The following is a 230,686-nucleotide window of genomic DNA, read 5'->3' as shown; positions in this document are numbered from 1 at the left end:
TGGCGTGGACAGAAATACCGTAATCATCATCCCAAACACTAATGACCATAGGTACTTGAAGTACACCCGCAGCATTAAAAGTTTCCCAGAAATGACCTTCACTTGTACTGGCATTACCTATAGTTCCCCAAGCAACTTCATTTCCTTTGTTAGAGAAACCGTTATCTTCTGCAATAAGGTTGTTGTGTCGGTATACTTTAGATGCTTGTGCAAGACCTAATAATCTAGGCATTTGTCCAGCGGTAGGAGAGATGTCTGCACTGGAGTTCTTCTGATCTATCAGTCTTTTCCAGGTTCCATCTTCATTTAAGCTGTGTGTAGAAAAATGGCCTCCCATCTGACGTCCAGCACTCATAGGCTCCTCATTAATGTCGGTATTACCGTAGAGTCCTGCAAAAAACTGTTGTATAGTAAGTTCTCCTATGGCCATCATAAATGTCTGATCGCGATAATAACCACTTCTAAAATCCCCATTTTCAAAGGATCTTGCCCAAGCTAATTGCGGCAGCTCTTTTCCGTCTCCGAAAATTCCGAACTTTGCTTTACCGGTAAGAACTTCACGACGCCCTAACAGACTGCATTCTCTACTGGTAACAGCAATTTTGTAATCCTTAATAAGTTCTTCTTTGAAGTCTTCTTTAGCTAGTTGTTGCGATTCTTTTACTGAGTTTTGCATTACTTTTTCCATTATAGCAAAGGTACGTTTTTAACCTGCGAATTACAAAGGCAAAGCTAGTACCAACGCCTGGTAAAAAGTTTTACAAAAGTGTTGATATCCAAAGTGACAATAAAACGTATTTTTTCATCGTAATTATCTTGTGCTATTTCCCATCCATTATTGCTGTATATGGGGAAATAAAGTTCAAAATAATCCTGTAAAAAGTTCAATCTTATACCAGAATCATAAACAAATTTTGCATCGCGACCTTTGTTTTTTACAAAACCTATATCTCCATAAGCATGAATATAATTCCATATACTGTATGAAGCGTTTGCAGTGGTTATCCATTCATTTGCAAAAGCAGGCTCTAGTTGGGATTTAAAACCTCCTTCGGCAACGACTAGCTGTTGTGAAAAAAGACCGCTGTCTTCTGATCTACCATAATAATTATAATCAAATAAATAATCTGTTGGACGATCCAATGCAAAGGAAAAAAAGTTGCCACTCGCCTGAGAATTGTTCGTTAGAAATGCACCACCAAAAACTCTGAAATCTAACTGTCTGTTATCTTTAAATAATTTGCGCCATCGCAATCTATAGGTGGCTTTAGTAAAGTTACTTGATACTTCAGTACCTATATGGTAATTAAAAACGCGTTTGAGATTATCATCAGATTGTGAATAATTTATAGAAAAGACATTATAGTCGGGTTCATTTACAGAGTTTAATGGATCACGGTCGCGATCTACATATATATTTCTAAAGCTAAGACTTTGTCTTTTATTTTTGCGCAAGTCTTTTGGCCTGTAGTTAAATTGTAGCCAGCCACTTGCACGTCGGTACAATAAGTCGTCAGCATAGGAAAATGTGTTGGCACTTACTCCGTACTTCACTTCGTATAAACGTTCGTCACGGTTCTGTACGGGATGGGCATACCCAAAACTTATAGAGCCAACCAGTCTATTAGAATTAGTTCCATAACCAGGTTTGATACTGTAGCGTGCAGGTTTAGGGAGTAAATTACCATTGTAAAAACGAGTTCCCAGCGTAAGTCCGTCATAAATATTAAACTCTACGTCAGGCATTAAAAATACTTGTGATCGCTCTGGGTCTTCCACATCCTTGAACAACCTAAATTCTAAAGGTCTGTTTAAAGAAGGAAAACCTTTTAATGTTTTATAATTATCACGAGGATTAAATTCTGCAATTAGTTGTTCATAGTTGATGGCTATCCTATTAGCACGCTTTCGCGGAAGCGAAATCAAACTATCTTCCTTGACTCCTTCAATCCATTTCTTAGTAATAATACTATCTTTATCCAGTAAATAGACGGGTACTGGAATCTGGAGTTGGGATTTGTTTTTTATTCTAAAGAATACGGAATCGGCTGTCTTTTTAACTTGATTGATTTTCCAATCCAGCCTTTTATGAGTGGTGATATAGTCATCAAAAAACCAGTCGGTATTTTTAGACGCATTTTTATCCAGTATATGTCTGAAAACAGAAGCCTTCGTACGTCCTTGTTGGTTTTCTAAATAAAAGGCCCTAATCGATTTTTCCAGACTGTCATCTCCTAAGTAATCGTTTAAAAAGCGGAGTCCTATAGCAGCCTTAAAAGGCATTCCTAATTGCTGATTGTACTTAACAAGTTGATCTGCAGGGGTGTTAATGGCTTCATCGAGATTAAGTCTAGCGCTGTTTAAATATAATAAAGGATAGCTTTCGTTAAACTTAAGTTGGGCGACATTAAAGCCTCTTATTCCCCATACGTCACTGAGTTTGCCGCCTATTTTTAGGTCAGGATAATACAACTGCTGGTATTCCATCATTAAATAAATCATGATAGATTGTTTTACCCAGGCTTCTTCTCTAGGATTTACGTGAATACCTCTTTCCACCCATTTACGAGATAAGGTCTTTAACATCTTTATCTCATAAGTAAAACCAGCCGGGAACGGATTTATAAAACTAGGCAAAGAGCTCAATCCATAAACTGGATTTTCACGGTAGTACCGGTCGGAGACGAAGAGATCTTTTTCAGGAAAACTCCCTAATCTACTTTGTAAAAAGCTAGCAATTCTATCGTTAAAAATGACTTTCATTTCTAGTGGTACATCCAAGTCTTCTATATCGGTAATAACATTAATTCCAGGAACGCTATAAGTTTTAAAAGCATCGGTGTTGCGCACTAGGTGTAATACAGCAGCATCCAGTTGTTCTCCTGTAAATAAATAGCTGTTGCGCTGGGTTTGTTTTGTTTCTAATCCGGTTGTCAAGCTGCTTATGGCGCGATGGGTCACTGGTAAATGAAGAGAGACGGAGAAATCCATAGGAGCGCCATAAAAATCGTCCAGATCCTTGTGTGAATAATAATCCCATTTACCCTCTATAAAAGGTGCAGGATGTAAATACCAATATTTTAAAGAATACTCTCCATTGGAGCTTTTACCATAACCGGTAAAGTCGTCTTCGGGAATTTTAACTGCGTAGTTGATTTCCACCTCACGAGTCGCTCCAGCAGGTAACGGCTTTTTAAAATAAAGTTTGATGATATCCTGATGTCCTTTTAATCGTTCCAGTCGGTAATCATTAGTAAGACTATCAGTTGCAGTAAAGGTAGTACTGCCTCGATCTTCATCAATGGCAAACTGAAATCTATTCTTAAAATCTTCTGCAAATCTGGTGGCTAGTGGCGTCTGATTAGAAGAAAAGGCATTTGCCCAATCCAGCAGCATGATATGATCCCAGGTGACATCACTATTGTTATAGATCTCTAGTTTTTGATTTATGGTAAGTACATCCTTATCGCTGTCTAAATGAGCGATAATTTGTGTTTTGTGCTGCGCGTGCAGGAAACTGGAAAACAAAAGCAATAAGAGCGCGAGCTTTTTAATCATTTATATAAGATTTGCTTTTGCTGGATTAGGGAATAATTAGCAGTTAAAAAAACTCCATTTTACGGTTTGTAGAAATATTAAAGCATGGTATTTATAGATAACACAAAATGCAGCTTTATATTTTAATTTTTCTAAAAATTAGGACTCAAACTATACTTTTCATAAAATTCATTAATAATAGCTACAGCTTCATCGCTGGTGTCTACAACATGTAAAAGATCAATATCATTTGGAGAAACGGTAAAGAATTTCTTGTCTAGTGTTCCTTTTATCCACTCCAATAAACCGCTCCAGAATTCGGTACCTACAAGAATGATAGGGAATTTAGCTATTTTATTAGTTTGAATAAGAGTGATCGCTTCAAACAACTCGTCCAGTGTTCCAAATCCGCCTGGCATGACTACAAATCCCTGAGAATACTTGACAAACATTACTTTACGAGCAAAAAAGTAGTCAAAATCAAGACTTTTATCGCTGTCGATATACGGGTTGTCATGTTGCTCAAATGGCAATGCAATATTTAATCCTACAGAAGTTCCTCCAGCAAGGTGCGCTCCTTTATTACCTGCTTCCATAATTCCAGGGCCGCCGCCGGTAATCACCCCGTAACCATTTTCTACAATTTTTCCAGCTATTTCTGTCGCGAGTTGATAGTATTCATTATCTGGTTTTAATCGGGCACTACCAAATATAGAGACACAAGGACCTATACGGCTCATGCGTTCAAATCCCATTACAAATTCAGATAAAATCTTAAAGGTCGCCCAGCTATCGTTGGTTTTTAAATCGTTCCAACCTTTTTCTCCTACTTCTTTTCTCATTTTAATTCTTTAAGTTTTACTAGTAATATTAAAAATCTATAATTTGGTTGACGGACTAACAAACATACTGACAAAGCATCTATAATTAATGAGTTTATTTGATTTTTAATTAATAATTATAGCTCAAAACAGGTGTTACTTCTCTAATTATTTTTAATATCGCAACAGTAGAATTTTATCAGTATTTATGAGTGTTTTAGATAAGTATTTACCACATCTTGCTGTGGCGCCATTAACGGCACTACTGGAGCAGTATCACGTACACCTCAAAATTGTAGATGAGCGCAAGACCAGACACGGTGATTACCGTAAAAACCCTGATGGTTCCCATGCGATTACCATAAACGCAAATCTCAACACCTACAGGTTCTTAATTACTCTTGTCCATGAAATAGCTCATTTAGTGGCCTTTCAAAAATATGGGCGCCTTATCAAACCTCACGGAGTAGAGTGGAAACACACCTTTCAACAGCTTATGTTGCCCTTTTTGCGTCCAGATATATTTCCCAACGATTTGCTGCCCATTTTAGCGCGACATTTTAAAAACCCTAAAGCCAGTAGCGATACCGATGCCATGATGAGTGTTGCTTTAAAATCTTACGACCCAGAAACTGATAAAAGCTATATATTTGAACTGCAGCAAGGCAGTATATTTTTAGGGCCTAGCGGTAAGAAATTTCAAAAAGGAAACAAGTTGCGCAAGCGCTACCGTTGTGTAGAGATAAGCTCTGGAAAGGTGTACCTTTTTCAGCCCAATGCGCAAGTAGAAGTTTTAAAGATATGAGTAATAATAAATATGCCGTAATTATGGCCGGTGGCGTCGGTTCTCGTTTTTGGCCTGTAAGTAAGCAAGCTTTTCCCAAGCAGTTTCACGACATGCTAGGTATGGGGAAGTCTTTGTTGCAAATGACCTTTGACCGGTTACAGCAACAAATTCCTTCACAACATATTCTGGTACTCACTAACGACGCTTATGTAGACCTTGTAAAGGAGCAACTTCCAGAAATGGATTTCAGCAATATTGTTGCAGAGCCTGCTATGCGCAATACAGCGCCTTGTATTTTACTGGCAGCTTTAAAGATTCAAAAAATGAATCCAGAGGCCAGCATGATCGTCGCTCCAAGTGATCACTACATCGCTGAACAAGATATTTTTAATGAAGACCTCGCTACTGCTTTTGATTTCTGTGCAGCGCATCCACAAGCATTAATGACCCTTGGTATTCAGCCTACTTCACCTAATACGGGTTATGGGTATATTGAATACAACAAGGAAGAAAACCAGATCAAAAAAGTATCTCAATTTAGAGAAAAGCCAGATTTAAAAACGGCGCAGGAATTTATTGCTGCAGGTAATTTTTTATGGAATGCAGGGATTTTTATATGGAATGTAGCTGGCGTGGTATCCGCTTTCGCGAAAGCGCAACCTCAATTAATTTCCTTATTTAATAATGGCTTATCGGTTTTCAACACAGATAAGGAAACCCAATGGCTGGAAGAGAACTATCCGAATGTCGAGAATATATCGGTGGATTATGCGATCATGGAAAAAAGCGATGCTGTTTTTGTACTGCCAGCACGATTCTCCTGGAACGATTTAGGGACTTGGGGATCACTCTATGACAAACTCGATAAAAACGAAGACGCAAATGCTGTTATCAATGCCAGCCTTACGTCTATCTATTCACATGGGAATATGGTACGAACAGCTGCCGGAAAAAAAGTCATCTTGCAAGGAATGGAAGACTATATTATTATAGATCAAGATGATGTATTGATGATTATTCCTAAAACTGCCGAACAAGAAATTAAAGAAATACGCAATGCAGCTATGGATAAATACGGTAATGAAATAGGATAATGGAGCCACAAGAATCACAAAGCCAGCAGTCTTCAGCAGAGAATAATCTGGATTCAAACCAACAACGCATTAGCGGTATTTGGGAAAATATCATGTCGTTTTTGCATGATCTATTAGACATTAGAGAAGATTCTGACCGTGACGAGACTATTGAAGCGGTGAGAAAAGACATCTCTTTTCAAGGTCATAATGCGTGGATTCTTATATTCTCGATTTTTGTAGCTTCCATAGGGTTAAATGCAGACTCTACTGCGGTTGTGATAGGAGCCATGTTGATCTCGCCACTTATGGGGCCTATAGTTGGTATGGGATTAGGAACCGCAATTAATGATGCTACGATGTTGCGTCGTTCATTGATCAACCTAGGCGTCATGGTAGGACTGTCCTTGCTTACGGCAACATTGTACTTTTTTATCTCTCCTATGAAAGAGATTACAGATGAGTTAGCTGCTCGAACCTATCCTACGATTCTGGATGTGTTGATAGCTATTTTTGGGGGACTCGCACTTATTGTTGCTAAAGCTAAAAAAGGAACTATTTCTAACGCTATTGCTGGTGTGGCTATTGCTACGGCATTAATGCCTCCTTTATGTACGGCAGGTTATGGGATTGCAACCGGTCAGTGGACCTATTTTGGTGGTGCGATGTACTTGTTTTGTATCAATGCTGTTTTTATTGCTTTGGCTACTTTTTTAGTATGTAAGTTACTCCGGTTTCCTATGGTGAAATATGCCAATCAAGCAAAGCGCAAGCGCGTTTCTCGATTAGCTTCATTGATAGGTTTTTTAGTTTTATTGCCATCCGTATGGTTGTTTTATCAATTGTATCAAGATCAAGTAATGCGAAGTGCTGCAAGCTCTTTTGTTAAAGACATTGTTCAATATGAAGGTATGCGACCTAACGATGAATGGGATAAGGATACACAAATACTGGATGTAGTGATGTTAGGGGCACCAGTACCAGAGCTTATTGTAGAGCAATGGCGCAAGAAATTTAAACAAACAGAGCACTTAGAATCAAGTAGTGTACGTTTCTACCAAGGCAGTTCTATGCCTATGGCGTCTAATGAAGGTGTAGAAGTAGTGCAAGAAGAATTGATTGATAAGCTGCGACTTATTCAGGATAAGGACATACACATCAAAGCGCTGGAAGATCAATTGAGGAGTCTTAATGAGAAGAGTAAAGATTTTGATATTTTAAGTGAAGAGGTGCGGTTGAATTATCCACAAATAGCTAGTATGAGTTATGCTCCCTCTGTAAATAAGGATTTTATCACACAGCAGACAGATACCACAGCTGTTTATAATATCATTTTTAACGACAGTACTTTACCCATTAAAAACCGCTTAGAAGTAAAAACGCGTATGACCAACTGGCTGCGTTACCGACTCCAATCTGATCAAGTAACCATCAATGAAATGAAGATTGGTGGGGCTTCAGCTGTTGATCCGGTTAAATAAAAAGCGGTTGAGGATAAAGGCTTTCAAAGCTAAAAAGATATAGTCACTGCTGCATACCTATAGGCTGAAAATGAAACCTTAGGCGCTCAATGATTTAATATAAAGTCATAAAGGTATTTCTGCCAGTTTTTATGACTTTTCATGCTTGACATTTTATATAGACAACGGATTTGTATAAGAATAGTAGGGCGGAAAAATGCGACTTCCATTCGGTTGAACACAAGCCCAATTTAAAAATTTTACTTATTACCTACCTGCCGGCAGGTAGGTCTTTTTTCTCAATAAGCTAAATTCAAAAAATTTGGTGGACTCGTAAATACACCTTAACTTGTATTAAACAACTACTTAGTTAATAGCTATACACGTTTTTTCCTTAGTGCTTTTCCGTAAACTTGCTAGCTTTGGCAGAGATATACTCCTTTACAGTTTTGGCGGCGCGTTGGCTGGCGCAACTGGAAATGTGTATGGCTCACGCGTTAGCTATTTCGTGAACCTGATTTGTAAATTCAATTTGAAATACAATTGATTATCTTTTTTATAAACTTTCCCAAATCTGTGTCTCGATGAACTTGCAGTATCGAGTTTGGTATTATTAAGCAAATAGTCCTCAAATTCGTTTCTGTTATAAATATGGTAGCAAAGAACATCGCCATTTTCTTTTACAATCAAATATCCACCTGTCGCATCATATTTCCCTGTCCAAACTTGCGATGTAGTTTAGCCCCCAATAAGTTCGGAGCGATATTTTAAATTTCAATTAATACCTTTGAGATATGAAATACAAGAAATGGAGTTTAGAAGAAAAGTTAAAAATTCTATCCACATCTGAAGAAATAGGAATCGTTGAAACCTGTCGTAAATACAAGGTTAGTACGGGAACTTTTTATAGTTGGAAGAAGAAATATGATACCCAAGGCGAAGCAGGCTTAAAAGTGACCTATGACACGCGTAGTAAAGAGTTAAAGCAATCAGAAGAGGAAAATAGAATACTTCGTAAGCTTTTAAGCAACAAAGAGATTGAGCTGGAAGTCCAGCGAGAACTTTTAAAAAAAAAGTTTGGGACGTCCGATCCAAGAAAGATTTAGTAGATACTTTTTTTAACACATATAAAATCAGTAAAACTAGCATAATCAATATGGTAGGAATGGTTCACAGCAGTTATTATCGCAGACCAAGCTTTGGGAGAAAAGGAAATAAGCCAAGTGAATTTACGTATCATAATAAGAATGGATTAGTTACTCAGGATTCTGTTATGGAGTCTGTAAAGACCATACTAAGTCATCCTTTTATAGATTGTGGCTACAGATTAATGACTGCTTATTTGACACGAGATGGTTATGTAATTAACCATAAAAAGCTGTACAGAATAATGAAAGAAGCGAACCTATTGAAGTTAGAAGACCGCATTGACAGGAGCGGTTCTGGGCGCAAGTTTGTTAAATTCAGAAAAGTAAAGACTACAAAACCCTTTGATTGTTTAGAAATGGACATAAAGATGGTTTGGATTCCTAGTGCGGGTAAAAATGCTTATTTACTATCTGTAATAGATGTTCATACGCGAAGAATATTAATAGACCTTTTTGCTTTTTCAATTAAACAAGCTCAAGTGATAACATTGCTGTCTGACTTATTTATGAACTATCAATACCCTAATAATGTAGTGATTAGAAGTGATAATGGAAGTCAATTTATTGCCAAGAATGTAAGAGAATATCTAGGACTTATAGGAGTAAGTCAAGAGTTTACACATATAGCAACACCAGAAGAAAATGCTCACATAGAGGCTTATCACGGAATTTTAAAGAAAGAAGTTTTTCAGAGATTTGAATATAGAACCTTTGGAGAAATAGAGAAAATCCTTAAAGAATATGTTCTATTTTACAACAACGAAAGACTTCACGGACTATTAGGAAGAATAACACCAATGGAAAAATGGAACACTGACAAACACTTAATTTTAATGAATAAATTAACCGCATAATTTAACTAACGAAATTTAAAAGAATACTCTTGTTTTATAGGGGTCAAAACAGTCTGAAACTACGATTTTAAAATTGTCTGGAAATCCTTGAAGTCTTGCCCATTCTCTTGGTGTCATCTTTCTAATTCCTTCACGATTGACTTCTCCAGTAATATGAGTTACAGGAACAAAATTTGTGAGTCTATCATCTAAAACTAAATTTCGTTCTCTTCCCATTCCTCCACAAACGACTGCATTAGCAGTTCCATCATTTGCTATAATTTGATAACCAAATCCGTTTCCCTTGCTTTCGTGTCTTGCTCGGTGATTTTTTAAAGTCTGAACGTAAGTTGTTGATAAATAATATTTTACTGAAACCTCTTCTTGTTCCAAAATATCATCTAAAACTGCGTCTTTGTTTGTAGGTTCGGGATATTGGAAATCCGTTATTCCTAAATCTTTTCGGAAACCAACAATGAAAATCCGCTCACGATTTTGAGGAACGCCAAACTCTTTTGCATTTAGTATTTGTGGTTCAGGAACATAATAATCTAAATCTTCCCTAAGTACGTTTAAGATAGTAGCTAATGTTTTTCCTTTATCGTGATTACGAAGGCCTTTTACATTTTCAAGGAAAATTGCTTTTGGTCTTTTCTTTTTAATAATTTCGGCAACATCAAAAAATAGTGTTCCGCGAGTATCTTCAAATCCGCCACGTCTTCCAGCAATCGAAAATGCTTGACACGGAAAACCTGCGCAAAGCACATCAAAGTTATCTGGAATGTAACTTTTTGTCTTTGGTTTAGTTATATCTCCAAAAGGAATTTCGCCAAAGTTGGCTTTGTAGGTTTGTTTTGAATATTTGTCCCATTCGCTTGTGAAAACACATTTTCCTTCAAGATTTTGGAATGCCAAACGAAATCCGCCAATTCCTGCAAAAAGGTCAATAAATTTGAATTTAGGTTTATCAGGTGCGGGAAATGGAACAGTTTTATGGAGATCAAAAATCAAATATTGAAGAGCCTCTTCCGCTATTTTATTCGTTATTTCGTCTTTTGGATATTCTTTAATAAGAATTTCTTTGACAAATGCAAGTGCATCTTTTTTGTAAAATTGTGAAACTCCATTTTTATGATTGTGCAAATAATGCGTAAAAGATGCTGGTTTAGAGTTCTCTGGCCCGACTATTTTGATTTCAAATAGCTGTCCGTCAATGTTGTCTATATCAATTCTTTCTTTTATCATTTCGTTCCAAATTCAACCCTACAATTTAAAAAAGATATCTTCTACTTCTACAATTCGTATTTTTTTTGTTCACATTCTTTTGTCGATAATCTTGCTCAGGCGCAAAGGCAGAAACAGCTCTTTTAATTTTTAGATTGGATGGTGCGTTTGGAAAAAATAAATGTGCTGTTTGTGCGTTGGCTTTTTTAGTTCAAATGTTCAATTTTAATAAGATTTCCGCATTAGCTCAACCTCTCTGTATATGTTTAGTAGCGAGCAAACTATAAAATTATTTTCGATTAAACACAATCCAAATTTTTTATTTTTTCTTATTAACTGCCGGCAGGTCTTTTCTTTATCAATAAGCCAAATTTAAAATTTGGCGACCTTACAAAAGCGCCTTTACCATTGGGTTAAGCGACAATTGCCCTATTATTTTTAAACGTTGTTCTACACCGTTTTTTATTCGAATTGGTTTTTATTTTCTGTCCAATATTCTTTTATAAATTCATATTTTTCTTTCCAATAACTTTGTTCTCTTTTGGTGTAATTTAATAATTTTTCAGTGTTCCCATTTACTTGGTATATGTAAATTCCGGTTGTATCATTTTCTAAACAGCCTGATCCTTTTATTTTCCCTAACACGGTTATTTCTGTTCCGTTTAATTTATATAATTCACTTTTCCAATCATTATCGGCACATCCACTTCCATAATACGAGTAATAAAAATTTGTTTCCTCAATTCTTATAGAATTCGGAAATTTATTAAATGTTTTAACTTCTTTGAATTCATTTGATTGTATATCAAACAGAAGTAATTGCTTAATTCCAGGTGTGTTAGAAACATAATTCATCCTAATATCAGAATATCCATCTCCATTAAAATCTGAAAATTCAAAATCAAAAGGATTGTCTTTGTCACTATAAATTATTTTACCGTCAGAACTTTTTATAAAAAAATTTCCTGGTCTTTGAATACAAGCCTCGAATTCAACTCCGTTTATCATTTGTTTTTTACAATCAAAATAAAATTGTTGTTCTTTAATAATTTCAGTTTTTTCATTCGCTTTTTTCCCTGAACTTTTATCGTTCTTTTTACAGGAACTAAATAAAATCAGAACTGATATTAATGATATAACGAATGTTTTTTTCAAACGGTGTAGAACTGGTTATATGAACTCAAATGTAACTGATATCTCTTAAAAATCTCATGTTTAATGATGCTTTACCAGTTTTCATAGTTTTCATAGTTTTGATCGCTACATAAAGCAGATTGGGCAGGGATGATGACTTGTAATATGCTTATTATAACTAATAATCAACAGGTTGCCATCAATTACTCACTCTCCTTCTTAGGACTGTAAAGAATCACAAATTGTATCAATACACCTAGAACGATCATGATCCATATTTCCAATTGAGTTAATAAATCAATAGATTCCATGGCTTTTCTTCCTACGTGCATTTGTCTTTGACCTTCGGCTATTTGAATGTCTGATAACTGCGCTATGGTGTTGTTAATATTTTTAGTTTGCTCTTTTAGTTTTTTGGAAGAAGTAAGGTCGTTTGCAGTATTGAAATAGATAGTTTCATGAGAGAATAAAAGACGGGTCTCTTCTTTTAAACGTTCAAAGATTCTTTTTTCATCCCGTGTTAAAGCAGTTTTTGAAAAGCCTTCTATAAAGCCTTCGATCTTTTTTTGAGAAGAAGAACGGTTTGATAATAAGGTGGAATCTTTGTTTTCGGCTAGAAGCAATTCTTTATCATGAATCTCTAACTGTATATCAAAAAGTAAGTCTTTGGCTATTAATCGGTCTTCGTAAATGGATTTGACGGAGTCTTGAATGCGTTGAAAATTATTTTGATCTATAAAATTAGTAGCTACAATGAGCACAATTACTAACAACAAGCCTACCGACCACTTAATTTTATTACTTATCATAGTGTCCATTTTAAGTTAAAAGTTCCTTAAAAATAAGGTCTGAACTTTTAAAAAAAATCTAGTTATGGAATAATTAACAAAAATAATTTAAGAATAAGTGATAAGACTTAAAAGCCTTCATTCTGAGCGATACGTACTTTTTTAAACAAATTAGAACTATACACAAATTCTGTTACCGCTTTGTTATCAGTTCTAAAAATCTCTTCATTGGTTCCTTTCCACGCCAGCTTGCCGTCTTTTAGGAATATAATGGTTTCTCCTATCTCCATTACCGAGTTCATGTCATGAGAGATAATTACCGTAGTAATTTTACGTTCATGGGTGATTTCTTGGACCATTTTATCGATTATGGTAGCCGTATTTGGGTCAAGACCAGAATTGGGTTCGTCACAAAAAAGAAATCTAGGGTTGTTCACTACCGCTCTCGCAAGAGCAACGCGTTTTTGTTGCCCGCCAGAAATCTCGCTAGGCATTTTCTTATTTAGATCTACCAGGTTTACTCGATCTAGGATTTCGTTTGCTCTTTCCCGTCGTTCATGAAGCCTCATTTTGGTAAACATGCGCAATGGGAACATCACATTCTCCTCTACGGTCATGGAATCAAAAAGGGCACTGTGTTGAAAGAGCATACCCATTTCCTTACGCAATTCACTTTTGCGTTCTATTTCCATTTCATGAAGCGGCTCGCCATCATAAATAATCTCACCTGCGTCTGGTTCAAAAAGGCCGAGCATATTTTTAAGAAAAACAGATTTACCAGAACCACTGGCTCCTATAATCATATTGGTTTTTCCTTTTTCAAAGGTTGCTGTAATTCCCTTTAAAACTTCCTCGCCGCCAAAGCTCTTTCGTAAATCATTTACCTGTATCATTAGCTAAGCAGTAATTGAGTTAAAATATAATTGGATATAATTATAGCCACACAAGTCCATACAAAACTAGTAGTACTCGCTTTTCCTACTTCTAGGGCACCACCTTCCATATAATAACCGTGGTAACTGGGTATCGTAGCCAGAAGAATTCCAAAAAACATGGTTTTTATAAATGCATAAGCAATGTGCCATGGTATAAAAGTTTCTTGTAAGCCCACTATAAAGTCTTCTGAACTTACCAAGTTCCCATAAACGCTTGCCAGATAGCCACCACTTATCCCCACAAACATGATGATCGCAATTAAAAAAGGATAGAAAAGTAAAGCAATAATCTTAGGAAAGATCAAATAATTAAGCGAGTTGATACCCATTACCTCCAGTGCGTCTATTTGCTCTGTAACACGCATAGATCCTATACTTGAGGTGATATAAGAACCTACCTTACCGGCCATAATTACCGATATAAACGTAGGAGCAAATTCTAAAATAATGGATTGTCTGGTGGCAAAACCTATCAGGGATTTGGGAATCAAAGGGTTGTCCAGGTTTAAAGAAGTTTGTAGTGCAACCACCGCTCCCATAAATAAAGATATGAATGCGGTAATCCCTAAGGAGCCTATTATTAAATCGTCTATTTCTTTAAGAATCAATTCTTTAAGAACGATTGCTTTAGTCGGTCGCCTAAAAACGCTAAAAAGCATGATCATATAACGACCTATGTGTCTTAAAAATCTCATCGTTGGTAAAAGTAGATAAAAAAATATCTCTCACAATTTAATGCTTTCTTAAACTTGTTCTTTTTTTCAAAGGTTACTTTTGCAGTAAATAACTTTTGATGAAAAATGTACTCCTTTTAATAGTTGCTTTTGTATTGGTAACTTCTTGTAGCACGCTTTCGCGAAAGCGAGATCAACAACCAGATACTTCTACTCAACAGACTCCTTTAAACTCTTCTAAGGCAGAGCAAGATGGTCCAAAACTGGTAGTTGGAATAGTGGTAGATCAAATGCGATACGATTATTTAAGCCGGTTTTACAATAGGTATAGTGAGGATGGTTTTAAACGATTGATCAAGGAAGGCTATCAACTTACCAACAATCATTACAATTTTGTACCTACCTATACAGCTCCTGGACACGCATCTATTTATACAGGAACCTCACCTATGAATCACGGTATTATAGGGAATAATTGGTACGATAAATTTGACGACAAAGTCATTTATAATGCAGATGACAACCAGGTTACAGGAGTAGGGACAGAGAGTGATGAAGGTAAAATGTCACCACGCAGAATGTTAACAACCACCATAACAGACCAATTAGAATTACAAACACAAGGACAAGCAAAGGTGATAGGCATTTCTATTAAAGATCGCGGCGCTATTTTACCAGCTGGTCATGCTGCAGATGCTGCTTACTGGTTTGAAGGAAGCGATCAAGGAAACTTTATCTCCAGCACTTTTTATATGGAACAATTACCACAATGGGTGACAGACTTTAATGCTTCAAAAAAAGCAGATGCGTATTTAAAAACTTGGAATACTTTATATCCCTTAGAAACTTACACAGCAAGTGGATCAGATCTCAATGACTTTGAAAAAGCTCCAAGAGGAAAAGAAACTGCTGTTTTCCCTTATGACTTAAAGAAATTAAGAGGTGAAAATGGAAATTACAGTCTTATAAAAGCAACACCATACGGCAATAGCATCGTAGCAGATTTTGCCATCGAAGCATTGAAGAAGGAAGAAATGGGGAAGGATGCCATTACAGACTTTCTAGCGGTAAGTTTTTCTAGTACGGATTATATAGGGCATCAATATGGGGTGAACTCTGTAGAGATAGAAGATACTTATTTAAGATTAGACAGGGATATAGCGCGTTTTTTAAAGGCTTTAGATCAAGAAGTAGGAAAAGGGAACTACACCGTTTTCTTAACAGCAGACCATGGAGCGGTAAATAATCCAGCTTATTTACAAAGCAGGAATATCAATGCTGGATACTTCGATAGATCAGATTTTAGGGAGAAATTAAATAAGGCTCTGGTAGAAAAATTTAGCTCTGACGAGTTGATTTCAAATATTTCTAACGATCAGATTTTCTTTAATAAAGCAAATGTGATGAAGAACAAGATCAATCCTATTGACCTAGAAAACTTCATTGCTAGCATCATACTGGATTATAAACATATAGATAAGGTGTTTACGAGAAATGCACTCGTTTCTGGAACTATGCCCGATGGAACCGGTAAACTGATACAGAATGGTTTTCATCATAAGCGCAGCGGCGATGTGATTTATGTCTTAGAGCCAGCGGTGATTTCTTATTCTAAAACAGGCTCTACTCACGGGAGCTCTCAGAGTTATGACACTCATGTACCTTTGTTATTTTACGGAAACGGTATTAAGCAAGGGTCGAGTAGCAAACGCACTGAAATTATTGACATCGCGCCTACCATTTCTAGTTTACTCAAAATAAGCTTTCCTAATGGAGCGACTGGAAACCCTATAAGCGAAGTATTAAGGAAATAATAGTACTTTGCCCTGATAATCCTATATTTGTAATGGAAAATTAAAGGAACAACATGAAAAAAATACTATTTATCGCAGCTCTTGTAGCTGGTGTAACCGCAAATGCTCAAATATTTGCAGGTAAAGGAGATCAAAAAGTACAAATAGGAGCTGACTTTCAAAGTGGGGCTACAGGAATTCAAGGAACCTACGATTTTGGAGTAGCAGAAAACTTTTCTATGGGTCTAGGCTTGAATTATGCACTAAGTCTCGACGATAGCATAGACGCTAACTTTGATGAAAGAGCCGCTGTGAAATTGCGTTTCAATGCTAACATAGGTAACGTTTTAAACATCGATCCTATGTTTGACCTTTATCCTGGTCTTGCCTTTAGCACTAAAAATTTCGGTGGGCACTTAGGTGCGAGGTATTTCTTTACAGATGGTTTTGGAGTGTATACAGAAGCAGCTTTTCCATTAGCAAAGTATAAAACAGAAGATCTAACACCAGCGGAAGAAATTTACAATCAGTTCAATGTGAGTTTTGGTTTGGCATTTAATTTCTAGAAGGAAATCCCAACTTAGATGTAATACCGTTCCATCGGTACTTCCTTATAAAACGACCTTGTTCTTCTGTTAACAGTGGAGCAAGGTTGTTTTTTTGTGCCAGTTGGTAGCCTTTTAAGTAATCGGTGATCAGGTTAAAGTGTTTTTTATTCCAGGCCATTTTTAAGGCAGTTATAAAAGTAAGTAACTTGCCATAACGCATTTTATAAAAAGCTTCTCCTTGCAGGTATTTGGATTTTGCATTATAAGCCGCTCCAGTAGGTTTTAAGTGTTTTACATGTAATTCTGGAATGGTAACTACGGTCCAACCGTAAAAACGCGCCAGCATTTCGTCCACGGTGTCCCATCCTATACTGGGTTGGAGTCCGCCTATTTGTTGGAAGCATTCTCGTCTGTAGGCTTTGAGTGCGCCTCTTATATGATCTGGATTGTTTTGGTTTTCAATTTCCCAGTGACCCTCTTTAAGGATCGTGCAGTGTCCAGCAACCATACCTATAGTTTTGTCTTCCTTCTTACCGGTAGGTATGGCGTAAAAACGAGTTGCTATCTGCTCCAAATAATTAGAAGGAAAAATTAAGTCAGCATCGTACTTACAAATGATGTCAAAATCTGCTAGATCTATTTGAGAAAGGGCGAAGTTAAATGCCTGTATGACTTTAGAACCAGGTATATTCTCTGCACTAGACGAAGTTCGTACCACTTTTATGGGTAAAGAAGTCGAGTAGGAGCTAGCGATTTCAAAAGTACGGTCGGTAGAATTGTCATCTACTACTACTATTTGAGTTGCTGCCAGTGATTGCTGCACCAGACTGTCTAGCGTCAAGTGTATGAATAGCTCTTCATTGTGAGCTGGTATGATGATGGCTATTTTCAAAATTTAAGAAGGATTTGTCTTTTCACAATACACTACATAATAGCGGTCTGTAAATTTTCTAAGAAGTGGACGGATTCCAAATTTCTTTACGGGATTGGTAAACTTGATGCGATCGACTACCTTCCAACCTGCTTTTTCTAGTACATAATCCAGTTGCCAAGGTTCAAATTCATGATAGTGCTGATCTCTAATATCTTTTTTATTCCGATAAGCAGTCGTGAACCAAAGTTTTAACGGCACACTAATTATACATTTACCACAAGGAATCGCTTTAAGTGAGGTGTAAGGGGAGACTAAATGTTCAAAAATCTCAAAAGCAGTTACTACTTCACCTTTAAAATTTTCTATAGATGAGGTGTCGTCATCTAGATCTTCTCCGCTCGTATTAGAAACTTGATATCCAGCTTCTTTCATTATAACCGTAAACGGATTTTCCACTCCTAAATCCAGAATGTGATCTGTTTTAGGAATGTGCTTTTCTAGAAATTCTAGTGTGAGGCCAAATCGTTTATGCGGAAAGCTTTTTTCGTACAAGTGGAAGTGTTTTAGCTGCGAAAATAAAGGTTTCTCTGCTTAGTGTGTAAACAGTTGTATAAAAATTGATGTGATGGTAAATACCATAGCGTTAATAAAAGTTAAGCATAAGAAGTAACGAGTTAATTGCGGTACATCTTTTGTATTTTTCGCCTCTATGAAATGGATCACAATTATTGCGTTGTTAGCTGTGTTTTTATCACAATCTCAAAATACGTCTAGCCAGTTAGAAACGGTTGATTTTCAAAAAGCAAAAGTAGTGATACAATTAGACCCATTTTCTAATGAGGTCAAAGGATCCGTTCTTTTTGATCTGCAAATTTTAAAGAATACGTCTTCTATATTCTTAGATGCAAAAAACCTGGTGGGTCATCAAGTTTTGATAGAAGGTAATAAAGTGAAATCTATTTATGACGGAGAAAAATTAGTTATTGAAGCCCCTTTTCATACAGGTGATGTTCTGGAGCTTACCGTTAAATTTACCAGTTACCCTTCTAAAGCCATGTACCACATTGATAAAGATAAAGATCGCTTATGGGATCAAGTCTGGACGCAAGGGCAAGGGAAGTACACCAGCAACTGGCTGCCGAGTATCGATGATATGAATGACAAAATGATTTGGAATTTATCGATTACTGCCCCAGTATCAAAACGCGTCATCGCAAATGGTAAACTAGTTACAGTTACTGAAGGCAAAGAAACAAAGACTTGGAATTATACAATGGAAAAACCCATGTCCAGTTATCTGGTCGCTCTTGCCGCAGGAGATTATCAAGTAAAAAGAGATAGCAGCGCTTCTGGAATACCGCTGGAATTCTATTATTACGACAATCAAGAATCTAAGGTTGCACCTACCTATCAACATTCTAAAGAGATCTTTGATTTCTTAGAGGGTGAGATAGGAGTTGCTTATCCATGGCAAAATTACAAGCAAGTTCCAGTAAAAGATTTCTTGTATTCAGGTATGGAAAACACTGGGATGACCATCTTTAACGACGAATTTTTTACAGACGAGTTAGGTGCTAACGACCGCAGCTATGTAAACGTAAACGCACACGAGCTGGCACATCAATGGTTTGGTGATCTGGTGACAGAAACAGAAGCAAAACACCACTGGTTGCACGAAGGATTTGCCAGTTATTATGCCTTATTAGCAGAGGAAAACTTATACGGGAACTCCTATTTTCAAGCACAATTATTTGAATATGCAGAGGCTTTGAACGAGCAAACAGCTAATGGAAATAGCACTGCACTGCTAAATGCAAAGGCAAATTCGCTTACGTTTTACCAACATGGAGCTTGGGCGTTACATGCGTTAAAAGAGGAGGTTGGAGTGTTGAGCTTTCGCGAAAGCGTCACCAGGTACCTGATAAAAAACAAGTATCAAAATGTCACGACAGCTAGTTTTCTCGATGTGGTGGCTCAGGTCAGTGAAAAAGATTTAACCGATTTTAAAGCAACATGGCTGACTTCAGAAGTATTCCCTACTGCCGAAGCTTTGAGAATACTGAGAAAACAGCCTGTCATGGAACAATACCTTCAACTTTCTGCAAGACGTATTTCTACTTTTGAAGAGTCTTATAACTCGTATAAAGAAACACTTCAAAAACCCGTTGAAACGGTAATGGTAAAAGAAATGGTGGCTCAGTTGAGCATTCATGATAATGATAAGAAATACGAGCTGTTACAGCAAGCAGCAGCATTGAACGATGTAGAGGTGAATCAGCTTATTGTTTTAAGCACGCCAACTTTAAACGATAAGAATCGGGAATTGATTACGAGTATGCTTAATGATGCCTCCTATGTGACTAGAGAGTCCGTGTTGTTTTTATTGTGGAATGACGCCAGCGATAAAAGAGCGGTTTTAGAAAGCGCAAGAGCACAATGGAAGGAAATAAATTCTAGCTTGGATATGGCATGGATCGTATTGGCACTCAATTCTACCGGCTATACTAATGAAGAATTATTGCCTTTTTTAGTTCGCTTACAAGCATATACGGGTTCCGAATACAGCACAGAAACTAGAACAGCGGCTTTTGATTACTTGATCAATCTCGACGCCATGAGTCAGCAAAATTATACAGACCTGATGAATGCCAGTTTGCATCATGTATGGCGATTTTATGAAAATGCACGTGGTATTTTAAAAGCCCAATACAAAAGAGAAAACGGTCAATTCTTCATTGATCAGTCCCTAGGCAATTTTGATACGAAGAGTCAGGAAATATTAAAGCGAGTTTTAGGATTGAATTAGATTGGAGTGTTATTTTAAGTCGTAGTTTCAGTTTCAGTAGCTATCTGGTTCTCAATATCTCCCTATAGCTATCGGGATGCAAGTAAGCAGTAAGTCGATGATTTTACTCGCTGCGCTGGCATATTTGCGCAGTAGTTTGATGTACTCGCCAGACTTGTAACTATTTCAAAAGCCAGTAATAAAGTTGTCATTCTGGAAAATAGGGTGCTAGAAAGCTCCTATAAAGAAGTAAAGCTTCTTCCAGATTTGTTCAGAATCTGCTCATCTCATCTCGGGCGTTATTAAGAAAAAAATCACCCTTCCAGATTGGTTTAGAATCACTTGTGCTATTGAATTAAACTCCATTAAAACAAATCATTCACTTCGATCTTTAAAAAGCTTATAGCCGTTGCACTGGGAGCGCGTTTATCCATCAGGTCGTTAAGTATCGCTTGGCGCAATCCGTCGGCAGTAGAGACTTTATCACTCATGGATACCTGACGTAATTTTTGAATGGTGGTATTTTTTGCAGCACGTATGATATTCCAGCATTCTTCACTGACATATACTTGTTGCGCAATATTGTGTTCAAACTCCAGCTCTATAGCAGCAATAAGAGTTTGCTCATAATCTGCTTTTGTCATATTACCGGGTTTGGTTCTCACTACCAGACTTGCTGGTTTTATACGTTCTAGAAAAAGAACCAGGCGCTCATAAGCTGCCATGCGAGTAGGAAGCGTTTTTACCTGTGACTCTCTTACAGTTATATACCTTCTTCTTCGTTCTTCATTTTTCATATAGGAAGAAAGAAAATAATAGGCAATTACTGCCACTAAAAAGGCAGGTAATAAAGTTTGAAAAAGGGTGAATATAAGGTCTTGCATAATGGAGTTTTAATGATATTAAAAGATCAAAAATAAGGGGTTATTTGCTATCGAGAGCCATTTTAAGATTCAAATACACAACATCGCTTGAAAACAAGGTTTAAAAGTCTAATAATGAAATTGCATCCGTAAAATCATCAATCCTGCAACTGTTTTATGAACTTCAAAAGAAGGCTGTGATTGGACCTTAAGCCGCAGCCCCAATAGCGCTTTTTTTATTGGATAACGGCTGATTATTATGCTACATTATCTAAAACGAGAACACTATAAAGATCCCTAAAACATCAAAGTGTGTAATTAAAACCAATAGTAAACTGTCGCGGGCGAACACTTGATTTTGATGAATAAATTAACCGCATAATTTAACTAACGAAATTTAAAAGAATACTCTTGTTTTATAGGGGTCAAAACAGTTAACGATACATCAATTTTAAAAAAAAGAAAACTCGCAAGTTTTTTGATAATGAATGTTAATTCTTATTATGCTTAATTTTGAAAATGATTAGGTTTTTGTTCTTTTTAGATCTTGTTATCGAACTGGATAAACTTTATTAATTCCGCTTTCGCGAAAGCGAACTAAAAACAGGCATTTCATCTGTGGTTTTGGTGATGAATTGTTATTAAAGAAAGTAAAATAAAGGAAAGCGACACCACTACAAACCCTATCTTTATAAACTAGAAAAAGAAGACCAGTGCAAGAACATATTTCCCAACTCAACGACGCCCAAAAAGAACCTGTTTTACAAAAAGAAGGTCCTATGATCATCATTGCTGGTGCAGGGTCTGGGAAGACTCGTGTGCTCACCATACGCATCGCTTATTTGATGCAACAAGGTGTGGATCCATTTAATATTCTCTCCCTTACGTTTACCAACAAAGCAGCAAAAGAGATGAAAAAACGTATCGGCGAGATCGTCGGTGCAGGAGAGGCAAAAAACCTGTGGATGGGAACGTTCCACTCGGTATTTGCCCGGTTATTGCGAGTGGAAGCAGACAAGCTGGGTTATCCAACTAATTTTACGATTTATGATGCTCAAGACTCTCAACGTCTAACGAGTGCCATTATCAAAGAAATGGGACTGGATAAAGATGTGTATAAATACAAACAGATTTTCTCTCGTATTTCTTCGCTTAAAAATGGTTTGATCACGGTGCGTGCCTACTATAATGATGCCGATTTACAAGAGGCAGATGCCATGGCAAGACGACCTCGTTTTGGTGAGATCTATAAAGAATATGTAGAGCGATGCTTTAAAGCTGGGGCGATGGATTTTGATGATCTGTTGTTGAAAACCAATGAATTGATCAATAGATTTCCAGAAGTACTGGCCAAATATCAAAATAGGTTTCAATACATACTCGTAGATGAGTACCAAGATACCAATCACTCGCAATACTTGATCGTAAAAGCCCTGTCAGATAAATTTCAAAATATTTGTGTGGTAGGAGATGATGCACAATCGATTTACGCTTTTAGAGGTGCAAATATCAATAACATCTTGAATTTTCAAAAAGATTATGAAAATGTAAAAGCCTACCGATTGGAACAAAACTACCGCTCTACCAAGAATATTGTAGAAGCGGCAAATTCCATTATTGAGCATAATAAAACCAAACTGGATAAAATAGTCTGGACATCAAATGAAGATGGACCTAAGATTATTGTTCATAGATTGATGAGTGATTCTGAAGAAGGACGTTATGTAGCAGGTTCTATTTTTGAGAATAAAATGAACCACCAGCTAGACAATGGAAAGTTTGCCATTTTGTATAGAACAAATGCACAATCTCGTGCGATGGAAGATGCGTTGCGCAAGCGTGATATTCCGTATCGTATTTATGGAGGACTCAGTTTTTACCAGCGCAAAGAAGTAAAAGATGTACTTTCTTACTTGCGTCTAGTAGTTAATTCTAAAGATGAAGAAGCTCTAAAACGTGTGATCAATTATCCAGCTCGTGGAATAGGAGCAACCACTATGGACCGATTGATTGTTGCAGCAAAGCATTACGACCGCACGCTGTTTGAAGTTATTGAAAATATAGATCGAGTAGATGCTGGAATCAATAGTGCGACCAAAACAAAGTTGAAAAACTTTGTAACGATGATTAAGAGTTTTCAAGCATTGGACGATACTAAAAACGTATTTGAATTGACGGAATACGTTATGAAAAAGACGTCTCTGATTACAGAGCTTAAAAAAGATGGCACCCAAGAAGGAATTTCTCGTATAGAAAATATGGAGGAATTACTTAACGGTATGCGGGATTTTGTTGAAGGACAAAAAGAAGTAGCAGATGCTCGTGGAGCCCTTTCTGAATTCTTGGAAGATATAGCACTAGCTACAGATCTCGATAAAGATACTGGAGATGATGATCGCGTTTCTTTAATGACCATTCACTTGTCCAAAGGGCTGGAGTTTCCTTATTTGTACATCGTAGGAATGGAAGAAGATCTATTCCCTAGTGGGATGGCGATGAATACCCGCGAAGACCTAGAAGAAGAACGCCGTCTTTTTTATGTAGCACTCACTAGAGCAGAGCACCAAGCTTATTTAACTTATACACTAAGCCGTTACCGATGGGGTAAATTAGTAGATGCAGAGCCGAGTCGTTTTATTACTGAAATAGATGACCAGTATATCGAATACACCACGCCACCAGATAATTACCGTTATAAACCCTTGATGGATAACGATATGTGGGACGAGCCGGATAAATCTAAACTGCGTCAGTCCAAACCTATAAAAGGAACGCCACCTAGTGTGAGCCAGCCTAACGAAGAACAAATCAGAAAGTTGAGAAAGATGCGTCCTGTGAGTCGTGCAACTACTAATTCTAGCGCACCAGCAGGATTTGAAGGTAAGTTACAATCTGGAATGATTGTCGAGCACGCTCGTTTTGGTAGGGGGACGGTTGTCAACCTCGAAGGAATAGGCGGTGAGAAAAAAGCCGAAATCAACTTCAACGTAGGCGGATTAAAAAAACTGCTGTTGCGTTTTGCTAAGTTGGATGTGGTGGGGTAGTACCTGTCTTAAAAGCTTCTTTTATTCCTTAAGAATTCCATATTTTACAAGCTTAATTTTACGATATTATCATTTTTAACTGTTTATTTATAGCAATTGTGTAATTGTTTAAAATTTTCATTGAAATTCCTGTTTTATTTTAATAAAATGATACATTTTTATATGCTTATACTAGTTTATGAATAATGCATATATTAAAGGTACCGGATCTTATGCTCCGGAGAATGTCGTAAAAAATGATTTTTTTGAATCTGTAGGATCAAATGATGCTTGGATACAAAAAAACTTAGGAATTAAAGAACGACGTATCTCTACAGGAGAAACTACCAGTGACCTGGCCGCTATGGCTGGAAAAGAAGCCATTAAAAACGCAGGCCTAACTCCGCAAGATATGGACTTAATCATTCTAGCTACAGCAACTCCAGATAGGCTTGCTCCTTCTTGTGCCTGCTTTGTACAAGAAAAAATAGAAGCCTTTAACGCTGTCGCCTTTGATATATCGGCAGTTTGCTCTGGAGCCTTGTTTGCAACAACCACAGCTGTACAATTTATTAAGTCTGGAATGTATAAAAATGTACTGGTCATAGGTGCTGATACCTTTTCAAATATTACCGATTGGAATCGCAGAGATGCGGTGTTTTTTGGCGATGGTGCTGGAGCCATGGTGCTCTCTCATACCCAGGAAGATAAAGGTTTTATAGACTTTCTATTGCACACAGATGGCCGTGGTAAAGACAGTTGGAATATACCAGCTGGAGGATCATTATTACCTACCACAAAAGAAACTCTTAAAGAAGGCCTGCAGTATTTTCAAATGGATGGGTCCGCTGTTTTTCAAACGGCAATAAAAGTGGTTCCAGAATCAATAAAGGAGTTGCTCTCAAAGAATAAGGTTTCTATAGATGAGGTGAGTTACCTCATACCGCATCAACCCAGTATAAGAATACTGGAAGAGGTTGCAAATCGCATCTCTTTACCTTGGGAGAAAGTGATGACTAATATGGATCGCTATGCAAACACCTCTGGTGGAACCATACCTATGATGCTGGATGAAACGGTCAAGAAAAACCTACTTAAAGAAGGGGATTTGGTTTTATTTGCCGCCGTAGGTGCTGGCTGGACTTGGGGAACCGCACTTTATAAATGGTAATTATAAAATTTAAAGCAACTGACCCCCTGTTGTGTGTAATGATTTAAAACGAGTTGGTATATATGTAGTATGCACGCTTTCGCCCTGAGCTCAACCAGCATAAATTCTTTTGATATAGAAACTAATAACATAAATAAATGTTTACAAATAAAACTTTTTTAATTACCGGTATTGCAGATGAGCATTCACTTGCCATGTATGCTGCAAGAGAAATTATAAAAAACGGTGGTAAAGTGGTTTGTACCGGTCTAGGTGTAAGCCGATTTCATAATAACTTATCAGATAAAGCAAAAGCTTTTCTAAATCTGAATTTTGAAGATTTTAAACGTTCTGTTCATGATTTTTTAGGCGATGCTACGGTAGAAATTTTAGACGTCACTATTGACGAAAACATAGAACACTTTGCAAAAGACTTAGCTGAAAAAGGCATCAAGTTGGACGGTTTCCTACATGCCATAGCTATGGATAAAACCATACGCAATAAAGAAGTAAAGCCACTTATTGAGGTTACAAAAGAGGAGTTTTGTGATACCATGAACGTGAGTGCCTATTCTTTAATACGAGTAAGTCATTATTTGTTAAAGCATGGTGTTTTGCAAGATGGTGCCTCCATTTGTTCTTTAAGTTATATAGCTGCGGCAAAAGTAACCTTTCATCCTTATAGAAATATAAGTATTGCAAAAGCTGCTTTGGAGCGCATTACCGTAGAGCTGGCAGATGAACTAGGTCGTAAACATGCTATACGTGTAAACGCTATTCGGTTTTCTCCATATATGGGTAGTAAAGCTGGTAATGCCACTTTAAAAATAGAAGATGTAGCTACGTCAAATAGAATGAGCCCTTTAGGAAATGCAGTGCCTATGGATCTGGCATATGAAATTTGTCATCTCTTCAGACCAGAAAGTAGAATAACAGGTGAAATAAGACATGTAGATGGTGGTTATCACATCACTGGTTAAGCATTTTATTTAAGTTTTACTTACATTACAAACTCAACTAACATTATATGAATAACCTACAATACCCCATTACATTTTCTTTTAAAATTACTACCCTGAGTAATGATTTTACTGCAAAGAATGCTTCAGGACAGACGATTGCCTATGTAAAGCAAAAAATGTTTAAGCTTAAAGAGGCCATTACGGTTTATAGCGATGAGAGTAAAACACAGATTTTATTTACTATTGCTGCAAACAAGTGGCTGGATTTTAGTGCTGCGTACGCCATGTTTGACAAAAATAATACGGAAATAGGAAAGATTGCTCGTAAAGGCTGGCGCAGTATGTGGAAGGCAGAGTATGATATCGTAGATAAAAACAACCAGCCGCAATACAAAGTACAAGAAGCCAATGCTTGGGTACGCGTAGCAGACTCTCTGATAGGAGGAATACCTGTTATAGGCGTATTCACTGGCTATCTCTTTAACCCTACTTATCATGTAACTAATAAAGCTGGTCAGATCGTAGTGAAGCTTAAAAAGATGCCTTCTTTCTTTGGCAAAGAATTTGAATTGACTAAAGTGGCTGATATCGATGAAGACGATAAAGAACGTGTCATGTTAGGTCTTATGATGATGATTCTTCTAGAAAGACGACGCGGATAAAAACAGAGAAATTAAATGACTCAAAATTTGAAACTTAATCTTATTGATTTTTGATTTTTTTATTCATAAAAGGTATGGTGGAGCACTGAACTAAATTCAGCACAGGCTACGTCGAAAGCTTTTTACGTCGCAAGACCTCTTTTCATAGTTAAACGTCTTCGACTATCGCTCAGACTGGTATCTTTTTTTGTTTTTATGACCGATTTTTAAATGAATATGGGTGGAGTAATCAAATGAGTTTATGTGAGTGTTACTCTTGATACATTCCTGCAATTATTTAATTTGACATTTCGTCTAACTCCTTTACCTTTGAATACGCACTAGAAATAATTAGCAATTGCCACTTAACTTTCTTTCTACTCCTATAGATTACCTCGCTGGCATCGGTCCAGAAAGAGCTAAGTTGTTGCGCAGTGAGTTGCACATCCATACCTATGGTGATCTGGCAAACCTTTTTCCAAATAGATATATTGATAAAACGAAGTATTATAAGATCAATGAATTGGTTCCCGATAGTGCTCAAGTGCAGATTTTAGGTAAAATCCTAAACATAAAAACCGCAGGAGCAGGAAAAGCAGAACGTCTGGTAGCCACTTTTGCTGACGAGACAGGAAGAATGGAGCTGGTATGGTTCCGTAGTCAGAAACATTTTAAAGATAGTTTAAAGATCAATGAACCTTATGTAGCTTTTGGTAAAGTAGCTCGTTATGGTTCTCAATACAATATTGCACATCCAGATTTAGAATTACTAGCAGATCATAAGTCACGCAAGCAGAGTGCTATGACACCAGTCTATCCGAGTACAGAAATGCTCGCTAAACGCAAAATTACCAATACCTACATTGTAAAATGCATGCGCAAACTCTTTAGCGAGATCAACGGCGCTTTTGTAGAAACTTTACCAGATGATATGCGAGCGCATTACAAGCTGGTGGGTAAAAATGAAGCCATGCTCAATGCTCACTTTCCATCTACACCAGAGATGTTACGCGCCTCTATTTATCGATTAAAGTTTGAAGAACTTTTCTTTATTCAGATGGAATTACTTCTTCAAAATAGGATTAGAAAAACCAAAATTAAAGGATATGTCTTTGATCATGTAGGCGATAAATTCACTAATTTTTATAAGAATCACTTGCCTTTTGAACTTACAGGTGCTCAGAAAAGAGTAGTAAAAGAAATACGTGCTGACATGGCAACTGGCGCTCATATGAATCGATTGCTTCAAGGAGATGTAGGCTCAGGAAAAACCATTGTTGCCTTGCTCACCGCCTTACTAGCTCTTGATAATGGTTTCCAAGCCTGTATTATGGCACCTACAGAAATCCTTGCTCAGCAACATTACAGCGGCGTTTCAGAATTACTGGAAGGAACAGGAATTACAGTGTCCATTCTTACAGGATCTGTAAAAACCAAGAACCGTCGGGTGATTCATGAAGCTTTAGAAGATGGATCATTAGATATCTTGATAGGAACGCATGCGCTGATAGAAGATAAAGTAAAGTTTAAAAATATAGGAGTTGCAATTGTAGATGAACAACACCGTTTTGGCGTGGCACAAAGAGCCAAATTATGGAAGAAAAATGACCTGCCGCCACACGTTCTCGTAATGACGGCAACACCTATTCCTAGAACGCTGGCCATGAGTTTATATGGAGATCTAGATATATCGGTCATTGACGAATTACCGCCTGGTCGTAAAGAAATCAAAACGGTGCATCGTTTTGATAAGAATAGATTGGCTGTTTTTGCTTTTATCAGAGATGAAATAGCTCTTGGGCGACAAATATATATGGTGTACCCGCTGATTGAGGAATCAGAAACGCTAGATTATAAAGACCTTCAAGATGGTTATGAGAGCATCGTTAGGGAATTTCCTTTGCCTAAATATAAAGTGAGTATTGTTCACGGTCGTATGAAGTCAGAAGATAAAGACTACGAGATGAATCGCTTTGTAAAAGGGGAAACACAAATCATGGTGGCAACCACCGTTATAGAAGTAGGAGTAAATGTGCCTAATGCCAGTGTGATGATAATTGAAAGTGCCGAGCGTTTTGGACTTTCTCAATTGCACCAATTACGTGGTAGAGTAGGACGTGGAGCAGACCAGAGTTATTGTATTCTTATGACGGGTCATAAGTTGAGTAGTGATTCTAAAACCAGACTACAAACCATGGTGGCCACTACAGACGGATTTCAAATTGCTGAGGTAGATTTAAAATTGCGAGGCCCAGGAGATTTGATGGGAACACGACAAAGTGGGGTGATGGATTTACGTCTTGCCGATATCGTTAAGGACAACCAAATTTTAGCCCTAGCTAGAGAAGCTGCTCAGAAATTACTCGCTAAAGATGCTAAAATTGAAAAGCCAGAACATGTTGGGGTAAAACGAGTCATGACTTTTCTGCAGAATAAAAAAGGACTCTGGAAGTACATCAGTTAGCTGAAGTCGAAAAGGAAGTTAATGTGGAAATTGAAATGGAAACAGAAATCGAAATGGACATGGAAGCGATAACAGCTTATCAACAGGTAGGATCACAAAGAGCTTGCCCAAATGCCAAGACCTCCTTTGAGTGGAAAAAGTTAGAACCGTCTCAAGGGCTTCTAACGATAGAACTATCAAATCTAATGCTAACTTGTTAAAGAACTACTTTTAAAAGTGTTCCGCTTTCGCGAAAGCGAGATTTAAAAAAATGCGTAAAGCAATTAAGAACACTTATCAGGAAACACTTTTGTTAAATATCTCTTTAATGATTGCTAGAGTAGGACATGGGTTGTAATTTGTGGGCCTTTAGGAAGAACAATTATGGATCACAATAAGATAAACACATTAGGCCAACTCAAAAAAGCGGGATGGAAGTCTAAATCGATAAAAGAAGAATTAAGAGATAACCTGATTCACAACATTAAAAATGATGTGGACTCTTTTAAAGGAATTCACGGGTATGAAAACACGGTCATTCCAGAACTGGAACGAGCGATTTTATCACGTCACAATATCAATTTATTAGGATTGCGAGGTCAAGCAAAGACACGATTGGCAAGACTTATGACGGGATTGCTAGATGAATATATCCCGTACGTAACACAAAGTGAGATTCATGATGATCCTTTGCAGCCTCTTTCAAGAACAGCAAAGCAGTTGATGGAAGAACACGGAGATGACACCCCTATTTCTTGGTTGCATAGAGACGATCGTTTTTATGAAAAATTAGCTACCCCAGATGTGACGGTAGCAGATTTAATTGGAGATATAGATCCTATAAAAGCAGCCAACTTAAAATTGAGCTATGCTGATGATCGCGTGATTCATTACGGGATGATTCCCCGTGCTAACCGATGTATTTTTGTTATTAATGAACTACCAGATTTACAAGCTCGTATACAGGTAGCGCTTTTTAATATCCTTCAAGAAGGTGATATTCAAATACGCGGATTCAAATTGCGTTTATCCTTAGATATGCAATTTGTCTTCACAGCAAATCCAGAAGATTATACCAACCGTGGTAGTATTGTAACACCATTAAAAGATAGAATAGGATCTCAGATTTTGACGCACTATCCTGAGAATATTGAGATCGCCAAAACGATTACTCAACAAGAAGCTAAGAATGACTTGCGTACTGCAGAGGCGGTTTATGTGCCAGAACTAGCTAAAGATTTATTAGAACAAATTAGTTTTTGTGCAAGAGATAGTGAGTACGTAGATGAAAAAAGTGGAGTGAGTGCTCGTATGAGTATCACAGCTTTTGAAAACTTATTAAGCACAGCAGAACGTCGCTCCTTAATGAATGGAGACGATAAAACTAGCATACGCTTTTCTGATTTTACCGGAGTTATTCCTTCTATTACAGGGAAGATAGAGTTGGTTTATGAAGGAGAGCAAGAAGGTGCTGCTTTTGTGGCAAACGAGTTGATAGGAGCAGCGACTAAAACATTGTTTCCGCTGTACTTTCCAGAGATTAAGAAACTGGTAAAGGAAAATGAAGATACCCCGTACGATAAATTGATCGAGTGGTTTTTCAACAACGAAGGCTTAGAATTATTAGATGAGTTGAACGACAGTGATTATCAAGTGTTGATCGATCAGATAGAGCCCTTGGAAGATTTGGTACAGAAATACCAACCAGAGACAAGTAAGGAAGATCGTAATTTTATGAAAGAATTTATTCTTTGGTCTTTAGTAGAATTTGATAAGCTCAGTAAAAAACGATTTACAGAAGGTTATCAATTCAATGACCTGTACAGTGACTTTGTAAGAGGTATGTAATAGCCTTTTAAGATAAAGTTCTAGGCAAAATAATTTTTTAATTGTTAAGCTGAAGGAGAGTAAAAAAAACAGGTAGCTATAATGTGATAGTTACCTGTTTTTTTTATTTGAAGTTTTGGTACTATAAATAATTACTGAGTTCAACCCATAAGTGCGGCACATTTATTCTTTAGAGTTCTAATAGGTCGTTAATTTAGTAATCTTTCAACTTCTTTTATTTCTTTATTCGGGACTTTTCTCAGGTCTGTTTTCTTCGGAATGAATCTCCTTATTACACTATTCTGTTTTCTACTGTTCCTTTGTCCTGTAACGTATAGGGCCTTGTAAAATAAGTTTTGGCATTTAAAAGCTCACCTTTCTTTTGATGCTTTGCAAACTCTTTTCCGTTACCAAAGGTAATTGTCTTTATCCAGGACGAACTGAAGTTGGTAAGTCTTTCTTCCATTTTTTCATATACCTCTTGTGCTTCCTTTCCTTTGAGTTTTTCCAAGATCGTTACCAAGGTGGTTCTATCTGTCATTACCAATAGAGCTAATTTGTGTCCACTTCCCATCATCGGGTCAACCTCAATGTCTCCAACGCGTTCTCGATGGTCTACAACATCAGGACGCTCTTCAATTCCCACACGGCCTTTTATGGCTCCTCTTTTATTATTGGTATTCCCTCTCTTCTGCCTTCGGCTGCCATGCCTGAGGCTCTTATAAAGTTTGGAGTACTTTAATTTTGCTTTCTTCTTACTTTTCTTGACATCCCAGATCCACTGATATATAGTTTCGTGGCTCACGCATATCTCACCTTCCAGTTCTAAACGTTTGCTGATGAGCACGGGACTCCATTTCTCAAAGCAAAGCAATCCAGCAATGCGCTCTTTCATCACTTCTGTCAAAAGTACCTGTTTGGGCTTGCATTTATGACGGGAGACCGCAGGTCTCTGTGCGTTTTTAGCAACATAGTTACCGGCTGTTCTTCCACGCTTGGCACTGTTTCTGTCCAGCTCTCTGTAAATAATTGTTGGATAGACTCCTATAATATCAGCAATTTCTATTTTACCAATTTCTGCTTTTAATAATGTTTGTATTTGATATCTTTGGTTTCTGGTTAATTGTTTGTATTCATGCAAGACTAATATAATAATTGATCCTAAAACTCATGGGGCTTGCCCCAAGAGTTTTAAATATTAGTGTCGCACTTATTACTTGAACTTAGAATTCATATAAATGGAAGATTATTAAGTTTTGTTTGAAGTGAACAACCGAAAACAAACATGTCTTTTAAAATACCTATGCATAAAAATCATTTCCCGAGTATTTCTCAATTCGCAATTTCCAAAGTTTTTTTAGTTATAGTTTTTACGGTCTTTTCTTTAGTGAGTTGCAAAGAAATAAAGAAAGCAGAAATTGATTTAGAACTATTTGAAGCGGAAGATCTTGCTTTAGCGATAGAGAATAGCCTGAATTCTTATTCTTCTGATAGTTTAAGAGGTTTGTTTAGTCCTGCACTGTTTGCTAGAAGGTTAGGTAGCGATTTTAAGCAAAGACCAAAAATGGAAAGACAGTATTTATATAGCATATTTAATAGTCTATATATACAAAATATGGAAACCTATGTGGAAGAAGCAAAGTTAGCTGGTCTAGAGTTTTTACTATTTGACGTTCATATGAATAATGAGGTTTACCGACTAAATTATTTGGTTACCACAAAAGAATCAGAAAACCTGATCAATTATATGGTGTTATATGTGAGAAAAGATAGGGTAGGAGATTTAAAAGTAGCGAATATGTATAGTGTTCAGAAAGGTTTTAGTTTAGCTCAGACCATTAAAGAATTTATTGATATTACGGAAGCAGATAGTCGTGCTAATATTAAAGCAGAGATCGCAAATCAGTATCGAGAAGAAGCTTTTTATGCATCTTCTTTGGGTAATTATGAGAAGGCTTATGATTTAATGAAACAAATAGATTCTAAATATTTGAACACATCAAATTTTGCTTATTACAAAGTGATTTTATCTTCAAAGGTTTCTGATAGTCTTTATAGAAGTGAATTGGAGTGGATAAGAGCTTTGACTTCAAATGAATCGAGCAAACAATTTTATGACTGTATGATTCAATACATTAATGACAAGGATGACGAGAATGCCATAGAATGTCAGGAAAAGATCCAAGAGATCTTAGTGAATTATTAGTTACTTAATTCATTCTTTCTATCATTAGGATGGTTTCATAAGATTCCTTTTAATTGCTTAGACCACTATCTAGCAAAATAGGCCTTAAAATAAACCTCATATAAAAAGCTTATCTATTTCTAAATTCTTTAAAAATAGATAAGCTTTTGAGTTTATATGTTGTGACTCGTTTAATGATATGCTAGACAATTTGCTTACACAAATTTCCAAAACTTCACTAAGCCTTGCCGCCTAGCAGCAATACTTGATCACAAACAACTTCTGTGGTGTATTGCTTCTCACCCTCTTTATCTTCCCATTGTCTGGTGACTAGTTTCCCTTCTACGCCTATTTTATTTCCTTTCTTGACATACTCAGAAATGATGTTTGCCGTAGCATTAAAGGCTACGATGCGATGCCATTGCGTGTCTGTTACTTTCTCACCTAGCTTGTTGGTATAACGGTCTGAGGTGGCAAGTGAAAACTTTACTAGTTTCTTGTCATTGTTTAAATTTACGATTTCTGGATCCTGTCCTAGGTGTCCGATTAACTGTACTCTGTTGCTTAGATTGCTCATAATAAATTAGTTTGTATGGGTTAAAAAAAATGTTATTGCCATCATTTGTTTTTGATGACAGTGCAAAGATGTGACAGTATCAAAGCTACAACCGTATGTTAACCGTTTATTTACGTTTACTTACGTTTGTAACTGATTACTATTTAAAAAGGGCAGATGGATAAAGGAGTTTGCAGATTCAAATTTTCTAAAGTATTTTGAACTATTCATTCTAGGACAGCCTATAAACTACTTATTGAAATTACTGAGGGGTTCATTTGAAGTATCATAAAGGTCTTGTCTTCTTAAAGATTGATGTTGGAGATGGAAACAGACCAGCTTTAAATAAAAAAACAATCTTAGTATCAGATAATTTTTGCTCACTGCAAGAGGAGAAAAAAGACCGCTTTTTGAAGTGATTCTACTTGTTCTTAAATGGTCAAGTTGTTAATGTTTTTGATTAATTCTTGCATAGCACCCTCATTTCTTTGTATTTTTTGGCTATGAATGTAAAAATAAAGGCTTTTTTTATCGCTATTGTCATTGTTCTTTCGAGTTGTTCTCAAGGTGATAAAAGATCAAAAGAGGCAGATAAAGATCCAATACCGTACAAGATAAGTAAAGATTTAGATGCCATAAAAGAAGATGGTGTACTGCACGCCATAACCATATATAGTTCTACCAGTTATTTTTTGTATAAAGGGCGGCCAATGGGTTTTGAGTACGAGTTGTTATCTCGCTTAGCCGAAGACTTAGGCTTGGAATTAAAAATTACGGTAGCCAAAGATATTAATGATCTGTTTGATATGCTGAACAATGGCGATGGTGATTTAATTGCTTATGGGTTAACGATAACCGAGCCTAGACAAAACTTAGTAAGCTTTACAGAAAATCATTACGTAACACACCAAGCTTTAGTTCAGAGGATGCCAGATAATTGGCGTTCGTTGCCAGGTTATAAAATTGAAAAGGAGGTCATTTCTAACACGTTAGAATTGATTAATGATACCGTATGGGTGAGAGAAAACACCTCCTATTCTGAAAGGCTTAAGAATCTGCAGGAAGAGATAGGCGCTGAAATTCCGATAGAGCATATTGAAGGAAATATACCTACAGATGAAATTATTAGAATGGTGGTGAACGGTGAAATTGACAGAACAGTTGCCGATTACAATATAGCATCTATTAATAAAACCTATTATCCGATACTTCATATAGATACTAGAATTTCGTTTTCTCAACGCATCGCATGGGCAGTTCGGCAGAATTCGCCTGAATTACTTCAAGCGATAAACAAATGGATTGCCAAGGAGAAGAGGAAAGATGATTATTATGTTATTTACAATAAATACTTTAAAAACACCAAATCCTATAGAGGTAGGATACAAAGTGATTTTTACAGTAAAAATGGGAATAAGATTAGTAAATATGACGCTATTATTAAAAAAAATGCAGCGATCATAGGATGGGACTGGCGCTTCCTTTGTTCCCAAGTTTATCAAGAATCAAGGTTTGACCCTAAAGCAGAGTCTTGGGCTGGTGCCGGAGGACTCATACAATTGATGCCAGATACGGCAAAAGAAGTTGGCGTTACCAATAGTTTTAACCCAGAACAAAATATTCGTGGAGGTGTCAAGTATTTGGATAAAATGCGTGATAAGTTTGATGATGTAGACGATCCTGTCCAAAAGATGAAATTTACTTTAGCTGCCTTTAATTGCGGTGCAGGCCACGTTTTTGATGCGATGCGACTTACAGAAAAAAATGGTAAAAATCCGAATGTTTGGGACCAAAATGTGGAAGAGTACATGTTGAAATTGGCAGACAAGAAATACTATTTGGACGATGTGGTCAGATATGGTTTTGTTAGAGGAGCAGAGCCGTATCATTATGTAAGAGATATCTTTCTGCGCTTTGAGCACTATAAACAATTTATAGATCAAGGGAAACCTATTTAAATCACTGCAGAACGAGTACTATATAAAATAGAGGAAGATGACTTTACATTTGTCTTTTCAGAATTCTTATGTAAAAACTTTTGACCTATTGGAATGGCGTATTTTCCAAAGTTATTTAAGATATTTTCATCCAACCGGGCGAGCAGCTGAGGTAGGTTAGTAAGCACAGGTGTTTTTGGTACATACCAAAGGGTCTTGTTTTTTATTGTGCTTAAGTTTTACAGGCTATAGGCTAGGCATAGAAGAGAAAAGAAAGGACTAGGTTGTTATATGCAATAGAACAAACTAGCCTTCCTTAACAGTACTATCATCTAAATGAATACGCGTTCTCGGTAAACTTTCTGGGTAATTTTTCTGTATAAATTCAATCATTTTTTCACGAACATGAACCCGCAAGTCCCATGTAGTGGGGGAGTTTTTTGCGCTTACTAAAATTCGTATTTCTACTGATCTTTCCTTAGCATCAGTCACCTGTAATACATTTACTTGTTTGTCCCAAAGAGTGGTGTTTTCTAATATTCTAGTTAATTCTTTTCTGAGCTCCTCAAAAGAAACACGATAATCGGTATGTAAGAAGACAGTACCGACAATATCGGCAGAAGTTCTGGTCCAGTTTTGAAAAGGCTTTTCTAAAAAGTAAGTGGAAGGCAAAACCAGTCTTCTTTTATCCCAAAGACGAATCACCACATAGGTCAAATTGATTTCTTCAATCCAACCCCATTCGTTTTCTACAAATACAGCATCTTCTATACGGAATGGTTGCGTAAACGCTATTTGTATCCCCGCTAGCAATGCACCCACTACTTTTTGAGCTGATAAACCAATGAAAATACCAGCTAAACCTGCTGATGCAAAAATTCCATATCCGATTTTTTTAATGCTATCAAAGGAGATCAATATAAAACCAATAGCAAGCAGAGCAATGACAAAAATGATGATCTTTTCGAGCAGGTTGATTTGCGTGTATATTTTTCTAGCTTTAAGGTTGTCTTCTGCTGAAATATCAAAGCGATTTAAAAATATTCTTTTTAACTTTCTCAAGAAAATAATAAGTAGCCAAGCAAAACAAATAATTAAAAAGTTTTGTTTTTGAGGTGCTAAAAGGGAGCTTTTATAATCTTCAAACCCAGAAAGACTCGTGGTGCTTTTTACAATCCCTTCCATATTGAAAAAGAAAAGGATCAGTAAAACACAAATTATAAGTTGAACATATCTTTTCATAAAAAGAAGGTTTAATTATTTTTCACTAAACTATTTGTTTTTCAAGGGAGAAGCAAATAAAACAATCGCAAATCAAATTCCGCTTTGTTGCAGTTGATAAAAAATAAAAGAAAGAAAGATGGTCATTAATAGGAACAAAGTGAACAACAGGTTAAAGACTACTTGTTTAAAGCCATTTGAAAATGTCAACATACTTTTGGGAGGTATTCCTTTTAGGGAAGACAGTGTATAGAAAAACAGAAAACGTATCCACATATCAATGAAAGTAAACAGGTAAATTCAAAAGGGGTTTCTTGAATGATGGTGATGATCTTCATGTAACATAAATCAAATACAGCACAACTTAAAAAGTTTAGAAAACTAAAATTCCTAGAAGCGATTAGGTTTTGGAAGATTAAAGTTAAACTGGAATGTTTTGATTGTTTATAATAACAAGTTATATAAGTGCTATACATTTATGAACGATCAAAGCGCTAAGACTTAAAAACACGGCAACCATTTATAAAAGAAAAGCGGCAAGAAATAAACATCTGGAAAACGGGTAAAAAAGAATTCTTAGAAATACTCCAATTGCTTAAAATTGCTGCTGAAAATCTGCCGTCTCGCGTTATGGACTAATGGGCTTACTGGCTGATTCCAACTAAAGAATGACAAGAATGGGCGAGATATGGTTTCCATAATGGCAAATTATTTTTCATCACCTTTCCTACACAAATCATAGGAATGTACCGATTATGTACAGAAGATTTGTTGTGTTGGGGAAAGCAAGATACTGCTGCTTATTACATTTATTCTTTTGTGATTCACCTATAATATAAGGGATTTCAATTAGGTCGTTATACTATTTAATTGTTCACTGAAGAAGCGCTAAAAAACAACACCTCTATATGAAGACTGGAAGGCAATTATTCTAATGTAGGTTTGTGCCAGTATTATTTAAATCAGGGCTTTAGAAAGGTAGTAGTGAAGCAGATGCTACTTTTTTTGAATAGTTTTTTTGAAAAAAGCTTAGAAAAGTAGCATTTGCAACAACTAAAAAAATCACCTTAAATAAAACCTATAGCCATTTTTTTTACGGGAGATGCTTTTAAGATCAACTCAAGAAGAAGCTATTACAGTTGTTGAAAACGACTTAGAAATTGTAGTTGATCGTCCTGATAAACAAATTGTTATTTTATTAAGAGAATGAAATCAAGGCAAATAACAGGGTCATCATTAAATCATCAAAAGGGCTTTTTCTTAAACAGATTTTTTGATGATCATAATGTTTAATAATCCAATTGAGGTCATCACCTTAAAAGCCAAAACCTTCTTTTTGAGTATTATTGTGCTCATAAACTAATAATGTTAGTTTTCTTCAAGACTAGAGAATTGTCCTTATTTTGGTTTTACCATTTGGTAAAGCGTAAAAAGAGAAGTAGCAATTATATCATTTAATTCTACACCACATTTATTTAAATTGCTGATGGTTAAATTGATACAGATATTATGTTTCTTCGATTTAAATTGCTTATTAGTATGCTATAAGGTTATATTTCAAATCATTAATAAAAAAATAATCGACGAATGACCTTTTTTTTGTATAATTGAGTATAAAATTGAAATGTTTACTTTTTGTCAAACATATTTCGTTTAAATTCAAGTAAACTTTAAACGCATGAAAATTACTACGATACCTTTGGCTTTGTTATTTAGTTCTTTTGCTTTTGCTCAGGTGGGAATCAATACTGCTGATCCTCAAGCAGAGCTCGATGTCAATGGAAGTCTTATTGTGAGATCTTTGAATACCGATCACACAACAAGAAGTGCTGTTAGACTAGTAGGTGTGGATGCTGCTGGAAGAATGGTTCCCGTAGCTATGGGGGAAGACGTCGAGCTTGAGGATAATAAGGTAGTCGCAAAGAAACAAAGATTACAATTTGGTGACCTACCATCGCTTATTATTCCTGGGAATGGCAGGATTGATGATTTAGACATCGTTATTTTACCTGGAGAGCCAAATCACGGTAAATCTATTATTAGGTTAGTGCACCCTAGTCCAGGTTCAAGTGGTCGTAATCAAATAACTATTTCGGGAATCAAATCGGCGCCAGATGGAACTCAAATATGGTTATACCCTACAGAAGGCGACTTAGTATTATTGGCTTTAAATGCCAATTCAAGCACAGAAAATCAAATTCAAAATAATATACGTTTGCGATGTAGTCAATATGAAATGATACAGTTGGTTTATGATAGAACTACTTCAAAGTGGGTTGTTATGAACTACCATTGATAATTAGCTGTCTCATCAGTAATTTTTAAATTTGTGAATAGAAGTTTAAAAGTGATCTTTCTTATCCTTTAGGGAAAATTTGACATTTGAATAACGAGCATCTACTTTATGAGTTTTAATAAACTGTGCTGAAAGTATTCCATTTTAAATGGTTTAATAATATAATCATTCATAGCGCTATCTTTTATACGCTCTTTAACTTCTCGTTGTTCTGCTGCAGTGAGCGCTATGATAGGAGTAATTTGATCAAATTCCCTGATCTTCTTTGCTGCTTCAAAACCATCTATGCCGGGTGGCATGTTAATATCCATTAAAATAAGATCGTAACTTACTGTTTGTGCTTTCTTTATCGCTTCTATGGCATCGTAGGCGGTATCTACTTCAATTTTTAAATTTTCCAGCATTTTACGAGTGACTACCTGATTTATTTTGTTGTCTTCAACTACCAGTATTTTCTTTCCTTCTAATAAGCTAAGGTTCCCAGTTATTTGTAAAATATTTTCTTCTATAGATTTTTCTTTTGCTAGCTCATAGCAGAATACAAATCTTACTTCTGTTCCTTTGCCAAGATCACTTATCAGGTCAAGTTTGGAATTATGCAATTCGATAATGCTCCTGGAAATGGGTAATCCTAAACCGGTACCTTCATTTTCGTGATGATGTTCTATAAATGCTGCCTCTTCAAAAATAGCTACTTGCCTATCTTTGGCGATTCCTATTCCATTATCTTTTACCATAAATAAGATACAGCACTCCAAATCACTTAGTGATTTAAGCGTCACTTCAAGTGTGATTTTTCCGTCTTCTGTAAATTTGCCTGCATTACTTAAAAGGTTGATAAGTACTTGAGATAATCTAGAAGAGTCTCCCACCACTTTTTCTGGTATAGCTTCATCTATGCAAAGTTGGTTTGCATTACCGTTATTTTGCGAAATATAGCGAGCAGAATCCATAGCATAATTACAGACTTGCCGGATATTAATAATATCTTTTTTCAAAAGATCGTCTTTCACCCTGTTTATTTTGTTCATTTCTAGAACATTATTGATCAATGAAAGTAGGTAGTCTGCACTGTATTTTAAAGATCTTATGTTATCAGAATTGACCGCTTCCTTTTTATCACTTACCATCAGATTAGAAATCCCTATGATTCCATACATAGGCGTTCGTAATTCATGACTAATTCTAGAGAATAAAGCATCTTTAGACATTCTTAATCGATCACTCTTTTCTTTAGCTACAGCCAGTAAATAGTTGTTGTTTTTTAAATCTATCAGAAGCTTTTTTCGTTTGTGTTGATTTCGAAAGAGAAAAAGTGTGAGAATACTCAAAAACACTAATGCGATAGCACCGGATATTAAGATGGTATTCCTTGTTGCTCGTTCTCTTGTTATTTCATTTTCATATTGCGTAGTTATAAGCTCTTGCTCCATTTGTTCTACATTAAACTTAGCCACCGCATTTTCCACAGCTGCTATATTATCCAGCTTGTATTTTTCTTCATTCAGACTGTTGTATTGCTTTAATAATTCATTTGCTTTCTTATAATCACCTTTTCTCTCTTCAGTTAAAGCGTAATACTCGTATATTTCAAGTAAAATTTCCGTAAAATCTGATTCTTTGGCATAATCAATGCCTTGATCAAAGTCCTCTGTAGCTTTTTTATAGTCACCTACAGCATAAGAAAGTTTTCCTGAAAGAGATTTTTGACTTGCTTTATAGGCAGTAGCTAAGTCGCTTACATAGGTATTAGTATTTGAAATGAAAGCAGCTGCCTGATTTGGTAAATTCAGCTCCAAATAAGATTCTCCTACATTATAATTTAAAAGAAATAAATAAACAGGTTGGTTAAATTGCTCCGCTAGCGGTAATACTTTTGTATAATTTTTAATTGCTTTTTCATATTGTTTACTAATAGCATAAACATTACCCAAGTCAATTGATGCGATAATAATTTTTTCTAGATCGTTAGCTTTTTGTGCTTTTAAAAGAGATTTCTCAAAAATCTTCTGAGAGGCTATCGTATCTCCGCGTTGTAATAGAGAATTACCAATTAAGCTCGAAGCTGCAATTTCATTTTTGGAAGAACCGATCTCTTCAGACAAGTGAAGAAGTAAATTCCCTTTTTCAATAGCGTTTTTATAATCTTTATCGTAGTAATGGCTCCTTACTACCTTTAGTAAACTATCTAATTCCAGCTGCTTTTTAGAAATAGGAGGCTTATTTCCTAATTTTGCATCTTGTGCTGGCAAAAAAAGAATATTAAAACAAATAAATAAAAGAGCTATACAACTGGTCAGTCTTGTCGTCATTTATAAGTGTTAAATGAATAATTGGAGAAGATACTGTTTTCTCACTTCTTAAAGTTACGTTAAAATTAAAAAGTTTAGCAAGTTTACTAAGGATAAAGTACTGATCTGCTGATTTTATATATAAAAAAAGCCTTTTATCCATAGATAAAAGGCTTTTAGATGTGTATACATTATTTTTGATCCTGTTTAAGAGCAAGACTACCTACTGCGATTGCGGTTATTGTTGCGATTCCCTCCACTACTTCTGGAAGAACTGTTACCACCACCACTTTTAGGTTTATTGCTTCTTCCTTGAGAACGACCTCCACCACCTTGTTTTTTCAAACTTGGCTCTGCCGCATCTTCCATCTTGAATTCAAACTCGTGCACTTCCACAACAGGAATACTTGTTCTGATCAACTTCTCGATGTCTTTTAAGAAAGGACGTTCTTCTAACATACAAAAAGAAACGGCAAGACCGCTTGCTCCAGCTCTACCTGTCCTTCCTATTCGGTGTACATAAGATTCTGGCACGTTAGGTAAATCATAGTTGACTACATAGTTCAATTCATCAATATCAATACCACGAGCAGCAATATCTGTTGCTATAAGTGCGTGAAGATCTCCATCTTTAAATTGCTGCAAAGCTCTTTGTCGCGCAGCCTGAGATTTATTCCCATGAATAGCGGCGCTTTTAATACCAGCTTTATCTAGATCTTTAACAATCTTGTTTGCTCCATGCTTAGTTCTAGAAAAAACTAAGGTAGCATCATTCAACTCATTACTTAATAAATCGATCAAGAGCTTGGTCTTGTTCATTTTATTAACGTGGTAAATGCGCTGTTCTACTTTTTCTGCAGTTGTTTTTTCGGGCTCTATAGTTACTCTAGCGGGATTTCCTAAAATCTCGTTAGAGAGTTTTACGATGGCGCTGGGCATGGTAGCACTAAAAAATAGCGACTGTCTTTTTTGAGGTAAAAGCTTTAACAGCTTCTTGATATCGTGGATAAAACCCATGTCTAGCATCTGGTCTGCCTCATCTAGCACAAAATGCTCGACATGATCAAGAGAGATGTAACGTTGATTGATTAAATCCAGTAATCTTCCTGGAGTAGCAACTAGTACATCTATTCCTTGATGCAACGCATACACTTGAGAAGTTTGCTTCACTCCACCAAAGATGACCGTATTCTTAATATCGGTGTATTTTGCGTAGGCTGAAAAATTCTCCCCTATTTGAATGGCCAGTTCTCTGGTAGGAGTAACCACTAATGTTTTGATACGCCTTTTGCCTTTTGGCGGCTGGCGGTTGTATAAATCTTGAACGATGGGAATGGAAAATGCGGCAGTTTTACCGGTTCCAGTCTGTGCACAGCCTAATAAATCTTTTCCTTCTAATAGTACTGGAATGGCTTGTGCTTGTATAGGTGTAGGACGTTCATATCCTTGGTCTTGCAAAGCTCGCAAGATGGGTTCTACTAACCCTAATTCTTTAAATGTCATGTATTCAATTAAGCTGCAAAGGTAAGCTATTACAAGAGTTTAAGTGTATAAGTGTGTTTTTCTTAACGATTGGTTGTTTTAGATCTTGTTGTTTGGTGTTTGTTCCGCTTTCGCGAAAGCGGAATTCCAACCAGTATGCGACCTGACACAAGCCTTATTGAATGGTTAATGTATACAACCTGCTGGTACTGTCCTTACAAAGGGTATCTCCATCTTCAAATGGGCCATCATTTTCATCGTAATAAAGTATCGCGGCTTCTACATGGAGGTATACTTCTAAGTTAAAACGACCAGATTCTTGAGGCGTTCCATAAATAAAGAGCTCACGACCTTCAGACTCATAATCCATCCCGCGAGGCAATCCACGTACTGAAAAATAATAGTAGTAGTTGTTATCTTGTGGATCATTGTTAATTTCAGCATTTAAACTGTCCTCATAATAAACGTTAGAAAAACCTGTGACAAAAACACGCTGATTGAGTTGTGGTCCATTATTGATGATACAGTCCGTCCAGGAATCGCAATTGGTCAAAATTAGAACAGCTGCTGTAAGAAGTAATAGCTTTTTCATAATAAGGTTTTAAAGACATTATCAAAGTGCGCGCCATTTATCCTGTAAAGTTTTTTCTTTTATTTGTTTGTTTCAGTGGAAAGCGTCCAGAATGATTAAAATATCAAATCTGAAATTAAAAATTAAAGTTTTTATTTCTGCTCCATTAGGAGGTGGAGAACGCAAATATCAATTAATGACAAAACATTTTTCTGTTCAAAATGGAAGGTATCTTTATCGTTATAAAGAATTAAAAGCCTGATCACAAGAGGGGAAATAGCATGCTATTTCAACATATAAAAGCTCTAGCTTTCCGTCTAGTGTTTCTTCTAAAGGTGGAAGTAATACTTATTTGAAGTTCCATTAATTTATCAAGATCTAAAAGCTACTTAAAAACGTCTAAAACTGTTTGATTAATTAAGGGTGATTTTATATAAAGGTTTTACCTTTACCGATTCATATTTTGTAGCTATGATTAAAATCACTTTGCCCGACGGCAGTATCAAAGAAATGGAAAGCGGTACCACTCCTATGGATGTCGCTATGAGTATATCACACGGACTTGCCCGTAGTGTGATCAGCGCTAGTTTTAACGGTAAAAAAGTAGAAACCAAAACACCTCTAAAAGAAGATGGTAGCTTGGTTCTTTTTACGTTTAGCAATCCTGAAGGGAAAGAGGCTTTCTGGCATTCTACCTCTCACCTTATGGCACAAGCTATAGAGGAATTGTTTCCTGGAGTAAGTCTGACCATAGGACCTGCAATTGATAATGGATTCTATTACGATATAGATTTTAAAGAGCATTCTATTTCTGAGACTGATATCCCTAAAATAGAGGCTCGCATGTTAGAAATAGCACGGGGAAAACATGAGTTTACGATGCGCAGTGTCTCTAAAACTGATGCGATAAAATTCTATAAGGATCAAAACAATCCATTTAAAGTAGAGCTGATAGAAAACCTAACGGATGGTGAGATCACTTTTTGTGATCAGGATACGTTTACAGATTTATGTCGCGGTGGTCATGTTCCTAATACAGGAATTATCAAGGCAGTAAAAATAATGAGTATAGCCGGTGCTTACTGGCGTGGAGATGAAAATAATCCACAACTTACTCGTTTGTACGGTACTTCTTTTCCTAAGCAAAAGGACTTAAAAGAATACCTGGAATTACTAGAAGAAGCAAAAAAACGTGATCATAGAAAATTAGGTAAAGAATTACAGTTGTTTACTTTTTCTCAACGAGTAGGTCAAGGACTTCCTTTATGGTTGCCTAAAGGTGCCGCTCTGCGCGAGCGATTAGAGAATTTCCTAAAAGCAGCTCAGAAAAAAGCGGGTTATGAAATGGTGGTGACTCCACATATAGGTTCTAAGGAATTGTATGTGACGTCTGGTCATTATGAAAAGTACGGAGCAGATTCTTTCCAGCCTATAAAAACGCCTAACGATGATGAAGAGTTTTTATTGAAGCCGATGAACTGCCCACATCACTGTGAAATTTATAAAAGTGCACAGTGGTCGTATAGAGATTTACCGAAGCGTTTTGCAGAATTTGGTACGGTTTATAGATACGAGCAAAGTGGTGAACTTCATGGATTGACACGTGTACGCGGATTTACTCAGGATGATGCGCATATTTTCTGTATGCCAGAACAATTAGATAAAGAATTTAAAGCAGTTATAGACCTCGTCATGTATGTTTTCGGTTCATTAGGATTTGAAAACTTTACCGCGCAGGTGAGTATTCGTGACCCCAAAAAGCCAGAAAAATATATTGGGGATGTTAAGAATTGGGAAATTGCAGAAAATGCAATTATTAGCGCTGCAAATGATAAAGGTCTCAATTATGTGATTGAAGAAGGTGAAGCTGCCTTTTATGGTCCTAAATTAGACTTTATGGTCAAGGATGCCCTAGGTAGAAGCTGGCAATTGGGTACTATACAGGTAGATTACAATTTACCAGAACGTTTTGATTTGCTGTATAAGGGTGCTGATAATGAGTCACATAGACCAGTAATGATACATCGTGCGCCTTTTGGTAGTATGGAACGTTTTATTGCCATATTATTAGAACATACCGGTGGGAATTTCCCGCTATGGTTGATGCCTGAGCAGTGTGCTATCTTATCTCTCAGTGAGAAATACGAAAATTATGCTAAACAAGTAGCAAATTTGTTAGAAATTAACGAAATTCGCACAACAGTTGACAACCGTGCAGAAACCATGGGTAAAAAAATCCGTGAGGCAGAGATGAACAAATTGCCGTATATGCTTATCGTAGGTGAGCAGGAAGAAAAAGAAGGCACTATTTCTGTAAGAAAACATGGTGGAGAGGATCTGGGAAGTATGAGTGTTGCAGCTTTTGCAGAACTTGTTCAAAAAGAAATCTCTGAAACTATAAAAACATTTGAAGTTTAATTAAAATTATATAGTCATAGCAATACGTAGACGCAGAAGCCGTGGTCCGGCTCGAATTATCAAGGAAGACAAGCACGCAATCAATGAAAAGATACGTGCCAGAGAAGTACGCCTAGTAGGCGATGGAGAACCTCGTGTTATGGATACACGTGAAGCTCTTAAAGAAGCACAAGAGAAAGAACTTGACCTGGTTGAGATTTCTCCTAATGCTGACCCACCTGTGGCAAAAATCATGGACTATAAGAAATTTGTCTATGAACAAAAAAAGCGTGAGAAAGTAATCAAGCAAAATGCTAGTAAGGTTGTTATCAAGGAAATCCGTTTCGGACCCAATACAGATGACCATGATTACGAATTCAAAAGAAAGCATGGTGAGAAGTTCCTTAAAGAAGGGTCTAAATTAAAAGCCTACGTGTTCTTTAAAGGTCGTTCCATTATTTATAAAGATCAAGGAGAAATCTTATTGTTGAGATTGGCTCAAGATTTAGAAGAGTTAGGTAAAGTAGAACAAATGCCTAAAATGGAAGGTAAACGTATGAATATGTTTATCGCTCCTAAGAAAAAGTAAGTTACTCCCATAAGTGCAGCCTTTAAGTAGGCATCATTAATCATGTCTAGCAAAAAGTACTTAAAGGATAAATAGAAAAGACTGTCTCTATAAAGAGACAGTCTTTTTTATGGTCAAAAGAAAAGAGTTAAGAACCTGCTCTGCAGCTAGGCAATAGCTGTTAATTCTTAAAATTAAACGGTGTAAGTTAAAGCATACACAGTCTTAAGTATAGGTGCCGCTTTTAATTCTTATGATCCAAAGAATAAGGAGGAATAAAGTGTCGATTTATAATACAGTTTCCAAATAAAAACCTATTTTTGCACTCCTTAATAAAGAACCTTAGTTGGTGTTTTGATTTGTTGTTTTTAGAGTCTGTTTTTAATAGCTTCTATACAGAACGGAATCAAGTAATTAGAAAGGTTTAAAATAAGGAATGCGAGAATTAAAAAAAAGGAAATTATGCCTAAAATGAAAACAAAATCTAGTGCTAAGAAGCGTTTTAAGCTTACTGGTACTGGAAAGATCAAAAGAAAACACGCTTTTAAAAGTCATATCCTGACTAAAAAGAGTAAGAAACGTAAACTAGCTTTGACTCACGATACAGTAGTGCACAAAGCAGATGTACCTAATATCAAGTTACAATTACGTCTTAAGTAAGACCACATTGTAAACCTTGATGGTTTATTAATTCACAAAATAACCCAATAGTAGTGCACAATAAAAGAATCTAGAAATGGATCGCCTGCTGTTAAAAAATTAAAATTATGCCTAGATCAGTAAATGCCGTAGCTCGTAGAGCTCGTAGAAAAAAAGTCCTCAAGCAGGCAAAAGGTTACTTCGGACGTCGTAAAAACGTATGGACAGTAGCAAAGAATGCAGTAGATAAAGCAATGGTTTATTCTTATCGCGATAGAAGAAATAAGAAAAGATCATTTCGTAGATTATGGATCACGCGTATCAACGCTGGTTCTCGTATGCACGGTATGAGTTACTCTGTATTTATGGGAGCTGTAAAAAAGAACAATATCGAGTTAAATCGTAAAGTTCTTGCAGATCTTGCTATGAATCATCCAGAAGCTTTTACAGCAGTAGTAAATAAAGTAAAATAATTTAGGTTTAACAACCTCTCGCAAATAGAAAATCCCCATCAGCAATGATGGGGATTTTTTTATGGGTATACGCTTAAATAATGTCTGGATTAAAATAGTAAGGATCTTTTACAGAAATGTTGATAAGGTTTCAGTACACTGCTTGCCGGCAGGCATAGCGAGAAAACGGAATTACTATTAAAATTACGCAATAAGGATTAATAGATGCTATAAACGGCACTTAAGTTTAAATTAACAAACTGTCCTGCACTTAACTGTGTATTCAAATTCCATTTAGGGGTGAGTTGATAGGCTGTTCCTAGATCTACCTTAAAAGAATGTTTGGTCTCGCTAAGAGTGGTAAGCACGTTATTAAAAAGGTCAAAGAACAAACTGCGTTCCCCAGTAAGGCTGTAATCTACCCAACTTGTATTATAGTTGAGAGCGGTAGAAAAAGTCCACTTTTTATAATCCTTACTCGCTACAAGGCCAGCATTAATAGAATGAAAATCGATAAGCGACCCATCGATTATTGCGAGCGGCGCTCCGCCATCTGATGGTTCTAGATCTAGCGGCTCGTCATATTGAAGATTAAGATCAGTCCTGTTATAATTAGCATAAAAAGCAATCTCCAAACTGCGTTTTTCTTTGAAGAAATACTGGGACAAATTATGTTTTAGTCCAACTCCATAGACGGCATAACTCGACTTCCCTAAGGTAATTTGAGGAACAACTCTTAAGGTAATTTCCGTTTCTTGCCATAGTCCTATCTGTCCTTGCACGTATGGAAAAGCAAAGAAATCAGTGTTTAATCCAGAAAAAGCTTGAAACTCATAGGTTTCCCCATCAATATCAAAATCAAAAAAAGTACGACCGCGACCACCTAGAGTCGTCGGAATAGACGCCTGATCTCCATCTCGTATAGCTACATTGATAAAATCTGAATCGCTTACCGTAAAATTCTTTTTGTTTGCGGGAAAAGGTAAACCGCTTATTCCTATGGAGATATTTGTTTTAAATTTATCTAAGGATTTTGCGGTATGAAACCATCCAGCACCTGTTTGCATGACGCTAGCTTCTGCGGCAGGATCGTTAAATCCATCGAGAATAAATAGTATATCAGTCAGTACATTTTCTACATCGTTATTTTGTGCTATGGTATTTTGAAAACCAAAAAAAGAGACGGTAAATCCTACTAGTAAGTAATGCTTTTTCATAAAAGTGCTAATTGTCAAATGTACAAATGATAATTGATATTTATCAAAGGTGTTTTTTTGCTATAAAAAGAGGTGTATTATTGGTTCAATTATTTTCTTAGATTCCTCAGTTGTGTTAGCCCTCCATACTATCTTTTTTTAAATGGGTTGTCATGTGGATGATTTTTTTTCCATGACAAGATATAGATTTGTTGGTATGCATCATTGATTTATAGCTTATCTTGATCTTATAAAAGAGGTATGAATAATAGGGATAGTGAAAAGCAAAGAATTAAGAAACCTTGGCCTACTAAGGCTGCTATGGAGCAGATTTATGAGAAGGGATTATGGGGAACGACTACTACTGCTCCTTATTATTCTGGAAGTGGATCACATCATCCATATATAGTAGACCCTTATATAAATACAGTCGCCTTGTTTTTGACATCTTTTCAAGATCCTATTTCCGTTTGCGATTTGGGTTGTGGGGATTTTAATATAGGCAAACAATTAGTACAACATACAAAGAACTATATAGGTGTTGATGTGGCTTCCAATGTGATAGCACACAATAAAAAGATGTTCCAAAAAGAAAATTTAAAATTTTATTGCCTAGATCTTGCAGTTGACCGTTTACCTGCAGCAGACTGTGCTTTACTAAGACAAGTATTACAACACCTATCTAATTCCGAAATTCAAAGTATCCTAGATCAGTTAAGAGCTTATAAATATGTCATGCTAACCGAGCATTTACCTGAAGGAGACTTTATACCTAACAAGGATATCACTTCAGGTCAAGGTATTAGACTTAAAAAACAAAGCGGATTAAACGTATTAGAAGCGCCGTTTTATTTTAAGGTAAAAGACGTACAACAACTACTTTCTACTAGATTAGAAAAAGGGAAAGGAGTTCTAGTGACAACGCTTTATAAAGTTTATTAAAGCTGAATGTTTTTTGCTCACGGCTCTATTGATGTTCTATCTTGGTTTTTTCTTTTCCTCTTATAGAATTCTTTGTTTGCAACATAGATTGTTTTTTCTATTTCGCAATATACTTTAGCACCGCTTTTGTTGGTCATTTGCACCATTTTAACGATTTCAATTTCGTTATCACGCTTCACTAGTTCTTCGATTTGTTCAAGCTCATTTTCTGAGTATAGAAATTCTGCGTATAAGTTTTCTTTAGCGGGTTTCTTAAATTTAATGTTAGCTGCCTTGTCCCAAACTACATAATGATCTCCAATAAGATTGATCAATTGAAACATAGGTATCGGATCTACGGAAGCATATATACTACCACCAAATATGGAGTTCATATAGTTTTTATTCCTCCAGCTGATAGGTAATTTCATTTTTACATGCAATAAATCAGGTGATACGTCGATTATTTTAGCGGTACTTTTTCTGTACATCGGTGACCAGTTTAATCCATATTTAAAAAGGGTGGCTTTAGATAAGAATCTAGTACCCAATGAGTACAATTTGTAATAAGTCAATTTATATTTTTTAGTTATTAGGTCGCGCTGTGAATATAAGAGCAATTTAATAATTTGTTTTATGATCACTGCTACCTCTGGCATAGGAATGGGATAAAAACACTTCGAATTATTTTTTATATCTGTATGATATCAAATTTTTATATCTGATAATGACCTTAATAATTTATTTATGGTAGTAAAATATGCTAATAGGGCTACGTATATTCATTCCAATAGGCACACTTTTAGACAATATTAAAAATTAAATAGCAGGTATTATAAAATTAAAGTGCTGTTTTATATATGATTACCTTATTTTTTGTAAAATTTTATTTTGTGGAATGGGATATTTAAGTCTTGAGTTGTTTTAATAGTAGAATTACTAATTTAAAAATTTAAAATTATGTTTCAAATCAAAATGTTAAAGAATTTATTCATAGCGGCTTTCGCCGTTACATGTTTGAATCTTGCTAGCTGTAGTGACGATGATGTCCCGCAGGTGGCTGAAATTAGTGTAAACGGTTCGGTTTTAATAGGCAGCGACGATGACTTCGTTGGAGATATTAATGGTGACTTTACCGGCACTAGGGGGAGTTCAAGCAGAACCTTTATGTGGCAAAATTCACTAAATACAGCAGATTATAATGCTGATATTACAGCTACTTCTGAGGGAACATTTCAAATGCAGGTATTTGATGCAACTGGGAATATGGTATTAAACAGGTCCTTAAGTGGAGCATCTGAACCTGATACCTTTTCAGGTGTAACCTCATCAGGTACACCAGGGAATTGGTCGATCACCATCACACTAACCTTATTTAATGGAGACGGAAGTTTTTCATTAAGTGAAGGAAATTAAAAGGCAAGTAAATGTTCTTGCCCTAAATAATCCCTATACACTTATAACGGATTATATTTATAACTTTAAGCTTAAGGATGCCAGCATCCTTAAGCTTTTTTTATTTTTTAAGCAGTGCTTATGCTAGCTTTTGAATCGATCCCGGCGCATTTATTTTCTTAAAATAGGGCTTAGGGTCACCATTGTTTGGCCCCGATTTTTATAAACCTTTGATGCTTCTAAAGGATACCATTCACTTTATAGAACATTAATCAGTTTTTAAAACACTTTTTATTTGGTCTAAATCTCCGTCAATATCTTTTGGAATGTCCAGTCCTAATATCCTACACATTAACGGGTATATATGAATATTTTTTACTGCTGGTATCTCGTAATTATTTTTAAAAGCAGGACCATTCGCATAGAAGATACCATGCATATCTTTGTATTTGGTATCAAAGCCGTGTACACCTATAGTTGTTATGTTTTTCTCAATTCTTGCTGCTATACTTTTTTTAGTCGAAAAATAATAGCCAGAATTAGGCACTAGTTGGAAGGAACCCCAGTCTTTATTAGTTGGTATTTTTTCAAAACCAGGAGTGTCTTTAGTTTTATAGATTTTAAAATGATTTTCTTTTTGTTTTAAATCTTTAAACAAAGAGTTGGTATCGACATTTTTTTTTGGATGAATATTTACAATGGAGCCGTTATTAATGGTTAAAAACAAGCTGTCGTTTTGAATGTCATCTATTGGTATAAGGTTCTTGACAGGTTGATTTGCCATGCCGTGATCTGAAACGATGATGATGTTCACAGGCAGTCCTGTTGCTATTACACCATTAAATAGATCGCCTAAGTTTTTATCTAAAGCCAGTAGTTTGTCTTTTAGCTTCTCCTCATTGGACGGACTAAAATTATGACCTGCATCATCCATATCACTAAAGTACATAGTAATTAAATGGGGTCTATTTTCAGCTGGCATCTTCAACCATTTTACGGCTTGAGCAACACGATCTTCATTTTTTATACTACCATCGTATTTATAGTAATAGGTAGGTGTCATTCCTTGAATGTTTGCTTCTGTACCCACAAAGAAGTAACTGGCCGTCACCATCGATGCTTTATTTGCTTCTATCCATATGGGAGAACCTCCGTAAAAACTGCCGTCTTCGGCCATTTTTCGATTCCGAATGTTATAAGTAGCCTCTTTTTTATAGCTGTAGAAAATATTGCCTATGATACCATGTTTATCTGGGTACATACCCGTTGCAATGCTATAGTGATTCGGAAAGGTCTTAGAAGGATAGGAGGGTATTAATGATTTTGCTTCAACACCTTTGGAAATAAAATTGATCAAGTTGGGAGGCCTATATTTATCTACATAATCCCAACGAAAACCATCTAGGGAAATCAATATAACATAGGGTTTTTTAAGAGCCGATTCCGAATTTAAAGTAGTTGCTTTTTTTGTAGTGGGTGATAACTTGCTGCTGCAGGAGACAAGACTGAGCATTCCTGCGATAGCAATTAATGTAATGATCCTATTTTGCTTTGTCATTTTTGTAATGGTTTATACGAAGTTGCTAGAACTAGTAGTGATGAGCAAGCAAGAGGCACTTTTGCTTATTTATCGGCATCTATTCAAAGCCTTTTGTTCTTTTAAGTAAAATCCTCAAGATTTTACAACTTGATAAAAGTACATTAACCATTCGGTTTAGCCCTAAAGTTTACAAATTGTGTTTAGGTTTATGTTTTACATTTTTTAATTATACCTCAAAGAAAAAGGCTATTTAGATTGCCTAAATAGCCTTTTTACTTTTTGTTATTTACTACTCTTTATGTAGTGCATAGAAAGTTATTCGATTTCTCGGAGATCTCCTGGTCTCGGGGATTTGAATACATCCATTCCCTCTTTCCTGTGTTCCACAACTTGTTCACTTATAAATTCACGGAACTCCTTATTGCTCTGACCATCCTGTTTGGAAAATTCAGCTACAGTCTTGGTAATCCCTCTTGTCTTGGTATTTAAAAATGTTGTACTCATAATATGATTGTTTTTGATATTCTCTGACAGAATAGAGGTTTAATACCGAAACCTTATTAATACTGTCTTAAAATCAGAATATGAATGTTAATCCCTGAGATACTCTTTTGAGTTTTTTACATAAGGGGCACTTTTTTAAAACCTGTAAAGTAGTGTATAAGGGGTGAATGACATTAATGTTCTTTTCATAAATATCATTTACACCCCATATTTTTAGCTGGTATTGGATAGCGTTTAAAGTTTTCTATGGACTCTTATGTTCATCACAAAAGAAAAGTACACCAGCCTTTCTGTAAGATATAATAGTTTTGTTTTATGGACTCCTTTGGTCTTGCCAGTTTGTTATTGCTGCTGGATTATGATTTTTTTAATTAAAACGGGTTTCATATTTTGAATTTGAATGAAATAAATCACTTCTTGATTCCAGATGTATTCAATAATCCAGCTTTTATCTTTTGTAAGCACCCATGTTTCAGGATTAGAAAAGAACGTTAAAGGTTGAGATACTAATGCTTCAACCGAAATTTCTATCTCAGGATCACCAGCATCACAACAACTGTAAGTAGGCTGTCTTTGGTTTGTATGGTTAGGAATTGCTCTCTTATTTTAGCTATACACAAATGATCTGAATCACAATATTCAGATGGATCATTTGGATTTGTAGCATCCACATCTATTTGATAATGATATAAGCCATTGTATCCGTCTCTTTTGCGTAAAGGTATATTTTTACCGATCCAATCTAAATGTTGATTCTCATAATATATCTTGTAATTATATTTCTGATGATCTAAATAATCCAGTTGAAGCGAAATCCGTTTTCGCAATGTTTTTAATCGTTCTTCTTTTTGCAGAAGCAGTCTTTGCTTTTTCAGTCGTTCTATTTTCTCCTTATCCATTATTGTTTTTTCTGCAAAATGATGATACCAACCTATTATTTGTCAGTTGAGTTTTTTGACGCCACTTGTTTCTAAATGCACCAAGCGGCTGGTTGATTCAAATTAGGCGATTACGAAGTATCTCTTTTTCGAACGTAGCTGGGAGTCTTACACGAAGTAAGAGCCTTTATTTTAACAACATCATCCTTTTTTACATAAATCGTTGGATACACTACTTTAACTGAGCCTAATGATCAGCGCCCTTTTTGATGCTAAGGTTTATCTAGTTTATTCTAATACTATTTTTTTAATTGGAGACTATTTTTAATCCTACTACCGAAGCTATTAACGTAGAAATAAAAAATAGTCGCCAAAATGTAGTAGGTTCTTTAAATATTAGAATTCCTAATAGCACTGTCCCAACGGCACCTATTCCTGTCCACACAGCGTAAGCAGTCCCAATTGGTAATTCGCGAGTTGCCTTTACAAGTAATATCATACTGATTGATAAACATACTAAAAAACCAATGTACCAGTAATTTGCTTCAGTGCCTGTAGTTTCTTTTGCTTTTCCAAGACAAGCAGCAAAAGCTACCTCAAAGAGTCCTGCTATAATTAATATCATCCAATTCATAGTCAATTTTTGGTTTATCTGATTTGTTGCATATAATTTTCTTCGCATTCTTGGATTCTTGTATTAAGGGTAATGCCTCCTTATAGGAGACCTAGCATGCAAATAGACGCTAACTTTCCGGGTGATACACCAACCAAATTTAAAAATCTACAGGTCTTCACAAACACGCAATAACTTTTGATTAAGGGTTTAATTGCCATATTTTATAAACATTGTTTTAAGCAGTGCTTTGTGCTCACTTGCTCAATTTAAGTATCCGAAACGCTCCTTGAATTACCAAAACAAAAACGATTGTCCCTACAATCAAATCAGGTTTATTGGAACTCCAATAATTTACTAAAATTCCACCGATTATTACTCCTAAATTAATAATGACGTCATTTGAGGTAAAAATCATACCCGCTTTCATATGTGCCTCTTCTTTGCTTTTGGACTTTGGTAAAATGTACAGGCAAATCCCATTTGCAATAAGTGCAAAAATAGAAACAATAATCATGGTCGAAAAATCTGGAAGTTTTTCGTCTCCAAAAAATCTCCTTATAACTTCCATAAATCCGATAATCGAAAGTGTGATTTGAAAATATCCAGCAAGTTTTGCAATCCGTTTTTTCTTGATTAAGGTTCCGCCTATAGCAAACAAACTAATTCCGTACACAAAACTGTCTGCAAGCATATCTAAACTATCGGCAACAAGTCCCATAGATTTTGAGATCATTCCTGTTGTCATTTCGATGATAAAAAAGGCAAAATTTATGATAAGGACAGACCAAAGTAATTTTTTTGGTCTTTCTGTTCTTCAAATTCTGTTTGGTCGGTTTGTTCAGTCGAGATTTTCTTTCCGCCTAAATTCAGTTCGATAACGGACTTTTCGATTTTTTCAATTTCTCCGTTGTGAAAGACAGTCAATTTTCGATTCGGAATATCAAAGTCCAAATTGGCAATACTTGAAATTCCATCCAATTTCATTCGGATTAGATGCTCCTCTAAAGGACAGTCTATTTTGGTAATTTCAAATAGTGTCTTTTTCACTAGTTTTCAGAATTTTAAGCATTACTTATAACTCCCTATAAACCTAACTATAAAAATCAACACTAAATAAAAATATTTTAATGATAGTTAGTTCTATTGTTAGTAGACTATTTGTTATTATCAATTAAATACAAACGAAAATAAACGTAAACAAACGGTTAATATACAACTGTAACTTTAATACTGTCACATCTTTGCACCGTCATCAAAAACAAACGATGGCAGTAATTTATTTTTTAACCCATACAAACTAATTTATTATGAGCAATCTAAGCAACAGAGTACAGTTAATCGGACACCTTGGACAGGATCCAGAAATCGTAAATTTAAACGACGACAAGAAACTAGTGAAGTTCTCACTTGCCACCTCAGACCGTTATACCAACAAGTTAGGTGAGAAAGTAACAGACACACAATGGCATCGTATTGTAGCCTTTAATGCTACGGCAAACATTATTTCTGAATATGTGAAGAAAGGAAATAAAATAGCAGTAGAAGGAAAACTAGTCACCAGACAATGGGAAGACAAAGAGGGTGAGAAACAATACACCACAGAAGTTGTTTGTGATCAAGTACTGATGCTAGACACTAAGGTTTAATTACATAAAGTCGCCCTAGCAAATTATCAGGATATGCTTTCGTTATCTCAAGATTAGAAATTTGAAAAGCTTATTGAATTCGGCATAAATTAGGAACCGGTAAGCTTTTTTTTTTACAAAATTAATTCCTTTGGTATACCTGTGCTTATTTAGTAAAATGGAATTTGCACAGAAATACCTGTCTCTACATCTGGGGCATTATTGACATTAAGGTCCTCTTTGACATAAATGGTATACGATATCTTAGGTCGTGCATGCGTGTATAACATAGACCAGCTGCTTAAATTTTCAATAAGCGTGGTGTAGCCATAATGCCATCCTTGGTTGATGGCTGCATAATTTCCTTTGAGGTGAAAATAGTTCGCTTCTTCCTTTTTAAAGTAAGAGGTTTGATTTTGATAATTCAGCCCGATGATGTTTTGGTGGCCTTTTGAGGTTTGATGGGTCCATTGTGCCATGACTTCTCCAGAACCTAAAAACCGGTTGTTTCCCAGATCGAGGTTGTCACTTCCATCGATAGCATTTTTATACAGCACACTATATCCCAAACCGAACCAAAGATTACTTCTAGTGTTTAAGTTGTATTTTTTTATAGTATTGATTCCTATCCCTAAGTCCAGTGAGTTATTATAGGCACTGGTGTTCCAGCCTATCTGTGATTGTAAGTTAAAAAAAAGATGGCGCTCGTTCCATTTTTCTAATTGAGGATAATAAGTGTGTGCCAGTTCGAGACCTCCTAGAATGATATCTCCAGCTTGCATATTCAACCTCTTGCCATTGCGGTCTGTGTAATTCACAGCCACTTCATTCACACCATAAAATTTCCTACCAAAAGGATCTTCACCACCAGCAATATTGCTGTGAAACCATTCAATAGATTCATCATTGGTAAAAGGGGAGTCAAAGAAATCACCTTTTACTGTTTGAAAAGCTCTCAAGCCTATTCTTATCTCATTATGATCGTTTAAAGGCAAGGTGAGTGCCGGGCGATAGATTTTGTAAACCGCATCGATTTCAATGTCCATTATCTGTGCAGGAGTCGTTTCTTGATCTACAAAATCAAAGACTCTAAAATACCAGGTTTGGTCGGCAAATTGGGCTCGTAACTCTGGGTCATCTGGAAGAAATGCCTGTACAGGAGCATGAAAATTATTTCCTGATTGAGTTTCTAGATGCAGTTGAGGGCTAGTACTCGCGCGCGCTTTAAAATTTTGCGTCATGCGAGAAGAAAATAATCCAAAATGATGCGTAGACGCGAGATGTGGTTTTAACAGCCCATTAACGTCTACCGTTAAGGAATCCTTTTGTGCGAGGCATACGATGTTAGAAAATAGGACTGCCCATAAGCTAAGACATACATACCCATTTGATAAGAAGAAAGAACTGCGACACATGTGGTAAAAATATTGTTTTCCTAAGTTAGAAATGCCACTTCTATTAAATTTGTTCGAGAGCTATGATTTTGATTCCGCTTTCGCGAAAGCGGAACACTCATATATCTTATAAAAAGCCGTACTTTTGCACGCTTAAAAATCAGGCATTATGCGCAAGATCTTCAATAATTTCACTAAAAATCCGAAGGACGATATTCTAGCGGGAATTACTGTTTCTCTAGCGATGATTCCAGAGGTGGTTGCCTTTGCATTTGTGGCGGGAATAGATCCATTAGTAGCGCTTTCTGGTGCCTTTATTATTGGTTTGATTACAGCACTTTTCGGAGGTAGACCTGGATTGATTTCTGGAGCTGCTGGAGCAGTGGCTGTTATTTTTGTGGATTTGATTATCAAAGGTCATGAGAGAGGAATGTTGATGGAAACGCCAGTGGAGAATATGGGTTTTTATTACCTCTTCGGTGCTGTGATTCTTATGGGACTGATTCAGATTTTGGCAGGTGTTTTTAAAATCGGGAAATTTGTTCGATTGATTCCGCATCCGGTGATGATGGGATTTGTAAACGGTTTGGCGATTGTAATTTTTATCGCACAAGTAAAAATGTTTACGCATAAAAAACTAGAAGTAGGAGCAGATGGTGTGGATAAATACATTTCCACTTATATGCAGGGAACAGAGTTGTGGATCATGATAGGTCTGGTTGCTTTAACTATGGCGATTATATGGTTATTACCTAAATTGACTAAAAAAATTCCAGCGGCACTTACGGCAATATTGGTCACAACGACGGTAGTTGTTTTTGGCGGTATGGATGCAAGTACGGTAGGATCCTATATCATAGAAGGTGGTGGAACTGGATTGAAAGGGGAGATTCCAACGCCTAATATGGAGCTTTGGGAGAATTTACCTATAGGTTATGATACCTTTTTATTTATTTTGCCCTATGCATTTCTTGCAGCTGCTGTAGGTCTTATTGAATCTTTAATGACCATGAATCTAGTAGATGAATTAACAGAAACTAGGGGTAGCGGTAACCGAGAATGTGTCGCTCAAGGAGCAGGAAATATCATTAGTGGACTCTTTGGTGGTACAGGTGGGTGTGGTATGATAGGTCAGACCGTAATTAATATCAATGCTGGTGGACGAGGTCGTTTATCTGGTGTAATGATGTCGGTGACCTTATTAACCTTTCTATTGTTTACAGATAAACTTATCGAGCAAGTGCCTATCGCTGCTTTGATAGGAGTGATGTTTATGATGGTTATTGAGACCTTTGCCTGGTCTAGTTTTAGGATTTTGGGTAAAATACCTAAATCTGACGCGGTTGTTTTAGTGATTGTATCTGTAGTGACAGTCGTTTTTGATCTTGCTATAGCTGTATTTGTAGGAGTTATTATTTCTGCATTAGTATTTGCTTGGGAAAGTGCCAAACGCATTAGAGCTCGCAAAAGCATTAAAGAAGATGGAACTAAAGTCTACGAGATTTGGGGACCGTTATTCTTTGGTTCGGTAACTGATTTTAATAAGAAATTTGACCCTAAAAACGATCCTGATAAAATAGAAATAGACTTTATAGAATCACGTGTACAAGATCATTCTGGTATTGAGGCTCTAAGAGGTGTAGCAAATAAATATCTGGATCTAGGGAAAGAAATAAAACTCACGCATTTAAGCCCAGAATGTAAAGAATTGTTGATGCGTCACAATCCAGAATTTGACACGATTATTGAAACTAGTATTGAAGATCCACGGTATCATATTGCAACTGATTTACTAGACGCAGAGGTATAAAAATAAAATGAAAGGACTTATTTAGTACGGAATAACTTTCAGCACAGGATTTGTCAAGATTTCACACGAAGGGAAGAAGATTTCACCCCATTCAGCACAGAAGTTTCCGACAACCGCTAGGACGGAAAGGTCTTAAAATCAGGATATGTTACATAAAAATTTCTCAGATGTTATTTTATAAGTTCTCGTATTTTTAAAGTAGTTGTCAATTCAATGCCATCTCGTAAATAGACAATCTTCAAATTTTCTACATCTTTATAATTAATAGCATTCCATTTCTCACAAGCATTGCTATCGGTTATATTTTTAAACTCAAAATCATTTATAGATAAGAGGACATCACCTAACTGTAGGTCAATAGCAAACTCTTCTATCAATCCAGTTACTAGCGCTTTATTCTCTTTAATTCTAAATTTAAAGCCAAAAGAGTTTTGCTGTGTTTTTTCAAATTCTTTTAGTTTTTTGAGGTAGATTTTCTGAGACGTCCAGTCCATAACTACGTCGTGTTTATTCATGAATTTGTTTCCTATCAGGTTACCAAAATCTAAATCCACCACTTGCGCGCCCATTTCAATAGAGCCTATTCTCAAACTATCTGTTTTTATAGTTCTTATGGTTGTAGAATCTATAACTCCATAAAGACCTATACCAGAATTGCCATAATTCGTAAATCCATCTGCTTCTTTAAATTCGGCTAGTTCTCTATCAATGTCTATATGACCGCCAAAACCTGTATCATAAACAAATAGAGTCTCTAATCCATTTACATGACCTCGCAAATACGGTGTTTTACTAGCAGACACTATAAATGAAAGTGTATCCGTATAGGTGGTTAAGTCATAATGAGCAAGTTGGTCGGTTATGGTAATTTCACGATTTTGATAATCAAATTTCCAATAGGATTTTGCCATTTGATTAGAACCTATGATACCATCTATTCCCATGCAATCAAACTCAAAAACATTCCTCAAATCGGCTACAACACCACCTGTGTTATGATACGTCAGGTTCCCTATTTTTATTTCTGGAACGACTACTACTTTTTGACTATTAATTTGTCCTTGAGAATCTTCAATAGCAATATAATCTATCGCTTCTATTTTTAAGTCTTCATAAATAGCATTGGAAATAACAGTAGGCGCTCCGGTATCCACTAGAAAGTTATATTTTATAGAATTAATCTCTACTTCAACAATCGCATAGTTATAATCATAATTAAAAGGTATGATTTCTTTATAATCAATGTTGGTTAGGGTTCCGTTATTAAAAATTTTAGATAATCCAGAGCAACTTACAAGGAATAGAATAAAAATGAGGCAAGGTATTTTTTTCATGGTAATAGATTGGTCTTTAAAGATAAGTCAGGTTTCAATTCCGCTTTCGCGAAAGCGGAAATATTCACATACTTATAACATCTAAAATCGTTATTTTTGAACAAAGACTTATTACATGGATTTAGACTTCAATAAAAACGAAGATCACAATAAAATGCTGCTTTCTGACCTGAGAAGAAAGTTTGCGCAAGTTGCCTTAGGAGGCGGAAAAAAACGCGTGGAGAAACTACATGAAAAAGGCAAAATGACTGCCCGTGAACGCATTGATTACCTCGTTGATAAGCCTGAAGATTGTATAGAAATTGCTGCTTTTGCAGGTGACGGAATGTATGAAGAACACGGTGGTTGCCCGAGCGGTGGTGTTGTGGTGAAAATAGGATATGTTCAAGGTAGACAAGTTATTGTTGTTGCAAATGATGCGACCGTAAAAGCGGGTGCCTGGTTTCCTATTACAGGAAAGAAAAACCTACGCGCTCAAGAAATCTCTATAGAAAACAGACTGCCGATTATTTATCTTGTAGATAGTGCAGGAGTTTATTTGCCTTTGCAGGATGAGATATTTCCAGATAAAGAACACTTCGGCCGTATTTTTAGAAATAATGCGGTAATGAGTAGTATGGGAATTACTCAAATAGCTGCGGTTATGGGTAGTTGTGTAGCCGGTGGCGCTTACCTCCCTATCATGAGTGATGAAGCATTGATCGTTGATAAGACAGGAAGTATTTTCTTAGCGGGTTCTTACTTAGTCAAAGCAGCTATAGGAGAAACAATTGATAATGAAACCTTAGGTGGTGCCACAACGCATTGCGAGATCAGCGGGGTAACTGATTACAAAGCAAAAGACGATAAAGACGCACTTGATAAGATCAAAAAGATTTTTGATAAAATAGGTGCTAGTGATACCGCTGGTTTTAATAGAGTAGATACTAAGAAGCCCGAACTAGATCCAGAAGGCTTATTTGGCGCGCTTCCTAGAGCGCGCAATGCACAATACGACATGATGGAACTCATTAATCGCATGGTAGATGCAGGTTCTTTTGAGGCTTATAAAGATGGTTATGGACAGACCTTAATTACGGGTTATGCTCGTATGGATGGTTGGGCTGTTGGTATAGTAGCTAATCAAAGAAAAATCGTCAAAACAAAGAAAGGCGAAATGCAATTTGGGGGTGTGATTTATAGCGATAGTGCCGATAAAGCAACGAGATTTATAGCTAATTGTAATCAAAAGAAAATTCCTTTAGTCTTTTTACAAGATGTTACAGGTTTTATGGTGGGTTCTAAATCAGAACATGGCGGTATTATCAAAGATGGAGCAAAGATGGTAAATGCTGTTTCTAACTCAGTCGTTCCCAAGTTTACGGTTATTATAGGGAATAGCTATGGGGCAGGAAATTATGCGATGTGCGGTAAAGCATATGATCCACGATTAATAGTTGCATGGCCTACGGCAGAGCTTGCTGTAATGAGTGGTAATAGTGCGGCAAAAGTATTGATGCAAATAGAAAAAGCATCCCTAGAAAAAGCGGGTAAAAAACTAACGGAAGAAGAAGAGAAAGCATTGTTTGCCAAAACAAAAGACCGTTATGATAAACAAGTCTCTCCTTATTACGCAGCTTCTAGAATCTGGACCGATGCGATCATCGATCCTAGAGATACAAGAAAATGGATTTCTATGGGAATAGAAGCGGCAAATCACGCTCCTATTACCAAGGATTTTAATCTTGGTATCATACAGACATAAGATTTTGAAGATAAAAACGAATTAAAATCTCCTTAAATAGGCACTTATGAAATTTTTAAAGAGATTTTTAAAACTACTTTGTATACTAGCAATAGCAGGCTACCTATCGATTTGTGGCCTGATATACTTTTATCAGGAAAACCTGCTTTTCTTTCCTGAGAAATTAGAAGAAGGATATCAGTTTGATTTTCAACATGATTTTGAAGAAAGGAATATTGTTACCGGCTCTGGTCATATTATTAATACACTGCTATTTAGAAAAGAGAATTCAAAAGGAGTTATCTTTTATTTACATGGAAATGGTGGTAGCTTAAGAACAGCCGGGGATGTTTCCCAGCATTTCTTGCCTTTGGGCTACGATGTATTTCTAATTGATTATCCTGGTTATGGGAAGAGTTCTTCAGTGATTACAGATCAAGAAGAGCTTTTTCAAGATATTCAAGATGTTTACAACGATCTTAAAAAAGTATATTCGGAAGAAAGAATAGTGGTTTTAGGTTATTCTATAGGTACAGGTCTTGCGGCAAAACTTGCCTCTAATAACAGTCCTGATAAATTGGTTTTACACGCCCCGTATTATAGCATGACCGATATGATGCGGCGTAATTATTCATTGATTCCGACATTCATATTAAGATACGACCTGGCAACAAATGTCTATTTAAAAAACTGCAAGATGCCGGTATACCTTTTTCATGGGGTAGATGATAGTTTAATTCCTGTAGAATCTTCAGAGCTATTGAGTACGGAGTTTGATCTTCCTTTATTTAGGTTAACAGCTCAAGGACATAATAATATAGCTGGTAATGCTGAGGCGCTGAGGCAATTAAATGAGGTTTTGAATTAGTAGATGAATTCACTACTATCAGGCGTATTCATTTATACAGTTCCTTTATCTATAAAAGTATTTCCCATTTTAAGATGAAAGAAGTTCATTTCCATCCCACTAATCTATTATTAAAATAGGGTATTTAAATAAGATAGATGTGCTACTGTACAATAAGAGAATGCGAGAGTAAAAAAGCCTAAGATAATTTGAAACTAAGATGGCCCTTTATAAAAGGAGTAACAGCTCTTTAGTATTGCTAGTCACCTCCTTCTCGTTTTTCCTTAAGACGTTGCTTAAAGTTTCTTCGTTTGCGGTTCTTGATACTGCCTTGTTTGCCTTTGTTCCAAAACAAAAAGATCACAAACGCCAGTAGAACTGCCCCTATATAAATCCAGTCTTTATGCTCGCTTAAGATTTCCATGGCTGATTTCTTATGTCACTTTCTATAACACCATCACGCAGTCTAATAATTCGATGCGCATGCTCTGCAACTTCTTCTTCGTGAGTCACTAATATAACCGTATTACCGTCTTCATGGATTTTATCAAAAAGAGCCATAATTTCTATACCGGTTTTGGAGTCTAAATTTCCTGTAGGTTCATCGGCTAGAATAATAGATGGATTGTTCACTAATGCTCTTCCTACGGCTACCCGCTGGCGCTGTCCACCAGAAAGTTGGCTGGGTTGGTGATCCATACGGTCGGCCAGTCCTACACTAGTAAGGACTTCTTTGGCTCTAGCTACTCGGTCTTTTTTAGACATTCCTGCATAAATCATAGGTAAGGCGACATTATCTAATGCTGTGGTTCTCGGTAAGAGGTTAAAAGTCTGGAAGACGAAACCTATTTCTGTATTTCTAATATCGGCCAGTTGATCATCGCTCAGGCTAGAAACATCAGTACCATTCAGTTTGTAACTACCAGCAGTAGGGGTGTCCAGACAGCCTAATAAATTCATCAAAGTAGATTTACCAGAACCAGATGGTCCCATAAATGCTATGTAATCTCCTTTTTTGATTTCTAAATCGATTCCCTTAAGAACGTGAACGATTTCTTGACCTAGCTTAAAATCGCGAATAATATTGCGTACTTCGATAACATTTTCACTCATGCGACTAAAATATGAATTTTTGATTTAAAAGAGTTCTACGGGTATGACGCAGCGATGGTTATTTAGTTACAACATTTATAATTTAATAGTTATTGCTATAGAACTATACATCGAGATGTTCTTGAAAATAGAAACCACATAAAGGATATGGAACAAATTTGCGGTATAGCTTTCTCAAAAGCAACTATTCTTCACGCCAATTTTTAAGCATGACAATCCATTCATCTGGCTTTATGGAAAGTTACAACTTCACATAAAATTGCTCCTGCATCTGTTCTTTTCTAAAGAAAATCAGTCCAAAATCAAAACAGTCCACGCTTGCCGTCACCTGAGGATGATGGCAAATTTGATTCCACGCACGAGTCATGTCGGCAGACCAGTAAATATCATCAAAGATCACGACGGTATCATTATGTACCTGATGCAAAATGCTCTCGAAGTAAAAACAGGTAGCGTCGCCATTGTGATGTCCATCGATATAAATCAAGTCGTAAATAGGAGCAGGGGTCTTTTGCTCTTTAAAGAAATCTTGAAAGGTAGCATTCACAAAGTTCACCTGTTTCAGGTCTTCTTTCTCAAGGGCTTTTTTTGCAAATTCATAAACCTCAGGACTTCCTTCTACCGTTGTAATTTGTGCATGCGGTCTTGCGGTTGCCATGGCATGAGTCGCTATTCCTAAAGAGGTGCCTAATTCCAGAACTGTATTTACTTCAAAATAACTACACCATCGGTAAAGCAATTGCGTGTCTTTTTCTGTACTGCAATTGTGCTGGAGAATGTCGGTTACCTTTCTGTCATTAGATTTAAAAACCCTACTTCCTGCACCGTGATCTTCTATGTGTAAGCTGCTTTTGTTGTTATGTAAGCTTTCGCGAAAGCGAGACAATTTTAAATAATCTGCATAAGGACTGGCATCCCTAAGGCACTTTTTTTCCAATTGGAAAACAAAAGGCGAGTGAATGCCATGCAAGTGAAATGACTTGATGAGGTGAGAAAAGTAAGCAAATATAAAGTGAAACAATTTTTAGTTTTTTACCGTAGCAAAGATGCCTTAAAAATGGGTGTTATTCGGCCTCTATCTTTTTAATTAACTCTTCTATAATAGCTGTGGAGGTGCCGCTACGAGCCGCTAGATTTTTTGCCTTTTGAGCTGTTTGTAAGGCCTTTTTAGGCTCTTTCATTTTGTGAAGTACATGTGCTTTAGTCTGAAGGTTATAATTGTTTTCTTCCAACTCAATAGAGCGGTTGACAAGGTTTAGGGCGCATGCGAGGTCTTTTTGAGCGGTCAAATTTTTATAAATGTTCCAGCTCAATTCATTTAGTTCTTGTGCGCTGTGCCACAATTGCTCTAAGTTTTTTTTAGTTAGATTTTCATGGTCACCTGCTGCGATTTGATACTTAGAAGCCTTTCCTCGGTAGGGTAGAAGATCTCCTTTTACTTCCATGGCATCGTGTTTTTTTATCAATCCTACCATTTTATCGCGACTCATGACACTGCTGCTTTGTCCTATTTTACGGCCGTTTTTTATAAAAAAGTAAGTAGGAATGGAATTGACTTTAAGAATATCGTCTGAGATATTGTCGTCTGTATTCATTTTATAGATGGTCACATCTATAGTTTTATCTTCTGAAATGGATTTGATGACCGGTGCCATATATTTACAAGGGCCGCACCAAGGTGCTGTAAAATAAAGGATTTTGATCTGGTCATCTTGAGCCATAACTGTATCTTCCATAGTCGCATCGGTTACATATTCTTGTGCGTAGGAATCTGTCGTTAATAAAAGTGAAAAAGTAATTATAAATAGAATTCGCATCTGGTTGTTTTTATTTTTATACTAACTAACTTTATGCCAGTATTATTATGGGAGGCTAAGCATGCTTTCCTGCGGACGGCAGAAATGGCGATAATAGAAGACAAATATAAACTTCAACGCTCACAAAATAGTTTTTTAGAGAATGAGTTATTTCCAAAATTGATGCGTTTTAAAATATATACATGAATAATAGAAAAGAACAGCTTGCCGCTATAGATCGATTATTAACCATTATGGAGGAGTTGCGGGAGCGATGTCCATGGGATAAAAAGCAAACGCTGGAGTCCTTGCGTCACCTTACCATTGAGGAAACTTATGAGCTGGGCGATGCGATTCTTGATAAGGATATGGAAGAGATTCCTAAGGAGCTAGGCGATTTGTTATTACACATTGTTTTTTATGCCCAAATAGGCTCAGAGACCAATCACTTCGATATGGCAAGCGTAGCAAATGGTATTTGTGACAAGCTCATCTCGCGGCACCCACATATTTATGGTGATGTAAAAGTGAAGGATGAAGAAGAGGTAAAGGCCAACTGGGAAGCGCTGAAGCTGAAGGAAGGGAAAACCAGCGTACTGGAAGGCGTGCCTAAATCCTTGCCAGCCTTAGTCAAAAGCCAGCGCATCCAAGACAAAGTCGCCGGGATAGGCTTTGACTGGGAAAGGCCAGAACAGGTTAAAGAAAAACTAGAGGAAGAGCTGGCTGAGTTGCAGGTAGAAGTAGAAGCGGGTGATCATGATAAAATGGAGGCCGAATTTGGTGATGTGTTGTTTTCCTTGGTGAATTACGGTAAACATTTAGGGGTGAACCCAGAAGATGCCTTAGAACGCACCAATAAAAAGTTTATCAAACGCTTTCAATATTTAGAAGTTAAAGCCAAAGAAATAGGCAAGGAGTTGCGTGATATGACGCTGGCAGAGATGGATGTGTACTGGGAAGAGGCTAAGAAGGTGTAAGGAGTATGATTGAAATTAGAGAAACGGGAATAAGGAAAAGGGCGCTCAAGTTTTTTGAGTTTAAAGAAGGATTGATTAAGAGCGAGACGCCTAAGAGTTATTTGGATTATGTACCTAACGTAATTTATACGCAGCATTTATAGTTCCTGTTTTTTATTATGGATTTAAGCTTCCAGACAAGGCTTTTGGTTTGGGAATCGGCATTTACTTTTCATCCATTTTAATATGGATTTTGATAATTAAGTTTTTATTATGTAAAAATAACAATCAAGAAGAACCTGTCCTAAGCACTAATTCTTTAGATCTATCTATAACTAATAAGAGTTCGGTTTTCGGTAGAATACTATCTTTTTTAGGAGTAATTGCTATTGTTAGTTTAGCGATATTTGTCATTACAGATACTGATTATAAATTTGAATGGGTTCATATTTTGTTTTATCTAATGGCTTTGAAAGGGATATTTTATCTTAGTGTAATGGCTTATTCCAATGAGGATACAGATATAAAAATATTCAAAGTAGAGTCTGACCGATGGAGCGTTTCCTAAGATCAAGGAGATAAATATATACTTCTAGCAGACTTAAAACAGATTAAGATAGGAGATTTACATATATCCTTTGTACCCATAACTGGAAAGATAGAAATGCTTAAAAATTTAGAATTAAGCGAAGAAGAAAAATTGCAAGTGAAAGAGTTTTTAGAAAATAATTTAAAGGACATTGAAATCTCTTTTTATGAAAGTAGATTAGAAATTTTTAAAGATATTCAAGGTTAAAGTATATGTGGGATTCTAATCGTTTTTTGAAGTCGGATAATCGATCCTTAATAAACATACTATTGATCATCTTGTTTTTATTGGGATGGATCGCTATAAGTAAGTTTGATTTATTTGAATCTTATGATATAGAGTTCTATGGCTCTGCAGTTTTTATTCTGTATGTTATTTACTTAGCTTTTTATGTAATAAAACAAAGGTATCAACGAACCGATCATTTATCAATAATACAGTTAAACGGAAAGAAAAGGAAATGGGATACATTCAATTATGTATGGATTGTAATAGGTATATTAATTTTATTCTCTAATGAATTAAAGAGCAGCGATATAGTCTGGACGACTTCTAGTTATATCGCTATTTTGTCATTTTCTTTTTTAGTATTTGCGGGGTATCGTCTTTACATAAGTGATAATTATGAAAAGCGATTTTTATCTATAAAAGGCGAAAAACTCTACTTTATAGAATCAAAATCAACTTATTACGCTCCCGTAAATGAATTCCAGAAAATAAAGATGAGCTATAATAAAATCTCTGCAATTGCAAAAGATGGACGCCGTGATCGATTAGGCGGATATGAAATGAGCGATGGAGACTTACTTCAACTTATTGTGTTTCTAGAAAATCAGGCACCACAAATTGAGATCGAAGTGCTTTTTGAGGATACTAAAAACTAATGCCATAAACTAATAGGATCCATCTTAATTACTTATAAAATTTCATTGTTTCTTGAGGTCAAATAAAAAGCATGAATAATACCTGGAAAAAAAAACAACATGGTTAGTAGGATACTTATTGCTAAATCATTGTCAATTCCTCTTTTCCTGAAAATGCTTACCGGTGGCGCAATTATATTTAAAATAATAGTTAATGAATTCACAGCTTTTTTATGCAAATTTACAACTTAATGATCATATGTTACCGTAATTACGCTAAAAACAAATAATTAAGCAGATATAAAACGCATTAACAAGGTGAAAAACACTTTTCTATTGGTTATGTAGAACTTAGTCTTTAGTAAGGAAAGTAGACCTTATATTTTTTTAGGAGCTTCAATTTTTAACTACTTAGAGGTGACGTAAAAGGCATGAATAACCCCAGGTATAACACCTAGTATAGTAAGTATGACGTTGATAATAAAATCTTTTCCTATTCCTTTGTTCAACGCAACCCCTAGTGGTGGAAGGAAAATGTTTAAAATAATAGTAAGAATACTCATAAACGGTATATTTTAATTAATGAAGTTAATTTACTATATCCCAGTAAAGGTGCTTGGAGTAATGACTCTCATTTCTGCTTTGATATCTTCACTTACTTCTAAAGTTTCGATAAAATTAGCAATGCTTTTTCCAGTGATTTTTTCGTTGGTACGCGTCAGTTCTTTTAAAGCTTCATAAGGATTAGGATAAGCCTCCCGACGTAAAATAGTCTGTATCGCTTCTGCAACTACGGCCCAATTATTCTCTAAGTCTTGAGCGATTTTGGTCTCATTTAATAAAAGCTTACCAAGTCCTTTTAAGGTGGCTTTAAAGGCAATAATTGTATGTGCTAGTGGCACCCCTACATTTCTCAACACCGTAGAGTCGGTTAAATCGCGTTGTAATCTAGAGATGGGTAATTTTGCAGATAGGTGCTCAAAAAGAGCGTTTGCAATTCCTAAGTTTCCTTCAGAGTTTTCAAAATCTATAGGGTTGACTTTATGTGGCATAGCGCTAGAACCTATCTCACCAGCTTTAATTTTTTGCTTGAAGTAATCCATAGAGATATAAGTCCAGAGGTCTCTATCTAAATCTATAAAAATAGTATTGATTCGCTTCAGGTTGTCAAAAAGAGACGCCATATGGTCGTAATGCTCGATCTGAGTTGTTGGAAAACTGTGTTTAAGACCTAATCTGTTTTCTACAAAGTCTTGACCAAATTTCTGCCAGTTTACTTGTGGAAATGCCACATGATGAGCGTTGTAATTTCCCGTTGCTCCACCAAATTTTGCTGCATGTTGTACTTGTTCCAGCATGTTCATTTGCTCTTCTATACGCACTACAAATACATAGAATTCTTTACCTAGACGGGTAGGAGAAGCTGGCTGTCCATGTGTACGAGCTAACAACGGAATGTCCTTCCAGTCGTTAGACAGTCGGTAGATTTCATCGCGTACCTCCTCTAATTCTGGTAGGTATACGTTTTTTATTGCATCTTTTATAGAAAGCGGGATAGCCGTGTTGTTGATGTCTTGTGAAGTCAATCCGAAATGGATAAATTCCTTATGAGCCGATAAACCCAAAAGATCAAATTGTTCTTTTAGAAAATATTCTACGGCTTTCACATCGTGGTTGGTCACCTTTTCTATGTCCTTAATAGCCTGCGCATGCTCATCTGTAAACTTGCGGTACAAGTCTCTTAATTGTTCTTGAGTTGGCTTAGGGAGTGGTTGTAATTGTTTAACTCCGCTTTCACTTAAAGCGATAAAATACTCCACTTCTACAAGAACGCGGTAACGTATCAAGGCAGACTCAGAAAAGTAATTGGCAAGGGGCTCGACTTTAGAACGGTAGCGTCCATCGATAGGAGAAATAGCTTGTAAAGCAGTAGGCATAGTTTATGTCTTTAAAGCGTGCTAAATTACGGTTTAAAAAGTCGAAATCCGCGCCTTTAGTCTTCTATTTTCTTTAAGATTCTTCTAGCAATAAATTTAAATTCATTGCCGTAATTTTCTTATTTTTTTCTGTAAAATAGAATTCAATTATGGATTGATCTTGTCCATTTTTCCCATTATAACAGGCTTTACACGAAGTAAGTCATGTTTTTGGTTTACAGGTCCCTATGCTCAGATTAAACTATGCTGTAAAGCAGCTTCTATTAGACGCTCACTTTTTTGGACTTTTAATTCTGGGACTCCTTAAGGAAGTATGTTTTCCATAATTAGGATGGATAACCTATCCACAATAAATTTAGTTTTCAGCAATAGAGACTCTGGTGCAGTTTTCTATTTTTTCTCCATTTTCTGCACAAATCCAGTTACCATTTGCAAGCTCTCCTTTAAATTCAAATCCACAATCAATACAAATAACGGAGTTGCTGCTCAATTTGTAACCGTCTTTAAAGGAGATAAGTTCCTTTGCCCCACTCATTTTTTCTTTATCGGTAAAGGCAATGAGAATTAATTTTTCTTCCTTAGTAATATTATCTTTAATTTTCTTGGTTTTGAATGCTGTAATAGAGCTTCTCGAGCTAAGATTAGCATCTCCTCGGTCCATTAGTTTATCCCAGTTCTTTTTAATTCCATTCAGATCTGTTGTGTTTCCTTGAAAATCATAGAGATTCATTTTGTTAAGGTCAGACCAGTTTTGATTGGAACTCGTACAGGAAATTAATAAGACTAGCGTAAAAAGTACTAAGATGGTATTTTTCATAATTATTATTTTAGAATGTAGACTCAAAAGGTAGTAATTTATTTTTTTGAATTGATGAACACTTATTGGGAAATTGGATAATCTCTCAAAGTAACGGGAAACTTAGTAACATCAGCAAAGCTATAGATGACATCTTCCTTCTTACAGATCATTTTCAAAGCTTTAATTTGTTTTAACAATTTCTCTATCCTCATCGCTTAAGCTCCAGACAGTGTTTTCAACAGTATGGTCGTTATAGTGTAGCTCTAGATATACCGATGTTATAAACAAATTATTTTCATCACAAATAGCTTTCTTTTTATCTGTGTTGGAAAGCAAAACGCAAACCGTTTTAGTCATTTCTTTTGGATTATTTTGAATACCATTCGTCCATTCTGCCTTCCAGAGGTAGTTGGTATCTATGAAAGACTCTTCAGAAATGTCTGTGTTAGCATCTTTATATCCATAAAGTAGTGTGGTAAGAAGAAGAATCAATAAAGTTTTCATACTCAATTGTTTCTATAAAAATAGGAGTTTAGTTTCACTTCTCAAATACAAATGGAACAATCAGTTGATTGATTTCTTTAATTTTCTCCCACACCAAGGACAAAATTTTATTTTAATAATAGCAGCGCCGCCATCTTGAATGGGGATCCCAAAAGTTCCATCAGGCCATTTTCTCATCACGACATCCTTATTATCTAGATCCATGTTGCCATTTTTATGTAATCCTTCAAAAATTCTATCGGCCATTTTTCTACAGCACATTTTTTTGTAATCAAATCCAGCATTTTTAAAATCTTGTATGGCGACCCATTTAAAGAACTCTTTATTTTTGAAAAGGAACTTTACATATAATTTATATTCAGCTGATTGCAATACTTCTTCTGGCAAAGAGGCTTGAGAAAACTGATGATGTAGTAGTTTAAAATCTTTTAGGTTCATTTTTTGTAATTAAGAAATTAAATCGGCCACCATTTGAACTCCTTTCCCTGCTTTTTCTTTAATTACAGTAAGTCTACCGTGAGAATCTAAAGAGGGTGCTGGATCTACAAAATAAATGGGTGTAGTACTGGGAGCAAAATCTTTAAGTCCAGCCGCTGGATATACTTGCATGGAGGTTCCTACAATGAGCAAGACATCTGCTTTTGATACGATTTCTATGGCTTGATCCATGGCAGGAACTTCCTCTCCAAACCATACAATATGTGGACGCAGTTGCGATCCATCTGGACTTAAATCACCTAAATTAATGTCGCCATGGCATTCTTGAATCTCAAGACTGTTCTCAGAACTACGTGATTTTTTCAACTCACCATGAAGATGTGTTACTTGAGATGACCCAGCGCGTTCATGAAGGTCATCTACATTTTGTGTGATCACGTGCACTTGGTAATTGTGTTCCAGTCCAGCAATACAAAAATGCGCTTTATTAGGCGCTACTTGATGCAGTTGCGCCCGGCGTTTATTGTAAAAATCGAGCACTAGAGTAGGGTTAGCTGAAAATCCTTCAGGAGAAGCCACTTCCATAATATCGTGTCCTTCCCAAAGTCCGCCAGCATCTCTAAAGGTTGAAATACCACTTTCGGCGCTGACGCCAGCTCCAGAGAGTACGACTAGATTTTTCATAGGAATTGTTTTAGGTATAAAAATAAGGTTTTTAGGTATAATTATGGCAAGGTAGGCCTCATTGTCCTCGCGGCCATTTCCCCAAAGGGGAAAATTAATTTGCATCGCTGCGCTCTACTTTTGATGCCATTGTCCTCGCGGCCATTTCCCCAAAGGGGAAAATTAATTTGCATCGCTGCGCTCTACTTTTGATGCCATTGTCCTGCATACATTAGGGTTTGAAAAAAAATGAGGTATCAAGCAGCCATTGAGATCGCTCTGAGCGAGTCGGCTACTAATTACTATAAACTGGCCTTTTGAGGCTGTAAACTTAAAAGAGAGGTTTGTTAAAGTTCCGCTTTCGCGAAAGCGTACATAATAGTATCTTTACCGACCTTAAAAAGCAATGATTTTATGAAAGTTTCCTATAACTGGATCAAGCAATTTATCAACGTCCCAGAAGCGCTGGAAGAACATACTGCATTACTGACCTCTTTAGGGTTAGAAGTGGAAGGCGTGGAAAAATTTGAAAGTGTCAAAGGCGGTCTGGAAGGCATCGTGGTAGGTCATGTTGAATCCTGTGAACAACATACTAATGCCGATAAGCTTAAAGTTACCAGAGTAAACATAGGGACAGAGACGCTGCAAATTGTTTGTGGAGCCCCTAATGTAGCTGTTGGTCAAAAGGTGCCTGTGGCAACCATAGGAACAACTCTTTATGACGATAAAGGCGAAGCTTGGAAGATTAAAAAAGGGAAAATACGAGGTGAAGAAAGCCACGGAATGATCTGTGCTGAAGACGAATTAGGCTTGGGAGCTTCTCATGCGGGAATCATGGTGCTGGATGAAAACCTAGAGGTAGGCACCTTGCTTAAAGACATATTCTCGATAGAAAATGATCACGTGATTGAAATAGGTTTAACACCTAACCGCTCTGATGCGATGTCACATATGGGTGTTGCTCGTGATTTAAGAGCTGGTCTTGCAGTAAAGGCAGATGCAATAGAATTTATTACTCCATCAGTAAGTAGTTTTTACATAGATAACCGTTCTGGAAGAGTAGATATAGAAGTAGAAAATATAGAGTTGGCACCACGTTATTGTGGAGTAACGCTTACTGGAATTAAAATAAAAGAATCGCCTGAGTGGATTAAAAATAGATTAAAAGCTATAGGTCTGGTTCCTAAAAATAATGTGATTGATGTTACCAATTACGTGATGCACGAGTTGGGGCAGCCGTTACATGCTTTTGACCTAAATAAAATAACTGGCAACAAAATCATTGTTAAAACACTGGCAAAAGATACTCCTTTTACAACGCTGGATGGCATAGAGCACTTGTTACACGAAGAGGATTTAATGATTTGTGATACAGAGAAACCTTTGTGTATTGCTGGAGTTTACGGTGGTGAAAATAGCGGCGTAACGGAAGGAACAACTTCTATATTTTTAGAAAGTGCTTATTTTAATCCGGTGAGTGTGCGTAAAACTGCCAAAAGACATAACTTTAATACCGATGCTTCTTTTAGATTTGAGCGAGGTATTGACCCTAATATTACGGAGTATGCTTTGAAAAGGGCAGCCTTGCTTATTCAAGAAACTGCTGGTGGAGAAATCTCCAGTGATATTACCGATGTGTATTCTCAAAAAATTGAAGACCAACAAGTATTTCTTCCTTTTGCAAAAGTAGACTCGTTGATAGGACAAGAAATTCCTCGTGAGGAAATCAAGAGTATTTTAAGAACGCTGGATATCAATGTGAACAATGTTACCGAGTCTGGTTTAGGGCTTACTATTCCAGCTTATAGAAATGATGTGACTCGTCCTGCAGATGTGATCGAAGAGATTCTAAGGGTTTATGGATACGATCGTATAGAAGGTTCTTCTAAACTGAATGCTACCATTGCAACCTCGTCTAGATTTGAAAATAATAGAATACAAAACATAGTTGCCCAACAACTGGTAGGACAAGGTTTTGTAGAGATGATGGCCAATAGTTTGACATCTGAAAAGAATCATACCTTGACAGATCATATCTCATCTAAAAACGAAGTGCGTATGTTGAATCCATTGAGTAGTGATCTTGCTGTGATGCGACAGAGCTTGATTTATGGTGGTCTTGAAGCTGTAGCACATAATTTAAATAGGAAGCAAGAGAATTTAAGATTGTTTGAATTCGGTAGCTCTTATCATCAATATCAAGAACGTCAGTTTACAGAAAACAAACACCTGAGCATTATCACCGCTGGAAATACTGGCGATCAAAGTTGGAACAGCACTTCTCAACCAGCCGATTTCTTTTATTTAAAAGGAGCTGTGATTTCTGTTTTAAAACGACTAGGGATCAACACGGTAAATGAAAAACCCACTAAATTAGAATTTCTAAGTGAAGGAATAGCACTGAGTAGTGGTGCAAAAATTGCTGATTTAGGAGTGGTAAAAAAGAAGGTAGCTAAACATTTTGGTGTAGAAGTAACGGTACATTTTGCTAATATTTATTGGGGAGAGATTTTAAAATTGGTTTCTAAGAAACATACTCCAGTAACCCAGATTCCTAAATTTCCTGAAGTAAGTAGGGATTTTGCACTTCTTGTGGATCATGCAGTAAGCTTTAAAGAACTGAGAGAAATAGCACTTAATTCTGAAAAGAAGCTATTGAAATCAGTGCAGTTATTTGACGTGTATGAGGGAAGTAAATTGCCTGAAGGCAAAAAGTCTTATGCCTTGAATTTTACACTTCAAGACACCAACAAAACACTTACTGATAAGCAAATTGATAAGACTATGAATAAAATCCAACAGCAGCTAGAGGATCATGCTGGTGCGGTGTTGAGGTAAAAAGAGGTTGGAATACTTGTATCAAAAATTATTAATTTTTTTGATGGAGCCTATAAGGAGAAAATATTTATTAAAAGAGATGCCGCTTCTCCCAGAATTATCGAGGCTCTAGCAGCTAGTCGCTATTATTCTGGAGAGGTGACTTTGTACAGTGGTTATTTTATACAGAAGAATAAATATCCAAATAAGTTTAAAATTTATTTACAGAGTTCTTAGGATGATTATTACATAATTAGCAATGATTTTAGGAATCTTCCTTTGAGATACGGTTGGAGTGTAAGTTTGTTAGTTTCCATTTTATGTAGTTTGATTCTGATATGCGATGGAAGCTACTATTTACTGTTGTTGATCTCTTTTATATTTTGGTTTATAACCAAAGCTTTCAGATTCTTTTTAAAGGATGATGCTCATTTGTTTTTAGAACGTTATTATCAAATGAAAAAGCAGTATTTGAAAAACCCTGAAAGTCCAAATAAGTATTGATATAGACGGTCATCAATTCCGCTTTCGCGAAAGCCGTATAAAAATAATATTTTCTTTTTGAAATAATTAAAACTCCTTTACGACATATAGAGTGTAGGAGTTATTATTTTAGTACTATTCCTTAGATTATTAAAAGTTTAACCACGAACTAATTATGTTGAAACGCACCAATATTGAAGATAAACTCAGGAAGTCTAAAGCAAAAGCTTTTAAAGGCAACGATATTCTTGATCAGGTAACGGCTATTCTAAAAGAAGAAGATCGCAAGGAAGATGATATCATGGCGCGTATGAAAAGCCCGCAGAAGCCGACTCCTCGCAATCATTTTAATATTGATCTTTTAGAAACAGATCGCATTTATCACATAGATCAAATACGAGATATTTGTGTTACTTATCGTCTTAGATTTTTGGATACCAAATACTTTAAAAATGAGATTCCTTACGAGGCTTTGATGAAAATTAAAGATATGGAAAAAGCCCACGACCTAGAAATGAGAGGTTTTAAAATCGTTGCGCCATCAAAATTGTTCAAACTAGAAAATGCCGATGACCCGCTTCTTTTTGCTCCTATAGGGAATGGATACTTTTATTTGATTCACAAGTGGGGAAATGATTTAAATGCCTTTAGAAAGATATGGGCATGGAATTTTAAGAGTTTTGAAAACCTAATTTTTTCTACTGTTCTGGTGAGCCTATTAGCTGCCTATTTAATTCCTAATGGCATCTTTTCAAAGAACCCAACAGGAGTGGAGTTTTTATTGATTTTCTTTTTTACGTTTAAGTCAATTGCTGCTATGGTATTGTATTATTCTTTTGCAGCAGGAAAGAATTTTAATACAGCTATCTGGAATTCTAAGTATTTCAACGCCTAAGCAAGTAATTATATCATATCATTTGAAGCGCTCCTAGATGAATCTAAGGAGCGCTTTTTATTTATCTTTACCATTATAAAATAATGTTATGGCAGTAAGAAAAAGAAATCCGATTCTAGGCGGATTAATGGCAGCAGCTTTTATAGGTTTTGGAAGTTATAGGTTATACAGGTATTATGTACTAGCAGAGGAGATGCCTAGTTGGCAATTGGTATTAGGTTATGGTATTGTCGCATATGGATTGTATCTGGTTTATGCTCTAATTGCTCAAAAAGATGCCTGAACCCAATTCCAATAAGCGCAATTATACTTTATTGCTTTCTATTGCATTTATAGCCATAGGTACTTGGAAGTTGTACGATAAATTTGTTCAAGAAAAAGAGGTGGAAAGTTATCAATGGATTCTTGCTGCAGGACTTATTGTTTTAGGAGTGTATCAATTGATAGGCCTGAGAAAGAAATAGCTGTCACCTTAGTGCATTAAAAGATTCCTCGTTAAAAGTATACTGCCGGGCAGTAGAATCTCTTAAATCGATCTCTTTGGTTATTTAATAAGATTTGGTAATTCTTTTATCTAATTTCTTTGCTCAGACAATAGAGAGGAATACAACATTCCTATGGACCGTTATTATCTTAAAAGGCAAAGTTTGTTGGAAGTAATGATTTATTATCCTTAAGCTGCAAAGTGGTATCGTTTCTATGGTTTTCAAAAAAACTTTCAAAATAAAATCGGCTTACAAACCTAGATTTGTGAGCCGATTTTTTATTTAACACCTAAAATCTGACCTATAGCCCTTGCTTAATAGCAGCCATTTTAATCGCGGCTACGGCTGCCTCACTACCTTTATTACCATGAATACCACCGCTACGAGCGACAGACTGTGCATGAGTATCGTCTGTTAAGACACAAAAGATGACGGGAACTCTAGATTTATTGAGGTTCAAATCTTTGATACCACTGGTAACACCTTGGCATACAAAATCAAAGTGAGCTGTTTCGCCGCGTATGACATTACCTATAGCAATAATAGCGTCTAAGCCTTGCCTTAATTTACCGTTTTTTACGGGATAAGAAGCATACTGCATATTCTTGCATCCGTAGATCAACTCAAAAGAACCAGGAACATCCATACGGAAGATGCGATCTGCATCGATACCACAGTCCAATAAGGTCTTATAGGCTCCTTTAAAAAGATTTTCAGTGATGTCTTCGTTCCATTCAGAAACAACGATGCCTATACGCATCTCTGTGGCGTCTGGAAGACTTTCCTTGTCGTAATGCGATAAATCTTTTCCTAGGGTTGCCATGAAATATTAGTTATAAGCTGCTTGTGCTTGACCTAAAAGAACTTGTGCTGTTTTAGCTTCAGCTGCTTCTGGATAGTTTTCTTCAATTCTCTCTAATGCAGTAATTGCAGTGCTGTAATCTCCAGTTGTTATAGCTACTTGTGCAGCTTTAAGGAGGTATTTAGGAGTAGAAAACTCATTCTGGTTGGTATTAGCAGCATCCATATAAAAGGAAATCGCATCGCCAGCCTGTCCAGCTTGCACTAGGGCATCACCTATTCCTGCTTGTGCTATAGATTTAAGAACAGAATCTCCGCCTTCATAAGCTTTTAAATAATCAATTGCTTTTTGAAGTTGATCACCACCAATATTGAGATAAGCCATTCCTGCCTGATAAGTAGCGAGATTTCCTGCATCAGTGCCTTTATATTCTTCAGCGATTTGAACAAGACCATATTTTCCATTTGCCCCTTCCAGTGCAATGTTATAAAGAGAGTCCTTTTCTTTCCCAGTAGAATTAAGCGCTAGATCATAATACTTGTTTGCTTCACTAGTCTCTGAAAAAGCTTCTATTTGCTTAGGTTTCATTACAAATTGATTGTACGCCCATGCACCTATAGCACCTATCGCGATAAGAGCGACGACTATGATAATAACCTTTTGGTTTTTCTCTACCCACTTTTCGGTCTTACTAGCACCTTCGTCAAGGGTACTAAATACTTCAGCCGTAGTCGAATCAGAATCATTAAAAAGTTCATCCTGATCATCCTTTTCTGGTTTTGATTTCGGTTTATATCCTCTTTTGTTATAAGTAGCCATAATAGTCTTTAATTGAACGGGCAAAAATATAATTTTTATCCGTATATAAAAATACGTGAAAGCTTTATTCTCTACCTTTTGTTAGGTTAAATTTGCAGCTGCGTAATCCGGCTGGTGATCATCCCGCTTTCGCGAAAGCAAATAGTCTACAAACACCTAATCCATAAATAGTTACAAAATATTTTATGCAACTTAATTCCATAAGTCTTATCAACTATAAAAGTTTCTCCTCTGCCGATTTTGAGTTCGATGAGAAGATAAATTGCTTTGTGGGAAACAATGGTGTGGGAAAAACCAACGTTTTGGACGCGATTTACCACCTTGCTTTTGCAAAAAGCTACTTCAATCCTATAACGGTACAAAATATCAAGCATGACGAAGAGTTTTTTGTGGTGAACGGTAACTTTTTGAAAAATAAACAAGAAGAAAAAATAGTCGTTAGTGCCAAAAAAGGTATCAAACGTGTCGTGAAACGCAATGGAAAAATCTACGATAGGGTCAGTGACCACATAGGATTGATTCCGCTGGTGATCATCTCTCCTGCAGATCGCGATTTGATCATTGAAGGAAGCGATACCCGACGTAAATTTCTGGACGGTGTGATTTCTTTAAGTAATTCAAAGTATTTGAATAAGTTGATCATTTACAATAAGCTGCTTCAACAACGCAATGCTTTGCTTAAATACTTTTATATCAACCGTACTTTTGACAGTACTGCTCTATCAGTTTATGACGAGCAATTAGTTGATTTAGGAAGTTATATCCACGCCACTCGAACTGCTTTTTTAGAATCATTCACTCCTATTTTTAGAAAGTATTACAAGCAAATTTCTCGTTCAGAAGAGGTAGTAGATATTTACTATAAAGCTGATTTTAACCATACAGATCCTGCTCAAGTTTTAAAAGACGCACAGCAAAAAGATATGCAGCTCCAATATACCAGCGTAGGAACGCATAAAGATGATTTGTTTTTTTTACTGGATGATCATGCGGTAAAAAAATTCGGTAGTCAAGGACAACAAAAGAGCTTTTTAACCGCTTTAAAATTAGCGCAGTTTGAATTTATCAAACAAGAAAGTGGTACGGTTCCTATCTTGCTTCTCGATGATATTTTTGATAAATTAGATGCCTCTAGAGTTGCTCAGATTATTGATATGGTGAATGATGATCAATTTGGTCAGTTGTTTATAAGCGACACGCATCCTGAAAGAACCGAGGCCGTGATCAAACAAACCCAGCAATCTTATAAGATTTTTAGGTTATGAGAAGATTGGTTCTTTTAGTAGTAGGGGTGATTTTTTTTACAAGTTGTGATAAAAAGGAGTCGTATGATTATTTGTCAGAGGATTTAAGGGATTTTGAGAAAAATCTAGAACTCATGGAAACTTGGGATTTATCTGGAGATTCTATTGACGAAGGAACTATTAGATTGGAGCTTTATGAAAATCTGGAATTTAGATTTAAAAAATATAGCTTACTATTTGATCTTGAAGGGGAATCGAAATTTCAAGATGAATATACAGTAGAAGAAGATTCGGTTTTGTTCTTTAGAAGGGTAGGCCTTTCTGGAACTATTAGTAAAGGAAGTACAAATCGACAACAATATATGCTGCTGGAGTCTCATATTGATTTTAGAGATTTTTCTGAGTTAGCAGTTTCAGAAAGAAAATTATATTTCAATGATTTAAGAAAGCTTTCAATTCAAGAGAAAGCATTAGATACAGTGCCTTACACTACCAGGCAATTTGATAAACAAGATTACCGTAAAGCAAACGAAACCTTAAAATTCATTATATCATCCATATCAAAATAAATAAGATGAAAAATTTAATATACCTATTACTAGCCGTCGTCATGATTTCTTGTACCAGTAATGAAGAAAAAATAAAAGCCTTAGAAGGCTATTGGAATATAGATGAAGTGATTTTAGCTGATGGGACGGAACGTGAGTTTCCTTTTTCTAATCATATGGATCACTTTGAGATCGATGGATTTAAGGGTGTTAAAAACAGAGTAAGCCCAACTTATGATGGTAGCTTTGTAAGCTATGGAAATCCCATTTATTTTGAATGGCAGGAGAAAGATGGCGATTTAAGCCTTACCTTTCAAGAAGGAGATGGGGCTTACACACAAACAGTAAAAAAAGCAACTAAAGATAAACTAGTTCTTCTTCACGAGAACGGAACACGTTACACTTACAAAGCATACACACCTAATGAGGAATAATAAAAAAGAAGATTTTGTACGCATGAGCGATGTGTTGAATGATTTTAAAGCTCAAGACAAGCTACAAAAAGGTTTTGAGAAGGTAGATGTAGAAGGTGCTTGGAAAACGGTGATGGGAAGTGGTGTTGCCAATTATACTTCTCAAATAAAGTTCACAGCAGGCACTTTGTTTATAGGTCTTTCCTCTTCTGTATTAAGACAAGAATTGCTATACGGTCGAGCAAAAATAATTAAAAACTTAAATGAACATCTAGGTCGTGAAATGATAGAAAAATTGGTATTGAGATAAAAATCGCTTAGATTTTGCTCTCTGAGTAGCATGTATCTTTGGTTAAAACTCAACAGGTGCACTGTCCACTTCTTCACTTGCTTTAATGTCTCTTTGTTTAACCATTTCCTTTTTGAAAATACGCTCATAAAGTTCTTTAAGACTATTAAAGTCTATGCGGTATTGCAATCCGAGACCTTGGGTGTAATCTTCTTGTTGTCCTAATTGTTGAAGCGTGTTTTCTCGATTAAATAATTTTAATCGCAACGTACCATCTTCATTGATAAGAAATTCAATCTCTACATTTCCTATGACCGCGCGTTCGCTAGAACTCGTAGAACCTACAGGAACCCCCAGTTTACCATTGATTAAGACACGATCTGTTATTTGTGTGCTTAGTGTTATTCCAAAACGGTCTGAACGTTGTAAATCGGAGTTGGGATTGCGTTCTGAAGCTTCATAACTCACTCCGAAGTTGAATTTACTGTCCTCGCGACTCACTAGATCATTTACAATTCCAGTAACACTTTCCACCACATTCCCAGTTACTGCATTTTGGCCTATACTATTAGGGTTGTAAAAAGAACCTGTGGCAACTAAGGATAAGGCTTGTAATTGTCTTTGTGACTTATCATCTAATCGGTATTGCAGCTCAGAGCTTACTACCGAGTTGGTGTTAGGGAATCTGATGATAAATTCTGGATCAAAGAAACTGAGATCACCTTGCAACTTAGTCAGTACTTCTACTGGAACTTGAGCGTTCAGGTTAGGGTTGTCTAAAAGTATAGACGGATTTGCTCTTGTGGTATAAACCGCTTCTACATCTATGTTGGCATTAGTAGGGCTTCCATTCCAGTCCATGGTACCTCCTGGTTGAATGATAAAGTTTTTATTTACTATTCCTGCGTATTTGAAATTATAAATTCCCTTTGTGACGATGAAATCTCCATTCATAATGAATTTACCATTGGTATTGATTTCCAAAAGTAAATTCCCAACACCTCTTCCTCTTATGTAACTCCCGTTAGTTGGATCTACGGTTATTTCTACCTCTGCAGCTGGTGTCACCTGTAGCTCAAATCGGAGTTCTAGGCCGCTTATTTTATCTGTAATGACGGATTCACCAGAGATGCGTGCTCTTTTTTCTTCAGGACTTAAGAAGTATATAGCAGAGGTGTCTCCCAAAGATTCTCCATCATCAATAGGTACTTTAAAAACAGTTTCTTCTCCAGTCGTGGCGATTACATTGATAAAAAGCTCTTTTACAGGTCCTGTAATCGTTGCTTGGCCATCTATAAACGCTGTTCCATAATACAAGGCCTCTGGTGTCAACTCGGTATCTAATGCTAACAATCTTTCTGATTCTATTTTTAAGTCCAGATCCCAAAAGCCGAAGTTTTTGTGGTTGATGGCTCCAGATAATAAACCTCGTGTCTCGTATTTGGTATCCTTGAGTTGTAAATTATTAAAATTAAAAGCTGTAGAAGTGATGGTGACTTGTGAATCATTCTCGATATCAAAGTCGGTATTTAAATAGGGAATGCGCAGTCCGGCATCTCTTAGTTTTAAAGATCCATTTATATCAGGAGCAGCGAGATCTCCAGTCAGTCTTGCTTGTCCAGAGGTGAGTCCTCTTATATTATCTAATACTTCTCCTCCTAACGGACTTAAGGCAACGAGGTTAAAATCGTTAAACACAGCGTTTACATTGATTTTACTACTTTCCCCACTGGTATTTATATTTCCTTGTGCGGTAAATGTTTTTTGATCGTCATCTTTGAGTTGAGCGTTTACATTGTATAGGCTTAAATCTTCATTACCAGCAACCGAGAGTTCAAAATCTCCTAAAGGAGTCCCATTTACTTCAAAACCTTTTACTGTAAAATCACTGGTAGGAGCATAATTTCCATTGGTTTGTTTTAAAGATAACACGCCATCAATATGGCCTTTGAGTTTTAAACTGTCAATAGGAGAGGTCAGACTGGAAATCCTAACATCTTTAAAGTCTAAATGCAAGTCTTTATTATCCTTACCAGCAATATCCCCGGCAAGCGTAATCAGTTCTTCTTGGTGTTTGGCTACAAGACTGTCCAGTTTAAAGGTTTTAAAATCGTGATCAAATTTAAGTTGCACTTCTTTATCGGCTTTGTTTAAAAACCATTTTTGACCTTGAAAAATAATATCACTTTTTCTAATTCCTATCACAGATTGATTCAGGTTATTTACCGTGTGGTAAAAGCTAAGGTTAAACTTATCTGTATCTCTAGAAGAGCTATTAAACTTAGTACGGAAGAGCAAGGTATCTTTATTAGTTACATTAATAAGTTGGAAGTCATTGATATCATAAAGACCATTTTTAATTCCATCCACCTTAATAAATGTGTTGAATAATGGATTTTGATTATTGATTTGTACATTAACTTGATCCAGTTTTATATCGTAGATCTTAATGTCTGGTGATCTAAAGGTCATACGGAATTGGGCCTCGTTACTGGCTACCTGGCCTTTTAAAATCGTATTTTCGCCTAGAGCGATATCGGGAAAAACAAGATCTACTATTTTATCATAAATCTTAAATTCGTAATCCAGATATTGATCTTTCGTAATGTTTTTTGATTTATAATTGGTATACACATTGCCAATACTGTTTTTAAATAATTCAGGAATTTCAGCAATTTTAAAGACTCCAGATAGTTCTCCTTCAATAATATCTGTACTGTTAATAGAAATAAAACGCTCTTCATTTTTAAAGCTAGAAACAATACTGAAGTCAGCAAAAACATAGGTATCGTTAGGGTTTTTATAACTAGCATCATTAATATCTATGGTTCCCACAGCATCATCTAGGGTGGTACCTTGCATATTCATGACGATATCTCCTTGGAGAATAGCAAGGGAATCACGTTTAAAAATATTGATGGCATTTAAGTCAGCATACTTGATTTTTGCCTTAAAGTCGTAGGTGTTTACGGCAGCAGTAAGGTCTGCAAGACCGTCAAAATCCATTTGAAGATTAGGGTCATTTACAGATACCTTACCGTTAAATATGGGTTTTTTGAATTTGCCATTTACTTTAATATTGCGATAGGAATACCCGTTGAAATCTAGTTGTGCGATTCTTCCTTTTAATGTAGCATTGGCATTTTCGGGATCAAAGCCACGACCATTTACATCAAGATCTAAGGTTACTTTACCAAATTCTTCTAAACCTAATAAAGAACCCAAATCAACACGCTGTAATTTTATGTTTCCGTTATAAGCAATAGTGCCGCTCTGTATATTATTAAGCACTAGATCTGAATTGAAATTTCCTTTACGACTACTTCCAGAAAGTCTGGTAACTACCTGATTGGCATTAACGCTCGCATAACCTGTTGCTTTTACAGTCCCTAGTTGATTTAATTCTTCTGGTAAATTCTTTCCTAAGATGTTAGGCAAGAATTTTTTAAGATCGGTATTGCTGACTTGCAGGTTGTTAAAATCACCTTCTATAAAAAAGTCATCTTCGTTCTCTATAAGGTTTTTAAAGTGCATATCTCCATCGATAGTAATATCACCTAAGGTAGTCGCAACGAGACCTTCTACTACAAAATCGTTGAGCGGTCCTTTTAAGCGCCCTTTTAATTTCACCTTATCATTCTCTATAATTTCATCATAGAATTTTCTAAGCTCGTTAGTAGATAAATCGGCATTTTTAATATCGAAGTCCCATGCTACTTTTTTTATGAAATCGGCAAAATCTTCTCTATTGTAGGATAATTTAAGGTCGCCCTCTAATTGGGAACCAGCCGTATTGATGATTAAGTCATTAGCAAGAATTTGAGAAGGTGTATAGGAGAAGTCTGCTTTTAAATTTTTAATTCTTAAGTTTTTATTGCCGTTTGCATCTGCTTTCATGACGCCTGTATACATGTCAAAATTAGCGCCTTCTATTACAGCATTTATGTTAGAACCTTCTATGGTCAGTCCTTCAGACTTTAGGTTCATGTTCTTTGCCATAAAAGTTTCTGGATACTTTAGATTTTCATCTATAATACTTATCCTAGAATTGGTGATATTTAAATCGTCTGTGGTGAGTTTAAAAGGTGTGGAAGAGCTGCCCTCGCTTGTTCCAAATTTATTTATAAATTCATTGAGATTATCATCTTTATCCCCTTTGTATTTTTTCATATTAAGGTAGAGTCCATCTATGGAAGTATCTCCTAGATTTGGATGTCCAGTGATCATATCTCCAAAACCAAGAATGGAAGATCTGAGTTCTTTAAAGTAAATGATGGTATCCATACGCCCGTCTAAAGCTCTGGTTTCTTTAAGGATAACATCTCCAGAAAAGGAAATATCTATGGCTTTAATTTTTATATCTGTACCGTATTCCTCATTAAGATAAGAGGTGGTATACTGTGCTACTGCTGTTTGAACTCTTGGAAATGAGAATGTTACTGCTAATATTATGAATAATATAAGCAGTACGATCATGGCTTTGGCCAGTATTTTAAGAAGTTTCTTAATGATATATCCTTTACTTTTGCAAAGATTACAATTTTTATGCCTTAAAGCCTTCATGGATACACAAAATTCTTACATTCTTGCAATTGAATCCTCCTGCGATGATACTGCCTGCGCTATTCTTAAAAATGATCAAGTATTATCTAACGTGGTTGCTGGTCAAGAAATACACCGTCAGTATGGAGGTGTAGTACCTGAGCTTGCTTCTAGAGCTCATCAATCTCATATAGTTCCAGTAGTAGATCAAGCATTAAAAATGGCTGGCATTACAAAAGAAGATTTAAGCGCTATCGCTTTTACAAGAGGTCCTGGACTTATGGGTAGTCTTCTGGTGGGAACGAGTTTTGCAAAGTCTTTAGCACTCGCATTAGACATACCTCTTATCGATGTACATCACATGCAGGGTCATATTTTAGCACATTTTATAGATAACGGTCAAGAAAAACCTACATTTCCTTTTCTCGCGGTGACTATAAGTGGTGGACATACTCAAATTGTAAAAGTGACCGACTATCATAAAATGGAAGTGATAGGAGCTACACAAGACGACGCGATAGGTGAGGCTTTTGATAAAAGTGGTAAGATGCTGGGCTTGGGGTATCCTGCAGGCCCACAAATAGATAAACTAGCAAAAGAGGGAGATCCTAAGAAGTTTCCATTTCCTGTTCCTAAAGCGCCAGATTTAAATTACAGCTTCAGTGGGTTTAAAACTGCTGTATTGTATTTCATACAACGGGAGGAAAAGAAGAATCCTGATTTTATCAAAGAAAACCTCTGTGATATTTGTGCCAGTATCCAGTTTACGTTGATAAAAATATTGTTTCAAAAAGTCGAAAAAGCAGTCCTGCAAACTGGAATAAAAACAGTTGCTATAGGTGGTGGTGTGAGTGCTAATTCTGGAATAAGAGCAAAGTTACTGTCTTATGATAAAAAGGGCTGGAATACCTTTATCCCCCCTTTTGAGTATACCACAGATAATGCTGCTATGATAGGAATCTCTGGATATTATAAATTTATGCAAGGTTATACCGCAGGAATGGAAACTACCGCTTCACCTAGAATAAAGCTCTAATGCAATTATTTTATTATTCAAATATATCTCCAGAAGCTAACAGCCTTGAGCTTGATAAGGAACAAGCCAGGCACATGACTAAGGTGTTGCGTAAAAAAGCAGGTGATCATGTAGATATCACTGATGGATTAGGAAATTTATATGATGGGACTATAAGTCTTGTTACTAGTAATAAATGCAATATAGATATCGCTTTAGCGAAAGCGTATCCACTACCAGTTTCACAGTTACATATCGCTATTGCACCCACTAAGATGAACGATCGTATGGAGTGGTTTTTAGAAAAAGCCACAGAAATAGGTATTGCAAAAATAACTCCTTTATTATGTGAACATAGCGAGCGTAAAAAAATAAATACAGCTCGATTTCAGAAGATTTTAATCAGTGCTATGAAGCAAAGCAATCAATTTTACCTTCCAGTTTTAGAAGAGCTTACTTCTTTTACAGATTTCTTAAAAGCTGACGTAAAAGGAGTGAAATGTATCGCGCATTGTGAAGAAACGGATAAGAAAATGCTTTCTCAACTCCTGCATAAACATCAAGATCTTACCATGATTATAGGTCCAGAGGGAGACTTATCATTAATGGAAATAGAAATGGCTTTAAAAAACGGCTTTATCCCTACATCTTTAGGAACCAAAAGGTTGCGCACGGAGACTGCTGGCGTTTACACGTCTGCTATTTTTAATAGTCTTACTGCATCTTAGATACAGCGGCTCCAACCATATTCAAGTTGTTATCCTGTAGAATAATAGCCACTTTAAATTGATCAGTTTCTTTTAGATTGGGAGGTAATTTAAAAGTATAATTGCCCTTAGAGTTGTCCAGTTGAAGAGGTACTCGGTTTATAACAATATTAGTATTGGTCATCATTTTACCTATGTTGGGACCGTTATCAATAGCTACATCACAAGAATCCATGATAAGTAGTGCATAAGCTTTATCATATTTTTTTTCTGTAAAAAAATCGTAATACACGCTAACGGATTTATTCTCTTCTCTATAAATTTTAGGGGTAAGTAGTTTCTCTGTAGTACTTTGCTTTTTCAAAGAACCGTTAAGCAACCTAATATTAGTTCCATCAAATTCTGATTTACCATTCACCACCATCTGAGGCGCATACGAATTGCGATCAAATCTTCTTTCATATTTGCGCTGGTAATTGGTATGGTTTGCATCTGAAAATGTATCTATCCATCCTAATTGATTCCAGTAATCTATATGATATGACAAAACGATCACGTTTTCATAATCTTTAATGGTATTGACAATAATGTCAGCATTTTCACAAGTAGGACAACTTTGAGAAGTAAAAAGCTCTAAAACGACAGGATTATTTTGTGGAGCTACTGGAATAGGCTCTGAACTGTTTTCAATATGTTGAAATGCCAGTATACTTAAAGCTCCGAATAAGCTCAATATGGGAATAACTACTTTATAGGAAGGGGCTATATACATAACAAAGGGGATGTGTTGCAGTCAAATATAAAAACTTAACCTTATGATCATATTAAATTATGTTTTATTTAAACATTAATAATCAACATTAATTATTAATGTCAGATAAGTTTGTAATTTGCTAGCCTATGAAAAAAGCATTTCTTTTTATCTGCTTGTTGCTCCTAAATAATATTTATGCACAACAACTAGCGGTATTAAAATACAGCGGTGGTGGCGACTGGTACGCTAATCCTACAGCGGTTCCTAATTTAATAACCTATTGTAATGATACTATTGGCACCCAATTAGATACAGAGGTAGCAACCGTTGAATCCAGTAGTATAGATATCTTTCAGTACCCATTCATTCATATGACAGGACATGGTAATGTTGTTTTTAATGAAGCAGATGTTCAAAACCTTAGGAATTATCTTTTAAGTGGAGGTTTTCTTCACATAGACGATAATTATGGAATGGAACCATATCTGAATAAAGAGCTCATTAAATTATTCCCTCAAAAAGAACTAGTGGAATTACCGACCTCACATCCTATTTTTAATATTTATGCAAAATTCCCAAAGGGCTTGCCTAAAATACATGAGCATGAAGGGCAACGACCACAAGCCAAAGGTCTGTTTCATGAGGGAAGGTTGGTTTTGTTATTTACTTACGAAAGTGATTTAGGTGATGGATGGGAAAGTCCAGAAGTACATAACGATCCGCCCGAGGTACGCAAAAAAGCTCTAGATATGGGAGCAAATATTATCAAATACGTTTTTATCAATTAAGCTATGAGCAAAGCAGTACATTCAAAATCAATAGCTTTTGGTATTCTAAGAGCCTTAGGGATTATTTTTGGAATCTTAATCCTTTTATGGTTCCTGTGGGAAATACAGTCGGTGCTAGCTTATATAGGTGTTGCTGCTGTACTTTCACTCATAGGAAGGCCTATCGTACTTTTATTACGCGATAGGTTGAAACTTCATAATACGATAGCCGTAATAGTGACTCTATTGATACTTTTTATGCTCATTATAGGAGCTATACTATTGATTATTCCTGTGATTACAGAGCAAAGTGAAAATTTAAGTCAAATAGATCTTGAAGAGTTACAAATAAATGTAGAAATTCTCAACGAACAAATCAGTGATTATTTCGGTATTCAAAGAGTTAATATTCTAGAACGGCTTCAACAAATGGATTACTATGAAAACCTGAATATAGACCTTATACCGCAGTTTGTAAATGGGTTCTTTGGTACTTTAGGTAGTTTTATGATAGGTTTATTCTCTATATTATTTATCACATTTTTCCTTCTTAAGGACAGTCGTCTTTTATTAGAAGGAGTTTTAGTCTTTTCTAAAAAAGGAAATGAAGGTCAGTTTTTAAGAGCATTTACCAAAATAAAGCAACTGCTTTCCAGATATTTTATCGGACTGGTTTTTCAGGTCTTTATCTTATTTGTTCTGTACAGCATCATTTTATTTATTGTAGGAGTGGAGAATGCCATAATTATTGCCTTTTTCTGTGCATTGCTTAACCTAGTGCCTTATTTGGGTCCAGCGATAGGATACGTATTGATGTCTGCTTTTGTGATTAGTGATAACCTAGGATCTAATTTTTCTGATATTATCTTACCTAAATTAATTATTATAGTCATAGGCTACGGATTTGTGCAGGCGATTGATAATTTTTTAAATCAGCCGTTGATATTTGGAAAAAGTGTAAAATCACATCCGCTAGAGATTTTTATCATCATTCTTATTGCTGGAATTTTATTTGGTATTATTGGGTTAGTCCTTGCTGTGCCTACGTACACAGCCATTAAAGTGATCTCTAAGGAGTTTTTAAGCGAGTACAAGATTGTTAAGAAACTGACTCAAAATTTATAGATGAATCAGGCTGTCATAAGAACAGAAGTGGACACTTATCTAAGAGCTCATTTGCCGGAGAATGCAGCTGCTTTTATGCTCAGGAAGCATCCTTTTGATAAGCTCTCCAATCAGGAGCTTACACAGCAATTAGTAGGATTACAAAAGGCGCGTCATAAATTCCCTTCTCTTTTTGAGAATCATCACATCATGTATCCGCCTAAAGTGAATTTAGAGCAAACCAGTTCTGAAATCACGGCAGTCTATAAATCGCAGCTCTATCAGATCGACAGCATGATTGATCTTACGGGTGGATTTGGTATTGACGTTTCCGCTTTCGCGAAAGCGTGTCCCTCAACAACCCATATAGAGCTCTCTAAATCTGTGCAGGAATACGCGCAACATTCCTTTCAAGTACAAGGGATTCTAACAAAGTCATTTCAAAGTGACGGAATTCAATACTTAAAAGGAAATCAAGAGTTTTATGACTTAATTTACTTGGATCCCAGTAGAAAAACAGCCACGCACACAAAGGCAATCTTGCTCCAGGACTACGAGCCTAACGTGATTAAAAATTTAGAGTTATTACTCCATAGTGGGAAAAGGCTAATGATCAAAACCTCTCCCATGTTGGATATTACGGCAGGTATCAAACAATTAGAAAAAGTAAGTTCCTTGCATATCGTCGCGGTAAAAAATGAAGTCAAAGAATTGCTTTGGGTTTTAACTAATGAAGAGGTAAGTCATGTCAGTTTAACCTGCATCAATCTCTTGACAGAGCAACCTATTTTTAAAAGCATACTAGGTGCATCGCTTAGTGCTACCTATTCCAAGCCTCAAAAGTACCTGTATGAGCCTAACGCAGCAGTTATGAAATCCCAGCAGTTTGCATCCCTAATGCAGCAATATGCAGTGCAAAAACTAGATCAAGATGCCCACTTGTTTACCTCAGAAAAGTTAATTGATTTCCCTGGTCGCGTTTTTGAAATTAAAAAGGTTTCTCTAAATAAATCTAAAATATTAAAAAGGCTTTATGCTAAAAGTGCTCGAGCAATTGTCACCCGCAACAACAAAGAAACAGTAGCGCAGCTGCGTAAGAAATACCAATTTTCAGAACACGAAACAAATTATTTATTCTTTACAAGTTCGCAGGAACTGGGAGCTATTGTTATTGAGGTAGTTAAAGTCTGAGTCTTTGTAGTGAAATAGGTGATTAAAAATTCAAAAAGCGCCCTCTGGAATAAAAAATAGGCAGTCGTAGGAGTGGTTCTTTTCCATACCCCACATCCCACACGTTTCAAAAATTAAAAGACTTCTGAATGGAATTTACTTTCTTGACTTTCATTTCTCATTTCTTGTTTCTGGCTTTTCATTTCTCGTTTCTTTTGGGTAGCTCTAATTATTCTCGCTTCTTTTGTTCTTACTTTTGCAGCTTTTAAAATCAGATCATGATCACAGTAGATAACCTTGCCGTAGAATTTAGTGGTACTACCTTATTTAGCGATGTTTCTTTCGTTATCAACCCTACCGATAAAATAGCGTTGATGGGAAAAAACGGGGCAGGAAAATCTACGATGATGAAGATCATCGCAGGGGAACAAACAGCGACTCGTGGACATGTGCGTGCCCCTAAAGACATCGTGATCGCTTACTTACCACAGCATTTACTAACGGAAGACGATTGCACTGTTTTTGAAGAAGCTGCCAAAGCCTTTAAACAAGTCATTGCGATGAAGGAAGAGATGGAGCGTCTCAATACCGAGCTTACCGTTAGGACAGATTATGAAAGTGATGCCTACATGGCGATTATAGAAAAGGTAACCGAATTAGGAGACAAATTCTATGCTCTAGAAGAGGTTAATTATGATGCTGAAGTTGAAAAAGCTTTGAAAGGATTAGGCTTTAAGCAAGAAGATTTTACCAGACAGACTGCCGATTTTAGCGGTGGATGGCGCATGCGTATGGAGCTGGCTAAAATACTACTTCAAAAGCCAGATTTGATTTTACTTGATGAGCCTACCAATCATATCGACATTGAATCTGTGCTATGGCTAGAAGATTTCTTAGTCCACAAAGCTAATGCAGTAATGGTTATCTCTCATGATAGAGCATTTATTGATACGATTACAAATCGTACTATAGAAGTTACTATGGGACGTATTTTTGATTATAAAGCTACCTATTCTCATTACCTTGTATTGCGGGAAGATCGCAGAGCCCATCAGATAAAGGCTTATCAAGAACAGCAAAAATTCATTGCTGATAATAAGATTTTTATAGATCGTTTTAAAGGAACTTATTCTAAGACTAATCAAGTAACTTCTCGTGAAAGGATGCTGGAGAAATTACAAATTATCGAAATTGATGAGGTAGATACCAGCGCTCTAAAGCTTCGTTTTCCACCATCGCCGCGATCTGGAGATTATCCAGTGACCGTAAAAGATGTATCCAAGTCTTATGAAGATCATGTGGTTTTTAAGGAGGCAAATATGTCCATTGCTCGAGGGGAGAAAGTATCTTTTGTAGGCCGTAATGGAGAAGGCAAATCTACCATGATAAAAGCGATTTTAGGAGAAATCGAAGTCGGTGGAACCTGCCAGTTGGGGCATAATATTAAGGTGGGGTATTTTGCACAGAACCAAGCTGCACTACTAGATAAAGATCTCACTATTTTTCAAACCGTTGATGAAGTCGCACAAGGAGATATACGCACTCAAATGAAGAATATTTTAGGTCGTTTTATGTTCAGCGGTGATGATCTGGAAAAGAAAGTTAGTGTACTTTCTGGAGGTGAAAAGACAAGACTTGCCATGGTAAAGTTACTTCTAGAGCCGGTAAACTTGCTCCTTCTTGATGAACCTACAAACCACTTGGACCTCAAGTCTAAAGATGTGCTCAAAGAAGCACTATCTACCTATGATGGGACATTGATTTTAGTTTCTCACGACCGTGATTTTCTTCAAGGGCTTTCTGAAAAGGTGTTTGAATTTAAACAGCAACGAGTGATAGAGCATTTTGAAACTATAGATGCCTTTTTAGAGCGCAATAGAATCAAGAGTATAGCAGACATTAATTTGATGCAGTAGAACAGCATACAAAGTATAATCTTCTAGCTATAGGTATAAGTATAGCGTTAAAGCGACCAGATCATTATTAAAGTTCTAATACTCCCACTTACGCATTTTGTTCAACTCTTCCTGTGCTTCGATTTCATCCAGCGGAATCACTTTTAAGAACGACTGGTGCTGTTCGATGGAATATTCCAACTGCTCCACAATCTTCTCTACAGAGTCGTTTTCATAATCGATTTCAAGAGGTTCTTTAATGACCATAGATTGAAGAATATTGCGTTTTTTGATGCGCAATCCTTTTTTGTCAAAACTCCGGCGGAAACCGTCAATTACGATAGGTACAACAATAGGTTTGTATTGTTTGATAATATGGGCAGTACCTTTTCTAATGGGCTTAAAAGGCTTCGTAGTTCCCTGTGGGAAGGTGATGACCCAGCCATCCTCTAATGCAATACCTATATTTTTAGTATCGTCTGGGTTTACGGCGCGATTTACCTCTTCTCCTCTTGCTCTCCAGGTTCTTTCTACGGTAATGGCACCAGCATAGGCAAATATTTTAGGTAATAAGCCACTTTGCATGGTTTCCTTGGCAGCGACGTAATAGATATTAAGTTTAGGATTCCATAGGTAACCTACGTTTTTAATACTGTCGTCCCGCCCTTTTAATGAAGCATTGAACACATGAAACATGCTGACTACATCAGCAAAATAGGTTTGATGATTAGAAACAAACAAAACACCTGTTTCAGGTAGGTTTCTGATAATGTCACTGCCTTCAATTTCCATCTCGTTAAAACCTCGATAACGACGGTGAGATAATACTCCAGCAATACGTATAAGCCATTTTTTTAAAAATAATATATGGCCAAAAGGATTTTCTTTAAATAATCCCATGTAATTTTTGATTTTAGAGGAACAACAAATATAAGTATAGCTTTTTAAATTAACACAGTGCCTACTCAAACTCCGCTGCGATAAAAGCATCTTTTATTTCTTGTAACATCATTGCAGTGGCTCCCCATACCATAACCTCTCCAAAGTAAAAACAGGGAACACTCACTTCTTTCATATAACTAGTTGATAATGTGGTGCGTTTTTCGTTACTGTGGTCCAGCAATTCTGAAAGTTTTATTTCGATCACAGATTTTACTTCGCTTATTTGAGGGGTGAATTTTAATTCCGCTTTCGCGAAAGCGAGATAAGGATAAACCATATAGTTGCTAGGCGGAATGTAGATAGAAGTCAACGGCATGATCAAGTGTTGATCGTTCCTGTTTATTCCAATTTCTTCCTCCGTCTCACGTAAAGCCGTCACGCTATTGTCGTGATCAGTCTTCTCCTTTCTACCACCAGGAAAAGCAATCTGACCGCTGTGTTTGCCAGTAGATTCTGTGCGCTCAATGAGCACAAAATGCGGAATATCATTTTTAGGGTAAATCAGCATCATCACAGAGGCCTCTTTAGGAGCGCGATTCTCTAAAGCAATGCGCTGCATCTCATCCAGACGTTTTACCGCAGCCATTTTAAGCTGAGATTCTACGCCCGGAAGTGGTAATTTCTTTAGCTTTGACAGCTGATTCAAAAAATCATCAAATGAAGTCAATTTTCCTCGTTTTAATACTGGTGTTGTGTGGTACCTCTTGTAAAGATACTCCACAAGTTCAAAAAATCATAAAAGAAGAAGTGCAGGATACGGTAAAACGATTAACAAAAGAGCAGCGCATTTTAGAAAAAACATACAAACGGCAGCTTTCTACCAGCGGTGATACCTTGCTTGCTTACATACCACAAGATAGTGTAAAGGTGTTTTTTACGAGGTATGGTAAAGAAAACCCCGAGACCAGAGTAGGTTTAATAACTACTTATGGAGTCATAGAAATGGAACTACTTACAGAGACTCCTATTTACAGGGCTAGTTTTATTTACCTTATTAAAAACGGGTATTTTAATGGAACTTATATACATCGAGTAGTAGAAGACTTTGTGATACAAGCTGGTAATAGTGATGAAATCTTACCTTCTTTAAAAAGAGCGAGCGCTGGTAACTATAAACTGCCACCACATTTCTTACCAGGTGTGAAACATGAAAGAGGTTCTTTAAGCAGTGCCAAACAATGGATTGATAATCCTCAAAATTGGCATGATCCGTTTGATTTTTTTATCACTTTAAATTCCTCTCCACATCTGGATAAGGAGCATACCATATTCGGCAGGGTTACAAAAGGAATGGAAATCGCAGATCAGATCGCGCGAGTGCCGAGGGATGAAAGTGACTGGCCTAAAGAAGATATTTTTATAGATATGGAAGTCATAGAGTAGTATGGACGCACAGAAATTTACTCAAGCAAATCATCGGGGATCTCGCAAATATTTGAAATTAAAATCAAACTTGAAGCTGTTGTTTCTCCACCTTGAGGCTTTGCGCAGAGCCTGTCCCAGTGACTGGAGAACGCAAATAGAACAAAAGCATCTAGATAGTGCTAGCACCGCAGCCTCATTGTCCTAGCGGTTATTTCCCCAAAGGTGAAAAATCTATGTGCAAAAGTCTTTCGAGTTAAAAGCCACTGATTCTGTAAAAAAATGTAATGATGTTATACAAATAAGCCCCAATAAAATCAAAGATTTTATTGGGGCTTATACTTCAAAAAATTATTTTCACCTCGTACCTAGTACCTATACACTATGGCATTGATATTCATTCCCGCACCTACACTTGCAAACATAACCACATCCCCTTTTTCTACTTTGTGTTGCGGCATTTGTCCACGTATTACGAGATCCATTACCGTAGGAACTGTTGCCACAGAGCTGTTTCCTAATTTGTGAATGACCATAGGCATAATATCCTTAGGCACTTCCATATCGTAGAGTTTATAGAAACGATTTACGATAGCTTCATCCATTTTTTCATTAGCCTGATGAATAAAAATCTTTTTAAGATCTTTGATATTTACACCAGCTTGATCCATTGCTTCTTTCATTCCTTCAGGGACTTTAGAAAGCGCAAAGTTGTAAATACGACGCCCGTACATTTTGATGTATTTGGTTTTGTTTTCTACGACTTTATTGTAAGAAGTTTCATTGAAGATAAAATAAGTTTCTTCTTCTGTATACGTGGCTGTTGCTTGTCCTAGAATACCATGTTCATTATGACTAGGCTCTAAAATAGCTGCTCCGGCACCATCAGAATAGATCATAGAATCTCTATCATGCGGATCTACCACGCGGGATAAAGCTTCAGCACCTATGACCAGTACTTTTTTAGCCAGTCCAGATTTGATAAAAGAATCTGCTTGAGTAACACCTAGAATCCATCCAGGACAACCAAATAAGAGGTCATAAGCAACACACTTAGGGTTTTTTATACCTAGTTTGTTCTTTACGCGACTGGCAAGACTAGGAACCATATCACTGGAACCGCCATCTGGTTTTACGTCACCATAATTATGTGCAACGATTATAAAATCAATAGTTTCTGGATCACAATGAGCATCTGCTATTGCTTTTTGTGCAGCAAAAGTAGCCATATCGCTAGTTACTAGTGCGTCATTCATATACCTGCGCTCTTCAATACCTGTGATAGCTACAAACTTTTGTATGATGGTGGCATTATCGCTACCAAAGGAGCTACCATCATTATTCAAGAATTCATGATTCATGAACTCTTCGTTTTTTCTCACAACATCAGGAATGTGACTTCCTACTCCAGTAATTTTTGCTCTCATGCAGCCAGTTTTCGATCTTACAACTAACAAAAAAAGTGATTTATAAGGTTTGTTCCTAATAAATAACCATTGAATTTGAAGGATTTTTTATTTTATTGAGAATCATTAAAATATTATGCGATTTTATTGAGAATTATATAATGCAATGAATAGTAAATAGGGTATTTGAGAATTTTCGTTATAAAAATTATAGAAATTAACAAGCTTTTTATACCCTGCTGGTGTCCATTCTTTGAACTTTTTTGATCCGATTAAAGCTTTAAAAAGCACTCTTTTATATTCCTGCTAGAATTTTTAAAGTCATCTTCTAAAATCTTAAAAACGACTGCTACTCAACAATTGTTTTGCTTTGTTCTCAACTCCTTTATGAGCTCCAATTTCAGCCAAATTTTTTAGCGTTTCTTTGTCGATAATTATAAAACGGTATTGGCTAAGTTATTTTATAGGTAGGTATGAGAGTTTTTTTGTTACAGTATAAGGGATAAAGCAATAGATCAGCAATTGTTGATTCTTTCACTCAAATTCTGGAGAACATTTCATATTATCGCTATAGGGCTCGATATATTTCAAGAAGGCCTTTCCAGCGCTGTTGGAGTAATTATAAAAATAGTTTGTTTTGGTATTTGAAGCCACTCGATAAATATATTCTTTACATCCATACGTGTATGGTGAATTGATGCATACAATTGCATAATAGTGAATGGAGTCATCTACTGAAACCTAATGAAAACTAACCTTTGAAATAAAAGAACTGTCTTAGCTGGTATAAGTCGCGCCATAATCTTCTTGTTGTACCAACTCAATGATTTCTTCACAAGTCTTTGAAGTTGAAGTTGTAACAGAAAATAACGCGGTAGCGAGAAGTAAGAAATATTTCATAATTGGTCAGGTATATAAAGGAACCACTTAAGTTAGTTCCTTTTAACTAAAGACCGTTGAGGTAAACCTTAATTCTAATTCATTCTAAATGAAGATCAAAAAAAACCGAATCAACTAGCAGCTGATTCGGTTTTTAAATTCGATCATCTCATGAATAGTCTTTGGCTCTCAAAGACTACTTATCAGATTTAATTTTCTATATACTCTTCCATTGGAGCGCAAGTACACATCAAATTACGGTCTCCATAAGCATCGTCTGCGCGACGTACAGTAGGCCAGAATTTATTGTCAGAGACATATTCTAGAGGATATGCCGCTTGACTTCTTGTGTATGGGAAATCCCACTCGTCTGCAGTGATCATTTGTAAGGTATGTGGACTGTTCTTAAGAAGGTTGTTGGGTTCCTCTATAGAAGTTTCTCCAATCTCTTTTCTTATAGAAATCATTGCGTCACAGAAACGATCCATTTCTTCTTTAGATTCAGACTCTGTAGGCTCAATCATCATCGTTCCCGCTACGGGGAAAGATACGGTAGGAGAGTGGAAGCCATAATCCATCAAACGTTTTGCAATGTCTACTACTTCAATACCGTGGTCTTTAAACGGGCGACAGTCAATGATCATTTCATGAGCAGCACGGCCTTTTTCTCCTACATATAAACAAGCATAACTACCTTCTAGACGTTCCTTGATATAGTTGGCATTTACAATCGCATACTCGGTAGAACGTTTTAAACCGTCAGCACCTAGCATACAGATGTAACCATAAGAAATCAAACAAGCCAGTGCACTACCGAAAGGCGCGGCACTAATAGGAGTGATCGCTTGAGCACCACCAGTAGGGATAATAGGGTTAGTAGGTAAGAATGGAACCAGTTGTGGCGCCACACATATAGGTCCTACACCAGGTCCACCACCACCATGAGGGATGGCAAAAGTTTTGTGTAAATTTAAGTGACATACGTCTGCACCGATGTTTCCAGGATTTGTTAATCCTACCTGTGCATTCATATTAGCCCCATCCATGTATACTTGACCACCATTTTCATGGATAAGTCCCGTAATTTCTTGAATGGCACTTTCATAAACTCCATGAGTAGATGGATAAGTTACCATCAACGCACTTAAGTTGTCTTTATATTTTTCTGCTTTTTCACGTAAATCATCCACATCGATGTTTCCGTTTTCTAGCGCTTTGGTCACGACTACTTTCATTCCTGCCATTACAGCACTCGCTGGATTTGTTCCATGAGCACTTGACGGAATCAAACAGATGTTTCTATGTTCGTCACCACGTGATATATGATATGCACGTATGGTCATTAAACCTGCAAACTCTCCTTGTGCACCAGAATTAGGCTGCAGTGAAGTTCCAGCAAAACCGGTTGCTTCATTCAATTGCAATTCCAGTTTTTTCAACATTTGCTGATAACCTTCGGCTTGATCTAGGGGTACAAATGGGTGGATATTTCCCCATTGCGGATTAGAAAGTGGCAACATTTCTGCTGCAGCGTTCAATTTCATCGTACAAGAACCTAGTGCAATCATTGAGTGATTCAATGCTAAATCTTTGCGCTCTAATTTTTTGATGTAACGCATCAACTCTGTTTCAGAATGATAAGAGTTGAATACCTCATAGGTCATGAATTCGGTTTGACGACCTGTTCCTAAATGTGTTTTCTCTAATAATTCTGTGATAGGAGAGAAGTCTTTGTTGACCGCTTTCGCGAAAGCGGAAACAATATCATTCAAGTCTGCCAAAGAAGTAGTTTCATTTAAAGAAACCTGAACCGTGTCAGCATCTGGATAATAGAAATTGATTTCTAATTTCAGCGCTTCTTTTTGAACTGCTGCGGCATCTACTTTGAAACTCAATGTGTCAAAGAAATTCTCATTAGTCTGGTAAACACCTAATTTCTCAACAGCGTCAGCAAGAGTAGCTGTTTGGGTGTGTAATTTATTTGCGATAAACTTCAAGCCACGTGGGCCGTGATATACTCCATACATACCAGCCATTACAGCAAGTAGTACTTGTGCGGTACAAATATTTGAAGTCGCTTTGTCCCTTTTAATGTGTTGCTCACGCGTTTGTAACGCCATGCGCAAGGCGCGTTTTCCATCGGTATCTTTAGTTACTCCTATGATACGTCCTGGAATTTGTCTTTTAAATTCTTCACGTGTTGCAAAGTAGGCTGCGTGTGGTCCCCCATAACCTAATGGAATACCAAAACGCTGTGTTGTTCCTACTACCACATCTGCTCCCCAATGTCCTGGAGCTTCTAGCAATACAAGTGAAAGTATATCTGCTGCTACTGCTATACGGATATGGTTTTCTTTGCAAGTTTTTGCGAAAGCGGTATAATCCACCACATTCCCACTCGCACCAGGATATTGTAATAAAATGGCATAATAACCATCATTAACATCGATTTCCTGAGGGTTTCCTTCTACCAATTCAATGCCTAGCGGAATCGCGCGAGTTTTCAAAAGCTCTTTAGTTTGCGGTAAAGTATCTTGATCTACAAAAAACTTCACGACATTTTCCTTCTTCTGAGCGCGTTCACGAACAGAGAAAAGTAAGGTCATCGCCTCAGCAGCGGCCGTAGATTCATCTAGTAGTGATGCATTAGATAACTCCATACCAGTAAGGTCTGATATCATGGTCTGGTAATTCAATAAAGCTTCTAGACGTCCTTGAGCAATCTCTGCCTGATAAGGAGTGTAAGCAGTATACCAACCTGGGTTTTCTAATATATTTCTTTGGATAACAGCCGGTGTAATAGGTGCGTGATACCCAAGACCTATATAAGATCTAAATTGTTTGTTTTTATTACCTAATTTATTGATGTGACTCAGGAATTCATACTCACTCATCGCTGGATCTAATTGTAAATCTTGTTGAAGGCGTATGTTTGCTGGGACAGTTTCATAAATTAGTTGTTCAATAGATTCAATACCTATTGTTTCAAGCATGGAGGCAAGGTCTGCCTTGCGAGGTCCGATATGTCTAAGGGCAAAACGATCTGTATTCATAGTACTTATGTGGTCTATATTTAAGATATTGAATTCTTGCTGAATTCTCTGCAAAAGTAGTCGTTTAAGATATCTAAACTAACAAGGGTTAGTCTTTAAATAAATGATTTTTTCAACCTTTATTAGGGGGTTATTAACTATGTGCTGTAAATTTGGATAATGAGGTTATTGAAAAGTATTTTAGAATTTTATATCAGGAGTAGTTTTCATGTGGCTTTTTGCTTTGTGGCGTTATTTCTAGTTTTCCATTTTTGGAACTTTTCGAAGTTGGATGGCGCTATGCTACTTCTTATATTTTGTGGAGTAGTTATAGGCTATAACATCATAAAATATGCAGCGCTGCTTTTGGAACGAAAAGATTTCCGTTTTAAAACAACTATCATAACTAGTACAGCTATCGCTAGTGGTATCGCAGCTTATTTAATTATTAAAGATAGTTTATGGACTGTTGTGATGGTTTCTCTAGCCAGTGCTTTTTCTGTTTTTTATGCATTTCCATTGATAAGGCATCACAACTTAAGGCAAATCCCTATTATCAAGTTGGTACTGGTAGCGCTTTCATGGATCATCATCATTTGTTTTCTTCCTTTGAAATCGGTGTATGTAAATTTTGAGTATTCGTATGATTCCCTGGCTTTTCCTATTACAGATTCTGTCAAGTGGCTGTACGCTATAGATATAATACAACTGTTCGTATTGATTATTGCTCTTTGTATTCCTTTTGAAATTAGGGATCTGCAATATGATTCTCCTCAGCTTAAAACACTTCCTCAAATGATAGGGATTCATCGCACCAAATTATTAGGAGTTGTCCTATGTGTGATTTACTTAGTAATAGAGATCATACAGTTTGGTTTTACAACAAATATCATAGCTATAAGCACTTATCTGTTAGTGCCACTTATTGCTGTGTTTATTTGGTTTTCTGATGTATTTAAATCTGATTATTACACCAGTTTCTTTGTTGAGGCAATTCCAGTCTTTTGGCTAGGAATGTTGCTTGTATTAAATTAAATCCAATTTTATTGCATAGCAGTATTAGAAAGAATTCTATCAAAAGTTATTTGACTAGATGTATTCTAAAGTAGAAATGCAAGCGGAATAATTGGTCAAGGATACGGGGATCAAAACTACTTTGACATGGCCTCAGTAAGACATTTCTTAATAGATTGTTTTTGAGCAATAGTTAAAGCTATCCATTTGAGGCCTTTAAGTTTGCGTTGGAAACGTTGATTATTTTTATGAAAAGAGCGACAGCCTATACAGTGTCCTCTGTGTAGTTTGTGACGGAAAGCTTCCTTAGGATTAAGGTCGCCGTATTGTTCTCTTGTACTTAATATACTTGCTTGATCGCAATTGATGAAAAATCTACTCATTAGATTAACTATTCTTGTGCCATTTATTATTGAGACATTCCATAAGCTGTACTCGAGCCCTGTGAATGATTACCCAAAGATTGGACGCCGTGATATTATGTTCCTTACATATTGTTTCGGTTTCCAAATTATCAATGGTTTTTTGGACAAAGATAGTGGCATATCGCTCTGGTAAACAAGCAATACATTCTTCAAGAGCATCACCTAGCTCTCGCTGTTCAATCATATCTTCCACGTTAGGATTGCGTAAGTCTGCTGCCTGTTCTTCCATCCAGTCACCTTCTTGATCACTACTGGACAAATAACTCATGCGTACTTCAGCCTTTCCTTTGTTGGAATTAATCTTGCGATAATAATCGATTATTTTACGTTTGAGAATAGAAATTAACCAAGTGCGCTCTGTAGAATTCCCTTTAAATCGGTGCGCACTTTTTAAACCAGCAAGAAAAGTTTCAGACACGAGGTCTTGGGCCATAATAGGGTCATTGACTCTACTTATGGTAAAATTAAAAAGGTAATCGCCGTAACGGTCCACCCATTTTTCTGGTATTAATTTAACTTCTGGCAATTCGTTTTCTATTTTTTATCCGCACTCTTTACGGAATCTATTTTAACTTTTATCAATCTTTCAATCTCGTTGCTCGGTATGAATATTCTTTTTAAGCACCGACTGAATTCGTTTATTTTGTGATTCGTAACCTATAAATTTCATCACGCCACTAATCCAGCTCTTTTTAATAAAGCATCTATCTTAGGTTTGCTTCCTCGAAAACGAGTGTACAACAACATAGGATCTTCTGTTCCCCCTCTAGAGAGTACGTTATCTCTAAATTTCTTTGCTGTTGTTCTATCAAAAATTCCTTTTTCTTTAAATACTTCAAAGGCATCTGCATCCAGCACCTCTGCCCATTTATAACTGTAGTATCCCGCACTGTAGCCCCCTTGAAAAATGTGTGCAAAAGCAGTACTCATACAGCTGGTTGCTGCGTCTGGGTATAAATCTGTTTGATCAAATATTTTTCGTTCATGAGCTTTTACATCGGTAATTCCTGTCGGATCGATTCCGTGCCAACTCATATCCATCATCCCAAAAGAAAGTTGTCTTAAAGTTTGTAAACCTTCTTGAAAGTTTGCCGCAGCTTTAATTTTGTCAATATATGTTGATGGTATCACTTCGTCTGTCTCGTAATGTCTCGCAAAAATTTCTAGTGCTTCTTTTTCATAACACCAGTTTTCTAAAACTTGACTAGGTAGTTCCACAAAATCCCAAAACACTGATGTTCCAGACAGACTTCTGTACTTAGTGTCTGCTAGCATACCGTGAAGCGCATGGCCAAACTCATGAAAAAGAGTGGTTACCTCGTTAAATGTAAGTAGGGATGGCTTAGTAGCTGTAGGTTTTGTGAAATTACATACGTTAGAAACATGTGGTCTTATATTGTGACCATCCTCATCATACCACTGGTTTTTAAAGGAAGTCATCCAAGCACCATTGCGTTTTCCTTTACGAGGGAAAAAGTCGGCATAAAATATAGAGTTCAACGTATTGTCTTCATTTTTCACTACATAGGTAAAAACATCTGGATGGTATTTTTCTATTTCGTTTGTTTCCTCAAAACTCAGCCCGTACAAACGACTGGCGATTTCAAAAACACCATTGATCACATTCTCTAACTTGAAATAAGGTTTTAATAGCTCATCGTCCAAGTCAAAAAGACGTTGCTTTAACTTTTCAGAATAATAAGCAGCATCCCATTTCTCTAATCTGGTAATGGATGCTGACGTCTCTGATTGGTTAGAAATCGAGATAGCAAAAGCAGTCAACTCCTCAAATTCTCTTTGTGCAGCAGGTGTTGCTTTTTCAAGAATCTCTTGAGAAAAGCTATTGACTATTTCGGGTGTTTTTGCCATTCGTTCTTCAAGGACAAAATGTGCATGAGTGTTGTAACCTAATAAATGAGCTCTTTCGAAACGAAATTGCGCGATTTTTAAAACATTTTCTTGATTATCATATGGGTCCTTATAGGCTTTTGCTCCAAAAGCACTGGAAAGCTCTTCCCGCAATTTCCTGTCGTCCACATAAGTCATAAAAGGAATGTAGCTCGGATAGTCTAACGTAAAAAGATAACCGTCTTTATCTTTTTCTTTTGCCGCTTCGGCAGCAGCTTCTTTAGCGCTATCAGGTAATCCTGATAGCCTAGAATCATCTTCTAGGTGGAATTCGTAAGCATTAGTTGCTGCAAGAACATTCTCACCAAAAGCTAAGGACAATTGAGATAATTCGTTGTCAATTTCTCTTAAACGTTTCTTCTTATCTTCAGAAAGATTGGCCCCATTGCGTGAAAAACGTTTGTATTGTTGGTCCAATAATGTTTTTTGTTCCTCTGTTAGATCTAAGGAATCTTTATTTTCATAAACAGCTTTTACTCTTTTAAAAAGCGCTTCATTAAGAGTTACATCATTACCAAATTCAGATAATTGCGGACTTACCTCACGAGCAATTTTTTGAATTTCGTCGTTGGTTTCTGCGCTGTTGAGGTTAAAAAAGATGCTAGAAATGCGTCCTAATAATTCTGCAGAGCTGTCTAAAGCCTCTATTGTATTCTCAAAGGTAGGCTTTGAAGTATTTTTAGTAATCGCATCTATTTCCTTTTTTGCAAGTTGTATCGCTTTCGCGAAAGCGGGCTCGTAATGAGCTTCCTTTATCAAAGAAAAAGGTGTGGTATCCTGAAAGGTTTTAAAATCTTGTAATAATGGATTATTCTCAATGCTCATATATATGTAAAAGTAAAGTTCAATGATCAATTGTTTATCACAATTTTGTTAAACTTTTGATCAATAAGGTTAAACAAATTATTTAAAGGAAGAAATAGCCGGAACCAAAAAAACAGACCATAAAGATGCCGTGAATGATACCTAAGTAGTTGCGATTCTTTTGTGTAAACTGCCTGTTGATGATGATAGACATTAAAAAATGAATACCACCAGCGGTTAGAAATTGCCATTTTTGTGGATGTCGTTGCATCATAGCGTAGCAAAACCAAAATAAGGTTACTCCTATGGTAATAACAGAGGCAAACTGGTAGGTTTTAGACATTCTTTTGCATTTCTGCAGCAGCTTGAATGACTTTATCCTTAAGACTTAGTTTATAAGAAATGATTCTAGACCTCACATCTTCTTGTGTAGCACCTATAATTTGTGCGGCAAGGATTCCAGCATTTTTTGCTCCATTTAGAGCAACAGTTGCTACAGGAACGCCACTTGGCATTTGTAAAATAGAAAGAATACTATCCCAGCCATCTATGGAGTTACTCGACTTTACTGGCACACCTATTACGGGTAGTGGCGATAAGCTCGCTACCATTCCAGGTAAATGCGCTGCTCCACCAGCCCCTGCTATAATTACAGCAATGCCATTTTCATGAGCTGTTTTACCAAATTCAAACATCTTTTCTGGCGTGCGGTGAGCACTAACAACATCTACTTGAATTTCTATATCTAGTTCTTTTAAAACATCTATGGCTTCTTGCATCACGGGAAGATCGCTTGCAGAACCCATAATAATAGCTACTTTTTTATTCATCGGGTAAAACTACAAAATTGCCGATGATAAATTCAAGGCTTTGCTTTTGAATTTGTTAATTGCTAATTGTTTAGTCAAGGCTGCATTTTTAAATTTATGAACGGCCTATTTCGATTTCCTTTTCTCATTTGCATATATGTTATTCCTCGATCGCTGTTCATTTGATTTCTTTAACTATTATTTTATGATATCATTGACACAATACTTAACATTATTGCAACATCTGCGATTGTTTTACTGCGTATTTTTACTTTAAATAAAAAGATGATGATCAAACATATTGTAATCGCCATAATAGCTCTTCTAGCAGTTTCTTGTGGAAACACTCCTAAGGAAACTGCTTTAAACTCTTCCAATGAAGAAGTACAGCAAGAAAAAAAATATCAAATTAGCAAAACAGATGCCCAGTGGAAAGGACTCTTGGAACCTTCTGCATATAATGTATTGAGAGAAGCAGGTACAGAAAGACCTAATACGAGCCCGCTGAATAAACAGTACGCTCCAGGAATTCTAATTTGTGGAGCTTGTTTTGCTCCTCTTTATGAAAATGAGAACAAATTTGACTCGGGTACAGGATGGCCTAGTTATGACAGAGCTATTGAAGGACAAGTAGAACGCGATGTAGATTATAAGATAGGTTATGAACGCACAGAGTTGAAATGTAATACTTGTGGTAGTCATTTAGGTCATGAATTTAATGATGGACCTAAAAAGACGACAGGAAAGCGCCATTGTATAAATGGTGTCGCTATGGACTTTGTTCCTAAAGGAGAAGAGTTGCCAGCATTGAGAAAATAGGTGCTGTTTAAAGTAAGATTTATAAAAAGCTCCTGACTTAGTTAAGGAGCTTTATTTTTGTTCCGCTTTCCTGCCTGCCGGAAGGGAAGACGCGAAAGCGGAATGAAATTCAATCATATGAATTCAAATACAATCCAATGACAGAAAAAGAATATAAAGAAAAACTGACTCCAGAACAATATCAGATTCTTAGAGAAAAAGGAACCGAACGACCTTTTACAGGAGAGTACAATACCCATTATGATAAAGGAGTTTACAGTTGTGCAGCATGCGGGAATGAACTTTTTAAATCAGATCAAAAATTTGATTCTGGTTGTGGCTGGCCTTCCTTTGATGATGAAGTAGAAGGAGCAATCGAGCGTAAAAGAGATGCTACTCACGGTATGATGCGCACAGAAATCATGTGTTCCAATTGCGGTAGCCATCTAGGGCATGTTTTTAACGATGGACCTACTGCTACTGGAATCAGGCATTGTGTGAATAGTTTGAGTCTTGATTTTAAGAAAGAGGTTTAGTCTCAGTAACAGTTTGCAGTAGGCAAGTTGATTTACTCGTTGTGCTCTTATAATGGAAGTAGGTAGTAATAGGTTTTTAGTTTCTCTTGGGGCTATCGTGAAATAGTAGGTAGTGGGCAGGTTCATGTTATAGCTATGCTCTTCTAATGGAAGTAGTTAGGATGATTTGACAACTGAACTCTCGAGTGTTGGAAAACAAATCGGTTATTCTCCTAGGGGTAGAATTAATTCTACCCTTTTAAAAAAAAACAATTGGTCTAATTTCCAATACCGTAAAACCCTTATTTAATTCGTACACGAATAAAACTATTTTAGAGTTTTAAGAAAATTAAGGAGTATTAATTCTCTAGGAATTTAAATGTTTCTAAAACCTTTCTTAAGTTACATTGATGCATATCACTGTTATCTTAGTTACCTTTAACAGTTGTATTTAACAGGTAGAAATTATTATTTTTCTTATTATTTTTCAAATAATATAAATAAGACTGTTGCTTTAAATTATCTGTTTTAGAATTAAATGACAACCAATAAGAATGCATTCCGGCAATTTTAGCCTTTCCAAAATCAGCTATTTTAATTTCATTTTGATTAGTTAATGCGTTGAGAATATCTTTAGTGAAAAAGGTTTCTAAGGTTAAAGAATCATTTTTAATCTCAACAATACCTATTGTATTATAATTGTCGATAGCTTCAGGATCACCTGATAGTACCATCCCATTTGCCTCGTATCATATATTTTCTTGGATATCCCAAGTTCTTGGGATTTTCAAAGAATAAATGGAATCATTATCAATAATATTTTTAGTTGATCTTAATTTTATATTACTTGAACAATTAGAAAAATGATCTTTTGATAAGTTTTCTAGACTCATGCTTTCCAAATAGAAATCAGTGATCTCAATTTTTTTAATAGTCTCCTGACCGTTTACTGTCAAAACGAATAAAAATAAAAGATATATGGTGATTTTTAATTTCATCATTTCCATAAACTCCTTACGAATTCCACTCTGGTAAATCTTCCATCCAGACTTTTAAATTGGTCTTTTTCTGAATGACACGCATGTGGTTGGCTTCTTCTTTTGTAACCAAAGAAATGGCTGTACCAGGGTTTTCTGCACGACCAGTTCTACCTATACGGTGAATGTAGTCTTTAGGCGATCGAGGCAATTCATAATTGATCACATAAGGAAGGAATTCAATGTCTATACCACGAGAAAGCAAATCGGTAGTAACGAGACATCGCACTCCTGTTTCTGCACTGTTTTTGAAGTCGGCTAGGTTGGTGTTTCTAACTCCTTGTGCTTTTTTACCGTGAATGGCTTTTGATTTGATACCATTGTTATTGAGCTTGTCATTTACATGTTCCACTTGATAGGTAGAAGAGCAGAAAATCAATACTTGCTGCATTTGGTGTTCTTCAATCAAATGCCTTAGAAGCACTCCTTTTTTCTCTTCAGTAACACGGTAGCCCAATTGCTTTATAAGCGAGTAGTCTTGTTTTTCCTCTTCAATTTCTATAACTACAGGGTCTTTTAATAGCCCTTCTTCAATATTTTTAACTTCGCGACTTAAAGTTGCCGAGAATAATAGGTTTTGCTTCTTTCTCGGTAAATGATAGAGAACGGCATCCATCTCTTCCTTGAACCCCATGGAGAGCATTTTGTCGGCTTCATCCAGCACCAAAATCTTACAGTCTTTTAGAACTACTGCATTTGCCTCTATCAGTTCGATCAATCTACCTGGAGTCGCGACAAGTACATCAACTGTATTCATCTTCATCATTTGCGGATTGATACTTACACCACCATAAACAGGCATGGTGATCAACGGCTTATCTAATGCTTTAGAAAAAGTTTTAACCACGTCGCTTACTTGCACGGCAAGCTCGCGAGTAGGGACCATAATCAGCGCACTGATATGTCTATTTTTAGATTCAATTCCCTTTAGGTTTTGAAGTAAAGGAAGCGCATAACTGGCTGTTTTTCCAGAACCAGTTTTGGCAATTCCTAACACGTCTTTTCCTTCCAAAATAACAGGGATAGCCTGTTCCTGTATAGGAGTAGGCTCCAGTAATTGTTGATCGGCAAGGGACTTTAAGAGTGCAGGATCAAGTCCTAATTTTTCAAATGACATAAGGTTTTTTTCGAATTACAAAGGTAAAGTATTAAGATGGTATTAATTCTTAAGTAGGTACGCTGATCAAGTTTTATATTTAACAAAAAAACGAGTTGAAACTACCGCAATCCTATTATTTACAAGACGATGTAGTCGCCATTGCCAGAGACTTGATAGGCAAAAAGATCATTTCTGTAATTGATGGTGAGCTGACTTCTGGAATCATTACAGAAACAGAGGCCTACCGAGGACATGACGATAAGGCTTGTCATGCGCATCTGGGCAGATTCACAGAGCGCACAAAAATCATGTATAAAGAAGGTGGGGTTGCCTATGTCTATCTCTGTTATGGGATCCACCATTTATTCAATATCATTACCAATTCCAGAGGTCAAGCAGATGCTATTCTTATACGAGCGGTAGAACCTATAGCGGGGATAGAAGTGATGTTAAAGCGACGTTCTAAAGAGCAACTCGATAAAACACTTACTTCTGGTCCGGGCAATTTCACCAAAGCCTTTGGGTTAGATCGTTCTCATTATGGTGCAGATCTCATGGGCAATGATGTTTGGATAGAAGGTGGTGATGAGTTCCGCTTTCACGAAAGCGAGATTACAACCAGTAAAAGAATAGGAATTGATTATGCAGAAGAAGATAAAGATCTTCCTTGGCGGTTTTATCTCAACAGTTCTAAATATATCAGTAAAAAATAGTTGGTAAGTTCTGCTTTCATTTCGACCAGCTTAGTGCATCGCGCGAAAGCGAAACAATTATTTTACCTAGGGAAACCTATTATCGGTATTCTGGATTTTCAAAGCTCCATTTATTGCCCTTGTCCCATTGCTCTCTAGAATTTCCATAGGCAGAATACCCATTGTTTTGCTGGAGTTGGTATGCCAGATGCATCAGATTATAGGTCATGAAGGTGGTGTTGCGTTTGGTAAATTCATTGTCCATGCCAGCTCCATTATCTCCAAAACTTGACCCAGGTCCAGCTTCTCCTATCCATCCAGCGTCTGCTTGGGGTGGTATGGAATAACCTACATGTTGCATGGAATAAAGAATTCCCATAGCGCAGTGTTTGATCCCGTCTTCATTTCCAGTGATGATGGTTCCTCCTACTTTACCGTAGAAAATGTATTGGCCTTTTTCATTTGTCATACCACTCATGGAGTACAGTCGTTCAATTAAAAGTTGTGTTTGAGAAGATTTTTCCCCCAACCAGATAGGAGTTCCCACGATCAATATATCTGCTGCTGCTACTTTTTTATAAATCTCAGGCCAGGCATCTTTTTCCCAGCCGTGCTGCGTCATATCTGGTTGTACCCCAGTGGCTACCTCATGGTCGATAAATCTAATGTGATCAACTTGAACTCCCTCTTTTTTCATGATGTGAGCACTCACGTCCATCAATAGTCTCGTATGACTTTTTTCAGGAGACTTTTTCAAAGTACAATTGATGTAAAGGGCTTTTAATTTTGAGAAGTCTGGTGTGTTCATAATGTATGGTTTTTAATTCGGGTGTATGGGCTTTGCGTTGTGCCTGTCAGCAGGTTGAGAAAGCGAAATGACATCTACTTCATTGATCATTAAATAATTAATCTCGTGGTTGTTGCATTTTTTCTACCATTTTAAGCAGTACTTTTTTAGGAGTAAGTGGGATGGCAGCAAGCATGGCTTTTTGGAAAAAACGCAGCCCAGCTTTCACATCCATGTCTCCATTTATCATAGCGTCATAACCTGTTTGTGCTACATCTTTTGAAGTTGCTGTTTGATCAAAAAGCGAGGTTTTATCCATCCCAGAAGTTTTGCCAAAATCAGTTGCAGTTGCTCCAGGCACCAGATTGGTCACTGTTATATTAGTTTCAGATAATTCTTGTGCAATGGCATTACTTAGTGAGGTGACGTAGGCCTTGCTGGCAAAATAAACGGCTTGCATAGGTCCAGGCATCAAACTAGCGGTGGAAGAAACGTTAAGGATTTTCCCTTCGTTTCTTTTTACAAAATCAGGAATAAACAAACGGCACAGATGCGTGAGCGCCATAATATTGAGCAAAATCATCTGTTGATCAGTTTCCCAATCTCGTTTATGAAATTTACCCAACCCACCAAAACCTGCGCTATTGATCAGGTAATCTACGTGAATACCAGCAGACTTCACTTCGTCATAAATTTCTTGTGTGGCATTAGGAGCCGTCAGGTCTTTTACGATTACATGAACTTGAACCTGGTAAGCCGATTCTAAATCTGATTTAAGCTGTCGCAGCTCATCACCGCTTCTGGCTACAATTATTAAATCACCACCTTTTGAAGCGTGTATTTTTGCGAGTTCCTTGCCTATGCCACTACTTGCGCCGGTTATTAGTGCTGTTTTCATTAAGTTAAATTATATATAGGTTAAAGTTAATGAACTGATATTGAAACACCTCTGTGTTTGTTTCAAATTTAACAGCACATCAAAGTACTATACATCTACAGAAAGTCGGGCGAGGTAATCATAATGCGCTCCTTTTTGAACCAATTCGATTTTAAAACCTGCATGGGTCGCATGGGTTTTTAAGAGTTCGTAATCCATATACAACCACTCAAATGACGCCGATTCCATTCCTTTATAATGAAGAGAAAAGGTCACTTCACCATAGTATTCTTTGCTGGGATCTACCCAGAGACCACCATCTTCCTCGTCTTCATAAAGAAATCTCAAATCAGAACTGTCGATTAGAATTTGGCCGTTTTTGTGAAGTAGGTTTTTGAGTAATTCCAAGCATAAAGGAACACGTTCTAACTTTTCAAAAATTCCAGTTCCATTCATAAGCAGCAGAATAGTATCATAGCTCCCTTTATGGTTCCAGATGTTTTCATGTAGCACTTTTGAGTCAGATTTTTTAAGCCGTTCTTTGATTACTTGAACCGCTCCGGCACTTTGATCAAGAGCGGTAACTTGTAATCCTTTTTTTTCAAGATAAAGGCAATGTGATCCCGCCCCAGCTCCTACATCCAACACTGTTCCTTTAGACAGTTGCAATGCTTTCTTCTCCATTACAGGCATTTGATCATAGGACCTAAAAAGATAGGGTAGTGGCATGACATCATCTTCTATACTAGGGCTAAGAACACTAATGTCTTCTGTATAATTCCCTTGATGGAAATCTAATAATGCTTTTCCATAAAGGTCTGAGTGAATATCCACGGGTTGTATTTAATGGTAAAATTAAGGTATTTGAATAGGTTATAGCGCCTGTTTGCTCCATGAAACATCAATCCTGTATTCGGTTATGGAATACCCCGTTTTCTGTTCCTACGTTACTCAATCAAGAAGTTGATTGAGCAAAGGCTAATCCCCTATTCTAAAGGAGTTCATCGTAGAGCAATCTTTAAGGACTGACGACACGTCTCTTTAGATAGAACCATTTTGCTGCCAGCTTGTCATAAATTGGTAAATGGTACAAGCCTTGAAATGGTAGAAATGTTATTAATAAATCCGCTTTCGCGAAAGCGGAACAATTAAAATCTAAACAGAACACACTATAATTATGTCACAAGAAGGAAAAATTAATGTATCGGTGGAGAATATCTTCCCGCTTATTAAGAAGTTTTTATATAGCGATCACGAGATTTTCCTAAGGGAACTCGTTTCAAATGCTACAGATGCAACGCTTAAATTACAGCACCTAGCAAGAATAGGCGAGGCCGGTGTAGAGTTAGGTGATCAACAAATAGAGATCAAGATTGATAAGGAAGCAAAAACGCTTCATATTATTGATCAAGGTTTAGGAATGTCTGAAGAAGAAGTACAGAAGTACATCAATGAAGTGGCTTTTTCTGGAGCAGAAGAATTTCTTGAAAAATATAAGGATACCGCAAAGGATAGCGGTATCATAGGTCACTTTGGTTTAGGGTTCTATTCTGCTTTTATGGTAGCAAGTCAGGTAGAAATTCTCACAAAATCTTACACAGGTACACCAGCAGTACATTGGTCTTGTGATGGTTCTCCCAATTACACTATTGAGCCAGGGACGAAAGAGAATTTCGGAACAGAGATCATCCTTCATATTTCTGAAGAGGATACGGAGTTTCTAGACGAAAACCGCATCAAGGAACTTCTTAATAAATACAACAAGTTCATGCCGGTGCCTATTAAATTTGGTACCAAAACAGAAACATTAGAAAAGCCAGAAGGAGCTAAGGAAGAGGATCCTGCACCTACTCAAGAAGTAGATAATATCATCAATAACCCTTCTCCAGCATGGACCAAGCAACCTACAGAGTTAGAAGATGCAGATTATAAAAGCTTCTATAGAGAGTTGTATCCTATGCAATTTGAAGAGCCTTTATTTCACATTCATTTAAATGTGGATTATCCGTTTAATCTTACGGGGATTTTATATTTCCCTAAGATGACTCAGGATCTTAATGTGCAAAAGGATCGCATACAGTTGTATCAAAACCAAGTGTATGTAACCGATAATGTAGAAGGGATCGTACCAGAATTTTTAACCATGTTACGTGGAGTTATTGATTCTCCAGACATTCCATTAAATGTATCACGTTCTTACTTGCAAGCAGATGGAGCGGTGAAGAAAATTTCTAGTTACATTACTCGTAAGGTAGCTGATAAGTTGAAGAGCCTCTTTAATGACGACCGTAAAGCTTTTGAAGAAAAGTGGAACGATATTAAAATCGTTATTGAATACGGAATGTTGAGCGAAGATAAATTCTTTGAAAAAGCTGACAAATTTGCATTATATCCTACCGTAGACGGATCTTATTTTTTATGGGATGAGCTTATAGAGAAAATTAAGCCTACACAAACAGATAAAGATGGTAAGACGGTTGTTCTTTATACTTCAAATAAAGAAGCACAACACTCTTATATTGCTGCGGCAAAAAATAAAGGATATGAAATTCTTTTATTAGATTCTCCTATCATATCACACTTGATGCAAAAGCTAGAGTCTTCTAAAGAGAATGTTTCTTTTGTAAGAATAGATGCTGAGCATGCAGATAATTTGATTAAGAAAGAAGAAGAGCAAATTTCAAAGCTCTCTGATGAAGAGAAAGAAACGCTACAAAAAACAATCACTGAGATCATCGCAGATTCTGGATATACCGTTCAAGTAGAAGCTATGAGTAGTGATGCAGCACCATTTATGATTACCCAACCAGAATTTATGCGTCGTATGAAAGAAATGCAAGCGACTGGCGGTGGAGGTATGATGGGCTTTGGCAACATGCCAGACATGTACAACCTTGTGGTTAATGGGAATAATGATTTAGTTCAATCTATTTTTAACGAGAAGGATAAAACAAAGCAAACTGGATTGATCCAACAAGGAGTTGATCTAGCTAAATTATCTCAAGGTCTTTTAAAAGGAGAAAAGCTAACGGAATTTGTAAACCGTAGTTATGGTTTGATCAAATAGAAGTACTACACATTTTATAGGAAGAGCATGTTGAAAGACATGCTCTTTTTTTATGTCTATACGATCCAAATCAATCAATCTAGTCCATAGTAAGGATACGTAAAAGAAGATACTATTTTGTACGGTAACTATTTTTAGGAGTAATGGTTGGAGGGTATGGCAAAGGAAAGGAAAGGTAAAGCAAGGAAAAGAAAAGAAAGGCTGTTTTCTAGCTGCCAGAAAGATCGGTACTTTCAAAGGCTCCAGCATCAGGACCTTCATCGGGAAGAGTGGAAGTACTCCTCTGAACACCAGAAATATCAACTGTTGTATCAGTAGCGGGATTTGCAATGCTATTTGCGCCACCTGTGTTGTCTATACGCAATTTAAAAGCATCTACATCTTCAAATAAGGGATCTGCATTTAGAAAGCAATCTTCATAGAGACTTATATCACTAAAATCATAAGCAGGAATACCGTCAAAACTATTGGAGATGTCATTAAATCTCAATAGCGCATTTTCAAATTTGAAATTAAAAGCAGACAAGCCATCATTTAGTAAAGCCAACTCTATATTACGATTACCGTAAATAATACAATTGGTAAAATTAGCAGCAGTTAAATCTTCTGTAAGATTAGTATTGGGGATAATATTAGACACCAGTAAGCTAGGCTCTTGTCTAAAGCTATTATTCCAGTAGTTAGAGATCGTACAGTTATTAAAATTGTAATCACCGCCTAAACGCGCAACCACAGTAGACTGTCCAGAATTGTGAAATATAGAATTGGTCGCTTCTATGGAAGCAGTGGTTCCTACTAGAGCTGAGTTGGCGCTGTTTAAAATCTTAGAATTGTTTATTTTTAAAGTAGCTCCGTTAGCCGTAGGATTATTATTATCCATAATAATTCCTACACTGGCATTTTTAATGGTGGCATAATTGATTTCATGGTCTTTACTACCGCTGGTAAGCCATATGGCAGCCCATTGTCCAGCAACATCTTCGTAAATAGGTTCTAATCGGTCGCCTTCAAAAACCACCTCGTTTTCTAAATCTTCTGTTGTAGAAAGAGCTCCATTTACCTTGAGAGTGCCCTCGTCAGCTACAATAATCCCGCTTCTGGAGTGGAAATGTATTCTTGCACCGGCATCAATGTGAAGCGTTTTATTAGAAGCTACTCCAGCAAAACCATAAACCACATAAGGTTTTTCGTTGGTGAAATGGAGTTGGTCGTCCTCCAGGAAAAATCCAGAAATACGTATGTCATTTCCTTCCTCATCCATTCCTAAAAGTAATGTTTCCGCTATGCCTTGTGCATTTCGTTCAGGAAACAGGAAAACAGCATCTTGTATCAAGGTGACTAATTCTACTTTTTGGAGGTTGGCACCAGAGTCAAATTCAATGGTATCTTCATATAGAAACTCTGTATTTGAACTGAAGTCTATAATGTCCACAGTAGTCTCTACAAAAACGAACATAGAGTCCTTTGCAAGTAACTCTACATTTTCAAATACTTGTCCAGGAACTCCATCAACAGACAGGCGGTATTTAGAGTTAGTTCCTTGCGCTAGCGCTACTCTAGGAATGACAATATCATCACTACTGCGATTATACACTTTAAAAGTTCTCGTACTGGATCCTATGGTAGAAAAAACCGTATCTAAATAAACCGTATCCTGAGAAAACTCTAAACTACCTGTACTAGAGGTGAATTCAAAATCATTTCTACAAGAAGAAAGGAATACCAGAGTAAGGAAGAAAAGAAGTACAGTAACTATATATTTCATGAGGTTTCAAATAGATCTCTTAATTCTTGAGATATTTTAATAGGCTTTCCATTCTTATCAATTGCGCACCAGTCAGAAGTAGTTTTGGCCAGTAAATCCATGGTACTTTCGTTATAGATTTCAATAAAACGTTCATAACGCACGTTTGTTGCTCTTCCTGCTTGTGTTTTGATCAAAATTTTATCACCTAATACGGCTGATTTTTTATAAGTGATACAGTGTTTAAGCATCACCCATCCAAAGTTGTCTAGCATTTCTGGGGTAGCCACATTAAGCCAGTGTTCACTAGCTATATTTGCTGCCCATTGCACATAGACTACATTATTGACATGATCCAGATCATCAATCTCATCACGTGATACGATACGTCTTTTTTCAAAAACGGGTAATTTAAGGTCTATCACTACTTCAGAATTTCTATTTCAAACAATTTAGGCCATCTTTTTCCAGTAATAAAAAGTCGGTTATTCTTTTTATCATAAGCAATTCCATTCAACACGTTATCCTTTTCAGAATAATTGGAAATTTCATTTATTATGCTGTTTAAATTGATCGCGGCTTCTACCACCCCGTTAGCTGGATTGATAATCATGATTAAATTAGTAGTGTATACATTGGCATAAATTTTACCATCGATCCATTCCATTTCATTGATTTTTGAAACGATGCGGTCATTAGAAACCACTTCTATATACCCTAATTCTTCATAAGTGTCTGGATCAATTTTCCAAATTTTGGAACTTCCATCACTCTTATAAAGATAGGTGCCGTCATTAGTAAGTCCCCAACCTTCTTGACTTTGATTGTATTTAAAGTCGTCTATTTTATCAAGATTCAGATCGTATACATAACCCATCTTACTTTGCCAAGTCAACTGGTATACTTTATCATTGAGAATAGTCAATCCTTCAGCAAACTGGCTGTCTGGGAGACTCACCTTCTTTATGGTTGCTCCGGTTTCTAAATTGGTAATTCTTATATCACTTTCTCTATATTGCCCCGTACTTTCATATAAAGAATCCCCATAAAATTCCAGTCCTTGAGTGTAGGATACGGTATCGTGGGGGTAGGTATTTAGGATTTTATAATTGTAAATCTTTGCTTTTTGAGTTGGCAATCTCTTGATTTGTGTGGTCACGGTTGTATTCATGCCATTCTTATAAACGGTAGCTTTAAAAGTAAGATTTCCATAAGGTTGATTTTTTAGCTTTCGCGAAAGCCTGCTTCCATCAGTCCCATCGATACGAGCAGCATTTTGAGTCCACACGACACTATCTATACCTATGGAGGCGTCATCTAATAAAGAAATTTGTACCGTATCTTCTTCACTCCAGTTTAATTTTGAGTTGGTAATGTCAAGTCGGTAGTTATCTTTAAAAACCTCTATGTCTGTTTTACAAGCTGATAATGAGAGCGCTATAACCATCATTAAAACCAAATATTTCCATTTCATAATATCATTTTATCAATCCGAAAGATAGCTATAAAAAAGCATGGGAAAAACCTTTGTGTAAGTAAAACTAGGCTGTATATTTGCACCGGGCAAGTCCTACACAACCAGCTCCTGCTGAACTCCTCCAGGGCGGGAACGCAGCAAAGGTAAGTGGTCGTAGCGGTGTGATGTAGGTAGCTTGCCTTTTTTTTATGTCCTTTATAAGAATCTAAGCATTTGATTTAAAAGAGTTTATGAAAAAAGTAGTTCTCGTTACCGGTGGTTCCTCTGGTATAGGTAAAGCCATCTCCTTATTTCTTCAAGAAAAAAACTATACCGTTTACGGTAGCAGTAGAAATCCTTCTCATTATCCAGAAAGTCTTATTCCATTGCTCGCACTTGATGTTCAAAATCAAGAATCCATAAATCTTGCCGTTAAAGAACTGATCCAAAAAGAAGGACAACTCGATATTTTAATCAATAATGCTGGAGTAGGAATTACGGGTCCCATGGAAGAAACACCTATTGATGAGGTGAAAAATGCTATGGAAACTAATTTTTACGGCCCTTTAAGAGTATTACAAGCGGTATTGCCGCAAATGAGGGCTCAAAAAAGTGGACGTGTCATTAATATTACCAGTATTGCGGGTTATATGGGATTGCCTTATCGCGGTATTTATAGTGCGAGTAAAGGTGCCCTAGAAATCGCTACAGAAGCCTATCGCATGGAATGTGCGCACCTAAATATTCATTTTAGTAATGTAGCGCCAGGTGATTTTGCGACTAATATCGCAGCCGGCAGATTTCATGCGCCTGTCATTTCAGGAAGTGATTATGAAGACGGTTATGCGCATACATTGAAGTTGATAGATGAGCATGTGGACGATGGGAGTGATCCTGTAGAAGTAGCTAACAAAATTTACGAAATACTCCAACAGAAAAATCCTGGAATTCATTATAAGGTAGGTAGCTTTCTACAAAAGTTTTCTATCGTTCTCAAGAAGATTCTTCCAGAGAAACAGTACGAGAATATGTTAAAGAAGCATTACGGCTTATAAGATGCTTTTGTTATCGCTGTAGTGATGGATCAAGTTTAGCATCCACTTTAATTTTCAATGAAAATAAAAAGCAGCAGCAGGAGCTATGTATCAATCCTTCTTGTGATCTGAAGTGAAAGGCTCTAACAATTGTTCATGAAAAGCGTCAGGATAGTTCTCGTCTCCGGGAAAGCCTAATTCCAACTCTGCATGGTCATAAGGAATATGCGCGGTACCAAATAGGTAATCCCAAATGCTTAAAGAAAGACCATAATTCACACCGTATTTCTCTCCATCGGGGATTTTCTTTGCATGATGCCACAGGTGCATCTTAGGGTTATTAAAGATATATTTAAGAGGTCCATAATCCCAATCGAGGTTGGCGTGGTTTAAATGACCTATAAATACAGCAATCATATGGATCACAATAAATTGCTCGATACCAAAACCTATCATTGCTAGAGGTAAATACTGCAAGCCTTTGTAAAGAATAGTTTCCATAAAATGGAACCTAAACTGTGCGGCAAAGCCCATTTCTTTAACGCTGTGATGTACTTTATGAAATTCCCATAAAAAAGGAACTCGGTGCAGTAATCGGTGAATATTCCATTGAATGAAATCGGCGATAACAAACATGATCAATAGCTGAGTCCAAAAAGGAAAACTACCCACCTCGATAGCTACTAAGTTTGTAATTCCTATAGTTGCAAGGCCATCATTAAATAACTCTACAAACACGTCAGAAATCGCGTTGTAGCCTACCAATGAGAATAAGAAGAAGTTGAAAAACAGATAAAATAAATCCAACCAGAAGTCTTTACGCAACAACTTCTGATTCTTGCGCCATGGCAGCCAGATCTCCAAAGCAAATACCAATAAAGAAACCACCAGAAGCCAGTAGAAATAATTGGTCCACGACGGGTTCATTATTTCTCTCCACAAGTAAGACGCATATCCATTGAAGGATTTTGTAAATATGTCTATGTATTTATCCATTGCTATTAAAGTCGTTGAAAGAATGGTGAAATTACTTCTTTTAACGTTTACGATAACGTTGTATCATATTAGAAATTTATAATGATATAAAATGATCATGTTATTTTATTTTTACAGGACAAAATCCAGTTTATGAAATCCTTTTTTTATCTGTTTTCTTTTTTAATAATAGCGGCTTCCTGCAAAGAAAGTGTGGTAGAAGAAATTCTTTTTGCTGAACAGCCGGCATACTTTGACTGGAGTGCAGCAAACGTTTATTTTTTACTGACAGATAGGTTTAATAATGGGGACAAGTCTAACGATACGATCATCAACAGATCTAAAGAAACCGGAAAACTACGCAGTTTTGAAGGAGGCGATTTTGCTGGAATTATTCAAAAAATAGAAGAAGGCTATTTCACTGATTTAGGAATCAACGCGATATGGTTAACTCCTATCTGGGAGCAGATTCACGATGGAGTAGATGAAGGTACGGGGTATTCCTATGCATTTCACGGCTATTGGGCAAAGGATTGGACCGCGGTAGAACCTTCTTATGGAACTTTAGAAGAGTTTAAAAAATTGGTTGATACAGCACATAAAAAAGATATTAGAATTCTCCTCGACGTGGTGATCAATCATACGGGTCCGGTAACAGAGCAAGATCCTTTGTGGCCAGAAGCATGGGTGCGCACGGGGCCAGGTTGCACTTATCAAGATCAGTCCACTACGGTGACCTGTACACTGACTAATAATTTACCAGACATAAGAACAGAAAGCAATCAAGAGGTGGACCTGCCTCAAATTTTGGTAGAAAAATGGAAAAAGGAAGGGAGGTATGACCAAGAAATAAAAGAGCTGGACGCATTTTTTGCAACTTCAGGATTAAAAAGAACTCCAGTCAACTACATCATTAAATGGGTGACTGATTATGCAAGAGAAACTGGCGTGGACGGTTTTAGAATAGATACCGTAAAACATGTGGAAGAATCGGTTTGGGCTACTTTTAATGAACAAGCAAAACTAGCCTTTGAAGAATGGAAGAAAAATCATCCTAAAAAACGCATTCACGACGATGAGTTTTTTATTATGGGAGAATTGTATGGCTATGAAGCTAGTGGAGGAAGAGTGTATCCGTTTTCAGATCAGCAAGTAGATTACTTTGATGCGGGTTATGATGCGATGATCAACTTTGGATTTAAAAACCATGCTGTCGCAGACTACAAAGAACTTTTTAAAAGGTATGATGGTTTTAGAAAGAATCTTCTGAACGAAAAACCAGAAAGTGACGCTTATTTTATGAATTACATCAGCTCTCACGATGATGGGCAGCCCCTTGATGCCAATCGTGAAAAAGCAATGGAATCGGCTACTAAATTATTACTTACTCCTGGAATGACTCAACTATATTATGGTGATGAAATTGCGAGACCCTTAGTAGTAGAAGGTGCTATAGGAGATGCTAATTTACGTTCTGTGATGGACTGGGACCAAGTGAATCAAGAAATCCTTACTCACTGGCAAAAGCTTGGGAAGTTTAGAAACAATCATGTAGCAGTAGGTGCAGGAGATCATTTTTCACTGGAATACGAAGGTACGGGAACACTTGCTGCCCGATTCTATGATAAAAAGGAACATCAAGACAGCGTACTTATAGGTGCTGGACTAGCTAACGGATTGCTTGAAATTCATGTGGCTAAGGTCTTTCCAAAAGCCACCCGATTGCGCAATGCTTATACAGAAAAGAAACTTGCCGTCGTCAATGGAAAAGTGACTGTGATGGTAAAGAATGGCTTGGTGTTGTTGGAAAAGATGTAAGTCATTCCGTTGTGTAGCGGTATCGCTTACAACCTTCTAGAGGTGGTATTTTGAATAGAGGACTCCATTGTGATGAGTTGGTTTGAAAAAAGGATTGTACAAGAGTGAAAACACGGCAATTTACCCTTTGAGGATGTTGGTTGATTTGATACAACTGCCGATAAGGTTGTATTTTATTTTCTCATAGGAAAAAAAGGCCTGTGATGAGTGCTCTGATTTCTGCGCCCTGTTTATCATCTAAACTTTTTCTGCCATAAAAAGTCTTCGGTACAACGAGCAGGCTAGTACAAAAAGATTCTTGCAAACACCTATCTTTAAAATCTCAATTAAACTTTAAAGATGAAATACGGTTATTACGCGCTTCTTTTATTAAGTGTCATCAGTTGCAAAGAAATCGGTGTGTTTGATCCGTCTGTCGATGAGAATACTGCTCAAAATGAAGTGGTACAAGATAAGATTCCAACACCACAACTCCACTTGCAACAAGCAAATAATCTCGCTCAACTGCCATTACATTGTTTAGAAACAGAATACCCTAATAAAATGGGGCATGTCACGGCAAGTCCTAAAGATCAAAAAAGACCTGCGGTGCAACATCCTGTTTTTTATGGTTGTTTTGATTGGCATAGTGCCGTGCATGGGTATTGGAGTGCGATAACTTTGATTAAGCAGTTTCCAGAATTAGAGAATAGAAAAGAACTATTAGAAAAAATTCAAAGAAACTTAACTAGTAAAAATATTAAAATAGAAATCGCCTACTTAAACACCAAAGACAACACCAGTTTTGAACGTACTTATGGCTGGGCATGGTTGCTTAAATTACAGCAAGAATTGGATTCTTGGGATAGCGCAGAAGGAAAAGAGCTTGCTCAAATCCTACAGCCTTTATCAGATGTTGTAGCAAAGCGTTATGTGGAATACTTGCCAAAATTAAATTATGCCATACGAGTGGGCGAGCATTCTAATACGGCTTTTGGGATGGCGTTTGCTTATGATTATGCGGTACAGGCTTCAAACCAGGCGTTAAAAACAATCATAGAAGCCAAAGCAAAGGAATTTTACCTTAACGATACTGGATGTCCGATTTCTTGGGAGCCTAGTGGTTATGACTTTCTCTCTCCGTGTCTGGAAGAGGTAGACATTATGAGAAGAATTCTTCCTGCGGCTCCATTTCATTCTTGGATAAAAGACTTTTTACCTGAAATAGAGAACGGTATATTAGATATCGAGATTGGTAAAGTCTCAGACCGTACAGATGGAAAACTCGTTCATATCGATGGCTTAAACCTCAGTCGTGCTTGGGTACTTTACGGACTTGCAGCTCAATACCCAGAATACAGCAATCTTACAGAAATTGCAGATGCCCACATCGTCAATACATTACCTAATCTGGTTGCAGATGATTATGCAGGCGGGCATTGGTTAGGGACTTTTGCTATCTACGCATTGCAAAATGCCGAAAATGTTCCGTAATCTGTTTAAAAATATAGGTCCGGCGACATTAATTGCGGCGGCATTTGTAGGTCCGGGAACGGTTACGGTTTGCACGCTTGCTGGAGCAAATTATGGCTACAGCCTTTTGTGGGCGCTATTGCTTTCTATTTTTGCTACCATCATTTTACAAGAAATGGCAGCACGCTTAGGATTGATCACAGGTGAAGGACTGCCAGAGATTTTAAGAAGTGCGATCTCTAACAAAATCATTAGAATAAGCCTTATTGTATTAGTTCTCGCAGCCATCGCAGTTGGAAATACGGCTTATGAAGCAGGGAATTTAAGCGGTGGTGTTTTGGGATTGCAAACCATTTTTGGCGAGCAATGGTATTTCCCGTTGCTTTTAGGGGCGATTGCTTTTGGATTGCTTTTTTATGGCAATTATAAAGTGCTGGAAAAAGTATTAATTACCATGGTAGTTATTATGGGAGCTTCTTTTATAGCCACCGCAATTGCGATAGGTCCTGATTTTCAAGAAGTCTTTAAAGGTCTTTTTACACCTCAAATAAATAGTGATAATATCTTGACCATAGTAGGATTGATAGGTACCACGGTTGTTCCTTATAATCTTTTTCTTCACGCCTCGCTGGTCAGTGAAAAGTGGCATATGCCCAGTGATTTAAATGCGGTTAGAAAAGATACCATCATCAGTGTTATTCTTGGCGGGTTGGTTTCTATGGCCATCATTATTGCAGCAACGGCTTTACAAGGAGCTGAAGTCTCTGGAGGAGCTGCGCTTGCCTCAGCACTAGAGCCTGTTTATGGATCATGGGCGACTTATGTGTTTTCTATAGGTATTCTTGCGGCAGGAATCACTAGTGCGATTACCGCACCTCTTGCTGCTGCTTATGTAGTAAAAGGCTGTTTGGGCTGGAAGGGAAACATGAAAAGCTGGTCGTTTAGATCGGTATGGATCTTTATTTTGGTCATTGGTATCGTCTTTTCTAGTATAGGTTTAAAGCCGCTTGACATCATCATATTTGCTCAAATAGCTAATGGATTGTTACTTCCTATCATCGCTATTTTGTTACTTTGGCTAGTGAATCAGAAGTTGTTGGGCCCCTTTCAAAATAAAATCTGGCAAAATATCATGGCGGTTATAGTTATTCTAATTGCTGTAATTTTAGGAGCCAAAACAATTTTAAAAGTATTTGAACTCGTATAACATGAAAAGCATCGATATCAATTGTGATCTAGGAGAAGGAATGTCAAATGACAAGCACATCATGTCATTTATCAGCTCTTGCAATATTGCTTGTGGAGGTCATTATGGCGATGGCGAGTCGGTTAGAACGGCCTTGCAACTGGCTTTGAGTCATGGAGTAAAAGCAGGTGCGCACCCATCTTTTGATGATCAAGAGAATTTCGGTCGTGTGTTTATGGATCTTTCTAGATCTCGCTTTCGCGAAAGCGTCACCCAACAAATGCAGCTCTTTACCAAAACAGCACAGCAAGTAGGAGTAGACCTGCACCATATAAAAATGCATGGTGCCCTGTATCATGCCACCGCTTATCGGGAAGACTTTTCTGACTGGTTGATAGAATGGATAAAGGACTTTTACAGCGAGACCATTCTTTATGTGCCACCTCAATCCTTATTAGAAAAAAAATGTAGGACCAATGAAATTCCCTATAGGCGAGAAGCATTTGCAGATCGTTATTACGATGCACAAGGAAAGCTGGTAGCCAGGTCTGAGCCTAACGCATTGATTACCGATTATAAAATAGCGGCGTGGCAAATAGCGGCACTGGTCAAGGAACAAAAAGTAACCTCCATAGAAGGTGTTTCAAATCAACTGGAAGCAGATACGATTTGTATTCATGGAGATAATTTAGGATTAACAACCAGTTTAGAATACCTTGTCAAGGAATTAAAAACAGAAGGAATTTCCATTGCCTAAAGCTCCAATTACATATCACGCTTACAGTGAAAATGCCCTGTTGATTTCATGGGATGAGCAAACGCCTGACATGATTTCTAAAAGAACCATTGCCGCGCTCCAGATTAAAAAACTCTTTCCAAAAGAAGTACAGATCAATCACGGTGCCTATTCTATTTTAGTTATATCGGAACTGGAGATGGATCACAAAAAGATGGAACACCTCATTGATAAACGCCTACAAAGTAAAAAGGTTTTAGAACAAACCACTAGGTTATGGAAGTTGCCTATTTTCTATGATATAGAAAAAAGTCTGACCGAAGCTTTAGAGCCTACCTGCAGTTTTAACGAGATCATCAGCATTCATAGTTCTTCTATTTATGTGGTAGACTTTATAGGGTTTTTACCTGGTTTTCCATATTTGAAAGGACTGGACAGCCGTTTGCAACTGCCCAGAAAAACAACACCATCTTTAAAAGTTGCAGCAGGATCTGTTGCTGTTTCTAATGCGTATTGTGGGATTTACCCGTCTACAAGTCCAGGAGGCTGGCATGTGTTGGGAAACTGCCCACTGCCTATTTTGGATGTTCATAGAGTTCCACCTAGCTTGCTTCAATCTGGAGATCAGGTACAATTTTATGCAGTTTCTCAGGAAGAACACGACCAACTTATCACACATCGAGAGACGGGTGTATTAGAACTAGAAAACTTTAAAAGCCATGGCTAGAATAACCATACTTAATGCTGGTTTCTATGATTCTATACAAGATAATGGCAGGAAAAAATACCGTCATTTAGGTGTGCCACACAGTGGTGCTATGGATCAAAAAGCGGCAGATTTAGGAAACTCTTTATTGAATAACCCTTTAAATGCTGCAGTGCTGGAGGTAGTTTTAAATGGAGGCAAATATTTATTTTCATTACCTACTTGTATAGCCATTACCGGAGCAAAAGCTATAGTGATGGTAAATGATATGGTGGTAGAACAAAACAAGTTGCTAGAGATACATTCTGGAGATGTATTAAAAATAGGAGCAACAACAACAGGTAATTTTATTTATGTTTCTATATGCGGTGGTTTTAAAACAGAAGAAGTATTGGGGAGTAAATCCTTTTATTCTGGTATTACTTTAATGGGGAAATTAGAAAAGGGCTATGACTTGGATTACGATTCACAAACGGAACCCCAAGCGACAAAGGCTCATTGCAAACCTGTGGCACAAGAAAGTGCTTTACGATGCTATGCAGGTCCAGAATTTCATTTACTGGATAGAAAGCAGCAAGAGAAATTACTGAATACTAGTTTTACTATTTCAAAGAATTGGAACCGTATGGCGTTCCAATTAGAAGAAAAAATCTCCAATAGTCTGGACCAACTAAAAAGCAGTCCTGTACTTCCGGGAACGGTGCAGCTTACTGCAAATGGCCAACTTATCCTATTGATGCGAGATGCTCAAACCACAGGAGGATATCCTCGAGTATTGCAATTGGAGGAAGCTTCTATATCCAGTTGCGCTCAAAAGAGAGTGGGAAATCAGATTGATTTTATAGTTTTATAATCGTTAAACTATAATTAATTTTAGTGGTGATTTAAGACTTTTCTACTTTATTTAGAATTATATGAACGAACAAACTGCATTAGAATCTTTTAAATGGAAACATGTGCCTTCACTTTTATGGAGCAGTGCAAAAAGGTGGAATGAAGATGATGTATGGCAATTGAGTGCCAGCATTGCTTATTATGCTATTTTAGCCCTACCTGGTCTCCTTGTCATTATCATCAATATCATCAGTACGGTATGGAGTGATGAAATTGCTACAGGACGCTTGACAAATGGCTTAACATCCTTCATCGGTTATGATGCCGCCTCAGATCTCAACAACATACTGCAAGCAGCACGTTTAGATAATGAGAGTTGGTTTGCAAATGTGATAGGTTTGGTGACTCTTGTATTTGCTGCCACTGGAGTTTTTTACCAACTACAGCTAGCTCTCAATAAAATCTGGAAATTAAAAATCAATCCCAAAACACCTTGGTGGAAAATTCTTACAGACCGGGTAAAAAGCTTTGGATTTATTTTAGTTCTTGGATTTTTGATCTTGATTAGTTTTGTCTTATCTGCTGTAATAGCCATTTTACAAGACTGGATCCAGCTTCATGTTGCTGATTACTTGGGAAAACTAGCCATGGCTATTAACTTCTTAGTTTCCTTAGGAATTATCTCCATTTTATTTGGATTGATGTTTAGATACCTTCCAGATGCAAGGCTGCAATGGAAGATGGTATGGCCAGGTGCTTTGCTCACAGGACTTTTATTTGAAACAGGTAAATTTTTATTAGGGATTTATTTCACACAATCATCACCAGCTAGTGCTTATGGCGCTGCAGGACTTATCGTTTTGTTATTGTTATGGGTTTCTTATTCTTGTTTGATACTTTTTTATGGAGCAGAGTTCATTTTGGTTTACGTAAATCGATATGATAACGGAATCAAACCTAGTTCTAAAGCATTAAAGTATAAGGAAAAGGTCATATTCACAGATAAAGGAGAAGAGGTAACTGATAAGGATATGGAAGATATTCTAAGTGTTGACGATACTACTAAGGACGGTGAGGATCGTTAGTTGTAAGTCTCTTTCCTCAGATTAGATTTTAGTACCTACTTAAGAGACGTATTTCTTCTGTTGTAGGAAATTCTACCTTTTAAGCAGCTCATTAGGTTTTCTAGTTTGCACTTGGTAAAGAAGGGAATGCCTGACTTGGTTCTTAACTACATTAGAATCATCAAAAGATAACGCGTATATGGCTGTTGTTCAATTCTAAAAGTCTCGTTAATTCATCTTTTATTAAGAAAAAGACCAGCTGTTTTTATTATATTAAGATAAAAATTATGAGTACAGATAACCTTATCCAAAGAGAAGCAATAGAAAAATACCTAGAACTTTCTAGAAATGTTAAAACAGCCATGATGCTGACAGGACTAAGAAAAGCACCAGTCCCAGCTATTCCTATGGGATCTAAAGAAATACTCGATAATGGGGATGTCATTTTCTTTAGTAAATCTACCAGTGAGCACAATGCTAATATCGAAAAAAATAAAGAGACACAACTGATTTTTGGAGATGTGAAGTCCAAAGAATTTTTAAGTGTATACGGTACAACTGAGGTATCAAAAAACAGGGAATTAATTGATAAGTACTACGATAACTTAGACGACAACTGGTTTGAAAGTAAAAATGACCCAACCTTAACCGTTCTAATTTTTAGTCCGCAAGAGGGACATTATTGGGATAACAAAACCAATGCTTTGATCACTTTGGCAAAATTAGCTTACACAAAAGCCACTGGCGACGAGACAGAAGTGGGAGTTTCTGGAAGTCTAAAACTGTAAACGATAACAATGGTAAACAGTTCAGATACTGTACGAACAATGTCAACATCTAATAATGAATCCAGAAGTTGATTCCTTATTTAAAAGCAATGATGAAAAATATCTTTTAAATAGAAAAAATGCTGATCTAAGGGTCGGCATTTTTTATTACAAATGACTCTGCAAAGGAATACTATACTTCTCTTCCTTAGGTTTTTCATTAAATTCCTCCTTATCTTCTAATACTTTACGCTTGTAATCGCTATATCCGTTGGGAGAAATTATTAAGTCCATCACTTTTTTTGTAAAGATACTACTATGCGCGCATAGTAAGTTCTAAAGAATTCCTAATTTTTGATAGTCTAAGTAACTGACATCAAACGGCTACTTGTTGATCAAAGACCACATTTTGCTCTCCATATTTTTTCAAGTAGGAGCGTATGATCTGATTGGTATGGTAGTTTGCTGTTTTGCGATCGATATAGTCCTCACAATCGGCCATAGTAGCTATAGAAGCGTATTGATCAACAAATCCATAACCTTGATAAGCTCCGTCTTTAACCATTATAAAACAAGTTTCTTCGGTTGTGCGACCTGGTTGTTTAATGATGTAATTAGGGTTTTGATTATGTAAAGAGGCTATTGCTTGGGTGGCTCTAATGTTATAAAGTGCTACCAGTTCTTCTTTTTTACAGACGCCTTTACAATTTTTGAGTTTGTAGTGAGCCGTGCAATCTACCGGAGTTTTAAAACTACAATATCGCGGACAGAGATTAAAGTCGGCACAGAGTTGTTCTAATTGTTCTACCGCATGTGCTCGATCGTAATGAGTGACTACCGAATAGTCATAAGACTTCACGAGCCCCACGGCAAATTGAATAACTCCTAATTGGTTTTTGTAATGTAGGATTTGATAAGCTGCTCGTGGTTTTTTTTGGGCGCTATTGAATTTGGGGTAGTATTGTTTGATAAGGTCTGCTTCTTGTAATAAGGCGACCAATTCATTGCCCGTAGGAATGTGCTCTATATAAAAGATCTCCTGACACATCAGATAAGACTTGCTCGCTTTAGAGTAAAAATGCGACAGCACTCGTTTCTTAATATTGATGGCTTTACCGACGTAAACAACCTTGCGAGCCTGATTTTTAAATAAATAGACACCTGGAGTTTCTGGTAACTCGTGAAATTGAGATCGGTCTAAATGCGGCGGAAAAGTTCCTTCTTTATTGCTTCCTTTTAGAAACTTTGCAAATTCTTCACCATCCTGATCTATTTCTAATAACCTCTGAAACAAGGTGACTGTAGCGTCGGTATCACCTTCTGCGCGGTGTCTGTTTTCTAGGGAGATTCCCAAAGAATGACACAACTTTCCCAAACTATAAGAATTCATTCCAGGAATCAATTCTCTAGAAAGCCTTACGGTACACAACTTTTTACGTTTAAAATCAAAACCTAAACGTTTGAATTCGTTGCGTATGATATTGTAATCAAAGTTGACATTATGCGCCACAAAAATAGAATCTCGCGTCATGCGTTCTATTTCTTCAGCCACTTCAGAAAAAAGAGGTGCAGCAGCGACCATTTCATTATCAATCCCAGTTAAGCCGGTAATAAAATCGGGAATCAAACTCTCTGGATCAATAAGGCTGGTGTATTTTTCAATCACTTCGCTTCCCAGCATGCGTACAATACAGATTTCGGTCATGCGATTATTACTCATTCTATTGCCTGTAGTCTCTACATCGATAACACTATAATACTGTTCTTTAAAATTCACTAAGTTGCTTTTATTTGGAAATGTTCCAAAATTATGGAATTATTCCTAAAAAACGAATGCTATTCTTACTTTTAACAATGTTTATTTTTATAGGATAATTTACAGTACCGAACTGTCAAGTATTTTTTGACAGGTCTTTGTGAATTGCTTTCAGGCATTATCTTTATAGGATAATTCACAGTTCATAGTCCCCTGTAGTTAGGCCGTAGTTGTTGTGAATTGCTTTCAGGCATTATCTTTATAGGATAATTCACAGTCATTCGTCAAATGACAATGAGTGAGGCGCTGTTGTGAATTGCTTTCAGGCATTATCTTTATAGGATAATTCACAGTCACTTTTGGAATAATGCGTTAAGTGATGGCGTTGTGAATTGCTTTCAGGCATTATCTTTATAGGATAATTCACAGTTTTTAAAATTTGATTATTAATAGAAGTTAAGTTGTGAATTGCTTTCAGGCATTATCTTTATAGGATAATTCACAGTGAAAAGCGTAGTTTTATACCATGCTTGATAGTTGTGAATTGCTTTCAGGCATTATCTTTATAGGATAATTCACAGTGTCATCAGCAAGATAATTCAAATAGGCAACGTTGTGAATTGCTTTCAGGCATTATCTTTATAGGATAATTCACAGTTGTTTTCTGTGAACGTTCCATCGTCTGCATGTTGTGAATTGCTTTCAGGCATTATCTTTATAGGATAATTCACAGTGCTATGTCCCATCCTCCGTTAGGTAACGCGTTGTGAATTGCTTTCAGGCATTATCTTTATAGGATAATTCACAGTACCGTATTCTTGATTTACGTGAGAGATAGTGTTGTGAATTGCTTTCAGGCATTATCTTTATAGGATAATTCACAGTTAAATTTACCGCGGTATTAAGAGCTGAAGTGTTGTGAATTGCTTTCAGGCATTATCTTTATAGGATAATTCACAGTGGAAGTAACTACGCAGGTAAAGCAGCAGGCGTTGTGAATTGCTTTCAGGCATTATCTTTATAGGATAATTCACAGTAAAGGTTATGGATTTGATCTTACCAGCCCAGTTGTGAATTGCTTTCAGGCATTATCTTTATAGGATAATTCACAGTGCTAAGGTTTTGTTTTGTCTTGAATGTCAGTTGTGAATTGCTTTCAGGCATTATCTTTATAGGATAATTCACAGTTAACACTGTGGCGTGATCTTGCTTTACACGTTGTGAATTGCTTTCAGGCATTATCTTTATAGGATAATTCACAGTGTATCTATTACTCCTTCTTCTATCTCATGTGTTGTGAATTGCTTTCAGGCATTATCTTTATAGGATAATTCACAGTACGTATGATATTTAAAAAGCAAGTTAACGCGTTGTGAATTGCTTTCAGGCATTATCTTTATAGGATAATTCACAGTCTAGGGGAAGAAGTTAAATGGAGTGATTTTGTTGTGAATTGCTTTCAGGCATTATCTTTATAGGATAATTCACAGTTTATCGGTAATATTTTCTCGCTTGAACTTAGTTGTGAATTGCTTTCAGGCATTATCTTTATAGGATAATTCACAGTTCTCCACAAGGCGAAACAAAGTATTTCAAGTTGTGAATTGCTTTCAGGCATTATCTTTATAGGATAATTCACAGTATAAAGACCAACAAAGTATACTAGCTGAAGTTGTGAATTGCTTTCAGGCATTATCTTTATAGGATAATTCACAGTTTCTGCAAGTGTTAACTTACTTCCCTTTACGTTGTGAATTGCTTTCAGGCATTATCTTTATAGGATAATTCACAGTGAAGATCAAGGAAAGTACTACGTATATCTGGTTGTGAATTGCTTTCAGGCATTATCTTTATAGGATAATTCACAGTAAAATTACCTAATGTTATATCTTCCCAAAGTTGTGAATTGCTTTCAGGCATTATCTTTATAGGATAATTCACAGTCATTTTTTATAAGTTTATCCGCTGCTTGCGTTGTGAATTGCTTTCAGGCATTATCTTTATAGGATAATTCACAGTAGACAGTCGCTTATTGAATTATTCCTAGGCGTTGTGAATTGCTTTCAGGCATTATCTTTATAGGATAATTCACAGTTGTCTGCATATAGTTTATTATCTGTGTTTAGTTGTGAATTGCTTTCAGGCATTATCTTTATAGGATAATTCACAGTTCCCTTTACTCTAGGTCCTACATAAATGGTGTTGTGAATTGCTTTCAGGCATTATCTTTATAGGATAATTCACAGTTAATCGGTAAGGTTTTTTTATGTATATTTAGTTGTGAATTGCTTTCAGGCATTATCTTTATAGGATAATTCACAGTATACCCGGCATATTTTGCTGGGTATCTGTGTTTTATAGTGCGCTTTAGAATAGTATAAAATGATTGATTCTTATCGTATAGATAGCAAATGAATCCAGTTTAATACCTTCTGCGGTAATCTTAAAAAAGTTCTAGCTGTTGATCCCCAAAATCTTTTTCTATTTCCTTTTTTCCATGAAATAATTCCATCATACCAAATTGTTTATCAGTAATTTGCATAATGCATACCTTTCCCTTTTTAGGTAAGTTGTTTTTAGTTCGCTTAATATGCACGCCGCTGTTTTCTCGACTAGGGCAGAAGCGTATGTAAATAGAAAACTGAAACATATTAAAACCATCGTCTAGCAGTCGTTTTCTAAAACCACTGGCAACTTTGCGTTCGAGTCGTGTTTCTGTAGGAAGATCAAAAAATACGAGCACCCACATAGATCGGTATTGATTGAGCGTTTCTAGATGGTTCATGCTGTCTCATTTTTTACCTATTCAAAAAATTACCTTGAAATTCTGGATATTTGATCTTGCGACTGCTGCCATAAAAGCATTCCCATAATGAGTTGGTCGTGCGGCTCATCGCGTTCATTAAAGGACTGTTTCTACCATCTATAAAAACATCTATGGCAGGAATCATCAATAATTGCGCTTTAAGAGTTGTAGAAACTTCTTCTATATCCTCACCACGTGTTACCATTTCCCAAACGATGTGGTCTACAAATGGGCGGTAAGGCTCCATAATATCATCTGCTAGGGTAAACGCATTGTACTTATTTGAATGAAAGATTCCTATACTGGGTAACAAGCCGCTAGAGATCAAAGCTCTTGCGGTAATGGCTCTTAAAATCGCATAGCCATAATTCAATAAGCCATTAGGTGCCACTCCTTTCTGGTTTCTACTAAATTCAGGAAGATCAAATAAATTTTGAAAATAAAAAGCCGCAGCCAGTGCTTCTTGGTTATCATGATCAGCTGTTTTTACTTCTTTGGCATAGCGTTCTAAACGTAGCGGATTCTTCCCTATCTTTTTAAAATGTTTGGCTTGGTTTTCTATTTTGGTCATCACCGTTTGTTGCCATAAATTCTTTTTAAGCGGGATACTGGCATTTAATTGATGCCGGTAGCGCTCTGTTTGCTCACTATGACCTTGTAAAGGTTGTAAAAAACCAGTAGGTAAGTGCTGCGCATTACAAGTAATTACTGCCGTTTTATTATCTACCAATTTTCTAATCAATCCTGTAGTAATGGTAATTTGAGGATGTTCTAAAACAATGTACCCTAGATCTTCAATAGGGATGCGTTTCTCTTCCTGCTCTTTATCAGGAAAATTAACGACCAGCTGTTCGCTTTTAGTGCTGAGGTAAGCAGGGTTACCGAAAAATAGAGTTCGTTTTATCATTTCACTTTATTTTAATATTCTCCTACATGAACAATTTGACCAATATGATTCAGACGAACTTTAATCAAACCTTCTAGGAGCCCCAACGATTGATAATGTTTATAGGTAAAGTCTAGGTTATAATTTATCGTACTTTCTAAATGATGCCTAAACATATAGTTTTTATTTGCGATCTTTTGAACTCTAAATAAATGAGGACTGATCAATTGTCTATTTTTCTCATCCATTAAATCAATTTCCTTTGGATCAAATTCTTCACTTGGGAATACAAACATCTCGTTTTGTTTCATAGTAAATAGAAATTCCCATCCCAGTTCTTGATTATAAGTTTTATCAATAATAGGCAAGTCTTGGTTGGACCTGGTCACAGCCTCGTAAAGAGAAACTACTTTTTCTTGCAATTTGTCTTTTGGATCTTTATATATAGCTACATGATGATTATTTCCTAAGCTTACATAGTCCACAGGGATTTTGTTGTTGTTTTCATCTATTAAATCAGTACCTAAGTGATCTTTAGCGGTGTGCAGGGGTACAGCATTTGAAACTCCTGTGATGGTGACTTTTTTAATAGCAATACCTCTTTCTTTATTTTGCCAAATAGGATTGTTTTCAAGGTTTGAAAAAGCTTCTTTTGCATTGTTGCCATATTCACTTAACCTCTTTCTTAGTATTTCTTTGGTTCCGTTATCTATAACCTTGTCAATTTTTAAATCGGGTGAAACATCTTTTCTTATGGTATAGATTTCTTTATAACACAGTACTTCTGTTAATGGTTTATCGTGCCATAAAAGTGGGTCTTTTTTCAAGGTTTTACCATCAAATGCTAGCTCGGGATCATCCTTGTATTTTTTTAAATATTCTAAAACGATAATTTTTTGTTTTTGATCAATAACATGTTCCGCTTTCGCGAAAGCAAATCTTTTATTAAGTTTAGTAGTTTTGACTTCTGGAGTCAAAGATTTACCGTAAATAGTTTCTTTGTGCAATTGTCCCCTAGGGGTAAGAGATTTTGTCCTGTTGTAACCACCTTCTTTTTTTGTTTTATTAATGTTTTTGGTAACGACTTTATTCTTTGCCTTAAAGGAGATGAGTATTTCTTCTAAATTCTTTTTTGCATGGCTTCTAAAGTTAGGGAAGGGTTTTATATATACTCTTTTGTTTTTACCATTCTTATTTAAGACCATCTCTGTAATCTTATTTTCTATTCCTAATATAAGCTTGTGTTTTTCATGAAGCGTGTTTCTTCTAGCGTTCAGGTTATTGATGTATTGAATATGACTTACTGTGGTAAATGCTACCGCAAGAGCGTCCATCGCGTGGTGGCGGTGGTCATTTCTCTTAGTCCAATCTTTAATTTTCTCTACTTCCTTGCCATGCTTGCGTTGCTCCACTTCTACAAGACCTAAAGCTTTGTACTTATCTAGATTAAGTTCTTTTAACACATTGATAATTCCCCATTCCTCTCGTAATTTATCAGTAATCATACCTGTGGTAGGAGTAACGGTTTTACAAACTTTTTCTAAAAGTGTTCTAGATTTTTTTGCGATATACTGGCTGTTTCTAAGGTCACGTTCTATAAAACCTTCATTAATATCTCCAGCAGCCTTGAGTAGTTTATCTCGTTTTGCCTTAGTAATAGCACCTTTTCCTTTATCATAAAGGGCTTCAACCCTTTCCTTATAAACCTCGATATCCTTACTTTTATCTTGACTTATAAAGTCCATGGCAGTACGATTAGCTTTTTTTAAATTAACCTCGCGATATGCCAGTGTTTTATTTGAAAAGGAATCGTCATAGACTAGGGCTTTGGGGATAATATGCTCTATGTCAATTTTTTTACTGAATAAATCTTCCTTTGCAATATACGTGTCAGAAAAAAGTGATTTATATCCTCTCGTAGAGAGTTCTTCCCAAAGTTTATACTTCACGACATCACTTTTAGTAGGTGTGAACCCAAAATCTTTTTGAATGGTTTTGGCAATGTCTAGATTTAGTTTTGTCGCTGTATTGATGTACTGGGTCATTTTTTTACGCTCTTCGGTAGATTTTTTGAGTTCGCGCGCTAGTTCAATCCGTATCTCATCTGGTTTTCCATAGGTGTCTATAACTTGATTGACTAGGTTAACTACCTGGTTAAGTATTTTCTCTACTACAGGATTGCGCAGGCTATTTTTACTTATGAGATCTAAATGGTCTGCTAATTCTCTATTATCGTTTTCTTCTTTATTTAAGCTGTTAGAATGATTATAACCCGCAAGATCACAAGCCTCATAATAATCGTGACCTTCAATAAGATGTGGCATGATCTTCCTAATAGCTCTAGAAGAAAGACTTCCATAATCGTTAGGAAAAGAAATATTGCTTAACATTTTTGCGTATTCTGGCTTAAAACCATATTTAAGATGTAGTTTTTTTCTCAATGCAACATCTTGATTTCCATAAATAAGTTGGTCCTCTTCTTGTACTTTACCTCCATCTCCTGCAGCGTAGAGTAAGTGCCATAACTCCAGACTCTTCTGACTGCTGTATTCATTCCCCTCTATTAAAGGGTCAAAACCTAATATGCCATTGTCTATTCCTATATCGTTAAAGACAACCTGTAGTTCTTCCCAAATCTCTGATCCAGTTTTTTTGCTCCAGTCGTGACCATAACCTTCTCGGTTAGCAATGGTTTGATACACATCGAGTAGCTTTTGATTGGTTGTATTTGCATTGATACCCTCCTCGAAATTACATTTCCAGTCCTTTGAAGAAAGCCCTAGTAGTTTTAATACTTCTGTTGTACTTATTTTACCTTTTGAGTTTGCTTTAGAATTTGCTTCGTTAAACAAAAGTTCTCTGTCTTCTTGATCTATTTTTAGAGTGACTAATTTTTTATCAATAATGAGATCTTCTTTTTTTAATTCATCAATGTTTTTACCGATATATTTGAACTCAAGGTCATTGATGTTTTGCCAGATTTTAAATTGCTGGAAAAGGGGTGAGGATTTAGGAATTACTCTATGACCCACGGTTCTTTTTCTAGTTTTTTCTTTAATTTGATCATAGTATTCCTGTTCCCAACTCTCAAATATACAATGACTTAAAAGTCCTTTTTGTGATTTAAGGGGTCTTTGATAAAAGATAACGACATCCCTGATTTCTGACTTTAATTCATCAGAAAGCTGTTTGTGAAACGCAGCTTGAGTATTCCAAATGAGCTCAAATTCATCAAGGTAATCTTGTCTATAAAACACTTGGTTTTTAAGTGATGTATGTGGATCTTTTTTGATCTGATCATACATAAACTCACCAACTGTAATTTTATCTGTAATCAATATTTTACTACGATCACTAATTTTTCCTAGATAGCCGCTTGTTCCATCAATATCGTTGTTGATTTCTTGTAGCGCAATGGCAAGTTGTTCTAGATCCAGCTGTTCCTTAAGTCCATCATTTCTAAATTGGTACTTTAGTAAACGCTGTTCGTCGTTAGAACCTTTCAAGTATTTACCTTCTATTTCAAAAGGTTTGGAACAAATAGTCCATGTCTGACCACTCTTCTTATCTTTTAATTCTAGAAAAAGTGCCTGTGTCAGTAATTCTGGATAGTAATTTTTCTGATTTTCCCAAATCGCTAAAAACTCGGCTTTAAGATCAGATGGATAAAAATCTGGTATGTGTTTTTTCTTGTTTTTTAGTAAACTAAAAGTGTATTCACCTGGTGTAAGTTCATATTCATATAATATTTTTGCTACCGCCATTCCGTCTACCGCAACGCCATCACTTTCCTCTTTTGTTTTTCTACTACTTTTATAGCCTCGTTTTTTATTGATGGCAAGAAGCACTTTTGAGAGATCTTCTAACGTTATCTTTTCTCTAGCCGCTTTAGCTCTTATAAACAAAGTTTCATAAGTTGTGTTCTTACCTATTTCAGTCAAGGCAGTGTCATCATTTATAAAATTATGCTCTTTTAATATTTCTATTAAATTATCTCTACGTAGTTGAAAGCGATCTAGATTTCTTCGAGCACCTCGCTTTAAAGTTCTATCAGCATTAGTTGAAATAGGTTTTCCTCCTTCAAAGTTGATTTTTTCATCTACCGTAAGTGGATTGACCCTTACGCCAAGCTTAATGATTTTTGAGTTTTCTCTCTTCTCAGCTTCTTCAATTAGTGCCCATCCTATACTTGTTGTGCCTAAATCCAATCCTAATATTTTTTTCATAAACTCATTTTATAATCTAAGCCCTAAATATATTAATAAGAAAAATAGAATTCTTACTGTTTCCCGTAATGTTCATTAATGAAAGAATTCTTACATTTACAGTCTGAAAGCAATTCACAATAAGGATTATTCCGTTGTGAAAACATTCAAAGCGGTGCACCCTAGGTGCATCGTTTTTTTTATTAATGGTTTTGGATCTAAACTATTGAAATACTAACCAAGTAAGTACCAATTTTATAAACGTACAGGTTACAAATGGAGAACGAATAAGAAGATCCAGCACTGCAAACACCCTTTTGCCTGTGGACGTTAAACATTCCTCTCGTTGCACTCGTCGGATGCAAGAAGGGAAAGACTTGTACTAATAACTTTTGAGAGAGTGCTAGCCGATTCTACTATGAAATGGTATGACAAATGAAAAAGTTGTTTTTTTAGAAAAGGCATTGGAAAGTCTGTTGTGAAAAATGAGAAGAATGAAGCGTTAAAAATAAAATTTGTTGAAAACGAAATAGGATGACTCTCTTTAAAGATTGGGTTAAGCGGTCGTCAAGTTCATACTTTCTATGAAGTTTTAATTTTATTTAGCGCAATGAATGAAATTTTTAGGCAGGGGTACCACAGGTTATATCTTTTTGGTTACTTTTTGGAGCAATGCGAAAAAGTAACAGAAGCTAGAAGCTAAGAAGGAAATTAAAATTTTAATAATGAACCTAAAATCAAGTCAGTTTCAGAATCGCATCCCCATTTTCCTTACTTAGACATTTCGATACTCCGTATAAGTAAGCTAAGCAGAGGTTGGCATTTTTCCCAATCCCGATAGTTATTGCGAGAAAGACCATTTCAACAAACATCGAGAAAGATTCCAAGCGATACCTCTATGCAAGGGTATGACAAGTTAAATAGCATCGAGACAGTTCCAAGCGATCATCTTTTGCAGTAAAATGATCAAAAAAAATGATTGATAGAGCGAGAGCGATGCGTTGAGCACTTCGATAAACTCAGCACAGGCTTGCCGAAGTTTATAAAACGTTTACCTATACCCAAAGTTTATTCTCCCTCTTATACTGTTTTGACATTTATATCAACCATTAATTTAACCGTAAAAAGTAAACTGGAAAGCCAAGGTTTTCTTCCTTTTTAACGATTTTAAACCCAAATTTCTGATACATTTTTGCGTGAGCTTCAGAGGCCGTATCTATTATTACTGGCAGCTGATTGTTCTTAAACTTATTTCTGACTTCTATCATTAAACGAGCAGCAGTCCCCTTGCCGTCAGATTCTTTTTTAACTCCTAGTATCACAGGTCTTATATGTTCGTCTTTTGGATAGTTTTTATGCGCTAGTTGTTGCCTTTTTATCACACCAAAAATACGTTCTATGCCTATGCATTTAAATGCCATTTGAATGTCTAGAAGTAGGGTTCTCGGCGTAATTCTTTCTTGGTGAGGGAATTTTAATAAGATACAGGCTTTGTCATTATCTGATATATAAACTTCTCCAAAAAGTAGGGCTCTTTCAAATAAGTATTCCATTAACACCTGCATACGCTCTGTTCTTTTTCGGTCTTGTTTTACGATAAGATTTATAGAGTTTTCTTCTTTCAATGGTAAAAAGGCAGAAACTAATATTTCTGATACTAGCTTTTTGTCTAGGTAAGTTGCTTTTCTCAAATTGACAGCAGTATTTTGGTAGGGTATGGTAGGCGTTTGGACATGGTAGTTCGTAAATAAATCAAATATAGAATATTTGGCCGGATGGACAAAAAGCAGACTAGAACTAGTCCAATATTCAAATCATTTTAAGTCTATTTTAATTCGTACTTGGTAGGATCTTAAGATTTGTAACTGTTAGGTATAGTAGGTATAGAGTTCTGCTTTTTCGCGATGCGTCGAGCTTGTTGAATTGAAAGCCTGACGCACTAACTAAATAAATCCAGAAAAGCCTGTTTATACGTCTTGGTAATGGGTACTCGGTAATCTTCTCCTATAACCACATAACCTTCATTTTCGAAGGCTCTTACGGCTTTAATATTAACTATATGCGATTTATGACACTTGAAAAAATAGTCGTCTAAGTAGTCGCTAAACTTTCCTAAGCTGTAGGAGCTGATTAAGGTTTTACCATCGACTAAATGAATTTTTGTATAGCCTTCATAACCTTCTAAATGGATGACCTCTTCTTGAGGTATAAAAGAGATTCCTTTTTGAGTCGGCACTTTTAACTTGTGATCCCGATCTATAATTTTGTTGAGCAATGCTACTAGATTTGCATTAGAATCGGTAGCTTCTTTTTCAATATTTGTAATGGCTTTATCTATAGCTCTTTTAAGCTCTTCGTTATCCACGGGTTTCAATACATAATCTACCGCATTATTTTTTAAAGCCTCCAAAGCGTATTCATTATAAGCCGTTGAAAAAATCACTTGTGCACTTAAATGAGTCAGCTGTTGTAGCAGTTCAAAGCCCGTCATTCCGGGCATTTGAATATCTAAAAACAAAAGGTCTGGGGTATGTTCTACGATGGCAGCTATTGCTTTTTTAGGATCTTGAAAGGTGGCTATGACCTCTATTTGATTTCCTACTTTAAGCACTTTTTTATGTAGGTTTTGCAATGCCGAAAATTCGTCATCTACCAGTATCGCTTTATATTTTTTCATCTGTCAGTCTTTTAAGCAAGAAGGAAACTTTATGCCCTTTGTCTTTCTTATCTGGAAAGGCATCCTTGCGTTCTACGTTTATTTCCCATACCCCAGATTCTCTTAAATATTTCAACCGGTCTTCCAGTACAGAAGTAGATTTGAACCGGTCGTCTTCCTTGCTGTTTTCATAACCTTTACCGTCGTCTTGAATACTTATTTGAATCTTTTCCTTGCTGATACGTTGGAATTTTATGAGGACAGTTCCTGTGGATTCTTTATTGAAAACGCCATGATTCACTGCGTTTTCTACAATAGGTTGTAGCAACATACTAGGCAATTGATCTGTTCTATCGAGTTCTGGATCTATTTCAAAAATATAGTTGAGTTTCCCTTTAAAGCGCAATTGCTCCAAAGCTAGGTAATTACTCAACAACTGTATTTCTCTATTGACACTTACCAATTGTTCTTTAGAAAGTTCAAAAAACTCTCTGATCAATCGAGAAAACTTTACCAAATACCTGTCTGATGTTTCAAAATCATTCTCATTAATATAGTACTGAATGGCCGTTAGAGAATTAAAAACAAAATGCGGATTCATTTGCGAGCGCAGTGCTTTTAATTGCAGCTCAGATAATTCTTTAGAACGCAACAGCTCTTCATTGCGTTTGATCTCTGATTTTCCTGCCAGATATTTAGTAATATAAATAATGAGCGCCACTAACAGAAGCAGTAATGCGATATAAAAGATCCAACTTTGATACCATCGAGGAAGTACTTTGAAATCAAATGATTTTATCAGATCGCCACTTCTTATTTCTAGCTGGTATTCTTCTGGACTTAAATCAGAAAAAGTAATGTTTTTTGAAGTTGTGGTGGTCCATTCTTTTTGACTAGGAGAGAGTTTGAATTGATAAGAAAGTTTTGAATAGGGTCTATAATCAATAGAGTTGACTGTAAAACTCAAGGTATTACTTCTGGAATAGAGCTCACCTTGTCCAGCGCATACCGCCTGTCCATTATAGACCGCTTCTTCTATAAATATATTTACCAGGCTTGAGGTTACTTTATAGTCTATAGGCAGGTGAATGATGCCTTGGTTCGTAGCGACTAACAAAACATCACCTACTTTTTCTACCCCATTAATTTTATTAGTTGGCAATCCGTTGCTTCTATTCCAAGTACGCTGGAGTTGAAAGGACTCATTAGCATAGGTGTACTGATAGACCCCGTTATTAGTAGGTAAGTACAGTTCTTGATTTTCAAAAAAAGCGTGATCACAAGAGAGAAACTCACTTTTCTCTAAAAGGTGGATGTTTGTTAAATCAGTAAGGTACGCTCCATAGCCGTCTGTAGTAAGTAAAATTTGATCATTACTAATGATAGTGATTCCATTTACGGGATATGAAAATTCTTTGTGAATAGTATTTAGGTCTTCAATTTTTCCATCTACAAGTCTTTTTAAACCTGTAGAGGTTCCTATGATGAGCTGCTGTTTAAAAACACTTAAACATCGGGTTCCAGGTTGCGGAAATGCTTTTATAAAATCAAGATTTTTAGGATTTATGGAACTAACCCCAATGGTATTGTAACCGTATAACAAATCATTAAAATAGACGAGCGAGCGTGCCAGCTCATTTTTAAGTGGAAAGGTGATACCTGTTTTTTGATTTTTATGAACTGTTTGGATGTCGTAGTTACTCATGTAATACTTAGTGTCCGTTTCTTGTATATAGGTAAGATCGTATAAATAATCAGTTTTCTTTAAATCAAGGATAAATTCATTTTTTGCTTTATCATAGCTGTAGAATCCTTGATCGTTTATAATCGCGTAGGTAGTCCCATTTATGTTTTTAATATCATTGATTTGATAATTGGAATATTCTTTTTTGATATCTAGGTCATTGACATTGTATTTGTAAACTCCGTTGGAGAAAGTGGCAGCCCATATGTTGTTTTCTTTATCAATAAAGGAATTGTGTGAGGCGATAAAGGAAGGTATATGATAGGCTGTTTTAATGCTCAAATCGCTATCTAAAATGCCCACAACATGGTCCCCTGTAATTTGAATCTGGTCATTTACCAAATTCATCCTTGCCCGCTCCAGCCTCTGCACACCCAGTTCATCTTCATAACGAAAGCTTTTTATTTCTTTTGAATTTAAATTCAATAAGTTGTAGAAATATTCTTTGAACGTAAAATAAAGGCTATCGGTAAGCTGACCTCGATGGTAATTATTGTGTAATATGTTAGAACCTTTTAATGTATAGGTTTTATTATTTTTATCGGTAAGAATAAAATTTTCTTCAGCGTTTTCATTGATAGATTTAAATTTGTCACCTAATAAAGGAACAGAAAAATCGTAGGAGGGACGCAGGCTAACAATTTGCCAAAGGTCACCTTTTAGCTGATAGGCATTTGTGGAGCCTATGGCAAGTATCTCGTCACCATCAAAACTTGCATTTGTAGCGCTCATGATTTGATCATTTGCCGAAGGGAAGTTGTACACTTTATCCTCAAAAATATACCCCATACTTTTGCTCTTTGCACCGTACCACATTTTACCATCACGAGCAGGGAATAGATTCCAAACATCGTTAGTAGGTAAACCATCTTTAGTAGTGAAAATTTTGAATTCGCTACCGTTAAATTTTACAACGCCTTCATTTGTGGCCATCCATATAAAGCCGTTTATATCTTGTGTAACCTTGTACACATTATTACTAGGCAATCCATCTTTTTCAGAATAGTTGGTGTATTCCTGTGCTGGACTTGATAAAGTCCAGATAAAGAACAAGAAGACCACATATTTTTTAATCATGACACTATTTTACGACTATTTCTTTACTTAGCTTAGACTGCCCACCATCTTTTGTAAATACTTTTATGGCATAGGTATCGTTTTTGTTTCTGCTTTCCCTTCTGCCGGCAGGCATGGCGCGAAAGCTTAACTCCAAAGACCTGCCTTGCTGAACGAGTTGACCTTTTTTATTTTTCTTAGATCTTAAGTAAGGCTTGTCCCCATTTGTACTTTAGGTTGACACTGATATTATTAGCTGGATTTTGAAGGTAATCTAAAGCGCTTCCTTTTGGTGCACCAGGTAAATTATATAGTACTCTTTGATGGGTTACATTCATACAGATAGGGGTACTAAAGTGTTTCCCTAATTTCAAACTCATTGGAGCATTAAGTTTTAAAAGGTTATCAGTATAACGAGCTCTGAAGTCGGAATAATTTTCTTGAGAAAAAGAGTAAAAGTCATCATAAAATCCAATACTACCACTCAGTTGTACTGGCGATTTTTCTTTATCCTCTTCTTGAGTAGCGCTTAAAACTCCGCAAAACAAAAAGAAGATCAACAGGTTTAGAAATCCTATAGAATTCTTATCCATAATTGAATCTTCTTAGGGCTTGTTTAAATCACCAGTGGTACGGAGTTTTAATAAAGTGGCTAACCCTAAATTATCTATCTAATATGGTGCTTTGTTAAGGTTATCTAAATAGGCATCGTTCAAATGTGCGTTTTGGTCGCTTGAACGCTTAAGTTGATCAGATAAAAAAAACACTTCCTTGGGATAGGTTTATAAATGAGCTAGAATCTTTTAAATGAATGGATGGAAGGAATTGTTTCGCTTTCGCGAAAGCGGAATCCCAATTCATAGGTATTACAAAAGGATTTGCTCTTTTTGAATTGTTGCAATTACAAAAGTGGCTGATGCGCATTTGTATTTTAAAGATGAAGTCTTGCAGCTTATTTAGGAATACGTGGTAAACGATAGGCTACTTTCAACAGTTTAGAAAACTTAAAATAGGCGACTCCTATGTTTTCTGTTTTTACACGATCAATGGAATCGTTTTTTAAAAAATGATTCATCTAAATCAGCTATCTTCTATGGTTTTATTTGCAGGTATTTTAAGTGATTATCGTTTAACAGCGCATTTTGGTCGCTGTAATGCATAATTTGATGAGATGCATAAAATACAGATTTGGAATGTATTTATAATTGGGCTAGTGTGTTTTAAATGAATGACTTAGATCGCTTTAGCGAAAGAGAATCATGGTAATAAATAGGCTTTTATTCATCTACCCTCTAAAGGGTATATTTTCAAAAAATCAATCTTCAATGATCATAAAAAAAAATAAAAGGAATAAATTGTCTGCTTTTATATTTTTTCTTTGTTTGTGCACCTCTATATCAAATGATTGCGGGTCCATCCAAGGCTCTGAATGATGCGTTTTTGATCAAATGTTTTGTTTAGAATTAAAACATTTGACCATGATTAAAAAATACTATTTCCTGCTGTTATGGAGTGCATTCATTTGCCTGATACCTAGTTCTTCATTTAGTTTCTCTAAAGACGGTGAGCGACTGATAGAAACTATGTTTGTTCCTTCGGCTGCTATATCTGGTTCTGTTCAAGTGTGTTTAAACTCAGGAATGGTTCCAATCACCTTTACAGGAAGTAATGGGGCTAGGCCATATACCTTTACTTATAGATTGGGAACCGGAGCAGTTCAAACTGTTTCTACAACAGGGACCAATGATTCGGTCACTATCATGGTGCCTACAAATACGGTCGGGTCCAATGTGTATACCTTATTAACTGTAGAAGACTTTATATCTAGAAGTCCTACAAGCATTAGCGGAGAGACCGCAACTGTAGAGGTATCTTCCAACAATATAAATCCTAATTTTAATGTCGTCAATAACAATCAGTGTTCTGGAGAAGCTATAAATTTCAATAATTCTTCTTCTGGTAGTGGTACATTGAGTTATGAATGGGAGTTTGGAGATTCAAATAATTCCACCTCGACATTACAGAATCCCAGTTTTATTTATGAAGTTTTAGGAGCCGCTTCACAGACCTTCACAGTTAGCTTGACGGTGACTTCATCAAATGGATGTTCCAACACCACAACGAGATCAGTTACGATTCAAGCAGAGCCAGATCTCAATCTTTTTGATCCGACTGCAGCAGGTGACGATTTTAATAATTGTGGCAATGCAGGTAATGGTATGCCTTATACGATAACCTTAAGTCAAGGTGGCGCTCCCGCAAATGTAGACCCAAACTCTTATACCATCGATTGGGGTGACGGCTCTCCTCTTGCAACATCAGTTAGCTTTCCAGTAATGCACAACTATGTGAATAATGGGGTGTTTACAATGGTTGTTTCTGCACAATCGACTTTGACAAATGGTTGTGATCCTAGTAAGACTTTTCAAGTACGCAATATTTCAAATCCGAGTGGAGGGATAAGTAGTCCAGGAGGAACACAAAATTTATGTATTCCTACTGGAGCTATTGCTTTTACTATTAATGGTTGGGGAGGGAATTCTCTGGACACTGTTTATGATATTGATTATGGTGATGGAGGAACGGCTACTTATACACAGCAGCAGCTCATATCTGCATCGTCCAACTTAACAGACCCTTTTCCTGTTCCGCATGAATATACAGAGACGAGTTGTCCATCTACTTATGACGTTACCATAAACATCACAAATGCCTGTGGTAACACCCCGGGATCTGTAGGTAATATTAGAATTTTAGAAGAGGCGACTGCAGCTTTTGCCGCCCCAGAGGTGGAATGTATCAATACAGCAGTTACTTTTTTTAATAATTCAGAAACTGGTTTTGGTAACGATTGTTCCACTCAAATAAGATACAATTGGGATTACGGAGATGGCAGTACGTCTACCGAACTTTCAAACTTCCCTGTAAATGGCATGCATACCTATACAGCTCCCGGAACCTACACAGTAACCTTATCCCTGGTAGGAGCTACTTGTGGTAACGATATGTTCACACAACAAATATGTATAGAAGAACCTTTAACTCCTGACTTTGCCTTCAGTACTGTAGAAGGTTGTACGCCTTTAAATGTAACGACAACCAACAATACCGACCTCACTTTTAATTGCAGCCCTTTAAGTTATTCTTGGGATGTCGCCTACCAAGATGCGTATTGTGGAATGGCTCCAGAGAATTGGAGTTATGTTGCGGGGACGAGTGCTACTTCTGAAGCACCTCAATTTAACTTTGTAACACCGGGTATTTATACGGTGCAAGCTACAATTTCTGGAAGCAGCTGTGGTACGGTAATGTCGGTACCTCAAGATATAATTGTTAAAAAGCCTCCTACAGCCAGCATCAACAACATCGCAGACTTTTGTCAAAACGGCACAAATAACACCATTTCTCCTACCGCTGTGGTGGATCCGTGCGCACCTAACTCTAATAATGTTACTTATGCATGGAGTTTTCCAAATGGTTCTCCAGCGACTTCTTCCCAAGCAAACCCAACAAATATTACCTATTCAACTCCTGGAATTTATACGGTTTCTCTTGTAGTGACTAATGAATGTGGTCCTGTTACTGCATTAAATCAAACATTTGAAATCTTTCCAGAACCAGAAATTACAGGTGAACTGACCGCTTGCGCGGGTCAAACATCACAGTTGACTGCGAGTACTACAGGTAGCAACTGGACATCTTCCAACTCTTCGGTAGCTACTGTTAATTCAAGCGGTCTTGTTACGGGTGGAAACGCGGGAAATGCTACTATTACTTTTACAGACAACAATGGATGTACCGATTCCATAAGTTTTGATGTAGTCCCAGCTCCCATCGTTTCTAACCAACCCTTAACTCCTCAAGAAATTTGTACCGGTGGGGTTTTAAATCCGCTTACTTTTAGCATTGCAAATGTCGTAGGAACACCCACGTTTCAATGGTACCGTAATGCAAATGATAATACTACTAGCGGCAATGCAATTGCAGGAGCGACTTCGGTGTCATTTACACCAAATAATACTGTGGTGGGTACCGTTTTTTATTATTGTGAAATTACCTTTTCTTCGGGTGGTTGTACATCAATTCTTACCAACACCGCCAGAGTTTCTATTTCACCATTACCGACCATAACAGATCCTATTAACAGTCAAGATATTTGCGAAGGTGGAAATGCTGTCGATTTAAATGTACAAGCTACTGGTGGGACAGGCAACCTTTCTTATCAATGGTTTTCAAACACTTCTAATGCTAATACAGGAGGAACTTCCCTACCTGGGGCTACACAAGCTACTTACACACCACCAACTTTTCCAACTGTCGGAACATTCTATTATTACGCGGTCGCTACCTATGATGGGACTGGTTGTGGAGGTGTTGCTTCTAATGTAGCGACTATTAATGTTATAGCAGATCCTGTGGTAACAACACAACCATTACTTACCCAAACCCAATGTCAAGGAGCTAATGCTACCACACTAACCGTTGCTGTTGCTAACGGATTGGGGACTCCAAGTTATCAGTGGTTTTCCAATACGACCAATTCCAATACAGGAGGTTCCCTATTAGCAGGACAAACTAATGCCAGTTTTACGCCGCCTAGCACCACTATAGGTACCTTATATTATTTTTGTGTGATTACTCAAAACGTTTCAGGTTGTGAAACTACAAGTGATACGGCTGAGGTTATCATAGTGGCAGCACCCATAATAACCTCTCAACCCATACCTGGCCAAGATGTCTGTCTCGATGCTAATACGACAAACAATGCTCAGCTACTTCAAGTAGCCTTTACAAATGGAGCGGGTACAGCTAGTTATCAATGGTACAGTAATACTACAAACGCCACTATTGGTGGTAGTTTGATTGCAGGAGCAACAACTGATAATTATTTACCTCCAACAGATGCCTTGGGAGAGCTGTTTTACTATTGCGAGATTACCTTTTCGCAAGGAGGTTGTAGTTCTATCTTCTCTAACACGGCTCGGGTTGAAGTACATCCGTTGCCTATAATTTCAACAAACCCCATTACTACTCAAGACATTTGTGAGGGAGGAACAAATCAAGCGCTAAGCTTTTCAACTTCTGGAGGTTTTGGAAATGCTACTTATCAGTGGTATAGCAATACAACAAATTCCAATACAAGTGGTGGGACCGCTATAGCTGGAGCTAATCAGCTTTCTTATACGCCACCAGTTTTTAACACTTCTGGAGTTTATTATTTCTATGCAGAAGCCATTTTTGATGGTACAGGCTGTGGCTCCACCGTTAGTGATGTAGCGACTATTACTGTCATTGATGACCCTATTATTACTTCTCAGCCTCCAACTTCTCAAACTCAATGTCAAAATGCAGCAGCAGATGATTTGGTCGTAGCTGCTACAGGCGGAATAGGTGCTTTAATGTATCAATGGTATTCCAATAATACCGCATCTAATACAGGAGGATCTCTTATCGCAGGAGCTTCGTCTGCTACTTATAGTCCTCCTACCAGCACTGTTGGAACAGTTTACTACTATTGTGTGGTTGCTCAAGCAGCTTCTGGATGTGAGGTGACTAGTAATATATCAACTGTTGAAATTGTTCCATCACCTAGTATTACAACACAACCAAATCCGAATCAAGAAATTTGTATTAATGGGAGCTTAACAGCTTTAACAGTTTCCTTTACGAACGGTGCAGGTACAGCAACCTACCAATGGTATAGCAATTCTTCAAATAGTATTACAGGAGGAACACCTATTAGCGGTGCAACTAATAGTTCCTATACACCACCTAGTAGCCCTGTAGGCGAGTTGTTCTATTATTGCGAATTACTTTTTTCACAAGGTGGATGTAGTTCTATTTTTTCTAATACAGCAAGAGTAGAGGTGTACCCACAACCAACGATCGTTACACAGCCTCTGATGACTCAAGATATTTGTGAAGGCGGGATGATCATGCCGTTAAGTACAGCAGTGACAGGAGGAACAGGAACTATAACCTATCAATGGTATTCTAATACAACCAATTCCAATACTGGTGGTACTGCCATCTCAGGAGCTACTTTAGACTCTTATACGCCGCCTGTTTTTAATACGCCGGGTAATTTTTATTTCTATGCAATAGCTACTCTAGATGGAATAGGTTGTAATGCTGTTTCTAGTCAAGTAGCTGAGGTAAACGTTGTCCCTGATCCAGATGTGACAGCGCAACCTCTTGCAGATCAAACACACTGTCAAGGAGCCACTCCAAATGATCTTACGCTAAGCATAGCCAATGGATTGGGAACCATCAGTTACCAATGGTATTCCAACACAGCCAATACGAACACAGGTGGTACTGCAATTGCAGGAGCTACTACCGCAACCTATGTTCCACCTACAACAGCTGTGGGAATAACCTATTATTATTGTGTAATTACACAAGACGTGGCTGGTTGTGAGGTGGTGAGTGCTACGTCTAGAGTAGAAATAGTTCCTGCACCAACGATTACTACACAGCCTGAACCACTACAAGAACTCTGTTTGAATGGGACGGTAAATCCGCTAAGTGTTGCTTTTACCAATGGAACGGGAACCGTAAGTTATCAATGGTACAGCAATACGGTAGATGATACGTCTTCTGGAACTATAATTTCAGGAGCTACTATGAGCTCCTATACACCACCTAATACACCAACAGGAGCTGTTTTTTATTATTGTGAATTGACGTTCTCTCAAGGGGGATGTAGCTCTATATTGACAAATACAGGACAAGTAGTAATATTTCCACTTCCAACCATCAGTACACAACCTACAGTGACACAAGATATTTGTGAAGGCGGGATGATCATGTCGTTAAGTATAGCAGTGGCAGGAGGGACAGGAAGTATAACCTATCAATGGTACTCTAATACGACCAACTCCAATACCGGTGGTACAGCAATTTCAGGAGCTACTTTAGACTCTTATACACCGCCTGTTTTTAATACGCCAGGTAATTTTTATTTCTACGCAGTAGCTACTTTAGATGGAATAGGATGCGGAAGTACCGCTAGTGATGTGTCTGAAGTAAACGTTGTGCCTGATCCAGATGTGACGGCACAACCACTTGCATCACAAACTCATTGTCAAGGAGCAGTTCCTAATGACTTAAATCTGGTTGCAGCAAACGGTATAGGCACATTTAGTTATCAATGGTACACTAACTCAGTCAATTCAAATACTGGGGGGACAGCTATAGTAGGTGAGACCAATGATACTTTTACACCTCCTACTGCAGCTGTAGGAACGGTCTTTTATTACTGTGAAATAATACAATCTGGTGAAGGTTGTAATGCTCTTAGTGATGTTGCCGAAGTTATTGTAGTGGAAGCACCTATCATTACCTCTCAACCTATAATAGATCAAACAGTCTGTATTAACGGTATGCCAGATCCTCTCACCTTAGCTTATACTAATGGAACAGGAACACCTTCTTATCAATGGTACAGCAACAGTGTTAATGATATTACCACGGGAACTCTAATAACGGGAGCTACTTCTAGTACATATAACCCTATTGCAGACACTTTAGGAGAAACCTTCTATTATTGTGAGATCACCTTTTCTCAAGGTGGTTGTAGTTCTCTTTTTTCAACAACAGCTCGAGTAGAGGTAGTACCATTACCTACGATTTCTTCTCAACCTCTAGTGACACAAGAATTGTGTGAAGGAGGTATTATTATGCCATTGACGGTTGCTGTACAAGACGGAACTGGTGGTATTACGTATCAATGGTATAGCAATTCAAACAATTCCGCATCTGGTGGAACCTTGATTGCTGGTGCTGATCAAGATTCTTATACTCCGGCTGCTTTCGCGACAGCGGGAACCTTTTATTTTTATGTAGTAGCAACACTTGACGGTATAGGTTGTGGATCAACCACAAGTGATGTTGCAGAAATCATCGTTAGACCTGATCCTGATATAACCATGCAACCGCTGCCTGCGCAGACACATTGTCAAGGCGCTGTTCCCGATGACTTAATTGTTGCTGCAGCAAATGGAATAGGTACATTTAGTTATCAATGGTATGAAAACACTTCAAACTCTGCTACTGGAGGAACTTTGATAGCAGGTGCAAATGGAACAAGTTTTACTCCAGACACCAGTACCACAGGTGTTTTTTATTACTACTGTGAAATTATGCAGACCGCATTAGGTTGTGATGTTACCAGTGATGTAGCTAGTGTCGAAATTGTTCCTGCTCCATCATTTTCAATACAGCCTATAACAAATCAAGAGCTTTGTATTAATGGAAGTACAGACATCTTGATTGTTGCCTTTTCTAACGGAACCGGAACAGCTAGTTATCAATGGTATCGCAATACCACTAATAGTGCTAGCGGAGGAACTGCTATTGCAGGAGAGACCAACACGAGCTTTACGCCGCCATCTGACGTGTTAGGGGAGTTTTTCTATTATTGTGAGATCATGTTTTCTCAAGGGGGTTGCTCAGCGATCGTATCAAATAGTGCTCGAGTAGAAGTGGTTCCTGAAGCAACCATAGTCACAGACCCTTTAGTAACTCAAGATTTATGTGTTGGAGGAACGATCATGCCGTTGACAGTTGCTGTTCAAGATGGGGCAGGATTGACTTCTTATCAGTGGTATTCTAACACGGTCAATTCAAATACAGGAGGAAGCCTTATTTCTGGTGCTACTATGGATACGTATACGCCTCCAGCTTTTACTGCAGCAGGAACCTATTATTTTTATGCTACAGCTTCTTTTACAGGTAATGGCTGTAGTTCTATTAGCAGTGCAGCAGCTGAGGTTATAGTAGTAGAAGATCCGATTGTTTCTTCCCAACCTATTTCCAATCAAACCCAATGTCAAGGAGCTGCTTCAGGTGATTTAGTAGTTGTGGCAACAGGTGGATTAGGAACTTATTCTTACCAGTGGTATACTAATAATTCCAACTCTAATAGCGGTGGAACACTAATCACCGGTGAGATTTCTGATACCTTTACTCCTCCTACAAATACGGTAGGAATTTCTTATTACTATTGTGAAATTGTCCAAACCGGTCTAGGCTGTAACGTTACTAGTGATGTCAGTGTGGTGGAAGTAGTTCCAGCACCTTTGGTAACGGTTCAACCTGTCGATAGTAATGTGTGTGAAGGCGATAGTGTCAATTTAATGAATGTAGCTTTTAGCAATGGTACCTCTACTCCTAACTATCAATGGTTCAGTAATGTGTTAGACAGTACCACTGGAGGAACTCCTATTGCAGGAGAGACCTCCAGTTCTTTTCTACCACAGAACACGATTTCAGGGACTACGTACTACTACTGTGAGATCACTTTCACAACAGGTGGTTGTCCACTTATTGTCTCTGATACAGCAGCGGTTATTATATCTCCGTTTCCAGTTATTCAAGATCAGAGTTATGTGGTTTGTACGTCAGATGTATTTACTATGGATGCTAATCAAGGAGGAATGAATACTGTTCCTGCTATTACAGAATACACATGGACAATTCTGAGCAATACTCCAGCTGGTGTGGTTAACGGGGCCACTTCAGAAGCTACTCCACAGTCTAGTTTTACTCAAAACTTAACGAATACGACTACTCAAGTAGGAACCGTGGTTTATGCTTTGAGTCCTGTTGCTGGAATTTGTACTGGAAATAATTTTACTGTAACTATAGATGTTTTCCCAACTCCACTAATAGACTTTAGTATTCCAGACCAAACTTTATGTAATCAATTTGCAACAGATTTGGTGACGCTCTCCTCTGCTTTACCTGGAAATATTACGTACAACTGGATGGCAAATGTACCTGCTGGAATCTCCGGTGTTACCTTAACAGGTGCAGACACTATTCCTGTGCAAACACTTGTAAACAGTACTACAAGTCCGCTGACAGTCACTTATACCGCTACCGCTACTTTTAACACAAATGGTTCTAGCTGTGAAGGGCCTCCAGCTGTTTATACGATTACCGTTAACCCACAGATCAATACAAGTGCTACATTCTCTGATTATAACGGCTTTAACGTGAGTTTCTTTGGAGGTACCGATGGTGCGATAGACCTTTCTGTAAACGGAGGGTCTGGTATGTATTCTTACTCCTGGACGGGTCCTAATGGTTTTGCAGCGACTACTCAGGATCTCAACAATGTAGCAGCTGGAGATTATACAGTAGCTATTGATGACGGTGTATGTCCGCCAGTAATTCTCAATTTTACTTTAACACAACCACCAGAGTTGTTATTTGAGGAAGATTTAAGTGCGCATGTGGACTTGGTTTGTTTTGGAGATTCTGATGGAGAACTTGGTATTGTTATTATTCAAGATTCTGTACCACCTTATACATTTGAAATTTTTGATAGTTCAGGAACTTTGGTAGGAAGCATCATCAACATGTTTGGTCCTACGCAAGTATTTACTGGTTTATCAGCAGGAATATACAGGGTGCGTATCACAGATACCAATGGTGGAATAAAAGAACTGACAGGTTTAGAGGTTCTTCAACCAGACGATATGGTTATTACAGATATGCAAACGCCTATCACCTGTTATGGAGCAGATGATGCCACCATGACCATTAGTGTTAGCGGTGGAAACGGTGGGCCTTATACAGCGTCATGGAGCAATCTTGCCACTGGTTTCTTTCAGGCAAATTTGGGTTCTGATAATTATGACATCACGGTAACAGACCGTTTGGGGTGTACAAAGACCGTAACGTTTTTTGTTCCTGAAGCGCCTATTTTTGATATTAGTCCAGTAGTGACTAATATTTCGTGTACTGGAGCAAATGACGGAAGTATAGCGCTCAATTTAATAGGAGGTTTGCAACCCTTAACGCTCACATGGAGTGATGGCAGCACTGCTGGTGTCAACAGAAATAACCTAGCACCAGGAACCTACTCTGTTATTATAGAAGATGGAACACCTTGTTTTATTAATGAAACTTTTACGATTTTAGAGCCTTTACCACTTGTAGTAGATGGAAACACTACGGATGCTGTAGATTGTGACGATGCAAATACGGGTGCCATCAACTTAATCGTTTCTGGAGGGACTCCACCTTTTACTTACAACTGGTCTAATGGAGCTACCACTGAGGATTTAGATAATATCACATCAGGTAATTATCTAGTTACTGTAACCGACAGCCGCGGTTGTAACGAGGATAGAAGTTTTACGATAACGAGACCTGCACCTATTGAACTTTCAGTTACCGACAGCATCGATGTAGATTGTGAAACAAATACTGTTTCTCAAGATTTTGCGGCAGCCGTTTCTGGCGGAGTCGCTCCATTTACATTTAGCTGGTCCAGCGGTACCGTTTCTGGAGCAAATAACGAATTTATGACCACAGATCAAAACGGTCTGATTACACTCACTGCTACTGATGCGAGAGGTTGTATTCAAACCTACAACTTTGATGTTGACTTACAAGCTATAGGAGACCCAGGGTTCTCAAGTGATTCCATTGGTTTTACCACCTATGGAGCGTATGCTATTCAAGATCCTATACAGTTTACTAATACAGCTACGGGATCTCCTATTTCCATATCATGGGATTTTGGAGATGGTACGTTCTCCACCGAAGAGAATCCAATACATAGTTATGTGACTGCTGGTCAGTATACGATTATTCAAACGGTTACCTATGAATACGGATGTGTCAAGACCTTTGTCATCACACTTTTTATCTCCAAAGGATATAAATTGATCATGCCTAGTGCCTTCACGCCTAATGAAGATAACCTGAACGATAACTTTAGACCGCGACAAGAAGGTCTGGAAGACTTGCAGTTTGATATTTATGATACTTGGGGTTCCCTCATTTTTAGTGAATCTGGAGAAACTATCGCTGGATGGGATGGTTTGATAAATGGCAGAGAAGCAGAAAACGGGAATTACTATTATAAACTCAAAGCCAAAACATTCTACGGAGAAACGATCACTGTCGAAGGACCATTCATCAAAATAGATTAAGCATAATGAGAAGTATACTAATTATTTTTGTTTGTATGTTAGGTTTTATAAACGCCGTACAAGCTCAAGATCCTATATTCACGCAGTATTACCTGTTTCCAGAAACATTGAATTCTGGGTTTACTGGGTTTCAAGAAACAACCAAAGCTGGAGTGCTACATAGAACACAATGGCCAGATCTTAATTTTAGGGTTGATAGTGACTACGCAAATTTTAATACTTGGGTTCCTTCGATGAATAGTGGAGTAGGAGTAAATGTGCTCAGTCAGCGAGAACGATTTACTAACTTTAGCCTGACTCAGTTCAACCTGGCTTATGCCTACAAAGTAAAGTTGACAGACGAGTGGGATTTTCGTCCAGGGCTGGAAGTTGGTTATGGGTTCAAATCATTTAATTTCAATAACCTTATTCTAGAAGATCAGATAGACTTGACTAATGAAACCGTCAATCCAATTTCTATAGATAACTTAGATCCTAATGATCAGGTTTCTTATTTGGACGTGAGTGCATCGCTGCTTTTTAATAATGAAGATTTCTGGATAGGGGCATCGCTCAAACATTTGAATAAGCCTAATATTTCTCTAGTACCAGGAGGTAATTTACCCCTTAATTCTTTGGCTGCTATAACAGTAGGTTATGAATTGAAACTAGCAGACTATCTAAATTTAACATTCTTACCTTACTCTACAAAATTAATGATCACCGGAAATTATATGCAACAAGGGGATTACAACAGGTTCGATTTCGGTTCTCTATTTATTGTTGATTTGTTTTACTTTGGAGCTATAGCTGCGACTAATCCTAATCGCAATACGGCAAACTCACATTTAATTACCTCCGTTAACCTGTTAGGCGGGCTTCAGTATGAGAATTTCAAGTTTGGTGTTTCTTACGATGTGAATGTATCAGGCTTAGGACGTACGGGCGGTATTTATGAGTTGTCGGTTATTTTTACAGTAGATCAAAAAGCCAGATGCTTTGGTTGTCCCTTGTATAAAAGGATTTAGTAAAATCATGTAACTAACTGCTACAGCTCAACATACTACAACCTACTTTAGAACGAGCCCATTCCGGTCTTAAGGCGTACCACTTTTCATATTTTGGCTGCTCGTCGTATGGTTTTTGCAGCATGGAATACACCTCTCGAAGTAATTCATAATCACCTTGGTCAGCTGCATCTATAACGAGCTGTGAGATGTAGTTTCTTAAGACGTATTTAGGATTTGTAGCATTCATTTTTTCTATTCTTGCTTTCGCGAAAGCGGAGTTCTCACCATCATTTTGTTCCATATCAAACACCAGCCTTTCTAAATAAGTTTCTAACCATTGCAGCCAGGTCTTTTTATGTGTTTCCTCTACATCATTAATCGTGTAAAATGCTACTGAAATCATATTAAAAGCATCTGTTATAGCTGTTTTTGAATCGATTTTGCTCAATTCACGATAGAAAATAGTCATATCGGTCTCGTGAAGGTGCAGGTTTTCTTCCAGTGCTTGCAGCAAATCACGGTCGTCCTTGTGCGTGTAATAAATACCTATCTTATTCATCATGGTATCTAAATACTGAGCCTGATAATTGGTCTTGTAACTATCTAGAACTTTTTGAAGTGCCGGAGCATCTTCTATCAACGGAAAAAGGGCATTGGCCAATTGAAGTAAATTCCAAAGCCCGATTTCTGGTTGGGCGCCATAGCGGTATCTTTTATGCTGTCGGTCTGTGGTATTAGGAGTCCAGCCGTGATCGTAAGGTTCTAACCAGCCATAAGGTCCATAATCTATGGTCAGTCCAAGAATAGACATATTATCTGTATTCATAACGCCGTGAACAAAGCCTACTCGCTGCCAGTGCATGATCATTTCTAGTGTGCGATCTGTTACTTCTTGAAAGAATTGTAAATAAGCTGCTGCACCACTGGTTTTGATATCTGTAAAAAAGGTGGAAATCGTATAATCGGTAAGTTTTTTGAGAAGTTCGTTTTCGCCTTGAGCGGCAGCCAACTCAAAATTGCCAAATCTTATAAAACTAGGTGCTACCCGACAGACGATGGCTCCTTTTTCATAATCGGGGTGACCGTCGTACATGACGTCGCGCAATACTTCTTCACCACTTAATGCCAGCGATAACGATCTAGTGGTAGGAATGCCTAAATGATGCATGGCTTCACTACAAAGATGCTCTCTAATACTGGATCGCAACACAGCAAGACCATCGCCACGACGTGAGTAAGGTGTAGGGCCAGCGCCTTTTAATTGAAATGCCCAGCGCTTTTCATTTTGCAAGGTCTCAAACAAATTGATCGCCCGACCATCGCCTAACTGTCCGGCCCAATTACCAAATTGATGTCCGGCATAAGCCATCGCATAGGGTTCTGTATGAGGATACAAATGTTGTCCAGTAAACAGCTGTAAAAACTCTTCAGACAAGATTTCTTCTTCGGTAAAGCCGAGTTCCTTTGCGAGTTTGGAAACATGTATGAAACTGCTCTTTGGAAACTTCAATGGTTCTGCTTTTGAAAAAGCGATGCTAGTCACCTGACGGGTGTAATTTTCCGCTACGGGATCTTTAGGTAAAGAGTTGGTAAAACTATTATCGATGTGTAGTTTGCGCATATGGCAAAGGTAGGGAATGGGTGGCAGTCCTTATAATTATCGGGCGTGAGATGACGTCTTAGGTTTTTTGAGCTTGTCATGGTGAACAGCATTTTTCTATCGAGTCACTTCTAGGCATTTATCCTAAATAAATTGGGTTATCGAACCTGATTTTTAAGGAGGTGTTTTGGTTTTTAACCTATGATGTTAAAAGGAGCACATCAGGAAATCTACTGACCTTGACATCACTTCTTTATAAAAGCAACGATGTCATCAATGCGATCATTCCAAGGAAAGAAAAGCTGGGTTACCATGGGAATATGCTTTTTATTTAGAAATTCTATTTGAACATTGGGCTGGTATTTTTGAAGTTCTTGAACAAACTTTTCATTACCAGCTATAATGGAGGCATAGGTTTTTGTTCCCGTATAGATTTTTATTTCAGGCGTTTGCTCGTCGATAAAGTAATAGGGAGAAGCGGCTTTCCAGTTTTCTGGATCCAGCGTCCAGGTACTGATGTAGTTGTATTTATCAGTAGGCTTGTTTTCTAGCAAGTAGGAATACATGTCCAGTCCTGCGGCATCGTTTAAAATAATTCCTTTTACAGTTTTAGGTGCCACAGCATATTGTTTATTCATTACGGCGAGGGCACTTAAATGTCCCCCAGCACTGTGTCCTGTAATGTAAATTTGACTGGGATCGCCACCATAGGCTGAAATGTTTTCTTGCGTCCATTTGATGGATTGTGCAATTTGCTCTGTCATTTCTTTATAGCTAGCCACTGGACTTTTAGTGTAATCAGGAATGACTACAGTTAGTTCATTACGTGCAAAGTTGCGGCCTATGTAACTGTAAATTTCTTTACGACCACTGTTCCAGTATCCACCATGAACAAAAATTAATACAGGTTGTAACGAATCCTTTGGATTGCGTTTGGTAAAAATGTTTAAGGTAGGTGCAGGAGTTTCTTTTACTTGAGGGGCATTATATTCTAAGTTCTTGAATTTTTTTACAGCACAACCCGTAAGAATACAACCAAAACAAATAAAAATAAGGAAATACTTGAAAGACATCAGCAAAGTTTTTGAATCTAAATTTGCACCATATAGGAGCAGAAGACTATTATTTACAATGAAATAGCAGCGTTTAAACAAAGGAGTGGATTCATTTACTTCATCAATTAGGAATTTTCTTTTTTGGCAGCTTCTTGAGCTGCTTTAGTAATCGCCTTTAAACGCTCGGTGCGCAGTTCTTTCTTGGTGCGCTTTTTGTTTTTGATGCGCTCGATAAGCTCGGTATGCTTATTCTTGTTTCTGAGATTTTTTTCTTTCCCCTGCTTAGCCATAATAGTTTGATAAGGGTACAAAGATAAAGTATATCCACCTCAATGCGGTAGGACTTACATTTGTATAAAAATTAGAATCATATGACACTAGAGGAGCTGGTTGGAGATTACAGCATAAAAGGTCATAATCAAGACGCTGCACAGAGCAGCTATAAAGGAAAACTTACCTTATCGATGGATAAAAATAGAAGGATTATCGCTTTATGGAACATCAGTGGTGATCAGGTTCAAAAAGGGACTGGATTTTTTAAGGATCAGATTTTAGTTATTAACTTTAATTACCTAGGGGAGCAGGGGCAGGTCTTTAAAGGCGTGGTCGTCTATAAATGTCTTTCTAAAGATGTGCTGGATGGGTTTTGGTCTGAGAAACATGGAGACACTAGGTTTTTGGGGGCAGAGCAAGCTTTTAAGATCCATGAAAACAAGCCTTTATTAAATTAGTGCTGGGAAGCTTTGAATAACTCCGCTTTCGCACCATGCCTTCCGGCAGCCAGGAAAGTGGAACAAGTACCATTTAAAAACCCAGAAAGCTTCTCTTAACTAGATGATGGTCCTAATTCAGGTAGAAAAATGCCAGTAATTACCCTTTATTAGGTATTTTAAGGACGTATAATAATATGAAAATTAATTTTTTGAAAGAAATAACTAATTTTCATATCATTAGGACTTATTTAATCAAACCCACTAGATATGAAATTACTTAAACAACTTAGTCTTGTAGCGATTACTTTATCACTAATGACTTCTCTTACAGCTGTTAAAGAAGACGCATTAGTAGGCAGATGGAAAGGAAAAGATAAAGGAGATATTGGTTTTTTAACCTTATCTGCAGATGGTTTTGCCACTTTTGAAATGGATGGTCAGATCATGGGTGGAAAATCTTTTGATATGCGCGGAGTTAGTGCTCATATGAGATACACTGTCGATGCAACGACAGAACCTGCTGCTATAGATTTTATTATTTATGAGGACGAGACTTATAACGAGCTTAACCGTCTCAAAGGTATCTATGAGATGAATACTCCAGATGAGTTACATCTAGCTTTAACATTTGTTGGAGAACTGGGTCGTCCAGGTAATTTTAGTACAGATAATGTGATGTTGTATCGCGTGAAATGATTTGTTATTAACGCTGCATGAATCGCCAGTTCTTTTATGAAATGTCCTTGTAATCCTTACCGTCTTTATGAAAATTGTTGTGCAAAAGCACATCATGACATCTTACAAGTGACCACAGCAGAGCAGCTCATGCGCTCCAGATATAGTGCTTTTGTATTGTGTAATATCGCTTATTTACAGGACAGCCATCATTCCTCCAAAAGGCCTGGTAAAAAAGAGGCTCAACAAATAGAAAACTGGACCAATTCAGTGAACTGGATCAAACTTGTGGTGCTTCAATCTACCAAAGGATTAGAGAAGGATAGCATTGGAAATGTTGAGTTTAAAGCCTTTTACATGGAAAATAATAAAGTGCAGGTGATTTATGAAAATTCCCGATTTTGTAAAGAAAATGGACACTGGGTATACCTAGATGCTCTGGAATGATACCAACGGTTTCAGTTTTACAAACATACTTTGACTTGCTCGGTACAATCAAGTACCGAAAAAAAACATTGGTTGTCTCTTGCGCTTTGGCTATTGTGGGACTTATTCGAGATGCGAAAGTGAAATAGCAAACTAGCTCTATTTTTATAAAAAAGTAAAAAATTGCCACAAGCTTTATAAAATACATGAGCAACTTTATTCAACTTGTTGCTATATTGCTTTACCAAAAAATCCAATTATGAAAAACTTATTTACTTGGGTATTGCTCTTTACAGCAATCAGTTTACACGCACAACAAGATGCAGGATGGTTGCGCCATCAGACCATTTCACCAGATGGCTCTCAAATAGTCTTTACCTATAAAGGTGATTTATACAAAGTAGCAGCAACAGGAGGAGATGCACAACAGCTCACTTTTCATGAAGCGCACGATTACCAAGCTGTATGGAGTAAAGACGGCAAACAAATTGCTTTTGCTTCTAACCGTTATGGGAACTTTGACGTTTATGTCATGAGTGCAAAGGGAGGTGCTGCCACAAGACTCACCTTTCATTCCAGCGATGAACAACCCTTTACATTTACACAGGACGATCAAGGAGTTCTTTTTGGCGCAGTGCGTATGGATGAGGTCAACCACAGACAATTCCCTACAGGATCACAACCAGAAGTTTATAGCGTACCGGTTAGTGGAGGAAGGGTAGATCAAGTACTTACAATTCCAGCAGAGTTTTTGAATGTAAGCAAGGATGGGAAGACCATCTTGTACCACGATAAAAAAGGGGGAGAGAATATATGGCGCAAGCATCATGAATCAAGTATAACCAGAGATATCTGGAAATATGACGTCGCTAATGATGCTCATCAAATGATCACTACCTATACAGGAGAAGATAGAATGCCTATTTTTTCTAATGATGAAAAATCATTTTATTATTTAAGTGAGCAAAGTGGCACGTTTAACGTTCACAAATCTAATATTGATGGCACAAATACAACTCAACTGACCTTTTTTGACCTACATCCAGTACGTTTTTTATCTGTTGGAAACGGGACACTTTGTTTTGGTTTTGACGGTAAGTTATACACCATGAAAGAAGGCCAAGAGCCTAAAAAACTACAAGTAAACATTACGACACAACAAATAAGTAATAATGATCAATTTATTTCTGTTGACGGTGGAGTGAATGAAATGGAAGTATCACCAGACGGTAAAGAAATTGCCTTTATTGCTAGAGGAGAAGTTTTTGTAACTTCTGTGGAGGAGTCATTTACCAAGAGAATAACCAACACTCCAGAAGCAGAACGTTTTGTGACTTGGGGACCAGAAGGGAAATCGGTCGTTTACAGTAGCGAGCGTGATGGAAAATGGAGCGTTTATAAAACGGAGAAAGTACGTAAAGAAGAACCTTTCTTTTTTGCCTCTACCTTGATTAAGGAAACCGCTGTTTTAGAAAACGGAAAAGATAACTACCTAGCAAAGTACTCACCAGATGGTAAAAAACTCGCCTTTATAGAAGACAGACGCACGCTGAAAGTCAAAGATGTAAAAAGTGGTGAAGAGGTCACTTTAATGACTCCTAAGGACTTGTACCACATGCGAGACGGTGATAAGAATTTTGTATGGAGTCCAGACAGTAAATGGCTGCTTATGGATTGGGGAGTTACCTTAAGTAACAGCGATGTATTATTACTAGCTGTAGATGGTTCTAAGAGAATCAACCTCAATGAAAGTGGCTACTATGATTTTAGTCCAAAATGGGTGAATGAAGGTAAGCAAATGATCTGGTTTTCTAATCGCGATGGGTTAAAGTCTTATGCAACAAGCGGTTCTTCACAAAGCGATGTATACGGCATGTTTTTCACTCAAGATGCTTGGGACGAATTCAACCTGAGTAAAGAGGAATATGCGCTTCAAAAGGAAATTAAAAAACTAAACGCAGCCGAAAAGAAAAAAGACAGCCTTAAAAACGAAAAAAAGAAAAGTAAAAAGGATAAAAAGGCCGATAAAGAAAAGGATACAGATAGCGTCAAAGAACTCCAATTTGATTGGACAGACCTGAAAGACCGAACCAAACGTTTTAGCATACATTCTTCTAGTCTTAGTGATGCCGTACTTTCTAAAGATGGTAGCAAGCTGTATTACTTAACTAGATTTGAAGATAAACTCAACCTGTGGACCACAGATTTGCGTACCAAAGAAACTAAAATGGCTATGGAGCTCAATGCTTCTTCTGGTAGTTTACAGTGGGATAAAGAGATGAAAAATCTATTCCTTTTAAGCAGTGGTAGCATCTCTAAAATTGATATTGAAAAAAGTAAGAAAGAGTCCGTAAAAATATCTGGCGAGATGGAATACGATGCTATTGCAGAGCGTCAGGCTATGTTTGATCACGTATGGATACGCACTAATGCTATTTTTTACCATCCAGATTTCCACGGTGTAGACTGGGATTTAATGAAAAAAGAATACGGTAAACACTTACCTTATGTAGGAAACAGCATCGAGTTTGCAGAGCTGCTATCTGAAATGTTGGGAGAACTTAATGTCTCTCATGCAGGCGCTCGTGGTGCAAGTATTAAAATGAAGAATCCGGATGCCACTGCATCATTGGGAATCTTTATGGATTACAATCACAAAACCAACGGTATTAAAATTACCGAGGTTATCAAAGGAGGACCACTGGATAAAGCTGATTTTGATGTTAAACAAGGAATGATCATCGAGAAGATCGATGGTGTGGACATAAGTGCTACAACAGATATAGCAGCATATTTAAATCGCAAGACCGACAAATTTACCTTGCTAGAGATACTTGATCCAGCGACTAAAAAAAGCATGACCATCACCGTAAAGCCTATCAGTCTCGGAGAAGAGCGTGGATTGCTATACAAAAGATGGGTAAAGCAAAACGAAGAAGAGGTTACTAAGAAAAGTAATGGGCAGTTAGGTTATGTTCATATTCCTGGAATGGGAGATGGACCTTACCGAGATGTTTATGAAAAAATGATGGGTAAATTCTACAACCGTAAGGCAATGATTATTGACACGCGTTTTAACGGCGGAGGAGACCTTGTTGCAGACTTAGCTATGTTTTTTACAGGTACACCATTCATTACCTACGCGACAGAAGATAAAGTAGTAGGTGGCGAGCCTACTTCTCGATGGGTAAAACCTACACTTGCCATGATTAATGAAGCGCAGTACAGCGATGGACACTGCTTTGCATGTGGATATACCGATCTTAAAATAGGAAAAACGGTTGGAATGCCCACTCCAGGAACCTGTAGTTTTGCAGGCTGGGAAGGGCTTCCAGACGGCTCTCGCTGGGGCGTTGTTCCTATAAGCGCAAAAGATATCAATGGTAAGTGGATGGAAAATAGCCAGACAGAGCCTATGATCAAAGTAAAAAACATGCCTGGACAAATCGATAATGGAACAGATCAACAACTGGAACGCGCAATTATAGAGTTGCTTAAAGATGTCAAGTAACATTTAATAGCGGCATTTTCCTGCCGGCAGGCTTTGTGCGAAAGCGAAATATCATAAATCACTACAATAAAGGAGTTACCGATCTGGTAACTCCTTTTTCTATAAAAAATGTTTCTTATAAAACTCAGTCCATACATCTTTGTTAGGCTGCAAATCATTTCCATATAACAGGTAAGCTTTGAAATCTAATGTTCAACAGGAAGGAAACACAGAATCACCTAAGATGGAAAATAGATTTTTATAAGTGATTTTTATTAGTTTTTCAACACCTTTATTTTCTTTTCATTTGACCCTTCGTTCCATAATTAATTGGCGGGTTTAGATATTTTTAAATATACCGCTTTCGCGAAAACGAAATTTTCAAAAAAGTAAAAAAGCATCTAATTATAATGATATAAGGGCTTATTAATCATAGAGTAATGCGGCAAAAAAAAATAAATGATGCCATCAACTGAAACTTGTGTAGAAATCATCAAATAATATAAAACATTGATTATCAAATAAGTATACTTATGTCGGTAAATACGTGTTAATTTTTTTAAGAAAAGTTACTTGGAATGATGATAAATATGAAACAAAGACTAATTTACGTGACTCAGAAAGAAATTCCATAAAATATTTTAAGGGTATTATGGCCAAAAATTTTATAGTCGCACTTTGGTGCATTTTATTAAGCGTAGCCTTCTCCTTTTCTCAGGAAGTATACAACCAGTCTTCGCCATATACTACTAATTCTACCACCTATACCCAGCAACAACTAGATTCGATCTCCTACAAATTATTAGACTATTTTAACAAAGGGTCGTACGAACAAATTTTAGAAAAAACTCCAGCGCTTATTGCTAATTCCCAAAATATAAATGCTCAAGATTTAGAGCGTAGATTTCGTAATATATTGGGCAATTCCTATATAAAACTAGACGATACAGATAAAGCCGAACTCTTTTTTAATGAAGCATTGAAAATAGCAAAAGAGCAAAAAGATACGTTAACGATGCTCACTACTTACGTGAATTTAGGGAACACCTACTTTAAGACAGATACGGATAAAGCAGTAACCTACCTTAAAAAAGGATTAGCTTATCAATACCAAAACGACCTACATGATCAAATTAATTTTATTTTACACCATAACCTAGCAGAATTATATGTAAATCTAAATCAACCCAAGCTCGCTAAGGATCATTTAAGCCAAATAGAATATAAGATAGACTTAGAGGCTATGGCTGATCGCCGTAAAACCTATATAGGGACTACTAACTTTATAAAAGCAGGTATCCTTTTACTTGAAAATAATCCTGAAGAATCTATGGAAAGGATTTTAGAATCATTAAAATATCAAGATTCTTACGATGAAAACTATCGATTAGGAAATTACAAGAATCTGATGACAGCTTATGAACTCATGGGACAGTATGAAAAATTGCCTGAAGTTCATAAAGTCTATGATTCTTTAAAAGATGTTCTGTACGAAAAAGATAAGATCAAACAGCAGCAAATTTCCAGAACAAAAGTACAGCTGGATAAAATAAAGCAAGACCTGAGAGCCTCTCAACTAGAAAATGAACTGGTTACTCAAAAAGCCTCGGTAGATCAAATCTTGCTTGTTTTTTTTATAGTTGTCGCGGTCCTTTTATTATTGGTGACTATAGTATTGTTTAAATCAAAAAACAAAAGAGAGCGACTTTTAAAAGGCTTGTTAGAAAAGAATAAACAATATTTGAATGCCAAAGAAAGGTCTGAAAAACTCGCCAAAAGCAACACACGCTTTTTATCTACTATAAGTCATGAATTAAGAACTCCTTTGTATGGAATCGTAGGTTTATCGGCCTCGTTTTTAAAAGACCCCAATTTGTCTGGTTATAAAGAGGAATTTAAATCCCTTAAATTTTCAGCAGATTACCTACTGGCTCTGGTAAATGATGTGCTTCATATCAATAAGTTCTCCTCTAAAAAAGGGCATGAACTAATGGAGGTGCATTTTGAACTGCCGGTACTTGTAGAAAATATCATCACAACTTTTACATTTTTAAATGAAAAACATAACAATGAGGTTGTTATAGAGTTAGATCCACATATTCCAACGATCCTTTATGGGGATAAAACAAAGATTTCTCAAGTGCTTATGAACTTGATGAGTAATGCCAGTAAGTTTACGGAGGACGGAAATATTAGTCTTAAAATTAAGAACATAGAACAAAATGAGGAAGACATACGATTGTACTTTGAGATTAAGGATTCGGGAAGAGGTATTCATCCTGACGAGCAGAAAAATGTTTTTGAAGAATTTACTCAAGTAAAAGTTTCTAGCCATCAAGAAATTAATGGGACAGGTCTAGGATTACCTATTGTCAATAAAATATTGAGTATTCTGGGCTCTTCACTACAAATGGATAGTGTTTTTAATGAAGGAACTACTTTTTCATTCATTCTTGATATTCATGTAGGAGAAAAAGAGCAAGAGCAGCAGCAAGCCCGATCAAAAAATATCACCTCTTTAGAGAATAAAAAAGTGCTGATAGTAGATGATAATAAAATCAACCAGATAGTAACCCAAAAGATATTAGAGCAACATTCCATGAAGCATCAAACCGCCAGTAACGGTAAGGAAGCGGTTGAAATAGTTCAAAAAGAAGCATTTGACTTTATACTCATGGATATCAATATGCCTGTAATGAATGGTATTGAGGCAAGTCAGAAGATACGAGAGTTTGATAAAAAGACTCCTATTATAGCCTTGACAGCAACGGACTTTGAAGATCCAGAAAACGAAGTGTATTGCTATGGAGTGAATTCTCTTATTGTTAAACCTTATGAAACAGAACTTCTACTACATAGTCTTTTGCTGGAATTATAACAAAACAGCTAGAAAAGAACATCCTAAAGTCTTTCTAACACGCACCAATTAATTAAAAATATTTTGCTTTCATGCATTGATATTTATCATAGTTTTCCTTGCTCATTCCTGTTAATTTTAATTCTTTAAATGGAATCAGGATGAATAACATTTTACTATTAACTGACTTTACAATAAAATCTGAAAACGCACATGATTATGCCTTAAAACTTTTTAAAGGCCAAAAATGTAATTTCCATTTGTTGAGTGTTCAAAAATTTTGGGAATACACCATGGATGATCTTATGGTAGCAAATCCGCAAGATGATATCAATACAGCCTTACTAGGTGATAATAAAGCAAGCCTGAAAGAGACCAAAGAGCAGCTTATAAAGAAAACCCTAAAAGAAGATTTTAATTTTCATACTTTAGTGGATTATGATGTTTTTACCACCGCTATCAATGATGCTGTTGATTCCTACAATATTGATTTGATTGTATGCGGAACCAATGGTAAGAGCGATATCATGGAATCTATTTTTAGTTCGCACACCTTGCGCATTATACGTAACACAGAGTGTCCGTTACTAGCTATTCCAGAAGGTTTTAAGTTTGTAAATCCTACTAACATAGAGTATTTATTAGATTACGATGATTTGTTTGATCCATGTGGAAAAGAGCCTTTTATAAGGCTTGTTAAAAGCTGTCAATCCACCATACATGTCATGCGTCTTAATTATGGTTTTATAATCGAATCTATTGATTATGAAAAAGAACAGGAGGCTATTATAAAATACTTTCACGGCACGCCAGTGCTTTATGAAACACATATAGACCAAGAACCTATTGCTGTAATTGAAGAGTCCATAACAAGACTAGCTATTCAAATGCAAGTCCTCTCTGCACATAAGGAAACTTTTATGGAACGTGTATTTTCTAACTCTCACCTCTCTAAAATTGTTAACTCGGCGGTGGTACCTATTTTAGTTTTACGCACTTGTCACCAGTAATAAGACCTTGACTCTTCCTAGGTATGCTACTGTGTTTATAGCTCTAAAAATTGAAAAGATGAAAGTATTGATCATTTTCACAGCTGTTTTTTTTAAATTTTTTAGATCGATGTTCTTTATAAAAACTAAGCGTTTTACTGCTCTTAGGTCCTCTGTACCTATGGAAAGGGAAAGTCTCAAGAGTAAAATGATGAATACATAACCTATAATTTCAAGACCTTTTTGTGATTTATATCTGGTCGTGCTATCTGGTAAATTCTTTTTGAGAAATCTTTTTATAAGTTGTAGAGTTATAAGTATGGCAATCACCCATAACAGGTATCGTATGATGATGGTGACGCTGGGGTTTTGCGCCATCCATTCCTGTATTTTATCGATCAGTTCCATGCGTTAATGTGTAACAGTTCCTTATTTAAGCAGCATAGCTAGTTGTCCAGCATGATAGGCTGTATGAGAGACAATATGACCTAGAGCTTGTGCCTTTGTTTTAGTTCCAAATTCTTTAGTCACTATTTTTTTATCTCAATCTTCCTCCTCTTGTTTATAAAGGATAGTCAACAAGGTTTTACAAGATAAACGCAGTACCGACAATGCGTTTTCTAAGTCCTTCCATTCTCCTGTATCTTGTTTTACAATGACGGTATGGGCAATTATTTTGATATCCTTTGCGCCAAAAATATTTTTTGCAAAAAGCAATTCTACTTCGGCCGTATGTTGTAATAAAAAATCCACGCTATTGGGTGATGGGGCGAGTTTCTTTTTAAGGTCGAAGACAGTTATTGCATCCAGTTGGTTTTCTAGTCTATTGCGAGATTCTATCCATTAGGCTATCAAATGATCTGTTGGTGTTGCCATTATAAAAATCTTTGAAGTTTATTTTCTAATTGTAGGATGTGCTCTTGCATGGATTCCATACGTTGTAGTAGAGACATAATAGTTTCAACACCTTCTAGATTGATGTCTAGCTCTCTGTGAAACACTAAAATTTGCTCCAGTTTTTTGACTTGGTTTTCTGGTATAAAAACGAGCTCTTTACGTGTTATAACTTCTATAAGTCCTTGTTCATTAAGGGTTTGCACTAATTCGATTTCTACCCGATGGCTTGTGCAAAAATCTATTGCTGGTATGAGGTTGTCATCTTCCATTAGTCTTCCAGTTTTAAGAGTTCTTGATACAATTCTTTTTGCTTTTGCGAAAGAGTGCTAGGGACAATCACCTCGTAAGTCACATATAAATCGCCATAAGACCCCTCTTGTTTATACCTAGGGAACCCTTTTGCTTTCAATTTTACCTTGGTTCCATTTTGAGTGCCTTCTTTAAGGGTTAGTTTTACCTGACCATCTATGGTTTTGATAAGCTGTGAACCACCTAATACGGCGGTAAGTAAAGGGATTTCTTGAGTGATAAATAAATCTGCTTGCTCTCTGTGAAAGGAAGTATTGTTGTTTATTATAAAGGTGATCAACAAGTCGCCTTTTGGACCATTTGACGGACTTTTTCCACCGTGATTTTTAATCTTTATGGTTTGTCCATTGGTAACTCCAGCAGGAATGGCTATCCTTATGTTTTTTCCATTTACAGTAAGTGTTTTTTTACTGCTGGTATAGACATCCATAAGGTCCAAGTGCAACTCTGCATTAAAGTCTTGTCCTCGGTAAGCAGCTCTTTGCCGCTGACCACCGCTAAACATGGATTCAAAGAAGTCTGAATAATCTTCTTCATTGTAGTTTTGTTGTCCTCCATAAGTACGTTGCTGGGAAGTTCTTTGCTGTTGTTTTTGTGCTTGTTCATAAGCCTCAGCATTTTGCCAGTTTTCCCCATACTTATCGTATTTCTTGCGGTTTTCTGGATGACTTAGTACTTCATTAGCTTCATTAAGTTCTTTAAATTTGCGTTCTGCTTCTTTGTCATTAGGGTTGAGGTCTGGATGGTATTTGCGCGCCATCTTGCGATAGGCTTTTTTAATATCGCTCTCCTTTGCCGTTTTTGAAATGCCTAATATTTTATAGTAATCTATAAATTCCATGTATGATGTGTTACAGTCTGTTCAATTCTATTTCTAGTTGACTTATCATGATGAGTTCGGACTTGTTTATTCCAGCATAAGAATAGGCAATAGCCCTTGATGTCTCTACAATAAGTCTATTCACCTTTTTAGTGAAAAGTTGTGGTTGTTCGTTTTTATAAGAGACAAAAGCATCATACATATCGTTTGATGATTCTTCAAAAGCTTGAGCTCCGTCAAAAACGATTTGTATAAGGTAAGCCGCATCACTGTCAAAAACGTCCATTAAATCATCATAGTCCAACCAGTATTCTTTCACATACTCTTGCAGGGTGTCTACTTCTTCTTTACGTACCGTTTTATCAGCAAAGGCAACGGCATAAAACAGTTTACCTAAGTTGTGGTAGAAAGTTTCTGTTGTTTTTATATTTGACTTCATGAGCTACATATTTCATTCAAAATTAAATCAAGTCACTAGCAGAATCTATGACTTTTGTCATTGCTAAAGGACTCATTTGTGTGCAGTTTTACAGAGTAATCGTTAAATAGATCAGCATGAAAGCTCGTAAACGCGTCGTTAGGATTAAAAGTTATCGCATACAGGTGCAACGCAATTACAGGAAACTAGAACTTCTTAAATCAAGAGATGATGCAAAATCCTTTTATGCTCTTTTTGTCAATTCTATCCCAGAGATGGGAAGGTATGTCAATACGCGATTAAATGAGATGGAACACAGTGGAAAATTACTTTCAAATTTTTATAAAGAAGATGACTTTATAGACGATTTATTCATAGCCACCTACAATGCCTTTGATGAGATTAAAACCGATGATCAATTTTATATTTTTCTCTTAAAAGAATTGAACACGCTTTTAGATGAAGCTAAAGAGAAGGAACACAGCATACATGAATCTCTGGAGAATATTGATGTTTATGCAAAGGCCGAAAGGGATAGGATGAGAGAAAAAATGGCAACACAGTTGGATGGAGATATCATCCTTGAAGAAGAGTTAGATGATATCTCATATGCACCGCATAAGGAAGAGTTTAAGACCATCTTTGAAGTGGAGTCAGAACAAAAGATGGAGGAAGATTTAGATAAAACAGCTACGCAAACCTGGACGAGCAAGCAAGCAAACAAGGTGATCGATAGTTTACCAGCATCACACAGGAATATGGCTTCTTTGTATATTCATTTTCACCTCAGCATACCAGAAATTATAGAAGTAACTAAGCAGTCGAGTAGCAAGGTGCATCAGGTAATAAATTCGATTAAGGATTCTTTAAAAAAAGGTTTGTTTAATGTATAATTACTTTTAGTCTTATTTTATCAATCAAATAATAAGCCTTTATTCGTATTTTTGAGATATGGGGTTTTTTGAAGAAAGTATAGAAGAAGCTTTTCTTATTTTATTTGAAGGTGCTTCAGAGGGAATTGTGGTAGTCAATTCTACTCAAATTATTGTGGCTACAAATGCCTCTGCGAGAGCAATTTTTGGATATAAGAAAAGAGAATTAGAAGGACAGCATCTTCACACACTTATTCCTAGCTCTTATCATAAAGAGCATCATTCTCATTTCCATGGTTTTATGGATCACAGTCAGAAACGAGAAATGGGAAAAGGTAGAGACCTTTTTGGATTACGCAAGGACGGTACTAAATTTCCTGTTGAGGCAGGTTTGAACCCATTCATATTGCACAATCATCGTTATGTGATGTCCCTTGTAACAGATATTACGGTACGCAAAGAAAACGAAAGACAAATAGCAGACCTTAATGACCACCTTGCAGACCTTAATGACCACCTTGAGGAAAAGATAGTAGAACGTACCAATTCCTTAAATAAAGCGGTAGACCTATTGCAGCAGGAAGTAAGCTTGCGTATCAAAGCAGAAAACAACGCTAAAGAGGCCTTACAAAAAGAGAAAGAGCTCAATGAGTTAAAAACAAAATTCTTATCCTTGGTTTCACATGAGTTCAAAACTCCTATTAGTGGTATTCTTACCTCTGCGACACTGGTTGGAAAATATACGACAGAAGAGCAGCAAGAAAAAAGGGAAAAGCATCTCAACACTATAAAAAGTAAGGTAAAATACCTCAACACGATAATAGACGATTTCTTGTCTATAGAGCGATTAGACACAGGAAAGGCTAATTATAAAGCCTCTTCATTTCCATTAAGTAAAGTACTTAATGAAGTCATTTATGATGCAAATATGCATCTCAAAGAGGGCCAAAACATTCAGTATCCAAAGAATGCAGACGATATCACCTTAGTGTTTGATGAAAAAATTCTCGAACTTTCTCTGAGCAATCTCATACATAATGCGATCAAATACTCTGGAGAAGGAAGTCTGGTGTCCATAGAAGTAAATGAACTTCTAGAGCATCTAGAAATTAAGATTAAAGATCAAGGAATAGGTATTCCAAAACAAGAGCAGCGCTTTGTTTTTGACCGCTATTTTAGAGCAGAGAATGTGCTGCTCACTCCAGGAACGGGAATAGGTCTTAATATCGTTCAAAACCATTTAAAAAACCTAAACGCTACTATTTCATTCATAAGTACCGCAGGTAAAGGTTCCACCTTTAGTATTTTAATACCAATTGTAAACAGTACCATATCATGAAAAAAGTACTCATTATTGAAGACGATACTGCCTTAAGAGAAAACACGGCAGAGTTACTGGAACTATTAAATTTTGAAGTGGCTACAGCACCTAATGGTCGCATAGGTATCACTCTTGCAAAACAAAACCATCCCGACGTGATTGTTTGTGATATTATGATGCCAGAAGTAGATGGGTATGGAGTGCTAGAAGCATTATCATCAGACACGAGTACCAATCAAATTCCCTTTATATTCTTATCTGCAAAAACAGAGCATAAAGAAATACGCCAAGGAATGGATCTAGGTGCTGACGATTATCTCACGAAGCCATTTGAAGAAGAAGAGCTTATAAGCGCAATAGAAAGTAGAATAGCAAAAGCTACTATTCTTAAAAACCTATTGTCAGCAACAACATCTCCATCTCAAGAAGATCAATTGCGCAACCTTAACGAGTTGAAGAACTTTTTTGATGATGAGGGAGAAGAATGTACCTTTCAAAAAGGAGCGCATATTTATAAGGAAAGTGGTCGTTCCTTTAGAATTTATCTCCTCTTAAAAGGTATCGTTAAAACATATAAAATAGATAAAAGTGGGAAGGAGTTGATCACCGCACTTCATAAAGCTGATGATTTTTTAGGCTTTACATCCCTTCTGGATAACGTTGCTTATCAAGAATCAGCACAGGCGCTAGAAGATGTAACAGTTGTAGGAGTGCTCAAATCAACACTCAGAGAAATACTGGGCAACAGTAAGAACATTTCCATGGAACTCTTGCAGCTTTTAACCGATGATGTTGCAGGGGTTAAAAACCAATTATTACAAATGGCCTACAGCTCGGTACGAAAGAAAACAGCACAAACCATTTTGCAATTTGCACAAGTACTGGATAAAAATACCGAAGAAAATATATGTATAGCTCGCAATGATCTGGCCAGTGTTGCCGGTATTGCCACAGAGAGTTTGATACGTACCTTATCTGGATTTAAGAAGGAAGGTCTTATTGAAATTGAAGGCCGTAATATTAGAATTCTCAATTTAAAAAAGCTAGAACTTCTGGAATAGTACTATTTTAAGGGTTTATTTAGTACTATATGACCCACAACTGATTTTTATCATCTATTCATAAGGCTCAGGCAAATACATTTGTGTTTAAAACTGTGTTTGCAATGAAGCATGTCCTTATTCCTATAGATTTCACAAGTCCTTCATGGAAGGTCGTTAGCTGTGTACTATCCATGTACTTAAAGGCAGGAATGCGTTTTTACCTCATCTATTCAGCTGCTGTAGACCTTAAAATAGATGCCCATGTTACTCAACGGGAGCTTAAAGAAAGAGATTTAAAAATACAGCTAAAAGATCTTGAAGGGCTTTTGGCTCCTAATCAAAAAATCATTTCATTACCTTGGAAAGGAAGCTTTATAGGAAATATTAAAGAAGCCGTTGTGGAGTATGATATAGATTTAATAGCACTAAATGCTGGATGCTCTCCTGCTTGTTATAAAGGTATAAAGGCAAATCCAGCTAAGGATATCATTACTAGAGTAAAATGCCCAGTTCTCATGGTGCCACTGGATTTTAAATGCAAACAGGCCAAAGAAATAGTACTCTTATCTGATTTTAACTTTATACATCGGGCGCGTTCAACAAATACTTTAGTACAATTTGTCAAGGATAATCAAAGTCATCTCCATATTTTACAACTTCATAAACACAGCCATGCCTTAACAGAAACTCAAGACAACAATAAGTTATTTTTGCAAAATACCTTGGGTGATCTTTCACATAGTTTTCATTTTGTCATCGATAAAACTATGAATGAAGCATTACAATTCTATATCAATAGGAATCAAGTAGACTTGGTCATTTTATTTGCAAAAAACATCAATCTTTTAGAACATATACTATTCTCAAAAACTCGAGGCGGAGGTTTTGATTACCATAAAAAAGTTCCCTTTTTGATCATTCATGAATAACTCCCTTTCATTCAAATAGTAAATGATGTCACCCAGAACTGATTAAAATCATAGTTTTAAATTGGGATTGCCTATAGTTTTGGAATCATATAAATCCAATCTTACTATGAGAGTTATAATCATCCCTACCGATTTTTCAGAGAATGCTTTTAACGCTTTAACTTGTGCTATACAGTATTTCAATAATGAAGAGGCCACCTTTTTTATAGTCCATACTTGTGAAACTAAAGAAAACCATCAATCAAAAGAATTTGAAGAACAATTGGATCATCTACTGGAACGCGTGGAGTATTTAACTTTTAACCCGCTTCATCATTTTGACACTCAAGTGATTTATGGAAACTTAATGACCCAATTGGACAACCTTGTAGATGTTCAAAACGCCGACTTGGTAGTTATGGGAACACAAGGTAGGACAGCAGACCGCAAGATGAGCTTTGGCAGCAATACCTTAAAAGTGATTAAAAAGGTAAAATGTCCTGTACTAGCCATTCCATTAGAGTTGGAGTTTAAAAGTCCAGACCGAATATTATTTCCTTCAGAACTATTGATTCCTTTTAAAAATAGAGAGCTGGATCTTTTAAGTAGTATTGCTTACAACCATGGTTCGGTGTTGAATTTACTTCATATCGCAAAGTTCGATACTTTATCCCAACGACAACAAGAAATGAAAGCTTTGTGGGAGTCTCGCTTTCGCGAAAGCGAAATAAAATACAAGCGTCAAGATCTAGGAGTTCCTACTACGGTCATTAATAACATCATCACTCAAAATGATATTGATTTACTGGTACTCGTAAATTCAAAGCATTCTTTTCTGGAGTCTTTTATACAATTACCAACTATAGATTCTTTAAGCCTGAATTTAAAAATTCCATTTTTGATACTTCAAAATCTACCTAGATAAAACGCTCCAATATGAAAAACATCTTGTTACCTACCGACTTTTCTAAAACTTCTCTCCATGCTATTGAATATGCTGTCCAGCTATTTAAGGAGGAAGATTGTACTTTTTATGTGCTCAACACTTATGAACCTGTAGCCTTATATTCTGCGACTGCCTATGGAATGGATCCTGCTCTTAACATGGATATAGGAGAAATATTCAAAACGACCTCAGAAAAAAGGGTGCAAAAAATAATAGATAAAGTTGCTTCAAAGTACCCCGATACCAAGCACATTTTTCAAGGAGTTTCTTCCTTCAATATGTTGAATGCTGAGGTGGAAGAGCTCGTAGAAGACTATGCGATTGATCTTATAATTATGGGTACTAATGGGGCTTCAGGATTAAAAGAAGTCTTTATAGGATCTCAAACCATGCATGTCATAAAGGATGCAAAAATCCCTGTAATAGGAGTGCCAGCTGGTTATTCTTATAAGAAGCCCAAGGACATACTCTTCACAACAGATTTTAAAACAGACACTAATCAAAAGGGGTTGGCTCTATTAGAAGAGCTGTGTTCAAAAAACAGCTCTAGGTTGATCTTCTTAAATATCTTTCAAGGGGTACGCCTTACAGAGCAACAAGTCAAAAATCAACAAGCCCTAGAAGCCCATTTTAAACGAGATGCTCCTATCACACAAATTGTAAAAGGAGTGGAAGTATTAGATGCGATGGAAGAATTTCAATCTAAACACAGTATAGAATTACTGGTACTGGTACATAACAAACACAACTTTTTTGAGAACTTACTTTTTACACCAGTGGTACAAAAGATCGTTCATTATTCTGACGTTCCTTTCTTGATTCTGCCACATTATAAAACAGAATAATCATGTTACGAGTTCTTCTACCTACAGATTTTAGTACACACTCCTATAACGCATTGTCTTATGCGCAACAGCTGTTTTCAAAAGTAGCGGTAGAGTTTACTTTATTTCATGCTTATGAGCCCACTGTCCTTCAGATGCTGGGGAATATAAGTCCACAACGATTAGCGTCCATCTATCAAGACTGGAAGCTAAAGTCTGTTCATCAATTAAACGCTCTTCAATCTCAAATTCTTCAAACAAGCCAGCCAGAATTCCATCAGTATGCAGTGGAGGCTTATGAAGGACATCTCACGGAAGGCATAGCTGCTTTTGAAAAGGGAGCATGCGACTACATCATTATGGGAAGTAAAGGCTCTACTGGACTTAAAGAAATATTTCTAGGCAGTGTTACCTATAGCGTAGTCTCTTTACAACAAGAAATACCTATCCTTATTATACCAGAAAATGCAAGTTTTAAAACTCTGGAAAAAGTAGGGTTAGAAACAGATTTTAAGGAAAGTTATAGCAAAGCAGTGTTGCAGCCCTTACTGCTACTCACAAAAATATGGGGGGCAACTTTACATCTCGTTCAAGTTTATAGCAATCCAGACTTGAGTACTTTAGAAGAAAATCACTTACAGCATTTAAAAACCATACTAAAAGATATTCCGTGTAGTTTTCATGTCATTCCTAAGTTTTCTTCCTTAGAGAATTGCATTCATGTATTTGAGGAAGACTTAGAAATTGACATAATGGTTTTAATCGACTATCCTTTGAATTTCTTTGATCGTTTGATGGGGAAATCCATCGTTAGAAACATCACTTTTCACACTTCGTTACCATTTTTAATACTACCTACTCCTAACTGATGATTATCAATAAAATGAAAATAGCAGTGTATAGCTTTAACTCTTAAAACAACTATTATGGCATCTATAATTGTACCTACCGACTTCTCAGATAACGCCTATAACGCTTTATTTTATGCATCGAGATTAATTTCTAGTGAAGTTTGTAAAATTTCATTAGTTCACTCCTATGGAGACCAACTTTCAGAAGCCTTAAGCAGATTGGATAACAGTGTAAATGATGTTATTGCAAATGAAATAAGGGCTAAGATTTATGATCAGCTAGAAGTTGTAAAACATAAAATTATAAGGGATTGCGAAGGAACAGCTCTTGAGGTTGAATTGTTTTATGGCGCATTAGCATTGAATGATATTATCAATGATTTAATCGATAATATGGATGTGGACTTTGTAGTTATGGGGACTAAAGGAGCCTCTGGCTTAAAAGAAGTTTTTATGGGAAGTCAGGCCGTAAGTGTTATTAAAAATATACATCCTATTCCGCTGTTTTTAATACCTGAAAAGTCAGACTTTAAGTTGCCTAAAAATATCGTTTATGCAACAGACCTAAAAACTGATTATCAAGAAAATGAGTTTGCTTTTCTAAAAAATATAGTAAAGGAACAACAGTCAAATTTTCATTTGGCACATGTTTACCATCCATCTAAGGCGGCTGCAGGGGTGGAACTTCATTACACAAATCTTAAAAACAGATTGCAAGATGTAGCTTATACCACGCACTGGATCTCTAGTGATAAAGAAATGGAAGAAACGCTTACTGAATTCTGTAAGAGTCACCATATTAATTTATTGGTACTCAGGTACCACAAGTACAGCTTTTTAAAGAGCATTCTCAAAACGTCATTTGTAGAAAAAGCCAGTTTTCATTTGGATCTACCTCTTCTGATACTGCCAGATAGCATCTGATAAATATCATAGTAAACTACTTATGGGGGGATTAATTTTATGTCTCAATCAAAAGTCTTAACAATGAAAAAGAAAATCCTCATTCCAACAGATTTTTCAAAAAATGCATGGAACGCCATCACTTATGTTGCAGATCTTTTTAAAGACCAAGAATGCGATTTTTACTTGCTTAACGCTCATGGATCAACCGCATACAGCACCAGTGAGATGATGGTGTCAGAGCCTGGAACTCTTTCCTATGATACGGCAAAAATAAAGTCAGAAGAAGGACTTTCTAAGCTTATGGATATGCTTGATTTTAGAGAAAAAAACCATAAACACAGCTATACCACCCTTTCTCAATTTAACGACCCTTTAAGTGCTATCAATTCAGTGGTAGAAAAGCGAGACATTGAATTGGTGGTTATGGGAACAAAAGGAGCAAGTGATTATGAGAACAGACTTTTTGGCAGTAATACCGTTAGGGTTATGGAAGAATTACGCACCTGTCCCATTCTGGGTATTCCGCAAGATGCACGTGTGGTACATTTAAAAGAGATTGTTTTTCCTACTAGTTTTAAAACACACTATAAAAGAAGAGAGTTGATACATCTGGTAGCGCTCGCACAAATTCAAGATGCTCATATTTGCGTCTTGCACGTCAGTGAACACCAGGAGTTGGATAAAGAGCAAAAGGAAGACAGGAAACTTCTAGAAGAATGTCTTGAAGGAGCGTCATTTAGTTGGCATCAGATAGGTGGTTCAGACGCTGCAGCTGGCGTACAGCGATTTGTTGAAAGTCGCAACAGTGATATGGTCGCTTTTATCAATAGAAAACACAGCTTTTTCACTAATATATTTTCAAAACCTATGGTAAAAGAACTAGGTATGTTTAGTAAAGTGCCCTTACTAGTGATGCACGATTTGCGCAATTAGTTAAAGAGCTATGATGTCCAGGATTTTATACCGCTATACTTGGACATGCTCACCACAATGGATTGCGGCCTATAGTTTTGTAAGGTGTTACGCTTTCGCGAAAGCATAACAAAGCATATAAACCACTTTATCTATCACTATTGTCTAGTTCTAATATGATCATCGAAAAATCATCTGGAGAAAAGGTAGCTTTTTCTCTGGATAAATGGAGGTCGTCCCCAAGGCACAGTGGCGCAACTGAAAAGGATGTACAGCACATCCTTGATATCGTTAGAGACGAATTGTACCAGGGGATCCTACCAGCGAAATTTACAATAAGGCTTACGAATTACTCAAAAAGAAAAAAACTGGCGCATACTTATTCCAGCACTTAATGAAGTGGTAAGCATTGAAATTTACGCTTTATGGTCAGTGAATTTACATTCCTATAATCGATCAACCAACTACTGATTTTTATCATATTTTTTAAAGGCTACACTCGTTAATTTTAGGGCAGTTAAAAAGATCAATTATCACAGACTCATCCTACCTGTATTAAATGCTAGGGAGATGGAATAGCAGTTTGGTCTGATCCGTATGTGGTGTTTCATACCTAATAAAACATTATGGAAAAAACAGAATATTCTAAGATGTATCGCATCATTCATTGGGCGATAGCGGTATCATTTTTATTGCTTTTGATCACGATTTTTTTGCGATTGACCTGGATGAATAAGTACCATGTCGCTGCTATCATAGGGGAGTACTTGAATGGTGCTGGGCAGGATTTATCTCAGGATCAACTCATAGTTCTTGCAAAAAAAATAAGACAACCCATGTGGGATTGGCATATTTACATAGGTTATGTACTTGTTGGGTTATTTAGTTTTCGCTTTGTAATTCCTGCATTTGGACAAATGAAATTTCAAAACCCTGTGGATCAAGCACTGTCTATAAAAATGAAATTTAAGAAATGGACTTATTTGGTTTTTTATCTCTGCGTGGTGGTGTCTCTTGTCACTGGACTACTCATAGAATTAGGTCCCAAAGGATTTAAAGAGCCTATGGAAGAAATCCACCTGCTAGGAATTTACTATCTGACTGCATTTATTATAATCCATTTGGCAGGTATCTTAATATCAGAATTTACTGATCAAAAAGGAATTATTTCAAGTATCATAAGTGGCACTAAGGCTAATGAGTAGATGTATAAAAATAGAGCCTCCTAGTTGCCATACAATCCTCCTATGGGATGAGTGAGGAGACAGTTCCTATTTTAAAAGGGAGTAGGAACTGGTCTTCTTTTATTATTTCTATGATATAGGGAATGGTAAAAGAGCAAGAAATAATCAATATCAAGGTGTGTATTTTTATTTTTTTAAACAAACATTTTTGTAATGAAAAACCGATTCCTATATGTTGCAGTATGGTCCTGCTTTTTATTATTTAGTTGCTCAGATTCGGAGCTAGTAGAAAACTGGAAAAATCCAGATATAGATTCCTTTCAAGCACAAAAACTACTTGTGCTTGCGATATCAAATGATACAGAAAGCAGAAGTTTTTTTGAAAATAAACTCGTAAGTGACCTTAAAGAAAAAGGTGTAAATGCGTTTAATAGCGATGCGTTTTTTGATGATCAGGAAACCAAAAGACCCTATGCGGAAGAAGAGTTGGTAGACTTAGAAAGTCAACTGCTTATACAAGGTTATGATGCTGTATTAGTTTCTAAAGTAGTAGGAGCTGAGGACAAGGTAAGCTTGGTGCAAAGTTACCGCAACTTAAATAGAACGTTTGAAAATTTTGGAACTGACGATTATTTCAGCCAAGAGGTGTACAATCAAGAAGGTAAAATAGAGAAATATGTTGTCTATCATGCACAAAGTGTGCTCTATTGTATCTGTCCAGAGAAAGAGCGACAGGTGATATGGCGAGCATCAATAGATGTGACCAAATTAGATTCTGATAAAAAGGCTATTAAAGAATATATAAAAATGCTTTTATGGACTCTAGAAGAACAAAATCTGCTAATCAGCAGCTCTAAATTTTAATTATGAAAACACTCATTTACTCTGCAAAAGATTTTGAAACTCCTTTTTTAGAAGAAGCAAATAAGGACGTACACTCTTTTAAATACAGTTCAGATAGGCTGACGACAAAGACCGCCATGATGGCATTAGGATTTGAAGCGATCTCTATTTTCTCTGCAGATGATGCCAGTGGAATTGTTCTGGAAAAGCTCAAGGATTTTGGGGTGAAATACATAACGCTGCGCTCTGCGGGACACGATAATATCAATCTTAAAATCGCAAAACGATTGAATTTTAAAGTTGCAAATTCGCCAGATTACTCTCCATATGCCGTTGCAGAGCATGCTATAACATTGTTATTAGCATTAAATAGGAAGGTGACGCTTGCGCGAAAACAAACTCAAAACTACAACTTCACCCTTGATAAGCTTATTGGATTTGATCTACACAATAAAACAGTAGGAGTTATTGGAACAGGGAAAATAGGAAGTATTATCGCACAGATATTAAACGGATTCGGTTGTTGTATTATGGCTGTAGACCCTTTTGAAAAAGAAGATCTAAAAACACGGTTTCAGGTATCCTATACCCACTTAGACAACTTGTGTAAAGAATGTTCGGTAATCATTTTAAGCATCCCATTAACTTCAGATACGCATCATCTTATAGATAAGTCAAAACTGGATTTGATGCATAAAGAAACCTTATTGGTTAACGTAGCAAGAGGAGCGGTTGTCCACACCAAAGATGTTCTGGCGTATGTAGAAAAAAAACGCATCGGAGGCTACGCAACAGATGTATACGATAAAGAAAGCGGTGTGTTCTTTTATGACAGGTCACAAAACAAACCTCATGATACGGATCTAGAGAAAATGCTCACACATGATCACATTCTTCTTACACCACATCAAGCCTTTGCCACAAAAGAAGCGCTAGCAAATATTGCGCAAACCACTGTTGATAACCTGAGTAGTTGGCAAGAAGGCAGTAATCCTAAAAACAGCTTGATACCGCTAGATGAAAAAGAAAGTTGATGACTACTCCAACCTAATAGCCTAGTGTCTTGAGCTTGAAGCCGTGGCATAGTGTTGAGGTATACTATTATTGAAGTGATTTGATTTTATTCCGCTTTCTCGCTAGGGCTGCCAGCAGGAAAGCGCAAGCTATAAAAACACAAAAGCACATACTGTAAAAGTATGTGCTCAGTTTCCCCCCTAAGGAAATAGCCTTGCGACTAAGTATTGATATAAACATAGGAAACTATATATAAAATAACTTACGGGTTCCCTCAATTGGACAAATTAAATAAGACCGAGGTCTTTGACAATACCTATCAGATGCGCGGCGTTATTGGCACTAAATTGAATAAATAGTTTGCTCTGCCTTTTTTCTATAGCACTCAAACTACTCGGTGAAATACCATTATTTTTAAAAAGCTCGCTGATAGATTCTTTGGGATGTCCTAGAGCCAGTTGTTTTAGGAGTTCTATGTCGTAATCATCTATTTCCAAATTGTTCTTAGGTTGCAGTGCTTGTTCAATTTGAGGAGATAAAAATAAGTGGTTTTCATAAACAGCTGCAATGGCTTTTGATAAATCAACTAATCCATTTCTACCTTTACATACATATGCATTTACTCCGAGTTGATTGACCAGCTGTCTGACTTTCTGCAATCGATCTTCTACTTCATAATCACTTAATCCATACCAAATTTGCAAAAGACACATCTTAAACAACAACAAGCCGCTATAGGAAGGCTTGCCCACAGCACTTTTTCCTTTAGAATAATCGGAATCTATTAATTTTTCGATGCTGTCCCAATCGATCAACTCGTTTATTTGAGTGAAAAACGTTGTCTTTATCTTTCTTGCTCGCAAATCACAAATTGTGTCTGCTAAAGTGGGCTGTTTCTGTGATTTCATGTAGTAAAAATAAGACTCAACAATTTGAATAACAAATAATTAGACTTGTTTTAATTGCTGGTTTATACAGTTTTTACCCTGCAACGGTCTTATAGTTCTGTCAGAAGGAAAACGGCACAAACGATCCTCCAGTTTGCCTCGATCTTGAATAATTCACCTCGAGAAGGCATCAAGATTGCTAGAAACGATCTGGCAAGTGTTGCAGGAATTGCTACAGAAAGCCTGATCAGAACGCTGTCCAGTTTTAAAAAGGAAGGCCTTATAGAAATCGAAGGTCGCAACATTCGGTTGATGGACAAATCCGGCTTAGAGTTGGTGGATTAGATTTCCATATTGGGATTTGTGCTATGACTTTATAATTGGTGCTTTCGAGTAGCCTTACGACGCAAAGGTTTACGCAGAGCGAAGTCGAAGTAGGAAAGCGGAACAATGTAAATAATAAGGACGCAAATTCGGCAATACATCCACTTTCTAGAGTTTAATTACAAGAGGAAATTAGAGGGAGTTTATTTTCAGACCGCTGGGGATCTACACATCGAGTTTTACTGATATTACCATAACTGACAAAGGTCATAGTTAAGAAGGAAAGCACTTTTTAAATTTGAGCATATCTAGCTACTGAGTTATGCGCATCATTATAGTTCCTACCGATTTCTCAGAAAACGCGTTCAATGTGTTGAGTTGTGCTGTGGAGTACTTTAAATATGAGATCACAAAATTTATCCTGATCTACGCTTATGCAGATGAGGTTTATGACAATACTGCGATATAAACCAAAGAAAACCTGAAGCAGAATAAGCAGGAGAAACGAAAGATGTATGAGCAAAAGCTGATGGATTTAAAGGATAGAATCACAGAATTTTCGCCTAACCCTTCTCCTGAAATTTGCACCATTGCAAAATTTGGTACTTTATTAAATGAAATCAACAGGATCGTCATCAAGGAAAACGCAGACCTAGTTTTGATGGGAACTCAAGGGATGACAGCAGACCCTAAGGGCAACTATGGCAGCAATACCTTGCTAGTGATTAGGTATGTGAATTGTCCAGTTTTAGGTATTCCCAGTAAGTACAAGTTTTCTAGACCAGAGCGTATTTTATTTCCTTCAGAATTAAGTCTTGGTTATCAATGTCGGGAACTGAAAATGATCAGTTTTTTAGCAAATAGCTACCGTTCAAAATTGCACTTGCTCTACATCTCTGATGTTGACCAATTATCACTGCGGCAGGTTGACGTTAAAGAATACTGGGAATACAGATTTAGAGAACGCGAGCAAACCTACTTCCATCAAAAGAGCGGTTGCATTCCTGAAAACATAAACGGTTTCATCCATGATCACGATATTGATCTTGTCGTTATGGTGAATTCTACACATACCTATATAGAAAATTTAATCCGTACCAGCACCATTGATAGGGAGGGTCTCAATACTACTATTCCATTTTTAATCCTGCAAAACCTACCACGATAAATTCAAAAGCCATGAAAAACATCCTACTTCCTACAGATTTCTCAGAGGCATCTATCAATGCTTTGGAATATGCTGTACAGCTTTTGAAAAGTAATGTTTGTACATTTTACGTCCTCAATGTGTACACCCCTATTTATTTGTATACGCCCTCCATTTATGAAGATTTCACGACTGTTAATGTTGATATAGGGGAACAATACAAATCGCAATCAGAGGAAAATATTAGAAAGGCGATTAGAAATATAAAAGATAAGTTTCCATCAAAAATTCATACCTTTCTAGGAATTACATCTTTTAATACGCTGGCATCTGAAATCAATACTATCGTTGATGACTATGATATTAATTGCGTGATTATGGGAACTAAAGGAGCTACTGGACTCCAGGAAGTATTCATAGGTTCAGAGACAATGCACACGCTTAAACACTGTAAAGTCCCACTGTTGGGTGTTCCTCAAGAGTACAGTTTTATAAATTTAAAAGAGGTGTTATTTGCTACTAATTATGAAAGCGGGAATCAACAAGAAGGGCTCACTTTCCTTAATAATTTATGTTTCAGTCACCTTTCTCGATTGGTTTTTCTGAACGCCTATTATGGCATCGCGTTGAATGATGCTAAAAAGAGAAACAAGAAAGAGCTGGAGCTTTTTTTTGAACGAGATGCGCATGTTACTGAACTATGTAAAGGTATGGACGTTTATGAGGCCATTGAAAATTATCACTTGCAACATGTTATTGATCTTTTGGTTTTAGTGCATACCAGTCATAATTTTTTTGAGAACCTTTTATTCACTCCGGTAGTTAAAAAGATTGTTCATCATGCAGAAGTTCCTTTTTTGATATTACCACCTGCAAAAGCTATATGATATGATACGGATCCTTATACCTACTGATTTTAGTGATCACTCCATCAATGCCTTGAAATATGCACAATTACTTTTTCAGAAAGAGGTGGTCGAGTTTACTGTGCTGCATGCTTATGAGCCTTCTGCCTTGCAATTTTTAGGAAATAAGAGCCCGTCTGCTTTGAAGAGAGTTTACGGGAGGTTAAAAATTAATACTCTCAAACAGATGGAAGATTTAAAGGCAGGGGTTTGTGGGAGCAGTCAGTTTGAAAATCACACGTATAACTGGGAGGCGAGAGAAGGTCATCTCAGTAACATTATTGATGAATTACTAGGGTCAGATTATGAGTATATCGTCATGGGAAGCAAAGGAGCTACAGGGTTGAAGGAGATCTTCTTTGGCAGTACCACTTTTGATATTGTATCTCTACGTCACACTATTCCCTTGCTTATCGTTCCTGAACATGCAGAGTTTGTGGAGTTGAGCAACATAGGTTTTGCAACGGACTTTCAAAATTTCTATTTCAAGGAAGAATTGAATCCGCTATTAAAACTTGCTAAATTATGGGAGTCGACCGTTAGAACCATCAAGATCTATGATACACTAGAGATATCTGAAAAGCAGAAGCGGCATCTACAAAAGTTAAAGGGATTATTGAGCGATGTAGATTTTAGCTTTCATGTGATTGAAAAGTATTCCTCTATAGAAAACTGTATTTATGAATTTAAAGAAGACCTAGAAATTGATCTGATGGTAATGATTGATTATTCTAAAAGCTTTTTTGAACATCTGGTAGATGAACCCGTTATAAAAAGAATCTCATTTCATACGAAATTGCCTTTTTTGATCTTCCCAGAGGCGAACTGATAAATATCATAGTTCATCATTCTATTGTAGATTAATCTTATTTCAACTTAAAAAGCCATGCTATGACAAAGAAAATCCTTATTCCAACTGACTTTTCCAAAAATGCCTGGAATGCCATAACTTTTGCGACTAGTTTGTTTAAAAATCAAAACTGCGTTTTCTACTTAATGAATTCGTATTCCATTAATGAGTTTGATATTGGTGATATAAAGGCTTCAGAATTTGGGGTTACTTCTATTGATAAGGCCAACAATTTATCCAAGCAGGAATTAAAAAAAACATTGGAGACCTTAAAATCCCTCAATCCAGATGTCAAACATACCTTTAAGACGATATCTGAATATGGCGCTCCTATAGACGTGATGAAGTCCACTATTTCAAAAAAGGATTTGGAACTGGTCATCATGGGAACAAAAGGGAGAAATAATCACAGCGGTACTTTCTTTGGGAGCAATACGGTTACCGCCATGGAAGAAATACGCAATTGCCCTGTCCTGGGTGTTCCCATGGATGTAAAACTGGGAACATTGAATGAGATTGTTTTCCCAACTAATTATGAGGATAGTTATAAAAAAAGAGAGCTGGCGCAGCTGGTGCAGATAGCAATAAAACATGAGTCAGAAATCTGCGTGCTTTATGTAGATCCCCAAAAAGAACTCTCAGCAAATCAAAAGGCTAATATGGAGGTGTTGTCAGAATGTCTGGAAGGCTCAAAATTCAGCTTTCATCACTTGAGCAGTACTAACCGTAGTCTAGCGGTACGCAGTTTTGTGGAAAGTAGGGAAAGTAAATTAGTAGCTATGGTCAATAGAAAACATGGCTTTTTTGAAAAGATATTTACCACACCTATGGTAAAGGACTTGGGAATGTTTGATAAAGTACCACTACTGGTCATGCATAATTTGCGCAACTAGAGAATTCATATGTGTCCTTAATAAGTCATAGAGTAGCTAATTAATGGAGGCAGAGATAATTTTGTGCGTCACATCAAGAGATTCCATTAGAACGTAATACTTATAACAGTCAACTAGAAACCCACTGCGATGAAAAAGAAAGTTGATGACTACTCCAACCTAATAGCCTAGTGTCTTGAGCTTGAAGCCGTGGTATAGTGTTGAGGTATACTATTATTGAAGTAATTTGATTTTATTCCGCTTTCTCGCTAGGGCTGCCAGCAGGAAAGCGCAAGCTATAAAAACACAAAAGCACATACTGTAAAAGTATGTGCTCAGTCTCCCCCCTAAGGAAATAGCCTTGCGACTAATTATTGATATAAACATAGGAAACTATATATAAAATAACTTACGGGTTCCCTCAATTGGACAAATTAAATAAGACCGAGGTCTTTGACAATACCTATCAGATGCGCGGCGTTATTGGCACTAAATTGAATAAATAGTTTGCTCTGCCTTTTTTCTATAGCACTCAAACTACTCGGTGAAATACCATTATTTTTAAAAAGCTCGCTGATAGATTCTTTGGGATGTCCTAGAGCCAGTTGTTTTAGGAGTTCTATGTCGTAATCATCTATTTCCAAATTGTTCTTAGGTTGCAGTGCTTGTTCAATTTGAGGAGATAAAAATAAGTGGTCCTCATAAACAGCCGCAATGGCTTTTGATAAATCAACTAATCCATTTCTACCTTTACATACATACGCATTTACTCCGAGTTGACTGACCAGCTGTCTGACTTTCTGCAATCGATCTTCTACAGAGTAAACTATGATTTTAAGCTGCGGCACTTCTTTTTTTAATTGTTCAATAATAGCTTCCCCTGAGGAGTATTTTTGTTCCCGATGATCTATTTTAAAATTGAGATCCGTAATGAATAGGTCAAAAGGATCCTTATTCTTTTGAGCACTCTTTACTTGTAAATAGGCATCATCACAGTATTGCACTTGTTTTGCATCTGGAAGACCTAATTGCTCTAACACTTTTAGCACGCCTTGGTTAATACTGCCAAAGTCATCTGATATCAATACTTTTTGAAACATGGTTAAATTGTAATTATTACTTTAAAGCCTTTACCTTCTTCTGAATCAAAAATAATGGTTCCATTTATGGAAGCGATACGGTTTTCCGTATTATGAAGGCCATTTCCTTTTTTTATTTTACTACCTATCCCATTATCCTTGTATCTCATGCTGATTTTTTTATTTCCCTGGGAGAAATTGAACACAACAATAGAGGCATTGCTATGCTTTTTCATGTTGGTCAGGAGCTCTTGAAACACCCGATAAACAGTTGATTTTTTGAGATCACTTATTTTATCCCAATTGATCTGATACAGGTCTTTGGTAATAATAGCCACCTGCTTATTATGGTAACTAAGAAAAAGATCGTTTAAAAGTTCTGGATAGCTCATGCTGAGATCAATGCTACTGCTCTCCTTAGAAATGTCTCTTGTACGGTTGTAAATATGTTCTAAATCGTCCAGAACGTCTTTGTTTTCATTTTGAAGTTTGGTCATGACATGATACACATCGTTTGCTACTTCGTCATGAATTTTTCTAGAAATACGAGTTTCTGTCTTATAAATTTCTTCTAATTTATCCTTTTTGTGTTTGTATTTAAGAATAACATAGACTGCAATAAAGATAAAAGCACTACCTATGACCAAATAGAGTAAGCGTTCACTTCTCAAATTACTAATTTTGAGATCTTTTTCTTTTTTGTCATATTGGTAAGCATAATAATTAAATTTGTTTCTTGCTAGATTATTGGCAGAATTGATACTGTCGTTAATGGCTATATATTCCTCAGCTGTGGTGTCATCTCCAATTTCTATTTTGAGCTTTAGTGCGTTTCTAATTTGTTCAGAAATCCCAGTTTCTTTTGCTAATTTCAAATATTTATCGGAATATGAAATTGCTTTTAATGTATCCTGTTGAAGTTCATAATGCAGTATTAAATGTCCATAACTTGTACCGATGCCATAGGAGAAGTTTATTTTTATTCTCATGTCTAAAGCCTCTAAAAGACCTTCTTCTGCATGAGGTAAACTCAATTTAGACCTTATAAAGCTTAAATTATCCAAGGAACGAGCGATTTGCTTTACATCCTTACTTTCTTTGGCGGTTTCATAGGCTAATTGATATTGATCTAAAGCTTTATATAGCTCATTTTTATATAAGTATACCACTCCCTTATTGTTTTGAATCATACTCTTTGCAGTTGGTAGATTCGTCAACTTTAAAGCTCGGTCGTAGATTTTAATAGCTTCCTCATAGTCCTTTTTATCCCTATAAATGATAGCCAATTCAATCAAGGTGGATGCTTTTGAACTGCTAACCCAAGGGTCATCTTTCTCTGATTTAATTAAATCTATAAGCTGTATACTTTCAATATTTAACTTTTCACTTTCATCATAATAGCCTAGTTTTTTTTGAATAACGGCTAAGTTTTGAGTCGCATATACTTCTGCCTTATATTTTTTTGTACGAGCGTATTCTAGTTTTTTCTGAGTGAAAAACTTGTAGGCCTTTGTTAAATGATCTGGTTCTTTAGGATTGTAAACTAAGCTAGAATAATAGCTAAGGCTGTCACTTACTTGGGCATTTAGATTATTGATAAATAAAAGGTATAAACAAAAAAAGAGGAATGAAGTGAGGTTGGTTTTCATTCCTCGAAAGTATTAATAAAATTTAGAAATTTATCTAACCTCCAGTACCTTCTTCAGGAGGTGGAGGAGGAGGAGGAAGGTTTCCTTCATCATCACAACAAGCCTGTGGCTTAGAAGTGTTGTCTACTATATGCTCAGGTGTGCAAGAGAATAAAGATAGATTAAGGATCACTGTAACGAATACTAACATTAATTTTTTCATATTTGATGTTTAAAATTTGACATAAGTGTTGCTGTCCGAGATGTTCTCAGATTTTAATTTATGTAGCAACAGGTTCTTTTAATAGAAGAGAAAACTCTTCATTGGGAAGTGTGGAGAAGCAGGAATGAAAGAAGTAATTACTTCCCAAATGGCAACCTCGTTTCACTTTGCAACTCCATTATAGATTTGATTTTCGTAAGCCCTATTACGAGTAAGGCAGTAATCAATTCTAAAACAAATGAAGGAAGATTGTCTTGTAGTAATTGGAAGAAGGTTGGAAATGTTTTGGAAATTAATTTCCAATAATTTTCCAGTAATTAATAAATTGAATATCAGTTAGATGAATAAAATATTAGTATTAAAAGCTTTTGATAAAGCAGCGATGGAAATCAAAAAAAGAGGTATTCAAAAGCCTTCTCGAACTGAGATTGCTTTAGAACTTTCTATTTTTATAGCAGATAGGGAAGACTTTGATCTAGGCGAGCGCAGCTTAAGGGATTATCGAGCTGCTGCAGAGAAGTGGAAAGAAGAAAATAAGGATATAAGTATCAAGCAATTGGCAGTGATTAATGGTTTGTGTCGCTACTTAGGATTTGAAAATTATCAAGGTTTTGTAGAAAGTATTGGCCTACCGGGAGATCAAATAAAAGAGGTGGCCAAAGAAACTAAAGGATGGCTACCCAATAAACTACTACTATTAATCAGTATGAGTTTGATAGTGCTCATTGGTCTTTGGACCTACCACTATACACAAAGACAAAAATGGATGCTTTGGCAAGAAAATCAATATATAGAAGTTGATTTTGATGCCAATAAGTACCGTATAAAACAACTCCTATTGTACAACGAAAACAGAATTTCGTCATTTCATAAAGTAGAAGTCAGCTGCGATACCCTATTCTTTAATACCGATGGCAGCGTTCGATTTTGGTATGGAAAAAACAAAAATAAGAAGGTAGAATATTTTACGGGGTCGGGAGTTCACCCAGAGACAGGAAAGACATTAAAATCTATAAGTCAATATATGATTGACAAATATGTGTGTGGGAAGAAGTAGAACTAAGTTTAAGGTCACCTAGTTACACATAAAAAAAGCCCTGTATTAGAGGACTTTTTAGTGGTTTAGTACTGGTTTCTTATTTGTTTGTTTTGTAGGGTTTACTTCCCAATACAAAACTGAGAGAATATATTACCAAGCAGTTCATCATTGGTAATTTCTCCGGTAATAATGCCTAAAGACTCTGCTGTAGCGCGTATGTCTATGGCTAGAAATTCGCTGGAGATATCGTTCTCTATTCCTGTTTGTACTTCTAGTAAGGAGCTATAGGCCATTTGTAAGGCATCGTAATGTCTGGCATTACTTACGATAGAATCATCTTGAGAAAGGGCACCGCTATTAAAACTTTGTACCAGTGCAGTTTTTAATTCTTCTACACCAACATAAGATTTGGCACTGAGCGAAATCAGAATGGTGTCTGGTGATTTTTTTTGAATTTTTTTGGTGATTTCAGCATGTTCAAGTCCTGATATCTGATCGATCTTGTTCAAAATAACCACCAAAGGTTTATCAGGAAATTTTTCGCGCATGATTTGTATGCGCATCAAGCAATGAATAATTCCAGGAGCTGTATTGAGTTGGGTAGCGTCTAGTAAATACAAAACCAGTTTGGACTGTTCTGCCTTTGCATAAGAACGCTGTATACCCATTCCTTCAATAGTATCTGTGGTTTCCCGCAATCCCGCTGTATCAATAAGTCTAAAGCGTATCCCTTCTATATTGATTTCATCTTCAATAGAATCACGTGTAGTTCCCGGAATATCGCTTACAATAGCTTTTTCTTCATTGAGCAATGCATTTAATAAAGTCGATTTCCCTACGTTAGGTTCGCCGACTATAGCAACTGGAATACCTGTTTTTAATACATTTCCTAAAGCAAAGGAGTCGATGAGTTTTCTCAAGGTTTGCTGACTGCGATTCAATAGTGTTCTAAGCTCATCACGGTTAGCAAAGGCTACGTCTTCCTCACTAAAGTCCAGTTCTAACTCTATCAAGCTGGCAAAATTGAGTAATTGTGTTCTCAAGTCTTTTAACTCACTAGAAAAACCACCTCGCATTTGCTGTATGGCAATCTGGTGCGCACTCTCACTTTCACTAGCGATTAAATCGGCTACGGCTTCTGCTTGTGAAAGATCCATTTTTGCGTTTAAAAAGGCCTGTAAAGTAAATTCTCCAGCTTGTGCCATGCGTGCGCCATTCTTCAAGCAAATCGCTATGACCTCTTGTTGGATATAGATGGAACCGTGACATGAAATTTCTACCACATGCTCGCCAGTGTATGATCTTGGTGCGACAAATTTGGTTAATAATACTTGATCTATCACTCGGTCGCCATGGTAGATGTGTCCGAGAGTGACCGTATTTGCTCCTAATTTATTATAGGTTTCCTGTAATGATTTGGATTCCGCTTTCGCGAAAGCGGGAACAAAAATAGCCCCTGCAATACGATGCGCATCCGAACCAGAGATTCTAATTACGGCTATAGCACCAGAGCCAGCAGGAGTTGCTAATGCAACAATAGTATCATTTTTAAACATACTACAAAGGTAATGGGAATCTAAAATAATGAATAAGGATTACCCAATTATATTTTAAAGCAGGCAGGTACAGAACGCTCTATTTTTTATAAGAGCCTGTTATAATGTAAAAATTCATTAAATTGTGATCCTTATATCCATCATCAAAAGCTTATTATCATGAATAAATCCTATTGGTACTTTTTTGTATGCGCCATTTTCATTTTCTCTAAAGCGACATCGCAGGAAAAATTAAACTACCAGCAGCCGTCTGAAGAAATAATGGCACTGGTGGATTACGATCGACCACCAACAACACTTATCGATGACGCTACTGAAATTATGGTATTGCTCTACAGAGATACTTATAAGTCCATTGAAGAGCTTTCAGAAAAAGAAATGAGACTGGGTGGCCTGCGCATCAATCCAGCTACTCAGATAGGTAGTCGTGTGACCTTTTACGATAAAGTTGCCGTTCAAAAAGTAGGCAGTAAGAATCTACAGTTTGTTACTGGCTTGCCAGATCAACCAAAACTATCCAACATCAATTGGTCGCCTGACCAGTCCATGATTGCTATGACGCATACCGCCAAAAGCGGTACCGAAGTATGGATTCTCGATACGGAAAAAGCTATGGCAACAAAGCTAACCAGTGCGACGGTAAATGCCAATATGGGAAACCCTATACGCTGGTTTAAGGATGGGAAATCATTGTTGGTAAAAATGCTAGCTGACGATAAGAAAGCATTGATAGACACCAGTGTAGAAGTACCATCTGGACCTACTATTTCTACCAGCGATGGGTCAAAAGCTCAAAATAGAACCTATCAGGACCTTCTTAAAAACCCCTCTGACGAGCATAATTTTGAGCAGTTGGCGTTAAGTAAGCTCGTACAAGTACAACTAGACGGTTCTAAGAGTGCTTTTTTACCTAGTGCTATGTACAGTGAAGTTTCTTTCTCACCAGACGGTTCTCATGTATTAGTGACGCAGCTTAAAAAGCCGTTTTCTTATATCGTAACTTACGGTAGGTTTCCAAAACAGATGGATGTTTATGACAGCAGTGCAAAGCTTGTAGCACCAGTTAATGATGTCCCACTTATAGAAGAGATGCCCAAAGGTTTTATGTCGGAGCGGGAAGGAATACGAGAGCTTTCTTGGCGATCTGACCGACCACATACCTTACATTATGTGCTGGCGCTAGATGGTGGAGACCCTGCAAATGAAGTAGCCTATCGCGATGCACTCTATTCTTGGGAGGCACCATTTGAAAAAGGAACTGCAGTAGAGTTATTGAAGACTATAGATCGTTTTAGGGGTGTGACTTATGGCGATGAAGATACAGCCATTGCTTATGATTACTGGTGGAACACTCGCAACCAGCGCACCTATGTTTTTGATCCTAATGATCCTAATGAAAAACCAGTGATTATCAGCGACCGCAACTATCAAGATGTGTATTCTGATCCGGGTAATTTTGTAACTACAAAGAATACATGGGATCAAAATGTTTTAAAGTTAAATGGAAATAAAGCCTTTCTTATTGGGGAGGGGTATTCTGATAAGGGACAGTTTCCATTTATAGATCAAATGGATTTGAAGACGAAGAAAACAAAAAGGCTTTATGAATCTGCTTATACAGATAAAAAGGAGAACTTGATGGAGGCTATAGATATGGATAAGGGTGAAATTTTAGTTCGTATAGAATCACCTACTACTTACCCAAATTATTACATCAGGGATATAGATCGCAAAAATGATTTAAAGCAAATTACGTTTTTTGAAAATCCATTTGAAGGATTGCAAAATGTTCAAAAAGAATTGATTACCTACCAAAGAGATGATGGCCTGGAGTTAAGCGCCACTATGTATTTACCTCCTAATTACGATAAAAGTAAAAAGGAAAAGTTGCCGATGCTTCTTTGGGCATATCCACGAGAATTTAAGGACAAAGCTAGTGCAGCACAAAACACCCAAAACCCTAATGAGTTTATTTATCCTAGTTATGGAAGTTTTGTATACTGGGTGATGAAAGGTTATGTGGTCTTGGATGATGCTGCATTTCCTATTGTTGGAGAAGGAGATGAAGAGCCTAACGATACCTTTATAAAACAACTGGTAGCAAATGGAAAAGCAGCAATCGATGCTGTGGATGAATTGGGCTATATAGATAGAAATAGAGTAGCCGTAGGAGGTCATAGCTATGGCGCTTTTATGACCGCAAATCTACTGGCACATTCAGACCTTTTTGCGGCCGGAATTGCGAGATCAGGTGCTTACAATAGAACCTTAACACCATTTGGTTTTCAAAGTGAAGAACGCAGTTACTGGGATGCGCCAGAGGTCTATAACACCATGTCTCCATTCATGAATGCAGAAAAGGTAGACGAGCCTTTACTTCTCATACACGGTCAAGCAGATAATAATTCAGGAACCTATCCATTACAAAGCGAGCGTTATTTCAATGCCTTAAAAGGACTAGGAGCAACGGCAAGACTGGTGATGTTGCCTAAGGAAAGTCATGGTTATCGTGCAAAAGAATCTATACTGCACGTCTTATGGGAACAAGATATGTGGTTGGAGAAATATGTAAAGAATAGAGTCGTAGAAGAGTAGGCCTAAAAGAATATAAAAAGTCTTGATGGGTGTATGTTATTAAATAAAAATCATAAAAACTCTGTAGTATTTTCTGCAGAGTTTTTATTTTTTAGATAAAATTCTCTATCAAATTCGTTAGTTGATCTCAAAGAAGAAATAAAAAACATAAGGCGAGTTTTTGGGCCATGTTGGGTAAGCGACAGGATATTCACTTGAATGATAAATCGCTATATACAGCTAGAGTAACAACAGCCTTATTTCTAAATATAGTAACAAGCCATTATAAAAGTAGGTGCAGGATATAATAAACCATTAGCGGAAAATATTTTAATTCTTGCATATGTATGGGTCTTGGTCAAAAATTTTCCAAATAAAAAACCCCTTGAAAGTCATTTCGAGGGGTCTTATGGTTTGATGTGAACTTTATTTGATTAGTAACTTCTTAGTAGTTGATTGATCGCCAGAACGAACTTTAATAAAATAGATTCCAGTTCCTATTGTTGTAAGATCTAAAGATGCAGTTGTCTCGTTCATCTGAGCGGTATAAACCAACTGACCTAAAGTGTCATAAATATTTAAATCAGTCCCAGGTTGAAGTCTATTCAGTTTTAAAACAATCCTACTATTTTCTGTAGGATTTGGATAGAAACTAAAGAGATCTTCTTTTTTATCCATCTCGCTTAAAGTGGTATTGGTAAACTGTAATGAAAAACGGTTGGTTGCTGTAGCACCAGTAATTGCTGGGTCTGCTATAAAAGAAATTGTATTGTCACCATCATTAAGATCATGATTGGTATTCAAATAGCTGTCATGTAATTTTGCACTGATCCCAGCGTTTAAATTGTTCAAGGCTATGCTAAAAGAATAGGCTGTAGTTCGGTAGTTTTGAATATCGAGAGCAATCACTTCTCCATCCACTGGTATTGCTTTGCTTTCAATACTAAAGAGTTGTCCATTTTTATTGCAGGATAGACTTTCATCAAGATTTTGAAGTTTTAAAGCGTCAAATGTATTTACCGTATTATCACCATCCATGAAAATTCTTAAAAGGTCGAGTCTATTATTTATAGTTCCAGTTGGACTTAAAGAGATCGTTATTTCTGGTCTATTATTAGAAGTAGAAAATAAGCCTACTGAATTTTGAGCAACTACTTTATCAGCAGCTTTAAAATCTAGTGCAGCAGGTCCGTTTGCCACCGTAGTAACGAAGAAGCTCTGTCCTGGTTGCACGTATTGATTCGCATCTGGATTCATTCCGTCTACTAATACGGTTTCATAAGCACCTCTAGTGCTAGCGTTAGGATTCCAAACATATATAAAATTAGGGTTGATATTATTTTTACTAACTAGATTCATATCAACTGTTGCTTGATAAGGGTTCCCTACAAAGCTAAAATCACCTGCGCTAGAATTTAAGGCTCCAGAGTTTACGGTAGCTGCTAGGTTTAATGTTCCAGTAACTGGCAATATAACATCACTATTTACTGGATCTGTCGGTGAAGATAAAAGGTTATAATTACGATCTCCCCTAATGAACAAGCGATACGGCTTTCCAGCAGCCAAGTTTGCCACATCGGTATTTGCCACCTCATACCAGTCTAAGGTTCCACTAACTGGATGGATGCCATAAGTAAACATAGATGGTTCTCCAGAAATAGTCGTATCAAAACCGTTGGCACCAGTTGTAGATCCAGTAATATGAGTTCCCACACCAGGTACAGAAGCTCCAGCAGTTTGCCAGTTATCGTAAATACTTCCAGTTGTGGTTACTGAAGAAGTCACAAAACGGAAGGCACGACGGGTATGAGTCAAAGCAGGGATAAATCGATTTGCATTTACAGGTTGGGATATGCTCGCACTAGTTCCATTAATAAATTGAGCACTTCCATTTGCATTACTGTCAAATGTAAGCTGGCCATCATTTTGTAAGCTGCCATTTAGAGTTAGTGTTTGATTGGCAGAAATAGTTAAGCTTTTGGAAGCATTGATGATCATTTCATTATCAACAGTTACCGGAATATCTGTGGCGATGGAGTGATCGATAATGATGCGATCTGTCGCGGCAGGAATATTGCCGTTTTGCCACACCAAATTACTATTGTAAAATCCAGAAGCAGAAGTTCTTGCGATACCGTAAATAGCATCATCTGGGTAACTGAAATAAGTTTCAAAATTTAAGGGGGTACGCTGGTCTCCATGGTTGCTGGAAATAAATCCTGTTCCATAACCTTCATTAGATAGGAACCCGTTACCTCCGTTGAGGTAAGTAGCAACAAAGTCAAATCCATCAGCAGTATTTGTGATGCCTAAATCGGCATAGGTAAACGTCATTTGAAAAAGACTTGATGTATTAGATGCTGGCTGTCCTACAGCAGTTACAAAAGGGAGTCCGTCATTACCGACAAATCCAGTTGCTGGAATACTCCATAAACCACCAAATCCAGTATTTACTGCAATAGCGTGAGTGGCTTCAAATCCTGGAGGAAAAGTAATAGTTGAAGAATTAGGCCCCGCAGATGAAATGGCTTGTCTGTTTTGATCTTGAAAATCTTCTACATCGCTATTGATGACGGTTCTTCCAGGAGCACCGGTATCAAAATAGATCACCATAGTGTCATTAAAATCGGCAGTTCCCTTAGTTATGTTGATGGTAATGGTACCAGCAGTTTCTTGAATAACGATGTTTCCACTTCCTATAGCATCACCAAAACCACTATTCCCATTACCAAAGAAAGTAACTTGAGCGATTCCATAGGAAACGATTAAAAATGTAATTAAGCTAAGTGCGTATTTTGGCTTCATAGGATATGGGTTCTTAAAAGTTTTAACAATCTAATTGCAAATTAAATTACTTATCAATCGGAATGAAATGTTTTATATAAAACTAACGAAAACGATGTAGTAACCTGTCGATTATCAAAATTATAGGATATATTTGACTTTTATCGATTAATTATGTACTCTAAAGAACAAGCAAAGAATATAAGACAACAATTCTGGACCATGTTTGGGAAGCGATACGATCGCAAATGGTTGTTGTACGATACAAAGCTCAAGGATGTTATACTTAAATTTTCATTTGAAGATCGTCGGGCTTTGGTGTCTATAGAAATCACTCCTGATGACGCTATTTTTAGAGCTTATTACTATGAAAAACTAATAAGCCTAAAAAATATAATGAAGGAAGAAGTGAGTGATGAACTTATTTTTGAAGAGAATTATATATTAGAATCCGGGAAGACAATTTCGAGAGTATTTGTGATGTATGAAGGAGTCAAAATACAGAAGCAAACCGACTGGCCTGAGGTCTATGATTTTTTTTACACCTATATGGATCGCCTAGAATTATTTTTTAGAGAATACAAAGATGTTATAGAGAGTTAAATTCTTTAAGAAGGTCGAATTAGAAACTGCACTAGGATCCAATTGCCAAGCTCCTTAAATGTGGTGTAGAGGAATAGCACCGGTACAACAAGCAGCGTTTTGATATACACCTGGTTCAAATACTTAGGTAACGGCAACTGTCCCGTTATAGGTATCAGTATTGTCGATGATTCGTACTGTTGGATTAGGGCTCGCAAATGTGGATCCATAGTTTACAGTCCCGTCAGTATCCGTAAATTCAAAACCAGATAGGGTAATGAGTTTGCCATCCTTAAGCTATAAAGAAAATAAGATAGAGAAAGTAAAAAGAAACTAACCCTAGGCATTTTTATTTTAAATGAGATAACTTTAAGAGTGTCTAAAGATGTTCTTTGGTGTACAAGACTTGCGCATTAATTTGCTCATAATTTTCATTAAATTGATGGAGTAAATTTGGAATATCCTGCATATCTTTTTTGTTTTTTGCACGATCTTCTATTCCTTGTAAAATAGTTGCCATTTTTGTAATCCCTAAGGTTCTATAACTAGATTTTACTTTATGAGCTTGCATTCCTGCAGTCGTGTAATCGCCACTGTTTATACTTTGTTGCAGCAAAAGACAATCTTCAGGCACCTCTACCATAAAAATATCTAAAATCGCGCCGAGGATGTTTTTGTCATTTTCAAAAGACTCTCTGAGATCAGTTAGTGGAAGTATAGTTAAGGGCATGTATAAAAGCTTAATAATTATTAAAAAGGCTACAAAGTCAGTCAATGTACATAAACTGTTAGAGTAATCGAATTAAAACTGGAATAATCTTCTGTAAAAACATTTCCTTAGCGATGTTTTGTATTTGTTAACCCAGCCAGCCCTCACGATCTAGGCTTCTGTATTGAATAGCTTCAGCAATATGTGCTCCATTTAATTGTTCTATTGCTTCTAAGTCAGCTATAGTTCTAGATACTTTGAGAATGCGATCATATGCTCTGGCGCTTAGATTTAATCGTTCCATGGCATTTTTAAGCATTTGTTTGCTCTCCTCATCAAGGATACAGTATTTCCTGATATCCTTAACTGTCATTTGTGCGTTGTAATGTGTTTTTTTATTTTCGCTGAAGCGTGCTGTTTGTATATCTCTCGCAGCAGTAACACGTTCTCTAATAACAGTTGATTTTTCTGCAAGCCGTTCTTCCGTTAGTTTTTCAAAGGGTACAGGAGTTACTTCTATATGAATATCGATGCGATCCAGTAACGGACCAGAGATCTTTCCTAGATAGCGTTGCATTTCTGCTGGACTGCTTTGTACGGGAGCATTAGGATCATTAAAATAACCACCAGGACTAGGGTTCATGCTGGCTACCAGCATAAAACTGGACGGATAAGTAACGGTAAATTTTGCTCTTGAAATGGTCACCTCTCGATCTTCTAGCGGCTGGCGCATGACCTCCAGCACCGTTCTTTTAAATTCTGGCAATTCATCTAAAAACAACACGCCGTTATGACTTAAAGAAATCTCACCGGGTTGCGGGTAGGCTCCACCACCCACTAAGGCTACATCGCTTATCGTATGATGCGGACTTCTAAACGGACGTTGTGCCATTAAGCCTGCTTTTTCTTGTGTACGACCAGCAACGCTATGAATCTTAGTAGTTTCCAGCGCTTCCTGCAAGGTCATAGGAGGTAAGATGGAAGGCAACCTTTTTGCTAGCATGGTTTTTCCAGCACCAGGTGGACCTATCAATATGATATTGTGTCCACCAGCAGCGGCAATTTCCATACATCTTTTAATGGATTCTTGTCCTTTTACATCGGCAAAGTCAAATTCTGGATGTTCTAGGGCTTGAAAGAATTCATCTCTTGTATCTACAATAGTAGCCTCTAGTTCTTTTCCTTCATGGAAAAAGTCAATTACTTCTAGAATGTTATCTACACCATACACATGAAGTCCATCAACTATTGCTGCTTCTCGGGCATTTTGTTTGGGTAAAATAAACCCTTTATAACCTTCCTCCCTTGCTTTAATCGCAATAGGCAAAGCTCCTTTTATGGGCTGCAACTGTCCATCGAGAGAGAGTTCGCCCATAATGATGTAATCTTTAAATAAATCACTGTTGATTTGACCAGAGGCATTGAGTATTCCTAGAGCTAATGGTAAATCATAAGCACTTCCTTCTTTCCTCAGATCGGCTGGAGAGAGATTAAGTATTAATTTTTTACCAGGCATTTTATAGCCCACGTTTTTAAGAGCTGCCGTAATGCGGTAAGAACTTTCACTTATGGCTTTATCAGGAAGTCCTACGAGATGGTAGCCTATTCCTTTGTCTGCATTTACCTCTACAGTAATGGTAGTGGCTTCAACACCAAAGACGGCACTTCCGTAAACTTTTGTCAGCATAAGGCAGATTTATTTCTTAAATGTAAGAAAGTTGAACGAATTTTCAATTATTTGCACAACTTCAAATGGAAACTAGAAACGAAAGTCAATGACAAAAAGAGAAATAAAACTAAAAAATAAATGGAGCCGAAGCTCCATTTATACAACACCAATTAATTGGGTTGCAATGTTGATCGATAATTAGCAGTCCCCTAACTCTCCTAATTACATTTTCAATCACTAAGCTAAAAATAGTTGATAGTATCTCATAAAACAATAGGCATTCCCAGATAATAATCAAAAGCCTTCTTTTTTAGATAAAATGTCTTATTTTATCCATTAAAAACACATTTAGGCTTTAAAAAGTTTAAATATTTCCATAAATTGCTGGTTGTTTTGCTTTCGCGAAAGCGAAACTTCTAAAATAATAGCACAAAAAAAATGGGACCGAAGTCCCATCTATTTTCCATTCCCTAAAATGGAACTCTTTCAAAAGGTGATGTAAATTGTCCCCTGAACTACAATTTACTTCCCTTTTCATTTGCATTGTAAAGTTAATGCTCTTGATAGTACTGTGCATGAGTATAAATACCCAATTTAGATCTAATAATTGTTATTTAAAAGGTACCAGACTGTTTTGAATAGCAAATGCTACTAATCCAGCAACGTTACGAGAATTTGTTTTGGTTAGTAGACTATCTCGATGTCGATCAACAGTACGATGAGATAAAATCAATTGGTCTGCTATTTCTTTAGTAGTATGTTGTTTACAAATGAGCTCTAGTACTTCTTTCTCTCTATCACTAATGAGTTTATTATCTAGCGCACTCTTTTTAAAATTCTGATTTTGTGAATTTTGATGTAAAATACTTAATAATTTTTCATTGTAATAAAATCCCTTTTCATGAACTTCTTTTATCGTTTTATAAACTTCTTCTGGTTTAGAATTTTTTACCAGATAAGAAGTTGCACCTACGCCTAGCATATTAGATATAAAAACATCTGTATCATAACTAGATAGGGCAATGATTTTTATCTCAGGAAACTCAGTACGTATTTTCTTTGTTGCCTCCACTCCATTTAAAATAGGCATTTTAAGATCGGTTAGAATCACATCTGGCATGATGGCGCAATCACGTAGCTGGTCTACGAGCTCTTGCCCATTAGTTGCTGAGAAAAGTACATTAAATTCTGAATGCCTATCCAGCATAAAACTCAGTGTTTCTAGAAAAAGAGTTTCGTCATCTGCAAGAGCAAGGTTAATCATATGTCATTGGAGCATTGGTTTGAAAATCAAAGATATAGAAAACACCATTGTTTATAGAGGTTTCTAGAGTCATTATTCCGCCTAGAATAAAAACACGACTATTTATATTACTCGTTCCCAATCCTACGGAACCGGTTTCTTGAAATCCGATACCGTTGTCACGATACGTCATCCTTCGATTCACGGCAGTTATGAGGCTTAGCTCTATTTGAGTGGCCTCACTATACTTAATGGAGTTATTAAACAGCTCTTGAACGATTCTATAGGTGTGTAATTGATCCTCAGTTGTTAGGGTCTCTTCATCCCAATCGCAAGTGTATGTTATGAGTAGTTGCCCATTATGTATGGAGTCTACGAACTCAGTAATTGCTTGACATAATCCAAATTTTTCTAATACGGGAGGTAACAAATCATGAGCTAGCCTACGCGTATTTTCTAAAGTCTTTCTAGTTGCAGTTTGAATACGCGCTAATAATAATTCACGGTCTTGATGTTCCAGCGTCTTGTCGTTAAGTAAACTGGCATTTAAGGAAATAACATTCAGTTTAGCACTAATTTCATCGTGTAATTCTCTAGCAATACGGGTGCGTTCCCTATCTTGAGTTAATAAGGTAGCGGCAAGCACATCTTCTTGTGCCTTAATTTTAATATCTCTAACGTCTAAATCTGCAAGAGTGATACGCTTTCGCGAAAGCAGAAAAAAGACCACCATCCCGACGGAAAACAAAATGATAAAAATCATCAGCCCTATCGCAACGTAGTTGATGGTTGTATTTGTGATTTGAATTATAACAGACATTCGTATAAAAATAGAATATGTAGGCTTAGCAAAGGTAAGGTATGTAACAAAAGTTTTAAGTCTCTAATAGGTTCGGCAAGGCCATCATAAAAGCGAAGCGAAACAAAGTTGATAAAAGAAGATCCCATTATTAGAAATATTCCAATAATAATAAAGGGATAAGCATTTTTATGTTACAGTAAATCAATAAAATAAATAGTACTCCATTCATAATAAAACCGGTAAGCTAACCAATGTTGCCCATGCTGTGTAAGTCATAAGGCTTTTATAGTTTAAGGCATAGGGCATGATGCATATTACTAAGATAGGGACAGCAAGCCATGTAAAATACGGTGTCCATTTTTTTTTCTTTATAACTTTTTTACAGAATAAGGAGAATGCAAAAAAATGTAAAACGACAAATATAAAATAGAAGGGAGCGTTCGTTTTCACACCTAGTACAGTGATGATGTCAACAGCAATTAAATAACTACATAATTCTGTAGCCACCGCTGCGACTAAATAAAGGAATACATATGTAAATACCTTTATTTCCCTTAAGAGCAATAAACAAATAGAGTAAAAGCTTTATTCCAAGTATAGCAAAGTAACTGAATTTTAGAATATCATAAATTGGAATCAAAGGTTTTGAATTAAATTTCTAGTTTCTAAAGATATAAAAAGATGCTGCTTTACATAAAGTAAAATATAGTTCAACTGCCATCAACAAATCAACTGATTCTTGCAACAGTAAGGAGTCCTTTAAGCCAACTATTGCGATTTAATAGAGAATTCTTTTCTGGATTTAAAGAATAAAAAACATTCGTAAGTAAAAAGAAACTGCATCATGATCAAGGGGATCAATAATAAGAAGCCTTTCATTCTATAAATTTCCATTGGTACACCTTCATAAAATGGCGATGTGCTGTCTCTGACCATGGAGCTACCTAAAATTAAAAACAATCCTATGTTGATGTACGCATATCCTTTTTTTTGACGTAGTAATTGCAAGAAATAAAGAGTCGAAAGAAAAAGCAAAACAGGAATAGTGATAAATGATATCCATGGATTGTGAAAAGCAATGTCAGATGGAGTTAATAAATATGGAGCTATTGCTATTAATATTAGGAGCACCATTAATAACACGTACCATTTATTCAACCATTGGTAATTTAAAGATCTTTTAAAAAAATATGAAATGGTCAAAAATTGAATGAGGTCATAGATCACTTTTACAGGGGCATTTGTTTGTTGTCCAAAGAACAATAAGTCATTATTTAAAATTAAAATAGTGATGTGCTCCGTTAGCAACCCTGTGATTAAGTAAAATAAAATGGGTGCAAATAGGTACTTTCTAAGGAATACAGCTCCTGAGAATAAGAAAATGTTGAGCACCAACGATATATAATAAATATCAAAGGAGAAATCGAATATAGATTTCCACATAAACGTCTTTAATTCAAAGGACTATTATTATCTCCTGCTGGTGGAATAGGCTGTGAGAAATCATAAATATACCATTCTTTACTTTCATCAATCATGTCCTTACCATTAGCATCTACGGCAACAATCATTAACTTAAGAGCTGTTCCATTTAGCCCTAAATACATGCGACTGTCCACAGCTCCTTCTGCCATTACTTGAGAAAGGTCCTCTCCTGGAACAAACCAGCCTTTTAATTCATTCACATAAGGAGATGTATCTTTTAAACTTCTCCAGCTGTTTGCCCAGTCTTGAGCTTTAAGTAATGTTATCGTGTTTTTAGCCAAGGTTGTTCTTCTTTTGAGGGTTTCCAATGAGCTACTAAAATAGCACATAAATTTTTAACCTTAAAAGCTCGTGGCTTTCTATAAATAATTAGTGTGCGCAATCCTGATTCACTTTACTTTATAGATCTTAGTATAGGTGCAACTTGTTATTCAAAAATAGAACAGAATTCTGCCAGGACAGGGATCTGTATCTTTGTTTTTAGGAGTGTTGATAATTGTTTATAGCATCTAAACCGATAATGGTTGTCGAACGAGCCTTTTTAACAAAAATTCAGCAGGCTTAACTAGCAATAAGAACCTGTCAGAACAATCGCAATCTGGAAATAACTTTTAGTGCTGGAACATGCCTATCTTTACAGAAGAGAAAATAATCTCAAAAAAAATACATTTCTTATTGTAGGTAATATAAGAGTTGCTATATTTGCAGCCGATTAAAAATGAAGGTTTTCAAACCTTTTTATATACAGACACAGATTTCAAGCTATGGCACAGAAAAGAACATACCAACCAAGTAAAAGAAAAAGAAGAAACAAGCACGGTTTCAGAGAGCGTATGGCTTCTGTAAGCGGTCGTAAAGTTCTTGCTCGTCGTAGAGCTAAAGGACGTAAAAAACTATCTGTTTCTACTGAAAGAAGACACAAGAGGTAATGAGTTACCTTTAATTATATATTAGGCGTTAATTCTTTGGAATTGACGCCTTTTTTTGTACCCAAAATTTACGATATTTAAGTTCTAGAAAAACACACTACAATGCCAAAAAGAAAAGACCTCAAATCCATTTTATTAATAGGTAGTGGACCGATCATTATCGGTCAGGCTTGTGAGTTTGATTACGCTGGTTCTCAAGCACTAAGATCCCTCCGGGAAGAAGGTATTGAAACCATCTTGATCAACTCAAACCCAGCGACAATTATGACTGACCCAAGTATGGCAGATCATGTGTACCTTTTACCATTAACAACAAATTCTCTCAAACAAATCCTTGCCGAGCATCCACAAATTGATGCAGTATTACCTACCATGGGTGGACAGACGGCGCTCAACCTTTGTATTGAAGCAGATCAAAAAGGAATCTGGGAAGATAATAACGTAGAGATCATCGGTGTGGATATCGATGCCATCAATATAACGGAAGACCGAGACAAGTTTAAAGGTCTGATGCATAAAATAGGAATACCGGTGGCTCCTGCGGCAACGGCAAAGTCGTTCTTGAAAGGTAAAGAAATAGCTCAAGAATTTGGATTTCCATTAGTAATCCGTCCTTCATTTACGTTGGGTGGTTTTGGAGCCAGTCTTGTACATACAGAAGATCAGTTTGAGGAATTATTGACTCGTGGTCTAGAGGCATCTCCTATTCATGAAGTGCTTATTGATAAGGCTTTAATGGGGTGGAAAGAATACGAATTAGAATTATTACGGGACGATAATGACAATGTGGTTATTATCTGTACCATAGAAAATATGGATCCCATGGGAATCCATACGGGAGATTCCATAACCGTTGCTCCTGCGATGACTTTATCAGATCGCACCTATCAAAAAATGCGTGACATGGCGATTCACATGATGCGCAGCATTGGCGAATTTGCCGGGGGTTGTAATGTACAATTTGCAGTAAGCCCAGATACAGAAGAAAATATTATCGCGATTGAAATCAATCCGCGAGTGAGTCGTTCTAGTGCATTGGCTTCAAAAGCAACCGGTTATCCTATCGCAAAAATAGCTTCTAAGCTAGCTATAGGCTACACTCTAGACGAATTAGATAATCAAATTACCAAATCTACAAGTGCTCTTTTTGAGCCTACTCTAGATTATGTTATCGTAAAAATCCCACGTTGGAACTTTGATAAATTTGAAGGAGCTGACCGTACTTTAGGTCTTCAAATGAAGTCAGTAGGTGAGGTGATGGGAATAGGTCGTTCTTTTCAAGAAGCGCTTCACAAGGCTACACAGTCGCTAGAAATTAAGCGCAACGGTCTTGGAGCAGATGGAAAAAGCTATACCGATTATAATCAAGTGATTGAAAAACTCACCAATGCGAGTTGGGATCGCGTTTTTGCATTGTACGATGCAGTAGCTATGGGAATTTCACTGGACCGCATCCACGAGATTACCAGAATCGATATGTGGTACTTGAAACAGTTTGAAGAGCTCTTCTTACTAGAAAAAGAAATTGGGAAGTTTGATGTGAGCACGCTTTCGCGAAAGCTACTTCTAGAGGCAAAACAAAAGGGATTTGCAGACCGTCAAATCGCACATATGTTGGGATGTCTCGAGTCAGAGGTCTATAATTTACGGGAGGAGATGAATGTAAACCGAGTGTATAAACTCGTGGATACTTGTGCGGCAGAGTTCACTGCAAAAACACCTTATTATTATTCGACTTTTGAAGCAGACATAGAAACGGCAGACGGGAAACGTTATGTGCAAAATGAAAGCATCGTTTCTGACAAGAAAAAAATCATCGTTTTAGGCTCGGGGCCTAACCGTATAGGTCAGGGAATTGAATTTGATTACTGTTGTGTGCATGGCGTTTATGCAGCACAGGAATGTGGTTATGAAACCATCATGATCAACTGTAATCCAGAAACGGTTTCTACCGATTTTGACACGGCAGATAAATTATATTTTGAACCGGTTTTTTGGGAACATATTTATGACATCATACGTCATGAAAAACCAGAAGGAGTGATCGTACAATTAGGTGGGCAAACGGCTTTAAAACTAGCCGAAAAACTAGATCGTTACGGTATTAAAATTTTAGGAACCAGTTATAAAGCGCTCGATCTTGCCGAAGATCGCGGTTTGTTCTCCAATATGTTACTAGAAAATGACATCCCTTTTCCAGAATTTGCAACCGCAACAACACCTGCTGAAGCACTTGTCGCAGCAGAACATTTGGACTTTCCAATTTTAGTAAGACCCTCTTATGTACTCGGTGGACAAGGAATGAAGATCGTGATCAATAAAGACGAGCTGGAAGAACACGTGGTAGATATTTTGAGAAAAATACCTAATAACGTGTTGCTACTCGACCATTATCTAGATGGTGCGATAGAGGCAGAGGCAGACGCGATTTGTGATGGAGAGAATGTCTACATCATCGGTATTATGGAACACATAGAGCCTTGCGGAGTGCACTCTGGAGATTCTAATGCGCTGTTGCCACCTTTTACCTTAGGTGATCTGGTGATGCAACAAATTAAAGATCATACGAAGAAGATCGCCCTAGCACTAGAAACCGTAGGATTGATCAATATACAGTTTGCCGTGAAGGATGATAAAGTGTTTATTATTGAAGCAAATCCAAGAGCATCGCGTACGGTACCATTTATAGCCAAAGCTTATAAAGAACCTTATGTCAACTACGCTACAAAAGTAATGTTAGGGCACAACAAGGTGACAGATTTTGACTTCAAGCCACACCTAGAAGGTTATGCGATCAAGCAACCTGTATTCTCTTTCAATAAGTTTCCTAACGTAGACAAACGTTTAGGACCAGAAATGAAATCTACTGGAGAAAGCATCTTGTTTATAGATAGTTTAAAGGATGATGCCTTTTATGACCTGTATGCGAGAAGAAGAATGTACTTGAGTAAGTAGCGATGCCAGTTGGAGCGATAGTCGAAAACGATTACCTATGAACAGATATTGTGCTCCGTAAAAAGGTTTAGACGAAGCCTGTGCTGAATTTAGTTCAGTGCTCAGCCAAGTATTTTAAATAACCAAAGTCCTAAAAGTTTAAAGCTTTTAGGGCTTTTTTGTTTTTATGATTGTGGTTTCGCTTTCGCAAAAAAGTTTTCAGTGCGTTATGCGGAGTTTATCAAAGTGTCTAAAGCGCATAGATACCCATATAGATTTTGTAGAATTGAATCATTAATAAATGAAGCGAACTATTTAGATTTGACATGCCAACTAGTTGTGCTGACATGGTCTAAATCATTTCTCAAAACGCTCATCTTTCCTGCTTTTATTTAGAGATCTCCATAAAACAAAACATGCCAAAACAAAAACCTTGTCTAATAGCTTCTTAAAATTATCGAAGTACTGCATTTGATATCCTGCTGGCTTTAAAGATGTAAGAGTACCTTCTAATCCTTTGCTATATAGAATTGGATTTGTTATATTTCACCTATGAGTAAAAAAAAAACATTAGTGTCCGACTAAAATACGGTTCTTTGCTTTCGTCCTTTTCATGCCGTGTATGAGTGGGGTAGGTTTGCGTTTCTCCAGTAGCATGGTGTCCATCAGAACATTGTTAGCTGTATATCGGGTGGTTTGGTGGTCAGATAATCCCACTTTTGAGTAGGGTTTTCCATGAAGCTGAACATATTTATGTAGCTCATCAGGTGTAGCCTGATCATGGAAACCATATTTGAGTATGCCCATCTTCTTTTGGTTCTCTTTTGCTTCACAAGCATGAGTAGTTGGATAATGAGTCCGCACCATATCTGTATCTCAATGGCATTCTGGTTGTCCCCAAGAAAATACTTTAGGGGGAAGTTCTGTTTGAGGCGCTTGAACATGGTCTCTATCTGCCATCTGTGCTTATAGATATCACATATTTTATCTGGGCTCAATAGGAAGTTGTTGGATATAAAACTATAGATTTTTTTTGCCGTCATCCCAGTATGCTACGCGCCTGAGCTCTATTATCTGACCATTCTTCTCCACGGTAATGATCTCATCCCTAAGTATATTGTTCGGTGTATTATGTTGTGGATCGAACTCTTCCAGGTTTTTGTAGGAAGCATTTTCTTTTTGGCGGGTAACAAAGTAGATATCCTGCTGTGTCCACTCAAAAAACTGTCTGTAATCGGTATAGGCCTTATCAAAGACTACAAACGAGCCCTTCTTCAGGTCGAGCTCCCTGAGAAAGGTGTGGTCGTGCGTTGCCGCGCTACTGAAGCGAACCAGACAAGGAACGTCCTCTAGGGCATTTATCATTGTATGCATCTTGATGCCGCCCTTCTTCCTACCGTTGATCGGGTTGCGCCCAACACCCTTTAAAATATCACTGAATAGGCTGATGGTGCTTGAATCAACAATCTTTAGATGCTTTACGGGAAGACGCAGGGAATTGCTGTCCGATAAAAACCTGCCGTATTTATCCAAAAGGGAATAATAGATGGAGGCAAACACCTCACTGGTTCGATTTGCATTGGCATCGGAAAGGGTACTTCGCCTGGGGAAGCTCTCCAGTCCAAGGTGGCTGAGCTTTCCCTCGCAGGCCAGCATCACGGTAGATAGCTCTCGAAGTGAACTAACACCACTTAGAGCAGCATAAAGCATGGAGACCAGGTGCTCGTGGGTCTTACACGTTTTATAGTAGCGCTCACTATCAAATCAATCGGCTGTCCGACTAATAATGTGTCTGGGAATCAGATTTAAGAACTGCTTGATTATGAGGTGTCCGCTAAAGTGAGTACTTTTATTCATAGCCATTGTTTTGTTGCAAAACCAAAGTACTATAAAGCGGGAAAACCTATATGGTAATCCCGCTTTTAAAAAAGTTTAATCGGACATTAATGTTTTTAATAGAAATCTGTATCTTTCAATTTGATAAATACACATTTATGAATAAGCTATTACTTGCGTGCATTTTAATTATCTCAACCATCAATTCAATGATGGCTCAAGAAAACTACATGGTGGGAATTAAGGTAGGCGCACCTGCAGGGAGCATTTCTGATTTTTTTGCATTTACACTTGCCGGTGAGATGGCCTATATAAAACCGGTTAGCAGCAGCATTAGATTGGGTGCATCGGTAGGCTACACTAGGTTTTTTGGAGATAAGGTCGATGTACGTATTTCTAATATTGGTGTAGTTGAGGGAAGAGTAGAAGATCAGGGATTTGTGCCCGTAGTTTTCAAATCACTGTTCAATCTGGGCAACTCTGGTTTTGGTTTGGGCGCTGACCTTGGCTATGCGATAGGTGTGGATAGCATTAACGGTGGTGGATTTCAATATGAACCTAAGATTTTTTATGATACTGGAATGCTATTATTTACTGCCAGTTATCAAGGCATAAGTCTGACTGGCGGTAATTTCAACAATGTCCAGTTTGGCGTGGCCTATCAATTCAGATAGAGCAATAATTGTTTATATTTCATTGAAAACTAAGGTTCCTGGTGTGGTTCCGCTTTCGCGAAAGCGAAACAACCACTATCTTCCTACCTCAAAATCTACCTATGAAAAAGATTCTATTTCTCGCTATTCTATTTATTTCTACAGCTGTATTTGCTCAAAAAGTAGATTTCAAAGCGCTGGACAAATACATCTCTCAGACCCAAAAAGACTGGAACATTCCTGGACTGAGTGTCGGAATTGTAAAAGACGGTAACATCGTCTTTGAAAAGGGCTATGGTCAGATGGATGTGAATAAAAAGCAACAGCCAGATGAGCACACACTTTATGCTATTGCCAGCAATACAAAAGCCTTTACAGCGGCAATTATGGCGCAACTGGTAGAAGAAGGAAAGGTGAATTGGAAAGATAAAGTGCAAGATCATTTGCCGTATTTTGAGCTGTATGATCCTGCGATAAGCAGGCTGGTGACCATTGAAGATTTGCTGAGTCACAATGTAGGACTAGGGACTTTTTCTGGTGATGTGATCTGGTACAAGTCGGAGTTAAGTACAGAAGAAGTGGTCAAGCGTATGAAGTTTGTTCCCCAAGCCTACGGATTTAGAGATGGTTATGGGTATTCTAATTTGATGTTTATTACTGCTGGTGCATTGATAGAAAAAGTAACCGGTAAGAGCTTTAAAGAAAATGTGACGGAGCGTTTTTTGAATCCGCTGGAGATGGATGATACGGTAGTGAGTATTCAAGATTTTGGTAACAATACAAATGTGGCGACCCCTCACGCAATGGATACCAATAATAACAATTATGCAATTCCATGGGTAGGTTGGGATAATGTACAGTCGACAGGTGGAATTATCTCTAGTGTTCATGACATGAGCAAATGGATGATTCTCAACATGAATCACGGAGTGAAAGATCAGGACACTTTATTTTCTACTTACAGCCGCAATAACATGTGGAACTTGCACAACAGTTTTGGCGTGAATCAGGTAAAAAGAAATGCCACTGGATCGCAATATGCGGGTTATGGTTTGGGATGGTTCTTAGGTGATTATTACGGTAACTTTAGAGTGCGTCACGGCGGTGGCTATGACGGAATGATCTCTACAGTCCAAATGTTACCAGATGAAAATCTAGGAGTAGTGGTGCTGACCAATGGTGTAAAAGCACCAACCAATGCCATTGCTTATTACATATTGGATCGCTTCCTGAACAGAGATAAAAAAGACTGGAGCAAGGAAATGCTAGAAAGTTATGATAAGTGGAAAGTAAGCGACACGAGAATAGCAGAGAGACAGGCTATGCAAATAAAAGGAACCCAGCCTATCCTAAAAAAGGAAGCTATTATAGGAACCTATCATGCAGACATTTATGGAAACTTTGATGTGGTAGAAGAAAATGGAATACTCCAATTAATATGGGAACACACGCCATTATTGAACAGCAGCTTGAAGCATTTTAATTACGATGCTTACGAGATCCAATGGAAGGAACCACAGGCATGGTTCAGTTTTGGAACGCTAAAGTTTGAAAGTGATGCCTATGGTAAAGTGACCGGTTTAACCTTTGATATTCCTAACGACGATTTCTTTTTCTCTGAAATGAATGCTAAGAGAGTGGAGTAGGACTTTCTATTTTTTTAATAATTCTGCTTTTACGGTAATTAGGACATCGTCGGCTATTTTATCAGCAACTATGTTAGGTATTTTAATATCGTAAATTTCTGGATCGATACTAAAATTGGAACTGAGAAGGATGCTTTTTCCTGTTCTACTAATGACTACAGGTATGGAGATAGGTTGAGTAACTCCATGTAATTCTAAAGTACCATCTAAAGTAAATGTTTTAGAGATATTTTGAGAAAGAGCGGTTGGTGTAAACCCAGTGAGATTTCCTTTTATAGTCGCTTTAGGATATTCGTCACTTTCCATATAGTTTTCATTAAAATGCTCTTGCATGAGTGCTACAGGAAAACGAAATCCCTTTACCAAAGCTAGTGCTGCGATGTTACCTGATTCAAGATCGAGAACAACAGTTGTACTTTCATTGATAGCTTCGATAGGTTCAAAAGCTGGTACAGAAGCTTTAAAGCTAATTTTCCCTATGCGTGTTTGATAACGTTCGGTCTGTTCTTCAAGGTTTATGGAAGAGATGTAAGTTAATGATAACATACAAATTAGAAATACTTTCATAATTAATTTTCTAGGTATCCGTCTGCTTGCCATTGCAAGATCAGGTTGATACTGTTTTGAGGCAGTTGATTGCCTTGAGGCATGAGTAAAGGATCACCTACGCTTCTAGTGATTCGATCAATAACATTGCCGTTTTCAGTGGCGTCTCTAAATTGAGCGTAAGTGCTGTAACTATTATTTCCAGATGAAAAATTATCATTGTGACAAGACAAACACTGGCTTTCCACAATTGGAAAAATATTTGTAGCATATTTTACAGTAGTTGTGATAGGAGTGTCGTCTACAAGATCATCTGGACTCGTGTTTGTACAAGAGATGACTAGTAAAATAGGAAATATATAAAACAAAGAGTATTTCATGTCAATTATTCTGCTATAAATATAGGATTCTGTGATCAATATGTTATAAATTTAATTAATATTTGACATAACAGATGAAAAAAATAGTACTTATAGCTTTTTTTATTGTCATTATAGGCATTCTAGGGTACAACTATTTGTATCAGGACCATCGTGATGTGGCAACTAGTAACGCCACATCATCGTATACATCAACAGAGCTTTTGGCACTTTTTACGGATAATGACGCTAGGAATGATACCCATGCATTAGATCAGGTGATTGAAGTTTCTGGATTAGCGACTGATAAATCGGCTACCTCTATCACATTAGATCGTCAAGTATTTATAGAATTTACAGAGCCACATAAATTTTCATTAAATCAAACCTATACGTTAAAAGGTCGTTGTTTAGGGTATGATGATTTACTGGAAGAAGTTAAAATAGATCAAGCGATATTTATAAACCCTTCTAATTAAAAACAATATGAAAAAGAACTACTCATTTTACAGTATTTTAACCGCCATACCTTTAGGACTTTTGTGTCTTGTTAGTTTTTCTAGTGGCCAAGGAGGAAACTTTTCAGGGTCACCAGGAGATGCCGGTAATACGTGTACCAATTGTCATGCTCCAGGAGCAAACCATAATGGCACACCATCACTTACTAGTGTGCCTGCAGCTTATACAGCAGGTCAAACCTACAATATGAACCTTATGATAAATGGTTCTAATGTACCAAAATTTGGTTTTAACATCACAGCAGAAGTCGCTGGTGGAACTAAAGTAGGCACTTGGAGTGCAGGAGCAGGTACTCAATTGCGTAATGGCGGTACTGGATTAACGCACACTACTGCAGGAAATAGCAGTAACAACTGGACGATAAGGTGGACAGCACCAGCCTCAGATTTAGGGCCAGTGACCTTTTATTATGCCACTCTTCAAGCCAATAATAATGGAGCTCATAGTGGTGATCAAATGATCAATGGCCAGTCTTCTTCTGTGTTAACTAATGCAGACGAGTTGATCAGTTCCTTTAAATTGTTTCCTACTCATGTAGTAAACGACATGAATATTGAACTGGCAAATTCTGAGGAAGCAGCCTTAACCATTTACAACATGAATGGGCAACCAGTATTACAACGCAACATAGAGCGACAAAACCAAATTGATCTGACTTCTTTGTCTACAGGAATTTATATCAGTCAGGTGATCGTAGGTGATCAGATTTCTACTCAGAAATTTATTAAGAAATAAACCATAAACCTTTAATCAAAGCCGCTCTATTTGTTGAAGCGGCTTTTTTGATATTATGAAACATCTATCAACCTTATTTGTATTCTTGATGGCTCTAATTGCCGGAGCTCAAGAAGATCTATTAGAAGGACTGGATCCAGAAGTGGATAAGGAAGTTATTGCCACCTGGAAATCATTGAAAGTGGTCAATTTTGAAACTACAAAATTAGTAGCTCCTAAAGAATTTCAATTGATCATCTCTCACCGTTTTGCAAGTGTAGAGAATGGTATTGATGATCTCTTCGGTATGGATAATGCCGTGACTCGATTTCAATTTGCTTACGGACTTACGGAATGGATGCATGTGGAAGCAAGTCGCACGGGCTTTAATAAAACCTACCAACTTGCTTCAAAATTTAAGCTTAAAAAACAAGAACGCGAAGGCTTTCCTTTTTCTATCGCTTTATTTACAGCGATGGATGCCAATACAGAATTAGATAAGTCCATTTTCCCTAAATTAGAATTTATAGATCGACTCGGTTATACAGCTCAGTTTATAGTAGCTAGAAAAATATCTAAAAGACTGTCCGCTCAGTTAAGTCCTACCTTGTTTCATCAAAACTTTGTTCCTTTTGATCCACAAGACAATATGCAATATGCCATGGGATTAGGTGCTCGATATAAATTAACTAACAGGTGGAGTATCAACGCAGACTATGGTTATCACCTGAATCGCGCAGACGGTAGTCCATTTGTGAATCCGCTAAGTATAGGTGTTGACCTTGAAACTGGTGGCCACGTCTTCCAGATGCATTTTACAAACGCTCAGCCTATGTTAACCAATGGTTTTTTGAGTCAAGCAACAGGCGATTGGACAGAAGGAAGGTTCTATTTTGGATTTAATCTGGTACGTGTTTTCTAAAGATTAATTTCTACATTATAATTCTTTAACTCTTTTTTATAGCTCGCGTCAGAGAAATCGGCTGTTTCAATTTCTTTGGCGCTTTTTATTTTAATCTGTTTTCTTTTTATGGCTCTAGCAAATCTGCGTACATGAGTTTCATTACTTATTTTAAGTCCAGGAACAGCTACGGTTTTCCCTTGCTCGTCTTTTGCTACCATAGTAAAAAACGAAGAATTACAATGTTTAGACTCGCCAGTTTGAATATTTTCTGCATCTACACGTATTCCTACAACTATAGAAGAGGTGCCTACGTAATTAACAGTGGCTTTTAGAGTCAACATCTCGCCCACTTCTATAGGAGCTTTAAAATCGACCACATCTACACTGGCCGTTACACAATAAACACCACTGTGTTTGGAAGCGCAAGCAAATGCAATTTGGTCGATAAGAGAGAGGACATAGCCTCCATGTACCTTTCCTGAAAAGTTAGCATTGGAAGGTAACATCAATAGCGATAACATCACTCTGGACTCTTCTGGAGATTTGAATTTATCTTTCATAATTTATGGGTTGTTCAATAAGCTGGAGGAGTGTTCCGCTGAAGTTTGTATCGAGCCTAGTCGAGATGCGAAAGCGGGATTTCAATAATTAATCTCGATTAAAATGAGGACTGTTCTCTCTTGTTACTTCAGTAATAAAGTATTTGGTATCCCCCCAAAAAAAGAATGTACTAAATTTTTCTTCGTACTTTAATTGCACATATTCTCCTTGATATTCTTTTAATTTTTTAATGACTTCTGTTTTGTTATCCAGTACAGAAAAGGAGAAGATTTGTGCACCACTTATTCCTTGTGAGATCTCGCCCTCCCATGTTTTTACGATCACACCTTTGTGAGAAAACTTGATCAATTCACCACTGCGATAGCCGTCAGAATAGGTGGCAAAGTAAATAAATGAATACCATATCACTGCAAGCAGTACTATGGTTGCTAGTATAACCCCTAAAATCTTTTTCATATCACATAGTTTTTAAACAGTAGTCCGATAACAATTGCAATTCCAAAGCTAAGCAATGTGCCAATCAATACATACTCGGTCAACTTCATGTTTTTTGCCTTGCTCAGGTCACCAAATCTAAATACAGATTTTGCTGTTAATAACAACCCGACTGCACTGAAATGATCTGTAATGATAAAAAGAAAGATGAGTAGTCTTTCTAGCATTCCTATCCATTTACCAGCATTTTTAAGTCCGTAGATTCCAGTTTCATCATCGGTTAATGTCCATCTCGTAAAAAATATTTTTAACATAACGCCCACTGGGCTCGTCAGGAACAGTATACAAAATAGAAAGGGCCATAGGATTTTTAAATAGGCAGCACTCATGGTGAATGTTAGGTTTGAAGTGTATGCAGCTATAATTAGGATGATTATAATATGAGCCAACTGATCCAGGGCAAACAGCCAGCGCATATTTTTCTTAGTAGTAAAATAGAGTTTGCCAGCGTCTATGAGTAAATGTGTTACAAAGATAATAAGTGCTACATACCAAAACTCCACTTGCCATAATACCAACCAAGACAGCGCAGCATGAATACCAGCATGCATATAAAGGTGGTAAGAACCCAACAAGTGTTTTTCTTTTTTCTTTATGAGCTTATCAGTCTGAAAGATAAAATCACCCAGAAAGTGCGCTATTAATAGTTTAATCAATAGTTCCATCGCTCACGTCTTTATAAAATTGTTTAAATACGCTTAAAACTTCTTGGGTTTCTTGCCAGTGAGCTCGGTCTAGTCTTCTACTAGCAGTAGCTTGTTGAACTCCTAGTTTTTTACCCAACTCCGCTTGAGTAATATGTGGTGTTTGGAACATCTCATAAACTGTAGTAGCACCGTTTTCTGTCCATTCATTCATGAAGAGTAGTGCCATTTTTAATAAACTATTCATATACACATCTAAGTGTCTACCGCTGTCTATCATTATTTCTTGCTCTTTAGACTTTAGAATATCCAGTAACTCTCCCGATTTTGTAAGTGCTGATCCAGTAGATTTTGCAATATTGTTATCGATCATGGTTACGCCTCCCAGCCCTATGGCTATACGCACATCTAGAAGTGCTGTTCTTTTTAATGCAGCTTTTAATTCTATCACACAATTAAGAGCCAGTTCTGGATGATTCATCCATGCCTGAAAACTGTCACCGCGGTAAATTAAGAACCGATCTGGGCTTGAATATCTTTTTAAAACCTCCTCTATGGTCTTGAGATAGTATTTTGGTTGATTCTTTTGGGAACCTATAATGTCACCGGCAAGGACTACTTCCATAATAGCTTTTTTAAATTATTACGTAAAAGCGTAATACTTCAAATATATTACATAATAACGTAATATTTAAATTTATTACGTAAAAGCGTAATAATACTACTTTATTACATTATTGTGTAATAATTGAGGTTTGTGATCTAAAAGGGCAGTAGGTTTTAAATTCCAAAATCCCTAATGGACTCACTAACTTAATGACTCAAGAACTCAAAACTAATAACTCAGAGCCTTGACTAGCTCAACGGCTCATCACTCGCATCCAAAACGTCTGGGTCGCTTTCTATAGCTCGGTTAACGAGTTTTTCATTGAGAGATTTATTAGCTTTTGCTCCCAATCTTTTTAATAGTTCAATACGGCCTACTAGATTTCCAGAACCTTCCGTAAGCTTATTCATACTGGATTTATAGGTTTTTTGGACCGTATCCATTTGGGTGCCTACTTTGATTAAATCTTCTGTAAGGCCTACAAATTTATCGTACAAAGCCCCAGCAGCAGTAGCAATATCTAGTGCGTTCTTTTGCTGTTTTTCATTTTGCCACATGGTGTCAATAGTACGTAATGTAGCCAGTAGCGTGGTAGGGGTAACAATTACGATATTTTTATCAAAAGCCTCACTGTACAAGTTTCCATCATAATTTAATGCCATGGCAAAAGCCGGCTCGATAGGCACAAAAAGCAATACAAAATCAGGGCTCTCTATATGGTAATCGTGATAGCTCTTTCCAGAAAGATCTGTCACGTGTTTTTTAAGTGATGCCACGTGCTCTTTTAGATAGCGCTGTTGCATCTCTTCATCTTCTTCATTGATAAAACGCTCGTAAGCATTAAGGGATACTTTTGAATCGATCACCATTTTCTTACCTCCAGGGAGGTGGATCACTACATCTGGAAATAAGGTTCTTCCATCTTCTGTTTTGATGCTTTGCTGTACTTCATATTCAGAGCCTTTTACTAAACCAGATTTTTCCAACACTCGTTCCAGGACTAATTCCCCCCAATTCCCACGCATTTTGGAATCTCCTTTTAACGCTTTGGTAAGATTGCTGGTTTCCTTACTCATTTGTTGATTGAGTTCTTTAAGACCTAAAATCTGTTGTTTTAAAGCACTTTGTCTGTCGATAGTGTCTTTATGTGTGTCTTCTACACGTTTTTCAAAACTCATGATTTTCTCCTGCAGCGGACTCAGAATTTGCTCGATATTCTTTTTGTTTTGGTCGGTAAACTTGATGCTTTTTTCGTCTAGAATTTTATTGGCGAGGTTCTCAAATTCCTTGGTGAACTTTTCGTTGAGTTTCTCGATTTCCCCTTGTGCTTCTATATGTTTCTCTTCCGCTTTCGCGAAAGCGGTACGTTGCTCAGCTAGTAATACATTCAAGTTTTCTTTCTCGATAGCTACCTCTCGATATTCTTTATCTAGTTTTTGAAGCCTGCCACTCAATTCTTGTAGGTTTTCTAACTTTTGCTCTAGTTGTGCGCTGTACTGGCTATTTTCATGTCGCAGTCGGTCGCGTTCTTCCATGGCAGGTTGCAATTTAGAAAGTTGAGAATCCAATTGTCTCTTTTCTGATTCTAAAAGATTCATAGTTCCTGAGAAACGTGTTTTTGCAAAAAACCAAGCCACAACGGCACCGATCAACACGCCGATGGTTAAAAACAACAACCAATTCAATTCTTGAGACATAAAAAATAGATTTAATGTAAAAATACGATCTGTGCTCATGTCTTAAAATAGGAAGGCAACCTAGTTATTCACAAGTCTTATAACAGCTTAGAAAGGCGCAGGTACATGAATCACAACGGGCTTTAAAGTTACTGGATGTATAAATTCCAGTCGCTCTGCGTGTAAGTACAATCGGTCTTTCTTAAAACCGTAAAGATCATCGCCTATAATAGGGCAGTTCAGTCCTAAAGGATGAGAGGCGTGAACACGCAACTGATGAGTGCGCCCAGTAATGGGATAGAAATGAACTCTCGTTTTTCCATCTTTGCGCTCCAAAACCTCAAATTTCGTACGAGCACTTTTACCGTGTATAGGATCTACCATTTGAAAAGGACGGTTATCCAGATCTACCCGTAGTGCCAAATCAATAAACCCAGTGTCTTCTTTTACGTTTCCATCTAGTAAGGCCACATACCGCTTTTTAACGCTGCGCTTTTCAAACTGTTCTTGTAGTTTTTTATGAACTTCTAAGGACTTAGTAAGTACCAATATTCCAGAAGTACTCATGTCCAGTCTATGAACTATAAGAGGCCCAGTAGCTTGAGGAAAACGCAGCTTCATTCTATATGCTACAGAATCTTCTATAGTTTTACCGCGCACAGAAAGGAACTCCTCGGGCTTGTTTACCGCCATAAGATAATCATCCTCATAGATAAGCGGAAGCTCTTTTCCTGCAGCAGGATTGATTAACATAGGGTTGTCATCAACCTCCAGACCTTGCAACATGTGTTCCAAAATCGGTTCGCATTTAGAGCGACAAGACGGGTAATAATGGCCGTGCTTTCTAATTTGGGATTTTAGAGATGCTCCATACCAAAACTCAGCCATGGCAACTGGTTTTAGATGGTTGAGATAGGCATATTGCAACAACTTAGGTGCGGCGCAATCACCAGTTCCTGAAGGAGGAAAGTAGGGCGGTATGTTTTTAAAGAGTTGCAATGCATTTTTAGAATCTCCCTTTGCATTGAGGAATTGGTACTGTTCAAAAATCCAATTTTGAAGCTTGTTGGATAATTCCTTACGATTTGCTTTAGATTCCTTGATTTTTTCCTCTTTGCTGGAAACAACTTTTTCTAACGGAGTCATTTTAGCACCCAGATAGATCTGGTATTCCTTTAAAAGAAATTTAGCATGCATTCCCTGCGTTTGATGAAGATCGAGCAGTTTTTTATACGCTATGTCAGTTAAGGAATGTACCGCTTCTTCTCGTTGCTTTTTACGATCTGCTTTGTTTTTGGAATGTTTTTTACGCTGGTTGTAGAGCAGGAGCTCGTTTTCTTTTTCTAATTTTTGAAGCTGTTTTTTACTTTTTAGATAAACGACATCCTTTTCTAAGAAATCGATTTTTTGATTCCATACATCGAGTTGAGAATTTTCTTTTACATACTTGCTGTTTTCTGCAAACATATTGAATACTAAAGGAACAAATGGAGTATGCTTTTGCTCTCCAGTAATGACACCAGAATATGCCCAAAGATGTCCTAATTTTCCATGGCTATCTTCCACAACAAGAACTCCAAACATTTTCCCAAGCGGATGTTGGTAATTTTCTGGGCCTAAATTCAAATCATAAAACCAGTCTTTAAAACCATCTATATAGGTTTTTAATTGCTCTGCAGCTTCCACAGCCATTGGATGTGGCTCATAAAGAAAGGGAAAGGTGAATTTTGAAGGTACATCGATATCTTTTGTTGAATCAAAGCTGTGCAGAATGGAACTCATCAAAGGGATAAATAGATTAATACAACAAAGGTAGGATTAAAAGATGGCTTTTAGGACCCCAAAAAGAGGAAAGGAGACCTGCTTTCTTACCTATAGTCATTGGTGCTGTAAAAGCGGGAGACAGTAAAAGAGTAGCTCGTATTTATTATTATTATAAAGATTATTTTTTGTAACTTTCTGGTAAATAATATACTTAGGTTGAGAGATATCATACGATTTTTGTTAGTAACACTATCCGTTCTTTTTTTAACAGTTTCTTGTCAGGATGCGGATATAATGAATGAAAAGGAACGCAAATGGCTCAATGAACGGGAACACATTAAGGTAGCTGTATACCCATCCTATACACCCTATATTTTCTTGGATGAAAAGGATAACCCACAAGGAATCCTTATGGATTATTTAAAGCTTCTAGAAAAAAGGGCGCAGTTCAAATTTGATATTAAGAAATACGATGATTTTTCAAAAATCATGGAAGATGCTCGTAACAATAAATTAGATCTAATTCTTGAAATCCAAGAATCTCCATCCAGAAGAGAATATCTTAATTTTTATTTTAAATTGTTTGAATCACCTTATGTGATTGTAGGTAAGAAAGCTCAAGGGCCAACAAAGACCATAACAGATTTTGAAACGGCAACCTTTTATTTGCCCGAAGGCTTTGCAATAGTTGAAAATCTAAAAATTCAATTTCCTAAAGCGACGATTTTAACCCCATGTGGAACTGATCTGGAATGTCTAAAAAACATTTCTGAAAGTGGAGAAGGTTATTTTGTCGGCCCCAAAGCTGTAGTGACTTATTATATAGAGTCCAAAAGCTTTAATGATTTAGAGATTTTAAAATACACAGGTAGCGATTATGAACCATCCATAGCTGTTGTAAAGAATGATGTCATGCTCAATGATGTTATTTATAATGCTATGCAGAGTGTTGCCTATCAGGATAAGCAAGAAATCATCGATTCCTGGTTGGTGACCTTTAACAAGCCTTTTTACCTTAGAGTATCTTTCTGGGTCAAGTTGTGTATTGGAATTTTATGTTTGTTACTATTGATAATAGTATTTAATAGGTACTTAAAATATGTAATTAATTCAAAAACAAGTGAACTTAAAAAGGCCAAAATTAATGCCGAGCAAAGCAGCAAATTAAAGACTTCGTTTATTAATAATATTACCCATGAAATGCGTACTCCTATGAATGCCATTATGGGTTTTTCAGGTTTGTTAAGTAAGGAGGGGCTTGAGGAGAATCAGAAAAATGATTATGTTACCATCATTAATCAAGCTTGTCTGAAATTAATGGATATGATGGATAATGTGCTTGAAATATCTATGCTGCAAAACAAGCAACTAACGGCTCAAAAAAACACCGTACTTCTTACAGAACTATTGACCAAATGTTTTGATAAATACAAGGATAATGAGCGGTTAAAAAATATCCAATACCAACTAGTTCTGGATATTCCTGAAAGTAAAAATTGTGTTGTCGTAGATGAAAATAAGTTGTCTAAAATTATAAAGTATGTTATTGATAATGCGATTAAGTTTACGTGTCGGGGTGAAGTTATCATCTTTGCAACTATAAAAGAAGATGCTGTTATTATCAGGATTACAGATACTGGAATAGGAATTTCTAGCGAACGTCAGAAATCTATTTTTGATAGTTATTCCAAGTCCAATCAAGATACTACAGAGTTATTTGAAGGTTTGGGATTGGGCTTAACCATTTCAAAAGCTTATGTTGAATTAATGAACGGCCAACTCGATATTCAGTCAGATTTAGGAAAGGGAACTACTGTTCATATCAATATCCCCATAAGCATAGAAAAAAAGCAAGAATCCTGTGGTAAGGGAATAAACGAATCAACCAAAAGGCCAATTCCTTCCTTCTATAAAATTTTGATTGCTGAGGATGTAGCCTTGAATTACTTATTCCTCAAATCGTTGTTAGAAAAAATGAATGGCTACGATTTTCAAATTATCAGAGCAGAAAACGGGCAAGAAGCGATTGAAATAATGGAACGGGAACTCAATATAGACCTCGTTTTTATGGATATTCAAATGCCTATTATGAATGGTTATAAGGCGTCACTGGCAATTAAAGAAAGGTTCCCTCACATACCTATAATTATTCAAACTGCCTACACTAACTCAGAGGATAGACAGAAAGCTTTTGCATCTGGATGCGATGATTTTATATCAAAACCCATTAAGCCTGCGGTAGTAAAAGACATATTGAAAAAGTTTATCAATAATTAAAAATCAACAGATCTTATAGATGGCAGTAAATGTAACCAGATTTAAAAAGGGCAGTTTAAGAATTACTTTTTGGTAAAGATCATCGCCACCTTTTTTTCATCTTTATCTGTCATCTTTGAAGTCGCTTTAAGTTTCTCTATAAAAACAGCAACTTCTTCCTTAGATGAAGGGCATCCTATATTTTGACCTTTTTCATTAAAAGAGTTGGTGACCACATTTCCTGCGGCATCAAGAATGACCCAAAACGGCAAACCAGCAATATCACCTTTATATTTTTTAATCAAGGCTCTAGAGCCTGCGTTTTCTAAAGCTACTTTATCGCCGTTCTCAAAAACAACAATGGGAAGCATTACATAGTTTTCGTTAAAATAAGAAGCTATGCTTGGATCTTTTATTTGTTTAGTCATTCGGTGACACCAGCCGCACCAAGAAGCTTCAAATTTAACTAGTACATGCTTTTCTGATGCTGCCGCTTCATTTAGAGCCTTATCCATTAATACATCTACAGACTCTTGAGCGGGTGACAAGGAAGTACCAGCGATTAAAAATGCAACTAAAAGAATACACTTTTTCATTTTTTTTAATTTTATACGATAAATATACTAAAAGTTATGATCCCAGGCTTTGCATACCTACCAGACTGTGATAAAGGCCTTTTTTAGCAAGCAATTCTATATGTGTTCCTTGCTCTACTATTTCTCCTTTTTTCATAACTACTATATGATCGGCATTTTGAATGGTAGAGAGTCGGTGGGCGATGACTATAGAGGTTCTATTTTTCATTACTTTTTCCAGTGCATCTTGTACCAGTCGTTCACTTTCTGTATCAAGAGCACTGGTGGCCTCATCCAGTATCAAAATTGGTGCGTTTTTGAGTACCGCTCGAGCGATAGAAAGACGTTGTTTCTGCCCGCCGCTTAGTTTGTTACCACTGTCACCTATGTTGGTATGAATGCCTTCAGGAAGTTCTTTTACAAATTCCCAAGCATTCGCAATTTTCAAGGCATCGATAATTCGTTCTTCCGAAGCATTTTTGTCACTCAGTGCCACGTTAGTAGCGATGGTATCGTTAAATAAAATAGAATCTTGAGTTACAATCGCTATTTGATCTCGTAGACTTTTAAGCGTTACATCTTTAATATTCAAGTCGTCTATGGTAATAGTCCCTTCTTCTACATCATAGAATCTAGTGAGTAGATTTGCAATTGTACTTTTTCCAGAACCACTTTGCCCGACTAGAGCTACACTGGTTCCTTTAGGAATGTTTAGGGAGAAGTTTTTGAGAACCGGTTCTTCCAGGTAAGAGAAGGTGATGTTGTTGACTTTTATCGCTTTCGCGAAAGCGGGAATAGCAACAGCTCCTTGTTGATCTGCGATATCATTTTTAGTATGAAGGATTTCTAGCACACGCTGGGCAGCTGCATCACCTTCTTTTACTTGATAGCTGGCTTTTGAAAGTGCTTTTGCTGGAGTTAAAATCCCATAAGCAAGCAACATAAAACCTATAAAGGTGGTTCCTTCAATAGCTTGCTCTACAATGACAAGACGACCACCATACCAAAGTAAAATACCTATAACCAAAATTCCAAGAAATTCACTGACTGGACTCGCTAGACCTTTTCTGTGATTAAGCTTTACCGAAAATCTATAAAGTCTGCCGGTGCTATTTTGAAAACTTTCTTCTAACCTGTTTTCAGCATTAAAACCTTTGATTACTTTAAGCCCGCCTAAAGTTTCTTCTAGTAAGGACATGAAATATCCTTGTTCTTTTTGAACTTGATCGCTTCGTTTTTTGAGTTTCTTACCTATACGAGAGATTAAAAAACCAGAGACAGGTAAAAATAGAAGCATGAAGATGGTGAGCTTAGGGCTTATAACAATCATAAGCGCTAAAGAAAAAACAATATTTAAAGGCTCTTTGACTATAAGTTCTAATATGGACAAAAAACTGTTTTGTACTTGCAGTACATCAGCACTTGTTCGTGCAATCACATCACCTTTTCTTTTTTCAGAAAAATAGGCGATGGGAAGGTGTACAATTTTGGAATACATATCATTTCTAATATCTCTCAAAACGCCATTGCGCAGAAACGCAATAAAGTACATTCCTAAATAGCCAAATAAATTTTTTAAAAAGAAAAGCACTAGTACCAACCCTATAACCAGCAGTAAAGCGGTTTCTTTATTGCCTATTTCGCTAGTTAAGTAGAAACCCATGGAGCCTTTAATGTACGACATCAAATCAAGTATACCTGTCCACTCTGGTTTTGTAGTGACTTGTTGTGTCTTGTCAAACAGAACGTCCAGCATTGGGATAAGTGAAATGAAACTCAATGCTCCAAAAAAAGCAAAAAACACATTACAAATTATATTCAGTATTCCATAGCTCTTATAAGGCTTAGCGTACCGTAAAATCTCTTTAAAATAATTCATTTATTTATCTGTCAAAACTGGCAAGAATGCCTTTAATTTTTTCTTCTAACTGCGCATGGACTTCCGTATAATTTTCCACTTGATCCAGCGCCGTTTTCACCGAGATATAGAACTTTATCTTAGGTTCTGTTCCACTAGGCCGCGCTGCAATCTTTGAGCCATCTGCTAGATAGAAAATCAAAACATTAGATTTTGGAATAGCAATGAGTTCTTTTTTGTTCAACTGCTTGTTGACTCTAGTACTGGCTGCATAGTCTTCTATGATCGTGACATCTTGTCCACCTATCTGAGCAGGCGGATTTTCCCTTAAATCAACCATCATTTGCTTGATCTCTTCTGCTCCAGAAATTCCTTTTTTGACAAGCGAAACGAGCTTTTCTTGATAACAGCCGTGTTTTACATAGAGCTTGATCAATTCTTGATAGGTTGTTGAAGCATTCGCTTTCGCAAAAGCGTACATCTCACAAGCTAATAATGCTGCAGTAACCGCATCTTTATCACGTACAAAATCACCTACCATATATCCAAAACTTTCCTCGCCACCACCTATAAAATCTTGCTGAGGATAGTCTTCAATCATTTTGGCAATCCATTTAAAACCAGTCAGACCTTCTTTACATTCTACGTCATAGGAATGCGCTAAATCGTGCATCATAGGTGTAGAAACTATAGTAGAGCCTATAAAGGGATCTTTTAAGGATTTTAAATCGGTTTGCTTCAAAAGGAAATCGGTCATAGCAATCATGGTCTGGTTGCCATTCAATAATACCATTTTACCATCATTATCACGAACAGCAACGCCTAAACGGTCGCCATCTGGATCTGTTCCTATAACAATATCAGCATGAATTTTATCGGCCAGATCAACAGCCATTTTTAATGCTTCTGGCTCTTCCGGATTAGGAGATTTAACCGTTGGGAAATTACCATCTGGAAAAGCTTGTTCTTTAACGACATGTAAATCGGTGTATCCAGCGCGTTTTAAAGTTTCTGGAATTAGGGTAATACTCGTACCGTGAAGACTGGTAAAAACAATTTTTAATCGAGATCGATCTATATCACCCGCTGTTCTGCCGGCTTTGATACTGGCTTCTATAAAGGCATTATCATCCTCTTCAGTAAGTAATTCAATTAATTTAGGATTCCCATTAAAGTGGATGTCACTAAAGTCTGTGGAACCAATTATATCTAATATTTCTTGATCCTGTGGTGGGACCAACTGACCACCATCTTGCCAGTATACTTTGTAACCATTATACTCTGGCGGATTATGACTTGCAGTCAATACGATTCCTGCGTGGCAACCTTTTGCCTTAACGGTATAAGAAAGCAGTGGAGTAGGGCGCAATTCTGCAAAAAGGTATACATAAATACCATTAGCACTGAAAACGTCTGCTACTATTTGTGCGAGCTCTTTAGAATTGTGACGGCAATCGTAGGCTATAGCGACTTTTATTTGCTCATTAGGAAATTGCACATTTAGATATTGAGAAATACCCTGTGTATTTTTTCCTAAAGTATATTTATTAATACGGTTGGTTCCCACACCCATAATACCGCGCATTCCACCAGTACCAAACTCTAGATCTTTATAAAATGATTCTTGAAACTCATCATTATCTGCTGTGATTAACGCTAGGGTGCGTGTTATAGTAGTCTCGTCAAATGGCTCGTGAGTCCAGGATTGTGCAGTTTTAAGGATGTGTTCTTTGTTCATGTAGGAAAAGCATATGTTCTTAGACAAATATAGGTATAAGTAGGCAGTAAAAAGAGTAGGCAGTAGGCAGGTTCATTTGTTTGCTGCGCTCACAAATGTGAGTAGGCAGTAGGCAGGTTCATTTGTTTGCTGCGCTCACAAATTTGAGTAGGCAGTAAAAGAGTAGGCAGTAGGCAGGTTGATTTGTTTGCTGCGCTCACAAATGTGAGTAGGCAGTAAAAAGAGTAGGCAGTAGGCAGGTTCATTTGTTTGCTGCGCTCACAAATTTGAGTAGGCAGTAGGCAGGTGGATTTGTTTGCTGCGCTCACAAATTTGAGTAGGCAGTAAAAAGAGTAGGCAGTCGGCAGGTTGATTTGTTCGCTTTGCTCACAAATGTGAAGTAGACAGTAGGTGGCGTTGATAGCTGAGTAAACAAAAGTGAATAAGCTATCGAACTGCTTTACGAGGTAGTGATTGCCTACTCACATTTACAGCTTGCTGTAAATCCACCTGCCTACTGCCTACTAAGTAGCGCAATGGGTCGTATAATTTTGAGATAAATCTATTGCATTTAGTAATTGGTTGTACCAAGACTACTGCCTACTCATATTTACAGCTTGCTGTAAATCCACCTACCTACTGCCTACTAATTAGCGCAATGGGTCGTATAATTTTGAGATAAATCTATTGTATTTAGTAAATGGTTGTACCAAGACTACTGCCTACTCATATTTACAGCTTGCTGTAAATCCACCTACCTACTGCCTACTAAGTAGCGCAATGGGTCGTATAATTTTGAGATAAATCTATTGTATTTAGTAAATGGTTGTACCAAGACTACTGCCTACTCATATTTACAGCTTGCTGTAAATCCACCTACCTACTGCCTACTAAGTAGCGTAATGGGTCGTATAATTTTGAGATAAATCTATTGCATTTAGTAATTGGTTGTACCAAGACTACTGCCTACTCATATTTACAGCTTGCTGTAAATCCACCTGCCTACTGCCTACTAATTAGCGTAATGGGTCGTATAATTTTGAGATAAATCTATTGCATTTAGTAAATGCTTGTACCAAGACTACTGCCTACTCATATTTACAGCTTGCTGTAAATCCACCTGCCTACTGCCTACTAAGTAGCGTAATGGGTCGTATAATTTTGAGATAAATCTATTGTATTTAGTAAATGGTTGTACCAAGGCTACTGCCTACTCATATTTACAGCTTGCTGTAAATCCACCTGCCTACTGCCTACTAAGTAGCGCAATGGGTCGTATAATTTTGAGATAAATCTATTGTATTTAGTAATTGGTTGTACCAAGACTACTGCCTACTCATATTTACAGCTTGCTGTAAATCCACCTACCTACTGCCTACTAAGTAGCGCAATGGGTCGTGTAATTTTGAGATAAATCTATTGTATTTAGTAATTGGTTGTACCAAGACTACTGCCTACTCATATTTACAGCTTGCTGTAAATCCACCTACCTACTGCCTACTAAGTAGCGCAATGGGTCGTATAGTTTTGAGATAAATCTATTGTATTTAGTAATTGGTTGTACCAAGACTACTGCCTACTAAATCTCTTGTGCCACTGTATAGCGATTCCCTTGATGGCCATTTCTTAGAATAAGTTCTCCTAAGAAACCTGCAATAAAGAAAAGCGTTCCTAGAATCATACTGGTTAACGCGATAAAAAACCAAGGGTTATCTGTTACTAAATTATAAGGAATATCATATGCCATACGGTAGAGCTTTGAAATGCCCACGTAGCCGGCAATTATAAAGCCTATCAAAAACATGATGACACCTAAGGTGCCAAAAAGGTGCATAGGTCGTTTGCCGTATTTTGAAATAAAAGCAATAGTGATCAAATCT

199 protein-coding genes, 1 other RNA gene, 3 pseudogenes and 1 CRISPR repeat array (2 of these 204 running past the window's edge) are annotated in these 230,686 nt (G+C 36.8%); of the genes and pseudogenes, 98 read left to right on the top strand and 105 right to left on the bottom strand.

The annotated features are described in order from the left end of the window. From F0365_RS16220 to F0365_RS16210, 3 genes are all read right to left on the bottom strand, one after another. A protein-coding gene (locus tag F0365_RS16220; protein ID WP_169934662.1) for a thiamine pyrophosphate-dependent enzyme crosses the window boundary here: on the bottom strand, positions 1-676 show its 5' end (the start). The gene continues 1,739 nt to the left of window position 1, outside the view; the window shows 676 of its 2,415 coding nt (coding positions 1-676); its start codon is at positions 674-676; its stop codon lies beyond the left edge, outside the window. A gap of 56 nt (positions 677-732) precedes the next feature. Then, positions 733-3,558 carry an aminopeptidase gene (locus F0365_RS16215; protein WP_169934661.1) on the bottom strand — a complete coding sequence of 942 codons (2,826 nt, stop codon included), beginning with the start codon at positions 3,556-3,558 and terminating at the stop codon, positions 733-735. Between the two features lie 131 nt (positions 3,559-3,689). After that, the gene (locus tag F0365_RS16210; RefSeq protein WP_169934660.1) at positions 3,690-4,379 is read right to left on the bottom strand and encodes a TIGR00730 family Rossman fold protein; all 690 of its coding nucleotides are present in this window, start codon (positions 4,377-4,379) and stop codon (positions 3,690-3,692) included. A 187-nt stretch (positions 4,380-4,566) separates the two neighbouring features. On the opposite strand from F0365_RS16210, the gene F0365_RS16205 reads away from it, so the two are divergent. The 3 genes from F0365_RS16205 to F0365_RS16195 are packed head-to-tail and all read left to right on the top strand — an operon-like array spanning position 4,567 to position 7,699. After that, the gene (locus F0365_RS16205) at positions 4,567-5,163 is read left to right on the top strand and encodes a SprT-like domain-containing protein (protein WP_169934659.1); all 597 of its coding nucleotides are present in this window, start codon (positions 4,567-4,569) and stop codon (positions 5,161-5,163) included. Next, positions 5,160-6,239: a mannose-1-phosphate guanylyltransferase gene (locus tag F0365_RS16200; protein WP_169934658.1), complete on the top strand. Its 1,080-nt coding sequence runs from the start codon at positions 5,160-5,162 to the stop codon at positions 6,237-6,239. The genes F0365_RS16205 and F0365_RS16200 overlap by 4 nt, the downstream gene beginning before the upstream one ends. Continuing rightward, positions 6,239-7,699, top strand: a complete 1,461-nt coding sequence (locus F0365_RS16195) for a DUF389 domain-containing protein (protein WP_169934657.1) — start codon at positions 6,239-6,241, stop codon at positions 7,697-7,699. Before F0365_RS16200 ends, F0365_RS16195 begins: the two co-directional genes overlap by 1 nt. Before the next feature lie 480 nt (positions 7,700-8,179). Here the strand turns inward: F0365_RS16195 and F0365_RS16190 are convergent. After that, positions 8,180-8,401, bottom strand: a pseudogene (locus F0365_RS16190) (HpaII family restriction endonuclease); the annotation flags it as partial. Positions 8,402-8,472: 71 nt separating this feature from the next. Between F0365_RS16190 and F0365_RS16185 the strand changes: the two are divergent. Together F0365_RS16185 and F0365_RS16180 are read left to right on the top strand one after the other, a co-directional pair. Then, the gene (locus tag F0365_RS16185; protein WP_169932317.1) at positions 8,473-8,784 is read left to right on the top strand and encodes a transposase; all 312 of its coding nucleotides are present in this window, start codon (positions 8,473-8,475) and stop codon (positions 8,782-8,784) included. A gap of 26 nt (positions 8,785-8,810) precedes the next feature. Continuing rightward, complete coding sequence (locus tag F0365_RS16180; RefSeq protein ID WP_240961960.1) at positions 8,811-9,680, top strand: IS3 family transposase; 870 nt, start codon at positions 8,811-8,813, stop codon at positions 9,678-9,680. Between the two features lie 15 nt (positions 9,681-9,695). Here the strand turns inward: F0365_RS16180 and F0365_RS16175 are convergent, their stop codons facing one another. The 5 genes from F0365_RS16175 to F0365_RS16155 all read right to left on the bottom strand — a co-directional run bounded on the left by F0365_RS16175 (position 9,696) and on the right by F0365_RS16155 (position 14,435). After that, positions 9,696-10,904: a DNA cytosine methyltransferase gene (locus tag F0365_RS16175; protein ID WP_169934656.1), complete on the bottom strand. Its 1,209-nt coding sequence runs from the start codon at positions 10,902-10,904 to the stop codon at positions 9,696-9,698. Positions 10,905-11,345: 441 nt separating this feature from the next. Further along, entirely contained in the window at positions 11,346-12,038 is a 693-nt protein-coding gene (locus F0365_RS16170; RefSeq protein WP_169934655.1) for a hypothetical protein, read from the bottom strand. 182 nt (positions 12,039-12,220) lie between these two features. Beyond that, entirely contained in the window at positions 12,221-12,826 is a 606-nt protein-coding gene (locus F0365_RS16165; RefSeq protein WP_169934654.1) for an MCP four helix bundle domain-containing protein, read from the bottom strand. Between the two features lie 107 nt (positions 12,827-12,933). Further along, positions 12,934-13,698, bottom strand: coding sequence for an ABC transporter ATP-binding protein (locus tag F0365_RS16160; protein ID WP_169934653.1), 765 nt, complete (start codon positions 13,696-13,698; stop codon positions 12,934-12,936). Further along, a complete protein-coding gene (locus F0365_RS16155) occupies positions 13,698-14,435 on the bottom strand; it encodes an MlaE family ABC transporter permease (RefSeq protein WP_169934652.1) in 738 nt (245 codons plus the stop codon). Before F0365_RS16155 ends, F0365_RS16160 begins: the two co-directional genes overlap by 1 nt. A gap of 98 nt (positions 14,436-14,533) precedes the next feature. On the opposite strand from F0365_RS16155, the gene pafA reads away from it, so the two are divergent. Both pafA and F0365_RS16145 read left to right on the top strand, forming a co-directional pair. Continuing rightward, positions 14,534-16,228, top strand: coding sequence for an alkaline phosphatase PafA (gene pafA / locus F0365_RS16150; RefSeq protein ID WP_169934651.1), 1,695 nt, complete (start codon positions 14,534-14,536; stop codon positions 16,226-16,228). Between the two features lie 53 nt (positions 16,229-16,281). Then, positions 16,282-16,773, top strand: coding sequence for a DUF6646 family protein (locus tag F0365_RS16145; RefSeq protein WP_169934650.1), 492 nt, complete (start codon positions 16,282-16,284; stop codon positions 16,771-16,773). On the opposite strand, the gene F0365_RS16140 is transcribed toward F0365_RS16145, so the two are convergent. Beyond that, positions 16,763-17,647, bottom strand: coding sequence for a glycosyltransferase (locus F0365_RS16140; protein ID WP_169934649.1), 885 nt, complete (start codon positions 17,645-17,647; stop codon positions 16,763-16,765). The two genes, F0365_RS16145 and F0365_RS16140, sit on opposite strands and share 11 nt — an antisense overlap. A gap of 3 nt (positions 17,648-17,650) precedes the next feature. Beyond that, complete coding sequence (locus F0365_RS16135) at positions 17,651-18,181, bottom strand: methyltransferase (protein WP_169934648.1); 531 nt, start codon at positions 18,179-18,181, stop codon at positions 17,651-17,653. Positions 18,182-18,338: 157 nt separating this feature from the next. Between F0365_RS16135 and F0365_RS16130 the strand changes: the two genes are divergently transcribed. Beyond that, entirely contained in the window at positions 18,339-20,435 is a 2,097-nt protein-coding gene (locus tag F0365_RS16130) for a M1 family metallopeptidase (protein ID WP_169934647.1), read from the top strand. Positions 20,436-20,779: 344 nt separating this feature from the next. On the opposite strand, the gene F0365_RS16125 is transcribed toward F0365_RS16130, so the two are convergent. Further along, positions 20,780-21,298, bottom strand: coding sequence for a hypothetical protein (locus tag F0365_RS16125; RefSeq protein ID WP_169934646.1), 519 nt, complete (start codon positions 21,296-21,298; stop codon positions 20,780-20,782). 692 nt (positions 21,299-21,990) lie between these two features. Here F0365_RS16125 and F0365_RS16120 point away from each other — a divergent pair. From F0365_RS16120 to F0365_RS16095, 6 genes are all read left to right on the top strand, one after another. Next, positions 21,991-24,321, top strand: coding sequence for an ATP-dependent helicase (locus tag F0365_RS16120; RefSeq protein WP_169934645.1), 2,331 nt, complete (start codon positions 21,991-21,993; stop codon positions 24,319-24,321). Positions 24,322-24,499: 178 nt separating this feature from the next. Beyond that, positions 24,500-25,471 (top strand): 3-oxoacyl-ACP synthase III family protein, encoded by a 972-nt coding sequence (locus tag F0365_RS16115; protein WP_169934644.1) that lies wholly within the window; start codon positions 24,500-24,502, stop codon positions 25,469-25,471. A gap of 137 nt (positions 25,472-25,608) precedes the next feature. After that, complete coding sequence (locus F0365_RS16110) at positions 25,609-26,430, top strand: SDR family oxidoreductase (protein WP_169934643.1); 822 nt, start codon at positions 25,609-25,611, stop codon at positions 26,428-26,430. A 47-nt stretch (positions 26,431-26,477) separates the two neighbouring features. After that, complete coding sequence (locus F0365_RS16105; protein WP_169934642.1) at positions 26,478-27,074, top strand: hypothetical protein; 597 nt, start codon at positions 26,478-26,480, stop codon at positions 27,072-27,074. A gap of 337 nt (positions 27,075-27,411) precedes the next feature. After that, positions 27,412-29,517, top strand: a complete 2,106-nt coding sequence (gene recG / locus F0365_RS16100; protein ID WP_169934641.1) for an ATP-dependent DNA helicase RecG — start codon at positions 27,412-27,414, stop codon at positions 29,515-29,517. A gap of 363 nt (positions 29,518-29,880) precedes the next feature. Continuing rightward, positions 29,881-31,344: a magnesium chelatase gene (locus F0365_RS16095; RefSeq protein ID WP_169934640.1), complete on the top strand. Its 1,464-nt coding sequence runs from the start codon at positions 29,881-29,883 to the stop codon at positions 31,342-31,344. A gap of 271 nt (positions 31,345-31,615) precedes the next feature. Here F0365_RS16095 and F0365_RS16090 read toward each other — a convergent pair whose 3' ends face one another. Then, positions 31,616-32,464, bottom strand: coding sequence for an IS30 family transposase (locus tag F0365_RS16090; protein ID WP_169934639.1), 849 nt, complete (start codon positions 32,462-32,464; stop codon positions 31,616-31,618). Between the two features lie 144 nt (positions 32,465-32,608). Between F0365_RS16090 and F0365_RS16085 the strand changes: the two genes are divergently transcribed. Then, complete coding sequence (locus tag F0365_RS16085; RefSeq protein ID WP_169934638.1) at positions 32,609-33,529, top strand: hypothetical protein; 921 nt, start codon at positions 32,609-32,611, stop codon at positions 33,527-33,529. Between the two features lie 217 nt (positions 33,530-33,746). Here the strand turns inward: F0365_RS16085 and F0365_RS16080 are convergent, their stop codons facing one another. After that, a complete protein-coding gene (locus F0365_RS16080) occupies positions 33,747-34,085 on the bottom strand; it encodes a single-stranded DNA-binding protein (RefSeq protein ID WP_169934637.1) in 339 nt (112 codons plus the stop codon). Between the two features lie 482 nt (positions 34,086-34,567). On the opposite strand from F0365_RS16080, the gene F0365_RS16075 reads away from it, so the two are divergent. Continuing rightward, complete coding sequence (locus F0365_RS16075; protein WP_169934636.1) at positions 34,568-36,022, top strand: transporter substrate-binding domain-containing protein; 1,455 nt, start codon at positions 34,568-34,570, stop codon at positions 36,020-36,022. Between the two features lie 285 nt (positions 36,023-36,307). Here F0365_RS16075 and F0365_RS16070 read toward each other — a convergent pair whose 3' ends face one another. Beyond that, a complete protein-coding gene (locus F0365_RS16070) occupies positions 36,308-37,243 on the bottom strand; it encodes a mechanosensitive ion channel family protein (RefSeq protein ID WP_169934635.1) in 936 nt (311 codons plus the stop codon). Positions 37,244-38,900: 1,657 nt separating this feature from the next. Here F0365_RS16070 and F0365_RS16065 point away from each other — a divergent pair. After that, a complete protein-coding gene (locus F0365_RS16065; protein ID WP_169934634.1) occupies positions 38,901-39,518 on the top strand; it encodes a hypothetical protein in 618 nt (205 codons plus the stop codon). A gap of 101 nt (positions 39,519-39,619) precedes the next feature. Here F0365_RS16065 and F0365_RS16060 read toward each other — a convergent pair whose 3' ends face one another. From F0365_RS16060 to F0365_RS16050, 3 genes are all read right to left on the bottom strand, one after another. After that, the gene (locus F0365_RS16060) at positions 39,620-41,770 is read right to left on the bottom strand and encodes a response regulator (protein ID WP_169934633.1); all 2,151 of its coding nucleotides are present in this window, start codon (positions 41,768-41,770) and stop codon (positions 39,620-39,622) included. 258 nt (positions 41,771-42,028) lie between these two features. Continuing rightward, entirely contained in the window at positions 42,029-43,312 is a 1,284-nt protein-coding gene (locus F0365_RS16055) for a DEAD/DEAH box helicase (protein WP_169934632.1), read from the bottom strand. Between the two features lie 154 nt (positions 43,313-43,466). After that, complete coding sequence (locus F0365_RS16050) at positions 43,467-43,883, bottom strand: hypothetical protein (RefSeq protein ID WP_169934631.1); 417 nt, start codon at positions 43,881-43,883, stop codon at positions 43,467-43,469. A gap of 91 nt (positions 43,884-43,974) precedes the next feature. Between F0365_RS16050 and F0365_RS16045 the strand changes: the two genes are divergently transcribed. The 5 genes from F0365_RS16045 to rplT all read left to right on the top strand — a co-directional run bounded on the left by F0365_RS16045 (position 43,975) and on the right by rplT (position 47,939). Continuing rightward, entirely contained in the window at positions 43,975-44,124 is a 150-nt protein-coding gene (locus tag F0365_RS16045; protein ID WP_169934630.1) for a hypothetical protein, read from the top strand. 209 nt (positions 44,125-44,333) lie between these two features. Continuing rightward, a complete protein-coding gene (gene thrS / locus F0365_RS16040) occupies positions 44,334-46,280 on the top strand; it encodes a threonine--tRNA ligase (RefSeq protein ID WP_169934629.1) in 1,947 nt (648 codons plus the stop codon). 55 nt (positions 46,281-46,335) lie between these two features. Next, positions 46,336-46,848 carry a translation initiation factor IF-3 gene (gene infC, locus F0365_RS16035; protein ID WP_262889046.1) on the top strand — a complete coding sequence of 171 codons (513 nt, stop codon included), beginning with the start codon at positions 46,336-46,338 and terminating at the stop codon, positions 46,846-46,848. Positions 46,849-47,289: 441 nt separating this feature from the next. Beyond that, entirely contained in the window at positions 47,290-47,487 is a 198-nt protein-coding gene (gene rpmI / locus F0365_RS16030; RefSeq protein ID WP_169934628.1) for a 50S ribosomal protein L35, read from the top strand. Between the two features lie 107 nt (positions 47,488-47,594). Next, the gene (gene rplT, locus F0365_RS16025) at positions 47,595-47,939 is read left to right on the top strand and encodes a 50S ribosomal protein L20 (RefSeq protein ID WP_169934627.1); all 345 of its coding nucleotides are present in this window, start codon (positions 47,595-47,597) and stop codon (positions 47,937-47,939) included. A 197-nt stretch (positions 47,940-48,136) separates the two neighbouring features. Here the strand turns inward: rplT and F0365_RS16020 are convergent, their stop codons facing one another. After that, positions 48,137-49,135, bottom strand: a complete 999-nt coding sequence (locus F0365_RS16020) for a DUF6588 family protein (protein ID WP_169934626.1) — start codon at positions 49,133-49,135, stop codon at positions 48,137-48,139. A gap of 240 nt (positions 49,136-49,375) precedes the next feature. Here F0365_RS16020 and F0365_RS16015 point away from each other — a divergent pair, with 240 nt between their 5' ends. Further along, positions 49,376-50,056, top strand: coding sequence for a class I SAM-dependent methyltransferase (locus F0365_RS16015; protein ID WP_169934625.1), 681 nt, complete (start codon positions 49,376-49,378; stop codon positions 50,054-50,056). A 17-nt stretch (positions 50,057-50,073) separates the two neighbouring features. Here the strand turns inward: F0365_RS16015 and F0365_RS16010 are convergent, their stop codons facing one another. Beyond that, complete coding sequence (locus F0365_RS16010) at positions 50,074-50,586, bottom strand: DUF4442 domain-containing protein (protein ID WP_240961746.1); 513 nt, start codon at positions 50,584-50,586, stop codon at positions 50,074-50,076. Between the two features lie 409 nt (positions 50,587-50,995). On the opposite strand from F0365_RS16010, the gene F0365_RS16005 reads away from it, so the two are divergent. After that, positions 50,996-51,451: a hypothetical protein gene (locus tag F0365_RS16005; protein WP_240961739.1), complete on the top strand. Its 456-nt coding sequence runs from the start codon at positions 50,996-50,998 to the stop codon at positions 51,449-51,451. Positions 51,452-51,698: 247 nt separating this feature from the next. Here F0365_RS16005 and F0365_RS16000 read toward each other — a convergent pair whose 3' ends face one another. From F0365_RS16000 to F0365_RS15980, 5 genes and pseudogenes are all read right to left on the bottom strand, one after another. Further along, a complete protein-coding gene (locus F0365_RS16000; protein WP_169934623.1) occupies positions 51,699-52,988 on the bottom strand; it encodes an ectonucleotide pyrophosphatase/phosphodiesterase in 1,290 nt (429 codons plus the stop codon). 297 nt (positions 52,989-53,285) lie between these two features. Next, the gene (locus F0365_RS15995; protein ID WP_169934622.1) at positions 53,286-53,474 is read right to left on the bottom strand and encodes a hypothetical protein; all 189 of its coding nucleotides are present in this window, start codon (positions 53,472-53,474) and stop codon (positions 53,286-53,288) included. A 527-nt stretch (positions 53,475-54,001) separates the two neighbouring features. Beyond that, a complete protein-coding gene (locus F0365_RS15990) occupies positions 54,002-54,373 on the bottom strand; it encodes a hypothetical protein (protein WP_169934621.1) in 372 nt (123 codons plus the stop codon). Between the two features lie 286 nt (positions 54,374-54,659). Continuing rightward, on the bottom strand, positions 54,660-54,986 hold the full coding sequence (locus F0365_RS15985) for a DMT family transporter (protein ID WP_169934620.1): 327 nt from the start codon (positions 54,984-54,986) through the stop codon (positions 54,660-54,662). A 235-nt stretch (positions 54,987-55,221) separates the two neighbouring features. Beyond that, positions 55,222-56,015 (bottom strand): annotated as a pseudogene (locus F0365_RS15980) (cation transporter). Positions 56,016-56,275: 260 nt separating this feature from the next. Between F0365_RS15980 and F0365_RS15975 the strand changes: the two are divergent. Next, positions 56,276-56,614, top strand: coding sequence for a single-stranded DNA-binding protein (locus tag F0365_RS15975; protein WP_169934619.1), 339 nt, complete (start codon positions 56,276-56,278; stop codon positions 56,612-56,614). A gap of 149 nt (positions 56,615-56,763) precedes the next feature. On the opposite strand, the gene F0365_RS15970 is transcribed toward F0365_RS15975, so the two are convergent. After that, complete coding sequence (locus tag F0365_RS15970) at positions 56,764-58,008, bottom strand: hypothetical protein (protein WP_169934618.1); 1,245 nt, start codon at positions 58,006-58,008, stop codon at positions 56,764-56,766. 148 nt (positions 58,009-58,156) lie between these two features. On the opposite strand from F0365_RS15970, the gene F0365_RS15965 reads away from it, so the two are divergent. Next, positions 58,157-59,797 (top strand): SulP family inorganic anion transporter, encoded by a 1,641-nt coding sequence (locus tag F0365_RS15965; protein ID WP_169934617.1) that lies wholly within the window; start codon positions 58,157-58,159, stop codon positions 59,795-59,797. Between the two features lie 170 nt (positions 59,798-59,967). Here the strand turns inward: F0365_RS15965 and F0365_RS15960 are convergent, their stop codons facing one another. Beyond that, entirely contained in the window at positions 59,968-61,131 is a 1,164-nt protein-coding gene (locus F0365_RS15960) for a retropepsin-like aspartic protease (protein WP_169934616.1), read from the bottom strand. Positions 61,132-61,246: 115 nt separating this feature from the next. Between F0365_RS15960 and F0365_RS15955 the strand changes: the two genes are divergently transcribed. After that, positions 61,247-62,875 (top strand): acyl-CoA carboxylase subunit beta, encoded by a 1,629-nt coding sequence (locus F0365_RS15955; protein WP_169934615.1) that lies wholly within the window; start codon positions 61,247-61,249, stop codon positions 62,873-62,875. Between the two features lie 46 nt (positions 62,876-62,921). Next, complete coding sequence (locus F0365_RS15950; protein ID WP_169934614.1) at positions 62,922-63,722, top strand: alpha/beta hydrolase; 801 nt, start codon at positions 62,922-62,924, stop codon at positions 63,720-63,722. 238 nt (positions 63,723-63,960) lie between these two features. Here F0365_RS15950 and F0365_RS15945 read toward each other — a convergent pair whose 3' ends face one another. The 4 genes from F0365_RS15945 to F0365_RS15930 form a co-directional block, all read right to left on the bottom strand. Beyond that, positions 63,961-64,125 (bottom strand): hypothetical protein, encoded by a 165-nt coding sequence (locus F0365_RS15945; protein ID WP_169934613.1) that lies wholly within the window; start codon positions 64,123-64,125, stop codon positions 63,961-63,963. Then, a complete protein-coding gene (locus F0365_RS15940) occupies positions 64,113-64,814 on the bottom strand; it encodes an ABC transporter ATP-binding protein (protein ID WP_169934612.1) in 702 nt (233 codons plus the stop codon). The genes F0365_RS15945 and F0365_RS15940 overlap by 13 nt, the downstream gene beginning before the upstream one ends. Positions 64,815-65,055: 241 nt before the next feature. After that, positions 65,056-65,835, bottom strand: a complete 780-nt coding sequence (locus F0365_RS15935) for an O-methyltransferase (protein WP_169934611.1) — start codon at positions 65,833-65,835, stop codon at positions 65,056-65,058. A gap of 43 nt (positions 65,836-65,878) precedes the next feature. Continuing rightward, on the bottom strand, positions 65,879-66,631 hold the full coding sequence (locus F0365_RS15930; RefSeq protein WP_169934610.1) for a thioredoxin family protein: 753 nt from the start codon (positions 66,629-66,631) through the stop codon (positions 65,879-65,881). Positions 66,632-66,813: 182 nt separating this feature from the next. Here F0365_RS15930 and mazG point away from each other — a divergent pair, with 182 nt between their 5' ends. From mazG to F0365_RS15920, 3 genes are all read left to right on the top strand, one after another. Further along, positions 66,814-67,587 (top strand): nucleoside triphosphate pyrophosphohydrolase, encoded by a 774-nt coding sequence (gene mazG / locus F0365_RS15925; RefSeq protein ID WP_169934609.1) that lies wholly within the window; start codon positions 66,814-66,816, stop codon positions 67,585-67,587. A 643-nt stretch (positions 67,588-68,230) separates the two neighbouring features. Then, positions 68,231-68,362 carry a hypothetical protein gene (locus tag F0365_RS16715; protein WP_262889019.1) on the top strand — a complete coding sequence of 44 codons (132 nt, stop codon included), beginning with the start codon at positions 68,231-68,233 and terminating at the stop codon, positions 68,360-68,362. 62 nt (positions 68,363-68,424) lie between these two features. Next, positions 68,425-69,039: a hypothetical protein gene (locus F0365_RS15920; protein ID WP_169934608.1), complete on the top strand. Its 615-nt coding sequence runs from the start codon at positions 68,425-68,427 to the stop codon at positions 69,037-69,039. Positions 69,040-69,071: 32 nt separating this feature from the next. Here the strand turns inward: F0365_RS15920 and F0365_RS15915 are convergent, their stop codons facing one another. The 7 genes from F0365_RS15915 to F0365_RS15885 form a co-directional block, all read right to left on the bottom strand. Further along, positions 69,072-69,242 (bottom strand): YqaE/Pmp3 family membrane protein, encoded by a 171-nt coding sequence (locus F0365_RS15915; protein WP_169934889.1) that lies wholly within the window; start codon positions 69,240-69,242, stop codon positions 69,072-69,074. Positions 69,243-69,425: 183 nt separating this feature from the next. Then, positions 69,426-69,581, bottom strand: coding sequence for a YqaE/Pmp3 family membrane protein (locus F0365_RS15910; protein ID WP_169934607.1), 156 nt, complete (start codon positions 69,579-69,581; stop codon positions 69,426-69,428). A gap of 33 nt (positions 69,582-69,614) precedes the next feature. Then, positions 69,615-70,955 carry an adenylosuccinate lyase gene (gene purB / locus F0365_RS15905; RefSeq protein ID WP_169934606.1) on the bottom strand — a complete coding sequence of 447 codons (1,341 nt, stop codon included), beginning with the start codon at positions 70,953-70,955 and terminating at the stop codon, positions 69,615-69,617. Positions 70,956-71,310: 355 nt separating this feature from the next. Then, entirely contained in the window at positions 71,311-71,772 is a 462-nt protein-coding gene (locus tag F0365_RS15900; RefSeq protein WP_169934605.1) for a hypothetical protein, read from the bottom strand. A 162-nt stretch (positions 71,773-71,934) separates the two neighbouring features. Continuing rightward, positions 71,935-72,258 carry a hypothetical protein gene (locus F0365_RS15895; RefSeq protein WP_169934604.1) on the bottom strand — a complete coding sequence of 108 codons (324 nt, stop codon included), beginning with the start codon at positions 72,256-72,258 and terminating at the stop codon, positions 71,935-71,937. 60 nt (positions 72,259-72,318) lie between these two features. Further along, positions 72,319-72,696 carry a DUF6980 family protein gene (locus F0365_RS15890; protein ID WP_169934603.1) on the bottom strand — a complete coding sequence of 126 codons (378 nt, stop codon included), beginning with the start codon at positions 72,694-72,696 and terminating at the stop codon, positions 72,319-72,321. Between the two features lie 9 nt (positions 72,697-72,705). Then, positions 72,706-73,380, bottom strand: a complete 675-nt coding sequence (locus tag F0365_RS15885) for an SIR2 family NAD-dependent protein deacylase (protein WP_169934602.1) — start codon at positions 73,378-73,380, stop codon at positions 72,706-72,708. A gap of 393 nt (positions 73,381-73,773) precedes the next feature. Here F0365_RS15885 and pheT point away from each other — a divergent pair, with 393 nt between their 5' ends. From pheT to F0365_RS15865, 4 genes are all read left to right on the top strand, one after another. Continuing rightward, a complete protein-coding gene (gene pheT, locus F0365_RS15880; RefSeq protein ID WP_169934601.1) occupies positions 73,774-76,197 on the top strand; it encodes a phenylalanine--tRNA ligase subunit beta in 2,424 nt (807 codons plus the stop codon). A gap of 637 nt (positions 76,198-76,834) precedes the next feature. After that, positions 76,835-77,554 carry a hypothetical protein gene (locus tag F0365_RS15875; protein WP_169934600.1) on the top strand — a complete coding sequence of 240 codons (720 nt, stop codon included), beginning with the start codon at positions 76,835-76,837 and terminating at the stop codon, positions 77,552-77,554. A gap of 88 nt (positions 77,555-77,642) precedes the next feature. Continuing rightward, positions 77,643-77,837, top strand: coding sequence for a hypothetical protein (locus tag F0365_RS15870; RefSeq protein WP_169934599.1), 195 nt, complete (start codon positions 77,643-77,645; stop codon positions 77,835-77,837). Then, positions 77,830-78,018 carry a hypothetical protein gene (locus F0365_RS15865; protein ID WP_169934598.1) on the top strand — a complete coding sequence of 63 codons (189 nt, stop codon included), beginning with the start codon at positions 77,830-77,832 and terminating at the stop codon, positions 78,016-78,018. The genes F0365_RS15870 and F0365_RS15865 overlap by 8 nt, the downstream gene beginning before the upstream one ends. A 322-nt stretch (positions 78,019-78,340) precedes the next feature. On the opposite strand, the gene ribH is transcribed toward F0365_RS15865, so the two are convergent. Together ribH and F0365_RS15855 are read right to left on the bottom strand one after the other, a co-directional pair. Further along, positions 78,341-78,862 carry a 6,7-dimethyl-8-ribityllumazine synthase gene (gene ribH, locus F0365_RS15860; RefSeq protein WP_169934597.1) on the bottom strand — a complete coding sequence of 174 codons (522 nt, stop codon included), beginning with the start codon at positions 78,860-78,862 and terminating at the stop codon, positions 78,341-78,343. A gap of 6 nt (positions 78,863-78,868) precedes the next feature. Further along, complete coding sequence (locus F0365_RS15855; RefSeq protein WP_240961738.1) at positions 78,869-79,684, bottom strand: tetratricopeptide repeat protein; 816 nt, start codon at positions 79,682-79,684, stop codon at positions 78,869-78,871. Positions 79,685-79,845: 161 nt separating this feature from the next. Between F0365_RS15855 and recF the strand changes: the two genes are divergently transcribed. The 4 genes from recF to F0365_RS15835 are packed head-to-tail and all read left to right on the top strand — an operon-like array spanning position 79,846 to position 82,175. Next, positions 79,846-80,925, top strand: coding sequence for a DNA replication/repair protein RecF (recF, locus tag F0365_RS15850; protein WP_169934596.1), 1,080 nt, complete (start codon positions 79,846-79,848; stop codon positions 80,923-80,925). Then, on the top strand, positions 80,922-81,473 hold the full coding sequence (locus tag F0365_RS15845) for a hypothetical protein (RefSeq protein WP_169934595.1): 552 nt from the start codon (positions 80,922-80,924) through the stop codon (positions 81,471-81,473). The genes recF and F0365_RS15845 overlap by 4 nt, the downstream gene beginning before the upstream one ends. A 5-nt stretch (positions 81,474-81,478) precedes the next feature. Next, positions 81,479-81,886 carry a lipocalin family protein gene (locus F0365_RS15840; RefSeq protein ID WP_169934594.1) on the top strand — a complete coding sequence of 136 codons (408 nt, stop codon included), beginning with the start codon at positions 81,479-81,481 and terminating at the stop codon, positions 81,884-81,886. Further along, positions 81,876-82,175 carry a DUF721 domain-containing protein gene (locus F0365_RS15835; RefSeq protein WP_169934593.1) on the top strand — a complete coding sequence of 100 codons (300 nt, stop codon included), beginning with the start codon at positions 81,876-81,878 and terminating at the stop codon, positions 82,173-82,175. Before F0365_RS15840 ends, F0365_RS15835 begins: the two co-directional genes overlap by 11 nt. A 42-nt stretch (positions 82,176-82,217) precedes the next feature. On the opposite strand, the gene F0365_RS15830 is transcribed toward F0365_RS15835, so the two are convergent. Continuing rightward, on the bottom strand, positions 82,218-86,630 hold the full coding sequence (locus F0365_RS15830) for a translocation/assembly module TamB (protein ID WP_169934592.1): 4,413 nt from the start codon (positions 86,628-86,630) through the stop codon (positions 82,218-82,220). 85 nt (positions 86,631-86,715) lie between these two features. Between F0365_RS15830 and tsaD the strand changes: the two genes are divergently transcribed. Both tsaD and F0365_RS15820 read left to right on the top strand, forming a co-directional pair. Then, a complete protein-coding gene (gene tsaD / locus F0365_RS15825; RefSeq protein ID WP_169934591.1) occupies positions 86,716-87,732 on the top strand; it encodes a tRNA (adenosine(37)-N6)-threonylcarbamoyltransferase complex transferase subunit TsaD in 1,017 nt (338 codons plus the stop codon). After that, positions 87,732-88,439, top strand: a complete 708-nt coding sequence (locus F0365_RS15820) for a 16S rRNA (uracil(1498)-N(3))-methyltransferase (protein ID WP_169934590.1) — start codon at positions 87,732-87,734, stop codon at positions 88,437-88,439. Before tsaD ends, F0365_RS15820 begins: the two co-directional genes overlap by 1 nt. On the opposite strand, the gene F0365_RS15815 is transcribed toward F0365_RS15820, so the two are convergent. Next, a complete protein-coding gene (locus F0365_RS15815) occupies positions 88,426-89,190 on the bottom strand; it encodes a DUF1223 domain-containing protein (RefSeq protein ID WP_169934589.1) in 765 nt (254 codons plus the stop codon). The genes F0365_RS15820 and F0365_RS15815 overlap by 14 nt on opposite strands. Before the next feature lie 128 nt (positions 89,191-89,318). On the opposite strand from F0365_RS15815, the gene F0365_RS15810 reads away from it, so the two are divergent. The 4 genes from F0365_RS15810 to F0365_RS15795 all read left to right on the top strand — a co-directional run bounded on the left by F0365_RS15810 (position 89,319) and on the right by F0365_RS15795 (position 94,129). Beyond that, complete coding sequence (locus tag F0365_RS15810; protein WP_169934588.1) at positions 89,319-89,960, top strand: DUF4159 domain-containing protein; 642 nt, start codon at positions 89,319-89,321, stop codon at positions 89,958-89,960. A 3-nt stretch (positions 89,961-89,963) separates the two neighbouring features. Then, positions 89,964-91,064: an AI-2E family transporter gene (locus tag F0365_RS15805; RefSeq protein ID WP_169934587.1), complete on the top strand. Its 1,101-nt coding sequence runs from the start codon at positions 89,964-89,966 to the stop codon at positions 91,062-91,064. Continuing rightward, positions 91,065-92,234 carry a THUMP-like domain-containing protein gene (locus F0365_RS15800; protein WP_169934586.1) on the top strand — a complete coding sequence of 390 codons (1,170 nt, stop codon included), beginning with the start codon at positions 91,065-91,067 and terminating at the stop codon, positions 92,232-92,234. Between the two features lie 257 nt (positions 92,235-92,491). Continuing rightward, positions 92,492-94,129 (top strand): ABC-F family ATP-binding cassette domain-containing protein, encoded by a 1,638-nt coding sequence (locus F0365_RS15795; RefSeq protein ID WP_169934585.1) that lies wholly within the window; start codon positions 92,492-92,494, stop codon positions 94,127-94,129. Positions 94,130-94,204: 75 nt separating this feature from the next. Here F0365_RS15795 and F0365_RS15790 read toward each other — a convergent pair whose 3' ends face one another. Both F0365_RS15790 and F0365_RS15785 read right to left on the bottom strand, forming a co-directional pair. Next, positions 94,205-95,008 (bottom strand): lysophospholipid acyltransferase family protein, encoded by an 804-nt coding sequence (locus tag F0365_RS15790; RefSeq protein WP_169934584.1) that lies wholly within the window; start codon positions 95,006-95,008, stop codon positions 94,205-94,207. A gap of 61 nt (positions 95,009-95,069) precedes the next feature. Further along, positions 95,070-95,717 (bottom strand): NUDIX hydrolase, encoded by a 648-nt coding sequence (locus tag F0365_RS15785; RefSeq protein ID WP_240961736.1) that lies wholly within the window; start codon positions 95,715-95,717, stop codon positions 95,070-95,072. Here F0365_RS15785 and F0365_RS15780 point away from each other — a divergent pair. After that, positions 95,708-96,433, top strand: a complete 726-nt coding sequence (locus F0365_RS15780) for a peptidylprolyl isomerase (protein ID WP_169934583.1) — start codon at positions 95,708-95,710, stop codon at positions 96,431-96,433. The genes F0365_RS15785 and F0365_RS15780 overlap by 10 nt on opposite strands. 347 nt (positions 96,434-96,780) lie before the next feature. Here the strand turns inward: F0365_RS15780 and F0365_RS15775 are convergent, their stop codons facing one another. The 3 genes from F0365_RS15775 to gcvP form a co-directional block, all read right to left on the bottom strand. Next, a complete protein-coding gene (locus tag F0365_RS15775) occupies positions 96,781-97,839 on the bottom strand; it encodes a 3-oxoacyl-ACP synthase III family protein (RefSeq protein WP_169934582.1) in 1,059 nt (352 codons plus the stop codon). A gap of 756 nt (positions 97,840-98,595) precedes the next feature. Beyond that, positions 98,596-98,718, bottom strand: coding sequence for a hypothetical protein (locus F0365_RS16710; RefSeq protein WP_262889018.1), 123 nt, complete (start codon positions 98,716-98,718; stop codon positions 98,596-98,598). Positions 98,719-98,906: 188 nt separating this feature from the next. Further along, positions 98,907-101,750, bottom strand: coding sequence for an aminomethyl-transferring glycine dehydrogenase (gene gcvP, locus F0365_RS15765; protein ID WP_169934886.1), 2,844 nt, complete (start codon positions 101,748-101,750; stop codon positions 98,907-98,909). Between the two features lie 159 nt (positions 101,751-101,909). Between gcvP and F0365_RS15760 the strand changes: the two genes are divergently transcribed. Then, on the top strand, positions 101,910-102,764 hold the full coding sequence (locus F0365_RS15760; RefSeq protein WP_169934581.1) for a hypothetical protein: 855 nt from the start codon (positions 101,910-101,912) through the stop codon (positions 102,762-102,764). A 116-nt stretch (positions 102,765-102,880) separates the two neighbouring features. Here the strand turns inward: F0365_RS15760 and F0365_RS15755 are convergent, their stop codons facing one another. The 5 genes from F0365_RS15755 to purE form a co-directional block, all read right to left on the bottom strand. After that, on the bottom strand, positions 102,881-103,126 hold the full coding sequence (locus tag F0365_RS15755; protein ID WP_169934580.1) for a hypothetical protein: 246 nt from the start codon (positions 103,124-103,126) through the stop codon (positions 102,881-102,883). A 4-nt stretch (positions 103,127-103,130) separates the two neighbouring features. Further along, entirely contained in the window at positions 103,131-103,694 is a 564-nt protein-coding gene (locus F0365_RS15750) for a sigma-70 family RNA polymerase sigma factor (protein WP_169934579.1), read from the bottom strand. Positions 103,695-103,837: 143 nt separating this feature from the next. Next, on the bottom strand, positions 103,838-105,901 hold the full coding sequence (locus F0365_RS15745; RefSeq protein WP_169934578.1) for a M3 family metallopeptidase: 2,064 nt from the start codon (positions 105,899-105,901) through the stop codon (positions 103,838-103,840). Between the two features lie 82 nt (positions 105,902-105,983). Further along, positions 105,984-106,223: a hypothetical protein gene (locus tag F0365_RS15740; RefSeq protein ID WP_169934577.1), complete on the bottom strand. Its 240-nt coding sequence runs from the start codon at positions 106,221-106,223 to the stop codon at positions 105,984-105,986. Then, entirely contained in the window at positions 106,216-106,710 is a 495-nt protein-coding gene (gene purE, locus F0365_RS15735) for a 5-(carboxyamino)imidazole ribonucleotide mutase (protein ID WP_169934576.1), read from the bottom strand. The genes F0365_RS15740 and purE overlap by 8 nt, the downstream gene beginning before the upstream one ends. Positions 106,711-106,974: 264 nt before the next feature. On the opposite strand from purE, the gene msrB (F0365_RS15730) reads away from it, so the two are divergent. Continuing rightward, on the top strand, positions 106,975-107,508 hold the full coding sequence (gene msrB / locus F0365_RS15730; RefSeq protein WP_410505461.1) for a peptide-methionine (R)-S-oxide reductase MsrB: 534 nt from the start codon (positions 106,975-106,977) through the stop codon (positions 107,506-107,508). A gap of 137 nt (positions 107,509-107,645) precedes the next feature. Continuing rightward, positions 107,646-108,023, top strand: a complete 378-nt coding sequence (gene msrB, locus F0365_RS15725; RefSeq protein WP_169934575.1) for a peptide-methionine (R)-S-oxide reductase MsrB — start codon at positions 107,646-107,648, stop codon at positions 108,021-108,023. A 407-nt stretch (positions 108,024-108,430) separates the two neighbouring features. Here msrB (F0365_RS15725) and F0365_RS15720 read toward each other — a convergent pair whose 3' ends face one another. Together F0365_RS15720 and F0365_RS15715 are read right to left on the bottom strand one after the other, a co-directional pair. Further along, positions 108,431-108,736: a hypothetical protein gene (locus tag F0365_RS15720; RefSeq protein WP_169934574.1), complete on the bottom strand. Its 306-nt coding sequence runs from the start codon at positions 108,734-108,736 to the stop codon at positions 108,431-108,433. A gap of 280 nt (positions 108,737-109,016) precedes the next feature. Further along, positions 109,017-110,156 (bottom strand): DEAD/DEAH box helicase, encoded by a 1,140-nt coding sequence (locus F0365_RS15715; RefSeq protein ID WP_169934573.1) that lies wholly within the window; start codon positions 110,154-110,156, stop codon positions 109,017-109,019. A gap of 95 nt (positions 110,157-110,251) precedes the next feature. Between F0365_RS15715 and F0365_RS15710 the strand changes: the two genes are divergently transcribed. After that, entirely contained in the window at positions 110,252-110,851 is a 600-nt protein-coding gene (locus tag F0365_RS15710; protein WP_169934572.1) for a DNA-3-methyladenine glycosylase, read from the top strand. Between the two features lie 79 nt (positions 110,852-110,930). On the opposite strand, the gene F0365_RS15705 is transcribed toward F0365_RS15710, so the two are convergent. The 3 genes from F0365_RS15705 to F0365_RS15695 all read right to left on the bottom strand — a co-directional run bounded on the left by F0365_RS15705 (position 110,931) and on the right by F0365_RS15695 (position 113,328). Next, positions 110,931-111,638 (bottom strand): flavodoxin family protein, encoded by a 708-nt coding sequence (locus tag F0365_RS15705; protein WP_169934571.1) that lies wholly within the window; start codon positions 111,636-111,638, stop codon positions 110,931-110,933. Positions 111,639-111,735: 97 nt separating this feature from the next. Beyond that, positions 111,736-112,515 (bottom strand): SDR family NAD(P)-dependent oxidoreductase, encoded by a 780-nt coding sequence (locus F0365_RS15700; RefSeq protein WP_169934570.1) that lies wholly within the window; start codon positions 112,513-112,515, stop codon positions 111,736-111,738. A gap of 87 nt (positions 112,516-112,602) precedes the next feature. Continuing rightward, the gene (locus F0365_RS15695) at positions 112,603-113,328 is read right to left on the bottom strand and encodes a class I SAM-dependent methyltransferase (protein WP_169934569.1); all 726 of its coding nucleotides are present in this window, start codon (positions 113,326-113,328) and stop codon (positions 112,603-112,605) included. Between the two features lie 343 nt (positions 113,329-113,671). Between F0365_RS15695 and htpG the strand changes: the two genes are divergently transcribed. Further along, positions 113,672-115,561 carry a molecular chaperone HtpG gene (htpG, locus tag F0365_RS15690; RefSeq protein WP_169934568.1) on the top strand — a complete coding sequence of 630 codons (1,890 nt, stop codon included), beginning with the start codon at positions 113,672-113,674 and terminating at the stop codon, positions 115,559-115,561. A 208-nt stretch (positions 115,562-115,769) separates the two neighbouring features. Here htpG and F0365_RS15685 read toward each other — a convergent pair whose 3' ends face one another. Genes F0365_RS15685 through F0365_RS15675 form a run of 3 tightly spaced genes read right to left on the bottom strand, consistent with a single transcriptional unit; the run spans position 115,770 to position 118,779 of the window. Continuing rightward, positions 115,770-117,326: a hypothetical protein gene (locus tag F0365_RS15685; protein WP_169934567.1), complete on the bottom strand. Its 1,557-nt coding sequence runs from the start codon at positions 117,324-117,326 to the stop codon at positions 115,770-115,772. Beyond that, positions 117,323-117,730 carry an acyl-CoA thioesterase gene (locus tag F0365_RS15680; RefSeq protein ID WP_169934566.1) on the bottom strand — a complete coding sequence of 136 codons (408 nt, stop codon included), beginning with the start codon at positions 117,728-117,730 and terminating at the stop codon, positions 117,323-117,325. Before F0365_RS15680 ends, F0365_RS15685 begins: the two co-directional genes overlap by 4 nt. Then, a complete protein-coding gene (locus F0365_RS15675) occupies positions 117,730-118,779 on the bottom strand; it encodes a glutaminyl-peptide cyclotransferase (RefSeq protein WP_169934565.1) in 1,050 nt (349 codons plus the stop codon). Before F0365_RS15675 ends, F0365_RS15680 begins: the two co-directional genes overlap by 1 nt. A gap of 87 nt (positions 118,780-118,866) precedes the next feature. On the opposite strand from F0365_RS15675, the gene ffs reads away from it, so the two are divergent. Continuing rightward, positions 118,867-118,966: signal recognition particle sRNA small type (ffs, locus tag F0365_RS15670), an RNA gene on the top strand. Between the two features lie 46 nt (positions 118,967-119,012). Then, positions 119,013-119,816 carry an SDR family oxidoreductase gene (locus F0365_RS15665; RefSeq protein ID WP_169934564.1) on the top strand — a complete coding sequence of 268 codons (804 nt, stop codon included), beginning with the start codon at positions 119,013-119,015 and terminating at the stop codon, positions 119,814-119,816. Positions 119,817-119,906: 90 nt separating this feature from the next. On the opposite strand, the gene F0365_RS15660 is transcribed toward F0365_RS15665, so the two are convergent. Further along, positions 119,907-120,791: a sterol desaturase family protein gene (locus F0365_RS15660; RefSeq protein WP_169934563.1), complete on the bottom strand. Its 885-nt coding sequence runs from the start codon at positions 120,789-120,791 to the stop codon at positions 119,907-119,909. A 132-nt stretch (positions 120,792-120,923) separates the two neighbouring features. Here F0365_RS15660 and F0365_RS15655 point away from each other — a divergent pair, with 132 nt between their 5' ends. The 8 genes from F0365_RS15655 (at position 120,924) to F0365_RS15620 (ending at position 129,354) form a co-directional block, all read left to right on the top strand. Next, complete coding sequence (locus F0365_RS15655) at positions 120,924-122,588, top strand: alpha-amylase family glycosyl hydrolase (RefSeq protein WP_169934562.1); 1,665 nt, start codon at positions 120,924-120,926, stop codon at positions 122,586-122,588. 339 nt (positions 122,589-122,927) lie between these two features. Then, positions 122,928-124,061 (top strand): DUF2891 domain-containing protein, encoded by a 1,134-nt coding sequence (locus F0365_RS15650; protein WP_169934561.1) that lies wholly within the window; start codon positions 122,928-122,930, stop codon positions 124,059-124,061. Then, the gene (locus tag F0365_RS15645; RefSeq protein WP_169934560.1) at positions 124,051-125,247 is read left to right on the top strand and encodes an Nramp family divalent metal transporter; all 1,197 of its coding nucleotides are present in this window, start codon (positions 124,051-124,053) and stop codon (positions 125,245-125,247) included. Before F0365_RS15650 ends, F0365_RS15645 begins: the two co-directional genes overlap by 11 nt. A 1-nt stretch (position 125,248) precedes the next feature. Next, positions 125,249-125,983: a LamB/YcsF family protein gene (locus F0365_RS15640; protein WP_169934559.1), complete on the top strand. Its 735-nt coding sequence runs from the start codon at positions 125,249-125,251 to the stop codon at positions 125,981-125,983. Next, on the top strand, positions 125,976-126,689 hold the full coding sequence (locus tag F0365_RS15635; protein WP_169934558.1) for a 5-oxoprolinase subunit B family protein: 714 nt from the start codon (positions 125,976-125,978) through the stop codon (positions 126,687-126,689). The genes F0365_RS15640 and F0365_RS15635 overlap by 8 nt, the downstream gene beginning before the upstream one ends. Beyond that, positions 126,682-127,521 (top strand): biotin-dependent carboxyltransferase family protein, encoded by an 840-nt coding sequence (locus F0365_RS15630; RefSeq protein ID WP_169934557.1) that lies wholly within the window; start codon positions 126,682-126,684, stop codon positions 127,519-127,521. Before F0365_RS15635 ends, F0365_RS15630 begins: the two co-directional genes overlap by 8 nt. A 61-nt stretch (positions 127,522-127,582) precedes the next feature. After that, on the top strand, positions 127,583-128,587 hold the full coding sequence (locus F0365_RS15625) for a YihY/virulence factor BrkB family protein (RefSeq protein ID WP_169934556.1): 1,005 nt from the start codon (positions 127,583-127,585) through the stop codon (positions 128,585-128,587). 266 nt (positions 128,588-128,853) lie between these two features. After that, on the top strand, positions 128,854-129,354 hold the full coding sequence (locus F0365_RS15620; protein ID WP_169934555.1) for a pyridoxamine 5'-phosphate oxidase family protein: 501 nt from the start codon (positions 128,854-128,856) through the stop codon (positions 129,352-129,354). A gap of 147 nt (positions 129,355-129,501) precedes the next feature. Here F0365_RS15620 and F0365_RS16705 read toward each other — a convergent pair whose 3' ends face one another. The 10 genes from F0365_RS16705 to F0365_RS16700 form a co-directional block, all read right to left on the bottom strand. Then, the gene (locus tag F0365_RS16705) at positions 129,502-129,627 is read right to left on the bottom strand and encodes a hypothetical protein (protein ID WP_262889017.1); all 126 of its coding nucleotides are present in this window, start codon (positions 129,625-129,627) and stop codon (positions 129,502-129,504) included. A gap of 82 nt (positions 129,628-129,709) precedes the next feature. Beyond that, positions 129,710-131,110: an exonuclease domain-containing protein gene (locus tag F0365_RS15615; protein ID WP_240961734.1), complete on the bottom strand. Its 1,401-nt coding sequence runs from the start codon at positions 131,108-131,110 to the stop codon at positions 129,710-129,712. Positions 131,111-131,246: 136 nt separating this feature from the next. Continuing rightward, positions 131,247-133,412: a CRISPR direct-repeat array (repeat unit 46 nt; unit sequence GTTGTGAATTGCTTTCAGGCATTATCTTTATAGGATAATTCACAGT). Between the two features lie 120 nt (positions 133,413-133,532). Continuing rightward, positions 133,533-133,874 carry a CRISPR-associated endonuclease Cas2 gene (cas2, locus tag F0365_RS15610; protein ID WP_240961731.1) on the bottom strand — a complete coding sequence of 114 codons (342 nt, stop codon included), beginning with the start codon at positions 133,872-133,874 and terminating at the stop codon, positions 133,533-133,535. Positions 133,875-133,887: 13 nt separating this feature from the next. Next, a complete protein-coding gene (gene cas1, locus F0365_RS15605) occupies positions 133,888-134,802 on the bottom strand; it encodes a type II CRISPR-associated endonuclease Cas1 (RefSeq protein WP_169934554.1) in 915 nt (304 codons plus the stop codon). 11 nt (positions 134,803-134,813) lie between these two features. Next, a complete protein-coding gene (cas9, locus tag F0365_RS15600; RefSeq protein ID WP_169934553.1) occupies positions 134,814-139,007 on the bottom strand; it encodes a type II CRISPR RNA-guided endonuclease Cas9 in 4,194 nt (1,397 codons plus the stop codon). A gap of 1,088 nt (positions 139,008-140,095) precedes the next feature. Next, positions 140,096-140,677 (bottom strand): GNAT family N-acetyltransferase, encoded by a 582-nt coding sequence (locus F0365_RS15595; protein ID WP_169934552.1) that lies wholly within the window; start codon positions 140,675-140,677, stop codon positions 140,096-140,098. A 248-nt stretch (positions 140,678-140,925) separates the two neighbouring features. Continuing rightward, complete coding sequence (locus tag F0365_RS15590; protein WP_169934551.1) at positions 140,926-141,663, bottom strand: LytR/AlgR family response regulator transcription factor; 738 nt, start codon at positions 141,661-141,663, stop codon at positions 140,926-140,928. Then, a complete protein-coding gene (locus F0365_RS15585) occupies positions 141,650-144,463 on the bottom strand; it encodes a histidine kinase (RefSeq protein ID WP_169934550.1) in 2,814 nt (937 codons plus the stop codon). Before F0365_RS15585 ends, F0365_RS15590 begins: the two co-directional genes overlap by 14 nt. 176 nt (positions 144,464-144,639) lie before the next feature. After that, the gene (locus tag F0365_RS15580) at positions 144,640-145,035 is read right to left on the bottom strand and encodes a hypothetical protein (RefSeq protein WP_169934549.1); all 396 of its coding nucleotides are present in this window, start codon (positions 145,033-145,035) and stop codon (positions 144,640-144,642) included. A gap of 359 nt (positions 145,036-145,394) precedes the next feature. Next, the gene (locus F0365_RS16700) at positions 145,395-145,517 is read right to left on the bottom strand and encodes a hypothetical protein (protein ID WP_262889016.1); all 123 of its coding nucleotides are present in this window, start codon (positions 145,515-145,517) and stop codon (positions 145,395-145,397) included. Positions 145,518-145,920: 403 nt separating this feature from the next. Between F0365_RS16700 and F0365_RS15575 the strand changes: the two genes are divergently transcribed. Then, positions 145,921-156,393, top strand: a complete 10,473-nt coding sequence (locus tag F0365_RS15575; RefSeq protein ID WP_169934548.1) for a PKD domain-containing protein — start codon at positions 145,921-145,923, stop codon at positions 156,391-156,393. A gap of 5 nt (positions 156,394-156,398) precedes the next feature. Further along, on the top strand, positions 156,399-157,400 hold the full coding sequence (locus tag F0365_RS15570; RefSeq protein WP_169934547.1) for a PorP/SprF family type IX secretion system membrane protein: 1,002 nt from the start codon (positions 156,399-156,401) through the stop codon (positions 157,398-157,400). A gap of 13 nt (positions 157,401-157,413) precedes the next feature. On the opposite strand, the gene F0365_RS15565 is transcribed toward F0365_RS15570, so the two are convergent. The 3 genes from F0365_RS15565 to F0365_RS15555 form a co-directional block, all read right to left on the bottom strand. Further along, positions 157,414-159,003, bottom strand: a complete 1,590-nt coding sequence (locus tag F0365_RS15565; RefSeq protein ID WP_169934546.1) for a protein adenylyltransferase SelO — start codon at positions 159,001-159,003, stop codon at positions 157,414-157,416. A gap of 224 nt (positions 159,004-159,227) precedes the next feature. Next, positions 159,228-160,055 carry an alpha/beta hydrolase gene (locus tag F0365_RS15560; protein WP_169934545.1) on the bottom strand — a complete coding sequence of 276 codons (828 nt, stop codon included), beginning with the start codon at positions 160,053-160,055 and terminating at the stop codon, positions 159,228-159,230. Positions 160,056-160,162: 107 nt separating this feature from the next. Next, positions 160,163-160,327: a hypothetical protein gene (locus F0365_RS15555; RefSeq protein WP_169934544.1), complete on the bottom strand. Its 165-nt coding sequence runs from the start codon at positions 160,325-160,327 to the stop codon at positions 160,163-160,165. Positions 160,328-160,408: 81 nt separating this feature from the next. On the opposite strand from F0365_RS15555, the gene F0365_RS15550 reads away from it, so the two are divergent. The 6 genes from F0365_RS15550 (at position 160,409) to F0365_RS15525 (ending at position 169,208) form a co-directional block, all read left to right on the top strand. Further along, positions 160,409-160,768, top strand: a complete 360-nt coding sequence (locus tag F0365_RS15550) for a hypothetical protein (protein WP_169934543.1) — start codon at positions 160,409-160,411, stop codon at positions 160,766-160,768. Between the two features lie 249 nt (positions 160,769-161,017). Then, positions 161,018-161,446: a hypothetical protein gene (locus F0365_RS15545; RefSeq protein ID WP_169934542.1), complete on the top strand. Its 429-nt coding sequence runs from the start codon at positions 161,018-161,020 to the stop codon at positions 161,444-161,446. Between the two features lie 36 nt (positions 161,447-161,482). Continuing rightward, a complete protein-coding gene (locus tag F0365_RS15540) occupies positions 161,483-161,872 on the top strand; it encodes a YchJ family protein (protein WP_169934541.1) in 390 nt (129 codons plus the stop codon). Between the two features lie 238 nt (positions 161,873-162,110). Beyond that, positions 162,111-165,362 (top strand): S41 family peptidase, encoded by a 3,252-nt coding sequence (locus tag F0365_RS15535; protein WP_169934540.1) that lies wholly within the window; start codon positions 162,111-162,113, stop codon positions 165,360-165,362. A 631-nt stretch (positions 165,363-165,993) separates the two neighbouring features. Beyond that, positions 165,994-168,219: a response regulator gene (locus tag F0365_RS15530; protein ID WP_169934539.1), complete on the top strand. Its 2,226-nt coding sequence runs from the start codon at positions 165,994-165,996 to the stop codon at positions 168,217-168,219. Positions 168,220-168,359: 140 nt separating this feature from the next. Beyond that, positions 168,360-169,208 (top strand): universal stress protein, encoded by an 849-nt coding sequence (locus F0365_RS15525; RefSeq protein ID WP_169934538.1) that lies wholly within the window; start codon positions 168,360-168,362, stop codon positions 169,206-169,208. Here F0365_RS15525 and F0365_RS15520 read toward each other — a convergent pair. The 6 genes from F0365_RS15520 to F0365_RS15500 all read right to left on the bottom strand — a co-directional run bounded on the left by F0365_RS15520 (position 169,188) and on the right by F0365_RS15500 (position 171,652). Then, positions 169,188-169,595 (bottom strand): hypothetical protein, encoded by a 408-nt coding sequence (locus F0365_RS15520; protein WP_169934537.1) that lies wholly within the window; start codon positions 169,593-169,595, stop codon positions 169,188-169,190. The genes F0365_RS15525 and F0365_RS15520 overlap by 21 nt on opposite strands. Positions 169,596-169,616: 21 nt before the next feature. Then, positions 169,617-169,718 (bottom strand): DinB family protein, encoded by a 102-nt coding sequence (locus F0365_RS16630; RefSeq protein WP_240961729.1) that lies wholly within the window; start codon positions 169,716-169,718, stop codon positions 169,617-169,619. Positions 169,719-169,730: 12 nt separating this feature from the next. Next, entirely contained in the window at positions 169,731-169,940 is a 210-nt protein-coding gene (locus F0365_RS16625; protein ID WP_240961728.1) for a hypothetical protein, read from the bottom strand. Positions 169,941-170,062: 122 nt separating this feature from the next. After that, positions 170,063-170,353, bottom strand: coding sequence for a chaperone modulator CbpM (locus F0365_RS15510; protein WP_169934536.1), 291 nt, complete (start codon positions 170,351-170,353; stop codon positions 170,063-170,065). Then, complete coding sequence (locus F0365_RS15505) at positions 170,353-171,234, bottom strand: DnaJ C-terminal domain-containing protein (RefSeq protein ID WP_169934535.1); 882 nt, start codon at positions 171,232-171,234, stop codon at positions 170,353-170,355. The genes F0365_RS15510 and F0365_RS15505 overlap by 1 nt, the downstream gene beginning before the upstream one ends. 10 nt (positions 171,235-171,244) lie before the next feature. Then, a complete protein-coding gene (locus F0365_RS15500) occupies positions 171,245-171,652 on the bottom strand; it encodes a hypothetical protein (protein WP_169934534.1) in 408 nt (135 codons plus the stop codon). A gap of 116 nt (positions 171,653-171,768) precedes the next feature. On the opposite strand from F0365_RS15500, the gene F0365_RS15495 reads away from it, so the two are divergent. The 12 genes from F0365_RS15495 to F0365_RS15440 all read left to right on the top strand — a co-directional run bounded on the left by F0365_RS15495 (position 171,769) and on the right by F0365_RS15440 (position 183,275). After that, positions 171,769-172,524 carry a hypothetical protein gene (locus F0365_RS15495; protein ID WP_169934533.1) on the top strand — a complete coding sequence of 252 codons (756 nt, stop codon included), beginning with the start codon at positions 171,769-171,771 and terminating at the stop codon, positions 172,522-172,524. 58 nt (positions 172,525-172,582) lie between these two features. After that, positions 172,583-173,842: a PAS domain-containing sensor histidine kinase gene (locus F0365_RS15490; protein ID WP_169934532.1), complete on the top strand. Its 1,260-nt coding sequence runs from the start codon at positions 172,583-172,585 to the stop codon at positions 173,840-173,842. Further along, positions 173,839-174,885, top strand: coding sequence for a response regulator (locus F0365_RS15485; protein ID WP_169934531.1), 1,047 nt, complete (start codon positions 173,839-173,841; stop codon positions 174,883-174,885). The genes F0365_RS15490 and F0365_RS15485 overlap by 4 nt, the downstream gene beginning before the upstream one ends. A 104-nt stretch (positions 174,886-174,989) precedes the next feature. Beyond that, entirely contained in the window at positions 174,990-175,796 is an 807-nt protein-coding gene (locus F0365_RS15480) for a universal stress protein (RefSeq protein ID WP_169934530.1), read from the top strand. 106 nt (positions 175,797-175,902) lie between these two features. Further along, positions 175,903-176,700 (top strand): universal stress protein, encoded by a 798-nt coding sequence (locus F0365_RS15475; RefSeq protein WP_169934529.1) that lies wholly within the window; start codon positions 175,903-175,905, stop codon positions 176,698-176,700. A gap of 11 nt (positions 176,701-176,711) precedes the next feature. Then, entirely contained in the window at positions 176,712-177,566 is an 855-nt protein-coding gene (locus F0365_RS15470; protein ID WP_169934528.1) for a universal stress protein, read from the top strand. A 2-nt stretch (positions 177,567-177,568) separates the two neighbouring features. Then, positions 177,569-178,414, top strand: a complete 846-nt coding sequence (locus F0365_RS15465; RefSeq protein ID WP_169934527.1) for a universal stress protein — start codon at positions 177,569-177,571, stop codon at positions 178,412-178,414. A 57-nt stretch (positions 178,415-178,471) separates the two neighbouring features. Continuing rightward, positions 178,472-179,320, top strand: a complete 849-nt coding sequence (locus F0365_RS15460; RefSeq protein ID WP_169934526.1) for a universal stress protein — start codon at positions 178,472-178,474, stop codon at positions 179,318-179,320. A gap of 63 nt (positions 179,321-179,383) precedes the next feature. Beyond that, positions 179,384-180,235, top strand: a complete 852-nt coding sequence (locus tag F0365_RS15455) for a universal stress protein (RefSeq protein WP_169934525.1) — start codon at positions 179,384-179,386, stop codon at positions 180,233-180,235. Positions 180,236-180,840: 605 nt separating this feature from the next. After that, entirely contained in the window at positions 180,841-181,419 is a 579-nt protein-coding gene (locus tag F0365_RS15450) for a cytochrome b/b6 domain-containing protein (RefSeq protein ID WP_169934524.1), read from the top strand. A 192-nt stretch (positions 181,420-181,611) separates the two neighbouring features. Then, positions 181,612-182,262 (top strand): hypothetical protein, encoded by a 651-nt coding sequence (locus F0365_RS15445; protein ID WP_169934523.1) that lies wholly within the window; start codon positions 181,612-181,614, stop codon positions 182,260-182,262. A 2-nt stretch (positions 182,263-182,264) separates the two neighbouring features. Then, on the top strand, positions 182,265-183,275 hold the full coding sequence (locus F0365_RS15440; protein ID WP_169934522.1) for an NAD(P)-dependent oxidoreductase: 1,011 nt from the start codon (positions 182,265-182,267) through the stop codon (positions 183,273-183,275). A 267-nt stretch (positions 183,276-183,542) separates the two neighbouring features. Here F0365_RS15440 and F0365_RS16830 read toward each other — a convergent pair whose 3' ends face one another. After that, a complete protein-coding gene (locus tag F0365_RS16830; RefSeq protein WP_410505460.1) occupies positions 183,543-184,163 on the bottom strand; it encodes a transposase in 621 nt (206 codons plus the stop codon). Between the two features lie 78 nt (positions 184,164-184,241). Between F0365_RS16830 and F0365_RS15430 the strand changes: the two are divergent. The 6 genes and pseudogenes from F0365_RS15430 to F0365_RS15405 form a co-directional block, all read left to right on the top strand. Then, positions 184,242-184,487, top strand: a pseudogene (locus F0365_RS15430) (helix-turn-helix domain-containing protein); the annotation flags it as partial. A 301-nt stretch (positions 184,488-184,788) separates the two neighbouring features. Then, a complete protein-coding gene (locus F0365_RS15425; RefSeq protein WP_169934521.1) occupies positions 184,789-184,935 on the top strand; it encodes a hypothetical protein in 147 nt (48 codons plus the stop codon). Between the two features lie 42 nt (positions 184,936-184,977). Next, entirely contained in the window at positions 184,978-185,634 is a 657-nt protein-coding gene (locus F0365_RS15420; protein WP_169934520.1) for a universal stress protein, read from the top strand. Between the two features lie 11 nt (positions 185,635-185,645). Continuing rightward, on the top strand, positions 185,646-186,500 hold the full coding sequence (locus tag F0365_RS15415) for a universal stress protein (protein ID WP_169934519.1): 855 nt from the start codon (positions 185,646-185,648) through the stop codon (positions 186,498-186,500). Position 186,501: 1 nt separating this feature from the next. Next, the gene (locus F0365_RS15410) at positions 186,502-187,347 is read left to right on the top strand and encodes a universal stress protein (protein WP_169934518.1); all 846 of its coding nucleotides are present in this window, start codon (positions 186,502-186,504) and stop codon (positions 187,345-187,347) included. Between the two features lie 62 nt (positions 187,348-187,409). Then, positions 187,410-188,261, top strand: a complete 852-nt coding sequence (locus tag F0365_RS15405) for a universal stress protein (RefSeq protein WP_169934517.1) — start codon at positions 187,410-187,412, stop codon at positions 188,259-188,261. Positions 188,262-188,674: 413 nt separating this feature from the next. On the opposite strand, the gene F0365_RS15400 is transcribed toward F0365_RS15405, so the two are convergent. Both F0365_RS15400 and F0365_RS15395 read right to left on the bottom strand, forming a co-directional pair. Then, positions 188,675-189,340, bottom strand: coding sequence for a DUF5932 domain-containing protein (locus F0365_RS15400; RefSeq protein WP_169934516.1), 666 nt, complete (start codon positions 189,338-189,340; stop codon positions 188,675-188,677). 2 nt (positions 189,341-189,342) lie between these two features. After that, positions 189,343-190,968, bottom strand: a complete 1,626-nt coding sequence (locus F0365_RS15395; protein WP_169934515.1) for a tetratricopeptide repeat-containing sensor histidine kinase — start codon at positions 190,966-190,968, stop codon at positions 189,343-189,345. A gap of 542 nt (positions 190,969-191,510) precedes the next feature. Here F0365_RS15395 and F0365_RS15385 point away from each other — a divergent pair. Beyond that, complete coding sequence (locus tag F0365_RS15385; protein ID WP_169934514.1) at positions 191,511-192,227, top strand: hypothetical protein; 717 nt, start codon at positions 191,511-191,513, stop codon at positions 192,225-192,227. Between the two features lie 101 nt (positions 192,228-192,328). On the opposite strand, the gene mnmE is transcribed toward F0365_RS15385, so the two are convergent. Continuing rightward, positions 192,329-193,765, bottom strand: a complete 1,437-nt coding sequence (gene mnmE / locus F0365_RS15380) for a tRNA uridine-5-carboxymethylaminomethyl(34) synthesis GTPase MnmE (protein WP_169934513.1) — start codon at positions 193,763-193,765, stop codon at positions 192,329-192,331. Between the two features lie 159 nt (positions 193,766-193,924). Here mnmE and F0365_RS15375 point away from each other — a divergent pair, with 159 nt between their 5' ends. Beyond that, positions 193,925-196,360: an alpha/beta hydrolase family protein gene (locus tag F0365_RS15375; RefSeq protein ID WP_169934512.1), complete on the top strand. Its 2,436-nt coding sequence runs from the start codon at positions 193,925-193,927 to the stop codon at positions 196,358-196,360. A gap of 405 nt (positions 196,361-196,765) precedes the next feature. Here the strand turns inward: F0365_RS15375 and F0365_RS15370 are convergent, their stop codons facing one another. Then, the gene (locus F0365_RS15370; RefSeq protein WP_169934511.1) at positions 196,766-199,144 is read right to left on the bottom strand and encodes a T9SS type A sorting domain-containing protein; all 2,379 of its coding nucleotides are present in this window, start codon (positions 199,142-199,144) and stop codon (positions 196,766-196,768) included. A 153-nt stretch (positions 199,145-199,297) separates the two neighbouring features. Between F0365_RS15370 and F0365_RS15365 the strand changes: the two genes are divergently transcribed. After that, on the top strand, positions 199,298-199,726 hold the full coding sequence (locus F0365_RS15365) for a DUF4268 domain-containing protein (RefSeq protein WP_169934510.1): 429 nt from the start codon (positions 199,298-199,300) through the stop codon (positions 199,724-199,726). A 358-nt stretch (positions 199,727-200,084) separates the two neighbouring features. On the opposite strand, the gene F0365_RS15360 is transcribed toward F0365_RS15365, so the two are convergent. The 6 genes from F0365_RS15360 to F0365_RS15335 all read right to left on the bottom strand — a co-directional run bounded on the left by F0365_RS15360 (position 200,085) and on the right by F0365_RS15335 (position 205,894). Beyond that, entirely contained in the window at positions 200,085-200,435 is a 351-nt protein-coding gene (locus tag F0365_RS15360; RefSeq protein WP_169934509.1) for an Hpt domain-containing protein, read from the bottom strand. 127 nt (positions 200,436-200,562) lie between these two features. After that, positions 200,563-202,101 carry a YifB family Mg chelatase-like AAA ATPase gene (locus F0365_RS15355; RefSeq protein WP_169934508.1) on the bottom strand — a complete coding sequence of 513 codons (1,539 nt, stop codon included), beginning with the start codon at positions 202,099-202,101 and terminating at the stop codon, positions 200,563-200,565. A gap of 592 nt (positions 202,102-202,693) precedes the next feature. Continuing rightward, positions 202,694-203,347 carry a response regulator transcription factor gene (locus F0365_RS15350; protein WP_169934507.1) on the bottom strand — a complete coding sequence of 218 codons (654 nt, stop codon included), beginning with the start codon at positions 203,345-203,347 and terminating at the stop codon, positions 202,694-202,696. Next, complete coding sequence (locus F0365_RS15345) at positions 203,340-204,146, bottom strand: sensor histidine kinase (protein WP_240961727.1); 807 nt, start codon at positions 204,144-204,146, stop codon at positions 203,340-203,342. Before F0365_RS15345 ends, F0365_RS15350 begins: the two co-directional genes overlap by 8 nt. 750 nt (positions 204,147-204,896) lie before the next feature. Beyond that, the gene (locus F0365_RS15340; RefSeq protein ID WP_169934506.1) at positions 204,897-205,571 is read right to left on the bottom strand and encodes a hypothetical protein; all 675 of its coding nucleotides are present in this window, start codon (positions 205,569-205,571) and stop codon (positions 204,897-204,899) included. An 8-nt stretch (positions 205,572-205,579) separates the two neighbouring features. Then, complete coding sequence (locus F0365_RS15335; RefSeq protein ID WP_169934505.1) at positions 205,580-205,894, bottom strand: hypothetical protein; 315 nt, start codon at positions 205,892-205,894, stop codon at positions 205,580-205,582. 483 nt (positions 205,895-206,377) lie between these two features. Between F0365_RS15335 and rpmH the strand changes: the two genes are divergently transcribed. Both rpmH and carB read left to right on the top strand, forming a co-directional pair. Then, positions 206,378-206,542, top strand: a complete 165-nt coding sequence (gene rpmH, locus F0365_RS15330; RefSeq protein ID WP_015363895.1) for a 50S ribosomal protein L34 — start codon at positions 206,378-206,380, stop codon at positions 206,540-206,542. 102 nt (positions 206,543-206,644) lie between these two features. Continuing rightward, positions 206,645-209,497, top strand: coding sequence for a carbamoyl-phosphate synthase large subunit (carB, locus tag F0365_RS15325; protein ID WP_169934504.1), 2,853 nt, complete (start codon positions 206,645-206,647; stop codon positions 209,495-209,497). Between the two features lie 644 nt (positions 209,498-210,141). Here the strand turns inward: carB and F0365_RS16695 are convergent. Both F0365_RS16695 and F0365_RS15320 read right to left on the bottom strand, forming a co-directional pair. After that, on the bottom strand, positions 210,142-210,519 hold the full coding sequence (locus tag F0365_RS16695) for a transposase (RefSeq protein ID WP_262889015.1): 378 nt from the start codon (positions 210,517-210,519) through the stop codon (positions 210,142-210,144). After that, on the bottom strand, positions 210,497-211,186 hold the full coding sequence (locus tag F0365_RS15320) for a transposase (protein ID WP_262889014.1): 690 nt from the start codon (positions 211,184-211,186) through the stop codon (positions 210,497-210,499). The genes F0365_RS16695 and F0365_RS15320 overlap by 23 nt, the downstream gene beginning before the upstream one ends. A 335-nt stretch (positions 211,187-211,521) precedes the next feature. Between F0365_RS15320 and F0365_RS15315 the strand changes: the two genes are divergently transcribed. Both F0365_RS15315 and F0365_RS15310 read left to right on the top strand, forming a co-directional pair. Next, positions 211,522-211,986: a hypothetical protein gene (locus F0365_RS15315; protein ID WP_169934503.1), complete on the top strand. Its 465-nt coding sequence runs from the start codon at positions 211,522-211,524 to the stop codon at positions 211,984-211,986. A gap of 101 nt (positions 211,987-212,087) precedes the next feature. Beyond that, positions 212,088-213,611 (top strand): serine hydrolase, encoded by a 1,524-nt coding sequence (locus F0365_RS15310; RefSeq protein WP_169934502.1) that lies wholly within the window; start codon positions 212,088-212,090, stop codon positions 213,609-213,611. Between the two features lie 6 nt (positions 213,612-213,617). Here F0365_RS15310 and F0365_RS15305 read toward each other — a convergent pair whose 3' ends face one another. Then, a complete protein-coding gene (locus tag F0365_RS15305) occupies positions 213,618-214,178 on the bottom strand; it encodes a YceI family protein (RefSeq protein WP_169934501.1) in 561 nt (186 codons plus the stop codon). 2 nt (positions 214,179-214,180) lie between these two features. After that, entirely contained in the window at positions 214,181-214,537 is a 357-nt protein-coding gene (locus tag F0365_RS15300; RefSeq protein WP_169934500.1) for a hypothetical protein, read from the bottom strand. A gap of 74 nt (positions 214,538-214,611) precedes the next feature. Here F0365_RS15300 and F0365_RS15295 point away from each other — a divergent pair, with 74 nt between their 5' ends. From F0365_RS15295 to F0365_RS15285, 3 genes are read left to right on the top strand one after another with little or no spacing between them, the layout of a single operon-like run. Further along, positions 214,612-214,995, top strand: a complete 384-nt coding sequence (locus F0365_RS15295) for an OB-fold protein (RefSeq protein ID WP_169934499.1) — start codon at positions 214,612-214,614, stop codon at positions 214,993-214,995. A gap of 7 nt (positions 214,996-215,002) precedes the next feature. Next, complete coding sequence (locus tag F0365_RS15290; protein ID WP_169934498.1) at positions 215,003-215,770, top strand: choice-of-anchor V domain-containing protein; 768 nt, start codon at positions 215,003-215,005, stop codon at positions 215,768-215,770. 55 nt (positions 215,771-215,825) lie between these two features. Then, positions 215,826-216,671 (top strand): DUF5777 family beta-barrel protein, encoded by an 846-nt coding sequence (locus F0365_RS15285; RefSeq protein WP_169934497.1) that lies wholly within the window; start codon positions 215,826-215,828, stop codon positions 216,669-216,671. Here the strand turns inward: F0365_RS15285 and F0365_RS15280 are convergent. From F0365_RS15280 to F0365_RS15255, 6 genes are all read right to left on the bottom strand, one after another. Beyond that, positions 216,668-217,213: an acyl-CoA thioesterase gene (locus tag F0365_RS15280; RefSeq protein ID WP_169934496.1), complete on the bottom strand. Its 546-nt coding sequence runs from the start codon at positions 217,211-217,213 to the stop codon at positions 216,668-216,670. The two genes, F0365_RS15285 and F0365_RS15280, sit on opposite strands and share 4 nt — an antisense overlap. Before the next feature lie 88 nt (positions 217,214-217,301). Continuing rightward, positions 217,302-217,670 (bottom strand): 6-phosphogluconate dehydrogenase, encoded by a 369-nt coding sequence (locus F0365_RS15275; protein WP_169934495.1) that lies wholly within the window; start codon positions 217,668-217,670, stop codon positions 217,302-217,304. Then, positions 217,667-218,374 carry a DUF3307 domain-containing protein gene (locus tag F0365_RS15270; RefSeq protein WP_169934494.1) on the bottom strand — a complete coding sequence of 236 codons (708 nt, stop codon included), beginning with the start codon at positions 218,372-218,374 and terminating at the stop codon, positions 217,667-217,669. Before F0365_RS15270 ends, F0365_RS15275 begins: the two co-directional genes overlap by 4 nt. Then, positions 218,358-218,978, bottom strand: coding sequence for a hypothetical protein (locus tag F0365_RS15265; RefSeq protein ID WP_169934493.1), 621 nt, complete (start codon positions 218,976-218,978; stop codon positions 218,358-218,360). The genes F0365_RS15270 and F0365_RS15265 overlap by 17 nt, the downstream gene beginning before the upstream one ends. A gap of 230 nt (positions 218,979-219,208) precedes the next feature. After that, positions 219,209-220,657: a DNA recombination protein RmuC gene (gene rmuC, locus F0365_RS15260; RefSeq protein ID WP_169934492.1), complete on the bottom strand. Its 1,449-nt coding sequence runs from the start codon at positions 220,655-220,657 to the stop codon at positions 219,209-219,211. Between the two features lie 87 nt (positions 220,658-220,744). After that, a complete protein-coding gene (locus F0365_RS15255) occupies positions 220,745-222,418 on the bottom strand; it encodes an RluA family pseudouridine synthase (RefSeq protein ID WP_169934491.1) in 1,674 nt (557 codons plus the stop codon). A 276-nt stretch (positions 222,419-222,694) separates the two neighbouring features. Here F0365_RS15255 and F0365_RS15250 point away from each other — a divergent pair, with 276 nt between their 5' ends. Further along, the gene (locus F0365_RS15250) at positions 222,695-224,677 is read left to right on the top strand and encodes a response regulator (protein WP_169934490.1); all 1,983 of its coding nucleotides are present in this window, start codon (positions 222,695-222,697) and stop codon (positions 224,675-224,677) included. A 62-nt stretch (positions 224,678-224,739) separates the two neighbouring features. On the opposite strand, the gene F0365_RS15245 is transcribed toward F0365_RS15250, so the two are convergent. The 4 genes from F0365_RS15245 to F0365_RS15230 form a co-directional block, all read right to left on the bottom strand. Continuing rightward, entirely contained in the window at positions 224,740-225,252 is a 513-nt protein-coding gene (locus tag F0365_RS15245) for a thioredoxin family protein (protein WP_169934489.1), read from the bottom strand. Between the two features lie 34 nt (positions 225,253-225,286). Beyond that, a complete protein-coding gene (locus F0365_RS15240; protein ID WP_169934488.1) occupies positions 225,287-227,110 on the bottom strand; it encodes an ABC transporter ATP-binding protein in 1,824 nt (607 codons plus the stop codon). A gap of 4 nt (positions 227,111-227,114) precedes the next feature. Beyond that, the gene (locus F0365_RS15235) at positions 227,115-228,827 is read right to left on the bottom strand and encodes a phospho-sugar mutase (RefSeq protein ID WP_169934487.1); all 1,713 of its coding nucleotides are present in this window, start codon (positions 228,825-228,827) and stop codon (positions 227,115-227,117) included. Between the two features lie 1,558 nt (positions 228,828-230,385). After that, positions 230,386-230,686, bottom strand: partial view of a glycosyltransferase family 2 protein gene (locus tag F0365_RS15230; RefSeq protein WP_169934486.1) — the 3' end only. The gene runs 698 nt beyond the window's last position; only the last 301 of its 999 coding nucleotides appear in the window; its start codon lies off the right edge, out of view; the stop codon is at positions 230,386-230,388.

The sequence above is a fragment of the Nonlabens sp. Ci31 genome (genome assembly GCF_012974865.1).
Classification (GTDB): Bacteria; Bacteroidota; Bacteroidia; order Flavobacteriales; family Flavobacteriaceae; genus Nonlabens.
Note: the sequence above shows the minus strand (reverse complement) of the source record. Positions and strands in the feature narration are given on the sequence as shown.

What these genes read in the sequence shown, in the direction of transcription:
- F0365_RS16215 (WP_169934661.1), bottom strand. Translation starts at nt 3,558, where the DNA reads ATGATTAAAAAGCTCGCGCTCTTATTGCTTTTGTTTTCCAGTTTCCTG.
- F0365_RS16210 (WP_169934660.1), bottom strand. Translation starts at nt 4,379, where the DNA reads ATGAGAAAAGAAGTAGGAGAAAAAGGTTGGAACGATTTAAAAACCAAC.
- F0365_RS16205 (WP_169934659.1), top strand. Translation starts at nt 4,567, where the DNA reads ATGAGTGTTTTAGATAAGTATTTACCACATCTTGCTGTGGCGCCATTA.
- F0365_RS16200 (WP_169934658.1), top strand. Translation starts at nt 5,160, where the DNA reads ATGAGTAATAATAAATATGCCGTAATTATGGCCGGTGGCGTCGGTTCT.
- F0365_RS16195 (WP_169934657.1), top strand. Translation starts at nt 6,239, where the DNA reads ATGGAGCCACAAGAATCACAAAGCCAGCAGTCTTCAGCAGAGAATAAT.
- F0365_RS16185 (WP_169932317.1), top strand. Translation starts at nt 8,473, where the DNA reads ATGAAATACAAGAAATGGAGTTTAGAAGAAAAGTTAAAAATTCTATCC.
- F0365_RS16175 (WP_169934656.1), bottom strand. Translation starts at nt 10,904, where the DNA reads ATGATAAAAGAAAGAATTGATATAGACAACATTGACGGACAGCTATTT.
- F0365_RS16165 (WP_169934654.1), bottom strand. Translation starts at nt 12,826, where the DNA reads ATGATAAGTAATAAAATTAAGTGGTCGGTAGGCTTGTTGTTAGTAATT.
- F0365_RS16160 (WP_169934653.1), bottom strand. Translation starts at nt 13,698, where the DNA reads ATGATACAGGTAAATGATTTACGAAAGAGCTTTGGCGGCGAGGAAGTT.
- F0365_RS16155 (WP_169934652.1), bottom strand. Translation starts at nt 14,435, where the DNA reads ATGAGATTTTTAAGACACATAGGTCGTTATATGATCATGCTTTTTAGC.
- pafA (WP_169934651.1), top strand. Translation starts at nt 14,534, where the DNA reads ATGAAAAATGTACTCCTTTTAATAGTTGCTTTTGTATTGGTAACTTCT.
- F0365_RS16145 (WP_169934650.1), top strand. Translation starts at nt 16,282, where the DNA reads ATGAAAAAAATACTATTTATCGCAGCTCTTGTAGCTGGTGTAACCGCA.
- F0365_RS16130 (WP_169934647.1), top strand. Translation starts at nt 18,339, where the DNA reads ATGAAATGGATCACAATTATTGCGTTGTTAGCTGTGTTTTTATCACAA.
- F0365_RS16125 (WP_169934646.1), bottom strand. Translation starts at nt 21,298, where the DNA reads ATGCAAGACCTTATATTCACCCTTTTTCAAACTTTATTACCTGCCTTT.
- F0365_RS16115 (WP_169934644.1), top strand. Translation starts at nt 24,500, where the DNA reads ATGAATAATGCATATATTAAAGGTACCGGATCTTATGCTCCGGAGAAT.
- F0365_RS16110 (WP_169934643.1), top strand. Translation starts at nt 25,609, where the DNA reads ATGTTTACAAATAAAACTTTTTTAATTACCGGTATTGCAGATGAGCAT.
- F0365_RS16105 (WP_169934642.1), top strand. Translation starts at nt 26,478, where the DNA reads ATGAATAACCTACAATACCCCATTACATTTTCTTTTAAAATTACTACC.
- F0365_RS16095 (WP_169934640.1), top strand. Translation starts at nt 29,881, where the DNA reads ATGGATCACAATAAGATAAACACATTAGGCCAACTCAAAAAAGCGGGA.
- F0365_RS16085 (WP_169934638.1), top strand. Translation starts at nt 32,609, where the DNA reads ATGTCTTTTAAAATACCTATGCATAAAAATCATTTCCCGAGTATTTCT.
- F0365_RS16080 (WP_169934637.1), bottom strand. Translation starts at nt 34,085, where the DNA reads ATGAGCAATCTAAGCAACAGAGTACAGTTAATCGGACACCTAGGACAG.
- F0365_RS16075 (WP_169934636.1), top strand. Translation starts at nt 34,568, where the DNA reads ATGAATGTAAAAATAAAGGCTTTTTTTATCGCTATTGTCATTGTTCTT.
- F0365_RS16070 (WP_169934635.1), bottom strand. Translation starts at nt 37,243, where the DNA reads ATGAAAAGATATGTTCAACTTATAATTTGTGTTTTACTGATCCTTTTC.
- F0365_RS16065 (WP_169934634.1), top strand. Translation starts at nt 38,901, where the DNA reads ATGAAAATTACTACGATACCTTTGGCTTTGTTATTTAGTTCTTTTGCT.
- F0365_RS16055 (WP_169934632.1), bottom strand. Translation starts at nt 43,312, where the DNA reads ATGACATTTAAAGAATTAGGGTTAGTAGAACCCATCTTGCGAGCTTTG.
- F0365_RS16050 (WP_169934631.1), bottom strand. Translation starts at nt 43,883, where the DNA reads ATGAAAAAGCTATTACTTCTTACAGCAGCTGTTCTAATTTTGACCAAT.
- F0365_RS16045 (WP_169934630.1), top strand. Translation starts at nt 43,975, where the DNA reads ATGATTAAAATATCAAATCTGAAATTAAAAATTAAAGTTTTTATTTCT.
- thrS (WP_169934629.1), top strand. Translation starts at nt 44,334, where the DNA reads ATGATTAAAATCACTTTGCCCGACGGCAGTATCAAAGAAATGGAAAGC.
- rpmI (WP_169934628.1), top strand. Translation starts at nt 47,290, where the DNA reads ATGCCTAAAATGAAAACAAAATCTAGTGCTAAGAAGCGTTTTAAGCTT.
- rplT (WP_169934627.1), top strand. Translation starts at nt 47,595, where the DNA reads ATGCCTAGATCAGTAAATGCCGTAGCTCGTAGAGCTCGTAGAAAAAAA.
- F0365_RS16020 (WP_169934626.1), bottom strand. Translation starts at nt 49,135, where the DNA reads ATGAAAAAGCATTACTTACTAGTAGGATTTACCGTCTCTTTTTTTGGT.
- F0365_RS16015 (WP_169934625.1), top strand. Translation starts at nt 49,376, where the DNA reads ATGAATAATAGGGATAGTGAAAAGCAAAGAATTAAGAAACCTTGGCCT.
- F0365_RS16005 (WP_240961739.1), top strand. Translation starts at nt 50,996, where the DNA reads ATGTTTCAAATCAAAATGTTAAAGAATTTATTCATAGCGGCTTTCGCC.
- F0365_RS16000 (WP_169934623.1), bottom strand. Translation starts at nt 52,988, where the DNA reads ATGACAAAGCAAAATAGGATCATTACATTAATTGCTATCGCAGGAATG.
- F0365_RS15995 (WP_169934622.1), bottom strand. Translation starts at nt 53,474, where the DNA reads ATGAGTACAACATTTTTAAATACCAAGACAAGAGGGATTACCAAGACT.
- F0365_RS15990 (WP_169934621.1), bottom strand. Translation starts at nt 54,373, where the DNA reads ATGGATAAGGAGAAAATAGAACGACTGAAAAAGCAAAGACTGCTTCTG.
- F0365_RS15985 (WP_169934620.1), bottom strand. Translation starts at nt 54,986, where the DNA reads ATGAATTGGATGATATTAATTATAGCAGGACTCTTTGAGGTAGCTTTT.
- F0365_RS15975 (WP_169934619.1), top strand. Translation starts at nt 56,276, where the DNA reads ATGAGCAATCTAAGCAACAGAGTACAGTTAATCGGACACCTTGGACAG.
- F0365_RS15970 (WP_169934618.1), bottom strand. Translation starts at nt 58,008, where the DNA reads ATGTGTCGCAGTTCTTTCTTCTTATCAAATGGGTATGTATGTCTTAGC.
- F0365_RS15965 (WP_169934617.1), top strand. Translation starts at nt 58,157, where the DNA reads ATGCGCAAGATCTTCAATAATTTCACTAAAAATCCGAAGGACGATATT.
- F0365_RS15960 (WP_169934616.1), bottom strand. Translation starts at nt 61,131, where the DNA reads ATGAAAAAAATACCTTGCCTCATTTTTATTCTATTCCTTGTAAGTTGC.
- F0365_RS15955 (WP_169934615.1), top strand. Translation starts at nt 61,247, where the DNA reads ATGGATTTAGACTTCAATAAAAACGAAGATCACAATAAAATGCTGCTT.
- F0365_RS15950 (WP_169934614.1), top strand. Translation starts at nt 62,922, where the DNA reads ATGAAATTTTTAAAGAGATTTTTAAAACTACTTTGTATACTAGCAATA.
- F0365_RS15945 (WP_169934613.1), bottom strand. Translation starts at nt 64,125, where the DNA reads ATGGAAATCTTAAGCGAGCATAAAGACTGGATTTATATAGGGGCAGTT.
- F0365_RS15940 (WP_169934612.1), bottom strand. Translation starts at nt 64,814, where the DNA reads ATGAGTGAAAATGTTATCGAAGTACGCAATATTATTCGCGATTTTAAG.
- F0365_RS15930 (WP_169934610.1), bottom strand. Translation starts at nt 66,631, where the DNA reads ATGCGAATTCTATTTATAATTACTTTTTCACTTTTATTAACGACAGAT.
- mazG (WP_169934609.1), top strand. Translation starts at nt 66,814, where the DNA reads ATGAATAATAGAAAAGAACAGCTTGCCGCTATAGATCGATTATTAACC.
- F0365_RS16715 (WP_262889019.1), top strand. Translation starts at nt 68,231, where the DNA reads ATGCTTAAAAATTTAGAATTAAGCGAAGAAGAAAAATTGCAAGTGAAA.
- F0365_RS15910 (WP_169934607.1), bottom strand. Translation starts at nt 69,581, where the DNA reads ATGAGTATTCTTACTATTATTTTAAACATTTTCCTTCCACCACTAGGG.
- purB (WP_169934606.1), bottom strand. Translation starts at nt 70,955, where the DNA reads ATGCCTACTGCTTTACAAGCTATTTCTCCTATCGATGGACGCTACCGT.
- F0365_RS15900 (WP_169934605.1), bottom strand. Translation starts at nt 71,772, where the DNA reads ATGAAAAATACCATCTTAGTACTTTTTACGCTAGTCTTATTAATTTCC.
- F0365_RS15895 (WP_169934604.1), bottom strand. Translation starts at nt 72,258, where the DNA reads ATGAAAACTTTATTGATTCTTCTTCTTACCACACTACTTTATGGATAT.
- F0365_RS15890 (WP_169934603.1), bottom strand. Translation starts at nt 72,696, where the DNA reads ATGAACCTAAAAGATTTTAAACTACTACATCATCAGTTTTCTCAAGCC.
- F0365_RS15885 (WP_169934602.1), bottom strand. Translation starts at nt 73,380, where the DNA reads ATGAAAAATCTAGTCGTACTCTCTGGAGCTGGCGTCAGCGCCGAAAGT.
- pheT (WP_169934601.1), top strand. Translation starts at nt 73,774, where the DNA reads ATGAAAGTTTCCTATAACTGGATCAAGCAATTTATCAACGTCCCAGAA.
- F0365_RS15875 (WP_169934600.1), top strand. Translation starts at nt 76,835, where the DNA reads ATGTTGAAACGCACCAATATTGAAGATAAACTCAGGAAGTCTAAAGCA.
- F0365_RS15870 (WP_169934599.1), top strand. Translation starts at nt 77,643, where the DNA reads ATGGCAGTAAGAAAAAGAAATCCGATTCTAGGCGGATTAATGGCAGCA.
- F0365_RS15865 (WP_169934598.1), top strand. Translation starts at nt 77,830, where the DNA reads ATGCCTGAACCCAATTCCAATAAGCGCAATTATACTTTATTGCTTTCT.
- ribH (WP_169934597.1), bottom strand. Translation starts at nt 78,862, where the DNA reads ATGGCAACCCTAGGAAAAGATTTATCGCATTACGACAAGGAAAGTCTT.
- recF (WP_169934596.1), top strand. Translation starts at nt 79,846, where the DNA reads ATGCAACTTAATTCCATAAGTCTTATCAACTATAAAAGTTTCTCCTCT.
- F0365_RS15845 (WP_169934595.1), top strand. Translation starts at nt 80,922, where the DNA reads ATGAGAAGATTGGTTCTTTTAGTAGTAGGGGTGATTTTTTTTACAAGT.
- F0365_RS15840 (WP_169934594.1), top strand. Translation starts at nt 81,479, where the DNA reads ATGAAAAATTTAATATACCTATTACTAGCCGTCGTCATGATTTCTTGT.
- F0365_RS15835 (WP_169934593.1), top strand. Translation starts at nt 81,876, where the DNA reads ATGAGGAATAATAAAAAAGAAGATTTTGTACGCATGAGCGATGTGTTG.
- F0365_RS15830 (WP_169934592.1), bottom strand. Translation starts at nt 86,630, where the DNA reads ATGATCGTACTGCTTATATTATTCATAATATTAGCAGTAACATTCTCA.
- tsaD (WP_169934591.1), top strand. Translation starts at nt 86,716, where the DNA reads ATGGATACACAAAATTCTTACATTCTTGCAATTGAATCCTCCTGCGAT.
- F0365_RS15820 (WP_169934590.1), top strand. Translation starts at nt 87,732, where the DNA reads ATGCAATTATTTTATTATTCAAATATATCTCCAGAAGCTAACAGCCTT.
- F0365_RS15815 (WP_169934589.1), bottom strand. Translation starts at nt 89,190, where the DNA reads ATGTATATAGCCCCTTCCTATAAAGTAGTTATTCCCATATTGAGCTTA.
- F0365_RS15810 (WP_169934588.1), top strand. Translation starts at nt 89,319, where the DNA reads ATGAAAAAAGCATTTCTTTTTATCTGCTTGTTGCTCCTAAATAATATT.
- F0365_RS15805 (WP_169934587.1), top strand. Translation starts at nt 89,964, where the DNA reads ATGAGCAAAGCAGTACATTCAAAATCAATAGCTTTTGGTATTCTAAGA.
- F0365_RS15800 (WP_169934586.1), top strand. Translation starts at nt 91,065, where the DNA reads ATGAATCAGGCTGTCATAAGAACAGAAGTGGACACTTATCTAAGAGCT.
- F0365_RS15795 (WP_169934585.1), top strand. Translation starts at nt 92,492, where the DNA reads ATGATCACAGTAGATAACCTTGCCGTAGAATTTAGTGGTACTACCTTA.
- F0365_RS15790 (WP_169934584.1), bottom strand. Translation starts at nt 95,008, where the DNA reads ATGGGATTATTTAAAGAAAATCCTTTTGGCCATATATTATTTTTAAAA.
- F0365_RS15780 (WP_169934583.1), top strand. Translation starts at nt 95,708, where the DNA reads ATGAAGTCAATTTTCCTCGTTTTAATACTGGTGTTGTGTGGTACCTCT.
- F0365_RS15775 (WP_169934582.1), bottom strand. Translation starts at nt 97,839, where the DNA reads ATGAGAGCAAAAATTACTGGAGTAGGAAGTCACATTCCTGATGTTGTG.
- F0365_RS16710 (WP_262889018.1), bottom strand. Translation starts at nt 98,718, where the DNA reads ATGAAATATTTCTTACTTCTCGCTACCGCGTTATTTTCTGTTACAACT.
- gcvP (WP_169934886.1), bottom strand. Translation starts at nt 101,750, where the DNA reads ATGAATACAGATCGTTTTGCCCTTAGACATATCGGACCTCGCAAGGCA.
- F0365_RS15760 (WP_169934581.1), top strand. Translation starts at nt 101,910, where the DNA reads ATGAGGTTATTGAAAAGTATTTTAGAATTTTATATCAGGAGTAGTTTT.
- F0365_RS15755 (WP_169934580.1), bottom strand. Translation starts at nt 103,126, where the DNA reads ATGAGTAGATTTTTCATCAATTGCGATCAAGCAAGTATATTAAGTACA.
- F0365_RS15745 (WP_169934578.1), bottom strand. Translation starts at nt 105,901, where the DNA reads ATGAGCATTGAGAATAATCCATTATTACAAGATTTTAAAACCTTTCAG.
- F0365_RS15740 (WP_169934577.1), bottom strand. Translation starts at nt 106,223, where the DNA reads ATGTCTAAAACCTACCAGTTTGCCTCTGTTATTACCATAGGAGTAACC.
- purE (WP_169934576.1), bottom strand. Translation starts at nt 106,710, where the DNA reads ATGAATAAAAAAGTAGCTATTATTATGGGTTCTGCAAGCGATCTTCCC.
- msrB (WP_410505461.1), top strand. Translation starts at nt 106,975, where the DNA reads ATGATGATCAAACATATTGTAATCGCCATAATAGCTCTTCTAGCAGTT.
- msrB (WP_169934575.1), top strand. Translation starts at nt 107,646, where the DNA reads ATGACAGAAAAAGAATATAAAGAAAAACTGACTCCAGAACAATATCAG.
- F0365_RS15720 (WP_169934574.1), bottom strand. Translation starts at nt 108,736, where the DNA reads ATGGTACTATCAGGTGATCCTGAAGCTATCGACAATTATAATACAATA.
- F0365_RS15715 (WP_169934573.1), bottom strand. Translation starts at nt 110,156, where the DNA reads ATGTCATTTGAAAAATTAGGACTTGATCCTGCACTCTTAAAGTCCCTT.
- F0365_RS15705 (WP_169934571.1), bottom strand. Translation starts at nt 111,638, where the DNA reads ATGAACACACCAGACTTCTCAAAATTAAAAGCCCTTTACATCAATTGT.
- F0365_RS15700 (WP_169934570.1), bottom strand. Translation starts at nt 112,515, where the DNA reads ATGAAAACAGCACTAATAACCGGCGCAAGTAGTGGCATAGGCAAGGAA.
- htpG (WP_169934568.1), top strand. Translation starts at nt 113,672, where the DNA reads ATGTCACAAGAAGGAAAAATTAATGTATCGGTGGAGAATATCTTCCCG.
- F0365_RS15685 (WP_169934567.1), bottom strand. Translation starts at nt 117,326, where the DNA reads ATGAAATATATAGTTACTGTACTTCTTTTCTTCCTTACTCTGGTATTC.
- F0365_RS15675 (WP_169934565.1), bottom strand. Translation starts at nt 118,779, where the DNA reads ATGAAATGGAAATATTTGGTTTTAATGATGGTTATAGCGCTCTCATTA.
- F0365_RS15665 (WP_169934564.1), top strand. Translation starts at nt 119,013, where the DNA reads ATGAAAAAAGTAGTTCTCGTTACCGGTGGTTCCTCTGGTATAGGTAAA.
- F0365_RS15660 (WP_169934563.1), bottom strand. Translation starts at nt 120,791, where the DNA reads ATGGATAAATACATAGACATATTTACAAAATCCTTCAATGGATATGCG.
- F0365_RS15655 (WP_169934562.1), top strand. Translation starts at nt 120,924, where the DNA reads ATGAAATCCTTTTTTTATCTGTTTTCTTTTTTAATAATAGCGGCTTCC.
- F0365_RS15650 (WP_169934561.1), top strand. Translation starts at nt 122,928, where the DNA reads ATGAAATACGGTTATTACGCGCTTCTTTTATTAAGTGTCATCAGTTGC.
- F0365_RS15645 (WP_169934560.1), top strand. Translation starts at nt 124,051, where the DNA reads ATGTTCCGTAATCTGTTTAAAAATATAGGTCCGGCGACATTAATTGCG.
- F0365_RS15640 (WP_169934559.1), top strand. Translation starts at nt 125,249, where the DNA reads ATGAAAAGCATCGATATCAATTGTGATCTAGGAGAAGGAATGTCAAAT.
- F0365_RS15630 (WP_169934557.1), top strand. Translation starts at nt 126,682, where the DNA reads ATGGCTAGAATAACCATACTTAATGCTGGTTTCTATGATTCTATACAA.
- F0365_RS15625 (WP_169934556.1), top strand. Translation starts at nt 127,583, where the DNA reads ATGAACGAACAAACTGCATTAGAATCTTTTAAATGGAAACATGTGCCT.
- F0365_RS15620 (WP_169934555.1), top strand. Translation starts at nt 128,854, where the DNA reads ATGAGTACAGATAACCTTATCCAAAGAGAAGCAATAGAAAAATACCTA.
- F0365_RS16705 (WP_262889017.1), bottom strand. Translation starts at nt 129,627, where the DNA reads ATGGACTTAATAATTTCTCCCAACGGATATAGCGATTACAAGCGTAAA.
- cas2 (WP_240961731.1), bottom strand. Translation starts at nt 133,874, where the DNA reads ATGAACCATCTAGAAACGCTCAATCAATACCGATCTATGTGGGTGCTC.
- cas1 (WP_169934554.1), bottom strand. Translation starts at nt 134,802, where the DNA reads ATGATAAAACGAACTCTATTTTTCGGTAACCCTGCTTACCTCAGCACT.
- cas9 (WP_169934553.1), bottom strand. Translation starts at nt 139,007, where the DNA reads ATGAAAAAAATATTAGGATTGGATTTAGGCACAACAAGTATAGGATGG.
- F0365_RS15590 (WP_169934551.1), bottom strand. Translation starts at nt 141,663, where the DNA reads ATGAAAAAATATAAAGCGATACTGGTAGATGACGAATTTTCGGCATTG.
- F0365_RS15585 (WP_169934550.1), bottom strand. Translation starts at nt 144,463, where the DNA reads ATGATTAAAAAATATGTGGTCTTCTTGTTCTTTATCTGGACTTTATCA.
- F0365_RS15580 (WP_169934549.1), bottom strand. Translation starts at nt 145,035, where the DNA reads ATGGATAAGAATTCTATAGGATTTCTAAACCTGTTGATCTTCTTTTTG.
- F0365_RS16700 (WP_262889016.1), bottom strand. Translation starts at nt 145,517, where the DNA reads ATGAATCATTTTTTAAAAAACGATTCCATTGATCGTGTAAAAACAGAA.
- F0365_RS15575 (WP_169934548.1), top strand. Translation starts at nt 145,921, where the DNA reads ATGATTAAAAAATACTATTTCCTGCTGTTATGGAGTGCATTCATTTGC.
- F0365_RS15570 (WP_169934547.1), top strand. Translation starts at nt 156,399, where the DNA reads ATGAGAAGTATACTAATTATTTTTGTTTGTATGTTAGGTTTTATAAAC.
- F0365_RS15565 (WP_169934546.1), bottom strand. Translation starts at nt 159,003, where the DNA reads ATGCGCAAACTACACATCGATAATAGTTTTACCAACTCTTTACCTAAA.
- F0365_RS15560 (WP_169934545.1), bottom strand. Translation starts at nt 160,055, where the DNA reads ATGTCTTTCAAGTATTTCCTTATTTTTATTTGTTTTGGTTGTATTCTT.
- F0365_RS15555 (WP_169934544.1), bottom strand. Translation starts at nt 160,327, where the DNA reads ATGGCTAAGCAGGGGAAAGAAAAAAATCTCAGAAACAAGAATAAGCAT.
- F0365_RS15550 (WP_169934543.1), top strand. Translation starts at nt 160,409, where the DNA reads ATGACACTAGAGGAGCTGGTTGGAGATTACAGCATAAAAGGTCATAAT.
- F0365_RS15545 (WP_169934542.1), top strand. Translation starts at nt 161,018, where the DNA reads ATGAAATTACTTAAACAACTTAGTCTTGTAGCGATTACTTTATCACTA.
- F0365_RS15540 (WP_169934541.1), top strand. Translation starts at nt 161,483, where the DNA reads ATGAAATGTCCTTGTAATCCTTACCGTCTTTATGAAAATTGTTGTGCA.
- F0365_RS15535 (WP_169934540.1), top strand. Translation starts at nt 162,111, where the DNA reads ATGAAAAACTTATTTACTTGGGTATTGCTCTTTACAGCAATCAGTTTA.
- F0365_RS15530 (WP_169934539.1), top strand. Translation starts at nt 165,994, where the DNA reads ATGGCCAAAAATTTTATAGTCGCACTTTGGTGCATTTTATTAAGCGTA.
- F0365_RS15525 (WP_169934538.1), top strand. Translation starts at nt 168,360, where the DNA reads ATGAATAACATTTTACTATTAACTGACTTTACAATAAAATCTGAAAAC.
- F0365_RS15520 (WP_169934537.1), bottom strand. Translation starts at nt 169,595, where the DNA reads ATGGAACTGATCGATAAAATACAGGAATGGATGGCGCAAAACCCCAGC.
- F0365_RS15510 (WP_169934536.1), bottom strand. Translation starts at nt 170,353, where the DNA reads ATGGAAGATGACAACCTCATACCAGCAATAGATTTTTGCACAAGCCAT.
- F0365_RS15505 (WP_169934535.1), bottom strand. Translation starts at nt 171,234, where the DNA reads ATGGAATTTATAGATTACTATAAAATATTAGGCATTTCAAAAACGGCA.
- F0365_RS15500 (WP_169934534.1), bottom strand. Translation starts at nt 171,652, where the DNA reads ATGAAGTCAAATATAAAAACAACAGAAACTTTCTACCACAACTTAGGT.
- F0365_RS15495 (WP_169934533.1), top strand. Translation starts at nt 171,769, where the DNA reads ATGAAAGCTCGTAAACGCGTCGTTAGGATTAAAAGTTATCGCATACAG.
- F0365_RS15490 (WP_169934532.1), top strand. Translation starts at nt 172,583, where the DNA reads ATGGGGTTTTTTGAAGAAAGTATAGAAGAAGCTTTTCTTATTTTATTT.
- F0365_RS15485 (WP_169934531.1), top strand. Translation starts at nt 173,839, where the DNA reads ATGAAAAAAGTACTCATTATTGAAGACGATACTGCCTTAAGAGAAAAC.
- F0365_RS15480 (WP_169934530.1), top strand. Translation starts at nt 174,990, where the DNA reads ATGAAGCATGTCCTTATTCCTATAGATTTCACAAGTCCTTCATGGAAG.
- F0365_RS15475 (WP_169934529.1), top strand. Translation starts at nt 175,903, where the DNA reads ATGAGAGTTATAATCATCCCTACCGATTTTTCAGAGAATGCTTTTAAC.
- F0365_RS15470 (WP_169934528.1), top strand. Translation starts at nt 176,712, where the DNA reads ATGAAAAACATCTTGTTACCTACCGACTTTTCTAAAACTTCTCTCCAT.
- F0365_RS15465 (WP_169934527.1), top strand. Translation starts at nt 177,569, where the DNA reads ATGTTACGAGTTCTTCTACCTACAGATTTTAGTACACACTCCTATAAC.
- F0365_RS15460 (WP_169934526.1), top strand. Translation starts at nt 178,472, where the DNA reads ATGGCATCTATAATTGTACCTACCGACTTCTCAGATAACGCCTATAAC.
- F0365_RS15455 (WP_169934525.1), top strand. Translation starts at nt 179,384, where the DNA reads ATGAAAAAGAAAATCCTCATTCCAACAGATTTTTCAAAAAATGCATGG.
- F0365_RS15450 (WP_169934524.1), top strand. Translation starts at nt 180,841, where the DNA reads ATGGAAAAAACAGAATATTCTAAGATGTATCGCATCATTCATTGGGCG.
- F0365_RS15445 (WP_169934523.1), top strand. Translation starts at nt 181,612, where the DNA reads ATGAAAAACCGATTCCTATATGTTGCAGTATGGTCCTGCTTTTTATTA.
- F0365_RS15440 (WP_169934522.1), top strand. Translation starts at nt 182,265, where the DNA reads ATGAAAACACTCATTTACTCTGCAAAAGATTTTGAAACTCCTTTTTTA.
- F0365_RS16830 (WP_410505460.1), bottom strand. Translation starts at nt 184,163, where the DNA reads ATGAAATCACAGAAACAGCCCACTTTAGCAGACACAATTTGTGATTTG.
- F0365_RS15425 (WP_169934521.1), top strand. Translation starts at nt 184,789, where the DNA reads ATGCGCATCATTATAGTTCCTACCGATTTCTCAGAAAACGCGTTCAAT.
- F0365_RS15420 (WP_169934520.1), top strand. Translation starts at nt 184,978, where the DNA reads ATGTATGAGCAAAAGCTGATGGATTTAAAGGATAGAATCACAGAATTT.
- F0365_RS15415 (WP_169934519.1), top strand. Translation starts at nt 185,646, where the DNA reads ATGAAAAACATCCTACTTCCTACAGATTTCTCAGAGGCATCTATCAAT.
- F0365_RS15410 (WP_169934518.1), top strand. Translation starts at nt 186,502, where the DNA reads ATGATACGGATCCTTATACCTACTGATTTTAGTGATCACTCCATCAAT.
- F0365_RS15405 (WP_169934517.1), top strand. Translation starts at nt 187,410, where the DNA reads ATGACAAAGAAAATCCTTATTCCAACTGACTTTTCCAAAAATGCCTGG.
- F0365_RS15400 (WP_169934516.1), bottom strand. Translation starts at nt 189,340, where the DNA reads ATGTTTCAAAAAGTATTGATATCAGATGACTTTGGCAGTATTAACCAA.
- F0365_RS15395 (WP_169934515.1), bottom strand. Translation starts at nt 190,968, where the DNA reads ATGAAAACCAACCTCACTTCATTCCTCTTTTTTTGTTTATACCTTTTA.
- F0365_RS15385 (WP_169934514.1), top strand. Translation starts at nt 191,511, where the DNA reads ATGAATAAAATATTAGTATTAAAAGCTTTTGATAAAGCAGCGATGGAA.
- mnmE (WP_169934513.1), bottom strand. Translation starts at nt 193,765, where the DNA reads ATGTTTAAAAATGATACTATTGTTGCATTAGCAACTCCTGCTGGCTCT.
- F0365_RS15375 (WP_169934512.1), top strand. Translation starts at nt 193,925, where the DNA reads ATGAATAAATCCTATTGGTACTTTTTTGTATGCGCCATTTTCATTTTC.
- F0365_RS15370 (WP_169934511.1), bottom strand. Translation starts at nt 199,144, where the DNA reads ATGAAGCCAAAATACGCACTTAGCTTAATTACATTTTTAATCGTTTCC.
- F0365_RS15365 (WP_169934510.1), top strand. Translation starts at nt 199,298, where the DNA reads ATGTACTCTAAAGAACAAGCAAAGAATATAAGACAACAATTCTGGACC.
- F0365_RS15360 (WP_169934509.1), bottom strand. Translation starts at nt 200,435, where the DNA reads ATGCCCTTAACTATACTTCCACTAACTGATCTCAGAGAGTCTTTTGAA.
- F0365_RS15355 (WP_169934508.1), bottom strand. Translation starts at nt 202,101, where the DNA reads ATGCTGACAAAAGTTTACGGAAGTGCCGTCTTTGGTGTTGAAGCCACT.
- F0365_RS15350 (WP_169934507.1), bottom strand. Translation starts at nt 203,347, where the DNA reads ATGATTAACCTTGCTCTTGCAGATGACGAAACTCTTTTTCTAGAAACA.
- F0365_RS15345 (WP_240961727.1), bottom strand. Translation starts at nt 204,146, where the DNA reads ATGTCTGTTATAATTCAAATCACAAATACAACCATCAACTACGTTGCG.
- F0365_RS15340 (WP_169934506.1), bottom strand. Translation starts at nt 205,571, where the DNA reads ATGTGGAAATCTATATTCGATTTCTCCTTTGATATTTATTATATATCG.
- rpmH (WP_015363895.1), top strand. Translation starts at nt 206,378, where the DNA reads ATGGCACAGAAAAGAACATACCAACCAAGTAAAAGAAAAAGAAGAAAC.
- carB (WP_169934504.1), top strand. Translation starts at nt 206,645, where the DNA reads ATGCCAAAAAGAAAAGACCTCAAATCCATTTTATTAATAGGTAGTGGA.
- F0365_RS16695 (WP_262889015.1), bottom strand. Translation starts at nt 210,519, where the DNA reads ATGACGGCAAAAAAAATCTATAGTTTTATATCCAACAACTTCCTATTG.
- F0365_RS15320 (WP_262889014.1), bottom strand. Translation starts at nt 211,186, where the DNA reads ATGCTTTATGCTGCTCTAAGTGGTGTTAGTTCACTTCGAGAGCTATCT.
- F0365_RS15315 (WP_169934503.1), top strand. Translation starts at nt 211,522, where the DNA reads ATGATGGCTCAAGAAAACTACATGGTGGGAATTAAGGTAGGCGCACCT.
- F0365_RS15310 (WP_169934502.1), top strand. Translation starts at nt 212,088, where the DNA reads ATGAAAAAGATTCTATTTCTCGCTATTCTATTTATTTCTACAGCTGTA.
- F0365_RS15305 (WP_169934501.1), bottom strand. Translation starts at nt 214,178, where the DNA reads ATGAAAGTATTTCTAATTTGTATGTTATCATTAACTTACATCTCTTCC.
- F0365_RS15300 (WP_169934500.1), bottom strand. Translation starts at nt 214,537, where the DNA reads ATGAAATACTCTTTGTTTTATATATTTCCTATTTTACTAGTCATCTCT.
- F0365_RS15295 (WP_169934499.1), top strand. Translation starts at nt 214,612, where the DNA reads ATGAAAAAAATAGTACTTATAGCTTTTTTTATTGTCATTATAGGCATT.
- F0365_RS15290 (WP_169934498.1), top strand. Translation starts at nt 215,003, where the DNA reads ATGAAAAAGAACTACTCATTTTACAGTATTTTAACCGCCATACCTTTA.
- F0365_RS15285 (WP_169934497.1), top strand. Translation starts at nt 215,826, where the DNA reads ATGAAACATCTATCAACCTTATTTGTATTCTTGATGGCTCTAATTGCC.
- F0365_RS15280 (WP_169934496.1), bottom strand. Translation starts at nt 217,213, where the DNA reads ATGAAAGATAAATTCAAATCTCCAGAAGAGTCCAGAGTGATGTTATCG.
- F0365_RS15275 (WP_169934495.1), bottom strand. Translation starts at nt 217,670, where the DNA reads ATGAAAAAGATTTTAGGGGTTATACTAGCAACCATAGTACTGCTTGCA.
- F0365_RS15270 (WP_169934494.1), bottom strand. Translation starts at nt 218,374, where the DNA reads ATGGAACTATTGATTAAACTATTAATAGCGCACTTTCTGGGTGATTTT.
- F0365_RS15265 (WP_169934493.1), bottom strand. Translation starts at nt 218,978, where the DNA reads ATGGAAGTAGTCCTTGCCGGTGACATTATAGGTTCCCAAAAGAATCAA.
- rmuC (WP_169934492.1), bottom strand. Translation starts at nt 220,657, where the DNA reads ATGTCTCAAGAATTGAATTGGTTGTTGTTTTTAACCATCGGCGTGTTG.
- F0365_RS15255 (WP_169934491.1), bottom strand. Translation starts at nt 222,418, where the DNA reads ATGAGTTCCATTCTGCACAGCTTTGATTCAACAAAAGATATCGATGTA.
- F0365_RS15250 (WP_169934490.1), top strand. Translation starts at nt 222,695, where the DNA reads ATGAATGAAAAGGAACGCAAATGGCTCAATGAACGGGAACACATTAAG.
- F0365_RS15245 (WP_169934489.1), bottom strand. Translation starts at nt 225,252, where the DNA reads ATGAAAAAGTGTATTCTTTTAGTTGCATTTTTAATCGCTGGTACTTCC.
- F0365_RS15240 (WP_169934488.1), bottom strand. Translation starts at nt 227,110, where the DNA reads ATGAATTATTTTAAAGAGATTTTACGGTACGCTAAGCCTTATAAGAGC.
- F0365_RS15235 (WP_169934487.1), bottom strand. Translation starts at nt 228,827, where the DNA reads ATGAACAAAGAACACATCCTTAAAACTGCACAATCCTGGACTCACGAG.